Source organism: Novosphingobium sp., from assembly GCF_039595395.1.
Lineage (GTDB): Bacteria > Pseudomonadota > Alphaproteobacteria > Sphingomonadales > Sphingomonadaceae > Novosphingobium.
The window spans coordinates 466,370-697,055 of record NZ_JBCNLP010000006.1 but is presented as its reverse complement, the minus strand read 5'-3'; the positions used below and the strand labels follow the sequence as shown (position 1 = coordinate 697,055).

The window sequence follows — 230,686 nt, the reverse complement described above, 5'->3', positions numbered from 1 at the left end:
ACATACACGCGGATTTCGATGACCGGAATGATGCAGTGACACTGTTTCAGGGCAGCCCAGGCGCTGGCCCAGGACCCGCTGACACAGTTGCCATCCGTTGACTCGATCTAATACGGCGGAACCCGCCATACTTTCACCGGATAACAAAAGGGATTTGCCAAACCGGCAAGTAGCGTGTTGTAAACACAACAAGCCTGAGCAATTGCCTCTCAATACCAAAGAGACCACGGATTCAATATGATCACACGTCTCGCCGTCGCCGGCTATCGATCCTTGCGGGAGGTGGTGCTGGAGCTTGGGCAGCTTACCCTCATCACTGGGAGCAACGGCAGCGGCAAATCCAGCCTCTATCGGTCGCTACGCCTGCTGTCGGAAGCGGCGCAGGGGCGGCTGATTGCCACGCTGGCAGCGGAGGGCGGCCTGCTCTCGACCCTTTGGGCGGGACCGGAAAACTTCAGCAAAAGCATGATCTGCGGCGAGACAGAGATCACCGGCACACGCCGCTCGGCGCCTTACAGCCTGAAGCTGGGCTTTTCCGGTGCGGATTTCGGCTATGCCATCGATCTGGGGCGCCCCGAGCCGATGTATCCCTTCCAACGCGACCCCGAAATCAAGGTCGAGGCGATGTGGACCGGCGAACTGCTGGGCCGCACCAACCTCTTTGCTGAAAGGCGCGGGCCGGCCGTGCGCCTGCGCCGCGCTGACAGCGGCGAATGGCGCGATGCCATGACCAATCTTCTGGCCTTCGACAGCATGGTGACCCATTGCGCCGATCCGACCGATGGGCTGGAACTGCTGCTGATGCGCGAGCGGATGCGTAACTGGCGCTTCTACGACAATCTACGCACCGATGCCGACGCCCCGGCGCGGCGCCCGCATGTGATGACTTATACGCCCGTGCTGGGCAGCGACGGCGCCGATCTGGCCGCCGCGATCGCGACCATCCAGGCGATCGGCGATGGTGAGGCCTTTGGCGATGCCATCGAGGACGCCTTCCCCGGCTCGGCCATCCATGTTGAGGGCGAGGATTACGGCGTGGTGACGATGCATCAGCGCGGCCTGCTGCGCCCCTTCGAGGCCAAGGAATTGTCCGATGGCACGCTGCGCTATCTGCTGCTGGTGACCGCCCTGCTCTCGCCCCGCCCGCCTGAAATCATGATCCTCAACGAACCCGAGGCGAGCCTGCATCCCTCGCTGCTGGAGGCTTTGGCGCGTCTGCTGGTCGAAGCGTCGCGCCGCAGCCAGATCGTACTGGTTTCGCACAGCGAAAGGCTGATCGCGGCCTTGCGCCAGTCACGCGGGCTTAATGAGGTCGCGCTGAGCAAGCGACTGGGCGAAACGCAGATCGAGGATCAAGATCCGCCGCACTGGGTTTGGCCGAAGCGATAACCGCTGACAAAGCTGACCTTCAAGTCCATCAATCACCTCCTTAACATTCGCCCATCCATTCATCTCTTCAGACGAGCCCTCCGGCAACCTCGGCACGGCTCAATACCGTATAGATACGGTATTATTCAGAGCGCAGACAGCTAGACTGCGCCATAGGTCTTAAATCATGAGCCCGATCACACCGGGAATGGATCATGCCGTAGCGTGTTCAATAACCATGCAATCTATCTCGTGGATAGCGACGCAGCCTATCGACGAAGGCTTGCTCTGGACCTGCGCAATCAAGGGATAGAGATCCGGACGTTTGTGTCGGAGAGAGAGTTGATCGAAGCGGTGGAGGGCCTTCCTGCCGGTTGCATTCTCCTGGCCATTCGCACGCAAGAACCAGGCGATCAGGACGTCATCCGCACGATTTTGGCGCGGCGGTCCGACATGCCTATCATCGTCATGCGCGTTGAACCAAGCATTCAGGAGGCTGTGCAAGCGCTAAGAGTCGGAGCAGTGGATTGCCTCACCATTCCCTGCTCCATGCCCAAAATGCGCGCGGCGCTGGATTACGCCTTCCAACTTTTGCCCACAAGGATTGCCGATCGCGAGTCCGTCGCCGAGGCTATCGGCTTGCGCGCCCATTTGACGCGTAGGGAAGAAGATGTCCTGAGAGGGATTGTCGCTGGCATGACCAATCGGGCGATCGCTGAGCATCTGAGCATCGGCGTAAGGACCGTCGAAATGCATCGTGGAAATCTGATGCAGAAATTGCGCGTGGATAATCTCGCTTCATTGTTACGATTTGCGGCACTGGCCGGGATTACGATCTCCGACGAAGACGCCGCCTGAAAGGTGAACGGCACTCTCTCATGCAAAACCCGCTCCCACACCACCCCAATCTCGATTGTTGGCTTTACGCCAGTCATTGCGCATTACCGTCAGCATGGGCCCCCAAAGCGGTGGAGGACATCGTTGCGAAATCCATTCAGCGCAATGCATCTCTCGAGGTGACGGGCGCGCTGCTGTTTAACGGCACCCGCTTTGTGCAATTCCTCGAAGGGCCCGCAAACGGGGTTGCTGCAATACGCCAGAGCATCCTTGCAGATTCGCGCCATCGCAATGTCACGACCTTTATGACGGAACAGCAAAGCTGCCGCATTTTCAGCAATTGGTCTCTGGCTTACGCAGGCCCTTCCGTTTTCATATCCGATAAGATCGAGAACATGGTCCGGAATATTCCCTCCGCATCATCTGAAATAATTGATATGTTGCGATCTTTTGTATTTTAGAAATTCTATCTTTGGCAATTGAAGAGTTGCTTATGACAGAAATTGCCTATGATGCTTGGGAAATTGGAACGGCCAGCGCATCCGTTCGAACAGAAATGCATAGCTGCATGTTCAGGTTAGGTCGCATTACCTCCGGAAAGCACAAGGTTCAGCAGGGGTTCTTTATCGCGCTAACCTTGCCTAACGGTGATATCGTGCGCGGCGAAGATCGCCGCAGCCTGCGAAAGGCGCTGTTTCGGGCCGCTGAAATCCTGAGCGAAAGGGGAATGATCCTTTGCGCAGCTGGCCTTTCCAATCGCTTTTCGGAGAATGAGGAGAGCCGAAACACCGGCATGGGGTTCGTTCCTGCCAGCGATCGAGCAGTGCACATGCTGAGCTTTCGATAAGGCGGGTCTGGAAGCGATTAACGGTCAAGCGGCGGGAGATAGGAAGCACCCAGACACCTAATCTAATCATTGAGTCGCTTTGCCCCACCAGTTCAATATGGGCCGAACCGACGCATGGCTGCGCGCGTGTCTCGACATCTCGTGAGAAGGCGAGTTTTCAATTTTTTACTTTTCGTTCGGAAGAATTGCAGGGATAAATAGGCTCTCTCGCTCCTACCACAGAGCTTATGATATGGTGCTTCCATAATGATTCTATAAGCAAGGAGGGGACAATGGTACCGTTAAGCAAGCGACTGTTTGCCGAGGCATTCGGCACATTCTGGCTCGTTTTCGGGGGATGCGGTAGCGCCGTGCTCGCCGCCGCATTTCCCGCGCTCGGCATCGGTTTCACAGGGGTCGCGTTGGCCTTCGGCCTCACCGTCTTGACCATGGCCTATTCAATCGGCCATGTATCAGGCTGCCATCTAAACCCTGCGGTCACGCTCGGCCTGTGGGCGGGTAAACGCTTTCCAGCACGCGACATCCTACCCTATTGGGTCGCTCAGGTCATTGGCGCAACGGTGGCGGCAGCCTTCCTCCTCAGCATCGCCAACGGTAAACCTGGTTTCGAACTCTCGCCCAGTGGACTGGCTGTGAATGGTTATGGCCCCCTTTCACCTGGCGGCTATAGCCTCTACGCCGGTTTCCTGATCGAGATTGTACTGACAGCAGGTTTCCTGATCGTAATTCTGGGCTCAACCGACGACCGTTCTCCTTCTGGCTTTGCTCCGATCGCCATCGGCCTGGCGTTGACACTGATCCACCTCATCAGCATTCCGGTGACCAATACCTCGGTCAATCCTGCACGATCGACTGGCCCTGCCTTGCTGGTTGGCGGACTGGCCCTACAGCAAGTCTGGCTGTTCTGGGTCGCCCCCCTGTTGGGCGGCTCGGTTGGAGGCATCGTCTATCGCCTCGTGGCCGGCGATCCCCCCGCACCACCCGTGGTCGGCGAAGATCTGACGCGCTGACAACCCTGGCGCACTGCACCAGACGGCGCCCCTTAGCTTCCCATTTGGTCTTTAGCGAAAGGTCGAGGTATGCATTTCATCATTGCACTCATCATGGGCGGGATCATTGGCTGGCTTGCCGGCATGATCATGCGCGAATCCGGCGGCATCCTCTGGAATGTACTTGTCGGCTGTGTTGGATCAGTAGTCGGCCGTTTCCTGCTCGGGACCTTCTCGGGCCAAGGCCACTTGACCGAAAATCCCTTTGATCCAAGAACCCTGCTCGTAGCATTGGCGGGTGCCATCATCCTGCTTGCAATCTATAATCTGATCAAGCGCGGTACGATGCGATAACAGATCAAACCTGCCCATCGCTTCCTGCGCGTCTAAGGACTTGACCTGATGCGCCCCTCGCCCCGTTCGCCTGTGCAACAGCGATCAAAGGCGCTTCAGGCCCCAACGCGCAGCTTTTCGGGTCAGGACTCATTGATCAGAACCAGAAGCGCACGGTTGCCCTGCTCCCATCATTCGGATCAGAGCAGCCAACATACTAGTGAGCAGTTTCAACGCCTGATGCAGGACAATGGCGTGACCTGCTCCATGAGCCGATCGGGCAATTGCTGGGACAAATGCGGCGATGGAGAGCTTCTTCTCTTCCCTCAAGACCGAACGGGTCCGCAAGAAGGTCTACCGGTCACGCGATCAGGCCAGAGCCGATGTGTTCGATTATATCGAGCGTTTCTACAATCCCACCCGCAGGCACTCGATCCTGGCTATCTCAGCCCTATCGACTTCGAACGCCGGGCTGGGGTAGCCTAAAGAAGCTTATCTCGGTGCCCTTCAAACCGACAGCAGGTCAGACACAGCAACCTTTCAGTCCCCAAAAGCAACAGCAGGAAATCAAATTTCACCACAATCCGGGTGATTACAAGATATAGGCAGTGGTCTCCATCGCCACTTCCACCCCGGCCATCCCTCTTTCCATCAGCATCAGGAACATGCGGTTTGCCTCGGCCTGGTCTCCAGTGCGGCCATAAGCCTCATGCGCCTGAGTAAAAGCGACACTCCACACCGAAGCGATTAATCCGGCGGCAAGAAAAGCATGCGGATCATCGGGCGGACAACCGGCGGCTTCGGCCATGACGCCAGCCAGCCCCCTCACGAAATCGTCGCGCATCTGGCGGGCCCGCGCCTTGAGCGCCTCACTGGCCAACGCAGTTTCAACGAAAAGATAGGTGTCGCAAAAGACCGGAAAGGAAGGATCGGGTTCCTCGATCAGGCGATGCGCCAGCGCCTTCAGGGCCCGAATGGGCGACATGCCCGCCTCCCGCGTCCGGATCGCCGTGAAAGCCACGTCGCGGATTTCCTGTTCGCGGTCGAAGAACATGTCCTCCTTGCGGGGGAAATGGTTGAACACCGTCATCCGCCCCACATCGGCCGCCTCGGCGATCTCGTCGATCGTCACCTGGTCGAAGCCCCGCTGAAAAAAAAGCCGGGTCGCCACATCGGAAATAGCCTGACGAGTCAGCAATCGCTTTCGGGTGCGCCTTGGGGCGGTCGGCTCGGGCATTGCCTTCTTTCTGTACTGAGTATATTTATAGATCGAATCTAGAAACTGTCATCGATAATGAGAGCGCCATGGCCCATCCGTCAACCTCCATCTCCACGCCCGCGAAGACCGAAACCCTCCCCGTGCTGATCAGCGGAGCAAGCTTCGCGGGCCTGGCCACCGCCTTTTGGATGACAAGGCTCGGCCACCGGGTCACGATCATCGAAACCGCTGAGGGCTTGCGGCGGGGCGGCACGCCCGTCGATATCGAGGGTGAGACGATCGACATTCTCGGCCGCATGGGGCTGTTTGATGCCGTGCGGGCCAGGGCGCTTCCTCCGCGCAATTTCGCGTTCAAGGATGAGCACGATACGACCCTTGGCGAGCTGACGGCAGCCTCGCCCGCCGAGGATCAGACGATGGCGCGTTACGAGATCCATCGCGACGATTTGCTCGATATTCTGTTCGCATCCTTAGACGGTGCCGTCGATCTACGCTTCGGGCGATCCATCCGGCAGTTGCGGCAAGGGCCGGATGACGTTTGCGTAACCCTCAACGACGGATCGCACCATCGCTATGCGCTGGTGTTTGGCTGCGACGGCAATCGCTCCAACACCAGATCGCTGGTGTTCGACAATGCCGACGCGGCCTCCTATTACATGGGCGGCTATTTCTATTTGCGGGTGGTTCCGGAAACCGGTCTGCTGCCGCCAAACTGCACGCAGGTCTTCAGCCAGCCCGGTCTGACCGCCATGTTGAACGGCTATGACGACCGCACCGATATCGCGCTGGCGTTCCGCAGCGAGCAGCAGATCGACTATGATTTCCGTGACAAGGCACAGCAACGCCAACTGATCCTCGATCATTTTGAACGCCTCGGCTGGAAGGTGCCTGCTATGCTGAAGCATGTCGCCGTCGAGGGCGATTTCTATTTCGATCAGGCGAACCAGATCAGGATAAAGGCATGGTCGAAAGGGCGCGTCGCTCTGGTGGGAGATGCGGGCTATTGCGTGTCGCCGGTCGCCGGCATGGGCGGTTCGATGGCGCTGATTGGAGCGGCACGTCTGGCCGACGCCTTGCAGCAACAGCCAGACGATCACGCCGCTGCTTTCCGTGACTATGAAGACGGGCTGCGCCCGTTTGTCGAAGCGGTGCAGGAGAGGGCTGCGACGGAAGGTATGTCGACGCTGTTCCCGGCGGACGACCGCGAACTTGAAGAGCGCAATCGCAAGATTCTCGAACGGGAAATCGATCTATAACAACTGTCTCTTGCAGAACTGCCATACATATATTCGACGCATGGCGTAAAGAGATACGATGTATCGTTACTACGCATATCCTGCCTCAGCAGCTTTGCCGATACAATCAAAGAGGCCTTCCTAACCTCGCCATGGACACCGCTCTACCATGTAGCGCCCAGGCAAGCTACAAAGCGTCTTTTTTTGAACGTTGTCATGAAACTCGGAACTCTCTCGCAGCCGAGATTGGCGGCCACGCTTTGGATCGAAGCCCCGCCCGCCAGCCGTTTGACCGCAAGCACGACTTCAACCTGGCGCCGCCAGCGAGCAAAGCTTAGGCCTGTTTCGCGGACATAACTGCCGTCCGCAGGTCCGATTGGCGTCGCAAAGCTGCCGATCATTCACCTCGCCCACGGAGGCGATGAACGCCAGACCTTGGGACTTTGCTTCCGTTTCCAAAACCACCATCGGACGTTGGAATTTAGCCCAAAAATTGCCATTCGCCGTGGGGCCGTTCTTCATCAGCCAGGCCTTCTGACGTCTAGAAGGAGTGGCGCCGCATGCCGCCGTCAACGAGCATGACGTTAACGGGGATGGTCGCGGCATCAGAGCGAGTGGTTGCACCCAACCGCCAATGAGCGATGACCATCCCCACTTATGGACCTATGGCGCCGTCAGGATTTAAGGTGCCTGTTCGGCCAAAGCGGCACCGTCCAGCCGCCGGATCTTTCGCTCGCGTGCATTGAGCCACCAGCCAATCTGAGGCACCCAGCTATCAAAGGGGGTTTCAGCACTCGACACGCCGAGTGCCCGCTCGGCACGGTGCGGGAAGTGCGGATCGTGGAGCGCCTCGCGGCCAATCGCAACCATATCTGCCTCGCCATGGGCGACGACCGCGTCGGCTTGGGCAGGAGTGACGATGAGACCGACCGCCATTGTACGAATGCCTGCGTCACGCGAGATCTGCGCGGCATAGGGCACCTGATGACCATATCCATTCGGGTGATCATAGGTGCGGCCGACGCCGCCGGACGAGACGTCGATGACGTCCACCCCAATGGCTGCGAGCTCGCGGGCGAAGATCACGCTGTCCTCGATGGTCACGCCATCACGGCTACCATCGACGGCGGAGATGCGGACGAAGAGCGGCTTGTCGCCGGGCCAGATCGCGCGAAGGTCGCGAGCGATCTCAAGCGGAAGCCGCATGCGATTTTCGAGGCTGCCACCATAGGTGTCGGTGCGCTGGTTCGTGAGCGGCGACAGGAACGAGTTAAGCAGATAGCCATGCGCGGCGTGCATCTCGAGCACCTCGAACCCGGCGGCAAGCGCCCGGCGAGCCGTATCAGAAAATGCGCCACGAATGCGCGCGAGGCCGTCTGCGTCGAGTTCCTCAGGCGTCAGCCAGCCATCGTCGACCGGAATCGCGCTAGCCGACACGACGGCCCAGGGATGGTCGCCTCGAGCGACATCTTCATCGGTCAGCGGACCGTCGCCATAATAGGGGCGCTGCATGCTCGCCTTGGGACCGGCATGGGCGATCTGGATCCCCGGCGTGGCGCCCTGCGATTTCACCATCGACACGATGCGCGCGAGACCGTCGATCTGGGCATCATCCCACAAGCCAAGGTCGCCATGAGTGATTCGGCCTTCCGGCGCTACGGCGGTGGCCTCAACCATCACAAGCCCGAAGCCGCCCAAGGCGAATTTGCCATAGTGGACAAGGTGATAGTCGTTAGCGAAGCCGTCGGTGGCTTCGTACTGGCACATTGGCGATAGGGCGAGGCGGTTGCGCAGCCGAACACTCCGCAGCTCCAGCGGATCGAAAAGATTAGCCATCATGTCTCTCTGTGATTGAGCCGCTTGCAATGCGGCTGCACGAGTCTATTTGTAATGAACGCTACAACCCCTCATTTGTAGTGATCGATACAAACAGTCAACCCCTCGCGATCAAAAAATGGCGAGGACCAAGGGAGCATCATGCAGACCGAAGCGAAAATCGCGCTCCACCGCAGCAAGGGTAAGGCCCGTTTTGATCGCGAGGCCGCGCTCGAGAAAGCGCTTGGCGTGTTCTGGCGCCATGGCTTCGCGCCGGCGTCGATCGCTCAGCTTTGTGCTGCCATGGGGATCAACCCGCCCAGCCTATACGGGGAGTTCGGCAACAAGGCGCAGCTCTTCATGGCCGCAGTGGACCATTACGAGCGGACCTACTGGGACCAGAACCGCGACGAGATGGCTGCCGAGCCAGATGTCAGGTTGGCCATATCGAGCTTCTTCGCCTCAGCCGCGCGTATTCTGACGCTGCAGGACGTGCCGTGCGGATGCTTGGTCGTGACGGCAGCGGTGAACATTCCCGACGATGCAGCTGATGTCGCTGACGCGCTCAAGGCGCTGCGCAAGCAGACGGAGCAGGCGTTCCGCGATCGATTGACGCGAGGCGTGAGCGATGGCCAGCTCCCGGCCGATGCAGATGTCGATGCCCTTGCCAGCGGATTGAATACCTTGCTTGAGGGAATGTCGTTGCAGGCTAGCAGCGGAGCCACAACTTCGGATTTGCTGAAAATTGGCGGATGTGCAGTCCGTTTATTGGTCTGACTGGAAGCTACGGCGGTTAACCAAGCCTTGCTCTGCCGGCTCCGCGCCGTCCGGTCTTCGCTGGAAACGCTGACAAAACCGCCATTCAGGGCGGCGATGCCAGGCGCTGAAAGCAGTCATAGGCTCAGCGGCAGACAATTAACTACAATGGCTGCACCCCATCAAAGAGCTGCAAATCTTAAGTACAAAAAATGACCTGTCTCTTTCAAAGCTGAGCGGATCGCTGTGAACGCTGGCCTAGATAACCACATATAAAGATTTCTTTATATGATACTTGACAGCTTGGCTGAGATGGTGTCTCTGCATCCTGTCAAGGTTCCCCATCCCAGATTCCACAAGGGTCCGCGCGGTGGGGCTAAGACGGGAAGCCGGTGGTGCCCGAAAGGGCAGAGTCCGGCGCTGCCCCCGCAACTGTAAGCGGCGAACGGTGGTTCCATTTCGTGTCACTGAGCCTTGCAAAAGCGCTCGGGAAGGCCGGAACCACCGTGATGACCCGCAAGCCAGGAGACCTGCCTTCGGCGCCATAACGTTCCTCGGACGGGGGTTCCTCCGGTGGATCGCGCTTGTCGCACGCGCCGGAGGTCTATGCCCTGCGGCGACGCTTATGCTGGCGCGTTCTTCCTTCGGCCCCTCCGCCCGGCAAAGCAGGTGATCGGCCGATGTTTCCAGTCCTGTTTCCCCCCGGCAAGCCATGCGCGAATGCGTCGGCGCGTCGTGTTAACGGTGTTCATCCCCGCCTGACGCGGCGCGCGCCCACCCATCCATCATCCCGAACCGTCATGACGGGCCAGCCAACCTGCTGGTCCGAAGGAGATGTCGCATGCCTGTCGCACACGCCCAGCCCGCGCTGGATTTCAACTTCACCATCAAGAGCCTGCGCTTGGATGAAGATTATAACCCCTCTGAAAGTACGCGTATCACCACCAACTTCGCCAATTTGGCCAGAGGGGAAAACCGCCGGGAGAACCTGCGCAACACGCTGGTGATGATTAACAATCGCTTCAATTCGTTGGCGCATTGGGATAACCCCAAGGCCGACCGCTATTCGGTTGAGCTTGAAATCATTTCGGTTGAGATGCGCGTTGAAGATCAGGGGGCCAGCTTCCCGGTGATTGAAATCCTGAAAACCAACATCATTGATAAAAAAACGCAAAAGCGTCTTGAGGGCATCGTCGGGAATAACTTCTCGTCTTACGTGCGCGATTACGACTTTAGCGTCTTGCTGCCGGCGCACAATAAAAACACGGCGGAATTCAACATTCCGGATGATTTCGGCGATTTGCACGGCAATATCTTTAAGCACTTCGTCAATTCAAACGCATACCATGAGAATTTCAGCAAACCGCCGGTGATCTGCCTCAGCGTGTCCAGCAAAGACACCTATCATCGGACGGGCAATCAACATCCGGTGTTGGGCGACGAATATCGGCAAGACGGCGCTTCGCTGACCGACCGGTATTTTAAAAAAATGGGCCTGCAGGTGCGCTACTTCATGCCGAAAAATAGCGTTGCGCCCCTGGCGTTTTATTTCCCCGGGGATTTGCTGAGCGATTACACCGATCTGGAACTGATCGGCACCATCAGCACGATGGAGACCTTCCAGAAAATCTATCGACCTGAAATTTACAACGCCAACTCGGCGGCGGGGCAATACTATCAGCCAAGCCTGAATAACCAGGATCATTCATTAACCAAGATTGTTTACGATCGCGAAGAGCGTAGCCAGTTAGCGATTGAGCAGGGGAAATTTACGGAAGAGCAATTTATCAAGCCCTACAAGCCCATTCTTGAGCAATGGTCTGCTCACTACGCGCTTTGATTCACTCAAATACAGGTCATCTATTATGAAAATATTGCTCCCTACGTCGACCGCCGGCAGCTTGCCTAAACCTTCCTGGCTGGCCCAACCGGAAACCCTGTGGTCGCCCTGGAAATTGCAGAATGAAGAATTAATCGAAGGGAAACAGGACGCCTTGCGTTTGTCGCTGGCAGAGCAACAACAGGCCGGCATCGATATCGTCAGCGATGGCGAGCAAACGCGCCAGCACTTCGTCACGACGTTTATCGAGCACCTCAGCGGCGTCGATTTCGAGAAACGCGAAGTGGTTAAAATTCGCAATCGCTATGAGGCGAGCGTGCCAACCGTCGTGGGGGCGGTCGCGCGCCAAAAGCCCGTTTTCGTTGAAGACGCCAAATTTTTACGCCAGCTGACCAAGCAGCCGATCAAATGGGCCCTGCCGGGGCCGATGACCATGATCGACACGCTCTATGATGACCACTATAAAAGCCGCGAAAAGCTGGCCTGGGAATTCGCCAAGATCCTCAACCAGGAAGCCAAAGAGCTCGAGGCCGCCGGCGTCGACATTATCCAGTTTGATGAGCCCGCATTTAACGTGTTCTTTGACGAGGTGAATGACTGGGGCATCGCCGCCCTGGAGAGGGCCGTTGAGGGGCTGAAGTGCGAAACGGCGGTGCATATCTGCTATGGCTACGGCATCAAGGCCAACACCGACTGGAAGAAGACGCTGGGCTCGGAGTGGCGGCAATATGAAGAGGCGTTCCCCAAGCTGCAAACGTCCACCATCGATATTATCTCGCTGGAGTGCCATAACTCGCACGTCCCGATGGATCTGCTTGAACTGATTCGCGGCAAGAAAGTGATGGTTGGCGCCATTGATGTGGCGAATCATACCGTTGAGACGCCGGAAGAAGTGGCCGCTACGCTGCGCAAAGCGCTGCAGTTTGTCGATGCCGACAAACTCTACCCGTCGACCAACTGCGGCATGGCTCCCCTGCCTCGTCAGGTCGCCAGCGGCAAGCTGAATGCCTTGAGTGCGGGCGCGGAGATCGTGCGCAAAGAACTCTCGGCCTAGCAGCCAGTTAGAACGCTCTTCTCTGCCAAACCCGTTTGCGGAACATCTGGTGTGGCAAAGCAGCTCCCTGACGGGAGGCAGGCCGATATTGCCTGCCTCCCGTCAGGGTGAACTAGAACGGAGCGCCCCATCGCTACATGCTTTAAACCTCCAGCGCGGACAGGATCGGCGTAGGGCGCCCTTGCTCATCGACCGCCACCATCACGAAGCGCGCCGTTGCAGCATGACGGCGCTGCCCTGTCAGCAGCCTCTCCGACCACAACTCGACTTCCACAGTGACGGAACTGCACCCGGTCCGCACAATGCGCGAGACCAGTTCCACCATATCGCCCAGCCCGACCGCGGAGCGGAAATCGACCCGCTCTGACGAGGCCATAACGATATTCCGCCGCGTATGCCGCGTCGCCGCGATAAACGCGGCCTTGCCCAGCATCTTGAGCCCGTCGCCACCATAAAACGTGCCATAGTGGTTGGTTTGCTCGGGAAAGATGATTTCCGCCATCCGCAGGACACCATCCTCTTCGACCTGCTGACCGGCATAAAATGGAGGAAGCGGCAGGCGAACATCAGGGCCTTTGACGGCCACCATGGTGAAGCGACCACGCGTGCAACGCCGCCTCTCTCCGCTGACCGTCGCCTCCGCGACCAGCTCAACCTCGACATCAAGCGAACTGTTACCGACCCGCACGACGCGCCCGGTCGCCTCAACCATCTCGCCCGCGCTCGCCGGTGCCTCGAAATCAATCTGCTCGCTGCGCGCGGTTACGAAAGGCACACGCCCATGGCGCGTCGCCGCCAGAAACGCGACCTTGTCCATATGCGCCAGCGCCACGCCGCCAAAGAGCGTACCATGGTGGTTGGTGTCCGTGGGGAACACCATGTCAATCAGTTGGATGCTGGTCGCATTTGTTATTGTCTGGACTGTTGCTCTTGTCATCGTCTTCACCTGTTTCAAAGGCAGAGACAGACGAACGCAAGCGGCCACGCCGGTCACCCGGCATGGCACGAGAGCGATCGCCCGGACACCCCGCCGGAGGAACGTTATGGCGTCGCGGGCAGGTCTCCTGGCTCGCGGGTCAATGCGGACGATCCGGCCTTCCCGGTGGTTGCGCCCACCAGTGGCATGCGTGGATCGCCCGCTCGCCGCTTACAGTTGCGGGGGCAGCGCCGGCATCGCACCGGCTTCCGATCTTCGCTCCAGCGCGCCGAAACGACTGGAGAACCTTCGACAGCGGAAATGTGAAGCGCGGGGGCGCCAAGGGTCAAGCGCAATGTGTCAGGAATTGAAAATGAACGAAGGTCGGCAGCAGAAAGGACGAAGTTTGAAACCTGCCGCTCCGGACAACCATCTGTGAGCGCCCCGCAAGAATGTACTGTTCAGCTTAATTCCCTTCATCGCCTCCTTACCGACCAAACGACACGGTGGTGGCCGCCCCGGTATAGTTCACCATCCTCTTGGCCACGGCCGGCGCTGCACCAGTGGCGTTGCGCGGGGTCATCAGCACCAGATCGAGCCGCCGCTGCTGGACAAGGCGGGGGAAAGAGCCCTTGCGCCCACTGATGGTCAGACTGCGGGCACGGTCGTTCCACACCAGATCATAGGTGGCATATTGGCCCTTTTCATAGTCGTATGTCTCGTTGTCGTCCTCATAGATGGTGAAACGCGCGTCGGCGCCGGAATAGATGCGGATTTCATAGGGCGCCTTGGGCAATTCGGTCGCATAATGCTGCACCGGCCCCATGGGCACGATCGATCCGGCCCGCACATAAAGCGGCAGAATATCGAGGGGAGCCTGCCGCGTGACACGCTGGCCACCGGCGTAATGCTCGTTCGTCCAGAAATCATACCATCCGGCGCCCTGAGGCAGATAAGTGGTAACGGAAAGATCCTGCGCGGCCTGCGCCAATCTGGCGGCAGCCTCGCGCTCGCTCGGCAGACGCCACGCCAAACGCAACTTGCGCGCGCCATCGCCCTGATAATACTCGATGGCGATGGGGATGGTCTGCCCCTTCCGGAGCGCGACCTCGGCGCCGCGATAGCGGGCCTCGCCCGATTTCCATTCGTCGACCACGGTCTTGCCGGCCAGCATCAGGCGATAGCCATCGTCACCCTCGACGCCGATCTCATAGGTGCCATCTTCAGGAGCGGTGAGCATGCCTGTCCAGCGCGCTGAAAAGTGATCGAGGCTGGCCAGGCCTGCCGGCATGTCGGCCAGCGGCGGCGCAGGCCACATATGGTCGATTTTGGTGTCGATCATGGTGCTGACCGGTTTCTCGAAGGATTGGCCCGCAAAATACTGAAGGGCCAGCCCGGGCTGCCCATCGGGTGTGCGCAGGGCATTCGCTGGTATCGTCACCGCCGGAGGGGCCTGCCGATGATACATCGGCCGGGTGACAGGATGGACCAGAAACGAGGGGCCGAACATGAAGCTGTCATCGATGGTATCGGTGGCGCGATCCTCGGGGAAATCCATCATCAGGGGGCGCATCAGCGTGTAGCCCGCGGAGGTCACCTTCCAACTCAGCCCATAGGTGTAGGGCAGCAGGCGATAGCGCAGATTGACGCTGCCCAGCAGCGAGGCATAGACCTGCGGATCAAGCGTTTTGAAGCGATAGGGCTCACGCTCGACATCGGTGCCATGGATGCGCATCAGCGGGTTGAAGGCGGCATATTGCAGCCAGCGCGCGAACAGCTCCCGCCAGGCCGGGTTCTGCTCGCCACCGGGAAACTCCGACACGAAAAAGCCGCCGGTGTCCTGGGTCCAATAGGGATTGCCCGTCACGGTCACATCGACACCACCCGCGATCTGCTGCTTGAAGACCTTCCAGCTGGCATAAATGTCCCCGCTCCACGAGGCGGCGGCGGTGCGCTGCGCCCCGGCCCAGGCCGAGCGGGTGAGCGTGAAGACCCGCCGGTTGGAGGTGGCGCGTTCGCCATCATAGGTGCCTTGCGTGGTCAGCAGCGAATAGGGGTTCAAATAACGCGTGAAATCGCCCAGCGCGTTCCTGCCCAACGCCTTGGTGTCGCGGATGTTGTCCTGCGCGTCCCACATCGCGCTGCTCACCTCCACCTCGGTGCCGTCCATCCATAGCGCATCGACGCCTTTGTCCAGCAGGCCGGACTTGATGTGCTTGAAGTAGATCTGTCGGCCCAGCGGGCTGTAGGCGTCATAGACGCGGGCATGTTTGGAAATCCAGTGCAGCGGGGCAAAGCGCAGCCCTTGCGCATCGAGTTCATGGGCCAATGCCGTATCATTGCCGATCGACGGCCAGATCGACACCATCAGCTTGAGGTTCATGCCATGCAGCGTGCGCGTCATGCCCGCAGGGTCGGGATAGCGCACCGGGTCCCAGGTCATCCCGCTCCAACTGCCATCCTTGTCGCTGCCCCAATATTGCCAGTCCTGCACGATGTAATCGAGCGGGAAGCCTTCCTTGCGAAAGCTGCGCGCCACATCCACGATCTGGTCCTGCGTCTTGTAACGCTCCTTGCTCATGAACAGACCGAAGGCCTGTTTGGGATACATCGGCGCCTGCCCCGTCAAGGCGCGATAGGCCCCCACAACGTCATCCGGCGTCTTGCCACCCATAAAATAATAATCGACCCCGCCCGGCGCGCTTTCCGCCCAGAGCGATGCACCCTGGGCATCGTCCTTGAAGCGCATCTGGGAATAGACATCCCACATCACGCCATAGCGCCGCGAGGACATCATCACCGGGATGATGATGCCCATATTGGTCTGCACCAACAGCAGATCCTTGCCGCGCCGGTTGCTGGTGTCGTCAGCGGTGAAGCCGAAGCCGTACAGCGCCTCGTCGTCGCGCAGATGGAAGGTGTTGGTGGCCTCATAGGTCGGCGCGCCCGAAATCGTCTTCAGGGTCACACTTTGGGGTTTGTCCGACTGTTCTTCCGTATAGAGCCTGCCCTGCGCATCAAGGAAGCGCAGCGCGGAGGTGGCCTTGTTGACCTCGATGGTGAGCGCCGCGCTGGCAATGGTCAGCGTGGTTGAGGTTTCGGCGATGGTGAAAGGCACTGCCTGCGGTTTGGCGGTCACCACCAGACTGGGCGCGGTCCAATAGTTGGTGCCGAGATTGGCATTCACCCGCACAGTGTCCGGACCGTAAAACAGGATGGTCTTGGCCAGACCTCCCCGCCGGAATTGCACGCCATCGGCCAGCCTGCGAAAGACAAAGCCATCCGCGCTCGGCAAGCCTGTCGTGGTGAGGTGACCGTTCGCGTCCAGCCCGGTGGCATCCTGCGCCAGCGCGGGGGCGGCCAGGGCCAGGGCGGAAGCAGCCAAACTCCACCGCACGAATGCGCGTACCGTCATCGTCATCCCCTCCATTCACTTTTTTCCGTAAACGTTTACGGCCTTGTCGTGAATAGTCGGAGTAATGTCAAGGCTTGCAATCGCTGCCGTGCATGCAAGGGAAGGAAGATGGATATTCGATCACTCGCCACGCATCTGAACCTGTCGATCGGCACGGTGTCGCGCGCGCTGAACGGCCGCAAGGATGTCAGCGAAGCCACCCGCAAGCGGGTGATCGAAATGGCGGGAAAGCTGGGATACACCCCCAACCAGGCCGGACAGTCGCTGCGCCGCAAGCGCACCGGAACGGCGGCCTTCCTGCTGCCGGTCGGGCCCGACAGCATGACCTATGGTGACCCGTTCTTTCTCTCGATCCTCAATGGCGTGCAGACGGTGCTGGACGAGAACGGGCTGGAACTGGTCGTGCTGCTGTGGCGAATCGAGCAGAACCCGCTTGAGGTGCTGGAGCGGCATCTGCGACGCGGCATTGCGGATGGATGGATCCTGGCCGCCACGCAGAGCCAGGATGCGCGGATCGCCTTGCTGCTGGCGCAAAATACGCCCTTCATCACCCTTGGCCGCAGCGAGACGGCGGGCATCTATCCCAGCATCGATCTCGATTTCGAGGATATGGTCGATACCGTCATGGCGCGTTTTCTGGCCGCCGGTCATGAACGGATCGCGCTCATCACCTCCGGCCCCGGGGTCAATTTCAGCCATCTGGTGACCGCACGCTACAAGGCGGCGCTGCAGGGCGCGAAGCTGCCCTTCGACCCCGACCTGCTTTACGCCGGATCCGACAGCGCCCAGCAATGCGCGCAGGTCACCACCGCAATGCTGGCGCTGGATCGCCCGCCAACCGCGATCTTCGTCATGGGCGAGAATGGCGCGGTGGGGGCCTATGCCAGCCTGCGCGCCTGCGGGCTGGAACCCGGTCGCGACATCGCCATCGTCGGCTTTCGCCACACGGCCGCCTGCGCCGCTCTGCAGCCGCCGCTTAGTTGCTTTTCTGTGCCGGTAAGAGACATTGGAGAAGACCTGGCCCGCGCCCTGATGCTGGCGATGAAAGGCCCTTCCGGCGATCAGCCGATGCCGCCCAAATTATGGAAAATGACATGGGTGGACGGTGCAAGCGGGTGATGACCGTGCGGAGGGCCGCTGTCCATCAGATGGCCGAACCACTCCGGTCAATCTCCCACCTCCCGCTGACACAGGAAAATTTCCTAACCTCGGTTGCCCATTGGCCAGAGCAATGGTCTAACCCTTGCCATGAAGATGCGTGATCTCGAAACGCGGACGGGCGTTCATCGTGAGACGATCCGTGTTTATCTGCGCCACAAGCTCATTCCCGAGCCCGATCGCCCGCGCCGCAATGTCGCCGATTACAGCGAGAAGCATGTCAGCGCCATTCTCGCCATCCGCCAGTTGCAGCAGGACAGCCGGCTGACTCTGGCGCAGATCGGTGCCCTGATGGATGGCGATGGCGCGCAGGGCGGCGTGGGCGCCAGCGCGCTCGACAAGCTGGAGCAATTGGTCGCTCATCGTTCGGGCACCGATGGGCCGCCGGTGTCGATCGCCTCGCTGGCCGAACATTATCCCGAGGCCGAAGCCGATGCCCGCACCCTCGCCAGCATCGGCATCCTCGACATCATCGAGACCGAGGGCGGCGATATGCTGTCGCTCTCCTCGGCGCAATTCGTGCGGATCTGGGGCGAGATGCGCAAGAGCGGCTTCGATGGCCATCTGAACTACACGCCCGACATTCTGGGCTTCTATCTCGATGCCGCCGACTTCGTGGGCCGGTGGGAAGCCACCACCTTTCTGCAGCGCATCGAGGGGCGCGTGGACATCGGCGAGGCGGTGACCATGGTCGAACGCGCCCTGCCGCTGATGCTCGATTTCTTCGGCCTGCTGCGCCAGCAAGCTTTCTTCCGCCATTACGAAGCAATCCGCGGCGCCAGAACAGATCCCTGACGCCGCGGCGCAACCGGACTTATTCAGGCATCGTCAGCACCACTTTCACGCAGGCCCCGGCATGCTGAGCCGCAACCGCCTCATTGATCCGCGCCAGCGGATAGGTGGTGATCAACCGGTCGAAGGGGAAACGCCCCTCGCGATAGAGCGCGATCAACTCGGGCAGGAAGGTCTGGGGATCGCAATCGCCCTCGGTCACACCGCAGACTGAAATCCCGCGCGAGAGCATCTGCACGATGTTGAGCGAGATCGTGGCATCCAGCGCGCGCGGCACTCCCACCGTCGCCAGCCGCCCACGCGTGGCCAGGCAGGCCACCCCGCCTTCGATCGCCTTTGGCACGCCAGAGGTGTCCAGCACGCCGTTCACGCCCTGAGGCAGCAGGGCGCGCAATTGCTCGGCCATATCGCCGGCGGCCACATCGATCACATCGCTCGCCCCCAGATCCAGCGCCGCCGCCCTGCGGGCCGCCACCGGATCGGCCAGCACGATGCGCGAGGCGCCGCGCACCTTGGCCGCCATCACCGCGCTCAGCCCGACCGGGCCGCCGCCGATCACCAGCACCGTCTCCCCCTCCTGCGTGTCGAGCACGTTGAACACCGTGCCCGCCCCCGTCATGATCCCGCAGCCCAGCGGGCCGAGCAACGAAAGCGGCACGTCCTTGTCCACCTTCACCGCATTCTGCGCGGCCACCACCGCATGGGTGGCAAAGGAGGACTGGCCGAAGAAATGGCTGCTGACCTTGCCGGTATCATTATGAAGGCAAGTGCTGCCATCCGCTCGGCATCCGCCGAAATTGAGCGCGGTAAACTGCGCGCAATAGGAGGGATGGCCGGACCGGCAGGCATCGCAAACCCGGCAAGCGGCAAAGCCCAGCACCACATGGTCGCCCGGCACCAGCCGGGAGACATCGGCGCCAACCGCCTCGATCACACCGGCGCCTTCATGCCCCAGCACGGCCGGCAAAGGCGTGGGCAGCACCTGATCGCGCACCACCAGATCGGTGTGGCACAGCCCGGTCCCGACGATCCGGACCAGCACCTCATCGGCCTGTATCGCCCCCATTTTGAGCTTTTCCAGGGTGAAAGGATCGCCGGCCTTTCTCACCACCGCTGCTGTCACATCCATCGGCATCCTCCTATTCATTTTCATGCGGTCTATTCAAATTCCGGCAGGCGAAAACGGGCCGGATCGGCCATAGCGGACGGAAATCCGCGCATTTCGCGCAGTTTCACCGCTTTTGGTCCGACCTTTTATTAGAATTGACGGCGGTCCCTGTCCAGCATTACGTATAACTCATACGCAAAACATAAGATGTTGCGACGAGAGGACCCCCATGACCGCCACACTCGAAGCCGGGTTGCGCCCGCTGATCCCCGAGGATATCGCCCGGATCGTCATCGCGCCCAAATCCTACACCGATGACAAGGTCATCTATCCCGCCTTCCAGTGGCTGCGCGAGAACATGCCGCTCGGTGTGGCCGAGGTGGAGGGCTATGATCCGATCTGGATCGTCACCAAACATGCCGACATCCGCGCGATCGAGCTGAACGCCAAACTGTTCCACAATGCCGATCACAATCCGATCCTCAACGATCGCGCCTCGGACGCCTTTATGCGGCAGATCAACGGCGGCTCGCTGCGGCTGATCTCCTCGCTGACTTATATGGACCCGCCCGAGCACGCGGCCTATCGCAACCTCACGCAGAGCTGGTTCATGCCCAGCCGGATCGCCAAGCTGGAAGACCAAATCCGCGCCCTGGCGCGCCAGAGCGTTGAAAAACTGCTCAGTTTCGATGGCGAATGCGACTTTGTCCGCGATTTCGCGCTGCATTACCCGCTGCGCGTCATCATGACCCTGTTCGGTGTGCCGCCCGAGGACGAGCCGCGCATGCTGAAACTGACTCAGGAGTTCTTCGGCGTCCACGATCCCGAGGAACAGCGCCCCGAGATGGTTGCCGATCCGGTGGCCGCCGCCAGAATGTGGGCCGCAACGCTGGAGGACTTCTACGCCTATTTCGACGATCTGAGCGCCCAGCGCCGCGCCCATCCCACCGACGACATGCTTTCGCTGATCGCCAATGCGCAGGTCAATGGCGCGCCGATCCCGCGCGACGAGGCCAATGGCTATTACGTGGCCATCGCCACGGCCGGGCATGACACCACATCCTCCTCCACGGCGGGAGGCCTGCACGGCATGCTGCTTTACCCGGAGAATTTCGCGAAGCTGAAGGAAGCCCCCTCGCTGGTGAAGGGGCTGGTCGATGAGGCCATCCGCTGGACCAGCCCGGTCAAGCATTTCATGCGCAACGCCGTGGAGGAAACGCAGGTGCGCGGCCAGACCATCCGCGCCATGGACCGGCTGATGATGTGCTACCCCTCGGGCAACCGTGACGAGGAGGTGTTTGCCGACCCGACGCGTTTCGACATCACCCGCTCACCCAATCCGCATATCGCTTTCGGCTTTGGCCCGCATATGTGCCTGGGCCAGCATCTGGCCAAGCTGGAGATGCGCGTGCTGTTCGAGGAACTGCTGCCGCATCTGGGCAGCATCGAACTGGCCGGTGACCCGCGCATGGTCGAGACCAATTTCGTGGGCGGTTACAAGACCTTGCCCATCCGCTTCACCAAACGCTGAATAACGGTTCTCCCCTGGGCCGCGCCCGCCGCGCGGGTGCGGTCGCTTTTTGCAATGGAGCCAGCGCCATGACCACTGACACACTTGCCCCCGAAACCATCAGCATGGTGCCGCCCGTGCGCATGCCCGACACCACCATGCTGATCGGCGCCGAGCGCATTGCTGCGCAAGATGGCCGCAGCATCGCCGTCGAGGACCCCGCCACCGGCCAGATCTTCGCCCATGTGCCTGCCGGAGGCGCGGAGGACATCGATCTGGCGGTGAAGTCCGCGCGCAAGGCTTTCGAAAGCGCGGCATGGTCGCGCATGCGCCCGCTCGACCGGGCCAGGATCATCGAGACCATCGCCCGCAAGATCGAGGACAATGCCGCGGAACTGGCGCTGCTGGAAAGCTATGACAATGGCAAGGCGGTGCATCACGCGCTGGCCGTGGATGTGCCTGCGGCGGTGGACATCTTCCGCTATATGGCGGGCTGGTGCTCCAAGATCGGCGGGCAGGTGAACCCGATTTCCGGCGACGGGCGGCAGTATCACTCCTATTCGCTGCGCGAACCCATCGGCGTGGTCGGCCAGATCGTGCCCTGGAACTATCCGCTGGCGATGGCGGCGTGGAAGATCGCCACAGCGCTGGCGGCAGGTTGCACCATCGTGCTCAAACCCTCGGAGGTGACGCCGCTCACCGCGCTGCGCCTTGGCGAGCTGGCGCTGGAGGCGGGCCTGCCCGAGGGCGTGCTCAACATCGTCACCGGTTACGGGCATGAGGCGGGGCTGGCCCTGGTCGAACACCCCGGCGTCGACAAGATCGCCTTCACCGGTTCGGCCCGCGTGGGCAAGCAGATCGTCCAGACCGCCGCGCATGATCTGAAACGCGTGACGCTGGAACTGGGCGGCAAGTCGCCCTCGCTGATCTTTGCCGATGCCGATCTGGACAAGGCGGCGATCGGCGCGGCGCTGGCGATCTTCTTCAACTCGGGGCAGGTGTGCCTGGCCGCCTCGCGCCTCTATGTCGAGCGTTCGGTGTTCGACCGGGTGGTCGAAGGCGTGGCGGCGGCGGCCAAAAGCTTCAAGCTGGGCCATGGCCGCGATCCCGATACGGTGCTGGGCCCGCTGGTCTCGCGCGCGCAGCAGCAGCGCGTGCTGGATTACATCGCGCAGGGCCGCGCCAGCGGCGCCGAGGTGGTGACCGGTGGCGGCACCGGGCCCGATCAGGGCTATTTCGTCGAGCCCACCATCTTTGCCAACCCCGATCCGCAGGCCTCGATCGTGCGTGAGGAAATCTTCGGCCCGGTGCTGGTCGCCACGCCCTTCGACGATCCCGAGGAGGTGATCAAAGCCGCCAATGACACACGCTATGGCCTGGCCGCCAACATCTGGACCCGCGACCTGTCCCGCGCGCATCTGACGGCCCGTAGGCTGCAGGCCGGCACCGTCTGGATCAACACTCATGGCATAAACGACCCTTCCGCCCCCTTCGGCGGGGTGAAGGAATCGGGCTGGGGCCGCGAGGTCGGTGAGGAAGGCGTCTTGGCCTACACGGAAACCAAGACGGTGACCGCCCTGCTGGGCGACTGACGATCCGATCCATCATGGGCCAGGGCTTTGAAGCCTTGGCCCCCATCACCCGGCGACAAAGGATGAGAGCCGAAATCGGCACGATCCTTCCGATTTTTGAATGGTCGGACCTTAAATTAATTTTTCCTATATGGAAATTTTATTCAGGAAGAACCGCAGGTGGGCAAGCTGATGGAGAAGGCCCGCCCGGCTCGGACACAGCCAGATATGACATGAGATTTGCCCGAACAATCTCGGGTCAAACACACAATAAAATTCAAAAAATGGGAGAGAATATCGTGACCCACATGAGGCTTCTGGCCGGACTGTCCGCCCTCACGCTCGCCAGCCTGCTGGCGAGCCCCGCCATGGCGGAGGATGCCGCCCCCCCGCCGCAGCCCGGCATTCAGGACATCATCGTCACCGCCAACAAGCGCGAGGAAAACATCAACAAGGTTGGCCTGTCGATCACGGCGGTCTCGGGCAATGAGTTGAAAGAGCGCAAGATCGTCTCGCTTTCGGATCTGGCCTCGGTGGTGCCGGGCCTGTCCTTTGCGGCGTCCAATGCCAACACGCCAATCTTCACCCTGCGCGGCGTGGGCTTCAACGAAAGCTCGCTGGGCGTCTATCCCGCCGTCAGCGTCTATGTCGATCAGGCGCCGCTGCCCTTTCCGGTGATGGCCAGCCATGCCGCCTTCGATCTCGAGCGCGTGGAAGTGCTGAAAGGCCCACAAGGCACGCTGTTCGGCGAAAACGCCACGGGCGGCGCGATCAACTACATCGCCGCCAAGCCCACGAAATCGCTGCAGGCCGGGGGTGACGTCAGCTATGGCCGCTTCAATTCGATCGACGCCAATGCCTATGTCAGCGGGCCTTTGACCGACACGCTGGGCTTCCGCGTCGCCGCCACCGGCTCGCATATGGACGACTGGCAGTACAGCTACACCCGCCCGAGCGACACCAACGGCCATATCTCCTACGCCGCCGGTCGCCTGCTGCTCGACTGGAAACCGAGCGCATCGGCACGGTTCGAACTGTCGGTGAACGGCTACAAGGACACCTCGCAGCCGCAGGCGCAGCAACTGATCCTGCTCAATCCGCAGAGCAAGGCCTCCCCCGCGCTGATCGCGCGCCTGCTGGCCTCACCCTTTGCTCCGGCCAATGCCCGCGCGGCCAATTGGGTCGATCAGGCGGTCGACCCGGCGACAGGCGTGGTCAATGCTGATGGCTCGACCAAGCCCGGCACCGCCACCACCACCGATTTCCGCCAGTTCAGCAACCGCACCTTCTGGCAGGCCGCCCTGCGCGGCGACATCGATGTGACGCCGGACATCACGCTGACCAGCATGACCTCCTACGATCATTTCGACCAGCGCCAGCGCGTGGGCGGGGATGGCAATGACATCGTCACCTTCACGCTTCAGCGCAACGACGGCATGATCCGCACCTTCAACCAGGAGCTGCGCCTGGCCAATTCGGGCCATGGCGCGCTGAAATGGATCGTGGGCGGCAATTTCGAGCGCACCGTCACCGATGAACAGCAACTGCTGCGCATCTTCGACAACACCGCCTACAATGCAGCCAATATGTACATCAACGCCAGCGCGGTGGACAATCATCAGAGCATCACCAATTGGGCGCTCTTCGGCAATGCCGAATACAAGCTGATCGAGCGGCTGACGCTGATCGGCGGCATTCGCTATACGGATTCGCACAACACCGCCAATGTCTGCGGCAGCACGATCCCAGGCGGCAATGACGACAAGCTGTTCAACGCGCTGGGCTCGCTGTCGGGCCAGAGCTTCACGCCGATCACGCCCTCGGGCTGCTACACGCTCAATGCGATCAACGTGCCGATCGCCAAGGGCATCACCGTGCTTTCGCCCTATGGGCCCGGCCCGCTGGGGGTGCCCGGTGAGCCCTTCATCGCCAAGCTGAATGAGAGCAATGTCTCATGGAAGGCGGGCATCAACTTCCAGGCGACGCCGCGCGCGCTGTTCTATGGCACTGTATCAAAGGGGTACAAGAGCGGCAGCTTCCCCAGCCTGGCGGCCGCGACGATGACGCCGCTGCTGCCCGTCACGCAGGAATCGGTGCTCGCCTATGAGGTGGGCGCCAAGCTGCAATCCTCCGATCACAAGCTGAGCCTCAACTCCGCCGCCTTCTACTATGATTATCGCAACAAGCAGGTGCGCGGCAAATTGCTCGACCCGATCTTCGGCGATCTGGAGGCCGAGGTGAATGTGCCCAAATCGCGCATCTGGGGCCTGGAGGCCGATCTGACCGTGCGCGAGATCCCGGAGGTCACCATCACCGGCGGCGTCACCTATCTCAACTCGCGGGTGCTGACCTACAATGGCGTGGATGCGGTGGGCAATGCCAACCAGAATTTCGCGGGCGATCCCCTGCCCTTCACGCCGAAATGGTCGGGCAGCGTCGATGTGAGCTGGCGGCATGAGCTGGGCAATGATGCCGCGATCTTTGCCGGGACCACGGTGGCCGCGCGCACCCAGACCGATGCGGTCTTCAACGCCGGCAATCTGACCGCCAGCCGGATCGAGGCCAACAACCCGCTGTTTCTCGCCGGGGTCGGCTATGCGGCGACGGCATCCGGCGTCACCCGGCCCTTCGTCATCAACGGCTATGCCACGGTCGATGCCCGCGCGGGCTATGAGTCCGGCCATGGCTGGCGCGTGATGGTCTGGGCCAAGAACATCTTCAACAAATATTACTGGACCAACGTCATCAGCTCGACCGACAGCGCGGCCCGTCTGGCAGGTATGCCCGCGACCTATGGGGTGACCTTCGGCTTCGCCTTCAAGTGAAGCCGCCCGGCCCGGCTTCCTTCGGAAGGCCGGGCCCAAACGGCCTTGCGGGCATTATGATAAAGCCCCGGCATCCGCCTGATGGATGCCGGGGCTTTTGCTGTTGGCCTGATGCCGCATTACATATTGGGGTAGTTGGGCCCTCCGCCGCCCTCGGGCGTCACCCAGGTGATATTGCCCGCAGGGTCCTTGATGTCGCAGGTCTTGCAGTGGAGGCAGTTCTGCGCGTTGATGACAAAGCGTGGATCGCCCTCCTCCTGCCCGGTCACCTCATAGACCCCTGCCGGGCAATAGAGCCGTGCCGGTTCGTCATAGAGCGGCAGGTTCCGCGTGACCGGAACCGCCGGATCGGCCAGATGCAGATGCACCGGCTGATCCTCCTCATGGTTGGTGTTCGACACGAAGACCGAGGAGAGGCGATCGAAGCTGATCACGCCATCTGGCGCGGGATAAGCGATTGGAGCCGCCTGATCCTTGCGCCACAGTTTGCGGTCGCTTTCATGCCCCAGCGTATAGGGCAGGCCGATGCCCAGCGTGCGCATCCACATCTCGGCGCCGGCCAGAACCGTGCCCAGCAGCGCGCCGAATTTGGCGATCAGCGGCTGGACATTGCGCACCATCGCCAGCTCCCTGGCGACCCAGCTTGAGCGCAACGAGGCCTCATACCCGGCCAGCACATCGCCGCCGCGCCCCTCGCCCAGCGCCTGCGCCACCGCCTCGGCAGCCAGCATACCCGATTTCATCGCGGTGTGGCTGCCCTTGATGCGGGGCACATTGACAAAGCCCGCCGCGCATCCCACCAGCGCGCCGCCCGGAAAGGCCAGCCTGGGCACGCTTTGCCAACCGCCCTCATTGATGACCCGCGCGCCATAGGAAACGCGCTTGCCGCCCTCCAGAAAGGCGCGGATCTCGGGGTGCTGCTTCCAGCGCTGGAACTCCTGGAACGGCGAGAGATGCGGGTTGCGATAACCCAGCCCCACCACAAAGCCCAAGGCAACCTGCCCATCGGCCTGATGATAGAGATAGCCCCCACCATAGGCATCGCTCAGCGGCCAGCCCTGCGTATGGATCACCAGACCGGGCCGGTGCTTCTCGGGCGCAATATCCCAGAGTTCCTTGATCCCCAGCCCATAGACTTGCGGCGCACTCTCAGCATCCAACCCATAGCGGGCGATCACCTGCTTGCTCAGATGCCCGCGCGCGCCCTCGGCGAACAGCGTGTAGCGGGCATGCAGCTCCATACCGGGCTGATAATCCCCCTTGGGCTGGCCATCACGGCCCACGCCCATGTCGCCGGTGGCCACGCCGCGCACCGCGCCAGCCTCATCATAGAGCACCTCGGCGGCGGGGAAACCGGGGAAGATTTCCACCCCCAGGTCCTCGGCCTGAACCCCCAGCCAGCGGCACAGATTGCCCAGCGAACCGGTGTAGGTGCCCTTGTTGTGCATCCAGCCCGGCGTCAGCCAGTGCGGCACGGAAACCTTGCCGCGCCCCGTCAGGAACCAGTGGCGATTGTCGGTCACCGGCACGGCGGCCAGCGGACAATCGCGGGTCCGCCAGTCGGGGATCAACTCGTCGAGCGCGCGCGGATCAATCACCGCGCCCGAAAGGATATGCGCCCCGATCTCGCTGCCCTTCTCCAGCACGCAGACCGTCAGATCGGCGTTCAACTGCTTGAGCCGGATCGCGGCGGAAAGCCCGGCAGGCCCTCCGCCGACGATCACCACATCATAATCCATCGCCTCGCGCATGGCCGGGCCCTCGGTCACAGCTTGGCGGTGAGTTCGGGCACGGCCGCGAACAGATCGGCGACCAGGCCGATGTCGGCGATCTGGAAGATCGGTGCGTCCTCATCCTTGTTGATGGCGATGATGGTCTTGGAATCCTTCATGCCCGCCAGATGCTGGATGGCGCCGGAAATGCCCACCGCAATATAGACCTCGGGCGCGACGATCTTGCCCGTCTGGCCCACCTGATAGTCATTGGGCACATAGCCGGCATCGACCGCCGCCCGGCTGGCGCCCACACCCGCGCCCAGCCTGTCGGCCAGCGGCATGATCACCGCCTCGAAGCCCGCCGCATCCTTGAGCGCGCGTCCTCCCGAAACCACCACCTTGGCGCTGGTGAGTTCGGGGCGCTCATTGCTGGCAATCTGCGCCTCGACAAAGGCCGAAAGCCCCGCATCGCCGGGCCCCGCGATGCTCTCAACCGTCGCACTGCCGCCCGTGGCCTCTGCCTTGGCGAAAGCGGTGGCCCGCACCGTCAGCACCAGTTTCGCATCGCGGCTTTCCACCGTGGCGATCAGATTGCCCGCATAGATCGGGCGGGTGAAGGTCCTGGGCCCCTCGACCGAGAGGATCTCCGAGACCTGCATCACATCGAGCAAAGCGGCAATGCGCGGCGCGATGTTCTTGCCCCCGGTGGTGGCGGGCGCGACAAAGGCATCGAAACCCTCCATCAACCCGGCGACCAGCGGCGCTATGTTGTCCGCCAGCCCATGGGCATAGGCGGCATCCTCGGCCAGCAGCACCCGCGAGACGCCGGCGACCTTGGCGGCGGCGGCGGCCACCGCGCCACAGCCCTGCCCCGCGACCAGCGCGACGACCTCGCCAAGCTGCGCCGCCGCCGTCACGGTGGAAAGCGTGGCATCCTTCAGCACGGCACCGTCATGTTCGACCCAGACCAGACTCGTCATCTCATGCAACTCCCATATCCTTGAGTTTGGCCACCAGCGCATCGACATCGGCCACCTTGATGCCGGCACTGCGCACCGGCGGCTCGGCCACCTTCAGCGTGGCGAGGCGTGGGGTGATGTCCACACCGAGATCCTCGGGGGTTTTCGTCACCAGCGGCTTCTTCTTGGCCTTCATGATGTTGGGCAGCGACGCGTAGCGCGGCTCGTTCAGGCGCAGGTCGGTGGTGACGATGGCCGGCAGCGTCAGGCGCAGGGTTTCCAGGCCGCCGTCGATCTCGCGCGTCACCAGCAGGCTGTCGCCCTCGACCGCCAGCGCCGAGGCGAAGGTGCCTTGCGGGCGGCCCATCAGCGCGGCCAGCATCTGGCCGGTCTGGTTGCAGTCGTCGTCGATGGCCTGCTTGCCCAGGATGACCAGCTGCGGCTGCTCCTTGTCGACCAGCGCTTTGACGATCTTGGCGACGGCCAGCGGCTCGGCCGCCTCATCCGTCTGCACCAGGATGGCGCGATCCGCGCCCATCGCCAGCGCCGTGCGCAGGGTCTCGGTGGCCTTGGCCGGGCCGACCGACACGGCGATCACCTCGCTGGCCACGCCCTTTTCCTTCAGGCGGACCGCCTCTTCGACGGCGATCTCGTCGAAGGGGTTCATGGACATCTTCACGTTGGCGAGGTCGACGCCCGATCCATCCGCTTTCACGCGGGGCCTTGCATTGTAGTCGATCACCCTTTTGACAGGCACGAGAATCTTCATGGCGGGCATCCCATTTTGTCGGAAAATATCTAATGGTCGTACCATTAAGATTCGATGCGCAACTGTCAAGCCTCTACGGTCCGGCCATTGCCCCTTTGCGCCCATGCGCTATAGCGGTGTTCTCCTGTTCGCGAGTTGACCGCCATGCCCGACGCCACTGCCCCCAAACCCAGCTTCGCCCCGATCAAGACCCAGCGCACCTTCGAGGCGGTCTGCGAGCAGATCCGCGCGCAACTGGCCGCCGGCACGCTGAAAACCGGCGACAAATTGCCCGCCGAGCGCGAATTGGCGGTCGAATTCCAGGTCAGCCGCAGCGCCCTGCGCGAGGCGTTGCGCACGCTGGAAATGGCGGGCATCATCCGCAACGCCAAGGGCGTGAAGGGCGGCTCCTTCATCCAGGCGGCCGAGCCTGACAAGATCGTGCAGGCGATGCGCGACTATGTGCATCTGGGCAAGGTCACGCTCGACGAGCTGACCGAGGCGCGTCTGGCCACGATGGACATCATCATCCGCCTGGCCTGTGAACGCGCCACCGAGGCCGACCTGGCCGAGCTGGAAGCCATTGCCGAGCGCACGAAACAGGAAAGCGGCGTGGAGGCGCGCTATGAATGCGCCGCGCAATGGTACAAGGTGCTGGCCCGCGCGACGAAAAACCGCATCTACGGCATTTTCGTCAATTCGCTTTCCTCGATCCTGCATGAATTCGTGCAGGGGCCCGATTACGAGACCTTGCAGGAAACGCTGATCGATTCGCGCCTGCGGTTGATCCGCGCCATGCGCAAGCGCGATGCCGAAGCCGCCGCGCAGGAAATGCGCAAGCATCTGGAGCGCATTCACCGCCATGTGCGCAAGAATATGAAGGCACGCGGCGCTTCGGCGGCCTGACCTCCGCTTCCTGTCAAAGCTGCCCCATCGCCCGGTACGGCACCGGAGCGATTGACCCTTTCGCGCCCTCATGCAATAGGTATGACCATTATACTTTTAAGCAGATAGGGAGAGATCATGAGCCATCCAGCCACAGAGCCGGGACACCCCTCTGGTGACGCATTGTCCGGCGTGCGTGTGCTCGATTTCACCAGCGTGATGGCCGGGCCCTTTGCCTCGCGCATGCTGGCCGATCTGGGCGCCGAGGTGGTGAAGATCGAGTCGCTCGAGGGCGATCAGGTGCGTGCCCGGCCTCCGGTGCGGGATGGGCATAGCGCCTATTTCGGCCACCTCAACGCGGGCAAGCAGTCGCTGGCCTGCAACCTCAAGGCCCCGGCGATCCGCGAGTTGATCCAGCAACTGGTGCCCCGCTTCGACATTGTGATCGAAAACTTCCGCCCCGGCGTGATGGCCCGCTTCGGCCTGGATTATGCCACGCTTTCGGCGCTCAATCCCCGGCTGATCTATTGCTCGATTTCCGGCTATGGGCAGAGCGGCCCCAAAGCGCATTACCCCGCCTATGCCCCGGTGATCCATGCCGCCAGCGGCTTCGATATGGTCAATCTGCACTATCAGGACGGCGCCGACCGGCCCGCCGCCAATGGCATCTTCATCGCCGATGTGCTGGGCGGCACCCATGCCTTCGGCGCGATCCAGGCCGCGCTCTATCAGCGCGAGAAGACGGGGCAAGGCCAGCATATCGACGTCTCCATGCTGGAGGCGATGGTCGGCATGCTGGTCTATGAAACCCAGGCAGCGCAATTCCCCGGCGATCCGCGCCGCCCGCTTTACACGCCGCTGCGCACCAGCGACGGTTTCATCATGGTCGCCCCCACCAGCCCGCGCAATTTCGAGCAATTGAGCGAGGCGGTCGGCCATCCCGAATGGCAGCAGGACCCGCGCTTTCTCACAAATGCCGACCGCAACCGCAACTGGGCGCTGCTGCTGGGTCTGGTGGAAGAATGGAGCCAGCACCTGACCGGCGCCGAGGCCGAGGCCATCCTCTCGCGCCATGGCGTGCCCTGCGGGCTCTATCGCGGTGTGGATGAGGTGCTGGCAGACCCGCAACTGGCCGCGCGTGGCGCCTTTGCCGAGATCCACGATGGCGCGGGCGGCTATCGCGTCACCAACCCGCCCTTCCGCATGAGCGCCTCGCGCACCTATGCCCGCGATCATGTCTCATCGCTGGGGGCCGATGGCGCGGCGCTGCTGGGTCAGGAACTGGGTCTGTCCAACGAAGCATTGGCTGCGCTGCAGGCTTCAGGCGACCTGGCCTGAAACGAAAGGGCCGGGGCATACACGCCCCGGCCCATCACCCTCAGCGCAGCAATTCGCGCGCGATGGTGTTGCGCTGGATCTCGGAAGACCCCTCGTAGATCCGCGTGATGCGGATATCGCGATAGAGCCGCTCGATGGCAAAGCCCTTGCAATAGCCCGATCCGCCGAAGATCTGCAGCGCGGTGTCGACGGTGCGGCTGCCCGCCTCGGTGGCGAAGAGCTTGGCCATCGAAGCCAGTTCGCGCTTCTTCTCGCCCTGATCGTAACGCCATGCCGCATCGAGCAGGATCAGCCGCGCCGCGCGCATATCGGTGGCCATGGTGGCGATGTAATGGCGGATCGCCTGAAAGTCGGAAATCACCCCGCCAAAAGCCGGGCGCACCTTCGATTCCTCGATGGCCAGCTCCAGCGCATACTCGCCCATGCCGACCGCCGTGGCGCCGACATTCATGCGCCCCTCGTTAAGCCCTTCCAGCGCATAATGGAAACCGCGCCCGATCTCGCCGATCACGGCATCCTCGGGCAATTGGCAATTGTCGAAGACCAGCTCATAGACGCCCGGCGAGGCGGTGCCCATCAGCTCGATCGTGCCGGTCACGGCATAGCCCGGCGTGTTGGAGGGCATCAGGAAGGCGGTGATGCCGCCGCGCGTGCCCGCCGCCTTGTCGGTATAGGCATAGACGATGACATATTTGGCGTTCTTGCCGTTGGAAATATAGGTCTTGCTGCCATTGATCAGCCAGCCATCGGCGTTGCGCACAGCGGTGGTGCGCATCGATCCCGGATCGGAGCCCGAATTGGGCTCGGTCAGGGCGAAGGCGATGCCGATTTCGCCGCTGGCCATGCCGGGCAGGAGGGCGGCCTTCTGCGCCTCGCTGCCGTGATGGATGATGTTCTTGGCGCCCGGCCCCATCAGCGGGCGCAGCTCGGTCCAGAACTGGGGAGGAAGACGCGCCAGTTCGATCTGCACCACCGCCTGCGCCAGCGCGCCCAGCCCCAGGCCGCCGAATTCCTCGGGCAGGGCCATGGCAAAATAGCCGTTCTCCACCAGCGTCTTGCGCACGATAGGGTTAATTTTCCCGGTCTCGTGAAAGGCCCGTTCATACGTCAGCAGATTGTTGACGATCTGGCGCGTGACCTCGCGGAATTCGGCGATATCTTCGGGTAGTTCAAAATCCATGGGGCATCCTCCTGGGGAATGGACTCGACGCCTCGGCGTCAATTCACTAATGGTCGTACCATTAAGAAAAAGGTCAGTCCATTCCAAATTCAGGATTGGCGAGAACCCGACCTTTCCCTAGAAGGTGATCCATGGCGGCAGACCCCTTCGACCTGAACCTGCGGCATTTGCGCGCCCTGCTCTCCATTGCGGAGAAAGGCTCGATCACGGCTGCGGCGGACAGCGTCAGCCTGTCGCAACCCGCGCTGACTCAAGGGCTGGCCAAGCTGGAGCGGCAATTCGGCTATACGATGTTCGAAAGGCGGTCGGGCGGCATGGTGCCCACGCCCATGGGCGCGATCGTGATCGAACGCACCCGCGCCGCGCTCGACCATCTTTCACAGGCGGCCAAGGGCCTGTCGGCGGTGTTTCAATATCCCGAGCGGCTGATGACCATGACCCAGTTGCGCGCCTTTCTGGCGCTGGCCGAGGCGGGCGGCTTTTCCGCCGCCGCACACAGCAGCGGCATGTCGCAGACCGCCGTGCATCGCGCGGTCAGCGATCTGGAGCATATGATCGGCGGCCAGTTGGTCGAGCGGCGCGGGCGCGCGGTGTGGCTCAATCCGGCAGGGCGGCGGCTGGCGCGCGGCGCCCGTCTGGCCGTGGCCGAGATCATCGCCGCCGTGGCCGATCTGGGATTCGACAGCGGCAGCGAACTGATTGCCTTTGGCGCGCTGCCGCTGGCCCGTCCCTATCTGGTGCCCACGGCGATGGCGCGCATGGTGCAAAGCCATCCGCGCGCCGGTTTCAAGGTGCTGGAAGGCAGTTGGCGCGAGCTCGTCGAACCCTTGCGCGATGGCGATATCGACATGATCGTGGGCGCGCTGCGCCCCTTCGAAATCGCCGACCTTTATCAAATGCCGCTCTATGAGGACCGGCTGGTGATCGCAGCGGGCAGCCGCCATCCGCTCGCCGAGGTCGAGCGCCCGACGCTGGAGCAATTGGGGTCCTATCCGTGGATCGTCAATCCCGCCAATTCGCCGCTGCGCGAACAGTGGGAGCAATTGTTCGACGGGGCGCATCTGCCCGAAACGCCCATCGAATGCGGATCGGTGATGATCATCGGGCGCCTGCTGACCGAGGGCAATTTCCTCACCCTGCTGTCACCCGATCAGGTGGCCTTGCAGATCCGCAGCGGGCTGCTGGCGCAGGTGGGCGCGCCGCTGGAACACAGCCGCCGCCTGGTGGGCATCACCACCCGGCGCAGTTGGCGGCCCACCGCCACGCAGCGGCATTTCCTCGACTGTCTGGAAAAGGCCGCTGCGGTGATGCGATCCGATACGCCCCAGTCCGAATGGCGCAGTTCGGGCTGGGTGTAGCGCCTGTCAGTCCAGATTGATCCAGACGGCCTTGGTTTCCAGATAATCCTCGATGTGATGCGGGCCGGATTCGCGCCCGAAGCCGCTCAGCTTGTAGCCGCCAAAGGGCACGCCCGGATCGAGCATCTGGTAGCAATTGACCCACACCGACCCGGCCTGAATGCCGCGCGCCATGCGATGCGCGGTGGCCAGATCGCGCGTCCACACGCCGCTGCCAAGGCCGAAAGGCGTGGCATTGGCACGCTGCAACACCTCTTCCTCGGTGTCGAAGGCAAAGGCGCTGAGCACGGGGCCGAAGATTTCCTCGCGCGCGATGGTCATCTCGTCGGTGACGCCGGTGAAGATGGTGGGCTCGATAAAGAAGCCCTTGTCCAGCCCCGCGCCGCCCATGCGCGCGCCGCCCACCAGCGCGTGCGCGCCTTCCTGCCCGGCGCCCTCGATAAAGCCGAGGATCTTGTCCATCTGCGGGCGCGACACCACCGGCCCGATCTGCGTGGCGGGATCGAGCGGATCGCCCACGCGGATGGTGCGCGTGTGTTCGGCTAGGCGGGCCATGAACTCGTCATGAATCTCGCGCTGCACGAACAGCCGCGTGCCCGCGCTGCAGATCTGCCCGGCATTGGCGAAGACCGCCGTGGCCGCAGCGGGCACCGCCTTGTCCAGATCGGCATCGGCAAAGACGATGTTGGGCGATTTGCCGCCCAGCTCCACCGTCACCCGCTTCATGGTCGAGGCGGCGGCATGCAGGATCTTCTCGCCCACGCCCGTCGAGCCGGTGAAGGCGATCTTGTCGATCCCCGGATGCATGGAGAGCGCCGCCCCGGCATCGCCCAGCCCGGTCAGGATGTTGATCACGCCTTCCGGCACGCCGGCCTCAAGGCACAATTCGCCAAAGCGCAGGGCCGACAAGGGCGTCTGTTCCGCAGGCTTCATCACCATGGTGCAGCCGCTGGCCAGCACCGGCGCGGCTTTCCACACCGACATGCCCACCGGCCCGTTCCACGGGTTGATCGCCGCGACCACGCCCATCGGCTCTTTGAAGGTCTGCGACAGCACATCGCCCGGCGCGGAATTGGGCAGCGTAGCGCCAGAAATCAGCGTCGCCTGACCCGCGTAATAGCGCAGCAACGCCCCGGCCCGCGCCTTGCCCAGAAGGGTGCGCGAGACCGGCGCGCCAAGGTCCAGCGTGTCGAGCATCGCCAGTTCCTCGTAATGCGCCTCGACCAGATCGGCGAGGCGCAGCATGATGCGCTGACGCTCGGCCGCTTTCATCCGGCGCCAGGGGCCCTCGAAGGCCGCGCGGGCCGAAGCCACCGCGCGGTCCACATCCTGCGCTGTACCGCGCGCCACGCGGGCGAGCAGTTCGCCGGTTGCGGGATTATGCGTCTCGAACCGCTCGCCCGAGGCGGCGGGCACGCGCTTGCCGCCGATCAGCATATCCTGATCGAGGGATGCCAGCATGGCGGGTCGGTTGCGCATCAGGGTCATCTCCATGGGGGGCTCTCCTTATATGATTTGGTTCAGGCCGCGATGTTCGATGTCGCCGCGTCTTCCAGAATGAAGGCGGCGGCGCGCTGGGCGATCATCATGGTGGGGGCGCTGGTGTTGCCGCTGATGATCTCGGGCATCACCGAGGCGTCGACCACGCGCAGCCCCGACACGCCCCTCACCCGCAGCCGCCCATCGACCACCGCCATGGGATCACTGTCCGGCCCCATCTTGCAGGTGCCGGTGGGGTGATAGGCGGTGTTGACGATCTTGCGCAGCGCGGCGTCGATCTCGGCGTCGCTCTGCACATCGGCGCCTGGCTCGATCTCGGCGCCGGTCATGGCGGCCAGCGCGGGCTGGGCGAAGATGCGCCGCGCCTCGCGGAAACCGGCGATCAGCGTGCGCATGTCATAGGGATCGGCGAAGAAATTGGGGTCGATCACCGGCTTGTCCCGCGGATCGCTGCTGGCGAGGCGCACCGAACCCTCGCTTTTGGGCCGCAAAAGCTGGATCAGCGCCATATAGCCATGCTCGGAGGGGATGACGCGCGCATTGGCCTTCAGCCCGACCAGAAAGGTGATCTGGATATCCGGCCGTCCGCTGCCATCGGTGCAGAGAAATCCCCCGCATTCGGCCACATTGCTGGCCAGCATGCCATCACGGCGCAGCAGATAACGCAAAGGGCTGAGCAGGATACGGCCATAGGTGCGCGGCGAGAGCGCATAGGATTCCGCGCTTGGATTCTCCATCGCCACATGGACGGTGGGGTGGTCCTGCAGATGCGCGCCGACGCCGGGCAGATCGCAGAGCACCTCGATGCCCTTCTCGCGCAGATGGTCGGCGGGGCCGATGCCCGACAGCATCAGCAATTGCGGCGAGTTGATAGCCCCGCCGCACAGCACCACCTCGCGCCGGGCCTGAAGCACGCGCTGCTCGCCCGCCTGCTCGATCTCAAGGCCGGTGGCCCGGCCCCGGTCGAAGAGAATGCGCCGGGCCAGCGTGTCGGACAGCACGGTCAGATTGGGGCGTTTCAGCACCGGGTTGAGAAAAGCCCGCGCGCTCGACAGCCGCGTGCCGCGCCGCTGGTTGAGGTCATAGGGGCCGAAGCCCGCCTGACGCTCTCCAGCGAAATCGTTATTGCGCCGATGGCCTGCCTGCTGCGCGGCCTCGATGATGGCATGGGTGATCGGATTGAAGGAGCGCGGTTTCTGCACATCCAGCTCGCCGCCTTTGCCATGCCAGGGTTTGTCGGGCCCTTCGTAATTCTCGACAGCCATAAAGCCGGGCAGCACATCCTTGTAAGCCCAGCCCTTGTTCCCGGCTCGCTCCCAGGCGTCGTAATCCTCGCGCTGGCCGCGGATATAGACGCCGCCATTGATCGCGCTGCAGCCGCCCATCAGCTTGCCGCGCGGGAAGTTGATGCTGCGCCCGCCGATCTCTGTATTGCCCGAAAGCGTATGCTTCCAGTTGTAGCGGGCATGCGGGATCAGGAAGATGTTGCCCACCGGCATGGCGGTCTTGATGTTGACCGGCCATTGGCGGTCCGATGGGCCGGCCTCGATCAGCGCGACCCGGTTGGCCGGATCGGCCGAAAGGCGATTGGCCATCAGGCTGCCGGCAGAGCCCGAACCGATGACGATATAGTCGAATGTGTCGCTCACCTTAGATCCTCGGCTCTGCCCCGCGCCAGGCGGGGGATATGACCGCGCACGGTCAGAAAACTCAGCATGTTGACGATCATCAGACCGCCCAGCACAGCGAAAAAGCCCCCGCGTCCCGCCACCAGCCACGAGCCGGCCAGCGCGCTGACCAGGGCACCGATCCGCCCCGCCGCCCCCATCAGCCCCATGCCCCGCGCGCGCAGCGGCAGGGGGAAGGCATGGGCGCCCAGCGCGAACATCGCCGATTGCGCGGCGCTGCCGGTCAGGCCCAGCAGGCCCAGCCCGATCATCATCGGCAGCCCGGCCCCCTGCAGAGGCGCCAGCGCCAGAAAGGCGCAGACCAGCACCGCCAGCCCGGCCAGAACCGGCAGGGTAACGCGCGAGCCCAGCCCCATGATCGCCAGCGCCGCCAGCAACGCGCCCGTGGTGCCGCCAATGTTGTATAAGGTCAGGCCAAGGCTGGTGTCTCGCAGGGCAAAGCCTTGCGCGGCCAGCATGGTCGGCGCCCAGTTGAACATCAGATAGACCAGAAACATGCCCGAGAGCATCGCTGTCGAGAGGCCCAGGGTGCTGCGTGTCAGATCGCCGCGCAGCAGATCGGCGAGCGGAGGCGACAGGCTGTTTCGGCCCGCTGAGAGGGGCAGATGTTCACCCAAACGCCCCAGAACCCGCTCCAGTTCGGCGCGGCGTGCCGGATGGCATGCCAGAAAGCCCGGCGATTCCGGAAGCAAGCGCACCAGCAGCAGCGCGATCACCAGCGTCCCCGCGCCGCTGCTCCAGAACAGCCAGCGCCAGCCCAGCGCGGGCAGGATCTGAGCCGCCATCGCCCCGCCCAGAATGCCGCCGATCGAGACGCAGACCACGCCGAAGGTCACCGCCAGACTGCGCCAGCGCGCCACGGTGAACTCCGCGATCATCGCCGCCGCCGTGCCGGGCACGCCGCCCAGCCCCACACCGGCCAGCATCTTGAGCGCCGCCAGCTGCCACACCTGCGCGACGAAACCTGTCGCCAGCGTCGCCACGCCAAACACCACCACGCCCAGCAGCAGCGCCACGCGCCGCCCCCGCGTGTCTCCGATCTGCCCGGCGCCCAGCGTACCCAGCGCCATGCCGACAAAGCCCAGCGCGAAAATGCCGCCCAGCACCGCGCGCGGCAGGCTCCATTCATGCAGCAGGGCAGGCGCGGCCAGTCCCAGCATCTGATTGTCCAGCCCGTCGAGCACCACGGTCAGCGCGATGAGCAACACCACGCCGGGCCGGTAGAACCGCAGGCCGCCCGCCGGGGGCAAAATCAAGTCTGTCGCGCCTGTGGCCAAGATGTTTTCCTCTCCGGCGCGGCGGTTCATGCCGCCGCTGTCCGCATGTTTGTCGGCTGGGCCGGAACGGGCTCCGGCGCCAGCATCAGATATCCAGCACCAGTTTCGGCGATTTCGAGCCCGAGCAGCACACCATGATCGAACGGTTGGAAGCCTTGTCCTCATCGGTCAGGAAATGGTCGCGGTGGTCGGGGATGCCTTCCAGCACCTTGACCTCGCAGGTGCCGCAGACGCCCTCGCCGCAGGCAAAGCCGATATCGACCCCAACGCCCAGCAGCGCGTCGAGCATCGTCTCGCCTTCCTGGACGGTCACCGTCTGCCCGCTGCGCGCCAGCTCGAGCGTGTAGCCGCCTTCGGTGGCCACTTCGGTCTCGGCGCTGAAATATTCGATATGGATATGGTCCTTGGGGCGGTTCTTGTTGATCGCCACAAAGGCATCGAGCATGCCCGAGGGGCCACAGCAATAAAGATGCGCATCGGCGGGCGCCGCATCGCTGATGGCTTTCAAATCCAGCCGCCGGCCACCGGGAATGCCGTCAAAACAGACAATCACGCCATCATGCGCCTCGACATGCGCCACATAGGCGGCGCGCTCGGGCGAGGCGGCGACATAATGCAGCTCCCAACTGCGGCCCAGCCTATTGAGCCGCGCGATCATCGGCAGCATCGGGGTGATGCCGATGCCCCCGGCGATCAGCACCGTATGGGACGCGTCCTCGACCATCGGGAAATTGTTCTTGGGTGCGGAAATCTCGATGATCTGACCCGCGCGCCATTGCTCATGGATATGGCGCGAGCCGCCCCGGCTGGTCGGCGAAAAATGCACGCCGATCTCGTAAGACCCACGGATCGCCGGGTCATTGGCCAGCGAGTAGCTGCGCGACAGGCCCGGAGCCAGTTGCACATCGATATGGGCGCCGGGTTCAAAGGCAGGCATCAGCCCGCCGCCCAGCGGCTCCAGGGTAAAGGACAGAATATCCTCGGCCTCCCAACGGATGGCCTTGATACGAGCCTGCATCACACTCTCCCTTTGGCGCGATGCCTGTCTTGGCCGGAGACCTCGCCATGGATCGGCGGGGTATCGCGGGCCAGATTGCCTCTCGTCACCTGATCACCTGTTGTTTGTGGAGCCGGTGCATGGATCGCAACGGCTCCGGTTGTCCTTATTCCGCTGCCTCAACCTTGTCGGGCCAGCGGACGGCCTTGGTGAGCGCCACCTCATAGGCCTGCTGCAGCGTATCATCCGGATTGTGCAGGAAAGATCCGGCACGCGCACGGTAAAAGATCGAGGGATCTTCCACGCCCGGCCCCGCCGTGCCCTTGGTGGCCAAAGCGCGGGCGGCCAGCAGCACGCGGCGGCGCACGCGGGCGATCATCTGATCGGTGGGGGCCAGATTCTCGAAATTGTGGTCGGTGATCGGCCCCATGCTCTCGGTCACGGCCTGATCCTGCATGGTGATGTTGGGGATGCCGGTGAACTGCGTGCCGTTGCGCTGGCTGTCGCGGTCGATGGCCCAGTCGTTGGCCTGGCTGTCGGCCGAGCGCCAGCGGCCGAACCAGTCGGTGGTGGTCGGCGCATACTGGATCACATCGAAGAGCGGCGTGCCGTCCTTGAGCGTCGAGGTGTAGGCCGGATTGCCCGCATCCACGCCGCAGGTGATGTCGAACAGCATCGAATGCTCGTCATCCATCGGCACCCAGGCGCGGGCGATGGCGCGAGTCGCGAAGCGGTTGTTGGGGGTCTGCGTCCAGAAGGGGAACATGTAATGGGCGACGCGCCAGCTCTTCTGCCCGTCGTCATTGGGGCGGTGCGCGCCATACATCACGCCCCAATCGGCCTGGGCGACCTCATATTCAGGCGCACGGTCCAGAACGGTCGGGCGCATGGGGTGGTCTTCGTCCAGATCGTCGGCCTCGATCGAGCCGACATGCAGGAAGCCGACATGGCTGGTGTCGATGTCGCCTTCCAGTGCCTGGAGCCAGTTGCAGTCGCGCTGCAGGCACCAGATTTCGGCCTCGGGATGCATCGTCGCCTCGATCTCGGGCAGCGGCGGCGGATTGGCCTGGTTCTCGCCCATATAGACCCAGATCAGCCCGTTGGCCTCATGCGTCTTGTAGGCCTTGGCATGGACCTTTTCCTTGAAGTCCATCCGCGCGGGGACCGAGGGCATATCGACGCATTTGCCGTCCACATCGAACTTCCAGCCGTGATAGACGCAGCGGATGCCGTTCTGCTCGTTGCGGCCGATGAACAGCGAGGCGCAGCGGTGCGGGCAGCGGTGATCCATGATCCCCACCCGGCCCGAGCTGTCGCGGAAGGCGATCAGCTTCTCGCACATGATCATCAGGCGGACGGGATCCCCATCGGCCTTCACCTCGGAGGAAAGGCAGGCCGGCATCCAGTATTGGCGCATGAACGCCCCCATGACCGTGCCAGGCCCCACCCGGGTCAGATCGATACTGTCGTTGGACTGCATTTCAGGCTCTTCCTCTGCTGGTGGCGGGTCCGGCGGGGCGCCCGGCATCGGGAGCGCTGGCCTGCCCGGCCGTGACCTTGTCCATTTCCTGTTAGAGCCTGCGCCTTTCGCGCCCCAATCGGAATAAGGTCTTACCATTCAAAAATCGGGACGATCCTCTTGCGGGCATTCACGCTTTGCTGCTTCTGTCCTTTTCGAAGCGGCGGCAAACCCGCCCGACAACAGGGGAGAAACCACAGGATGCGTCGCAAATTCAGGCATTTTTCCGCCATTTTTATGCTCTCGGCGAGTTTTACCCCCGGCATGGCTTTGGCCCAACAGGCAGCGGCGCCAGCCGCTCAAACCGAGGTCGCGCCTTCGGAAGATATAATCGTGACGGCACAGCGCCGCGAATCGACCGTGCGCGAAGTGCCCTTCTCCATGGCCGCCTTCGGGGGCGAGCAATTGCGCACCCAGCAGGTGTTCAGCCCGGCATCGCTGGTCCAGCAGATCCCCGGCATCACCATCAACACCGCCGACAAATCGCTCTCCATCGTGGCGATCCGCGGCAATGTCTCCACCTTCCGCACGGCGACGCTCGACACGCCGGTCGCCTATTTCATGGATGACATCTATTACGTCTTCAACAACGACCTGAACGCCAACTTCTACGATATCCAGCGCGTCGAGGTGCTGCGCGGGCCGCAGGGCACGCTGTTCGGGCGCAATGTGGTGGGCGGGGCGATCTCGGTCGTCACCAACAATCCCGAGATGAAGGAAGACTATTTCGGCCAGGTCACCGGCGGCAATGGCGGCTATCTGCGCACCGAGGGCATGTTCAACGCCCCCATCGTCGATGACAAGGTGGCGGCGCGCTTCGCCTTCAGCACCGAGCGCGGCGATGGCCTGATCAACACCCCCAACCAGAGCGGCCATTACGGCCAGACCGAGGGCTATGCCATGCGCGGCAAGCTGCTCTTCAAGCCGACCGACACGCTCAAGATCGTGCTCGCGGGCGACTATTCCTACACCACCGGCAATGGCGGCGCGATCCAGCTTGGCGTGGGCGGCAATCAGGCGATTCCCGCCAGCTTCGGCAAGTTCACCAATGCGCAATGGACCAACAACGACTTCGCGCCATCGCCCTACAGCCAGCGGCTGCGCGGCTTCTATGCGCGCGGCGATCTCGATCTGCTGGGCGGCACGCTGACCGCGATCAGCGGCTATCGCATGAACGACAGCCATGCGATCAACGACGATGTGCCGGTCGGCACCGCCACCCCGGTGTTCGACCGCAGGCAGGATGTGCGCAACCGCAGCTTCACGCAGGAGGTGCGCTTCGCCTCGGCGCCCAACCGCCTGTCCTATGTGGTGGGGGCCTATTTCCTGACCGCCGACGTTTCCACCACCAACACCTTCAACTACAGCCCGCTGTCCACCTCCTCGACGGGCGCCGCGATCCGGCCCAATCCTGGCATCACCAACATCGTGCGCGTGCAAAGCGGCAATGTGCGCTCCATCGCCGTCTTTGGCGAGGCGACCTTCAAACTCACCGACAAGCTCGCCGTGGTGGCGGGCGGGCGTTACACCAGCGACCGCAAGCAGATCGACTACCACGCCTACAGCAACACCGATCCCGGCGCGATTGCAGCCTTCGGTTTCCCGGGCGAGGTTTTCGCCTCGGGCGGCAAGACGTGGAATGCCTTCACCCCGCGTTTCACCGTGAAGTATGAGCCGGTGCGCAAGGTCAACCTCTATGCCACCTTCGCGCGCGGCTTCAAATCGGGCGGTTTTGTCGACAACGCCTATCGCAACCCCACCATCCCGCTCGAACCCGAAAAGGCCCGCAACATCGAGGTCGGCGCCAAGACCCGCCTGCTCGACAACCGGCTGGATTTCAATGTCTCGCTCTTCGACCAGAAGACCGACAATCTGCAGAACTTCTCCGGCGCGGGGGGCATCGCCCATACCTATAATGGCACACTGCAGATGCGCGGCGCCGAGGTGGAAAGCGTGCTGCGCATCACGCCCGCCTTCCGCATCAACGCCAATTACACCCATCTGTCGGGCCATTACACCTCGCTGCGCGATCCGCTGGTCAATGTCGACTATTCGGGCAATCCCGCCAAATTCGCGCCGCACGATGCCTTCAGCCTGGGCGCCAGCTATGCCTATGCGCTCAAGGGTGGCGCCACGCTGACCCCGCAGGCCGATTTCAGCTATTCGTCGAAAATCTCGACCGATGACGCCAACACGCTGCGGCTCTATTCCAACCTCTATGACAAGACCGAGGGCAAAACGCTGAATGCCCGGCTGACTTACGAATCGGCCAATGGCCGCTGGCAGATCGGCGCCTGGGTCAAGAACCTGACCAACAACTTCCAGATCGTGAATGCCGACGACATCACCTCCTTCCTGGCGGTGCCCGGTCGCGGTTCCACCTACTGGAAGATCTTCACCAACCAGCCGCGCACCTATGGCCTGACGGTCTCGCTGCGCCCCTGACCCACCCTGCCACCGGGCGGGGCCGTTCCCCGCCCGGTGGTCTTTGCGATGAGAGCCCCCCCCCCCGATGAGTGACACCTTCTCCCTTCCCGCCAACGGCAGCTTCTCCTTCGAGGGGCGCAGCGCCCTGGTCACCGGCGGCGGCCGGGGCGTGGGCGAGGCTGTCGCCCGCGAAATCCATGCCGGAGGCGGCAAGGTGGCGGTCAGCGACGTCGATCTGGCGGTGGCGCAGGCCGTTGCTGAGTCGCTCGACCCGAGCGGCAAGACCGCCATGGCGATCCCGCTCGATGTGCGCAGCAAGGACGATTTCCTTGCCGCGCGCGACAGCATCGCGGGTGCCTGGGGCCGGGTGGATATCGTCGTCAACAACGCCGGCCATGCCAAGCGGACCCCCACGCAGGACATCTCCCCCGAGGAATTCGACGAGATCGTCCAGATCAACATGCGCAGCGTGTTCCTGAGCTGCCAGATCTTTTCCGAGCATATGCGCGAGAACGGCTATGGCCGCATCGTCAACATCACTTCGCTGGCCGGGCAGAACGGCGGCACGGTGGCCTCGCCGCATTATGCCGCCTCCAAGGCCGGGGCGATCATGCTGACCAAATATTTCGCGCGCTATCTGGCGGGCAGCGGGGTGACGGTGAACGCCATCTCCCCCGGCCCCATCGACACCGCCAAGGCCCGCCTCAGCCCCGAGCAGATCGCCCGCGTCGAAAGCGAGGTGCCGATCGGCCGCTTCATGCATGTGGGCGAGATCGCGGCGGCCACCGCCCTGCTCGCCTCGGATCGCGGCGGCTTTTTCGTGGGTGCCACGCTGGATATGAACGGCGGGCTCTATCTGCGCTGAGCACACCCCTTCGCCATTCACGCAACGCATAGCCCACGTCCCGTTTTTGTTATGGCTTTATGAGATTGCGATTGGTCGGGCCGCGGGCTCCACCATACTCTCATCCACAACAAGAATGGGGCGATAGCCCCAACGACCAAGCCATTCGGGAGATCGGCATGTTCATTCGTAACACATGGTATGTCGCGGCCTTTGCCGCCGAAATCGCCCCCGGCAAGGCGCTGGGCCGCAAGTTCCTGAACGAGGCGGTGGTGCTGTTCCGCACCGAGCAGGGCGAGATCGCCGCGCTGGAAGATCGCTGCAGCCACCGCGCCATGCCGCTCAGCGCCGGGCATGTCGAAGGCGACATCATCCGCTGCTGCTACCATGGCGTGGAATTCAACGGCAAGGGCACCTGCACGCGCATTCCCAACCAGCAGCGCATCCCCGCCGCCGCCAATGTGCGCCACTATCCGGTGGTGGAAAAGGACCATGTCATCTGGATCTGGATGGGCGAGCCCGCGCTGGCCGATCCCTCGACCATCATCGACAACCCCGAGCACAATGATCAGCGCTGGACGTGGAAGCCCTTCAACTTCCATGTGAAGGCCGACTGGCAGTTGCTGATCGACAACATCATGGACCTGACCCACGTCCCCTACATCCACGCCCGCACCATCGGCGGCAATCCGGAACAGCATTACGGCGCCGACACGCAGGTGGAGTTCGATGGCCGCAAGGTGACGCTGCTGCGCAAGATGCCCAACTCGGTGCCGCCCAAATCCTATGTCGATGCCGGTGGCTTCAAGGGCCGCGTCGACCGCTGGCAGGAGGTGCGCTTCGAACCGGGGCGCGGCATGACCTGCCGGGTGAATGCGGGCGGCTGCGATGCGGGTACCGGCGCCTATGAAGGCAAGCGCGACCATGGCTTCATGCTGGCCAACAACCACTTCATCACGCCCGAGACCGACACCACCACCCATTACCTCTGGACGATCTGCACCACAGCCCCGCGCGACAGCGGTGTGCCCGAAGTGCTGTTCGACCAGTTCTTCGACACGATCACCGAGGATGAGGTCACGCTGCAGGCCCAGCAGGAGCGGATCAACGATGCGCCCGACCGTGGCTTTGTGGGCATCGCCAGCGATGGCGCGGTGAACCAGACGCGCCGCCTGCTCGGCTCCATGCAGGAGCGTGAGCAAGACCAGCGCATTCCCGCCTGACGACAGATAGGAGCCGGGCGCTGCCCTCACCGCGCCCGGCTCGCTTGTCGATCATCCAGCATCAGCCTTGCCGGCGGGGCGCTCGTTCGCCCGGCATGGCTGGCCGCCTGCATGCGGAAGGGGAGACCTCTTGACCATCCCTTCCCCGCCCCCTGCCGTAACACACTGCGCTTTCGGCTTTGGACGCCAGCCAAGGGTCAAGCCCGCCCCACTCTGGCTGCTGGGCACGATTGCGCTGGGCGCCATCATGACGGCCCATATCTTCATTCCCGCCCTGCCCTTTGCCGCGCATACGCTGGGCGCCAGCGCGCGCGACATGCAACTGACCGTCAGTGTCTACATCACCGGCCTGGCCGCCGGGCAGTTGATCTATGGACCGCTGGCCGACTGGCTGGGGCAGCGCCGGGTGCTGATCGCCGGGCTGTGCGTCTATATTCTGGCCAGCATCGCCGCAGGCATGGCGCGAACGGTCGGCGCGCTTATTCTGATCAGGCTGGTGCAGTCGATGGGCGGCGGCGTGGGGATCGTGCTGGCCAGAGCCATCGCCCGGCGCGGCTGCCAGCCGCAGGAAGCAACGCGCCGTCAGGCCATGATGAATCTGGTCATCACGCTTGGCCCGGCCCTGTCCCCCCTGGTCGGCGGGACCATTGCGGCCCTGTTCGGCTGGCGGATGATCTTTGCCCTGCTGGCGCTGCTGGGTACCATGAATCTGGGCGGAACATGGTGGCTGATCCCCGATGGCGATCAGGGCGATGTCGATGGCAAAACGGTGCTGCGCAATTATCTCCGGCTGCTGGTGACCCCGCGCTTTCTGGCCTATTCGCTGGCGGGCGGCTGCTTCACCACATCGATGTATGCGCTGATCGCGGCCGCGCCCTTTATTCTGGTGAGGCAATTCGGCTTTACGGCGGACCGGATCGGACCGGTGCTGGCCATCGGCAGCGCGGGGATCTGGATCGGCAGCATCGTGGCCAGCCGTTTGGCGCATCGCCTCCCCACCGTGACCCTGCTGATAGCGGGCGGGATCTGTGTTGCCACCAGCGCCTCCAGCTTCCTCTTGCTGGTCCTGAGCGGCCATCTGACCGTGGCGGCACTGGTCATGGCCCTGGCGCTGTTTCTCTTTGGCGCGGGCCTGTCCGGGCCGCCTGCCCTGACGCTGGCCATCAATGTCAATCCGGTCGCCGCCGCTTCGGGATCCGGCATCTATGGCGCGGTGCAGATGGCCATCGGTGCGCTCTGCGCCATGGGGGGGGACGCTGACCTCCGACCCCGCGCGCGGCGCGGCCATCACCGTCGTTGCGGCCACCGGCATCGGGTTGCTGAGCATGATGCTCTCCCGAAGGGCAGACATTTCTCGAAACGGAACGGCCTGGCCGTCGTCCCCGTGATCATTTCCGCCAGCATAGCGCGGCCTTCTCAGCCAACCACCGAACGAAGAGGCAGGGCCCCGCGGCACGATCGGTCAGGCGCTGGTAGCCCGATGCGACTTCCCTTTGATCGAAAGTGGCGAAGGCGCAGCAAACGAGCAAATGCAAATCTTTTCGCTCGAGGTCGATACGATCGCCGTCCCACGGTCTTCTCCGCCCGCGCTCTGGCTGCAACCGTGATCTTCTTGCTCTGATCCGTGAATCCGAAATTCGGGGCTGATAGAGGGTCAACAATCAGTTTTCAGATCGAGATCGGCGAAAGCTCGCGCCTCTCACCTCCGCGCTCGGCATTGTGCAGGCCCGGCAGGCGGCGTTGCCGGGTGGCACTCGAAAAGTCCCTGTCAAAGATCAAGGCGCTTGCCAGCCCCAGCCCAGCCAGCGCGCTCATCAGCCAATAACCCTGCACGCCAAATTTCGCGTAGAGCGGCCCGGAGGTGATCACCGCCACGCCCCCGGCCAGCCCCGTCGAGGTCGCCCAGGTCAGGATCTGGTAGCCAAGCTTGCTGCGCCGATGCGCCAAGGCCTGCGCGATCTGCACCGAGGCCAGGCAGGTTGCGGTAAAACTAAGCGCATGCAGCCCTTGCAGCACAAAGAGCCATGGCAGCGCCGGCGCCATGGCAAAGCCTGCCCAGCGCGCCATGGCCGCCCCCGCCCCCACCATCAACAGGCGGGACGATCCGAGCCGATGGCACAGAGGCCCGGCCAACCCAAGAAAGATCACATCGCACAGCGTACCGGTCGCCCAAAGCGCGCTGTTGATCTCTGGCCCCAAACCCCGCGCCTTCCATCCGATCATCGCGACGGCATGCAGTCCATGCGATGCCTCGATCAAGGCGGCCGCGCAAAGAGCAAGTGCCAGCGATCCCCGTCCTGCGGGCGTGACCGGGGTTTGCACCGCCGAGGGATGATCGGGTTGTGCCTGCACGGCCTCGCCGCGCCGCAGCGCGGAATACGCGCAATACAGGGCGGCCATGACGCCGCTTGCCGCCGCCCATAGCATGATCGCCATCAGCCCGATGCGGGCGGAGCAGACACCAATGGTCAGGCTGGCGGAGAGAAAGGCCAGAGCCCCGGCACTCTTGGCCCGTGGCAACAGGGAAGCATGGGAGGTGCCGCTCGCAGAGGACAGGATCGTTGCATCCAAAATCGGGATGCAGGCCCCGGCGGCCAGACTGGCCAAGGTCCAGATCGCGAGGGAAGCAGGCAACGGCATGCTCCGAAGGCCCAGTATGGCAGCCAGCGCGGCCAAACCACAGAGAATCGCCATCGGCCCCCATGGCGAACCAAAGCGCGCCACCCAGCCGGCCAGGGGACCAGCAATCAAAGGGCGGACCATCAAAGGCGCGGCAAGACAGATGCCCAGCATGGGCAGCGCAATGCCCTGGCCATGCAGCCAGACCGCCGCGAAGGGCGTGATCGCGGCAGGGCCTCCGGAAATCAGGGCATAGGCCAGCATCGGGCGCCGCGTGAGGCTCCTGTGCTGCGCGTATCCGCTCGGGGAGGTCTGCATCTGCGGCATGGTCGGCCTGTAACCGCGAATTATGACGGGAGCTTGTCACAATAATATCATACATGATGATATATATGGCCCGTCAGCACAGGATTGCACCGAGGGCACGCACAGCAATGAACGACAGGATTTCCAAGCGATCACTTTCCTATGGGGTGGCGATGATGGCGGCACTGACCCTGCATTCAGGGCAGGCCTGGGCCGCAGAGGCGCCCGCCGCAGCACCTTCGTCGGACACTTCACCGGCAGGGGACATTGTCGTCACCGGCGCCCGCAAGGCGCAACGCGCGGCGATCGATGAGAAAGCACGCTCGCTGACCATCAAGGATTCAATCACGCAGGATGATATTGGCCGCCTGCCCGACACCACCGTGGTCGAGGCCGCGCGCCGCATCCCCGGCGTCTCGGTCAATCTGCTCACCGACAACAACCGTGGCCGCTCGGAGGTGCAGCGCGCCACCATTCGCGGCTTCGATGCCAAATACAATCTGGTGACCATCGACGGCAGCGAAATCGCCTCGATCGACACGGCAGCCCTCTCCTCGGGCAGCATCACCCGCGCCTTCAACCTCAATCTGCTGCCTGCCAGCCTGATGAGCCGCCTCGATGTGGTGAAATCGGTCACCGCCGAATATGACCCGCAGGCGCTGGGCGGCCAGATCGACATGGTGACCCGCAGCGCCTTCGACAGCAAAAAACCCTTCTACGCCAACATGTCGGCCATGGGCGGGCTGGACACCAGCTCGGGCGGCTCGATCAGCGGCCGCCATCCCTCCGAGCGGCTGAGCGCCATCGTCTCGGACCGCTTCGATCTGGGCGGCTCGCGCCTGGGGCTGACCTTGGCGGCGGATTACCAGAACACCTGGTCCTCCTCCAACGGCAGCACCGTAGGCGTGCCCGGCGCCACCAATCAGAACAATGCCGGCTGGACCTATTACGATGCCAATGGACGATCGGTGGCAGGCCCTGCCCAATCGACCTCGGGCGCGGTGCCCACGCGCTTCCAGGCCTATTCCTTCGACGATCACCTTGAGCACTGGAGCGTGTCCGGCAAGGCTGAATTCGAAACCGACGGCGGCTTCAAAAGCAGCCTTTTCGCGGGCTATTACGGCTCGACCAGCACCGAAACGCGCTATGAGGATCTGGTGACGCGCAGCGCCAGCCAGATCGCGGGCACCGGCGCCACCGGCACGGGCGCCCCGGCCAACCAGACCGCCACCACGGGCCGTTATGCGATCAACGATGTGGAGATCGGCCTCACCTATCAGCCGATCAAGCAGAGCACGCTGATCCTCAACTGGAAGAACCACCTCGACCTGAGCGACAATCTGAAGCTGGATCTGGACGCGGCCTATTCCCGCGCCACCGGCCACCTCTATCGCAACATGATCAAATATTCGGCCAACAATTCGGTCTCGGCGAGCGGCTCGGTCTCGGCGGTCACCACGCCCGCCATCTCGGGCGGCTACAACAGCAGCAATTTCGTCCCCACGCTGCAATTCGACAATCCGGGGCTGCTGACGGCCTCCTCAACCTACAGCTCGACCTATTTCCGCTACATCGACTTCAACGAAACCAACAACATCGTCGATCTGCATCCCACCTTGTCATGGAATGCCGGGGCCAATGATCACGGGCTGGGCCTGCGCGCCGGTCTGCGCTTCACCCAGAACAAGACGGGCTATGGCGAGCATTACGTCGAGTATGATCCCAAAACGCCCACCCAGTTCAACCTGAGCAATGCCTCCTCTCTCACCCAGAGCATCCCCTCCTGGGGTACATCGGTGCCGGTGATCGACCACAGCGCCGCCAATGCGGTGCTGAGCGCCAACCTCTCCTCCTTCACCGCCATCGACGAAACCACGGCCAACAACGCCAATGGCTTCTCCTTCCGCGAGCAGACCGGGGCGGCTTTCCTTCAGGCGGTCTACAATGGCGGACCGTTCAAGGCACAGGCGGGCCTGCGCCGCGAGCGGACCTGGAACCATATCGAGAACCTCCAGCAGGTGTCGAACGGCACCTATGCCCCGGTGACGGACAATTCGCATTATGACGCTTGGTTGCCCTCGGTGCTGGCCAGCTATGCCATCCGCGACAATCTGATCGCCCATGCCGCCTTCACCGAAACGCTGGGCCGCCCGGATCAATCGGCCTATGGCCTGCTGGCCAAGGTGGGCCAGCCCGCCAATGGTCAGATCGCGATCACTTTGGGCAATGCCGCAATCAAGCCGCGCCGCACCACCAATTACGATGCCGCACTGGACCTCTATTTCGACAACCACCACAGCCTGCTCAGCCTGCAGTACTACCACAAGGACCTGCGCGACGAATTCTACAACCGCGCCTATTCCGCCAATTACACCTACGCAGGCACCACCTATGTCGGCAATTTCACCCAGGTGACCAATGGCGGCTCGGCCCATGTCGACGGGCTGGAAATCAACCTCCAGAAGGACAGACTGCCGATCCTGCCCGAGCGTTTCGGCACGCTGGGCATGAGCGCCAATGTCACCAAAATGTGGACCAAATTCACCATTCTGGACAGCACCGGCGCCACGCGCCAGCTGGGCAATCTGGTCAACCAGCCCGATTATATCGCCAATGCCTCGCTGTTCTACACCTATGGCAAGTTCCAGCTGGCCTTCTCCGCCAATGCGCAGGGCAAGACGCTGTTCCAGACCGGGCTTTACACCTGGCAGGACACCTATGTGCTGGCCCGCCACCAGTTCGACCTGACCGCGCGCTATGAGCTCCGCCCCAACGTCACCCTGCTGTTCGAAGGCTCGAACCTGACAGGCGAGCGCTTCCGCTCGGCCATGGGCCCGCATCAGGAGCTGGCGGCGGATGACTACAACATCGGCACCCAGTTGTGGGCCGGCGTGACGATGAAGTTCTGAGGGGCAGCACTATGATGAAGCGATCCCTTCTGCTGGCGGGCGCCCTTGCGGCGCTCACCACGGCAGCCCCGGCGGAGGCCGAGAGCCCGATGGTCCATCTCGTGCTGAAATTCGTGAAGGATAAGCCCACCAGGGGCCCGGCGGTGGTGCTGGACCCGGTCAGTTGCCCGGCCTGCGTGGTCGGCCATGATCCGGGTTTCGAGCGCGACAATGCCCGCGAAACGCTGGTGGAGTTGCGCGTGCCCGCACAGCGCTCGCTCGAACTTGCGTTCGACAGCCAGCCCGGCATGCGCCGTGTGCTGCTGGAAACCACCGATCTGCCCTTCCGCCGCGAGGGCAACAGGCTGCTGGTCGCGCTCGCGCCGCTGCATGGCGATCTGGTCGATACGGGGGAGTTCTCCACCCATATCGTCGAGCCGGGCATGGTGCTGCGCTTCGAACATGCCGATCCTGCGCGGTTGGCGGGCGATTATGCGGGCAAGCCACTGCCCAAGGTCCAGCGCGAGGCCGCCAATGTGCTGGAATTCGCCGAGCGCGAAGCCATTCGTGAAATCGGCCTTGGCGAGCATGTCGCGCGTGAGGGGCTCGGCGTGATCGAGATCATGGGCTTCGACACCAACGAGCCCCATGGCCACAAGGATTCCCCGCCGCATATGCATATGCATCTGCGCTGGCCTTTCAACATCGGCACGCAGATCGGCCATTACTACCTCAGCCCGGAAGGCCTGCTGCAGCACAATCAGGCGGGCGCCACCGGCTTTCACCTGCCCGCCCATGATTACGCCCCCGGCGAGCCCTTCACCACGATCGACAACCGCGGGCGCCCTGCCTACACCCAGACGATTACGCCGGAAGGCTGGCTGAAGCTGACCGCGCCACTGCCGGGCGGCAACTGCCTGATCCGCCCTGTGGGGCAAGGCTTCGCCTCGGGCGCCAGCGTGGCCTGCGATGGCCATGCGTCGCAGACCGTGCAGGTCAGCGACGATCTGGAGCATGGCGTGCTGCGCGTCACCACCGGCACGGTGATCGAAACCTTCCGCTACGATCGCGATAACGGCCTGCTGCTCTCCCCCACCGAGGCGCCGCGCATGCCGGATGGCACGATTGTCCCGATATCGCGCACCGAATTCCCTCTGGCGCATGCCGCTGCCACACCTTTCGCCGCGCCCGGCAGCGATTGAGACGGAAGGAATAATATGACACCGCATGAAATGAACTTCTTCCCTGCCCGTTTCCCGTTATAAGTAACTGCATGATCAAGGATTCCATGCGCGACAAACGCTTCCGGCCCGTCCGCCTCGCCACGGTGACCGACCGTGAAAGGCTGGTGCTCAGCCTGATCCGGCGCGAGGGAGCGGTCTCACGCTCCGATCTGATCCGCTTCACGGGCCTTTCGGGCACGGCGGTGTTCCGCGCCACCGAGGATCTGGCGGCGCGCGGGCTGATCGATCTGGGCGAAAGCGTCGCCCATGGCCCCGGCAAGCCCAGCACCATGGTGCGGCTGCGCGCCGGGGCGCTGGGCACGGTGGGCCTCTCGGTCATGACCGATTTTGCCGAGGCGGTGCTGCTGGACTTTGCGGGAGAGGTGCGGGCCACGCGTGACGTCACCGTCGCGGGCATGGATTGCGAGGCGGTGCTGGACCAGCTCGCACACTTTATCGCAGAGGAAGGCCAAGGGCACGGCTTCGAGCCGAATGCCATTTTCGGCCTGGGCATCGCCTTTGCCGGTTTCTTCACCGGCGATGGCAGCAAGATGAACCCGGCGGCGCCGCTGGACAGTTGGGCGCTCAAGGATATTCAGACCATCGCCGAGGCGCGCATCGGCCTTGATGTGGTGGTGGAGAACATCGCCAGCGCCGCCGCCGTGGGAGAGCGCCTGCTGGGCGTGGGCCGCTGGGCGGAAAGCTTTGCCTATATCAACGTCGCCCATGGGCTGGGCGCGGGCCTGATCCTGAATGGCGAACTCCATCGCGGGCGCTTCGGCAATGCGGGCGAAATCGCCGGTATGCTCGACAAATTCGCCGGGCTGCCGGTGCCCAATCTGGAATCCTTGCGTGCGGCGCTGGCCCGCGAAGGCATCGAAACCCGCGACGTGAGCGATCTGGTCCAGCGCTACCGGGATGACTGGCCGGGCATCTCCTCATGGGTGGCCTGGGCCGAACCCTCCTTTTCCTTTCTGGCCTCGATGTTCCGGCAGGTGCTGGATTGCGAGGCTGTCGTGCTGGGCGGGCGCCTGCCACCGCCCCTCGCCCAGCGCATCGCCCAGAGCATCCGCTGGGCCGAGGATATCATGCCACATCGGCGCAATGCCGGTCCTCCCATGTCGCGTGCAGTAGCGGCCGAGGTCACCTCGCGCTCGGCGGCGGTCGGCGCGGCGGCGATCCCCTTGCGGGCAGGCTATTTTGTTTGATCCGCAGATGCGTTGAGGACTGGGATTACGGATAATGGCTGAAACGCCACGCTGATCCATGCTGAACGATCGTCTGCTATGCACGATCCGGAGCAGGGAGGCTGCCTTTCTGATCCCCACAACAGTTGCGCAGCGAAGATCTGTTGGAAGCACTGACCGAGCTGTTCGTCACGCGTGGACCGCCAGCGCATATCAGATCCGACTACGGCCCTGAATTTTTCGCAACGGCAGTTACGGAATGGCTGGCCAAGGACGGCATCAAGACGCTTTACATCAGCCTGGGGAGCCCGTGGGAGAACGGCTGCTGTGAATCCCTCAACAGCTCGATGCGTGATGAACTTCTCAAAGGTTCTATACCTTGACCGAGGCGATGCGGCGCCATTACAACTCAGTGCGCCCTCATAGCTCCCTCGAGTACTGCTCACCGGCGCGCGAAACAGCAACATCGCCATTGCCGCACTCCTGTTCCGCTCCGGTCACCTGCACACGGCAATGGCGCTGGAGACTACAATGCACCAACATTCACGCCGGACCACCCGGCGGGGGCCAATCAGGCCTTCCTCCCGAATTCCGATCTTGCCCAGTTAATCGCCGGGTGAGCGGTTGCCCCCCCGGCGATCCCCTCTTACAACGCCAACGAAAGGGTCACACGGCCCGCATGATCCGCCCCCCGATCGCCTAATACGCCGTGGTAGCCGACATCGAGCGTGACACCTTTCGCGCCAGCCCAGCCCAAGCCCAGATCAAAAGCCGCTGCATTGCGCGACAGATCCGCACCTGTCACGGCAAAGCTCTGCCCGCCTGCCACGAAACCCAGCGTCGTGTCGGCCTGCGCAGCGCCGTAGCGGTGCTGCCACGCCAGGCGGCCCTGCGCCGAAATGGCCCCGACCACGGGCGTGGCAAGCCGCGCCCCCACCTCGGTCATTTCCGACCAGCTGGTGCGAGCCGCCCCCTGCAACGCCGCCGCGCCGCCCTGCTCGGCAAAGCCATTGGTGGCGAGGCGATAGACCCGTCCCGCGACAAAAGGTGTCACCGCTCCGCCACTCAGCGCCACCGGCACGCCAATTTCACCGAAGGCGTGCAGCACATCACCTTTGTAATTGGCCTGATCGGCATCGCTGAAGCCGGCGAAAGCGATCTGCCGCGAGACGTGGTTCGATGCCCAGACATAGCCCACACCACCCTGCAACGACAGGCCGGAGAGTGCCGCGCGCGCATAGCCCAGCACCTGCGGCGTATTCACGCCAGCCGTACCCGTGGCGGCGGCCAGCCGCGTATGGAGATAGCCTGCGGCCAGCCCCACCGTGACAGAGCCGAGCCCGTCTTCCAGCCCCATCACCCCACCATAGCTCTGACGCGACACGGGAGCAGCGCCGCCAAGGCCCGTGCTGTTGCCTGTGCTACCCAGCAATTGCCCCCACAGGTGCAGCCCGGTCTGGTGCTTGCCGCTGCGGGTCAGCGCCGCTTCGGTGAGCATATCGGCCGTATGCAGGATCGCGGCGCGCACCGCACCATGCAGGTCGCCGTTCAGTTGCGGATAGGCCGCGCGCACGGTGGCGTCATCCGGCGCCAGGCCGAGAGTCGAGTAGAGCGTGTTGCTGAACGGCAGGCTGACCAGCGCATTGGCCACACCCACCTGATTGGCGCCTTGCGCCAGCGCCAGCATCGCTGCATTCGACCGGCCGAAGGTCAGCACCACGCTGTCGGTGTTATATGTCAGGCGGTAGTAGGCAACATCGCTCTGTACCGCCGTATACTGACCGCTCACCCCGCCATTGGCGCTCAGCAGTGTGTAGCTCTTGCCCAGAACTGCGTTCTGCGTGGTGATCACCAGCTTCGATCCAGAAGCCAGCGTGGCGGTGCCGGTCACGGTGATCTTGTCAGCAGTGCTGCCAACCACTTGCGCGGCATAGATCGAGCCCGCCCCTTGCGCGAAATTACCCGTCACAGCCAGCGTGCCCACGCTGCTGCCCGTGCCGGGTGAGACGGTGCTGCCCGACTGCAGGCTGAGGCCGCCCACGCTGCCATTGCCCGCCAGTGTGCCCCCATTCGCGACGGTAACAACCGACGGCATCGCTCCGGCCATCACTAGTTGCCCGGCAGAGACCAGCGTCGTGCCGGTAAAGCCGCTCTGATTGCCCAGCGTCAACGTGCCTGTGCCGCTCTTGACCAACTGGCCCGATCCGGTGAGCGTGCCACTGTAGACTTCATCGACGCCCTGGTTGAACACCAGCGTGCCGGCATCGCTGACCAGGTTGCTGCCCCACTGGCTGGCCGCCCCGATGCCTGTGGCGCCCGAAGCGATGGTGATGCCGCCTGTGGCGCCGAGCGGGGCGGAGAGCGTCCATGTGCCCGCATTGATCGCCACATCGGCAAAATTGCGGGTGACGCCCAACTGGCCTGCACCGCTGCCGGTCAGGCTCAGCGTGTTGGTGCCGCCGCCGCCATCGATCGCGCCATCGACCGAAGCGCCGGTGACCAGCGTCACCGCATCATCACCGCCGCCCAATTGGACCGCGGTGGCCGCGCCTCCGGTCTTGATCGTTCCGGCGATCGTCAGGTTCATCGCGCCAGTGCTACCGATGATCGCGGGCATGCCGCTGGATTGCACGGTGCCGCCTGCCTGCACGTTGACCGTGGCCACGCCACCCGCCGTGCCGCGATAGTCGATCGCGTTCGAAGAGGTGTAGGCGCGCACCAGCCCGGCAATGTTCAACGTCGACCCACTGGTCAGGATGATTGCGGGCGAACTGGCCCCGTTGGTGAGCACCTGGCCGGTCGCTGCGATGCTGATGGTGCCGGTGCCGCGCACGGTGTTAGCAAAGAAGTCGGTCGAGATCATGTTGATCGCCGATCCGCCGAATGTGGACGAATTGCGCAAGATGCCATAAACCTGAACGGTCGTGCCGGTGCCGGTCACCAGGATCGCGCTGCTGTTGTTGGGGGTGATGCCAACGCGGGCGGAGGACTCTATGTCGCCGCTTTGGGCCAGGAAGAGCGTGGCGCCCTGCCCCAGATTGACGCCGGTGCCCCCATTGGTCGCGGTGATCGTGCCCCCCATGTTGACGGTTGAACCGGCGCCGGCCACCACTGCTTTACCGCCAAAGGTGTTGACGATGCTGCTACCGGTCTGCGCGTTGAGCTGGCCTGCTGCGCTCAGGAGGACGCTGTCATAGCCGAGTGCCGCGCCGGCGAAAGGATCGACCGGCTGGACTTGCGCGCCGGGATTCAAGGTGATGTTGGTGCCGCTGACCGGATTTGTGTAAGGATTGGGCGCGGAGGCATCACAAACCACAGTGGTGCCGGTGGTGGTGCAGTTGGCCCAGACTGTCTGCGCGGAACAAAGCGCCATAGTGCTGATCGTGGACGCAAACAGAAATTTCGCCAAACGCGGCGAAGCATAACCGAATTTCATCAAACCCCCTATCAAATGCCTGTCGCGAAGGCATAGTTGGTGCCCCATGACCTTCCTAGGTCAGCATGGTCAACTTCTAAGTAGCAAGGCACCTCGATTATCGAAGATCGACATGACCAGAATTTGGCTTCTCTAGTCCGTGATATATATTTTTTATAATGCCTGGACCGCCTGGAAAGGGTAGGTCATTCTATGAAACCGTCCCTGGGTGAACCAAGCCTTGGAACATGGTTAAGAGGCGCACAAAAATCGCGTTCGGATGCCGCTGCCGATAGGGACGAGATTGTTATTATTATTTCACGATAGCTTAATTAAAACCAGATAAGCCATTTAATTTTAATATAATTCATTTATAAAGACTTAATTTTTTATATATTATTTACTTGCGGAAGTACAAAAGCATATTTTCTGGAATCCAGCCATCTCAGATACTCTGCTTTCTGAAATGGCCCATTTGAGCTGGGGTTTTGCGCCGTAGATTTCCTTGGCTGGACGAGGATTCGTCACATAAAAGCATCGCAGTTCACGGACCCGCAAAAGGCGTTCGTCATCAAACAAGGCGAGAAAGGGGCGCTCGTGGCAGAGGTTTGTTGAAAGCCGGGATCAGCCAGGCGACCTATTTCACCTGGAAGAAGAAATACGCCAGGCTTCTGCCGACAGAGATGAGGCGCTTACAGGAGCTGGAAGACGAGAATGCATGCCTGAAGCGGATTGTGGCTGACCTCAGCAGCCGTGCATTCGAACAACATCTGCGCGATGGACTTTACTGGCAACAGGCCGGAAACTAAACATCGTGACCGTTGTGGACATGTTCTAGCGCGTCTCGCCGGTGGTCGATCCCCGCTTCGTATCGCGGTGAAGACGTGGTCGCGACACTGGAAAAGGCCTGCCAGATCGCCTGGCTACCCCAAGACAATCAGGACACAATAGCCGTGAATTCATCTCTCGCGACATGGCTTTATGGGCTTACCAGCGGGGCGTGACCCTGGACTTCTCCCGCCCTGGCAAGCCTACCGACCTTGCGTTCATCCAGGCCTTTAACAGCAAGCTAAGGAGCGAATGTCTGAACGCCCACTGGTTCCTTTCCCTGCAAGACGCTTGCGAAAAGCTGGAGCGGTAGCGTAGACACTACAACGAGAGCATGCCGCACAGCAGGATCGGGAATATCCCCCGGATCATGATGGCAAACTCATCCGGCGCCACCAGCGCGCCGGGCCGAAGCAAGGCCCAGACCACCAGCCTCAGGCGGTCCGAGCCTAGGGAGCAGTAGTAAAACTCAAAGATTGAGTAAATCGAGCAAACGGGATCTCGGCCACGAGTTCGCATTGGTGCGCTGGTCGAGAACGGCATCTGGAAAAGGGATACTACTTTGCCTGACAAACCCCCGGGGGGAGCACAGGAGACTTCAGGAAAGTCCGTTTGAACATTGCCCCGTAATCATCGAGCATGTGGTCACACTTTGCAGCAGTGTTATAATAGCTTGCCCTTCGCTCTACACTCTAATGCAAGCGCCACCATCTGCAGCATGCTGCGCAACAAAGTTCTGAACTCGCGCTTTTCCCCTTGCTCTTCGAGCGGGTTAACAACTCCATCCTGGGTCATGTGTTTCCCTTCGATCGGACCCTCTTACCCATCTGTCCCGCCACCTGTTCGTAAAGGGTCAGCCATTACGAAGAAGGAGGAGAACGCGCATCGTGCTTCAGGTCGAATCGACATGAGAACAATCGATCATCTGATCGACGCTGCGCCAGCCTACATTCCTGGACAGCACAGAAACGTCGATGGTCGTGCGCAAGGCCCGGTTTCATCGCGACGATTTCGCATGTCTCAATCTGCCGCCGCCGTAGCCAGCATATCAGGCATCCCAAGCAGCTTTTTCCCGAATAACGATCTGACCAGCCTGCCTTCAAGCACCCGCCCGACCACATAGAGTACCGCAAACATCGCCGCGAACACGTAGGCTGAGGTAGGCGAAGGTTTCTTGTCCTGCCCCTCGGACAGGTCGGTGCCATCCTTTTTAGGCTTGTCCGGGGCCGGTGCGCCCAGCGCCTTGTCGATCGGATTTTGCGGCAGTTCGACTGTTTTCTTCTGCTCCTTATGCGCGCGCGTGGCCTCCGCCGCCGGCTTCTCCCATCGGCCAAGCGCGATGGTCAACTGCGCAAAGGCAAGAAACAGCAGGGGCGCCAAAAAGCAGAACAACAGGGCCCGGCTGGTCAGGCGGTAATGCAGCACACCCCCGGCCGCCTCATCCCTGATCTGCAACACGCCGCCATCGAAGACCGACATGCTGTCCTGCGCCGCCTGATCCTTCTTGCGGAAGGTCAGCGTGTCACCCATGCGGGAGCGCGTGGTGCCACTCTGGCGGAACAGCGGATCGAGCCTGCCGAAAGCCTCCTCGCTCGACTGCCCAGGGGCCAGCGGCAGGCTGCCCGTGACATGCCAGATCCAGTCGAACCAATGCCGTTTCACATCAAGTCCTTCAAAAGAGTGCGCCTCACTCGGCGGGCATCACCTCGGCAGGCCGGGCAAAGCGTTCCTTCAGCGTCTTCCACCCTTCCGTGAAGGGATAGGTCATCTGCTCGCGGATCGACATGCGGCGGCCGCCTTCCATCCCCAGCAACTCGGCCTCGCCGTCGATGCAGGTGCCGAACATGCGGTCGATAAAGATGTAGGTGCCGGCGTAATTGCTGCGGCTCGCCTCGAAATCCTGCGAATGATGCACGCTGTGATGCTCGGTGGTGTTGAACACAAAGCGCCACCAGCGCGGCGTGTTGAAGCGCACATTGATATGCTGATAGGTGCTGACCGCCATGCCGATCGCCCCGGCCAGCAGCGCGGCGCGCGGCAGGAAATCGAAGAAGCCGCCCACGCCCAGCCCGATCAGGAAGATCTCGACCGGATTGCCCACCGCGCCCTTGTTGATGTTGAGCTGGGTGATGTAGTGATGCACCGAATGGGGCAGCCACAGCGGATACCAGTTGTGCATGCCGCGATGCATCCAGTACTGCCCGAAATCGAAGATGAAGGAGATCAGGAAGGCCTGCACCAGCAGCGGCAGCCCCATGAACCAGGTGAACTTGTCCCAGTCGAAGGCATGCTGCACCGCCTTGGTCATCACGCCCGAGCCGATATAGCCGTTCACCAGCCGCACCAGCGTATAGCCCAGCCCGACATAGAACAGATCGGTCACCAGCTCCTTCCAGGTCAGCCGCCAGCTGCGATAGCGCGGATTGACCCATTCCAGCCCCAGCAGCAGCACCTTGAAACCAATGCCGATCCCCACCGCGGTGGAGGTCTTGGCGATGGAATTGGGCGCATAATACCAGAACAGGATCAGCGCGAAGAGCATCGTGGGCTGAAACCAGGTGAAGACGAATCGCTTGAGCGGGCCGCCCTCCACGCGCGGGATGTTCTCCCACCCGACTGTCACCGGTGCCTGAGCCCCGATCAGCCTGTTGCCGACGCGAACCGCTTCCATAAGCTTTCCCTCATGATCTGAGGGCAGCTTCATAAAAGCACCCCCATCACGCCAGAGGCCAATATCTTATGAATGGCATAGATACGCTCTATGCCCCAGTGCATCCCCTGGGAATTTCCGCGAGTTTCCGTCTGTCTGGCCCGAAACGAGCACCCCTATGCCGATCAATGACAAGAAATTCGCCAGCCGCGTGGACTGGAATCTGATGCGCACCTTCGTGGATATCGTGCGCGCGGGGGGAATCGGCGCGGCGGCGCGGCAGCTCAACCGGCAGCAGCCCAGCATCAGCGCCGCGCTCAAGCGGCTGGAGGAAAGCGTGGGCGCCACGCTGCTTCACCGCACCGCAACGGGCGTGGAAATGACCACGGCGGGCCGCGCGATGATGACGCTGTGCGAGGATATGCTCGAATCGGCTCGGATGATGCCGCATCAGATCGCCCAGGCCACCAAGCGGGTGGAAGGCATTGTGCGCATCCAGATCATTTCCGGGCTGGTCTCCCCCGAATTCGACGATGCCATCGCCAGCTTCCATGTCCGCAACCCCGATATCCATATCGAGATCCGCGTCTCTCCCTGGCGGCAGGTGCTCGACGCCATCGAGCAGGGCGAGGTGGAAATCGGCGTGGGCTATGACAACAATGTGCGCGGCTCGCTGATCTATGAGCCGCTGTTCACCGAACGCCAGCAACTCTATTGCGCGCGCAACCATCGCCTTTTCGGCTATCGCGTCGGCCGGCTGAACGAGCTGAAGGATGAAGGCTTCGTGCTCACCGGCGAGGATGAGATCGAAACCATCACCCAATTGCGCCGCCGCTACCGTCTGGGCAAGAAGGTCAGCGGCATGGCCGAGGACATCAATGAGGCCCGCCGCCTGATCCTGCAGGGCGTGGGCATCGGCTTTCTGCCGATCCTGGCGGTACAGGAGGAGGTGGCCAAGCGTCGGCTATGGCCGATCCTGCATGCCGAATTCGAGCCGTCCTACGAGCTGTTCCTGCTGGCCCGCGCCGAACCGGCGCGCGATACGGCGACCCAGCTTTTCCTCGATGAAGTGGTGAGGCGGATCCGTGCGCAGCGTCGGTCCTGAAAAAGGGGGCATAGATCAGCCCTATGGCTTTCATCGCAAATTTGCATCTGCCCTGATGACCTGCCCTGCCTCACTCTGCTGCAGCGCATCAAGGGCAGAGTCCTTGCCATGCGACACGCGGGGAAGCGAGACATGAAAGACAGGCTGTTCAATCTGGTGCCGCCCGCCATGGTCGCCATGGTGGTGCTGTTCTGGTCGATGGGGCCCAAGGTGCTGGTCGACAATGGATGGACCATCATCGTGATCGGCCCGCTGATCACCGTGATCGTGCTGGGGCTGGAATTCGTGCATGAACGCCACGAGGGCTGGCGCATGAACTGGCAGGAGTTCTTCACCGACCTCTTCTATGTCGTGCTGGGCGCCACGGCGATTGAATGGGCTTCCGACACGCTGACCAAGGATCCGCTCAAGGCGCTGAAGCTGAAACTGGGCATCACCACGCTCTGGGCGCAAAACATGCCCTTTCTGGCGCAGGTGGCGCTGGCGGTGTTTATCGTGGAATTCGGGCAATACTGGATGCATCGCCTGATGCACAACAAACTGCCCTTCTGGCTGACCCATGCGCCGCATCACCACATCACCCAGCTTAACGCCGCCAAGGGCGCGGTGGGCAACCCCATCGAGCTGTTCCTGATCAGCCTGAGCGTGCTGGCCCTGTTCGACATTCAGGAAAAGGCCCTGTTCTGCGCCTTCACCGTCATGACGGTGGTCTCCACCTTCGCCCATGCCAATGTGCGCGCCGATCCGCCGTGGTTCTATTCCTTCTTCTTCACCACCATCCAGCATCACAGCCTGCATCACTCGACCGATTATGAGAGCACGCGCTGCAATTACGGCAATTCGCTGATCCTGATCGACCGTATCTTTGGCACCTTCCGCAGCGGGGAATCCTCGGTGGTCGGCCAGGATGAGCGCAAGCGGCTGAGCATCGTGGAGCAATTCCTCTTCCCCTTCCAGCCCCTGATCGAGGCCTACAGACAGCGCCGGCAGCAGGCCGCACTGCAACCCAGCGGTGACGCCCCGGCATGACGAGCCTGCGCGCCAAGCTGGTCAGCGCGGCGCGCGGCGCGCTCAGCCGGGGCGATCTTGCCGGTACGCAGCGCCATGCGACAGCGCTGGTCGCCAACGATGCGAAGGATGCCGAGGGGCACTTCCTGCTCGGCATCGCCGAGGCGGGTTCGGGCCGCATTCGCCTTGCCCTTCCCCATCTTCAGCAGGCGGTGGCGCTCGACGCTCAAGGCGAATATCGCGCGCAACTGGCCCGACTGCTGATCATGCTGCGTCAGGATGGCGAGGCGGCGGCCATGCTGCAGGCAGCGGAAGCAACGCCCCCCAGCGATGCCCTCAGCCGTGACACGATGGGCTGCGTCTATGCCCGTCTGGGCGATCACGCCGCCGCCCTGCCCCATTTCATCGAGGCCGTCCGGCTGGAACCGCGCAACAGCGAATATCTCTACAATCAGGCGGTGACGCTCAATTTTCTGGGCCGCGTCGATGCGGCGGACACTGCGCTCGGAACGCTGATCGCGCTGGAGCCCGGCCATGCCCGCGCCCACCACCTGCTGGCCAGCCTGCGCAAACAGAGCCCGGACACCAACCATATCGACCGCCTCACCAGCACCCATGCCCAGGCGCGCGATGATCGCAGCAAGCTGCTGCTGGGCTATGCCCTCTCCAAGGAGTTGGAGGATGTCGGCAGGGCGCAAGAGGCGCTGGCGCAACTCTGCGCGGTGAACAAGGCCTATCGCCAGTCCCTGCCCTACAGCTTCGCTCAGGATGCCGCCGCTTTCGACGCCATGGAGGCGCATTGGCCGCAACTGGCCGCCGCCCCCGCCAGCGATGCCCCGCAGGATTCGCCGATCTTCGTCATCGGCATGCCGCGTACCGGCACCACGCTGATCGACCGTATCCTCTCCTCGCACCCCGATGTTGAAAGCGCCGGGGAACTGCAGGCCATGCCGCTGGCGGTGAAAAAGGCCTCGGCCACGCGCAGCCCGGTCATTCTCGATCCTGAAACCATCGCCGCTGCCGCCATCAGGGATGCAGGCGCGATCGGCCATGATTATCTGCGCATCGCCAGCCACCACCGCCGCGACACCAGCCGCCGCTTTACCGACAAGTTTCCCGGCAATTTCCACTATGTCGGCTTTATCGCGCGGGCCTTTCCGCAGGCGCGGATCGTCTGCCTGCGCCGCCATCCGATGGATACGGTGCTCAGCAATTTCCGCAATCTCTTCGCGATCAGCTCGCGCTATTATGATTACAGCTACGATCTGCTGGATATCGCCGCCTATTACGCCCGTTTCGACCGGCTGATGCGTTTCTGGCACCAGGCTCTGCCGGGCCGCGTGCTGGATGTCCGCTATGAGGATCTGGTCGCGGATCAGGAAGGCCAGACAAGCCGTCTACTGGCGCATTGCGGGCTGGATTGGGACGAGGCCTGCCTGAACTTTCACACCAACAGCGCGCCGGTCTCCACCCCCAGCGCCGCGCAGGTGCGCCGCCCGCTCTACAAGGATGCGGTGGCGCGCTGGAAGCAGCATGAAGATGTGCTGGCCCCGGTGGCGCGCTTCTTCGAAAGGGCCGGCATTGCGCTGGACTAGCCCCCTGCTGGCCATGGCCCTGACCACCGGCCTTGCAGCCCCCGCCATGGCCTCCGCGCCCGGCACAAGGCTGGTGACAGACCATGGCGAGATCTGCCTGCAGGTCTCCGGCCATCGCGACGATCCCGCCGCCGCTGTGCAGATCGCAGGCCATGCCGTCCCGGTGAAGGGCCATCGCAACTGGCGCGCGCGCGTGCCGGTCCAGACCCTGCACCAATGGGCCCCGCCCTTTGCCCGCCGGATCGAGATCACCGTTACAGGGCAGACCGCCCCCATCATGGCCGAGCTGCCGATCGGCCTGCTGGGCCACACCACCGGTCTTGCCGCCCTGACCATCGGTCAACGCTGAAACCGGCAACGCTGAACAATCAGGCCGCTTCTTCTGGCTATCTCCCGCCCCGCAGGCTATGATGCGCGCAGTCGCCAAAGAGCGACGCTTTGCAGGAGATGATGCATGAACACCCGCCTGATGGCCCCTGCGGCCATAATGGCCGCGCTGATGCTGGGCAGCAGCACATCGGCCGCCACCAACAGCAATCCCTTCGCTCAGGACAAGGTCATCCTGCAGCTCAGCGACCTCGATCTGGCCACGCCTCAAGGCCAGCAACGGCTTGCCATCCGTATGGACCAGGCCGCCCGCGCCGTCTGCGGTGAGAAGATGGCCAGCATCCATCTCGCGCTGGAGGATCAGGCCCGTGCCTGCCGTGCCGAGGTGCTGGCCGATATCCGCAGCCGGATCGAGGCCCGCAGCGCTCTGGCCGACAAGCCTGTGGTCATGCGCCTCGCATCCAATCGCTGAAACAGCATCGCCTGCCGGTGGTCCATCTCCGGCAGGCGGATGCCTTACTTCCCGATCTTCCTGGGCTTTTTCCACCATGACAACGTGTGCTGGTCATGGGCGGAGGTCCACACGCCCGCCTTGGTGTAACGCAGAGCCCCGCTGCCCGCCGCGGCACCCACGCGCGCGCGGATCGCCAGCGTCACCGGATCGATCACGGCGAATTGCTGATCATCGGTGGTGCGCAGCCACACCTTGCCGCCGCCCGTATCGATATCGCCCCATTTGAGGTTATCGCCCACCTTCACCCGGCCAGAGACCGCGCCGCTGTCCTTGTCGATGCGGGCCAGAGTGCCATCGCCCTGCTCCTGCACCCAGACAGCGCCCTCGCCGACAGCAAGGAAGCCGGGCGCCTTGCCAAGCGCCGTCCTGGCGGTCACCCTGCTGGTCAGCGGATCGATCCGCTGCACCGATTGCTGCTCACTGCTCACCGCCCAGAGCGCATCATAACCGAAGGCCAGATAGAATGTACCCGGATCCACCGTGATGCTGCCCACCACCCGGTTGCTGCCCGGATCGATGCGCGCCACCACGCCTTTCTCATCGCTGGCCACCCAGATCGAGCCCGCGCCTTCCACCACATTCAGCTCGCCCTTGGGGTTGGCGATGCCGGTGGCAATCGTGGCGGTGATGGTGCCGCTGCGCGTATCGATCCGCTTGAGCGTGCCTTCCTGGCAATCGGCCACCCACAAGGTGTGGCGAGACAGCGCCATGGCCCCGCAAGGATGCGCCATGGCCACTTCGCCCAGTTTGCCCTTGCGTGACCAATGCTCCACCCGGCCCCGGTTGGTGGCCCAGACGGTCTTGCCCTCCACCGCCAGAAAATCGGCGAAACCGGGCACTTCGATCACCTGCGCGGCCGGGCTCTGAGTGTGTGCCTGCGCCATCGCTGGCATCATGCAGCCCGCTGCCATCCACCATACCCAGAGCCTGCGCATAGAAACCTCCGTTTAAAGTGATCAGGCGATCTGCGCGATATAGGCGCGCCAGCCGCCCAGCTCGGTGATGTCACGCGCGCCAGTCATCGCGCGCGGCTCGGCCACAAAGCCCTTGACGCTGGTGCCATCCTCCAGCGTAACGGTGCCAATGGCCAAGGGCGCGGGCACCTCCACCACAAAGCTGCCGAATTCGGCCACGCCCAGCTCATAGACCTCCACCGCGATGGAAGCGCCGCTCTCGTCATGGACCAGCGCGGGCTTGGGCGGCACGCTGTCGGCCATGGCATAGAGCTTATAGGTCGGCGCGGTCTGGAAGGCACCCACGAAGGTGGCCTCGCGCGAGGTCAGCTGCCAATGCAGCGGCATATCCTTGAGGTGAGCGCCCACGACGGCCAGTTTCACAGTCTGCATTTTACCCTCCAGATCCAAAGGTGGCAGCGACGGCAGATCCGACGCCGAGAAATAGGAATCCGCCTCGGCCAGCAGCGCCATATCGCTGTCCGCCGGGCCGATCAGTGTGATGCCAAAGCCAGTGCCATTGGCCCGCGCGCCCGCCGGCACGGCCACCGCAGCCATATCCAGCAGATTGACGAAATTGGTGTAGGCCCCAAGATTGCTGTTGAGCGCGATGGGCGCGGCCTGCAGCTCACGCACACGGAAGGTGGTGCCGGTGGTGGGGAAGGCCAGCATGCCAACCTTAGTCCACATCTCATCGGCTTGCCGCTTGAGGTCGGCCAGACGATAGATGCCGTTGAACACCTCCACAGCGCTGATGTCGGTGCCCGGCTCGACCACCGCGCGCACGGTCTCATCGATGGCCTGCGGGTTTTCGGCCAGCAGGCTCGCGATGGCAGCGGTGCGCTCGGCCACCCAGGGCCCTTCATAGAGCAGCTTTGCTGCTTCCTTCAGCGGTTCGAGATCGATCTCGACGATCGGCGCCAGCGTGCCCAGCCGCTCCAGCGCGCGATCATAGAGATATTCGGACTCCGCATCGCCAAACCACACACGCTGATCGCGGCGCGGCACGCCGATGGCGGGCAGGCGGATCGGCTGATCGGTGGACAGTTTGGAATAGGGATCACCGGCATCGTATTCGGCCAGCACCAGATCGACCAGCCGCGCATCCGCCGTATCGTCGGTGAAAACGGTGATGCAGTCCAGCGTGCGGCAGGCGGGCACCAGACCTTTGGTGCTCCAGCGCCCCTTGCTGGGCTTGAAGCCGATCAGATGGTTGAAGGCGGCGGGCACGCGCCCGGAGCCAGCCGTATCCGTTCCCAATGCAAAGGAGACGAGGCCCGCCGCCACTGCCACCGACGAGCCAGAGCTGGAGCCGCCGCTGACATAGTTCAAATTGTAAGCATTGCGCGGAATGCCATAGGGGCTGCGCGTGCCGACCAGCCCGGTGGCGAACTGATCGAGGTTGGTCTTGCCGATGCATAGCGCGCCCGCCGCCAGCAGCCGCTCGACCACGCTGGCCGAGGCTTCCGGGCGATAGGCGAAGGCCGGGCAGGCCGCCGTGGTGGCGAAACCGGCGACATCGATGTTGTCCTTCACCGCAAAGGGCACGCCGGCCAGCGGCAGCACCTCGCCCGCCACGACACGGGCATCGACGGCGCGAGCCTGGGCCAGCAGATCCTCGGGCGCGGCACGGCTGATCCAGATCTGCGGCTGCACCGCATCATAGGCCGCCAGCCGCGCCAGCGTTTCCTCCGCCACGGCGACGGCGCTGGTCCAGCCCGCCTTGACGGCAGCGGCAATGGTGGCGGCATTGCGCCGGTTCATCGCGCTCATGGCCGGCGCCTCAAGGCAAACATGGCGGCGCCGGGCTGGAAGGACTGGCGCTCCTGAAGGTAGACGGCCTCGATCGTGCCCGCGCCGGGGCTTTCCACCGGATATTCCATCTTCATGGTCTCCATCACCGCAAGCGTGTCGCCCGCCTTGACCTCATCCCCGGCGGCGGCCAGCATCTTCCAGACACTGCCGCCAAAGGAGGCTTCGAGCAGCTCCGCTCCCTCGGGCACATGGATGGCGACAGGCGCCGCATCGCTGCCTTCCGTTTCGGGTACGCGATCGAATTCGCCCTTGCGCTGCCAATCATCACGCTCGGCATCGAAGGCGGCCTGGCGGCTGGTTTCGAACTGCGCGATATCCTCGGCATTCTCGGCGAGAAAGGCGCGGTAATCGGCGAGGCGGAATTCGGACTCCTCCACCCTGATCGGGCGGCGGCCGCTGGGGAAATCACGGCGCCATTCGGTCAGTTCCTCCGCGCTGACGGGGAAGAAGCGGATCTGGTCGAAGAAGCGCAGCAGCCAGGGCTTGCCATCGATAAAGCTGTCGGTCTGGCGATGGGTGTTCCACACCTGAATCGTGCGCCCGAAGAGCTGATAGCCGCCCGGCCCTTCCATGCCATAGATGCACATATAGGCCCCGCCGATGCCCACCACATTGGGCGGGGTCCAGGTGCGCGCGGGGTTGTATTTGGTGGTGACCAGCCGATGCCGCGGATCGACGGGCGTTGCCACCGGCGCGCCGAGATAGACATCACCCAGCCCCAGCACCAGATAGCTGGCGTTGAAGATCAGATTTTCCACCGCATCGGCATCGGGCAGACCATTGATGCGGCGGATGAACTCGATGTTGTCCGGGCACCATGGGGCGTCGGCCCGCACGGCGCTCATATATTTTTCGATGGTCTCGATGGTGGCCGGATCGCGCCAGCTCAGCGGCAGATGGACGATGCGGGAGGGGATCGAGAAATCGGCCAGATCGCCAAGCCGCTCCTCTGCCGCAACCAGTGCCGCCAAGGCGGTCTGCTGCGTGAGTGCCTTGCCATCGATATGCAGCTGCAGCGAGCGGATGCCGGGCACGATATCGATCACGCCGGGCAGCGCCTGCTGCTCCAGCTCGCGCATCAGCGCATGGACGCGGATGCGCAGCTCGATATCGAGGACAATATCGCCATATTCGACCAGAATGTTGCGGTCGCCCTGCTGGCGATAGACCACGCGGGGGCGGCCCGGTGCCTGCGCAATCTCCTGAAGGATGGGCGAAAGGTCGGCCACCGCCCGTGCCGGCGTGGAACCCGGCACCGCGCCTGTGGCGATCAGCGCCTTTTGTGCGGCATCGGCGGCCTGCGCGTCCGTGATGGTGACGGGCACGAAGCTCAGCCGGTCTCCCGGCTTGAGCTGGCCGATCTTCCAGCGATCCGCCGCGATCACCACGAAGGGGCAGACGAAACCGCCCAGCGAGGGACCATCGGGGCCCAGAATGATCGGCATATCGCCGGTGAAATCCACCGCGCCGATGGCATAGGGATTGTCGTGAATGTTGGAGGGGTGCAGCCCCGCCTCGCCACCGTCCGAGCGCGCCCATTCAGGCTTCGGGCCCACCAGACGCACGCCGGTACGGTTGCTGTTGTAATGCACCTGCCATTCGGCCCCGGTGATGGTGTCGATGTCCTTCGCGGTGAAGAAATCTGGCGCGCCATGCGGGCCGTACAGCACGCGCAGTGCCCATTCCGCGCCCAGTTCGGGCAGGCTGACGGCGGGCAGCGCCTCCTGCGCCGAGGCATCGCCCAGATGCAGCGTATCGCCCGCCAGCAGGCGGCGTGCCGCATGGCCGCCAAACTGGCCCAGCTCGAAGGTGCTGCAACTGCCGAGATAGGCGGCGACATCCAGCCCTCCGGCGAAGAGCACATAGCCGCGCATGCCTCCGCCCGCCATGCGGCCCAGCGTAAGGGTCTGCCCTTCGGCAATCTCCAGAGGCACGCCGCGCTTCACGGCCACGCCATCAAGCGTCGCGCCGAAATCGGCCCCCATCAGGCAGATGCGCGCGGGTGCGTTGAACAGCAGGCTGGGGCCCGAAACGGCGATTTCCAGCCCCGCCGTGCCCTCGGCATTGCCCAGCAGGCGATTGCCCAGACGGAAGGACTGATCATCCATCGGCCCCGAGGGCGGCACGCCGATGGCCCAGAGGCCCTCGCGCCCCGGCCAGTCCTGCACGGTGCTGGCGGTGCCCCCGCTGATCACGCGGATGCTGCGCGGATGATAGGTGACGCCGTCGAGCGCCTTGGTCGAAACCTCGCCGCTGGTGAAGGCGGGGGAGCGCACCACATCGCGCAGCCAGCGCAGATTGGTCTCGATGCCATCGACCCGGCTGGCATCCAGCGCGTCTTGCATCGCGGCCACCGCTTCGGCGCGGGTGGGCGCGTGGACAATCAGCTTGGCCAGCATCGGATCGTACCAGGCGCTGATCGTGGTGCCCGCCATGCACCAGGTTTCGGCGCGGATATCGCTTGGGAACTCCAGCGCCGTCAGCATGCCCGAGGTGGGGCGGTAATCGACCGCCGGGTCCTCGGCATAGAGGCGCACCTGCACCGCATGGCCCTGCGGCTGCGGCGCTTCGCGATCAAGGAAGGCGAAATCCCCAGCCCCGCCGCGCACCATCCATTCGACCAGATCAACGCCCATCACCTCTTCGGTGACGCCATGTTCGACCTGCAGTCGGGTGTTCATCTCAAGGAAGAAGAACTGCTGCTGATCGGCATCGTAAAGATATTCGACCGTGCCTGCCGAGCGGTAATTGGCCGCCTGCCCCAGACGGACCGCCGAGGCGATCAGTTCCTTGCGCACATGGGCGGGCAGCAGGGGCGCGGGGGCTTCTTCCACCACCTTCTGGTTGCGGCGCTGCAGCGAGCAGTCGCGTTCGCCAAGCGCCATGACGCGGCCCGCGCCATCGCCGAAGATCTGCACCTCGACATGACGCGCGCGGCCCACGTAACGTTCGAGGAAGACACCGGCATCGCCGAAATTGCCCTCGCCCAGCCGGGCCACGGTGGCGAAACCCTGACGGATGGCATCGTCATCCTCGCAGATGCGCATGCCGATGCCGCCGCCGCCAGCAGTGGCCTTCAGGATGATGGGGTAGCCGATGGACTGCGCCGCCGAGACGGCCTCTTCCTCATCGGTGAGCAGGCCGGTACCCGGCGCCAGCGGCACGCCATGCGCCTGCGCCAGCGCGCGCGCACTGTGCTTGAGGCCGAAGGTGCGGATGTTCTCGGGCGTGGGGCCGATAAAGACGATGTCCGCTGCCGCGCAGCTTTCGGCAAATTCGGCGTTTTCGGCCAGAAAGCCATAGCCGGGATGGATCGCCCCGGCGCCGGTGGCCTTGGCCGCCTCCAGAATTTTGGCGGCGTTGAGGTAGCTTTCCGTCGCCGGCGCCGCGCCGATGCACACAGCCTCATCGGCGAGAGCAACATGGAGCGAACCCTCATCCGCCTCCGAATAGACGGCGACCGAGCGCAGCCCCATGCGCTTCAGCGTGCGGATGATACGGGTGGCGATCGCGCCCCTGTTCGCGATCAGGACGGTGTCGAAGCTCATGCGGCAACGATCATGCGCACGGGGGTGGGGTTGAAGGCGTTGCAGGGATTGTTGATCTGCGGGCAGTTGGACACCGCCACGATCACATCCATCTCGGCGCGCAGATCGACCAGCAGGCCCGGCGCCGAAATGCCGTCGACAATGCCCAGCGCGCCATCGGCTTCCACCGGCACATTCATGAAGAAGTTGATGTTGGAGACGATGTCGCGCTTGCCGCGCCCCTGCGCCAGATTGGCTTCGAGGAAGTTCTCGACACAGGCGTGTTGCGATTTGGTGTGGTGGCCGTAGCGCAAGGTGTTGGATTCACATGAGCAGGCGCCGCCGATCGTGTCATGATACTCGACCGAAGTGCCGATGATGGTCATCATCGGGTTGCCTTCATTGGAGAGCAGCACGCTGCCGCTGCGCAGAAAGAGATTGCCTTGCGCCGAGACCGTATCCTGAGCGCTGTAACGCTCGGCATCGTCGGCGGCGGCATAGATCATGAAATCGACCGCCTGATTGCCTTCCAGATCGACGATGCGCAGCGTCTGCCCCGCCGCCACCGTATGCAGCCATGGCGCGCGGGCGGGCACGACCTCGTCATGGATGGGCGTGCCGGTCAGTCCGGAGAGATGAGGATCAGCGCTCATAGCGGCCTTCCTTGCAACTGGGCGTTGTCGCATGCGGCGGGCACAGGGCTCCGCTCCGCGAAACGCGGTCAAACACAATCTGGAGCGGGTTAAGCGGCTCTAGCGGCGGTAATAATCCTCGACGTTCTGGAAGGCGCGCAGGCCCTCCGGCGTCGCATTGCGAATGGGGTCCTGGGTGGGCGTGACCGCGCCGCGCCAGGCGGAGACGCGCAGCGGCGAGACGCTCCACGCCTCACGCGGGTCAAGCACATGGGGGCAGTTGGCGATGACCACGATCACATCCATCTCCGCGCGCAGGGTCACGCTGCGGCCCACATCGAAGGGGCCGATCACCGGGGTGATCGTGCCGTCCGCCTCGATGCGCGTGCCCTTGAACAGGTTGATGCAGGGGTGAACGTCGCGGCGGCCAAGCCCGTGCTTGGCAGCGCCCAGCAGCAAGCGGTCGTGCCCATTGGGAAAGGCCCCGCTGTTGCGGCCATCACCATATTTGCGCGTGTTGACCGCTTCATTGGAGGTGCCGCAGAAGGTGTCGTGGGTTTCCGCGTCATCCTCCAGAATGCTCATCAGCACGCGGCCCATATCCGAAAGCAGCAGCTTGCCGGCCTCCAGATAGGCGTTCCACTGGATCTTGACCGTATCGGCGACATTGAGCCTTTCGGTCGGCATCTCGGCGTTGAAGAGCATCAGCGAGGCGCAGGCATCGCCCTGCAGGTCGATCAGCCGCAGCCGCGTGCCGCGCGACAGACGCCGCGTGGCATAGCCGCCCGCTGCGATGGTCTCTTCCCACAGCAGATCCTCTGCGGCCACATCCTCGGGCAGGTCGGTGGCAACCGGGGGGATGATCGGCATGGTATCGACCTGCGTGCCGCCCATGGCGCGGGCGTGATCGCGCGCGGCCAGAGGGTTGGCCAAAATCTGGCTCATTCGCCTGTTCCTTTCCGCTTGGCATTCTGCTCATGCCCCTGTTCATGAAGGGGCGGCAGGAGCGCCGTGGTGGTGACGAGTTCAAGCTGCTGCACGCCGCGCACCCGGCGCAGCGAGTCACACAGCTCCTTCAGACGGATCGCCGGGCCCTGCACCAGCAGGACCTCCAGCGACTGGTCGTCCTCAAGGAAGACATGCTGCGCGGAAATCACCTCACGCAGAAATTCGGCTTCGGTCTGGGCGAGCTGGTGGCGCACGCGCCCACGCTCACCGCGATAGACCAGCGTGATCGTGCCCGCGAGCATCTCCTCGGGGCGGATCAGCGCTTCATGCTCGGCCAGGGCATGGCGGATCAGCTCGGAAATCAGCTGCGAGCGGGAGGGCAATTCCCGTTCTTCCACCATCATATCAAGCTGTCGGAAGAGGTCGGCGGGCAGGCTGATGCTCAGCCGGGCCAGGGTCGATTCTGAACTCATGCTGCACCCTCCAATTTATTACCATTGTTGTCAACGGTAATACCGAGGGAAGGCTGCCCTTTCCGATCGAGCCGCAGATCATAGACCGCCGTGGCGCCATAACGATGCGGCGCATGCGGATCATGGCGGCGCTTGTCGAGCGCCAGAACGCGGGTGCCAAGGCTGAAAGCCTCGCGGATATCATGCGTGACCATGATGATGGTCAGCGCGTAATCGCTCCACAATTGGCGGATCAGCGCGTGCATATCGGCGCGAATGCCGGGATCGAGCGCGCCGAAGGGCTCGTCGAGCAGCAGGATGCGCGGGCGCTTGATCAGCGCCTGAGCGATGGCCAGACGCTGCTGCATGCCGCCCGACATTTGCGCCGGGTAGAGATACAGGCTGTCGCCCAGCCCCACCGCCTTGAGCATGGCGGCGGCCTCTTCCTCGGCGGCGCGGCGGGCACTGCCGAAAAGCCTTGCGGCCAGTGGCGCCTTTTCGCATTCCAGCCCGAAGACCACATTGCGCAGCGCCGTCAGATGCGGAAACACCGAATAGCGCTGGAAGACCACGCCGCGATCCGGCCCGCATTCCGGGGCCAGCGGTACGCCGTCGAGCAGGATGGAGCCCCGTGTCGGCACCTCTTGCCCGAGGATGACGCGCAGGAAGCTGCTCTTGCCAGCGCCCGACGGGCCGACAATGGAGACGAAGGAACCCGCCTCGACATCGAGGTCGACCTTCTCCAGCACGACCTTGTCGCCATATTCGACCCAGACGCCGCACAGGCTGAGGAGCGCGCTCAATGGCTTGCTCCATGGGCCCAGGGGAAGAGACGACGGCTCATCAGCGCCAGCACGGCATCCATCAGGATCGCCAGCAAGGCGATCCACACGACATAGGGGATGATCACATCCATCGCCAGATAACGCCGCACCAGAAAGATCCGATAACCAAGGCCGACATCCGAAGCGATCGCCTCGGCCGAAATCAGGAACACCCATGCGGGCCCGAGCGACAGGCGCACCACCTGCAGCAAACGCGGCATGGCCTGAGGCAGGGCAACGCGGATCATGATCTGCCAACTGCCCGCGCCCAGGGTCTGCGCCTTGATGATCTGTTCGCGCGGCAGGGCTGCAACATGGCCCGCCAGATCGCGCAGCATGGCAGGCGCAATACCCAGCACAATGAGCGCGATCTTGGCGGTCTCGCCCAGCCCCAGCGCGATAAACAGGATCGGCAGCAAGGCAATCGGCGGGATCACCGCAATGCCCGTCACCAGCGGCCCGAAGGTGGCGCGTACCGGCGGCAGCACGCCCAGCGCGAGGCCCGCAAACAGCGCGATCAGCGTGGAAATGCCGATGCCGATGCCAAGCCTTTCAAGACTGGCCATAGTGTCGGCCACAAAGATCAGCTTGCCCGAAAGCGGGTCGGGCTGCGCCATCAACGCGCCAAGGCTCTGCGCCATGCCGGCGGGCAGCGGCAGGATCTTGTCCGCCGGATTGATGCTGTGGCGCTGCATCGCCGTGAAGAGATAGAGCAGCAGCAACAGCGCAATCGGCAGCCCGCCCAAAAACAGGCGGTCCTGTCGCCGCATGTGACGGTTTACCCAACGCATCGTGTCATCACCTTGATGGAGCGAAATCCCACGCGATCACAGCTTGCCGTCGGCGGCCATTTTCATGAAGCTTTCGTCGAAGCGCAGGGTGACATGCTGGCTGTCGCCCAAGGTCTTGCCACCGGGGAAGCCAATCCCCACCGCATCGGCCGAAGTCGCGCCTTTGAACAGCCCCTTGGAGAAGCTGAAATCGCGCACCCGCTTCATCGTCGTTTCCAGCGCGGGAGCGGTGGTGGCGGCAACGGCAGACTTGGGATCGTCATAGAGATAGGTCGTGGCAATCTGGCTGTCGAAGACATCGGGCTTGGCGCCGGCCAGCTTGGCCATCTGCGCGCGCGCTTCCTGCCCCTTGGCATTCTGCTGCGTCATCAGCTTGATCGTATCGTACCAGATGCCCGCCAGCGCCTTGCCCAGATTGGGGTTGGCTTTGAGCGTGTTGGTATCGACCACCAGCAGATCGAGGATTTCGCCCGGCACATCGGCAGAGCTGAAGACCTGCTTCACGCCCGCCTGCGCCTTCATCGTCGAACGCTGCGGGTTCCAAGCCACCGCCGCCTTCACATCGGGGCTGGCAAAGGCGCCGACAATATCTGCGTCCGAGGTGTTGACCGTCTTCACATCGTTGAAGGACAGTTTGGCGGTATCGAGCGCGCGAGCCAGCAGATAATGCGACACCGTCAGCTCGGCCAGATAGATCGACTTGCCCTTGATATCCCCGACCTTGTCGCCACCCTTGACCAGAATGCCGTCATTGCCGTTGGAATAATCACCCAGGATGATCGCGCTGGTGTCCTTGCCACCCGCAGCCGGGATGGTGAGGGCATCCATATTGGTCACCGTCACGCCATCGAATTTTCCGGCGGTGTATTGATTGACCGACTCAACATAATCATTCACCTGAACGATGTTGATCTTGATGCCGTATTTATCTTCCCACTTCTTCACGATACCAGCCTGATGCGCATAAGGCCATGGCATCCAGCCGGTGTAGATTGACCAGCCGATGTTGAATTCATGACGCGGCTTGGCACTGTCACTGGTGGTGGGAGAGCAGGATGCCACCATTGCCACGGCGGCCATCAAAGCGAGATTGCGTGTCTTGCGGAAAGATCCCGTCATGATTCGTCCCCTTTGCACTGCAGCATCGCGGCGATCGCCTCACCTGTCCAGTGGAAATATTACGTATTAGACGATTGGTAATATCGGCTCATCCTCCCATTCGCACAAGCCAGCACAAGCATGCGATGAAGGACGTCGACAGCGCCTTTCGTCGCTTTTTGCCGTGCTCCGGTTTATCCGACACAATTATCTGTATTAAAATCATTTTTATCACACCCATTCATCGCGAATCACTCCTCCTCCGTATCGCCCTGATGATGCTTTGCATGCCTCCTCCTCATGGTCAGGGCAGCACGATTACAGCGCTCACCGCCCGGTCCGGGTTGGAAATATCACGAAATTCCGGTGTGCGATGGTCGATCCCTTCATACTGCGATGCACAATAATTATTACGCTTGACCATCTGGGTAATATCAATAGCGTATGGTGCATCGCCCGGCGGAAGACCCATATGCTTCGCGTCAACGCCCGGCCGTTCCATAGAGTACAAACAATCCAAGAGTAAAACATGGAACCCCTGCTCCATTGGGGTTGCATCAGGGAATAATGGCCAGGTTTTGGCTGACGACACTGGCGTAGTCAGGCGTCCATGAGGGGATGTCACTTTGCGACAGGCTTTTTTGAAAACAAAAGGGGGCCGAAGTGACCGAGCAAGCTTTCCGTAAAACGTTACTCTGCGCGACCATGCTGATGGGCACCGCTTCCGCTCCGGCCTTTGCCGCTGATGCCGCACCGGACCCTGCAGGTGCCGCACCGGGTGCTGCCAATGAAATCGTGGTGACGGCCACCCGCCGCTCCACCACGCTTCAGGATGCGCCGATCAACATCAGCGCGGTGAGCGCAGAACAGCTTTCCAAGCAGCGTATCGATGATGTCAAATCGCTCTCGGCCTTCACGCCGGGCATGACGGTGGTCGATACCGGTCCGGGATCGACCGGCAATATCATTCTGCGCGGCATCTCTTCTTCCAGCACCAGCGCGAATGGTTCCAATTACCAGAATGCGCTGGGTGTCTATCTGGGTGAGGTTCCGCTCTATCTCGACTTCAAGCTGATCGATATCAGCCGCGTCGAAGTGCTGCAGGGCCCGCAGGGTACGCTGTATGGCCTCGGCACGCTGTCGGGCGCGGTGCGCTACATGCCCAACCGCCCCACCGCCGACAAGTTCACCTTCGATTTCCATGAACGCGCCTTTGGCCAGTCGCACAGCTCCTCGGCGGGAATCAACATCGATGGCGCGGTCAATATTCCCATCATCAAGGATCATGTCGCCTTCCGTTCGACGGTGGGTTACTATGACAATCCCGGCTTCATCGATTACAATTATTTGCTGAAGAACCCCGGCGTGTCCAATCCTCAGCCGGTGCGTGGCACCACGGCGGCGCAGGGATCCTTCGGCACACAGGCCGATTACAATGCCAACTTCTACAGCAAGCGTGATGTCAATTACGAACACACCTTCACCACGCGCAATCAGCTGCTGGTCGAGGTCAATCCCGACATCAAATCCTATCTGACCTACGCGCATCAGGAAACGCGCACCGGCGGGCGCCAGGCCAATGGCGCGGGCGTGCTGGGCACCGGCAATTACGAAGGCCCCTGGCGCTATCTTGAGCCGACCACTCGTATTTCGGACCTGTTCTCGGCCGAATTCAACGTCAATCTCGGCATTGCGCAGTTGGTGGCAACCACCGCCTTCACCAATCAGAAGATCCAGGACAAGGGCGACAACACCGACCTGCTGCTTGATCTCGATTACGGCTATGAGGCCTTCCCAGCCTTTTCCTCCTACAACACCCAGACCGAATATTACCGCCAGTTCAACCAGGAGGTTCGTCTGGTCTCCTCGCATGGCGGTCCCTTTAGCTGGGTCGTCGGCGGTTTCTACAACAATCTTCGCGACTATCGCAATTACCGCGAATACACGCCCGGCTATGCCAATTTCATCGGCGTCAACCGACCCGACGATCTGGAATACATGTCCTTCGTGAACACCGCCACCAAGGAAAAGGCGGTTTACGGCGAAGGCACCTTCCATATCACCAAGGCCTGGCAGGTGACGGGCGGCATCCGCTATTTCAAATATGACGCCGAGGCCACCGGCGGCACCGACACGCCGCTCACCGGCGGGGGCTTGGCCCGCACTCCCTATCCGCTGGTGCAATTCGCCGCCAGCCGCATCAAATCGGGCGCCACCAATGCCAGCGGCACGGTGTGGAAGGCCAACACCTCCTACAAGTTCAGCAACCAGTTGCTGGCCTATGCCACCTACAGCACCGGCTATCGCACCGGCAACGTCAACCGTGTGGCGCCCTGCGTGCTGCCGCTCAGTCCGGGGCAGAATGTCTGCGCCCTGCCCAATGAGCTGGTCTACAAGCCAGACAAGACGCGCAACGCGGAAATCGGCATCCGCGCCTCACTGCTGGACAAGCGCCTGCAGTTCACGCTGGATGCCTTCCACGTCAATTGGAACAACATCCAGGTCGCGACGCAAACGGTCAATGGCGCGGTGGGCGTGACGGTCAACGCCAAGGATGCCGTGTCGCAGGGCGTGGAATTCTCGGGCCAGTTCAAGGTGACGCCGCGCCTGCAGATCGCGGGCACCTATTCCTACACCGACGCGCATCTCACGCAGGATGCCCCCGGCGTGGTGGTCAGCGGCGGCGTGGCCTATGATGTCTACAAGGGTGACCGCCTGCCCGGCTCGGCCAAGAATTCAGGCAGCGCGCAACTGACCTACACCTATCCGCTGAGCCAGGGCCGCGACATCGAGGCCAGTTGGGCCAGCACCTACACCGGTGACATCTATTCGCGCATCGGCCTGCGCGGCAATGGTCAGGACATTCCGGGCTATGTGCTGCACCGCGCCTCGGTCACCTATCACGCCAAGGCCTTCGAGATCGGCGTCTATGCCGACAACATCTTCAACAAATATGCCGTCACCGCGATCAGCGAGGATGTCAGTTCCTACAACCAGGTCCGCACCGGCGTCGTCGAGCGCTATTATGCGCAAGGCGTGCTGACGCCGCGCCGCGTCGGGGTGGACTTCCGCTTCCATTATAACTGAGCAGGGGCTGGCGCTCTCGCAAAGGAGCGCCGGCCTCCCCCGCCTTTTCCCTGTGAAAACACAGACAACGCCCAGAGAACGATCATGCCCAATTTCAAAGTTTCGACGATCAGCACGCAGGATGTCACCATGGCCGCGGCCGAAGGCCAGTCCCTGATGGAAGCCCTGCGTGATAGCGGCTTCGAGGATATTCAGGCCTTTTGCAGCGGCAGCTGTTCCTGCGCCACCTGCCATGTCATCATCGATGCGGACTGGTTTGCCAAACTGCCGCCTGTCTCGGAGGAAGAGAGCGATCTGCTGGATTCGATCGAGGGGCGCCTCGCCACCTCGCGCCTGGCTTGTCAAATTCCGATCAGCGGCGCTCTTGAGGGCATGGCGATCATGGTGCCTCCAGCCGCCTGAAGTGCGCGGGGCAGCGCTATCGATTCCAGTGCGGGGATGGTCGCTCAGCAGGAGGTCTGTGACCTGCCGAGACTGCGTGGGCGACCCGAAACTATCACCAAGCCGCCCATCATCCCTGACCGTTACCATCAGATCCTGAAGGACATGCCCAGCGCTTGAGGAGGGTGACGTTATGGGCAAAATCGGCCATGTCCTCCAGAACGGAGGCGTTCCCGCGCAGCGGTTTCGCAATCGCCGTCACCAGTCCGATATGGCCAACGTCCGGATAGCTCTTGCGCTCGACCGCCACCCCCTGCCCGCGCAAGGCCTGCGCCAGCGCATCGCTGTTGCGCGGCAGAACAAGCATGTCCTTGTCTGCGCTTGCGAGAAAGGCGGGCGGCGCATCCGCCCGCGCGTAATGCACCGGCTGGGTCGAGACAGGATCGGCCACACCGGCAAAGGCCGGTTCGATAATCGGTCCCTTGAAGGGCAGGAAGTCATAGGGCCCGGCCAGTCCGATCAGCCCTTTCACCGCGCTGCGATCCGCCCCCAACCAGCGTGGATCGAGCGCGAGCATCGCTGCATTGTAGGCCCCCGCCGAATGCCCCGCCAGAACGATCCGGTCCGGATCGCCGCCCAGTTGCACCGCATGCTGGCGCACCCAGCGTACAGCCGCCGCATTGTCCTCCAGAAAGGCCGGATAATGCACCGCGGGCACCAGCCGGTAATCGGGGATCGCCACCAGAAAGCCCCGCGCGGCCAAGGCATCGCCGACAAAACCATAGCCGTCCTTCGTGCCCGAATTCCATGACCCGCCATAGAGAAAGACGATCACCGGCAAAGGCTCCGCTCCAGCCTGGCACGGCGCATAGACATCCAGCCGCTGGCGTTTCTCCGCCCCGAAGGGCGCATCATGGACGAGCCGGACACCCCCGCTGTCCCTGGGCATCAGGGCATTGAAGATACGCACCGGGGAACAGGCTGCCAGAGCCGTCACCCCCAGCATGGCCACCAGACGCTTCGTGGCGTCAAACCTGACGGATGCCATCATTCTTTCGCTCACATCCTCTTGCCAAGTGGCAGGGCTCGGCTACTCTGCACGGTATCGAAGATACGCTCCGTGTCACAGGATGGATGCAAGAGGCCGATGAATTCGGAAGAAGATCGCTCCAGCCTGGCCCTGATGCTGACACAGGTCTCGACCGGCGACCGCCATGCCTTCGAGGAAATTTACCGCGCTACCCACGTGAAGCTATTTGGCGTGTGCCTGCGTATCTTGCCTGTCAGGCAGGAAGCGGAGGAAGCCTTGCAGGAAGCCTATCTCTCGGTGTGGCAAAGGGCCGCCTCCTTCGACGCCGCGCGCGGCAGCGCCATGACGTGGCTCATCACCCTCGCCCGCAACCGCGCGATCGACCGCCTGCGCGCCAGGGGCAAGATCGCCACAGCCCCCGTCGAGCTGGCCGAGGATGTGGCCGATCCCGACCCCGATCCCGCCAGCCTGATCGAGGCCAGCCAGGACGAGCGCCGCCTCGCCCATTGCCTCGGCACGCTGGAAGGCGGCGATGCCGGGCTGATCCGCCGCGCCTTTTTCGAGGGGCTGACCTATGCCGATCTGGCGGCAAGGGCCAGCGCTCCGCTGGGCACGGTCAAGAGCCGCATCCGCCGGGCGCTGCTCAAGCTGCGTGAGTGCCTGTCATGAGCGCCGCCATGCTTCCCGAGGATGACGAGCTGCTGGCCGCCGAACTGGCCTTCGGGCTGATCGACGGCGAGGAGAAGCGCGCCGCCGAGGCACGCCTGACGCACAACGAGACTTTCGCTGCCGCCCATGCCCGCTGGCAGGATTACGCCGCAGCCATGTTCCATGACGCGGGCGAGGCGCCCCGCCCCTCGGTATGGAGCGCGATCGAGGCACGCCTGCCCGCCAATGATCGGGGCCGCGCGATGGTGTCGCGCGCCACTCTGCGCTGGTGGCAGGGCGGCGCGGCGGCGGCCTGCGCGGCGGCGCTGGTGCTGGGCGTTGTGGCGATGCAGAAACCGGCGCAGGTCTTCGTGCGCATCCCTGTGGCGCAGGCTCCCATCGCACCGATGGTGGCGGTGTTGACCGGCAAGCAGGGTCTGGTCACCGTGAGCTTCGACCCCGCCAGCGCGCGGATGACCTCGGCCGCCAGCGGTCTCGCGCTGGGCGACCATGTGCCCGAGCTTTGGGTGATCCCCGCAGATGGCAAGCCGCGCTCGATGGGCGTGATGAACGCAGCCGCGCCGGGCTGGGGCAAGGTTCCGGCAGAGGCTGCCGCGGCGCTGTCGGCGGGCGTGACGCTGGCCGTCTCCGTCGAGCCGGTCGGGGGCTCACCCACAGGGCTGCCAACCGGTCCGGTGATCCTGACCGGCAAGATGGCCACCACAAGCTGAGGTATCAGGCCTGCCGCTCGTAGCGGATCGGCGCGCCGCCTTTCACAAAGGACAGGCCAGCCCATCCGGCATGATCGTCGTAGAACATATCGAGCTGCACATCGCCCGTCAGCGCATAGCGACGCGCCAACAGACTTGCGCCATCGGCGGCGGGAATGGTTTCCATGCCCTGCGCGGCGACATGGGGCCGCATGAGCCGCCCGTCCTGCGTGTTGATCCAGGGGCCCTCCAGCTCGCGCCGGTTCCAGTGGGTGGCGGGCAGCGCATCGGCGGGGGCGGCATAGCGCGGCGCCTTGGTGCCCTGCACCATCAGCACGCCGCCCTCCCGCCGGGCCGAGACCTTGTAAGGTGTGCCATTGTCGCTGGTCTCGGCGTCGAGGGCCATCACCTGTTGCCCCTGCCAGCGCTCCACGGCCTGATGACGGTAGTGATAGAGCGTGATCCCGGCGATCCTGAAGACCAGATCGACGGCGACCTGAACATTGAGCGCATCGCCCTCGGATGCGAAGGTGAGGACATGGGTGCCCAGCTTCGAACCCTTGCGCAGAATGTCGAAGCCCAGCCGCCGTGATGGCGGAATGGGCAAGGCCGCCATCAGCGCATCGGGCATCGCCGCAAGGGCCACCACGCCGATCATCATGCCGCGCCGGTCCATCATGCCCTTTGCTCCAGCACATAGAGCCCGACATCGATGGTGCCGCTGCGGAAACCCGCCTCGCAATAGGCGAGATAGTAGTCCCAGAGGCGCTGGAAATCGGGCTGGAAACCCAGCGCCAGAATGCGCGGCCAGGCGGCATGAAAGCGCGCGCGCCACAGCGACAGCGTGTCGGCATAACCCGCGCCAAAGGTCTCGCGATGGGTGATGGCCAGACCGGCACGTTCGGCCTGAGCCCCCAGCAAGGATGGTGTCGGCAGCATGCCACCGGGAAAGATATAGCGCTGGATGAAATCCGGATTGCGCTTGTAGGCGGCAAAGCGATCCTCGCGAATGGTGATCGCCTGGAGCACGATCCGCCCGCCTGGACGCAGGCCGGCGCGCAATGTCTCGAAATAGACCGGCCAATAGGCCTCGCCCACCGCTTCCAGCATTTCGATCGAGACGATGCGGTCGAAACGCTCGCTTATGGCGCGATAATCCTGAAGGCGCAGATCGATCCTGTCCTCCAGGCCACCGGCTCTCACCTGCGCTCGCGCATGGTCCAACTGCTCGCGCGACAGGGTGAGGCCGGTGACCCTGCGGCAGGCCGGCGCCAGATGCTGCGCCAGTGCTCCCCAGCCGCAACCGATTTCCAGAACATCGTCCTCGCCATTGAGGTCCAGCAGGGCGGCGATGCGCTCCAGCTTGGCCTGCTGGGCGGCCTCAAGGCTGGTGCCGCGCGGGATGGCGATGGCCGAGGAATAGGTCATGCTCTCATCGAGCCACAGGCGGTAGAAATCATTGCCCAGATCGTAATGGAAGGCGATGTTGCGACGGCTGCCATGCGCCGAGTTGCGATGCAGGAAATGGCTGAGTTTGCGCCACATCCGCACCGGCCAGAAGCCTTCCAGCGTGCCGTCGAGCCGGGCGACATTCTGCGCGGCCAGCGCGATCAGTTGCGGCAGGTCCGGGCTGGTCCAGTCGCCCGCGATATAGCCCTCGGCAAAACCGACATCCCCGCGCGTCAGCAGGCGGCGGAAGGCCATGCCATTGCCCATCTCGATCACCCCATGCGGACCGGGCAGCGCGCCAGCATGATCGATCCTGACGCCCGAGGGCAGGATGATCGTCAGCCGCCCGCACTGCAGATGCCGCAGAGCGCGGCGGATCAGCCAGGGCGTGGCCCGCTGCGGCTGCGGCGTGACAGGGGCCAGAGCGGCCTGTGCTTGCTCGTTCAGATACATGCGCCCTCGCCTGTCTGGGTTGGAATGGAGATGGGGTGGTCGGGCGGCGCGGGGCAGGTGTGCACCGGCACGCCCTTCGCCCACAGCCGCGCCGCTTCCCACGCGATACCGCCCACCACCTTGAGCGTGAGCAGCGGATGGGTGACAAAGACGCGCAGCAAAGCCCCGTCGGTCAGGTTGCGGCGCCGCGCGGCATGGGAGGCCATCAGCACCGGCCCCAAGCCGTCCGAGACGGTGATCACGATGGACAGAGTCTCGGCAGGCGCCGCGACGGTGAAACTGTAGCCCATCTCCATCCCCATAAAGGGCGAGACGTGAAAGGCCTTGGGGCAGCTCTGGCGGATTTCGGCCGCCTGCCCCGCCGCCACCGGCAGCAGATAGCTGTGGCGCTGACCGAAGGTGTTGTTCACCTCATAAAGGATGGCCCGCAGGCGCCCATTGCGTCCATGGCAGAAAAAGACGCTGAGCGGGTTGAAGGCAAAGCCCAGAATGCGCGGCATGGTCAGCAGGCGGATCGGCCCGCCATCGGGCACGATGCGCGCCGCCCAGAGATGACGCTCGACCTGCGTGCGCAGCGGCGTGGCACTGCCATCGCCGTAATCACGGTCGTAAAAGGAAAAGAGGTTGAAGCGCCCGCGCGAAAAGATTCGCAAGCCTGCCGCCAAAGCATCGATCCGGTCCAGATCGAGCAGCAGCGAAAACACGCCATAGCGCAGCCGATGCCGACGCGGACGCAGCCGCTGATGCGTCACCTGGCCGACATAGAGGGCGCTCTCGTCGCTCATGCCGCCTGCCTTTGCGGCAGGGCGATGCGCCCGGATTCATCTTTCACCAGCCAGGGGCGACGCACCCCGCCCAGTTGCTCGGCCACGGCGAGGCCCGCCTGCAGACCGTCTTCATGGAAACCGGCACCGAAATAGGCCCCGGCAAACCAGGTGTTGCGCGCACCCTGCAAGGACCAGAGGTCCTGCTGCGCCCGCCCGGCGGCGGCGTTGAAGATGGGATGATGATAGATCTCGCGCCGGTGGACCAGTGCCGGGTCTGGCTCGATCAACGGATTGAGTGTGACGAACAGCAGCGCATCCTCGGGCAGGCCCTGCAAACGGTTCATCCAATAGGTGACCGACAGATCGGGATCGCTCCCCCTCGTTTGCGATGCATAGTTCCAGCTCGACCAGCCCCGGCGGCGCCTGGGCATCACACGCGGGTCAGCATGGAGCACGGCCTCATTGCTGCGATAGCCAAAGGCTCCCAGGCTTCGCCTTTCGGCTCCATCGGGATCGGCCAGCAGCGCCAGTGCCTGATCGGCATGGGTGGCGATCACCACATGGTCGAAATGCCGCTCGCCATCATCGAGATGGAGATGCACGCCATCATCGCTGCGCCGGATGCGCCGGACCGGTCGGCCGGTAACGATACGGTCGGCGAAAGATGCGGTCAGCCGCTGGACATAGGCGCGGCTGCCGCCCGTCACGGTGCGCCATTGCGGGCGGCGGCCCAGCTTGAGCAGGCCGTGGTTCTCGCAAAAGCGGATAAAGGCGGCGGCGGGATGGTATGGAATGTCGCGCACCGGGGTCGACCAGATGGCGGCGGCCATGGGATAGAGGTGGTCCTCCCGAAAAGCCGCGCCGCAGCCGAGCAGATCGAGATAGGCGCCGAGCGGTTTATCGCCCAGCAACGGCAGATCGCGCGGGGCACAGCGATAAAAGCGCTCCAGATCGCGCAGCATCGACCAGAAGCGGGGCGAGACAAGGTTGCGTTTCTGGGCAAACAGCCCGCCCAGATCGGTGCCGGCATATTCCAGCCGCCCATCATCGAGCGACACGGCAAAGCTCATCTCCGCAGGCTGGGTCGGTACCTCAAGATGGGCGAAAAGCGCGGTGAGGTTGGGATAGGTCTGCTCATTGTAGACGATAAAGCCGGTATCGACGGGCGTGTCGCCCACCATCACCGTATGGCTGTGGCCGCCGATCCGGCCTTCGGCTTCGAACAGGGTGACCCGGTGGCGCTGGCTCAGCAGCCAGGCCGCCGACAGGCCGGAAATGCCGCTGCCGACGATGGCGATCTCAAGAGTTCTCTCCTGCCGCATAAGCGTGCCTGCCTCCTGGCCCGTGCAGGCTGTGGCACCTGCGCGTCGGAAGCAGCTACGCAGACCCAATGGCTGCGGATGCGCCGTGCCGTAAAATTTTTGCGCCATGCATCCGTTGCCGCGCAGCCCGCGTAGCTGCTGCCATGGAGCTGATCCTGCCCTGTGCCCTAAGCCTTGCCGCCCTGTCGCTGATCATGGCGGGGGCGTGGCTGATCGCCCGCGAGCCGGGCCGCTCGGGGTGGATCGATGCGATCTGGTCGCTGGCGGTGGGGCTGGTGGGAGCAGGCGCGGCGCTGGTTCCTCTGGATGGCACCATCGCGCCGCGTCAGGGGCTGGTGGCAGCCATGGTGGCGCTGTGGGGGCTGCGGCTGGGGGGCCATATCGCGCTGCGCACGGCAGGTCATGGCGACGATCCGCGTTACGCCCAGTTGCGGCGCGAATGGGGGGAGCGCTTTCCCGCGCGGCTTTTCGCCTTTCTGCAGGTCCAGGCTTTGGCGGGCTGGCTGCTGGTGCTCTGCGTGATGCTGGGCGCGCATCGCCCTTCGCCCTTTCCCGTATGGAGTGACATCGCCGGAGGGCTGGTGCTGATCGCCGCCGTGGCGGGCGAAGGGCTGGCCGATGCGCAGTTGCGTGGTTTTCGCAAGGCACCCGCCAACAAAGGCCGCATCTGCGACACCGGATTGTGGGCCCTTTCGCGCCATCCCAACTACTTTTTCGAGTGGCTCGGCTGGGTGGCCTATGCGGTGATCGCCATCGGGCCCGATGGGCTATGGCTGCCGGGCTGGCTGGCGCTGACCGGCCCGCTCTTCATGTATGGGCTGCTGGTCCATGTCTCGGGCATTCCGCCGCTCGAGGCGCATATGCTGCGCTCACGCGGGGACGCCTATCGCGCGCTGCAGCGGCGCGTGCCCGCCTTCTGGCCCCTGCCCCGCTTCCGCCCTTGAGGAGATCCGTGATGAACGCTGTTGCCAGCCTGATCCGCGCCGCCGAAAGCCTGCCCCTGCCCGATCCGCTGACCCGCGCCGGGATCGACATGCTGGTGGGCATGCGCCGGCGCAGCCTGACGGATGGTCCCGACCCCAACGCCGATTTCGCCCGCAGGATGGTCGACCACCCCATCGCCGAACACACGGATACCGCCAACCAGCAGCACTATGAGTTGCCCCCGCGCTTCTTCGAGCTGACGTTGGGGCCCAAGCGCAAATACAGCTGCTGCCTGTTTCCCCATGGCGATGAAACGCTGGCAGAGGCGGAAGACGCCGCGCTCGACGCCACGATCGACCATGCGGATCTTGCCGAAGGTCAGGCCATTCTGGAACTGGGCTGCGGCTGGGGTTCGCTCAGCCTCACCATGGCGGAGCGCTTTCCCCAGGCGCGCATCACCGCCGTCTCCAATTCAGCGCCGCAACGCCGCTTTATCGAGCAGGAAGCCCGCGCCAGAGGCCTCACCAATCTGCGCGTCATCACCTGCGACATGAATGATTTCCACCCCGAGGCCCGTTTCGACCGCATCGTCTCGGTCGAGATGTTCGAGCATATGGCCAACTGGCGGGATCTGCTGGCGCGCGCACGCGGCTGGCTGGCGCCGGAGGGCCGCCTGTTCCTTCATGTCTTCAGCCATCGCAGCCATCCCTATCGCTTCGACACGACGGACAAGACCGACTGGATAGCGCAGCATTTCTTCACCGGTGGCATCATGCCCAGCCACGGGCTGATCGACCACTTCGCGCAAAGCTTCACGGTCGAAAAGAGCTGGCGCTGGGATGGGCGGCATTATCAGCGCACCGCCAACCTCTGGCTGGCCAATTTCGATGCCAACCGCGCGGCTGTAGATGAGCAACTGGCCCTGGTCTATGGCGACAAGGCCGCCTTGTGGGGGCGGCGCTGGCGCCTGTTCTATCTGGCGACGGCGGGACTCTTTGGCCATGCGCAGGGTCGCGAATGGGGCGTGAGCCATTACCGGCTGCGCCCCACCCCATGAGTTTGGCCCGGCGTCTGCGCGCCTATGCGGCCCATCCCGATCCGGCCACTTCGGCCTGCAACCGGATCGCGCTGCTGGTGGCCTCCAGCCAGCCGACCTATCCGCTCTATATCGCCGGGCTGGTGGGCCGTGAAGGGTGGGTGGCCTGCGTCACCTTTCTCTCGACGCCCTTCTTCCTCGCGGTTCCCGCGCTGGCCCGGCGCAACGCTTCAGCCGGGCGGACCTTGCTGGTGCTGGCGGGCGTGGGCAATGCCGTGTTGGCAACCAAGGCGCTGGGGACCGTATCGGGCGTGGAAGCCTTTCTGGTTCCGACCGCATTGATTGCCCTGCTGGCCTTCAGGGGCCGCCTCAGGCTCGGGCTGGTGCTGGTGAATGTGTTCGCCACCCTGCTGCATGGCGCTTACGGCACACCTTGGGCAGAGTTTTCCGCGCAAAGCTATACTGCTTTGCTGCGGCTCAATGCCTGCAGCGCCGGTCTGCTTTCGGTGGTCATCCTGTGGACGCTGATCCCCCGAGCCAGCGCGCGGCGATAAAGCCGATGGTGGCCGCCAGTGCGGTCAGCATCGTGCCCCAGCACAAATCCGCCAGCGTGATCGCCAGCGGCCAGTCGCGCAATGTCGCCTGATTGGTGAGATCATAGGTGGCATAGGCCATCAGCCCGAGCAGCGCGCCGCGCCATGTCGCGCCATACCAAACCCCAGCGCTCCGCGCCGGTGCTATGGCAAAGATGAGGATGCCTGCAATATAAAGCACGTAGAAGGCAATTGCCGGGGCAAACGCGAAACTCTCGCGCAGCATTCCGCCCAAAGCCGGGCGATAGAGCCGGCTCGCCATCATGCTCAACCACACGGCGTCGCAGCCCAGAAAGCCGATGGCGGTGACAAGATAGGTGATAAGCCAAAGCCGCATGATCTGTGCCAAACCGCCTGTCGCTGGAGCCGCCCCACCGAAGATGGAATGAACGCAGCCCAGTCCGGTTCCGCAAAGATAGCTGCATCCAAAGAGCTGCTGTTCACGTAATGATGTGGAGAGGAGACCTTCCATGCCCTTTCGTTCGAAACGCCTGATCCCCATCGCGCTGGGTGCCGTGGCTCTCGCCGGATTGGTTGTCGCCCTGCCGGGCACATCCGCTCTTGCCGCCTTGCCCCAGGGCGCCGCCGCGCCGGATTTCAGCACGCAGGCTGTGCTGGCAGGCAAGCCTTTCGCCTTTCATCTGGGCGATGCGCTGAAAAAGGGCCCGGTCGTCCTCTATTTTTTCCCGGCGGCCTTCACCAGCGGCTGCACCATTGAGGCCCATGACTTTTCCGATGCGACCGAGGCGTTTACCGCTGCCGGGGCCACGGTCATCGGCCTGTCGCACGATCCGCTCGACAAGCTCAGCCGCTTTTCCGTGACCGAATGCCGCAACAAGTTTGCCGTGGGCGTGGCGGGCAGTGATGTGATCAAGGCCTATAAGGTCAAGCTGCCGGTGCTCTCCATGTCGGACCGCACCAGCTATGTCATCGCGCCCGATGGCACGATCCTGATGTCCTATTCCGCCTTCAGCCCGCAGGGGCATGTCGCAAAATCACTGGCGGCGGTGAAAGCCTGGCGGGCGGCCCACCCCGCTTCCTGAACCTTGGCCTGCCAGGGACGTCAGGACATGGAAGGAGCCTGCCCGTGATCACCGTGCATCATCTGGAACACTCGCGCTCGCAGCGCGTCCTTTGGCTGCTGGAAGAGCTGGGGCTGCCCTACGCGGTCAAGCACTATGCCCGGAACCCCAAGACGATGCTGGCGCCGCCAGAGCTGCGCGCGGTCCATCCGCTCGGCAAATCGCCGGTCATCGTCGATGACGAAGCCCGGCGCACCATCGCGGAAACCGGGGCGATCATCGCCTATCTGGTCGACAAGGCCGGTGGAGGTCTCGGGCCCCCGGCCGATGAAGAGGGCATGCTGCTCTATCGCTTTTACATGCATTATGCCGAAGGATCGCTGATGCCGCCCCTGCTGGTCAAGCTGGTGCTCGGCAAGGTGCCGCTGCTGGGAGGGCTGGCGCAAAAGCGCATCCAGCCGATGATCGACGTCCATCTCGATTTCGTGGAAAACGAACTGGCTTTGCGCCCGTGGTTCACCGGCGAGAGCTTCACCGCCGCCGACGTTATCATGAGTTTTCCGCTCGAGGCCGCGCGGGATCGAGGGGGGCTCGATGCGAGCCGCCCCGCAACCACGCGCTGGCTTGAGAAGATTCACAAGCGATCGGCCTATCAGGTCGCCTTATCCAACGGTGGGCCATATCGGTTCGCATGAGCCATCAATCACATGCTCACGCAGCTCCCCAAAGAGGCCCCCTGATAAGGGTTTCGAAGCGGTTCAGCGGGCTTCATCCGCCGGGTTCTGCGCAAACCAGATTACATGATGTGCCCCCAGATCGCCCTCACCTTCCCGGACGCTGATCATCTCCACCGTGAAACCGGCTCTGCGCAGGCGGATGGTGAAGCCGGAAAAGGGCTGACAGGACCAGACCGCCAGAATGCCGCCCGGCCGGAGCGCCCGCCGCGCCATCTTGAGCCCCCGCGTGCTGTAGAGATGATCGTTGTCGAGCCGCGTGATCCCCTCGGGCCCATTGTCGACATCCAGCAGGATCGCGTCATAGGCGCCGCGCGCCGCATCGATCAGCATGGCGACATCGTCCTGCACCAGCATGACACGTGGATCGTCGAGACATCCCGCCGTCAGCGCCTGCATCGGGCCGCGCGCCCATTCGATGATGGCAGGCACGATCTCGGCCAAGGTAACACTGGCGTCAGCGCTCAATTCAGCCAGGGCCGCGCGCAGCGTATAGCCCATGCCATAGCCACCGATCAGCCATTGCTGCGCATCGGAGCGGCCGAGGCGCTGCGCGGTCATGGTGGCCAGGGCTTCCTCGGAAGCGCTGACCAAGGTGCTCATCAGCGCCGTATCCTCCAGCAGGATGGCAAAGGCGTCACCGCGCTGGACAAGGCGCAATTCCACCCCATCGGGCACTTCGGCCCAGCCGATCTCCTGATCGATGGGCTGGTCGGGTTCAAACGAGCGGGGCTCCGGCGCCGATTCTAGGTCGATGGTGTGTATGCCTTCTCTGCAATCTTCGGTTCAGTCTCGGATGCCATGGCAGCCGCCCTGACGGCAGCGACGCGTCGGTCCGGAAAGATCCTGTTCCTGTCGTCTGTTATCACTGTGCAATCATGACCTTTCCGTCATCATGAGGTGCGGCGATGGGGAAGCTTCTGTCCTGCTCACCCATCCAGGGGCACCTTGTCCGGCGGGCTGTCGGGCGGTGCCGGAAACGAAGGGCCGCGACGCACCATCGCGCGCATATCCGCCAGCGCAAGAAGATAGGACAAGACGGATTCCGCACCGCGATTGTCATTCGCGCGATCGGGATGCAGCCCGTCGCGGCAGCTACCGCTTTCTATGTCCACAAGCGACACGGCCAGATCGTTCTCCCCCAGGAACCAGGCAAAAGCCTGATGGGCCGACGATATCCAGAGCTCGCTTCGATCGTGCTGCCGCGCCGCACGGCAGGCCGCCACGGTCGCGCAGGCTTCCAGCGGCTGTTGATCGAAGGGCAGAGGTGTGCGTTGGGCCAGCATGAAGCCTTGCGATCCGATGGGGCGGAAATGCCCGGCTGGCGCCGTCTGCATCCCCAGCAGCCAGCGCAGGCTGGCCAGACCCGCCGCCAGCATGTCCGCGTCGCCGATGCGCCCCCCGGTACGGATCAGCGCCTCGCACAGGCGGGCATTGTCATAGGTCAGCCGGTCTTCAAACCACGGCCACGGATCGGTCGCGGTGTCGCGCAGCAGCCGGACCAGACGCCCGGCCAGACGGTGACGTATCGCATCGGCCACCGTGTCGCCCGGATGCACCGGGCAATAGGCATCCAGGCCCAGCAGGGCAAAGGCCCAGCTTCGCGGCGCGGTGAACTCCAGCACGGTGGGCAAGGCTTCCACGAAAAGATCGGTTGCCCAGGCCGCCAGCCCCGGATCGGATGAAGCAGCACAGACCCCCAGCGCCCAGAGCGTGCGTCCATGGCTGTCCTGCGATCCGGCGGGTTCCAGCCAGCGCCGCTCGAAACTCATGAAATTGCGGAAACGGCGATAGTCCGAATTCCAGGCATGCTGGACGAAGCTGGCAAAATGCGCGGCCAGCGCCAATGCCCCGTCGAGCCGGTTGTCAGGCTGGATGCAGAGCAGCAGGGCGCGGGCATTGTCATCGACGCAATAGCCATGGCGGCGGTCGGGAATGGAGCGGATGGCGTGCTGGAACAGGCCGGTGTCGTCGCACATCGCCTTGAAATGCCGGTTCGAGGTGGCGGGCAAAGGCAGGATCGGCAGAGCAAGGGGCGCAGCACGACCCGCCCGCAAGCGGATGCCGACCGGTGAGCGCAAGGCCTCACGGAAAGCCTCGCCATAGCGTTGCGCCACATGGGCCCAGATCATCGGACGGCTGGCGACATAGGCGTTGTTGGCCATGACCTGCCGCGCCGGCCCGTCGACCAGCAGGTCGGCCACGGCCTCACCCATGCGCGGGCCGTCGTCAAAGGGCACCAGCATGCCCGATCCGTTGCCCAGCAATTCGGCCGCGTGCCAATAGGGGGTGGAGACCACCGCACGCCCCAGCCCATGCGCATAGGCCAGCGTGCCCGAGGTCATCTGCGCCTCATCGCGGTAGGGCGTGACATAGACATCGCACATGGCGATATGGTCGAGCAGTTCGGGCCGCTCGGCAAAACGGTTGAGGAACACGACATGGTTGCCCAGCCCCAGCTCCTCGACCCGCTCCATCAGGCCGAGGCGATAGCTCTCCCCGGCGTCGCGCAGCAGATGTGGATGCGTCGCGCCCATCACGACGTAAACGGCATCGGGGCAGCGCTCCACAATCGCGGGCATGGCCTCGATCATGGTCTCGATGCCCTTGTTGGGGCTGATCAGGCCGAAGGTGAGAATGACCTGACGCCCCGGAAAGCCCCGGCGCTGTTTCGCCGCATCGCTATCGGCAAAAGGCTCGTCGGGAATGCCATGGGGGATGACACAGATCTTGCCCGGATCCGCGCTATAGGTCTCGATCAGGATCGAGCGCCCCTTTTGCGCCATGACGATGACCCGCGCTGACGCCGCCAGCACCGCCTCCATCACCACCCGCTGCGCCGGGCTGGGCCGGTCGAGAACGGTGTGCAGCGTGGTGACCAGCGGCATGGTCAGCCCCGCGATCAGATCGAGGATCAGGCATCCGGCCTCGCCGCCGAAGATGCCGAATTCATGTTGCAGGCAGGCGACATCATAGCCCGCCTCATTGATGGCATCGGCGGCGGCGCGATATTGGGCCGGATCGTTCTGATCGATGCTGCGCACCACATGGGCGGGCCACAGATAGTCACCGCCCGGATCGCGCATCGCCAGAATGCCGCTCTCGACGATCTCCGGCAGCATGCTGACAGCCTGCTCCAGATCGGTGGTGAAGGTGGCGATCCCGCAGCGGCGCGGCAGGGCGTTACCGATGAAGGCGACGCGCAACTGTGTGCCCAGAACCTTGTCTCAGAGCTTGCCTTTCGGCTTCTGGATCAGCGTGCTGACCGGCGAATTCGGCAGGGCCACAGGCGCTGCCTTCGGCTTGGCGGCCTTGGGCTTGCGGATTTCGCGGGTGCTGCGTTTTTGTCCCTTGGCCATATCAGCGGGTTCCTCTCTGCAACGGGGAGATGGCCGCGACACGCGATGCCTGCCCCGCCTTGCCAGCGGGGCCGCCTGCCGAGGGATCATAGGGGCGGTGCGGATAGGGATAGGCGCGCAGCAACCGCTGGGTGATCGCCAACTGCCGGCGATGGCGCAGCATGTGAACAGAACTGTTGGAAGTATTGCATCCAATCAATGCGATCTGTTCATCGAAAAGAATCTGGTTGGGGCACATAAAGCGCACTCCTGCTTCAAGCGGGGGCGCAGTCAGTCCCTCTGTCACATGTGGCTTGGATTATCATCAGGTGATGGCGATGCCCTACACCACTTTTACGATTTTGCAGACTCAATTCGATGTGGTAGAGAAAAATAGAAAATATATTTGTCGCTTTGAGAGCATTTATCTGCTCTGCGTGAGGGAGCCTTTTATGGCCCTCTCCCTTCGGTCCAGCGCCATGCCCGCTCTCGCGAAGCCTTCTCCTTGCATGCAGGAGCGTCAGGATGCTGATCCGCGCCGGATATGACATGGCCTTCGAAGCCGATCTGGCCACGCCGATGCTGGCCGCGCTCAGCGTCCATCCCTCGCGCAACCGCGATCTGCGCAGCATGCAGCGGATCACCACCGTGCCCGAGGTGCCCCTGTATGATTATATGGATGGCTTCGGCAATATCTGCACGCGGCTGACCATGCCGGCGGGCGGCATCACCCTGTCGTGCAGCTTTACCATCGAGGATGCTTTCATCCCCGATGCTGTCGCACCCGATGCCCAAGCCGTGCCGGTCAGCGATCTGCCCGATGAGATCATGGTCTATCTGCTGGGCAGCCGTTATTGCGAGACGGACCGGCTGGTGGACATTGCCTGGCCGCTGTTCAGCCGGATCACGCCGGGCTGGGCACAGGTGCAGGCCATTGTCGCCTATACGCATCAGCGCATCGCCTTCGGCTATGAACATGCCCGCCCCACCAAGACCGCTTTCGACGCCTGGCGGGAACAGACCGGTGTCTGCCGCGACTATGCCCATCTGGCGATCGCCCTGTGCCGCTGCATGAACATCCCCGCCCGCTATTGCACCGGCTATCTGGGGGATATGGACCTGCCCGCCGTGGTGGGCGACATGGACTTTTCCGCATGGTTCGAGGTGTTTCTGGCCGGGGGCTGGTACACTTTCGATGCTCGCCATAACAGCCCGCGCGCCGGGCGCATCCTGATGGCGCGCGGACGTGATGCCGCCGATGCGGCGCTCGTCACCACCTTCGGCCTGTCCAAGCTGTCGCGCTTTCAGGTCCATACCCACGAAGAAGCGCGCGATCGCGCTTTCCTCCTGCCTGCAAGGATCTGGACATGACACTCTCAGCCGCATTTTGCCGCGCCCAGGAAGCCCTTCAGCTTCAGCGCGCCGACAGCGAACCCCTCGAAAATGTCCGCAAGATCGCTCGGGCTGCCGCCAAGGCGTGGAACACCGAAGCCGCATGGGCCGAAAGCCGCGAAAACGGTCATGCCACGGTGCCCCGCCTGCGCCTGAGCCCCCAGGAGCGGGAAGAAGACCGTCAGGAAAGCGGATCGCTGAGCGAGAATCCCGATCGGGGGTTGTCCGATCGTTGAGGATGCCATGAGAGGGCAGAATAGCCTGGGACAATCCGCCATGCCTCACCTCATCGCAAAGACGCCAAGCCGGCGGGATTTGCTTTGACCTTTGCGCGAAAGAAGCGCTGAGATCGTGGGGCACGCGACATTTCGCGAGTCCGCCTGAGGACTGCGCCATGCCTGAACTCGCCTTCAACTCGACCGTGACTCTCTGGCGGCTGGCCGCCGACCATGGCGGGGTGATCCGCAGCCTGCTTCAGCAGGGCGACTGGACCTTCGGCACCGCAATCACCCATGTGCTCGGCCAGCCCGGTGATGAACAATGGCGTTTTGCCGTGGTTCACGGCACCTTCGCGATCGATCATCTCGATATGCAGCGTCTGGCTGGCACGAGCGGCTTTGAGCAATGGCAAAGAGGTTAGGAAAGCCTCATCCACCCGCCGGACCGCGAGGAGGCCGCAACGGCGCTAACCGCACTGACCTTTGCCGCAAAAGAGCGCCGGCATGAATGGGCACGCGAAAGCCCGCGTGTTCCATGAAGGAAAGCCCATGAACACGCTTCCGTTCGATGCTTTCGTGACGCTGTGGAAATTTCAGCATGATCCGCTCGGGGTGGCGCGCAGCATGCGGCAGGAAGGCGACTGGACGCTGGGCCTGGCCATTCGCCATGTGATCGGCCGTCCTCTGGAAGATCAATGGCGCTATGAAATCGTGACAGACGATCTGGTGCTCGATCACGTCGATGCCACGCAGATCGCCTATACCAGACATTTTCGCGCCTGGGACAAGGATTGACGGAATGCATGACTGTCATGTTACCGGAACCTGGATGGTGCAACCTACGTGCCATCATGACAAACGCCACAGCCCGCCAGAGCCCGACCATCAGCCTGATCGTCCCCGCCTATAACGAGGAGGATTATCTCCCCGCCTGCCTCGATGCGATCATGAACAATGTCGCGGGCGAGGCGCTGGAAATCATCGTCATCGACAACAACAGCACGGATCGCACCCGGCAAATCATCGAGGGCTATCCGGGCGTGACCTATGTGTTCGAACCTCACAAGGGCATCACCCGCGCCCGCCAGTGCGGCTTTCAGGCGGCCAGCGGCGAGATCATCGCCTATGTCGATGCCGACACCAAGCCGCCCGCCGGCTGGATCACACAGATCCGCGAGCAATTCGCGGCGCGCGAGTCTCTGGCCTGCCTGTCGGGCCCTTACAGCTTCTACGATCTGGGGCGGGCGCGGAACGGGATTTCCAGAGCTTGGTTCATCGCGGCAAGGCCGCTCTACAAGCTGACCGGCTATATGATGGTGGGCGGCAATTTCGCGATCCGCCGCGATGTGCTGGAAAAGATGGGCGGGTTCGACCGGACGATCGAATTCTATGGCGAGGACGTCGACATCGGGAAACGCGCCAGAAGCCATGGCAAGGTGCTGTTCTCGCCCCGCTTCGTCATGCCGACATCGGGGCGCCGCATGCGGAAGCAGGGCTTCGCGCGCATCGCCGGCCTCTATTTCGCCAATTACCTGTCCATCGCCGTTCGCGGCAAACCGGCCACCAGACATTATCAGGACATTCGATGAGCCTCTGAACGGACGGTGGTTCAAGGGCGGAAAGCGTCAGCCCTTGAACCGCAGCGCCTCCAGCAAAAGGCTGAAGGCGGGCGATGGCTGGCGACGGCTCGGATAATAGAGGTAATAGCCGTCGAAGGGCTCGCACCAATCCTCCAGCACCGGCTCCAGCGCGCCCGAGGCCAAGAGCGGCGCGGCCCGGTCCTCCACCAGATGCACAAGGCCATGCCCCTGAACCGCCGCCGCCACGAGGAGTTCGACATCGTTGAACACCAGCTGGCCGTCGACCTTGACCTTCAGCTCCCGTCCGTCCTGTTCATATTCCCAACTGTAGAGGTTTCCGCTCGGCATCCGCAGATTGATGCAGCGATGGCGGGACAGATCATGCGGCGTCGCCGGGCGGCCATGTTTGGCGAAATAGGCCGGGGCTCCCGCCGTCACCATGCGCAGGCGCGGGCCGATCCTCACCGCGATCATGTCCTGCTCCAGCCTTTCCCCCAGACGAATGCCCGCATCGTAGCGCCCGGCGACAATGTCGGTCAGCCCGGCATTGACGTTGATCTCGACACGAATGTCGGGATAGCGGGCAACGAGCCGGTCGACCGCCGGCCACAACAGGGTGCGCGCCGAATGTTCGGCGGCCGAGATGCGGATGGTTCCGGCAGGCTGATCGCGCAAGGCCGTGAGCGACGCGATCCTGGCATCGATCTGCTCCAGCGCCGGGCCGAGTGTTTCCAGCAGCCGCTCCCCCGCTTCGGTGGGCGCGATGCTGCGCGAGGACCGGTTGAGCAGGCGCAGGCCCAATTTGCCCTCCAGCCGGCGCAGGGAATGGCTCAGCGCCGATTGCGACACACCCAGTTGCGCCGCAGCCTTGGTGAAGCTGCCCGCCTGCGCGACAGCCTGAAACATCGCCAGACTTCCAAGATCGTCGCGATACATGCCGCCGCTCCTCACATCCATTCCATGACTCAGTGTCATGGCGCCATGCCGATTACCACCTCTGTTCGCAAGGACGGTGCTGGCATATGATGGCTGTCAGAACGTGCCTCCCTTGAAAGCGACGATCATGACCAGCACCACGCCCACCGTCACCCTGAACAATGGCGTCCACATGCCGATCCTGGGCTTCGGCGTGTTTCAGGTGCCCGATCCGGCCGAGTGCGAAAGAAGCGTGCGCGATGCCATCGACGTGGGTTACCGCCTGCTCGATACCGCCCGCTCCTATGGCAATGAGGAGGCCGTCGGCGCGGCCATCCGCAGCCATGGCATCGACCGGGGCGAGCTGTTCGTCACCACCAAGCTGTGGATCGAGGATGCCAGCTATGAAGGCGCCAAGGCCGCCTTCGAACGGTCGCTCAACAAATTGCAGCTCGATTATCTCGACCTCTGGCTGATCCACCAGCCCTATGGCGATGTCTATGGCGCGTGGCGGGCCATGGAGGAACTCTATCGCGCCGGGCGCATCCGCGCGATCGGCATCAGCAACTTCTATCCCGATCGCGCGCTGGACTTCGTGCTGCACAACCAGATCACCCCGGCGGTAAACCAGATCGAGATCCATCCCTTCCATCAACAGCATGATGCGCAGCAACTGCTGCGCGACCACGCGATCCAGCCCGAGGCATGGGGCCCCTTCGCCGAGGGCAAGAACGGCCTGTTCACCCATGAGGCCCTGCAGGCCATCGGCCACAAGCATGGCAAGAGCGTCGCGCAGGTGGTGCTACGCTGGCTGATCCAGCGCGGCATCGTGGCCATCCCCAAGTCGGTCCGCAAGGAACGCATGGCCGAGAATTTCGCGGTGTTCGATTTCGCGCTGGATCAGGACGATATCGCGGCCATCGCGGCGCTGGACCAGAAGGCCAGCAGCTTCTTCGATCACCACGACCCGGCGATGGTCCAATGGCTCGGCACGCGCAAGCTTTGACGGCAAAACCATAAGAGAGGGATGATGATGAAACTGACGGCAAAAATCATGATGGCTCCCGCCATGGCCCTTTCCATCGCTGCGAGTGCCGCCCATGGCCAACCCGCGCTCTTTCCCAAGGGGGAGCTTTCGACGACCAGGAATCACACCGGTGATATCTGGCTCAAGGAACTCAATGTCGGGGACGATGTGTTCGACCCCAGTATCGCCGTTGCCGATTACGGGCCGGGCGCAAAACTGGACTGGCATGTCCATCCCGGCGGGCAGGTTCTGGTGATCACCCAGGGCACAGGTTACTATCAGGAAAAGGGAGAGCCGGCCCGGCTGGTGCACAAGGGCGATGTCATCAAGTCAGCGCCGGGTGTCGAGCATTGGCATGGCGCGACGCCCAGCTCGGATTTCTCCTATTTCGCCGTGACCCCCACGCAAAAAGGCAAGACGGTCTGGCTCAAGCCGGTGACGCCGGCCGAATACGATCACGCGGCGGCCCAATGATCGCCTGCGCGTAAGCCTCATTCGAACACGTTTGACGCGGCGGGCTGCGCTCCGCAGAGGCATAACAAACAGCCTTTTCAAAGCGAGGCTGTTGCAGTTGGGCGATGGTCGGATCTGCCGTCCATCACCCAACTGACGCTCAAGGCACCTTTCCCTCAAGTTGACAGCAGACAAGCCAGCCAGCGCGCGATACAGGGACATCGCGGGCAAGGAGGGCAGCGCTTGGATCGGGAAAAGCAACAGGATCTGGAACGGATCGCGGGGATGGAAGCGGTTCCCGCCATTCTGGCGATGGTCTGCCACACCACCTCCATGGGCTTTGCCGCCATCGCCAGCGTCACCGAGAAGCAGTGGCTGGCCTGCGCCACGCGCGACGAGATCGCCTTTGGCCTGCTGCCCGGTGGCGAGCTGCCGCTGGAAACCACGATCTGTCATGAGATCAGGGACCATCGCCAGCCGGTCATCATCGAGGATGTCGCCGCCGATCCGATTTACTGCCATCATCACACGCCCGCGCTCTATGGGTTGCGCAGCTATGTGTCTTTCCCGATCCTGCTGCCGGACGGGTCGTTCTTCGGCACGCTGTGCGCCATCGATCCGCAGCCCCGCAAGCTCAACACACCGGAAGTTCTCAACACCTTCAAATTGCTGTCGGATCTGATCGCCAAACATCTGGCGACAGCGCGGCAGATGGCGGTGATCGAGGATCTGCTGCTGCAACGCGATCGCCTGATCGTGCAATTGCGCTCGGCACGGGACGGCGCTCTGGACGAGCTGCGCCGCGCCAGCGCCATGTTCGACGACGCGCCCAGCTTCATGGCGGTGCTGGAAGGCCCGGAGCATATCTTCGTCTCCGCCAATCCGGCCTATCGCGCGTTGATCGACCAGCGCAGCGTGATCGGGCGCACCGTGGCCGAAGCCCTGCCCGAAGCGGCCGAGCAGGGCTTCGTGGCGCTGCTCGACAGGGTCTATGCCGAGGGCGAGCCATTCTCCATGCGCGGCGCCCATTTCATCGCGGCAACCAGACCGGGCGAATCCTCCACCGACCGTTTTCTGGATTTCCTCTATCAGCCGATCAAGGAGGCCGGGAGCGTGACCGGCATCTTCGTCGTCGGCCATGATGTGACCGATCGCGTGAAGCAGGTGCGGCGTCAGGCCGCGCTGGCGGAACTGGGTGAAAAGCTGCGCACCATGCGCGATCCGGCGCAGATCACCCATACCGCCGCGCAGATCATGGCCGAAGCGCTGCAGGCGACCCGCGCGGGTCTGGGCACCGTCGATCCCGAGCGGGAAACGGTGGTGATGCACCGCAACTGGTGCGCGCAGGGGGCCGGGTCGGTGGAGGGCACCTTCCGCTTCCGCGATTTCGGCAGCTTCATCGAGGATCTGAAGCAGCGCGAAACGGTGATCGTGGCCGATGTCAGAACCGATCCAAGGACCATGGCCAATGCGCAGGCCATGGCTGATCTGGGCATTCGCGTGCTGCTCAATTTCCCGGTTTTCGAGCAGGATCGCTTTGTGCTGGTCGCCTTCGTCCATTTCGACGATCTGCGCCAACTCTCGCAGGACGACATCAGCTTCGTCGAACAGGTGGCCGATCGCACCCAGGCAGCGCTGGCGCGGCTGAAGGCCGAGGAGCGGCAGAACACGCTCAACCACGAATTGGCGCATCGCATGAAGAACCTGCTGGCGATGGTTCAGGCCATCACCAGCTACACGCTGAGGCATACCACCAACCTGGACGAAGGCGCCCGAACGATCGCCGCGCGGTTGCAGACCATGGCGCAGGCGCAGGACATCCTGATCGCCACCTCATGGAAGGCGGCCGATATCCATGCCGTGGCTCATACCACGCTGGCCCCCCATCAGGGTGATCGCAGCAGGATCGCCATAGCGGGGCCCTCGATCATCCTGAATGCCGATCAGGTCCTTGGTCTGGCCCTGACGCTGCATGAACTGGCCACCAACGCCACGAAATATGGCGCGCTCTCGAATGATACGGGCACCATCGAGCTGAACTGGGATCTGGCCGGGGAACACTTTACCCTGGCCTGGACCGAACAGGGCGGCCCCACCGTCTTGCCGCCGACGCGGCGCGGTCTGGGTTCCCGCTTGATCGACAATGCCGCATCCTCGCATTTTGGCGGAACCGGCAGTGTCAGCTATGATCCGGAGGGATTGCGTTTCAGGCTCGAAGGAAAGCTTGTCGCGGCCAGCTAGGGCGTCCGCCAAAATGCCGCTGCCCGTGTCAGGCCGCCATATGTTGCAGGGCGCTGATCACATGAGGAAGGTCGAAAGGCTTGGGGATGAAGATCGCCTTCCCCGGCAGGGCGCCCCCCAAAGGCCGAACCTTTCCGGAGGTCACGATCAGGGCAATCAGCGGCCAGCGGTCATGGATACGGGCCGCCAGCCCCAGCCCGTTCATGCTGCCCGGCATATCGATGTCGGTGAACACCAGACGGATGTCTGCCCTGCTTTCCAGAAGGGACATGGCCGCATCGGCATCGGGCGCATCAATCGCCTCGAAGCCGGCTTCCTCGACGACATCCACGGCGAGCATCCGGAGAATCGGTTCGTCCTCGACCACGAGGACGACAGCCTTCTGCATCATCTTGGGGATTGTCCTGCTTCATTCGCCCTGGGTGCGACCGAACGAGACGGCGAATTGAGCCTCGGAGCCTATCGAGAAACTACCGGTCAAAGCACCATCCGTTCCCGAGCCTGCCAAATATTCTGCCGCGCCCGGTTTCCTTGAAGCCCGGATCGGCCCCGCCTATGGTGCGGTAAAATGCCCCGGATGAACGGAACCGTATCAAAGCGCGCTTGTTTCTTGATGTTAAGCTTCGATCGGAAAGCATTCCGCCTCAGCATGACGGTGAGACCGGGCCTCCACCACCCCCGCCCGGACACACCTTCTCAAGCGGGATGGCGACCGATCGAAAGCGAAGCCCATGCCCCTCACCTTTTCCGATTTGCATGAAACCAGTTGGAAAGCGCAGTTGCTTTCCCGAGCAGCAATGAACGCCATCGACCACCGGGAAGACGCAAGGCGGAAAATCGCCACGAATGAGGCTCAATCCTTGCTGGACCATCTCTGGCGTCTGGGTTTCAGACCAACAGATACCGGCCCTGCCTTTTAATGCATCCTTCCTCTCCCGCAGGTTGACCTGCCCGCCTCGCACGCCGCATTCACTTGGACAGCGCCTGCCAACCATGCTAGCGCTTAAAAGCCGTCATTGCACTGATGACGCTGGCGCATGGATGCGTCCCCTTGAACGCAGAAAGCGTCTCTTACTCCCATGACAGCCTATAAAGAGCCTGGTTTCCAGGACAGGATAGCGGTTGCCACTCGCGCCCGAGAAAGCGCGATTGCCCGTTTGAAAACCAAGCCTGCCACTGATCCGGCCCAGTTGGTCGCAAAGGCCAAAAAGGCGCTTGAACGCGAAGCCGCGCAGGCCACCCGCCTGGCCACACTCGCGCAAGCCCGTCGTCAGGCCAAGGCCGAGAAGCTGGCAAAGCAGCTTGCCAAAGACATGCCCGCCCCCACGGAGGCCGAACGCAAGGCCATCCGCGATGCACGCTATGCCGCGCGCAAGGCACGCACGTCATCGCACTAGAACACAACGCCGAGCTTGCTTCGCCCCCTCGCCCTTCGGCTTCCTCCGGCTCACCCGGCCGCATTTCCCTGCCCGGTCACGATCTGATAGCCACCGCGCTTGTTCCCGATGGCGGCGAACTGCGGCTGGTGCAGCGTGGCCAGGAATTCACCATCCTGCTCGATTGCACCGAGCTGATGAGCACCCGTGCCAGCGCTTCGGAAGAAGCCCTGGCCACCATGACCTGCGAAAGGCTGGCAGGCAGGCCCACGCTCGATCTGCTGATCGGCGGCTATGGCATGGGCTATACGCTGCGGGCGGCGCTTTCCGTGCTGGAGGCCGATGCCAGCGTCACTCTGGCCGAGCTGGTGCCCGAGATCATCGCATGGGCGCGTGGCCCCATGGAAAAGCTGACGGCATCCTGCCTCGATGACCCGCGCGTTGTGCTGGTCACCGAGGATGTCGCCATGCTGATCGATGCGGCCCGCGACGCCTATGACGCGATCCTGCTCGATGTCGACAATGGGCCGGAAGGCATCACCCGGCGCGTCAACGATCATCTTTACACGATGGATGGTTTGCACGCCGTCACATCGGCCCTGAAACCGGGAGGCATTCTTGCCGTATGGTCCGCCTTCCCCGATCCGGCTTTCACCGCGCGCCTTGTGGCAAGCGGCTTTCTGGTGGAGGAAATCGTCACCAGCGAGGATAAGGATCATCGCGGTTCGGAGCATGTCATCTGGTTCGCCAGCCGCCCCGAACCGAAGGCTGAACGCCATTTTTAACAAACACATCGACAAAGACAGGGGGCCTTCGCCACGCAACCGGAAGGCATCGCCCCTTGACTTTTCCACATCCTGACCACATATAGGCTTGGCTAACGTCGCCTGCGACGGAACTTGACCCCCGGATTTGATTTACGAATCCAATTCCTGTGGGGCTCTCCTTCCTTTCCCACGCTTCCGGCTCCATCCGCGCTGTTGCGGGTGGGTACTCGTTTTCGTGAAAAGGAAACACCCATGCCTATCGGCACCGTCAAATTCTTCAACACCGACAAGGGCTATGGCTTCATTCAGCCCGTCGATGGCGGCGAGGACAGCTTTGTCCATATCAGCGCTGTCGAGCGCGCCGGCATGGCGACGCTCAACAAGGACCAGCGCGTCAGCTACGAGATCGAGACCGATCGTCGCGGCAAGCAGTCCGCCGTCAATCTGGCCTCGGCCTGAACCCGTTCGCCAGGGCTCGGCCTGAGCCTTGGGAACTGTCCGGCACATCGGGGGCTTCCCCCGATGGGTTGGCCCGTGTCCGGCCTGCTTGATGCGCCTTCGGGTGCGATCGCGGCCGGGCGCGGGAAAACCGCTGCGCGCGATCGCCGTCGATCGAAGCGCCCCCCCTCCCCTCATATCAAAGAGATCATACCGCGCCGACCGGCGCCCGATTTTTCGAGTCAATTTTATGTATATGCAATTGAAAAACAACCATCTTCCGATCAATCCCATTATCCTGGCGGCGCGACATCATCCCGTCGAGCCGCGCGGCGTCCTCTCTCCGGACGAGCTGCGCAGGATCGTGGCCGATATGGTCGACTGAGTTTCCCGAGGCTCTCCCGCCGCGCAGATCAGAGGATAAGCATGCCGTCACAAAGCGACTTCTATCTGGACTGCGCAGCGCAAAGCCGCCGCGAAGCGGAAGAGACGAGCCTGCCCAATGTGCGCGAGATTCGCTTGCAGGCTGCGGCAGTCTGGCAGTCCATGGCAGAGCGCACGAAACGGCTGGAGAAGCAGCGCGAACAGCGAGAGCAGCGCGCTCAATCACTTCAACAGGAAGGCTCATATCCATGAACCGGCCATTTCAACGCCGCGCCCAAGGCCCGACCTTGTCGCGCGAAGCGGCTGACCGGCAAGGGCGCATCCTGAGCATCGCGATTCAGACGCTTGGCGCTGGCGGGGCGATCACCTTCCTCAACACCCATGACACCAAGCTGGGCGCCAGACCGCTTGATCTGGCCATCGCCACTGCGGAAGGATTCCGCAAGGTTGAAGCCGTCATTCTGGCAAGCAAGGCGAGCTGAACAGGCGAGCGCAGAAGCCCGCGCAACGCCCTGCGGATTTGCTTGCCCCCTCGGACGAAAGGCGGCGGGCGGGTGATCTGGAAGCACAGACTTCCCTTTGCCGCCATCTGTCATAATCGCTCGCCATGGCTCGCCAGCCACCGCTTAAACAGACTGCCTTCAGCGAGCCGCTGAGCGGCAAGATGGTCAATCCGATCATATTCAAATTCGATGGTGAACAGGTGGCGGTCATGATCAGGCTGGCGCAATATGTGAATGATTGCCCGGCCTAAGTTCCATTCCTGCAATCTTGCCCCTTCATCATGGGAGGGGTTCAAGTCCTCCCCCACCCTCAGCATACGCACCGGCATGTTGAACACGACATTCATCATAGGGCTTCTCCGAGCCGCGCGGCCTTCCTCAATGCGATAATTATCAAAATAAATTATGGAGCGGGAGTCAAGGATAGCCCTGAAGTAGTCGCCACTTCATCATGCCGGAAGCAGCGAGGCTGATTGCTTCCCGACCTGCCTGAAGCCGGCCTGGTTTGGCAAAAGCGCCTGCACTTTACGCGCCAGCCAGATCCGCTTTCTCGACATGGGTCTCGACCGGGCGATCCTTCTCGACCCGCTCCGAATAGCGATCCACGAGCTGATCGGCATGCGGGCGCAGCAGCAGGGTGAAGCGCACCAGCTCCTCCATCACGTCGACCACCCGGTCGTAGTAGGCCGAGGGCTTCATCCGGCCCGCCTCGTCGAACTCCAGGTAGGCCTTGGGCACCGAGGACTGGTTGGGGATGGTGAACATGCGCATCCAGCGGCCCAGCACGCGCAACTGGTTGACCACGTTGAACGACTGCGAGCCGCCGCAGACCTGCATCACCGCCAGCGTCCTGCCCTGGGTCGGGCGCATCCCCTTCATGGCGAGGGGCAGATGGTCGATCTGCGCTTTCATGACCCCGGTGATCTGGCCATGCCGTTCAGGGCTGCACCAGACCTGCCCTTCGGACCAGAGCGAGAGTTCGCGCAGCTCCGCCACCGCCGGATGATCGTCGCCCGTCACCTGATCGGGGAGCGGCAGGTCGGAAGGATCGAAGATCCGCGTCTCGCAACCGAAATAGCGCAGCAAACGCGCGGATTCCTCGACCACCAACCGGGAATAGGACCGCTCCCGCAGAGAGCCGTAAAGCAACAGGATACGCGGCGGCGGGTCCATCGCCCCGAGCCCCAGCGCGGGATGGCGATGGGCATACTCAGGCTTGAGCGCGGGCAGATGGTCCGGATCGGGCAGGTCGCGCAAACGGTTCATAGGATGTCCTTGGCGGGAAACAGCGGTTTGGCGGCATGATGGGCCGCCAGCGCGCCGATGATCTGGGCAATGATGAAGCCAGCCACATTGGCTGGCGCGATGCCCGCGAAGGTATCGCTCAGGCAGCGCGCCACGGTGATGGCGGGATTGGCAAAGCTGGTGGAGGAGGTGAACCAATAGGCCGCCGTGATATAGAGCGCGACGCTGGCCGGCACCCAGGCAGCACGCGTCTGCACCGTGCCCAGAATGGTCAGCACGAGCCCGAAAGTCGCGATGCCTTCGCCAAGCCATTGGCCGGGGCCGGTGCGTATATGCTGCGAGACCTGCCAGACCGGCAGGTCGAACATGGCATGGGCGCTCCACACGCCCAGCACGCCGCCCGCCATTTGCGCTACCCCGTAAGTCAGCGCCGCCCTTGTGGTGATCGCATGACGCAGGCGCATCACCAGCGTCACCGCCGGGTTGAAATGCGCGCCCGACACCGGGCCCAACATGGTGATCAGCACAAAGAGCATCGCCCCGGTCGCCAGCGTGTTACCCAGCAAAGCAACCGCGACATTCCCGCCCGACAGCCGCTCGGCCATGATGCCCGAGCCGATGACGGTGGCGAACAGCAGGAAGCTGCCCAGAGCCTCGGCCCAAAAGAGATCTCTGCAAAGGGCTCATTGCGGTTCACGCTCAAGCGGCAGGCTGTCGCCAGCGCCCAGCGCGATCTGCATATAGACAGTGTCGAGCCAGCGCCCGAATTTGCGCCCGACGGCATGCATGCGCCCCGCATCGCGGAAGCCAAGGCTGGCATGCAGGGCGACCGAGGCTGGTTCGCCGCCACCCGCCACGGCGATCATCTGGCGAAAGCCGGCCTGCTCGGCCGCGACCAGCAAGGCCGCCAGCAACACCTTGCCGACGCCCTGCCCCAGATAATCGGGGTGCAGATAGATCGAGTCCTCGCAGGCCGCCGCATAGGCGGGGCGGTCCCGGAACTGGGTGGCATAGGCATAGCCGATCACCGCCCCGTCACGTTCGGCCACCAGAAATGGCCAGCCTCGCGCCAGGCACTCCTCGATCCTGGCCTCCGTGTCGTCGGTCGACCGCGGCACCGTGTCAAAGGTCGCGGTGCCATGCAGGACATGATGAGCATAGATGGCCGCAATCGCGCTGCCGTCCTGCACCGCAGCCTGCCTGATGGTGATCGCCGGTGCCATTCAGCCCGCCGTGATCCGCTTGCCTTCGGCATCGATCACCTGCTCGCCGTCTTCCTTGGCGAAGGCGCCGCGCTGCTGGGCGGGGATCAGGTCCAACACCTCCTCGGAGGGGCGGCACAGCTTGACGCCCAGCGGCGAGACCACCAGCGGTCGGTTGATCAGGATGGGGTGCTCCATCATCGCATCGATGAGCTGCACGTCGCTGAGATCCGGGTTGTCCAGGCCCAACTCGGCAAAAGGTGTGCCCTTCTCGCGCAGCAGCGCGCGCGGGGTGATCCCGGCCCGCGCGATCAGGCTTTCGAGCAGCGGGCGCGAGGGCGGCGTCTTGAGATATTCCACCACATGTGGCTCGATCCCGGCGTTGCGGATCATGGCCAGCGCATTGCGCGAGGTGCCGCATTCCGGGTTGTGATAGATGATGATGTCAGTGGTCACTGAGGGTTCTCCGCCTTGAGGCTGGCGCCTTCGATCTGGCCAATGTCCTTGAGCTTGCGCTCCGTCGCCATGCCATCGAGGACACTAAGCTTGAGCGACAGGAAAAGCTCAATGCGCCTGTGCAGATAAGAGATGGCATTGATAAACGCCTGGCCCTGACCGTCACCTTCGACGGCAGCGGGATCTTCGATACCCCAATGTGCGGTCATCGGATGGCCAAGCCAGACGGGACAGGCTTCGCCCGCCGCATTGTCGCAGACGGTGAAGATGAAATCGAACTGGGGCGCATCAGGGCCAGTGAATTCGCCCCAGCTTTTGGACCGCAGACCTGCGGTGTCGTAGCCAAGGCTGCCGAGTGTTTCGATGGCCATCGGGTGAACCTCACCCTTGGGATTGCTGCCCGCACTATAGGCGCGGAAGCGCCCCGCACCGTGATGGTTGGTGAGCACCTCTCCGATGATCGAGCGAGCCGAATTGCCGGTGCAGAGGAACAGCACGTTGAAGATGCGGTCAGTCATGCGACATCCTCCTCGGGTGCGGAGTGTGAGGGTGCAGAGGGGCTGGGGCAGCAGAGCAGGTCATCCGTGCAAGGGACACCGCCGCAACAATTCTCGGTGAGATAGCCCATCAGTGCGTTCATCGCCGGATAGTTAGCCGTGTAGATGATGAGGCGGCTCTGGCGACGCTGAGTGACCAGCCCGGCGTTCGCCAACGCTGCAAGATGGAAGCTCATGGAAGACGACACGACGCCCAGCTTTTCTCCAATCACACCGGCCGGCAAGCCTTCCTCACCCGCCTGGACCAGCAGGCGGAACGCCGCAAGGCGATGCTCCTGCGCGAGGGCTGCTAGGGCTTTGATGACGGCAAGAGCGTCCATCACAATCTCCATGATTCGATAAAGATCGAAATATAGAAGTGATCGGCGATCGTCAATCTCTCAAGATCCTGCCTCAGACCGAACCATCATCCGGGACGCCCCGCGCCCTGCTGCCCAAGCAAGACCTTTGATGCGATTGCCCTCGCGCCCGGAACATCCGCCTGACCGGTCATCTGCAATGCCATTGGAATTGCTCATCACCGCTTTTCGGAAGGAATTGAGCTTCGCGCCCTCAAGCTTTGTTTGAGCAAAACAAGCGCCTCAACGCGTGACACAGACTATAAACGCGTGGCGCAATACAGCCAATGTCGAAGAAAGAACGCTGAATGGATTTCCATATTGGGAAAAATATTTCTTGAAATCCATACCATTATTTAAAACAAAGATAATCTTTATGCAGATAATATGAGAACCCCCACGTAAAACATCTCAAAAAATCCATCGTCTCGTGATAAAATATCATTACTGAAAGCAGATCCTTCCAGCCGAATATTCCCCAGTGACGAATCATTCTCTTCTAGCTAAGGGATACCTGTGTTTCGCCGTGCCCGCCTTCTGCTGTGCTTGCTTGTCGCGTCACTGTTTGTGACGGCGACGGTGCATGCGCAGGAGATTTCGCTCGGCTCGATGATCGACTGCTCCGGGGTGGTTCACTCCAACGGTGACGCCGATCAGTCGAAGGGCGATGCCGACAAGGCCGTACCGCACCACCATGGTAGCTGTCAGGGGCCCTCGGCCTTTGCGCCGATCATCACCAGCGGTGATCTGCCGATCGCCCTGGCGGCTCCGGCCGCACCTGAGCATGCCACGACCGCGATCCATCGCTGGTCCACTGGCCCCGGACTGCGCCCTCCTATCTCCTGACCCATCGCATGCAGAGCCCATCGTCGCGCCTGCGGCGAAGGGGCACCCATGTCTCATGGTCAGGACACCTCAATCATGTATCGCTCTATCGCGGCTTTGCTGGCCGCTGCCTCCTGCGCGTCCCTAGCGCAGGCGCAAGACCTGCCGTCGGCGGGCTCCACGACGCCTGCCCTTACGCTTGATGATGCCGTTGCCGCTGCCGGTGGATCAGCGCCTGCCGCCGACGCGGCTCGCGCTGGCATCGATGCGGCGCGCGCCGCCCGGACGGTTGCGGGGCTACGCCCCAACCCGACGGTGCAAACCCAGGTCGAAAACATCGGTGGAACCGGGGTCTATCGCCAGTTCGACACCTCCCAAACGACGGTTTCCCTCGGGATTCCCGTTGAACTGGGCGGGAAGCGTTCAGCGCGTATCGCCGTGGCCAATGCGCAAACCGATCGCGCGCTCCTCGCCGCCGCGATCACTCAGGCCGACATCCGCCTTCAGGTTACACAGCTCTATATCGAAGCTGTCGCTGCCAAGCGGCGCGCCAACAATGCCGCCGAGCAACTGCGGATCGCCAAAGATACCGCAAGCGCCGCGCGAGTGCGGGTTCAGGCGGGGCGGGCCTCACCCATTGAGGAGCAACGGGCTGGTGTCGCCCAGGCCAACGCCGAGGCTGGCGTCGAGCGGGCCATGCGACTGGCCGATGCCGCGCGCACCAATCTGGCACGGCGGATCGCTCGCCCCGTTTCCGAGCCGTTGAACGCCACATGGCTGGAGAGCCTGCCAGCAAAGGGCTATGGCCCGCTGGAACCGATCAACGCCACCGGCACGCTGGCCTTGGCTGCCGCTGATGCGGATCTGGCGGTGGCCGATGCCGGTGTTCGCCTGGCGCGCTCGCAGCGCGTGCCGGATCTCAATGTCGGCCCCGGCGTACGCCATATCGCGCCGGGCGATGTTGCCTTTGTCGTGACCTTCTCGATGCCAATTCCGGTTTTCAACGCGGGATCGGCGGCGGTGTCTCAGGCCAGCGCACAACGCGTTCAGGCCGAGGCCCAGAAGCGCATGACCGCGCTCGATATGGAGCAGGCCATCACCGATGCGCAGGCAGAGGAGGCCAATGCGGCGACCACCGCCCGCACCGCCAATGGCCCGGCGCTGGCCGCCGCTCGGGAAGCGGCCCGCATCGCGCGCATCGGCTATCGCGAGGGCAAATTCGGCCAGCTCGATCTGCTCGATGCCGAACGCACGCTGGCTGACACGCGGATCGCCGCGATCGACGCGCTCGCCGCCTATCAGAATGCCAAGGCCCGGTTGGAGCGCCTGACCGCTCCCGCGCCAGAACAGGGGAATTGATCCGATGACGATGAAGAACAAGGCCATGGTTCTGGCCCCGCTGACGCTCGCCATCCTGCTTGGCGGATGCGGCGGCGAAGGGGCCAAAAAGGACGAACCCGCGCAGGAGAAGGCGCCAGGCGTCGATGAGAACAAGGTCACGCTGTCGGAAGACCAGATCCGGTCTGCTGGCATCCAGATCGCCTTGCCCACCATCGGCGGCTCCGGCGTGCTGGAAATCCCGGCCATAATCGAGGGCGATCCTCAGGGCACGCAGGTTGTTTCGGCCGCCATTGGGGGGCGCGTTGTGGCGCTGACCCGCAACCTCGGCCAGTCGGTCAGGCGTGGAGAAACGCTGGCGGTGATCGAAAGCCGGGAGGCGGCCCAGCTCAAGGGCGAGGTGCAGGCCACCCGCGCGCGCCTCGCGCTGGCCAATTCCAACCTCGCGCGCGAGCAGCGCTTGTTTGCCCAGCGCGTCTCGCCCGAACAGGATCTGATCGCCGCCCACACCGCCGCAACCGAGGCGCGCATCGCCTATACGCAGGCGCAGCAGCAGGTTTCCGCCGCTGGCGCCGGGGGCAGTGGCCTTAACCGGCTCGGCATTCCCGCGCCGATCTCGGGCCAGATCATTTCGCGCAGCGTCGTGCTGGGTCAGACGGTCGCGGCTGACGCGGAACTCTTCAGGGTTGCCAACCTCTCCCAGGTCTCGCTGCAACTGAGCCTTCAGCCCGCCGATGCCGGGCGGGTCCGCCCCGGCAACAGCGTTACCGTCACCGCTCCCGGTCGCAGCGCCACGGCGAGGATCACCTTCGTCTCACCGGCGCTCGATGCCCAGACACGGCAGGTTCCGGTGATTGCCACGCTCGACAACAAGGCCATGGAGTGGCGCGTGGGCGAGCCGGTGACGGCCGCTGTCCAGCTCACCGGCAGCGGTGGGGACAAGGCGGTGCGGGTGCCCAGCACCGCGATCCAGACGATCGAAGGCAAGTCGATGGTCTTCGTGCGAACGCAGACGGGCTTCCAGGCCATCCCCGTCACGCTCGGCGACAAGAGCGGCCCAAGCGTGATCGTGCTCTCCGGCCTGACGGGCCGTGAGCAGGTCGCCACGGTCAACAGCTTCACGCTCAAGGCCGAACTCGGCAAGAGCGAAGCGCAAGAGGACTGAGCCCATGATCGCCCCAATCGTCAATTGGGCGGTTCACAAGCGCTGGCTCGTCCTGCTGCTGACCGTCCTTGCCGCCGTGATCGGCGGCGCCGCCCTGTACCGCCTGCCCATCGACGCAGTGCCGGACATCACCAACAATCAGGTCCAGATCAACGTCAAGGCGCCTGCCCTCTCGCCCGAGCTGGTCGAGAAGCAGGTGGCCTTTCCCATCGAGACGGCTCTGGCCGGCATTCCTGGACTGGACAACACCCGTTCGCTCAGCCGCAACGGCTTTGCCCAGATCACAGCCGTTTTCGACGACAAGACCGACATCTATTTCGCGCGCCAGCAGGTGACCGAGCGCCTTGGCGGCGTAACCGGCAATCTGCCCAGCGGCGTGTCCCCCGAAATGGGGCCGATCGCGACGGGGCTTGGCGAGGTCTATATGTGGACCGTCAGGCTGGAGCATCGCAAGGATGACAAGCATCTGCCCGGCGAGCCCGGCATGCAGCCCGATGGCAGCTACATCACCCCCGAAGGCGACCGCCTGACGAACGACACGGAGAAGGCTACCTATCTGCGCACCGCGCAGGACTGGATCGTTGCCCCCCTGCTGAAGAACACCAAGGGGCTGGCCGGGATCGATTCCATCGGCGGCTATGTGAAGCAGTTTCAGGTCATCCCCGACGTGCAGCGCCTGGCGGCCATGGGGCTGACCCTGACCGATCTGGGCACTGCGCTGGAGCGTAACAACACCAGCGTGGGCGGCGGCTTCGTCAACCGCAATGGCGAGGGGCTGGCTGTCCGCTCCGATGCGCTGGTGCGCAATGCCAGTGAGCTGTCACGCATCGTCGTTGCCACGCGCAACGGCACGCCGATCACGCTGGATCAGGTGGCCACGGTGAAGATCGGGCAGGCCATCCGTATGGGTTCGGCCTCCGAAAACGGCACGGAGGTCGTGGTGGGCACGGCGATCATGCGGATCGGCGAGAACAGCCGCACAGTGGCCACCGCCGTGGCGGATCGGCTCGAAGCCATCAACGCCTCCCTGCCGCCTGACGTGATCGTCCAGCCCGTGCTGAACCGCACGGCGCTGGTGAACAAGACGATCAAGACCGTCGGCAAGAACCTGACCGAGGGCGCGCTGCTGGTGATCGTCGTGCTTTTCGCCCTGCTCGGCAACGTCCGCGCGGCGCTGATCGCGGCGATGGTCATCCCTGTGACCATGCTGCTCACCGGCTTCGGCATGTTGCAGGCCGGCGTTTCGGCCAATCTGATGAGCCTTGGCGCGCTCGATTTCGGGCTCATCGTCGATGGCGCGGTCATCATCGTGGAAAATGCGCTGAGCCGCATGGCGCACAGGCAGGAGCACTTTGGCCGCCTGCTGACGGTGCAGGAGCGGCTTGCCACCGTGGCCACGGCGGCCCGCGAGATGATCCGGCCCTCGGTTTACGGGCAGGCGATCATCATTCTGGTCTATGTGCCCCTGCTCACCCTGACGGGTGTGGAGGGCAAGACCTTCGTGCCCATGGCGCTGACCGTCATCATCGCGCTGGCTTTTGCCTTCGTCCTCTCGCTCACGGCGGTTCCGGCCGCGATTGCCATCTGGCTGTCGAAGCGGATCAGCGAGAAGGAAGGAAGGATCATGGGCTGGCTCAAGGCCCGCTATGAGCCGGGTCTGGCCAAGGCCATGAAGCGCCCCAGCCTGACCATCGGCACCGGGATCGGCGGTTTCCTCCTTGCGATCGCGGCCTTTATGTCGCTGGGGCAGGTGTTCTTGCCGCAGCTCGATGAGGGCGATCTGCTCATCCAGGCCCTGCGCATTCCGGCGACCTCGGTGCAGCAGAGCCAGGCGATGCAGGTGCCCATCGAACAGATGATGGCCAAACAGCCCGAGGTGCAGTTCGTCTTCTCCAAGACCGGCACCGCCGAGCTGGCATCCGACCCGATGCCGCCCAACGCCACCGATATGTTCGTCATCCTGAAGCCTCATAACGCATGGCCTGATCCGGGCATGTCGAAGGCAGATCTGATCAAGCGCCTCGAAGGTGAGCTGAACACGTTTCCAGGCAATGCCTATGAGATCACCCAGCCCATCCAGATGCGCTTCAACGAGCTGATCGCGGGCGTGCGCGGCGATATGGCGATCAAGGTTTTCGGCGACGATTTCAACGCCATGAACCTGACGGCCGACAAGATCGCCAGCATCCTGCGGCGCACGCCCGGAGCCGCCGACGTGAAGGTGGAGCAGACCTCGGGCCTGCCCATGCTCGACATTCGCGTCAATCGCGATGCCATGTCGCGTGTCGGCGTGACGGCACAGGATGTTCAGGACATCGTGACCGCAACGCTGGGCGGCAGAACCTCGGGGATGATCTTCGAGGGTGATCGCCGCTTCCCCGTCGTCATCCGCCTGTCCGATTCACAGCGCGCCGACCTCTCCACGCTGGAACAGGTGCAGGTTCCGGTACCGGGCGGGAAGTTCGTTCCGCTCGCCAGCGTGGCGGACATCAGGATCGTGGACGGTCCGAACCAGATCAGCCGCGAGAACGGCAAGCGCCGCGTGGTGGTGCAAGCCAATGTGCGCGGGCGCGATATTGCCAGCGTGGTCAAGGATGCTCAGGCCACCATCGCCAGGGAGGTCCGCCTTCCGGCCGGCAGCTATCTGGAATGGGGCGGCCAGTTTGAAAATCTGGCTTCCGCCCGCGCGCGCCTTCAGGTGGTGATCCCGGCCTGCTTCGTGCTGATCCTAATGCTGCTCTATGGCGCTTTGGGTTCGGCGCGGGACGCGGCGATCGTCTTTACCGGCGTGCCTCTGGCGCTGGTGGGCGGCGTGCTGGCGCTGTTTCTGCGGGGGATGGATTTCTCCATCTCGGCAGCGGTGGGTTTTATTGCCCTCTCCGGCATCGCGGTGCTCAACGGGCTGGTCATGGTCTCCTCGATCCATGATCTGATGAAGCGCGGTATGGACAGGGCCGAGGCTGCGCGAAAGGGCGCGATCCAGCGTTTGCGGCCCGTGGTGATGACAGCACTGGTCGCCAGCCTTGGCTTTATCCCGATGGCGCTTGGCACGGGTGCCGGCGCCGAGGTGCAAAAGCCGCTGGCAACCGTGGTGATCGGCGGTCTGGTCTCGGCGACCTTGCTGACCCTGTTCGTGCTGCCGACGCTCTATGCCCGCTATGGCCGCAACGACATCCCGCAGGGCGAGGATCTCGACGACCATGAGGCCGAGGAAACCGCCGCCCGGCACGCCTGAGCGCACATATCATCCGCCGGGCGGGGATCTTCCTCGCCCGGCACCCAGGCCCCGAATTTCACGCATGGATTGAGGAGGAGAAGGTCATGAATGGTAGAGGCAGATCACCATGAGAGGGCCGATCAGCACCATTCTCGTGCTTCTGGCGACCGCCACATCCAATCTGTCGGCCTGCGCCCCGTCAGAAGATCAACACGATACCGACGCCGCGCATGACCGGGCATCGACCAGATCTCGATGACGAGCGCTGATCCCCAATCCACAGGAGAACATGATGGCACATGATCATGGCCAAGGCGGCCATTCGCACGACCACACCGCTGGCGCCAATGCCAGGATGCTGGGGTGGGCGCTTGCGCTGACCTCGATCTACCTCGTGGCGGAGGTTGTCGGCGGCATTGTCTACAACAGCCTCGCGCTGCTTTCCGACGCCGCCCATATGATGACCGATGTTGCCGCGCTGGTGATCGCCCTGATGGCCATCAAGCTGGGCACCAAGCCCTCCGACGACAAGCGAACCTATGGTTATCGCCGCTTCGAGATCCTGGCGGCGACCTTCAACGCGGTCCTGCTGTTTGCCGTGGCGATCTATGTCTTCGTGGAGGCGATCAAGCGCTTCAGCCAGCCACAGGACGTCCAGTCCGTGGGGATGATGATCGTTGCGGCGATCGGCCTGCTGGTCAATATCGTGTCGATGCGCCTGCTGATGTCGGGCAGCGACAAGAGCTTCAACGTGAAGGGCGCCTATCTCGAAGTCTGGGCCGATATGATCGGCTCTGTCGGCGTCATCCTTGGCGCGCTGGCCATCCGCGTCACGGGCTGGAGCTGGGTCGACCCCATCGTGGCGGTGGCCATCGGCCTGTGGGTCTTGCCGCGCACCTGGATCTTGCTGCGCGATACGACCAACGTGCTGCTGGAAGGTGTTCCCTCGGGCATGAGCCTGCCCGAGATCCGCGCAGCCATCGCCAAGGTTCCCGGCGTCGGCGGTCTGCACGATCTGCATATCTGGTCGATGAGCAATGACGACGTAAGTGCCACGATGCACGTGACCCTGACCGAGCAGGCCGATGCGGACGCGGTGCGTGCTGCTGTCGCGAGCCTTCTGCATGACAGTTATGGCATCGAACACAGCACCATCCAGACCGAAGGTCCGGAGGCCGAATGCGGTCACCGTGGCGAGCTTCACCCCTGAAAATCGGCAGGGAACGTCTGGGCAGAAGCCCTGGCGTTCCTCGCCATCGGTCGCCGCCATGACGGAGGAATCGGAGGACGAACTGCAAACAGCGCAACGTGATCAAGCCCCGTCACTTTAGAGGCATCACTCCGGCTGACATGCACCCGACGAATCAAAGCGACATCTTCCGGAAAAACAGGCAATAAATCCCTATGCGGAAGCCAGACGAGTCATGATCCCCCTCTCTCGACGGGCAACGCTCCTTGGCCTTATGGTGCTTCCCATGCCAGCATGGGCTCATGACCTGCCTTCCGGGGCGCAGATCACCGCCTCGCTCGAGGAGCGCCTTGCCGGGCGCGATGGCGAGGGGCTTGTCGTGGCCCTGCTCGAACCCGCGGGCACGCAGATCATCGCGCGAGGCCCCGAGGGGGATGGCCCCGGCTTCGATGGCCGCACCATCTTCGAACTGGGCTCGCTGACGAAGGTGTTCACCGCGCTGATCCTCGCGGATATGGTGCTGAAGGGCCAGGTCTCGCTCGATGATCCGGCACAGCACTATCTGCCGCCCGGCGCGCGCATGCCTGAACGCCATGGGCGGGCGATAAGCCTGCGCGATCTTGCCATGCATCTCTCCGGCCTGCCCCGGCTGCCGGACAATATGCCCTTCGGTCGACCCGAAGACCCTTACTCGGATTATGGCGAAGCGCTGCTGCTCGATTTCCTCGGGCGTTACCAACTGCCGCGCGATCCCGGCAAAAGCTACGAATATTCCAATCTGGGCTTCGGACTGCTCGGCTATCTGCTGGCCCGCGCCGCGCGGAGCGATTACGCCAGTTTGCTGGCTCAGCGGATCACCGGCCCGCTCGGCATGCATGATACGGTGATCACCTTGTCGCCCGAGCAACAGGCACGGTTCGCGCAAGGGCACGATGCCGCCATGCACCCGGCAGCCCCATGGACCTTTCCCACGCTGGCCGGTGCCGGGGCGATCCGCTCCACCGCCGAGGATATGGCCATCTTCCTGCGTGCGGCGATGGATGGCAAATCCGCGATCGGCCCGGCGATGCGGCTTGCCACCGCCTCGCCCCATGCCATGGGGGATGGCAGGAACCGGGCGGGCCTTGGGTGGGTGATCGGCCGATCACCGGAAGGGCAACGCCTGCTGTTTCACGATGGCGGCACGGGCGGCTTTCGCACGTCCATGATCGTGGAGCCGGCCTCGCAGCGCGCGGTGGTTGTTCTCGCCAATGCCGCTGCCGAGCCTTCGACGCCCGACCTTGCCAGCCATATTCTGCTTGGCGCGCCCCTGCTGCGCGCCAGGCAGGCGTCATGATCAGAACTTCAGGCTGGCGTTCAGGCGGAAATAACGCCCCATGATGGCATCATAATAGCGCGTGACATCCGCCGAGTAAGGGAACGGCAGGCCACGGTTGAACACATTGTTCACCAGGAAGCGGAAGTTGACATTCTTCGTCACATCCACGCCGACCGAGGTGTTGAACGTCACATAGGCGTGGACCGTGGGATACTGATAATCGGCATCGAGCCCATTGGGATTGATCTTCGAGGATCCGTAATAAATCCCCTGCACCATCCAGTTGAAGGCCTTGCGGCTGTAATTCGCCGTGGCGGTCAGCCGGTCAGCCGGGTCCTTCGACTGGCCCACCACCTGCTGCAGATCGCCCGCGCCGATGCGGTAATAGTGCCGGAAGGTGTGCAGATAATTGACATTCAGATCCAGCACGCCCGCCGAGGAGGGCAGGCCCAGCCGTTCAAGCGGCAGCGTGTATTTCGCATTGCCCTGCAGCGCGCGGAACACCTCCTGCCCGATGTTGAAATTGCTCGAGGCGAAGGAGGTCACCTGACCCGCGCTGTTGCGGGTGAAGGTGCTGCAATAGGGGCTGGAGAGCGAGGAATCGTAGCAGGCCGACATCAGATCGGTGAGGCTCAGGGCCGCGATCTCATTGCGGATGTCGATGTTGACGTAGTCGGCGCTGATCTCCAGCCCGCGCAGCGCGGCCGGTTGCAGCACCGCGCCCACCGTCCAGCTGTTGGCGATTTCGTTCTGCAGATTGGGATTGCCGCCCGCTGTGCCCTTCACGCTGACCGTCGTGGCCGTTGAGGTGAAGTTCGCGGGCAAACCGGCAGCCGCGCAATTGGCAGCGCGCACGGCGGGATTGTTGCCCGCATTGATGTAGCCCTTGTCGCAAGGGTCATTGCCCAGCGAGGTCACCGTGCTGACCGGCGCGAACAGTTCGGTGACAGCCGGCGCGCGGAAGGAACGCGTAAAATTGCCGCGCAGGGTCAGACCCTTGACCGGCGCATAGCTGCCCCCGCCCGTGTAGGAGGTGAAGCCTCCGGTCAGGCTGTGCTTCACATAGCGCACCGCCGCATTGACATCGAGCTGAGCGATCAGCGGCACATCATTGTCGGGCGCGATGATCGGCGCATTGAACTCGCCGAAGAACTCATTGCTGTGGAAGCTGCCCGACACCGGCGCGATCGGAGCCGAACCGCCATAGGCCACCCGGCTGCCATTGGCCTGCAGCGCGCCCGCATAGAAGGCGCCCGGATCGAAGGCGGCGCTTTCGCGGCGATACTCATAGCCTGCCACGCCCTTGGCATAGCCGCCGGGCAGGCGGATCAGATCGCCCTTCACATCGGCGACCACATCGGTCTGCGTGTTGAGCTGATGGGTGAAGGCATTGGCCGTCACATAATCGATCGCCGCCGAGCTGGCATTGCCATAACCGAAGATGTTGAGCGGCGCGCAGGTGCTGCTGATCGTGGGATAGGCCGCATTGGTATAGCCCGGCGCGCAGACGATCTGGCCGCTGGCATTGGTGACGGCATTGACAGCATTGTTGAAGTTCTGCGTCACCAGCTCGCGCGAGGCGGTCGAGCTGGTGGAGCGGCCGTAATTGACCGTCACATCCCAGTCGAACTTGCGCTCGCCCAGCGCGAAATCGCCGTTCAGTCCGCCCACAAAGCGCATCAGATCGCTGCGGGTGCGGAAAGCGCCGGTCGACAGATCGGTGTTGGCGCGCGAAAGGTAGAAGCGGTTCGTCGGCAGGCCATATCCCGCCAGATTGCTGATGATCGTCTGACGGTCAGCCGCGCTGAGATAGGGGTTGGCGGTGCTGATGATCAGATTGCCCTGGGGCTGCCCGGCGGCGGCGAACTGGCGGGTGTTGTAATAGGGCTGCTTGGCCAGATTGGTGCCATTGTCGCGGCTCAGCCAGAGCTCGCCGCTGAAACGGATATGCTCGGTCAGGTCATAATGGCCCAGCAATGTGCCTTGCAGACGCTCGGTGTCGGCGAGGAAATTGTCGTAATCGCTGATGGCAAAACCGCTGCCGCCCGCCTGATAGGCCGGGCTGCCCGTCAACTGGCCATTGATGAAGGGGGTCAGTTGCCCGGCGTTGTTGAAGGTCAACACCTGTCCGGCGGCATTGGTGATGCCCGCGGACGCCCGCCCGCCAAGGATGGGATAGGCATCGGCCACCATCGGCATGCCGGTGTTGGTGAAGAGATTGTAGTGCAATCCGCCCGAATAGACCTGATGCGTGTAGGTATTGCCCGGCACAGCCGTGCCCGAGAAGGTCCTGCTGCCGCCGATCTGGCTGGAGCGGTCGGCATTGGTCAGGCCATGCTGCCGGTCATAATAGACGCTGACGGTGATGTTGCCGCGCCCCTCGGCGAAATTCCGGCCAGCCAGCAGCGAGACATTGGTGTCCTGCCCGTCACCCTGACCGGACACGCCCTGCGAGGCATTAATCGACAGACCCTGATAATTCTTCTTCAGAATGACATTGACCGTGCCCGCGATGGCATCCGAACCATAGATCGGCGCGCCGCCCACCGAGACGGTCTCGACACGATCGACCAGAGCCGGCGCGATCTGCGCGAGATCGACCGGCGAACCGGCGACGGCCCCCAGCAGCGAGCTGTTGGCCGCGCTGACGAAACGATTGCCATTGACCAGCGTCAGCGTGCGCTGCGAGCCCAGATTGTAGAGATTGGCGAAAGTCTGCCCCGCACCGGAAAAGCCCTGGCTGCCGATCGGGCTGCTGCCCGGCACACCGAAGCCGGGCTGATCGAGCAGCGCCAGGCCGAGATTGGTAAAGCCGCGCTTGGCGATCTCATCCGCGGTGACCCGCGTGATCGGCTGGGCCGTGATGGTCGTGGTGGGGATGCGCGAACCGGTGACGACGATGGTGTTGGCTTCGGCTTCATCCTGCCCGGCTGGGGCTTCGGAGGCCGGCGTGTCGGCAGTTTGCGCCATGGCCTTCCCGGTCGGGACAAGGCTGCACAAGGCGACGCCGATCAACAGGCGACAATGGGCGCTGCGCGCCGTGTGATTGGGTTGACCCATGATACGATCCCTGTTGATGGCCGCCGATTTTCTGCCCGCGCGACCGATGCTTCACGTTAGTCTTGCCAGCAAACTGCTGACATCTCTGTCAATAATCCACGACACGCCAAGTGCGACCCGCCCGTCGCAGAGCGTCTTGGAGGCCCTGTAGGGGGGCACATGTAAAAAAACGTATAACTCGGGAGTGACCATATCCGGGGTTTCTGCGGGGAGTTTGAAACTCGGTTTGACCGTTCCCTATGGTGTCGACACCGCCATTCGCGGCATCGGGTACGAGATAAATCCTAAGAACACTCATCGTCGATCGACTGGCCAAATGAAGCATGACAATCGCCCCTTCGCTTAGCCCAGGCATTTTTTCTCCGCTCATGCCGGGGCGGCTCGATGGACTGAAGGTCGGCCAGGGAACGGCGCCGACAGCCGCGAGCCAACGCGTTTGTCGATGATTGTATGGGGATGGTCTTCGGGGCGGCCGCAACTCCTTTGAAGCCATCGCGGGTCTCGATGAGGGCCTCCTTGTTCGTCCTCTCGCCTGGCAAGGTGAGGATAGTCCAAGGTCTCTGCTATTTCAAAATCTGCCCTTCGAGATGTCGCTCGGGAACGGAAGCAAAGTCCAGCTCTCATCACTCTGAGGGCGCCGCGAAAGAGGTGAACCAACGACCGGTTTCGACGCTCCGATCTGGCAACGTGCAGGTCAGGTTTGTCAGCGTTAGAGGTCAGGGACGGATGGCTCTCGACCAGCGCGCACCGCTCGGGTGCGTTTGGCTGGACGGCCTAAGCTGACAATGCGATCCTGTGGTCTTATAGAGAACACTGGTCATGAGAGGAGCTCGAAATTGAACGGATATGTGGCCTTGCTGCGAGCCGTGAACGTCGGCGGCACCGGCAAATTGCCGATGGCAACTCTTTCCCAAATGTGTGCCGCAGTTGGGTTCGAAGCGGTGAAAACTTATATCGCCAGCGGGAATGTCGTTTTTCGGAGCCATGGGTCAGAGGGGCAGGTGCGATCGGCGCTGGAGGAGCAGCTCCACGCCTATGCCGGAAAAAGTGTAGGCGTGATCGTCCGAACTGCTGCAGAAATTGCCGACACGCTTGCCCGTAATCCCTTCCCGGATTCGCCTGGCAATCGCGTTATGGCACTGTTCGCCGACGAAGCGCTGCCCGCTGATCCTCTTGAAGGCGCGACCGGGATCAAGAACGAGCAGCTTCGCTTGGGAAAGCGCGAAATCTTCATCTTCTACCCGGACGGCATGGCTAACACCCGCCTGCGCATACCCTGCGATAAACGCGGCACGGCGCGGAATATGAACACCGTCGCCAAGCTGGCGGATATGGTGGCGGCTATCGCGTAAGTCCGTCGAGCGCTGTCGGTGGAGATGTGCAAGGCCCTGCACAGGTATTCAGGCCAACAGGAATTGCAGAATCGTTTCGGCCTGACCGGGGATGAAATGCCGGGCTTCAGGTAAGAAGCGGATTTGCGCTTGAGGAACGAGGCATTCCAGCCGTTCGCGACTTTCTCGGGAATCGAGCAGCACATCGCGCCCACCCAAAATCGCCAGCAGCGGCAGGCGCAAACCGGCCAGCGCATCATCCTGAAACACGGGTGGGTGCAGAGCACGCAGGCGGGCGCTTTGGCTGATCAGCCGCATCAGATCGACAATCGCTTGAGCGAGCGGTTCCAGCCCCTGCCGTTCCGGCCCGATCACCATCGCCCTGATCCGGCGCATGCCCCATGGGCCGAGCAACATAAGCGGCAAGGCCTTGAGCAGAAATTTTCTTTGGCGTCCAATGCCCGTGGGGCAGATAAGCGCCAGCCTGCTCACCCGATCCGGGCGCCGGATTGCATAGTCGAGCGCGATCCAACCGCCCAGCGACACCCCGACAAAAGCCGCCTGCTTCAACCCAAGCCCATCCAGCACATCATCGAGCCAGAATGCGTGGGCATCACCGTTGAAAGCGGGCTGCGAAGGCGCGCTCAGCCCCGGTTGGCCGATCAGATCGAGAGCGTAGACCCGAAACTGCCGCGACCAAAGTGCCGCATCCGGCAGCCATGAGGCGGCATTGGCTTGCATGCCATGCAGCAGAATCAGCGGGGGCGCATCCTTCGGCCCGCAAGCCAGAGCAAAGGTGTCGCCTTGCCGCGTGGGCAGTATATGCTGCTCATGGTCGACCGGCCATGATGCAAGCAAGGCGCGATAGCGTTCCAGCACCAGTTGGCGCGCGCCTTCGCTCTTGAAAACGGCATTCATGCCGGGGCGCCGCGAAAGGTGTCGAACGCCTGCAGCAGCGCGGCGGTATCGGCGGGCTCGGCAATGATCACGATCTTGAGATGGCTTGCGGCAGGATCGAATGCGGTTTCCAGATGCACGGGCGTGGACGATGCGCCGCGCGAGATCAGCGCGGCCTGCAGAGCAGCGGTCAGTTGGGCGGCCTGATCCCGCGTGGCATCGGGCATATCGACAATCGAGGTGACGCGCACCGGCCTAACGCTCTGCTCGGGGGAAACACCGGCAAAGGCATCGAGGTCGCCGCGCAAAATGCGGTAGGATTTGCCGATTTTTGTGGCGCGCAACCGTTCTGCCGCAATCAGCCGCAGCACGGTTTTGGGGTGCAGCCCGAGCCGGTCGGCCACCTGATCGACGGTGAAAAAGGTTTGAGACATGGTGCTTCCTGATGAGGATGAAATGTCTGCAATATTACCTTCCATGGAGTCAATATGGAATTATATGGACAAAATTCCTTCAAAGGGAGTCTCGCAGTGAGACGTGCGGTATCATTTTGGGGCAGTCCTCCGAAGGATTGGAGGGGCATGACTCAGCCTTCCCAACCCCCGGAGGCGATGATCGGTTCACCGGGCGCTTCTCGCGTTGTCTGCTACCAAGCTATTTTATGTGAATGGACGGCAACTCTTCGGAAGGCCAAAATCGACGGGCTACGGCGGCTTTGTCAGCGGCACGCGCAAGAGTGATTGTGGATCACGCTTGCCGAATGAAGCGCACGACCGTGCCAAACCCGAATAGAACAGCCGGGAATCCAAAGCACATTGCCACAGGGATGGTTGTCGGTGAGCCTTGCAGCCGCGGCGCAAAATAGAAAAAGCATCCACCGGCCAAGGTCGCGACAGCCCACTGAAGCACCATGACTCTGCCTGCTGCCCCCTTCGATACGGAGGGAAGCGCTGAGGGCAACCCTTCCGCGCCGCTGTTGTCCGCCGTATGGTGAAGGCGTTCCCAACTGCAGGCGTCAATCTTCAATGTGCCAACCGGTGGAGTACCGAAGGTCAATTTGACGGTCGACACAAGGAAAGAGCGCGAGGAGGTTGTCCGTATGTCCGTCCAGGGAATGAAGAGAGGTCGTTGGAAAGGCCCAAAGATTTTCCAGATGCTGATGCGCAGTCCCGACGGGCACGCGGAAAGCGTGAGAATACCATTCAAAGCGACCCCCATACCCATGGAGCCTGACCGGCCACGCAAAGTGAGCAGTGCGGGCTCATCGCGAGGCCTGTAATGTCTCTGGAGACCGAACCATCCCGAGAAAAAGCCGAGCAATGTGCTAATCGCCAGCCACATGCCGATGAAGAGTACGGGGAAGAAGTAGGGAAACAACTTTACGACATCGTCGTTCATGATGCACCGTCCGGTTGTATCCGGGGAATATGCCGCTGTCGCACTGCCAGCGCAACGCAACGGTATCACCTTTCGACAAAAGAGGTGTGAATGGATAGCAGCTGGCAAGATATTTCCGGCCTCAAACATGAATGTCAGTGGAAATAGCGCGCGCCTGAATGCGCGCTTCAATCGGGTACTCCGGTCAGTTTTGGGGAGGACGGTTGAACCGCGCCGATTTTGACGGAGCGGCAAACCCTTGAGCACTGGATGAACGGAGGGCGACTTCCGAGTACCGCGAAAGAGCCCCTAAGCGTCTGCTATGTCAGCGAGCTTTGACAGACAGCCCGAAGGGCTGAGCCCTCCGGCCAATCCAGCGCGGTTCAATCGCCCCTTTCACAGCTGCGACGTAAGGGTCAGGAGAAACTGGCGTGGGGCCGATCTCATGAAGGTCTGATAATCGCCTGATACCGAGTAACCGCCGATGCCGACCGATCCGATGTTGTTCCGGTTCGCCAGATTGTTGACGTCGAGCCGGAAGGTGAGGTCCGGCCTGAAACCTGCTTTAGGCAGATGATAGGCAATATGGGCGTTCATGCTCCAGTAGGTCGGCACGTGAATGTCGTTGGTATAGGTAAAAGGATTGTCGAGATACACCGTGCTGGTCAGCCCGCTTTCGATCCTGCGGTGCTTCGCCGCGATCTGCGTGATCAGCGACATGCCGGGATAGCCGGGCTGATCGTGCCCTTTCAGCGGGCTGTTGCCCTCGGGCGTGAGGAGATCGTCCTCATATCGCAGCTTGCTGACGGAGAAGGATTGCGACGCGGTCAGCCAGGGCGCCAGTTTCGCGCTGGCGATGGCATCCGCCCCGATCAGGCGTGAGCGCGGCACGATGCCGACCGTGCGCAAGGGGGCGAATTGCGGCCCGCTGGTGCCGTTGAGCAGCCGGTTGAGCACGATGCCGTAATAGGCATCGAGCGTGAGGCTGACCGGCCCGAAAGCGTGAAAGCCGCCCACCGTGAAGTTCCAGTCCCGTTCAGGTCGCAGCATCGCGCGCGCGGCGTCGAAAATCGCCTGACTGTCGGCGGTCCAGGCCGAGGAGATCGGGCCGATGTTCCCGCGCGGGGAGACGCGATAGCCGGCCATCGTCTCGCCAATGTCGGCATAGAGCGTGCTGCGCGCATCCGGATGCCAGTCGACCGAGACATGCGGCAGGAAAGCGCCGCGCGCGGTGAGTGCCCCGTTCGGCGCCTGATCCGGGCCGATGCCGCCGCCGCTGGTGGTGAAGGTCACCGTCTTGAAGCCAGCCTTGATCGTCAGCGTTTCGGTGGGCTTGAAGACATCCTGAAGATAGGCCTGCATCGCATCGGTCCGCCAGCGCGAGATGTTCGCGGTCTGAAAGGCGGGGCCATAGGTGTCGTAAGGGCCGATGGCAGCCAGCGGCCTGCCTTGGCCGGGCAGCGGCTGATCGTACCATGCCAGGCGCGAGGTCGCGGTGGCGCGTTCGATCCAGAGCCCGGTGGAGATGGTATGGCGCCCGGCCTTGTAGGTCAGCTTGACGGTGCCGCCGAACCGCTGCGGCCTGGTTGTCCATACCTGCGAGGAAAAGGGCGCGCCGCTGGGCGAAGGGGTGGTGACGTCGGAGATTTCGATGCTGGAATCGCTGATGGCGGCATAGCCCATCACACTGCCCGACAGCCTGTCCGACAGGCGGACATGATGCGTCAGATTGCCGATATAGTCATGCGTGTTCTGACCGGTGTCATAGGGCACCAGCGACGCCAGATCGCCGCAAGCATAGGCCCCGCATGACGCATTGGCGTTTTGCGGCGAGGCGACATAGACCGCCCGCGCATAGTCGGGATAGAGGATATCGGTGCCGTTCCAGCCCAGTTTTGCCAGCATGTCGAAGGATGTGTTGTTGTACCCCCAGATCTGCGCATGCGAAAAAGAGAAGAAGGCGGTGAGGTCGCCCCAGGGAAGATCCTGAACGATCCTGGCACTGGCATGCAGCATGGATTGCGTGCCTGCGCCGCTGTATTTGTCCTTGGAAATCCGTTCGAAGCCGAGCAGGATTCTGGGGCCGCCATCACCGATCTGGCCCGTATGACCGGTCAGGCTGGTGACCAATGTGGTGTTGCTGCCATAGCCTTGCGTGATGCTCAGGCCCGGCTTCGATTGCGGGGCGATCAACGTATACTGGATATCGCCGCCATCCACCGAATTGGAGAACACATCGACATTGGCCGAGCCCGGCGAAACCTCCACGCCGCCGATCTGCCCGGTGACGCCGACATTGAGCGGCGCGGTTCCGGTGACGCTGCCATAGCTGCCATCGTTGAGCGGGATGCCTTCGAAGGTGACCCCCAACTGCTCTTGACGGAAGCCGCGCACCATCAGGAAACCGTCGGACAGGTCAAGGCCATAGGCATCGGTGGAGGTGAAGGTCACGCCAGGCAGATTTTTGACCAGCGCCAGCGCGCTGGTGCCCGACAGCACGTCGGACCAGTCGCCTTTTGACAAGGAGAATTGTCCCGCGCCGCTGGGGCGGGTGATGCCTTCCCCGGAGCGGCGCCGGGCCGTGACCGTGATGTCCTGCGCCGGATTGGCGACGGCGGGAGCGCCATCGCTTGTCTGGGCCTGTGCTGTCGCGGGCAGGATGCCAAGCGCCAGGGCAAGTGCGGGCAGATGCATCGCGCGCCGGGAAAGGCCGCAGCGCCTTGCCGCCATCACGGCGTTGAACGATGGAAGGCGCGCTTGAGCGATGGTGTGTAACGTCATGATCGACTCCAGATGCAGGCATGCGGAGAGGTCGCGCTCCGCCGTATCGGTGGAGCCGCTCTTGCCGCTTGTGGGATGTTCGGGGGTGTTGCCGCCTGGCTGCCCCACGCGATTGTGGCGGGCGGACAGGCGGACTGTGGCCAACCGCGCGGCTCTCTGCGCGGTCGGCGGGTTTCAGATCATCTCGGCCTTGAGCGGGCCTCGGCGGTGATCAGCGCTGCGCGTGCCAGATCGCCAGCGAACGTCTGGAGAGACGGGCCGACTGGCGACATGCAAAGCGCACGGTCGCCGGACTGATCCATCGCTTCATGGCCAGTGCGAAAGCGGTTTTCATGATCCAGTGCGCGAGCAGCAGGTAGCAGTGCTGCCGCAACCGCCGGAACCACAACGTCCGGACCAGCGATTGCTGCCAGTTCCCGGTGCCGCCGCGACGTGACTGTGCTCGGGGCAGTGATCGAACCGGGGCGGTCTGCGGCGCGTGTCTGACAATGGCCATTGTCGCGGGCCGAAGCCAGACCTGCGGGTCAAGCCGGCGGCTTGCGCCAGCAGGGACACAAGGCTTGCCTCGGGGCCGGTGGAAGCAGGCATATGCATGCCGCCGGAGGGGGCTCGTCCATGGAGGGCGCATCATGTCAGGACCCTCCATCCCGCACGTCGCTCAGGGCGCGGGGCAGGCGGATCGCCTCCTTCGCGTGCGGCGGCTGACCTTGCGGCAGGGCCTTGTCCGCCTCACCGGGGTTTGGCGGCCCGGCGATGTCGAACTGCGGGATATGAAGCGTGACACCGGTTGCCGCTTCGGCCACCTTCACGGCGATCAGGGCGACGGCAATCAGCAGGTAACCGCGCAGCACCCCCATCCACAACATGGTCATCATCGTCATGGCCGAGTCGGGCAGATGGTCGAGCGGCGGCATCCGCCAGGTCCGGCGTTCATGCGATGTCATCCGTACAAAGGCCCGGTCACGTCCACCGTTTCGACCACCATGGCGGCGGTCGCGCGGTGCCAGGGCCAGCAGCAGGCCGATCAGCCCCAGCATGCCGCCGCCGATCAGGATCTTGAGCATGACGGCTCCGCTGACAGTCGGGAAGATCGTGGCCAGAGTGAGGATGATCGACAGCAGCACCAGCACCCAGATCACCATGCCCGTGAAGAGGTTGCGGCCCAGCCCATTGCACCAGGGGCCCAGCACCGCGCGATCGTTGCAGAGCAGCAGCAGGAAGACCGTTGCGCTGGGCAACAGCACACCCGCCAGAGCCTGCACCGCATTGGTCAGAAAGCCGAGGAAAGCGTCGCTGGAGATCGCCACCAGTCCCCCGGCAATGGCGATGAGAATGCCATAGGCGAGGTAGAACCCGGTCGCATCGGTGATCTTGCGATGCAACGAATGCCGAACCTGCAAGACGTCGGCGATGGCATAGGATGTGGCCAGCGAAACTGCCGCCGCCCCGATCAGGCAGGCATCCAGCAAAGCGATGCCGAAGAAGGCCGCGGCATAGGGCCCGACATGGTCATGCAGCGCGGCGAGAATGCCGCCCGTATCGGAAAAGTGTCCGAAGCCGGGCTTTCCGGCGAAGAGCGCAGCGGAAAAGGCCACCATGGCCACGGCACCGATCATGACGAGGCCGATGCCCAGCCACAGGTCGACCTTCGCATAGGCGCTGAAGGCCGGGGTGATGCGTTTGTCGACGATGTAGCTCTGCTGGAAAAAGAGCTGCCAAGGCGCGACAGTGGTGCCCACAATCGCGATCAGCAGCAGCATCACCGCTGCCGTGTCGGAATGGGCGGGCCATTGCGGCACCAACAGCCCGTGCGCGATCACGCCGATGGGCGGATGCACAAGGACAAGCACGGGCAGCAGCAGCAGGCTGCCGGCCACAAGCAGCATGGCAAGGCGCTCGAACTGCCGGAAGCTGCCGGTGCTCACCGCGCCGATGATGAAGACCCCTGCGGCCAGCAGTCCGGGGATTTTCGGCACACCGAAATAGCGCAGCACAAAGGTGATGCCGATGAATTCGGTGACGATGGTCAGCGCATTGAGCAGCACCAGATCGATGACGCTGAAGGCGCCCCAGAAACGACCGAAGCGGGCGAAGATCAGCCGCGCATGGCCGACGCCGGTGACCGCCCCAAGGCGGGCGACCATCTCCTGATTCACATACAGCACCGGGATCAGCAGCATCAGCGCCCAGAGCAGCGACACGCCGTAATTCTGCCCGGCCTGCGTGTAGGTGCCGAAAGCACCCGCGTCATTGTCGCCGACCATCACGATCAGGCCGGGTCCGATGATCGCCAGCAGCGTGGTCAGCCGCGCCTTCCAGCTCTTGCGGCGCAGCGTATCATGCTGCCGGATCGTCCCGAAAGCCCCTTCGATATCGCCGAGATGCGCGCTGTCCAGCACGGCGGGCAGGCGCGGGGGCCGGCCGCCCGGTTCGGCCATCGTGAGGGGCCGCTCCGGAGATGCGGCGTTGGCGGGGCGGTGATCGACAAGCGTTTCGCCAGCAGGGATGTTGTTCATGGCCCTAGCCCTCCGCATCGAGGAAGGGATGGTCCGCACAGACCGGCAGGGATGGCCGCTTGGCCGATCGCTCGACGTGCCAGCTTGCGGCCGGATGGCCGTCCTTCCCCATTGCCCAGCCCATGACGAGCTCCGACCTGATGGACAGGACCTCGGCCTGCGTGGATGCGGCCTGCGCAAATGCTGCGCGGGCATAAGAGGGCGCCAGAGGCGCCGCATGCGACGTGAATAGGTGAAGCGCGGCCATGGCCACCTCCTTGAGTTCAAACTTTTGTTCGAACCCGGGCGGCCTGGCCGGGAAGGCTCAGCGATTGAACGCTGAGGCTTGCGCGGCGGCAGGGCGGGCCCAGGTCATGATCCGGTCCTGCGGAAGGCTCACAATCGACGGCTGGCGTCGACTGTCGCTCTCCGAGGGGGCGGTGCTAGATCGCGGTTCCATGCTGTTCCCCTGTCATGCCATTCCGGACCCGGCCCGGTCGGGCAGGATCACGCCGCAGGAGCCTTGCGACCCTTGCCTTGCGTGACGGCGATCTATACCCCCTGGGGGTATATTACAACTATACTCGGGTATCGGCGGCGCGTGAGTGTATCGGGCAGAAAGAGCGATCGATCGCGCGCTTGTCGCCACCGGGGCGTGCAGCTATCTCACGGCCTGATCGCGGCGGCGCGCGGTGCTATCCATCCCATCATCGATCCGGAATGATCGAAGCCTTGCGCACTTACATTCGGTGAAAATCATGGCTCTTCACGACACCAGGCCTGACAGCTCCACACGTCCTTCGGGCCTTCTGCGGTCTGCCGCACTGCCGCTGGTGACGCTGCTGTTGAGTGTGGCCATCTTCATCATCGACACGGTGACCAAATATGAAGTGGCCGCCGCGACCTTCTATGTCGTTGTCGTCCTGCTCTCCACGCGGTTTTGCCGCACGCAAGGCGTGGTCATAACCTCTGCGGCCTGCATCGCGCTGACGGTCGCCAGCTTCGTCCTGACGCCGGGAGGAAATTTTCGCAGCGGCATCGCCAACACCGTGATCAGCCTGACGGCGATTGCAGCGACGACATGGCTGGCCGTCAGCATCGAGGCGGCGCGGGTCATGGCCGAGCGGGCACAGGCCCATCTTGCCCATGTCGCGCGGATCATGACGCTGGGCGAAATGGCCGCCTCGATCGCGCATGAGGTCAACCAGCCGCTGGCCGCCATCGTCACCAATGCGCATGCCGGCATGCGCTGGATGCGCAGCGACCCGCCCAATATGGCGAAGGCCACCGCCTCGATCGATAGCATCGTCAACGATGCCACGCGTGCCAGCGTGGTCATCAACCGGGTCCGCGCGCTGGCCAGCCATGCGCCTGTCGAGAAGACCGGCATCAACATCAACGATGTGGTGCATGAGGTGCTGGCGCTGATGCAGAGCCGGTTGCGCCATAGCAGGATCGCGGTGCGCACCGGCCTGTCCGGCACGCTGCCGGTGATTCAGGGCGATTCCATCCAGCTCCAGCAGGTGGTGCTCAATCTGGTCTCGAACGCGATCGACGCAATCGAGGCCGCGCCCGAGGGGGAGCGGGACATCCGGATCGCCTCTGCACCTTCGGGCGCGAGCGGAGTGATGATCGAGGTCGAGGATTCGGGCACCGGCATCGATCCAGCGGTCGCCGGGGATCTGTTCGATGCCTTCCGCTCCACCAAGCGGGGCGGCATGGGGATCGGTCTGTCAATATGCCGCTCCATCATCGAGGCGCATGGCGGCCATATCCGCGCGGAGCCCGGTACGTTGCGCGGCGCGCGTTTCTGTTTCACCTTGCCCGGCGAAAAGGAGGGGGTTTGATGAACGATGTTCCGTCGTCCCAAGGCATCGATGGCGCGGTTCTGATCATCGACGATGATCCCTCGATGCGCCAAGCACTGGAAAATCTGTTCGATTCGGTCGGGATGGCAACGCATAGCTTTGCCTCGCCCCGCGAGTTTCTGGGCTGGCCGCTGCCCGACATGCCGCTGTGCCTGATTCTGGATATCCGCATGCCGGGCAGGAACGGGCTCGATTTCCAGCAGGATCTGGCGCCAATTCATGAGCATATCCCGGTGGTGTTCATCACCGCTCATGGCGATATTCCGATGTCGGTCCGCGCGATGAAAGCCGGGGCAATCGAATTCCTGACCAAGCCTTTCAAGGATCAGGATTTGCTCGATGCGATCTACGCCGGCCTTGCCCAAAGCCGCGCACACCGGCACGAGGCCGCTGCTGCGGCGGATCTGCGGTTGCGATATGCCTCGCTTTCGGGGCGGGAACGCCAGGTGATGGGCATGATCCTTGAAGGGCAGCTTTCCAAGCAGATTGCTGCCAACCTTGGCCTGAGCGAGATTACTGTGAAAGTCTGCCGATCTCAAATGATGCGAAAAATGAAGGCAACATCGCTGCTTGATCTTGGACGCGTGGCGGAACGGATATTGAATCTATGAAACTAAACCAGAAAATAACTTTATGATTTATTGAAAATTACAACAAACTACTACAGCCTACAATGCCTTAAATTATAAAATATTATTTATTAAATTACTTATGCGTATTACATGAAGTTAATAAGACCCTCTGGCAGCAAGGCAATGTTCGCGCTTCCCAAGCCCAAGATGACCTTTATAGCTTTTCAACCTGCCGTTCCGGCTCCCACGACCTATCGCTCAGCTAAAGGTAGCCCGGCCGAGAGCTGATCGCTGCGGTCGTTCCCGCTGACAAAGCCGCCATTCATCGTTCGCGACGGGCCAATCGAAAGCGGCCGTTCGTTCATCGAGTCTCCGCGTGAGCCTCATCTCCGGCAAGTCCCCGATCATCCGCTGCCTTGCTCGCGCAGTCAGAGTCCGAGCCTGTTCGCCAGCGCTCGCCTTTTTCCTGCTGGCCTCCCGCCGAGCGACGGGTAAAGAGCCATGCAAGACCCGATCGTACAGCTTGATGGACCTATCCGATGAAAACCAACCGTGCCCTTTCAGCAGCCCGTGCGCGGGAAGATCGGGAGAGATGCCGCGACTGGCTGATACCGCACATGAGTGAAGGCAAGCCCAAGCTTCACACCAAGGATGGCTATCGTGATCTGGCCCGCCAGGAGTTCAGCTTCTCGACCGCAGCCTTCAACGATGCCTGGATCTGGGCGGTAGAGGACACAGGCCGTCAGGACTGGTATGAAAGCAGGGGACGCGACGCATAAGCCTGATCCGACCGCCATGCACGAACCTCAACCGCCGTCGTGAGGCGTGTCCCACACGCCCTGGACGCGCGCGCGCTGAACGACCATTTCACCACCAGCTTTCCCAAAGGCGGAGCGGGTCGCCAGCCGATCCCGCACAACAGGCCCGCGCGAAGCCATACCGGCAAACACCCGCCGGAGAGACCCGCAACTGACGGAGCGCATGCGTCCCACACGCCTTGACACTTCGTTGCGCGCCCTCTTCGCGTCGCCGCCCGATGTTGCTATCTGTCCGCCCAACCCCGTCAGGCGGAAAGGTCGCCTGACACCGCAAGCGGATCGATCGTGACGAAGAAGCCAGCCGACTCCCCCTCCATCTCGTCCCGCCGCCCCAATGCCGAGCGGCGCGAGGAATCGATGACCCTCATCCTCGACCACGCCGAGGCGGAATTCGCCGCGAAAGGATACAATGGGACCACGCTGGCCAGCGTGGCGGCCATCGCGGGGATCGACACCTCGCTGATGCGTTACTACTTCGGCGACAAGGAGAAGCTCTTCGCGGCCGTGTTCCGCCGGCGCGGCCCTTTGATCAACGCCGCACGTTACAAGGCGCTGGACGCCTATCGGCAGGAGTTCGGTGACCGCGGAACGCTGGAAGGGCTGATCGATGCCTTTGTTCGCCCTGGTTTCGACATGGCCCAGGAAAGCGACGGGCACCGCAATTACGCTGCCATCGTCGCCTATGTGAACAGCTCGCGCGGGGCGATGCATTCGCTGATGTCCGAAGTGTTCGACGATGTCTCCAAGGTCCTGATCGCGGACATGCAGCGGCTGATGCCCAATGCCCCGCTCGCTTCGCTTTACTGGGGCTATCACTTCTTGACCGGGGCCTTCACCTTCTCGCTAGGCCAGACCGGGCGTATCGACAGGATCTCGGACGGGGAGGTCAGTTCCTCGGATTTCGCGGGGATTGCCGATCGCTTGCCCGCCTTTGTCGCAGCGGGAATTCGTGCACTTTGCAACGTTTCACAAGGGCCTGAACAGGAGTTCGGAAACACGCTGTAACATATTTCTTTTCCCAGAAAGAAATATGTTGACCTGCCATCCCGGATAAGCGACCTTCCCATCAGGAGAAGGGGGGACTGATGGCGAACAATCGCCGCGGCCCCACGACTGAAAGGGGCGGTCAATGATTCGAGGGATTCTGCTCGTATCCACCTGTGCATCGGCACTGATTGCGACATCCGTCGCGGCACAAGACAACGAGAGACCACAGTCCGCCAGCGCGGAACAGGATATCCAGGACACCAATGCCATCGTCGTCACCGGGTCCCGCGCGATCCGCGACGGATCGCAGGCGCCCACCCCGGTCACGGTCGTGTCGGCCGAGGCGCTGACCAAGGCGCAGCCCGGACTGATCGCCGAAGCGCTCAACCAGCTCCCCGCCTTTCGCGGTTCGACCCGGCCCTCGGGCGGATTTACCGGGGCAACCGGGCCGGGCACGGGCAGCTATCTCAACCTGCGCAATCTGGGCGCTCAGCGCACGCTGGTGCTGATCGACGGACGCCGCGCCGCGCCATCGTCGCGCGACGGATCAACCGACATCAACCTGCTGCCCGAAGAGCTGATCAAGCGCGTCGATGTCGTCACCGGCGGCGCCTCGGCGGCCTATGGGTCGGATGCGGTGGCGGGGGTCGTCAACTTCGTGCTGGACACGCACTTCACCGGACTGAAGGCCACGCTGCAATCGGGGATTTCGGGACAGGGCGATGCTCCCAGCCAGAAGGCCAGCCTGACCGCCGGACACAGCTTTGCCGATGGGCGAGCGCGCATCGTGGCCAGCGCCTCCTATTACAATGTCGGTGGCCTGCAAAGCGTGGCAGACCGGGACTGGGGGCGCAATGCGACCGGCTTCCTGAGCAATCCCGCCGTCGCGGGCCAACTGATCTTTCGCGATAATCTGCGCGCATCCACCGCCTCAGCGGGCGGCCTTGCCCTGAGCGGCCCCTTTGCCGGACAGCAATTCGCGCCCAACGGCACGCTGACCGCCTTTTCGCGCGGGTCGCTGCAATCTGGCCTCATTCAGGCGGGCGGCGACGGGGCGCAAGTGTTCAGCAACCTGTCCGCTGCCATCCGCACGCAAAGCTATTTCACCCATGCCGAATTCGACGTCACCCCCTCGCTGATGCTGTTTGCCGAGGGCAGTCTGGCGCTGGCCCGCAACCACTACAATCAGGTCCAGCAGTTCAATCTGGGCGGCTTCAACGGCTTCACGATCTACAGCGGCAACGCCTTCCTCAACCCCGCCGTGCAGCAGATCCTCACCAACACCAACACAGCGGCTTTCGCCATGGGCCGGGTGAACTTCGACTTTGGCGATCCGGCCAATGCCACCGCCAACGCACGCACACTCGACCTGAAAGGAGGTTTCCGCTGGAGCGGTCCCAAGAGCCTTCTGGTCGAGGGCTATTATGGCCACAGCACCAACCGCACCCGCATCCGCACGGACAACAATGTCGTGCTGGAACGGCTGTATGCCGCCGCCGATGCAGTGCGTGATCCGACCTCGGGCAACATCGTGTGCCGGGTGACGCTGACCAATCCGGGGCTCTACCCCGGCTGCGTGCCGATCAACCTGTTCGGATCGGGCGCCCCTTCGCAGGCCGCCATCAACTATGTCGAGGGCAGCGCATCGTACCAGACCGACTTCACGCAGGATGTGGCGGATCTCTCGGTGCGGGCGCGGCCCTTCTCGACATGGGCTGGCGAGGTATCGCTGGCCACAGGCGGGCAATATCGCCGCGTCAATCTGACGCAGGTGTCCGACGACATCGCCACCGGCATCAACGACGCCACCGGCATTCGGGGCTTTCCCGCCGCCTATCTCAACCAGCCGGGTGGCTATCTGCTGACCAATGTTTTTCCGGTGTCGGGCGGCTATCACCTCTGGGAAATCTTTGGCGAGGCGGCGGTGCCTTTGGCGCGCAACCTGCCCCTGCTGCGCGCGCTCGATCTGAATGCGGCGGTGCGCTACACCAATTACAGCACCAGCGGCGGGGTGACGACATGGAAGACCGGACTGGTCTGGGAGCCGGTGTCGGGGATGCGCCTGCGCGGCACCGTGTCGCAGGACATACGTGCGCCCAATGTGCCCGAACTGTTTGCCGGGACGGTGCAGAACACCGGCTCAGTCATCGAGAATGGCGCGACGGTGCCCATCATTCAGGTGACGCGCGGCAATGCCAGTCTGAAACCTGAACGCGCCCGCACCTACACCGCAGGCGTGGTGCTGACCCCGCATTTCGCGCCGGGGCTGACGCTGTCAGCGGATTATTATGCGATCGACCTCACCGGCGTAATCTCCTCGCTGACACCGCAAAACACGCTGGACCAGTGTAACGCCGGTGCCACCGCGCTCTGCGCCAACATCACCCGCAACAGCGCGGGACAGATCACCCGCATCGAATCCCCCACGCTCAATCTCAACCGCCTGAAAAGCGCGGGTGTGGACATCGAGGTCAGCTATCGTCCCGGCCACGACCTGCTGGGCGGAGCGACGCAGATACGTCTCGTCGCCAGCTATCTGCAAAAGCAGCGGCAGGACATCAGCAGCGGCACCTCGATCGACCGCGCGGGCGAAGTGGGCCTGTCGGCCAACCCGCGTTGGACAGCCACCGCCAACCTGACGTGGAAACGCGGAGATTTCGAGCTCTTCGCACAGGAACGCTTCATCAGCGCGGGAACCTATGACGTGACGCGGCAGGCCCCGATCACCATCGAGAACAACCGCGTCCCCTCGGTGTTCTACACCGACCTGACCGCTTCCTACCGCATCAACAAGCGCTTTCGCCTGTATCTCACCGTCAACAATCTGTTCGACCGCGATCCGCCGCTGGCGCCCAATGGCACACTGGTCACCTTCATCCCGACCAACCCCCAGCTTTACGATGTGATTGGCCGCCAGTTCACGGCCGGCGTCAACCTGACCTTCTGACTGCGGAGACGATCCATGCACCCCATCCTGTCCCGCCGCGCCACGCTGATCGGCGCCGCCATCGCCAGCCTGAGCCCTGTCACACGCGCTCTGGCCGCGCCGGGGCGCGCCACCATCCCCCTGCCCTCGCCCGAGCGCATCCGGCAGGATTACCAGCAGATGGTCGATTTCGGCCCGCGCCTGCCTGGGAACGCCAACCATCTGCGCTTCGTTGACTGGCTGAGGCACGAACTGAGCGCGGCGGGGCTGCAAGCTGGCCCATGCGAGACCTACCCCTATCGCCGCTGGGAACCGAAACGCTGGAGCCTCGACGTGATCGACGGGGCGCAGCGCCGCCCGGTACCCGGCGTCGCCTATTTCGTCCGCTCGCAATCGACGGGCCCACAGGGCGTTACCGGACCGCTGATCTATGCTGGCGAATTGCGCCCCAATGGGCCCGCCCATCTCCCCGATATCCCCCAAGGCAGCATTCTGGTGTTCGATGCCCATATGCCTGCCATGCCCCTGCACAGCATCGTGCGCCCGCATTTCATCCACCTGCGCGGTGAGAGCGAGGGCGATGTGCTAGACCAGCCCTATCGCCGCCTGTGGACCATGCCGTCCTTTGCGATGGACGATCTGGCGGCACGCGGCGTGGCGGGTGTGGCGATCATTCTGGACGCGTCCTCAGCAATGATCGCGGGCAATTTCTCGCCCCATGCCTCGCCCTACAAGGCCAAGGTGCCCGCCCTGTTCGTGGGGCAGGATCAGGGCGAGGCCCTGCGCGCGGCGGCAAAGGCGGGGCACAGCGCGCATCTGACGCTGGATGCGCAATGGGTCGATGGCGAGGTGCCCCAGATCACCGCCATCCTGCCCGGTGAAAGCCCGGAGGTGGTGCTGGTCGACACCCACACCGACGGGCAGAACTTCATCGAGGAGAACGGCTGCATGGCCGTGCTGCAACTCGCCCGCCATTTTGCCAGCCTGCCGCCGGGGCAAAGGCTGCGCCGCACGCTGGTCTTTGCAGGCTGGCCCGGACACATGAGCGGCACGCTGCCTGAAGCCGAGGGCTGGGCTCTGGCCCATCCGGCGGTGATGAAGCGCGCCGCCGCCGCCTTCACCATCGAGCATCTGGGTGCCAGCGAATGGGCCGACATTCCGGGCAAGGGTTACGCCGCGACCGGTCACAACGAATATATGAACTGGCCCGCAACCGCTGGCCCCATGACCGACATGGTCGTCGCCGGGATCAAGCAACACGATCTGCTGCGCCATGCGGTCGAGGCGGGCCCCGGATACACCACGGGCCGCGTGTTCCACAACAGCGGCATCCCGCATGTCGCCTGCATTTCGGGGCCCAACTACCTGCTGGCCATCGCCGCGAACGGCCATATGGACAAGCTGGACGCCGACCTTGCCGCGCGCCAGACCGCGATGATCGCACAGATGATCAAGGCCACCGACCGGCTCACCATCGACGAATTGAAGGGCCATGATGCCACACTCGGGGCTGATCCCGCGCATGGCCCCGACACCGCCCGCCATATCGCCTGTCCGCAATGACCGCTGGAGATCAGACCTTGAACGCGCCCAGACTGCTGACCGCCCCGGCCGCACAGGCCTATGTCTTTCCCCTGCTGATCCGCCACCTGCTGGCCAATGTCGCCGACCAGACCGATGCGGTGATCGTCAGCGGCGACCTTCGGCTGACCTATCGCGATTTCCTCAAACGCGTCGGTCAACTGGCCTCGATGCTGGCGGCCAAGGGCGTGCGGCAGGGCGATGTTGTGGCGGTGATGGATTGGGACAGCCATCGCTATCTCGAATGCTATTTCGCCATTCCGATGATGGGCGCGGTGCTGCAAACGGTGAATGTGCGCCTGTCCCCGGCGCAGATCGCCTTCACGCTGAACCAGTCGGGCGCCTCATGCCTGCTCTATCATGCCGATTTCGCGCCGCTGTGCGCGGGGCTGCCCGCTTGCCCCGCGGCCATCCCCATGGCCAGCGACGCGCCGGACGATTACGAGATCCAGATCGCCGCCGCCGCGCCCGATTATCCCTTTGTTGATTTCGACGAAAACGCCATCGCCACCACCTTTCACACCACCGGCACCACCGGCGATCCCAAGCAGGTGTTTTTCACCCATCGGCAACTGGTACTCCACACGCTGGCGCTGGCAGCCACGCTGGCCAGCCAGCCCGATGGGCAAGGCATGCGCCGCGCCGATGTCTACATGCCGATGACGCCGATGTTTCATGTCCATGCCTGGGGCATGCCCTATGTCGCCACCATGCTGGGCGTCAAACAGGTCTATCCGGGGCGCTATGCCCCGGCGCGGCTGCTGGCGCTGAAACGGCGCGAGGGCGTGACGCTGTCGCATTGCGTGCCCACGATCCTGCGCATGCTGCTCGACGCGAATGACACCGGGGAAGGATCGCTGGCGCCATGGACCGTGGTGATCGGCGGCGCGGCCCTGCCCGAAACGCTGGCCCGCGAGGCCGGGGCGGCGGGCATCGCCACCGTGGTGGGCTATGGCATGTCCGAAACGGGCCCGGTCATCGCTCTGGCCCGCGACAATGCGGGACAAGCCGGGGCGCTGTGCCGCGCGGGTTTCCCGCTGCCTCTGGTCCAGACCCGTACCGATGTTGACAATGGCGGCGAACTGATGCTGCGCGCGCCATGGCTGACGCAGGGCCATGCCACACAGGCGGCCTCCGATACGCTGTGGGCAGGCGGCTGGATGCACACCGGCGATGTCGCGCAGGCCGATGCCGATGGCGCCCTGCGCATTGTGGACCGGATCAAGGATGTCATCAAGACCGGGGGCGAATGGGTGTCCTCGGTTGCGCTGGAAAACCTGCTGGAGGCCCAATCCGGCATCGTTGAGGCCGCTGTCATCGGCGTGCCCGACGCTCGGTGGGGTGAGCGCCCGGCCGCCTTCGTGGTGGCAGGAGCGGGCTTTGACCCGCCGCGCGCCTGCGCCGCCTTGCAGGATCATGTCGCCGCCGGCCACCTCAGCCGCTATGCCATCCCCGAAAGGGTGATCGTGGTCGAAAGCCTGCCGCGCACCAGCGTGGGCAAGATCGACAAGAAGGCGCTGCGTACCCTGCTGAACCGACAGGCGGGAGATGCATGATGCGACGGCGAACGATGCTCTGGGCAGGGGTGATGGCGGTGGCGGCCCTGGCATGGCTGCGCCCCGGCCGGATCAGGCCGCTGCCGCCCCTGGGCCAGATGCCGCAACTGCCCGATCGTGATACGCTGTGGCACTGGATCGAGCGGATCAATGCCTTTGGACCACGCCTGACGGCCAGCCCTGCGCATCAGCTTTCGGTCGATTATATCGCGGAGGAACTGGCTGCGCTGGGGTTGGAGGTTCATCGCCAGACGCATCGCATCCATCGCTGGACGCCCGGACGCACAGCGATCACGCTGGGCAATGGGACCAGCATTCCGGTTGCCGCGCCCTATCCCTATTCCGGCATGACTGGCCCCGAAGGCATCACCGGCGATCTGGTCTGGTTCGACAAGGCGCCCAAGGATTTTTCCGCCGCGCGCGGCAAGATCGCGGTGGTACCGGTGGGACGGCTGGATCTGACGCTGCCAACCACGCTGATGCTTTTCCAGCGCAAGGCGGCGCTCCCTGATGCCGGAGCCGACCTTGAACGGGGAGAGATCGTCCCCGTTCTGGGTCCGCTGACCAACATCTTCCTGCCCCGCGCCAAGGCGGCAGGCGTGCGCGGTGTGATCTGCCTGTTCGAAGGACTGTCCGACGAACTGGCTCGCAATCAGGTTTTGCCCTTCACGACGCCCTATGCCGATCTGCCCGCCCTTTGGGTGGGCGAGGCCCAAGCGGCGCATCTCAAGGCGGGCGGGTCGGCCACGCTGGTGCTTGAGGCCGCGTTGGATGAGGCAGACACCGACACGCTCCACGCGATCCTGCCTGGTCGCAATCCCCATGAGACGATCATCGTCAACACGCATACCGATGGCCCCAATGCCTGCGAGGAGAACGGGGCGGCAGGGCTGCTGGCGCTGGCCAAGGCGCATGGCAGCCGCACGGACCGCCAGCGCTCGATCGTCTTCGTGTTCGCCACCGGACATTTCCAGATCCCGCAATTGGTGGAGGGCCACGGGCAAGCCACGCTGGCCTGGTTGCGACGGCATCCCGAACTGTGGGACGGCAAGCCAGGCCACGCCCGCGCCGTGGCGGGTCTGACGCTGGAACATCTGGGCTGTCTGGAATGGAAAGATCGGGGCGAGCCCCCTAACCCCGCCCCCACCGGCAGGCTGGAGCGCGAGATCGTCTACACCACCAACCCCTTCATGGAGCAGGTCTATCGCGCCGCCGCCCAACACCGCACGAAGCTGCGCAGCCTGACAGTGGCGCCGCGCCTCAGCCAGATGTTCCTTGGCGAGGGATCGACGCTGTATCAATGCGGTATCCCGTCGATCTCGCTGGTTCCGGGCCCGGACTATCTGTGCCAGATCCTGCCCAGCGGCGGCCTCGACCGGCTGGACGCGGATTTCGCACAGCAGCAGGTCGCCACCTTTTCAAGAGCATTGAGCTATCTCGATGCAGCCCCGTCGGAGGTGATCGGACCGGTGGCGCCGACTTTGGATCGGCCGGGCGCCTTCTTGCGCCATCTCGTATCTGGCTAGAAGACCTGGCTGCGATCTGTCTGAGAAAGGAACCTCGCCATGTGATCTCAGCCGCCTTGGCACTCCCTCTCATCGTGGTGAGGAGCCGGGACCAAGGCAGAATCGCCAACCTTGTCAATTTCCGATTGACCATTCCCGCTGACAAAGCTGACCTTCGCGGCTCCGATTGACCTCGTCAAAAGCTGCCGGTCGTACACCTGGAGGCCCCCATTTACCTGTAGCATTTGAGCGTATGGCGTGATTCATTGGCTCTCGGAAGCAGGAGCTGTCGATGAAGCTATCGGGACTGTTTGCGATCGGGGATCACCTCAAACGGCTGTCGGAAACCGGCGATCCGCTGGGCTGGGTCGGATCATCGATTTCGAGGCCTTCCGCTCGGTTCTGGACGCAGGCCTGTCCTATTCTGATGGCACCAGAGGCGGTCGCCCACCCTATGATCCGGTGACCATGTTCAAGGTGCTGATCCTGGCGGCGCAGAACAATGTAAGCGATGAGCGGATGGAATTTCTGATCCGGGACCGGCTGAGCTGGCTTCGCTTTTTGGGCTTCGGGCTTGGGGACCGCACGCCCGACGAGAACACGATCCGTCTGTTTCGGGAAAGGCTGACCCGCTCGGGCGCCATCGAACGCTTGTTCGAGGAGTTCGACCGCCAGCTCAAGGCCAGCGGCTATCTGGCGATGGGCGGCCAGATTGTCGATGCCAGCCTGGTCGCTGCGCCGCGCCAGCGCAACACGGTTGCCGAGAAACACCAGATCAAGGCCGGCCGCCAAGCACGCGACATCTGGAAGGGTAAGCCGGCCAAGGCGGCGCAGAAGGACACCGATGCCCGCTGGACCGTGAAGATCGGTCGCCCGCGCGACCCCGAGGCCGAACGCTCAGTGCCCGAACTGGCCATCGCGGTCTTCGGCTACAAGACCCATGTGGCCATCGACCGCAGCTTCGGCTTCATCCGCAACTGGGCCGTGACCAGCGCGGCCCGCCACGATGGCGCGGTGCTGCGCGAGATTGTAACCTGCCAGAACACCGCCTCGGACGTCTGGGCCGACACGGCCTATCGCTCGAAGGTCAATGAGGAATGGCTGGCCGCACGGGGGCTCACCAGCCGTATCCATCGCAAGAAGCCCAAAGGCAGGCCGATGCCCGAGCACATCCGACGCGGCAATACCACAAGATCACGGGTGCGCTCGGCGGTCGAGCATGTTTTTGCCCAGCAGAAGGACCGCATGAACCTGTTCATCCGCACCATCGGCATCGAGCGCGCCAGAGCCAAGGTCGGTCTGGTCAATATCGCCTATAATATGGGCCGCCTGATCTTTCATCAGCAGCGCCGAGTCGCTGGATAACGAGCCAAACCAATCGGAAAGGCTGCGGTAATCAGTCTCGGCAGTCCAAAGGCGGGTTATCCGCTCAATCCCCGTACCTTTACCGCCCGACCAGACCATCACTCGCCTGACAGGGCGGGTTAATGGGGGTGTCCACCTCCCTTGCGGAGGCCCTGATCGTCATGCCTTGGGACGAAGCGGCCGTTCCCACCGGCCAAGCTAAATGTCGGCTTATGCCGAGAGCCGACATTTAGCTTGGCCCAATACACGTATTCTGAACTCAGGTATTTGAACGGGGAGGCCAGTGAGCGGTGGCTTTGTCAGGTTCGGTGCGCCCTCTTGATCGCTCACCGGCAACTCTCGATCTGACACTGTGATTGGTAGAGCGACGAACCTTGTATAGACGCCTAATCATAACTTATGTGTCGCGCATGACAATCCGCGTGCGACCACCGATCGATTTGCGACCAATTGCTTGCAACCATCACGGCGCGCGCGGTCATGTCTGACGCGGATGTGAACGCACCGCCGATGCGCGCCGGGGGGCGGGCCACCGAGGGCGGCATGGATTTTCAGGCTGAGGTCGGCACCTGGCTCGCCGCCCATCTGCTCGCACGCATGCCGGTCGGCGGGCGTTTCGGGCTCGCCAATGTCGCGTTGCCCAATGCCATCCAACTCGAAACCGGCGACGGGCTAGACGACATACGACTCGATCAAGATGATGGCAGCCGCATCGATGTGCAGAGCAAGACCAGCGCCGGGCTGACCACCAACCCCAAAAGTCCGCTCGGTAAGACGATCAGCCAGCTCGTGCGGGTGATCGTCGATGCCCGCGATACCAGGGCAACCGTTGATCCCGCGAAGGTTCGAGCCGTTTTGGCCGTTGCTGCCAGCGCAGCGCGCACGCTAGATACATTGGAGCAAGGCTGCCGCGCGTTCGACCTCGGCGGCAACTGGGCACCGACCAAGGCCGGGCGGTCCTCGACCGAGCGCGAAGCGCTTGACCTGTTTGAAACCCATATTCGGGGCGCCTGGGCGATACTTTCCGCGACGCCCCCGACCGACGACGATCTGGCAATGATGGCGCGCCTGTTCCGCGTCGTGCGCTTCTCGATGAACGAGGGCGAAGACAATTGGCGCGAAGCATCCCGGCTCATTGGCAGCCGGCTCTACGGGTCGGAAGCCGCCGGCGACGCGCCGCTGCGCGACCTCAAGTCCATCATCCGCGGCATGATCGGCAGCGGCGCGCCCGCGGACCGGGCCGGGTTGCTGCGCGAGCTTCGTCGGCTTGGCCATAATGACGTCGGCGCGACTGATTATAGCGTGGACCTTGGCCGATTGTCGGCGACGACCAACGCCGAGCTTGCGCGCCTCGCCGGGCACACCCGCTTGCCGATCGCCGGCGGAATACCGATCGCGCGTGCCAGCGACGGCCCGCTGAGCACGGCGGTGGATATCGGCTCGCTGATCGTCATCGGCGAACCAGGGGCGGGCAAGACCGGCGCACTGGTCGCACTTGCGCAGGCGCGTCGTGCTACTGGCGACACCGTCGTATTCCTCTCAGTCGATCGTTTTCCCGGTGTCGCCATCGCCGCCGATCTCCAATCCGAGCTGGGACTGGAGCATCCATTGGTCGAGGTGCTGGACGCGGCTCCAAGCTCCGGCGCCAAGATCCTCATCATCGATGCGCTCGACGCCGCGCGCGGCGGACCCGCCGAAGGCGTGTTCGCCCAATTGATCGAGACGCTTGGCGCTTCGGAGACAGATTGGACCGTCGTCGCTTCGATCCGCACCTTCGATCTGCGCAACGGGCGCCGGTTTCGGGACGCGATGCCGGGATCGCCGCCCGATCCGACCTTTGCCGAACCCGGTCTGGGCAGTGTTCGGCATTTTCAGGTGCCGCGCCTCGCTGGCGAGGATCTCGACGCCGCCGGTGCCGCTGCGGCTGATCTCGGCAGCTTGATCGCCGCCGCACCCGACAAGCTTCGCGACCTGCTGCGCAATGTCTTCAATCTCTCGCTCGCCGCGCAATTGCTCGCCGACGGCGCCAGCCCCGACAGTATCCGCACCGTCGCCACCCAATCCGATCTGATCGACGCCTATGAGGATCGCCGGCTGGTCGGCACGGCCTTGCAAGCGGCTGCGGCGACGACTGTCGGCGCGATGGTCAGCCGGCGCCGGCTCGCCGTTCGCAAGGTTGTGGTTGGGCATGATCAGCTCGACGCCGTGATCCAGACCGGCGTGCTCCGCGATACCGGCGACCTCGTCAGCTTCGCCCATCATGTGCTGTTCGACCATGTCGGCAGCCGCTTTTTCCTTGAGTGGGATGATCCCGCGCGCCTGATCGGCCAGCTCGGCGGCGACAGTTCGGTCGCATTGATGCTCGCACCAGCACTGCGCTTCGCGATCGAGCGGCTGTGGCGCCAGGATGCTGATGGCAAGGCGCAGGTCTGGCGGCTCGTCGCCGACATCTATGCCGACCCGGAGGTCGATCCGGTACTCACCAACGTCGCCCTGCGGACCGCGATCGAGCGGGTTTCGACACCCGCCGATGTCGCGGGGCTGGTCGCGTTGATCGCGGTGCGGCCGAATGACGAACCGCTGGCGACAATGCTGTCGCGGCTCGCGCGGTTCGTCGGGCTCGCAGTCGACCTGGCCGGTGGCGTGGTGGCAAGCGAGGCAATCGCCTGGGCACACGTCGCTGATGCGGCAATCGCCACCGGATCCCGCGATTTGTCCGATGCAACGCGCTTCCTGCTGCACACGTTGTTCGAAAAGGGCGACCTCACCGACACCGATCTGCTTGAGGTGTTCGGGCGTGCGTCGCGGGCTCTGCTCGCCTTTGCCTGGGCCGCCGATCCTCCGATGCAGCAGACATCGACCAGTGCGATCCGCTTTGTCGGGAAAAGCTTCGCCTCCGATCCCGCCGCATCGCGCACTTTGCTCGACCGGATTCTGCGCGAACCGCATTTCTCGGCGAATGCCGATCGCGAGGCCCGCTGGCTCTCCGAACAGATCATACCGATCGCGCGGATCGCCCCCGACTTCGCGATCGAAATATACCGCATGCTCCATTCGTCCAACATAACTGACGACAGCACCTCCCACTTGGGCGGACACGTGAGCCGCATCATGCAGCTCTCGTCCAACCGCCGGCAGGATTATGAGAGCTGTCGCTATGATCTTGGCCGGCGCGTGCCCCGGCTGCTCGAGCTGTCGGCGCCGCTCGGCACGCGCGCGATCGTCGAAGCGGCGCTTGGCGACACCGACCGCAATATGCCGCTGGGCGATAATCGCGAGCGCGTGACGATCGAAGGCCGTGCGCCATTCGATCTCTTGGGCCACGACGATACGCTTGACGCGTGGGACGACCCTGAGGGCCGTCACGGCACCCAGGACGATGACGTTCTGGCGCATCTGGTCGCGCACCTGCGGGGCTGTGCGCCCGAGGCGTTCGCCACGACGGTCGAGGCTGCCGCGAGCGAATATGCGGGACCGGCTATATGGACGCGGATCTTGGGCGTTGGCGCCGAGCGCATGGATGAGGTCGGCAAACTGCTTTGGCCGTTCGCCAGCAACGTCACGATCCTGGCGCACGGAGACATCGTCCGTGACGCGGTGCGGTTTCTGGCGGCGGTCTATCCCTCGCGCACTCCAAACGAGCGTGCGGCGTTCGAAGCGCAAGCGCTGCGACCTGATCTGTTCAGCGAAGAGAACGAGCAACGCTGGTGGCGGCGCACGCTGAGCCGCTGGCTATCGCTGGTCGATGCGGATGCGATTGCCACCGAGGCGATGCGCGCCTTCCGCGATGACCTGGACGCGGCCGGAAACCTCGCTGGTAATCCGCCGACCCGGTCGATAACGGTAAGCTGGGGATCCTCGCGTGGTATCACGCGCAGCCTGCTCGCGGGCGAAGGCGTCGACGTCGAGAAAGGCATCGACGCGCGGATACTGGCGCTATCCGAAGCGCTTTACGAAAAGGTGGAGGCAACGCCGTCCGCCAGTGAAGGTGCCGCGCTCGCAGAGCTGTGGACTGGGGCTGTCGAGACGCTCGAATTCTGGGATGCCAATGGCGCTGCTCTGGACGCCAAGGTCGAGCAATCGGTTTGGGGGCACATCAGCAATGCGGTCGAGCGAATCGCGGGCGCGGCGGCCTACGCGCCGGGTATCGACGGCATGCCGTCGATGGAGCACCTGCTCGCCATGCTCCGCCGGCTGTGGGCGAGCCGCTTTCCGCAAGAAAAGGAGAGTGACGGCGAGGATTCGCGCTTGAGCTATGGCAATTGCGCGGTCCGCGTTTATGCAGCCGACGCCTATGTCTCGCTCGCCGATCGCTTCGGCGAAGCCCATGGCGAGATCATCGAGATGTTCGATGCGATCCTCGCCGACCCGGTGCCTCAGGTTCGTCTGCAGGCCGCTCGTAGCCTGCAAGTGCTGAGCCGCATCGCACTCCCCAAGATGTGGGAGCTGGCCGAACGCATCGCCCGCGATGAGCCGCATACCGGAGTTCTGAGTTCCTTCCTACAATATGTCATTCCGCGCTTCACCTTGCACAATGTCGAGAAGTGCAAGGCGATCATTGAAATCGTTCGTGCCCGTCGCGAGGCAGTCGAGCGTGACGACACACCGAGCCGCGACAAGGTGGCTGAGCAGCTCGGCAGCATGACCGCACAGCTCTGGTGCTGGCAGAAAGAGCCGGTTGCGTTCGATTGGCTGACCGCCTCGGCCGGCGATCCGGCCGCGCATCGCGAATATTTCACCTCCTTCCTGTCGATGCTGAGCGGCGCCTTCTTCACGCGCTATGCGAGCGGCGAGGAATGCGACGTGGGTCTGTCCGCCCGCTCACAGCATGCCGCCATGATCATATTGAAGGCCTGTTCAGCCGCATCGGCTGCCAGCCATACGACCGTGATACAGGATCAGGTCGAGGGCGAGGCGCGCGAGGCGGCCATTGCAACCTATCGCACCGCGGAGTCGGTCATCGGCCACCTGATGAACCAGCTCTACTTCGGCTCCGGCGCACATGGCGCCAATAGCGAATCCGCAGTGGGTCTGATGTCGGTTGAGACGATGCGGCGGTTCCTGGACGACTATCGCCCAATGCTGGTGCTATTGGCGGCATCGCATGAACCCTCGACGCACCACCACCTGGTCGAACTCTATGAGTTTTTGATCCCCGGCGATCCCGCTGGCGTTTTCGATGCGCTGCATGCGCTGTTGACGGGATCGGCGGCGCGCGAAGGTTATCATCACGAGAGCCTGGCGGCTCCCGTCATAGTGCGGATGGTGACTCGCTATATCGCCGACCATCGCTCGATCTTTGAGGACGACAACCGGCGTGCCGCGCTTGTCGAAATTCTACGCCTGTTCTCCGACGTGGGCTGGTCCAACGCTTTGAAGCTCCTTTACGATCTTCCCGATCTGTTGCGCTGAATTATCCCGTTTTTGACTTGGCGCTCCCGTGTTGGACGAATAAATTTAGCGTTAAGAACAATATCTCGATATGACGAACGCGATCGGCAGCTTCTGTAATTAGTAGACGTTCGCCATTACTGACTTGGTCGACCAGCTCTGGTCGATTGCGGCTGCTCCCACACGATGGGACAGCCGCTGACAAACCTGCCGTTGACGGCCTCAAACAGTCCGTCGGAAGCCGCCCTCTGTTCATGTGGGCAGCCCGACCGATGGTTCGGAGATACGGGGCTCCTTGGTCTCATTAGAGTCTGCTTATATGAGACCGTGGCGCGATTTACACTGATACAGATACCTCCAGCGTATTCAGCGCGGTTCATTCCGCTCCTGTGTCTCTTTGAGCGGAAGCAAAGCTGAGGGTGTGCAAAGAAGATTTTTCCGGTGCGACCGCGCTACACAGTCTAAGGAGCGCCCTAACTTTTCTGGTCAACCGTCAGGATCTTTTGTCATGCGCACAGTTGGATTACTCGGGGGGATGAGCTTCGAGGGCTCAGCTACCTACTACCGCCTCATCAATGAAGCCGTGCGTGAGCGCTTGGGAGGCCTTAACTCTGCCGATACGATCATGCGCTCGGTCAATTTCGACACAATCGTTGCCATGCAGAAGAGCGGGCGTTGGCATGACGCAGGCTCCTTCCTAGCCGATGCGGCGAAGGGGCTGGAGAAGGCGGGAGCGGATTGCGTGATGATTTGCGCGGTCACAATGCATCTCGTGGCTGATGACGTGGAGCGGGCGATCCATGTGCCTTTTATCCATATTATCGATGAGACAGCAAAGCGCCTGCGGGAAGACGGCCACCGTAAGCCACTGCTGCTCGCGACCCGTTATACGATGGAGAATGGTTTTTATCAGGAACGCATGGCTGGACATGGTATCGAGGTAATGGTGCCGGAGGAGGATGGCCGTGAGGCCGTTCACGCGATCATTTTTGATGAACTCTGCCAAGGGAAGGTGCTGGCCGCTTCGCGCAATGCACTTGTGACCTTGGTCGAGCGCGCCAAGGCGGACGGCGCTGACAGCGTGATCTTTGGTTGCACGGAAATCGGGCTGATCCTCGATCCGGATGCCTTGCCACTCCAAGGGTTCGACTCCACCCTCATCCATGCGAATGCGGCGGTCGCGTTCGCGCTCACCTAATCATTGAACAGCACCGGAAATACCAGAGGCATCCGCTTCGGGGGGGGCGGTCCGCTATAGGCATACCTCAAGCGGACCAAACCTTCATTGAGCGCCGTCAGCGACGGCAATGCCCCGCTGGCGCGAGAACCTGCCGTTCCTGTCCCGCTGACAAAGCTGTCATTCGGCGCGCCGTTTCAGCCCTTCGAAAGCTGCCTTCCATTCATGGGAAGGTGAAGTTAGGCCAAGCTAGGAGTCGTTGGACGTGAATAGGCTGTCCGACTAAGTCCGACTACAGCTCCACGAAGTAGAATCACCCAACGGCGGACAAAAACATGCCAGATCTCGGGGGGATCCGGACTCTGGCATGCGCTTATTAGTTGAGCAGTTTCTTTCGCTCCAGCGCCCATTCCCTGTCACGGCAGAGGCCGCAATCCTTGCCTGTAAATTCGGCGCCCGCTTTGCCATCGCCATAAAGCTGCCAATTCAGCCAGTTGAGCGACACTTGCGCTTCGCTGCCGCCATTGGTCTGGTTGAAGGTGCCCAGATGGCCGACGGCATGGCTGGCCACCACCACCGGCACATGATCGATCCGCGTCAGATCATCCATGCCGTTTTCATAGGCAATGTCGCGCGGCCCGCCCAGAATGTAGAGCACCGGCGTGTGCAACGCCCTGAGTTGGTTCTTGCTGGTGGCCTCACCGGTGTTGGGCGCGCGGTCATCGTTGAAGAAACCTGTGTGCAGACCGATCGCTGCCTTGATGCGCGGGTCCGCCGCCGCCTGAAGCGCCTGCAGCCCGCCGCAGCTTGTGCCCGCGACGGCCACCCGCGCCAGATCCAGCCTCCCCTTGTACATCCCCGCCACATTGGCCTTTTCCGCCAAATCAAGCCCGGCCAGCACATCGGCAGTCAGGCTCTTGCCCATGGTCTTGTCATCGGCCGGCATGGGGGTTCCGGGGCCGCTCAGAATCGTGCCGGGCGCGATCACCAGAAAGCCATGCGAGGCGATCTCTTCAAGGAACAGCCGCGCCGAAGCGCCGTCGCCACGGCAGCCGCCATTGCCCCATAGCAGGATCGCCAGAGGACGCTTCAGCCCGGCCAAATGCGCCGGACGATAGATCACATGATCGGGGAAAGCCGGATCTACCGCCTTGATCGCGGCATAGGGCCCACTGCCCGGATTGTCCGGCATCGACCATTTCAGCGGGCGCTGCCTGGCCGAATCTTCCTTGAGCGCGATATCGCCGGGCAGCGGCACGCGCTTGGGGTCATCCTGCGCCTGCAAGGTGCCGGGCAGGCTTGCCGCCGCAACGCTGAGGGCCAGCCCGAAGGCGGCAACCGGGATCACACGCATCATTCTCTCCCTGTCGGTTCTCGGGAGATGCTGCCCCAATGCAAAATTCTATGCAAGCCCTTTCATTCAATCTTGCAAAGCCTGGCCTAGGCGCTTTCCCGCGCGATGATGCGGAACCCCACATCAACCAGCGAGGAGGGTAGAACCTCTCCCGCCGCACGGGCACGCAGGATACGATGCACCTCCGAAGCGATCCGCGCGCCATCGATATCGACCGAGGTGATCGTGGGCCGCATATCGCCCGCCAGCCGCAGATTGCCGAAGCCCGTCACCGCCAGTTGATCGGGCACGCGCACACCGGCAGCCTGCGCCTCCACCAGCAGGCCCTGCGCGATCCAGTCCGAACCGCAGACCACCACATCGGGGCGATGCTCCAGATCGGTCAGCCCGCGAAACGCCAGCCGTCCCTGCCCGAAATGGCTGGGAATGTTGACCTCCAGAATGCTGGGCTGTTCGCCGCCATCGGCCATCCAGTGCTCGGCAAAGCTGGAGGCGCGCGCCTGCGAACGACCCGAGCGCGGCACCACCAGATGCGGGCGGCGATAGCCCCTGCCGTGCAGGAAACGCGCCATCTCGCGCCCCACGGCGGCATGGGAAAAACCCACCGCGACATCAATGGGGTCCTCCGGCAGGCCCCAGGTCTCGATCACTGTGGCCGACTGGCTTTTCAACCTTTTGCGGGTTTCCAGATCGCTGACGATGCCGGTCAGGATGATGGCATCGACCCGGCGCGACAGCGCGGCATCGATCTGCGCCTCCAGACGGCGATTGTCGGGGCCTGTCAGCGACATGACCACGCTGTTGCCATCGGCGGAAAGCTGCTCGATCATCGCTTCCATCGTATCGTTGAAGATCGACTGGGCGATATCGGGCACCAGCGCCGCGATCAGCCGCGAGCGGTTGGAGGCGAGCGCTCCGGCATTGAGATTGGGCAGATAGCCGGTCTCGACGATGGCCGCCTGCACCCGCTGCGCGGTCTGCTGCGCCACCATGGCGGGGTTGTTGAGAAAGCGCGAGACCGTGGCGGTGGAAACACCAGCCAGCGAGGCCACCTCTTCAAGGCGTGGGGTGCGAGCATTCATGCAACATGGGTTAGCGATCTGTCAAAATTTTGCAAAGAGTATTGCAAGCGCTTTCATTCACACTTACACCCCGATTCATGGCTCATGATTTCGACCCCCTCCAGCCGGAAACCTTCGACAGCGCGCATGGCGATTACCAACGCCTGCGCGCCCAGTGCCCCGTCGCCCACAGCGATGCCTGGGGCGGCTTCTGGGCGCTGATGAAGCATGACGATGTGGCCAGGGCCGCCGCCGACTGGCAGACCTTCATCACCTCGCAGCAGAATGTGGTGCCCAAGGTGGCCTTCACCGGTCGGCGCCCCCCACTCCATCTCGATCCGCCCGAACATACGCCCTATCGCCGCGCGCTGGCGCCGCTCTTCACCGAAAAGCGCATCGCCCGGCTCGAACCCGTGGTGCGCGGCATCTGCAAGGCGTTGCTCGCGCCGATGGTGGCGCGCGGCGGCGGCGATGTCTGCGCCGATTATGGCGCGCCCATGCCAGTGTCGGTCTTTGCCCATTGGATGAATCTGGATGAGGAGGCCATCGTCGCCCTCACCGATGCGGGCAAGCGCTACAATGTCGCCGTACAATCGGCGGATATGGAGACGACCAAGGAAACCAGCCTGCTGCTCTACGATATGGCGCGCGCCGTGGTGGCGCAGCGCCGCATCGCCCCGCTGCCGGTCGATGAGGATGCCACCAGCGCCCTGCTCGCGGTGCGCGTCGATGGCGAGCCGCTGCCCGAGGAGATGATCGTCGGCACCATCCGCCAGGTGCTGGTCGTCGGGCTGATCGCGCCCAGCGTGGTCATCGGCTCGATTGCGGTGCATCTGGCGCGCCATCCCGATCTGCAAACGCAACTGCGCGCCCAGCCCGAGCTGATGCCCGCCGCCATCGAGGAATTTCTGCGGCTCTATGCGCCCTATCGCGGTTTTGCGCGCACCGCCACCTGTCCGGTGACGATCCGCGACCGCACCATCCCGCAGGGCGAGCCGATCACGCTGGTCTATGCCTCGGCCAACCGCGATGCCGATGTGTTCGACGATCCCGACAGCTTCCGGATCGACCGGCCCAATATGAAGGATTCGCTGGCTTTCGGGCGCGGGCCACACAATTGCGTGGGCGCGGGGCTCGCCCGGCTGGAGCTGCGCATCGCCATCGAGGAATTGCTGGCCGCCGCCACCGCCTTCACGCTGGATGGCGAGCCCAAACCCACCCGCTTCCCCGAAATCGGCGCGCTGAGCGTGCCCATCCATTTCACAGGTGACGCATGAGCAAGCCCGGCATCGTTCTGGCCGTCGGCGATCTGGCGATGGACCGCGCCGATTACGACGAAAGCTTCACCGCCACCCGCGATGTGCTGACCGCCGCCGACATCACCTTCGGCCAGCTGGAAACCAGCTTTGCCGAGAAAGGCGTGCGCGCGCCGCAAGCCCGCCATGCCGTGCTGGCCCGCCCCGATGGCGCCGCCGCGCTGGGCCGGGCCGGGTTCGACCTGATTTCCATGGCGGGCAACCATGTGCTCGACTGGGGCAATGACGCCTTTTTCGAAACCAGAACGCATATCGAAAACAACGGCATGCAGGTGGTGGGCGCGGGCGCCAACATCGCTCAGGCCCGCGCCCCGGTGCATTACACCCTGCCCGATGGCACGACGGTCGCCTTCCTTGCCTATTCCAGCATCCTGCCCATGGCCTATTGGGCGGATGAGCGCCGCCCCGGCTGCGCTCCGATGCGCGCCTTCACCATCTATGAGCAGATCGAGCACGATCAGCCCGGCACGCCGCCGCGCACCCATTCCTACCCCCATCGCGAGGATCTGGCCGCGCTGGAGGCCGACATTCGCGCCGCCAAGGCGCAGGCCGATGTCGTCTTCGTCTCGCTGCACTGGGGCATCCATTTCGTGCGGGCGACCATCCCCGATTACGCCCATGATGTCGCCCGCGCTGCCATTGCCGCCGGGGCCGATGCCATTCTTGGCGGCCACCCGCATATCCTGAAAGGCTGCGACATCATCGATGGCAAGCCGGTCTTCCACTCGCTGTGCAACTTCGCCACCGATCTGAAGATGGACGCCGCCCATGCCGCCTCCAAAAGCTGGAACGAGATCCGCGTGCTGGCCGAAACATGGGAGCCCGATTTCGAGGGCCTCTACAATTTCCCCGAAGCCTCGCGCCTGTCGATCATCGCCCGTTTCGAGATCGCCGAAGGCCGTATCCAGCGCAGCGGCTTCCTGCCGCTCTACATCGACCGCGATGCCGTGCCGCGCCTTGTCGCACCGGGCGATCCGCGCCACACGCAAGTGGTGGATTATCTCACCGCCGTCACGCAGGAAGCAGGCTTGAGCGCCCGCTACCGGCAGGGCGAGCATATGGTGGAGATCGTGGCATGAAAGCGCGGCTGAACATCTCGCTGGAAGGCATCGTCTTCCTCTATTTTCTCTCCTATCTGCCCAACATCATTCTTACCAAGCTGGTGACGACCCTGCCCAGCGCGGCGCTCGGGCGCCCTCTCACCGGGCTGGAAACCCTGCCCGCCTCGCTGATCCTCAATATGGTGATGACCTGGGCCTTCATCTGGCTCTCGGGCTGGCATCGCGAGGCGCATGGCGTGCAACTGGGCAGCCTGCGCCTGCCGGTGCCGACGCGCTACACCATGCTGTCGGGCGTGGGCACCGCGCTGGTGCTCTTCACCGTGCCGCTGTCCTTCACCTTCAAGGGGGTGAGCATTCCCTTTATCCAGCTGCTGATGCGCGGCGACATTCTGATCATCGCGCCGCTGGTCGATCTGATGTTTGGCCGCCGCGTGCGCTGGTGGAGCTGGGCCGCGCTGGTGATGGTGGCTTTTGCGCTGTTTATCACCCTGCGCGCCCATGGCGGGCTGGCTTTGCCGCCGCTCGCGATCCTCGATGTCGTGCTTTACACTCTGGGCTATTTCATCCGCCTGGCCGTGATGACGCGCGTCGCCAAATCGGGCGAGGCCGCTTCGGTGCGCCGCTACTTCGTCGAGGAAAAGCTGGTCGCGCTCCCGCTGGCGGTGCTGGCGCTGGCGCTGCTCTCGGCCAGCGGCATCGGCGGGCAGGCCGGGCAACTGGGCATCGGCTTCGTGCAGGTGTGGAGCGACAGCGTGATCTGGTGGCTGGCCGCCATCGCGCTGACCCTCACCATCGTCTCGATCTTCTCTGCCGTGATCCTGCTCGACGCGCGCGAGAACGCCTATTGCGTGCCGATGGAGCGGGCCTCCAGCCTGGTCGCCGGTGTGGCGGGATCGCTGCTGCTGGCGCTGGGCTGGGGCCTGCCCTGGCCGGGAACGCCCGATCTGGTCGGCGCTCTGATCCTGATCGGTGCCATCATCCTGCTTTCCGTGGCGCCCCGGCTGGGCGTCACGCGTCAGACCGCCAGGGCTGAAGCCCCATGATCTGATCCCACCATTCCCGTGACCCGCCCAAACGAAGGCGGCGCATGTTCAGAGAGGAGATTTCCATGATTTTCGCAGAAACATCCGTCCTGCGCAAAGCCCCCGGCATTGCGATTGGCGCGCTGGCCATCGCACTGGCCACGCCGGTCGCCGCGCAGACCGCCCCAGCACTCGCATCGGCCCCTGCCGCCGATCAGGCCCCCACCACCAAGAGCGACGCCGAAATCATTGTCACCGGCAGCCGCATCAAGGGCGTGGCCGCCGTGGGGTCCTCGGTGATCGCGCTCGATCAGACCAAGATCGCGCAAGAACCCGTTACCTCGGCCAACGATCTGCTGCGCCGCGTGCCTCAGGTCGTCGGGCTGGGGCAGAACCGCAATGGCGGCACCGCGCAGAACGGCGCCGCCAATGCGACGCGTGGTGCGGGGATCAACCTGCGCGGTATCGGCACCAATGCCACGCTGGTGCTCTATGACGGCAAGCGCCTGCCCCCCATGGGCACGCAGGGCCAGTTCACAGACCCTTCGGTGATCCCCTCGATCATGCTCAGCCGCGTGGAGGTGGTGGCCGATGGCGCTTCGGCCATCTATGGCTCAGACGCCATTGCGGGGGTGGTGAACTTCATCCTGCGCAAGAATTTCAGTGGCACCGAATTCAAGGCGCGCAGCGGTTTTACCGACGATGGCAGCTATAATGAGCAGCTCTTCTCGGCCATCCATGGGCAGAAATGGGACAGCGGCTATTTCACCATCGCGGGGGAATACACCCGTAACTCCCCGCTCTTTGCCCGCGACCTGTCATGGTATCAGGATGACAACCGTTATCGCGGCGGGCGAGACCTGCGCGTCAACACCTGCAACCCCGGCACGATCACGGCGGGCGGCAACACCTATGCCATTCCGGCGGGCGGGGTGACGAGCGCCAATGTCGGTTCGCTGCAGGCGGGCACCAGCAACAAATGCTTCTACAACAACCGCGATGCCGTCATCCCCTCGCAGCAACGCTTCAGCGCGGTGGCCAATTTCAGCCAGAACCTGACAGACAATCTGCGCCTGTTCGGTGACGGCTATTATTCCTATCGCGACGGCCAGATCTGGGGCAACACCGACACCTTCACCGCCACCGTGCCCAACACCAATCCCTTCTTCGTCTCGCCGGTGGCGGGGCTGCGGTCGGAAACGGTGACCTATTCGCTGGTGCCTGAACTCGGTTCGGATATCTCGCCCTATCACGCCTATTCGTGGAATGCGACGGCGGGCGCGGAGCTGAAATTCGCCTCGGACTGGACCGGCACCGTCTATTACGGCCATGGCGAGAGCAAGGACGTATCCGACAGGCGACTGGGTGTGAATGCCGCCGCGCTGGCCGCCGCTCTGGCCGATACCAATCCGGCCACCGCGCTCAATGTGTTTGGCGGAGCCAACAATCCGGCGACCTTGGCCAAGATCCACGACAATTACTTCCAGATCATCGGCGCGACCAAGCTTGATGTCGCGAACCTGCAATTCAGCGGATCGCTGCTGCATCTGCCCGGCGGCAAGCTGCGCGTGGCGGTGGGCGGCGAATATCGCAAGGAATATACCTTCACCGATCTGGTCAGCGGCAATTCGGCGGCACAGGTTCACACGGCCGACGCAGGGTCGCGCAATGTGAAGGCGCTGTTCGGCGAACTCTATGTGCCGATTTTCAGCGGCGAGAATGCCATTCCCGCCTTCCAGCAGCTCACTCTGTCACTGGCGGGCCGCTATGAACATTACAGCGACTTCGGCAGCACCACCAACCCCAAGGTGGGCCTCACTTGGAAGCCGGTGTCGGGCGTGACGGTGCGCGGCTCCTACGGCACCTCCTTCCGCGCCCCGACCTTTACCGAGGTGTCGCAGGTGGCGGGCGGCGCGGGCCTCTATTACGACACGCTGCCCGGCCCCAGCGGCAATCTGACCGGCATCGGCATCGCGGGCGGCAACCCGCAGTTGAAGCCCGAAACCGCGCGCACCTGGTCGGCGGGGGTAGAGTTCGCACCCCATGCGGTGCAGGGTCTGGTCGCCACCCTCACCTATTTCGACATCGACTATCGCAACCAGATCCAGGCGCTGCGCGGCACCTCGGGCATTCTGACCAATCCGCTCTATGCCTCCTTCGTCACCTTCAACCCCAGCGCCGCGCAGGTCAGCGCGCTGGTCAATTCTGGCCTGCCGCTCAACAATGCGATCAACACCTCGGCGGTGGCCTTTATCGTCGATGGGCGGCGGCAGAATCTGGGTCGCTCGCTGGTCAGCGGCTTCGATTTCGGGGTGAATTACGGCCATACCTTCGGCGATGTGAAGCTGGATGGCGGGGTGCAGGGCACCTATTACACGCGCTATAATTTCCAGGCGGTGCCGGGTTCGGCCTTCACCAGCGTGATCAACACCATCAACTTCCCGCAGCAGTTCCGCATGCAGGCCGACATCGGCGCGACATGGCACAAGCTGCGCACCCGCCTCACGCTCAACCATCTGGGCGGCTACAGCAACACCGGCGTCATTCCCTATCAGACCGTCGCCTCCTACAACTCGGTCGATGCCTATGTCGGGGTGGATGTGACCGAGCGTTTCAACCTCTCGATCGATGCGCGCAATCTGTTCAACCAGAACCCGCCCTTCGTCGACCAGACGCGCGGCTACGACGCGCAATCGGCCAATCCGATGCCGCGCGTGATCTCGCTGACCGCCGGAGTAAAGTTCTGATGCGCGCCTTATGGCTGGCAGCTCCCCTGCTGGGCGCGGCATGGGCGGCGCCCGCCATGGCGCAGGACTGTTCCAGCCTGCAAGGCGCGCAAGGCAATGGCGTGGTGGTGCGCAGCGTCACCGCCATCACCCCCACGCCGGGCCATCCCTTCCAGCCCGACACGCCGGGCGGTTATAAGGCCTTGGCCGTGCAGGTGCCGCTCTGCCGGGTGGAAGGCACGATCGAGGGCAACATCGGCTTCGAAGTCTGGCTGCCAATGGCAGGCGCCTGGAACCACCGCCTGCTGGGCGCGGGCGTGGGCGGCGATGCGGGTGTGTTCAACTACACCGACCTGGGCCAACGCGTGACCGAAGGCTTCGCCGCCGTCACCACCGACAGCGGTCACAAGCTCACCAACACGCGCTGGATGGCCGATCCCAAGGCGCGCAAGGATTACGAGCACCGCGCCACCCATCTTGCCACGCTGGCGGCCAAGGCGCTGGTGGCGCGCTTTTACGCCCGCCCCGCCGATCATGCCTATTTTCTCGGCTGCTCGGGCGGGGGGCGGCAGGGGTTGAAGGAACTGGAACTTTATCCGCAGGATTACGACGGCATCGTTGCCGGAGCGCCCGGGCCCTATATGCCGCTGATCTCGGTGCGGATGATGTATTTCTCGTTGCTGCAAAAAAGGAACCCGTCAGGCGCGCTCAGCGATGCCGACTGGTCGGCCTACGAGAAAGCCACCTTCGATGCCTGCGACGGCAAGGATGGCGTGAAGGATGGCGTGGTGGAAAACCCGCTGACCTGTACGTTCAAACCCGCCACCCTGCTGTGCAAGCCGGGCCAGAGCGGCAACTGCCTCACCCAGCCCAAGCTGGCCATGCTGACGGCGATCATCGGCCCCATGCCCGACGAAAAGGGCAAGCCGATGGACAAGGGCCTGCTGCCCGGCGTGCGCACTCGCCCGGGACCGCCCTCGCCTCTGCTGCGCGAAATGTGGGCCGATGGCGTTTACAACGATCCGAACTGGGATGAAGCCAGTTTCCAGCGCACCAGCGATCTGACCAAAGCCAACGCCGCCATGCCGCAACTGCGCGCCGACAGCACCGCCATCGCGCCCTTTATCGCGCGCGGTGGCAAGGCGATCATCTACCAAGGCTGGCAGGACCCATCCGTGATCGCGGGCCCTACCATCGACTTCTACCGCAAGCTCGCTGCCGCGCAGGGCGGGCCGCAAAAGCTAGCCGAGGCGGTGCGGCTTATGATGGTGCCGGGCATGTATCACTGTCAGGGCGGGCCGGGGGCGGACCAGTTCGGCGGCTCCAAACAGGCCAATTCGCCGGGCGATGCCGCGCATGACATCCTGTGGTCCGTGATCGACTGGGTGGAGCAGAAGCGTCCGCCCGAAGCCATCACCGCCACCAAGCTGCTTGCAGGCAAGCCGGTGTTCACCCGTCTGATCTGCTCTTTCCCGGAAAGCGCGCAGTATGACGGCAAAGGCGATACCAGCAAGGCCAGCTCCTACGCTTGCCGCCGCGATCCCTTTCTGGCCACGCGCTAGACCATGCTGACCGACCGGCTTTGCGCCCATATCGCCCGGACTCCCGCCAGCGCCATCCCGGAGAGCACGCTGGCGGCAACGCGGCTGGCGCTGCTTGATGCGCTGGGCGTGATGCTGGCGGCCAGCGCCCTCAGCCCCGAGGCCGAGCCCTTCCGCAAGCTGGCACTGGCCAGCGGCACGGGTCGCAGCAGTCTGCTGGGGCACAACGAAAGCGTGCCGGCTCCGGCGGCGGCGCTTGCCAATGGCGCGCTGGCCCATGCGCTGGATTTCGAGGATGCTTTTGACGCTGCCCCCTGCCATCCCAATGCTGCGCTGGTCCCCGCGCTGATGGCGCTGGCCGAGGAGCGTGGCAGCTGCGCGCGGGATTTTCTGGCCGCCATGGCCATTGGCTGCGATCTCACCTGCCGCATGGCCCTGTCCCTCAAGCAACCGATGGAGACAAGCGGCTGGTATCCGCCGCCGATCCTCGGCGCTTTCGGCGCCGCCGCAGGGGCCGCAAGGCTGCTCGGGCTGGACGCGCGGGCCACGCGCGATGCGCTGTCTTTGGCGCTCTGTCAGGCCACCGCACCCGGCGAGATCAAGCACAGCCACGCCACCACCATCCGCGCTGTGCGAGAAGCCTTTCCTGCTCAGGCTGCTGTCACGGCAGCCTTGCTGGCTGAAGCGGGTGTCACCGGTTTCGAGGAACCGCTGGAGGGCAAGGGCGGCTTCTATCGCCTCTATGCCGGAGGGCTGTGGGATGACGCCGCGTTGCTCGACCGGCTCGGCTCGCTTTACCACGGCGAGAACCTCAGCTTTAAACGCTGGCCCGCCTGCCGGGGCACCCATGCCTATATCGAGGCCGCTCTGGATCTGCGTGAAAAACTGGGCGGCGCATGGCAAGGCATCGCCAGCCTGACCATGGTGGTGGGCGATGTGCAGCGCATGCTGGTCGAGCCCGCCCCGCGCAAACAGGCCCCTGCCACCGCCATCGATGCCAAATTCAGCATCTTCTTTACCGCCGCGCTGGCGCTGGTGCATGGCGAGGTCGGCCTCCACAGTTTTGAGGACAAGGCCCGCGCCGACCCACATGTCCTGGCATTGGCCGCAAGGATGCAGGCCGAACACGATCCCGCCCGTGTACCCACCGCTTTCGGCGGCATCCTTGAGGCCATGCTGGAGGACGGCACAAGCCTCTCCATCGATGTGCCCCTGCCCGCAGGTCACCCCTCGCGCCCGATCTCCCGCGCGGCGATGATGAAGAAATTCATCGCCTGCGCCGAGCAGGCCGCCCAGCCTTATGCGCGGCATGAAGCCGCTGCCCTTGCCGAACACATTCTGACTCTGGACGGCGACATGCCGATCACCACACTGACGCGCCGCGCATCGGGGAAAGACTGACATGGCCAGACGTTTTGCCACCCTTCTCGCCTTACTCGCCGCTGGTGCGGCCTCGGCACAGACCACGCTCCAGACGGCCGCCACTCACCGCGAAGGCCGCATGGCCAATGGCAATGGCTGGGCCATCGATATGCCCGCCAAGTGGAACGGCACGGTGCTGCTGTTCAGCCATGGTTTCAGCGCTGCCCCCGGGAACCCGCCCCGCAACCGGCCGCATGAAGGCGCCGAGCAATTGCTGGCGCGCGGCTACGCGCTGCTCGGCAGTTCCTACAGCCAGACGGGCTGGGCGGTGGAACAGGCCGTGCCCGACCAGATCGCCGCGCTCGATCGTTTCGAGGAAAGTTTCGGCAAGCCGCGCCGGGTGATCGCCTATGGCGAATCCATGGGCGGCCTCATCACCGCCGCGCTGGTCGAGCGCCATCCAGAGCGCATCGATGGCGCCATGCCGATGTGCGCCTCGCTCTCGGGCGTGGTGGCGATGGAAAATCAGGCGCTGGATGGCGCATGGGCGCTCAAGACGCTGGTCGATCCCGCCGCGCCCCTGCGCATCACCGGCATCTGGCAGGCTGGCGCGCCTCAACCGCCGATCCGTGAGGAAGGCCCGGCCGTCGATGCGCTGCTCGCCAAGGCCATGGCCGCCCCGCAAGGGCAGGCGCGGCTGGCGTTGGCCGCCACACTGGCGCAATTGCCCGACCAGCCCGATGACAAGGCGCCACCCGCCGCTTCCCCCGATCTGGAGGGCCGTGTGCAAGCCTATGCCCGCTGGTTCGCCATGGGCGTATTCTTCCCGCGCTGGGATCAGGAACGGCGCGCGGGCGGCAATGCCTCATGGAACACCGGCGTGGATTATGCCGCGCAGCTGGCCGCCTCAGGCAAGCGCGCGCTGGTCGAGCAGTTTTACGCCCGCGCGGGGCTGTCGCTGGCCGGGGATCTGGCCGCGCTGGCCAAGGCGCCGCGCATTGCCGCCGACCCGCAAGCGGTGGCCTATATGCGTGCCAATTTCGTGCCGGGCGGCAGGCTGCAACGCCCGGTTTTGACTCTGCACACCACCGGCGACGGCGCCACCATGGTCACCTATGAACGCGCCTATGCCGATCTGGTGCGCCGCGCCGGGGCCTCGCCGATGCTTCGACAAGCCTACGTGCAGGCCCCCGGCCATTGCAGCTTCACCGCCGCCGAGACCGTCGCCGGAATCGAGGCGCTGAGCCGGCGCATCGCCAGCGGGCGATGGGATGAGGCAGAGGTCTCGGCCCCCGGGCTCAACCGGGCGGCGGCGCCGATCGGCAAGGCGCGTTTCGTTGCCTATCAGCCTTCCCCCATGCTGCGGCCCTGCGGCGCGGCGGTAGGTTCCTGCCGAGGCGAACAGGCGCCATCTGGTTAGGCGGAGTAAGCCATGCGCGGCGCTCATCGGGCGTTATGATCGATCTGATGCGGCTGACACGCCATGCAACCGCGCCCCATACTCATGTCACGATACGGGCGACCCGGAGGCAATCGCCGCTGGATGGTGGCACCGTGCTAACCGAAGCACGCGACATTGCCAGGCAGCGCACGGTGAAACCGGAAGCTATCGTGATCTGGCTCGGATGGCGCTAGACCGGGTCAGCGCAAAATCCGAGGCATTGGATAGTGCAAAATTCAGCTGGCAAACCCGGCGTGGTGAAGCCATCGTTGAGTCGCCCGTGTTTCGTGGTTGGAGGAAGCGCCATCGGCTTGTCCTCAGAGGGTAGCTTGGTTCGCTGAAAAGCCGACATACAGGGCCTTAGACGGGACCGCCATGAGCCGCCCTACATTAATCCGGCCAGACCTACGCGGAGCATTGGGACGAACAGTCGTCCAATCATTCCCGCGTATAATGTCGGCCTGAATGAAGATGCCCTAGGCGCAAGACATCATTCAAATCTCTCGGCCTGAGAGACAGCAGGATTGGACTTGGGATGCGGGTCTTGCGGGCAGGGTTGGCCCTGGCGTTGATGGCAGGCGCCACAAATACGGCCATGGCGCAGCCAACCTATGGCTCGTGGGGCGTTGCACTGGCCGATATGGACAAGACCATCCGCCCCGGTGACGATTTCTTCGCCCATGTCGAGGGCCACTGGCTGAAAGCCACGCAGATCGCACCCGACAGCGAGACCGCAGGCTATCACGATGCTCTGGCCCGGCGGGCTCGCAGCCAGATCCGCGAGATCGTCGAGGATGCTGTACGCAATCCTTCCACGGCCCAGCAACAGCAGATTGCGGATTTCTATCAGGCCTGGATGGACGAGGCGGGAGTGGAACAGCGCGGGCTGGCCCCTGCCCGCCCCTGGTTGGAGCGCATCGGGCGTATCCGGAACAAGGCGGAGCTGGTAGCGCTGATGGCGCGTCCCTCCTTCGCGGGCCCGTTTGCCCTGGACGTGCTTGACGACTTGAAGGATCCTACGCGCCCGGCGGTCTTTCTGGGGCAGGCCTCTCTGGGCATGCCCTCACGCGACGACTACCTGCAGGACGACGCCCATAGCCGCCAGCTTCGCGCCACCTACCTGTCCTATATCGCTCATATCCTGACGGCAGCGGGCCTGAAAGATGCGCAGCATCGCGCTGTTGCCGTCCTGACGCTGGAAACACGCATCGCGCAAGGGCAGTGGTCGGCCGAGCAGGAGCGCGACGATGCCGCCTCCTACAATCCCATGACGCCCGCCGCGCTTCACGCCCTTGCGCCGGAGATCGGCTGGGAGGGCGTGCTGCGCAGCGCGGGGATCGGCCCGGTGCCTGAAGTGATCGTCACCGAGCCCAGCGCGATCCGAGAGGCTTCGCGGCTGGTGGCCGATGTGCCGCTGGCCGGCTGGAAGGACTATCTGCTGTTCCGCTTCCTGAGCGATCATGCGGAATACCTGCCACGCGCCTTCAGCGACGCGCATTTCGACTTCTACGGTCGCACGATGGGCGGGTTGTCACGCCAGAGCGACCGAGCCACTCAGGGCATCCGTCTGCTCAACAGCCATCTGGGGGACGAGGTCGGCCAACTGTATGTCGAGCGACACTGGTCCGCCGAAACGGGGCGGCAGGTGGAGGAGATGGTCGAGGATCTGAAGGCGGCGTATGCCGACCAGATTTCCCGTGCGGGCTGGATGGACGAGGCCACGCGCAAGGCCGCGCTGGAGAAACTCGCCGCGATGCAGGTGCGCGTCGGCCATCCGGAGCACTACATCGACTACACCAGCCTGCCAGTGAGCCGCACCGACCTGCTGGCCAACATCACCGCCTCCCAGGATTTCGCCTGGCGGCGCAAGCTGGCTCAGCTTGGCAAGCGGCAGGACCGTGGCGCATGGTTCCTGTTTCCCCAGATCGTCAATGCCTACAACGACCCCAATCGCAATCAGGTGACTTTCGCGGCAGCCATTCTGCAGCCGCCCTTCTTCGACGCGGCTGCCGATCCTGCGGTGAATTACGGCGCGGCTGGAGCCATTATCGGGCATGAGATCGGCCATGGCTTCGACGATCAGGGGCGCCACTACGATGCGAAAGGCGCCCTGCGCGACTGGTGGACGCCCGAGACGGAGCGGCACTACAACGCCATGACCGATGCTCTGGTCACGCAGTTCGGCGCCTACGAGCCCCTGCCCGGCCAGCATATCAACGGCAAGCTGACGCTGGGCGAAAATCTGGGCGACCTGACGGGCGTGGAGGCAGCCTATGCCGCCTATCACCGCTATCTCGCCCGCCACGGCGCAGCACCGCTCGTGGACGGCTATACCGGCGATCAGCGCTTCTTCCTTTCTTACGCGCAGAGCTGGCAGGGCAAGGACCGTGACGACGCGCTGCGCAAGCGGCTCATGTCGAATGTCCACAGTCCCTGGGCCTATCGGGTCAACGGCATTCTGCGCAATGTGGACGGCTGGTATGCCGCCTTCGGCGTGCAGCCCGGAGACCGGCTCTATCTGCGACCTCAAGACAGAGTGCATCTCTGGTGAGGAGCGCTTGCCTGTCTTCTTGCCCTCGGCTGGCCCTTCCCCGGGTCCGGCAAGATAACCGTATCCACCGCACCCTACAGGCCGACCATCTCTCGCCGCCAGGTCCATGTCCCAAGGCCTGATCCTTCCTGACTCTCAGAAATCGGAGTAAAATTCCATGTCCAAGCCCCCCGTAACTATCGCGGTCAGCGGCGCAGCCGGCCAGATCTGCTATGCGCTCCTCTTCCGCATCGCCCGTGGCGATCTTCTGGGTGCCGATCAGCCGGTCGTGCTGAACCTTCTCGATATCGAACCGGCTCTGCCTGCCGTCCATGGCGTGGTGATGGAATTGGAGGACTGCGCGTTCCCGCTTCTGCACGGCGTGACCGTCACGGCCGATCCCGATACCGCCTTTGGAGACATCGATGCCGCCCTGCTGGTCGGTTCGCGGCCGCGCTCCAAGGGCATGGAGCGCCGTGATCTGCTGGCTGCCAACGCGGCGATCTTCCGCACTCAGGGCGCCGCGCTCGACCGTGTCGCCAAGCGCGAGGCCAAGGTTCTGGTGGTCGGCAATCCGGCCAACACCAATGCATGGATTCTGGCCGAACACGCCCCAGGCTTCGATCGCGACAACATCGGCTCGATGATCCGGCTCGATCATAACCGCGCCGCCGGGCAGTTGGCCGCGAAGGCAGGGGTCGGCGTGGGCGAGATCCAGAAGTTGGCGGTATGGGGCAATCATTCCCCAACGATGTTTGCCGACTGGACCTATGCGACCGCCGGCGACGAACCGCTCCCGGCGAAAATCGGCGACACGGGCTGGTACATGGAGACGCTGATCCCGCGCGTGGCGCAGCGCGGCTCGGCGATCATCGAGGCGCGGGGTGCCTCCTCCGCAGCCTCGGCCGCCAACGCCGCACTCGATCACATGCGCGACTGGCTGCTTGGATCGAATGGCCAATGGGTATCGATGGGGGTATCTTCCACCGGTGGATACGGCATTCCCGAGGGGCTGATCTGCGGTGTCCCAGCGATCTGCAGCCCCGGATCGATCGAACGCGTCGAGGGCCTCGAACTCGATGACTTCCAGAATGTGATGATCCAGCGCAGCGTGACCGAACTGGTCGAGGAACGCGATGCCGTGATGCGCATCCTGGCCGAGTAGGACGACGCCCCCGGTCGCTGGCGGGCTGGCGGCCGGGGGCGGATGATGGCCCTCTCAGGCCTTTCTTTCAAACCGATATGCATCCGGGCGAACACGAACCGGCCCGGATACACATGCCCTGATTTCAGTCTGTCATGAGCATCAGGGGCTGAAACCAGGTGCGGAAAAGCCGAGATTTTTCGGCCGCCCGCCCTCTCGTAGATATGACATTTCGCGCTGCCGAATCGTTGGGACGGCCACGACGTCGTTCTGGCCTAGAATGAGACGATCGTCGCGACCGCGAAGAGCATGAAGACCCCCGCCACCATCTGCACCCTGGGATTGAAGAACTGCGACAGGATCAGAAAGAGCGCCGCTGTGCCCAACAGGAGCAACGCCGGCGTAGGCACACCCTGAACAGCTTTCGCGAGATAGCCTCCGATCACCGAAGCTTTCCCCGCACGGTACAGTGGCGGATATACCGACCTCTGCGGCAGGCGAGAACGGTGGCGAGCCGAGTCCCCTGCCCTCTCGTCATTTCAGGAACGCCTGCAACTGGGCGGTGAGAAAGGCTGGGTCTTCCTCGGGAATGAAATGGCCCGTCTCGGCTCTCACCATCCTGAAGTCGGAAGCCTTCGAAGAGAGCACGCCCTGCAGCCAGGCGTAGCCGGGGCCTCCGACCGCCAGCACAGGCATCTTCAGCGTGGGATAGCTCTCATCATCGGCGATGTCCTGTGGAAAGGCCTGATACCAGGCATCGCCGGCGCGGATCGCCTCGGGGCTCGTGTAAGCGGCCTGATAGACGGCCCGGTCGAGGGCGTCGATCGTCGTCTCGTCGCGGGTCAGATAGTGGAAGAACCAGTCCTGCTCCATGCGGATGCGTCCGTCGGCCATCAGTTGCTCCGGCAGGCCCTTCACCTGATGGAAGGCGAACCACCAGACATAGGCATGCGAACCATCGCCCACCTTGTCGCCGAAAGTGCCGACGCCGGGCAGCATCGGCCAGGTGGCGAGACTCTTGTCTGGCGGGGCCACATCGACCAGCACCAGACGCCTCACCAGATCGGGCGAGGTCGCGGCGAGCGAATAGGCCACCATCGAACCGATGTCGTGGCCAACCACGTCGGCCTTGCCACCGCCCAGATGGCGGATCAGCGCGGCGATGTCCGCAGCCATGGTCTTCTTGTCATAGCCATCGGCAGGCTTCTGCGAACCTCCCATGCCGCGCAGATCGACCGCCACCACCCGATGCGTGCGGGCCAGTTGGGGCATGATCCGATGCCACTCCCACCAGGTCTCGGGCCAGCCGGGCAGCAGGACCACCAAGGGACCCTTGCCCCCCACGACATAATGCAGACGGATACCGTTGGCCTCGACCGTCTCGCTGGAAAAGCCTTCCAGCCGACCGGCCAGCGCCGCATCGGAAAGGTCCACTGCAGCAGGAGCAGCCTGCGCGTGAAGCGAAGGCGAAATCAGGCCAGCCAGCAGAGCCATCCGGGCAACCATGGATCGAAGGGTTTTCATAGCGAGACCTCTTGAGCAGTCAGCTTCCGAAGAAGACCGGGTTGCCGCCAATCTGCGCTTTTCCTGGAAATCCGCAGCCCACACCTGAAGGTCTCCCTCTCAGACGAAGAGGCAGGACAATCATGCGCTTGTATGACTGGCGCCATCGTCGCTTCCTGCACATGGAAGGATGCCGGTAGGCTCCGGCCAAGATATACAGAGAGCATGTGATGAAGATCCTGCCTGCCAGATCGCCCTGCCACCTTTCGGCGGATGACCGATGCGAGAGACCGGGGACAGACAGGGAATGTGGGCCATGGCGGGCATAGGCCGGTGAGCGGGAACACCGCCATTCGCGTCCTGGTGGTCGATGATCATCCGATCGTCCGCGAAGGCATCACCTCGCTGCTTGAAAGCCAGCCGGATATGACGGTGGTAGGAGAAGCCGGCGACGGCGGGGAAGCGATCGACCTGTTTCGCTCCTTGTGCCCGGATGTCACGCTCATGGACATCCAGATGCCGGGGGTCAACGGCACCCAGGCCATCGCAACGATCCGAGCCGAGGCCCTCAGGCGATCATCCTGGTCCTCTCGACATATGCGAGTGACGCACAGGCAGCCCGCGCGCTCAAGGCGGGTGCCTCCGGATATCTGGTCAAGAGCAGCCTCCGCAAGGAACTGATCGAGGCGATCCGTTCCGTGCATGGCGGAGAGCTTCATCTGGATGCCGATATCGCCGCCAGGCTGGCCATTCCGCCAGCCGACAGCCTCGTGAGCAATCGAGAAATCGACGTCCTCAAGCTCATCGCACTCGGCCTTTCGAACCGTGCGATCGGCCTCCAGCTCGGTATTTCCGAAGAGACGGTCAAAACCCATCTCAAGGGCATGTTCGGCAAGCTGCGTGTGGCCGACAGGACCCATGCCGTAATCGAGGCGATCCGCCAGGGCATTAGCGAAATCTGATGACGCCGGTTTTCTGCTTACGGGGTGCGCTAGGCGGCCACACCCGAATACCGGGCTTTCGATAGCGCTTGGAAGCTCCGAAGCTGGGCGCGCTTATACGATGGAGGCAAACCTCACTTTTACAGTCCACCCGGGCACGTTATGCGCGTGCGACATGCTTCATCTTTCACGCCGGGTTGAGAGAGAGTGGAAAATTCCATAGCTTATTATTTTCAATAATGTCTGGTTTCTGGCGCCAGCAAGACGCCGATGGCGCCACCGCCTCTCCCGGCGGCAAGATGCAAAGAAGGAGCAAGATGACATGAAATACGGATTGATCGCCGCTCTGGCGTTGCTGGCGGGGACGGCGGTTCAGGCACAAACCGCCCCATCGGACGCGGCCCCTGCCAAGCCGGTGAAGGAAAAGCGGATCTGCCGCGCCGAGGAAGACACCAGCTCGATCGTCGCCAAGCGCATCTGCCATACCAAGGCCGAATGGAGCGCCATCGACGGAGCTCAGGAGAATTCAGTGGATACCGCCGCCCTGCAAAGGAGCAACCAACGACGCTGACATGGGCTTTGGGCCGGGGTCACAGCGCTTGCGGTGATTCCGGCTCCTTGGCGTCAACCTGCGGATCATGCATCACCTCTTCGGCGGGGACATCGCCATGCAGACTGCGGGTGATGCCCGCCAATGGTGAAATCAACCGGCTGGTGAGAGCATCGAGCGCCACACGCACCTTGAGCGGCAGGTAATCGCCTGAAGGATACAGCGCCGTCACCGGCGTGGAGGGGCCGCTCCAGTCGGGCAGGATCCGCTCAAGCCGGCCAACCGCCAGCAAATGGGCGACATCGAAATCCGAGGCAAAGGCGATGCCGAGCCCGGCAATCGCCCAATCCGCCAGCGTTTCGCCATTGTTGGCCCGCAGCCGCCCGGGTCGGTCGATCAGTTCGCGCTTGCCTTGTCCATCCACGAGAGTCCAGGCCTCATGCCCGTTGCAGAGCAGCTTGTGGCTCTCCAGATCGCCCGGTCTTTTGGGACGCCCCTGCGCGGCCAGATAGGCCGGCGAGGCGACCAGAATGCGCCGGCTGTCCGCCAGCTTGCGCATCATCGCCGAGCTGTCTCCCAGCCCGCCGATCCGGATGGCCAGATCCAGCCCTTCCCCCACCAGATCGACGAAGCGATCCTCCAGTGCGAGCGAGATCGACAGGCCCGGATAACGCCCGGTCAGCGCGCCGAGAATGGGGGCGATATGCCGCCGCCCCAAGGCAACCGGCGCGCTGACGCGCAGCGTTCCGGATGGCTCACTGCGGCCACGGGCTAGATAGTCCTCGGCGGAGGCCAGGGCATCGAGCGCCTGCTCGACACCCCGGAGCAACCGCGCCCCCGCCTCGGTGGGCGACAGAGCGCGCGTGGTGCGGTTGATCAGCCGCACACCGGTCCGGCGCTCCAGCGCGCGCAGCCGCTTGCTGACCACCGCCAGGCTGGCCCCCAGCTCACGGGCGGCGGAGGTCAGGCTGCCCGTGCCCAGAATGGCCCGGAAGGTCTTGAGTTCATTCAGATCACCCAGCATCCTGCCCTCCAGACGGTTTGGGCTTTGCCCTTGCGGAAGGATCGATACGCCGCATCACGCCTGACGCGCATCGAGGCTGAGACGGCCACCGCCCAGAGCGACGACATGAAGCAGCCCGCCTGCCATGGCGATGTTCTTGAAGAAATTGAGAAACTGGTTCTGATCGTCCAGATTGGCATGGAAGAGGATGGCCGTCGCCAGCGCATAGAGGAAGAAGATCGCGGCGATCCAACGGGTCCGAAGGCCCAGCAGCAGCGCAAGCCCGCCCAGAACCTCCAGACCAGTGGAAAGGCCATAGGCCACCTCTGCCAGCGGAACGCCCGAAGCGCGGATGAAGGCGATGGTCGTGCCCGACGCGGCAAGCTTGGCAGCGCCCGACAGCAGAAAGATCGCGCTGATCATCGCGCGGCCCAGCGCGGGCACCACGGAGATGAGCGCGCCGCCCGGTGCTGCTGCCGTGGCTTTGCCATAAGCGAGTGTGTGAGCGTTCATGGTCGATCTCCTTGCAGACGGCGCGTCACAGGCTGCCGTTGCTGCATCTCTAGCGACAAAGCGACCGTGATCAGATCAGACGCGCAGATGACCCCATCATATCTTGGCGCGGACCGTTCATACGCCGGTGTGGTTCGCGCCAGAAAATCCGTTCGCACCCGGCGATCGATACGGAGGTCTGGTTGACGATGCTTTGCCTGTTTCGCAAAAAGGGTGCCTGAACCGGCATCACGCAATCGATGCATCCCGGACGGGGCCATTCAAAAACCATGATCTTGCTTCGACGATCAGATCAGTGGGCAGGCTTGCTGATCGCATCCCTGCTCGCGCTCTTGCTGCTGGCGATGCCATACGGCGCGCTGGCGCAAAAACCCGTTCCGGACACGCCCCGCCTGGCGGCCAGCTTCAAGCATTTCGCCTATTCTTCTGATAACGGCTCCCCGCCCGATGTCGGAACGATTGCCCAAGGGCCCAATGGCGACCTGTGGCTGGCGAGCACCAATGGCCTGTTTCTCTTCGATGGCCTGCAGTTCCAGCGGTTTCAACCTGCGGGCTCAGACCGGCTTCGCAGCGATCTGACCTATTCGATGTTTATCGACAGCCGGGGCCGCGTCTTTTTCGGCTATTACAGCGGCGGGGCATCGATGGTTGTCGACGGGCGGGTCCGCTCCTTTGAGGAGGGCCTTCCCACAGGGCCGATCAAGGGCTTTGCCGAGGATCATCAGGGCCGGATCTGGGCCATTTCGGTCAAGGGCCTCTCGTGGTTTGACGGAACGCGCTGGCATGCCCTTCAGGGTGGGCTCAAGGCTCAGGACGGCCCCCTCTATGTGATGCTGGTGGCCAGGGACGGCACCCTGTGGATCGCCACGCAATCGGCCCTGCTGTTCATCCGCCCCGGCAAGCTGACCGTCGAGCGCACCACCGTGCCCGTGAGGGAAGCGTGGACACTGGCCCAAGGCCCGGACGGGCGGCTCTGGTTGTCTGACGAGGCCCATGGCACGCGCCCCATTGCGCCTCAGCCCGGCACTCTGCCTGTCGCCCTGCCGCCACCGTCCGCCTTTCATGGCCTTGTCGCGCGCCGACTGCTGTTCGACCGTTCGGGCGGCTTGTGGATGGCGCTGCAACGTCAGCCCGGCCTGATGCGTCTGGCCCATCCCGAGACCGTCCGCACAGGAAGTCCGGTGACCGAGCGTGATATCACCACCCGCTACCGCGAGAAGGGCGGACTAACCTCGGATCTCGTCGGCGCCTTGTTCGAGGACCGCCATGGCGTGGTTTGGGCCGGTTCACGCCTTGGCATCGATCGCTTCTCGCCGGTGAGTTACGGTCGCCGGGACGAAATCTCCGGCGTGCCGAGAACCGGCTTTCGCGCGGCACAATCGGCGAGCGGCACATTGGCCATCGCGGATGACGACACGATCGGGCTCTACACGCGCGATGAGCGCCTTCAAAAGACCCTCAAGGCACCAGGCACGGTGCGCGGAATCTGCACCGGCGGCGCGGAGCAGATGTACGCGGGTGGCGATTTCGGCCTGTCACAGATCGTCAATGGCAGGCTCAAGCAGATCGCCATCCCTGCCGGCCTGAAGGGGCCGATGCTGATGGATTGCCAGATCGACCGGGCCGGGCGCATCTGGATCCTCACCCGGCAGGATGGCATCTTCCGCCTGCAGGCGGGGCGTTGGACACAGGTGATCGCTCAGGAGGCGATCGGCGCCGCATCGCCCAGAGTGATGGTGCTCGACCGGCAGGACCGGCTCTGGCTCGGGCTGGACCACCACGGGCTGGCGCTGTTTACCAATGGAACCCTGCGCCGCTTTGGTGCCGAGAGCGGCCTCGACATCGGCTTTGTACAATCGGCGCAGGTACTTGATGACGGCATGCTGCTGGGCGGAGAGCTTGGCATTGCCGTCTTCGATGGGCAGCGCTTCCACGCATTGACCGCGCGCGATTATCCGCAATTCAGCCTGGTCTCCGGGATCGCGCGGGATCGCATCGGCGGTGTCTGGATCAGCGGCAGCCGGGGGATCACCCATCTGTCGGGCCCGGCATGGTCGCAGCTGTTTTCGCAGCCACGGGGTCATTCTGTGGCACGCAGCCTCGACGCCGTGACCGAGATGCCTTTCTATTCCCAGCTGAACTGCTGCGCGAACACCATTTTGCCAGCAGCATCAGGGCGTCTGTGGTTCTTCACCGCCCAGGGGGTGGCCCAACGCGACGTCACCCAACACGGCCCGCCGCCCGTGGCGCCGCGCCCCATCATCCGCCTGATCACATCCAATGGGCAGGCGCTTCCCGCCTCCCGGATGCTGACGCTGGCCAAAGGCCATCCCGACATCAACATCGAATACACCTCGGACAGCATCGCGGAGGCGCCGCAGATCCGTTTCCGTTATCGCTTGACGGGAGGATCGGAGCAGGGCTGGACCGATGCCGGATCGGGCCGTCAGGCAGCCTATACCGCGCTGGACAACGGCAGCTACCGGTTTGAACTGCAGGCCCGCGATGCAAGCGGCCGCTGGAATCCCGAGACCGTGGCGATCAACTTCACCGTTCCGCCCACATTCCTGCAAACGCTGTGGCCCAAGGTGATCGGCGCGATCGCCGCGATGGCGTTGATGGCTCTGATCTACCGTGTCAGGCTTGGCTATGCGGTGGAAACGCTTCGCAAGCGGCTGGAGGAACGCACGCGGGAGCGGGAGCGGATCGCGCGGGACCTGCATGATACGCTGCTGCAATCGGTGCAGGCGCTGATCTTCCGTGTGGAACGTGCGCGCAAGAAGATGGAGCCCGGTTCGCCTGCCTTCACCGAACTCGACGCCTCGCTGGAGCAGGCGGAGGATGTGCTTGAGGAAACGCGGCGCACTGTCCAGGGTCTGCGCCTGTGGGACGATGATCCTGATCTCGATCACCTGCTCGCCCGGATGGTCACGCGTTTCGCGCAGGCCCCCGACATCAAGACCCGCTTGCAGGTGACCGGCCCGATGGTGCCGCTCAACGCCGAGGTGGGCGAGGAAGTGGAACGCATCATCGGCGAGGCTTTAACCAATGTGCTGCGCCATTCCGATGCGACCGAGGTCATGATTGCGGCCCATGTCGGCCGCAGGGGGCTCAGGATTTCGGTGTCCGACAATGGCGGCGGCATTCCGGAAGATGTGCTGGCCGCCGGGCAGCGCGCCGGTCATTTCGGCCTGTTGGGCATGAGCGAACGGGCAAAGCGCCTCTCTGCCAAGCTGGAGATCGCCAGCTCTGGGGAAAGAGGCACGGAGATCACGTTTGTCATACCGGCTATAGTCGCCTTCAAACCCAGGCACGTCCTTCCCCGTTGGCTTGGCCGGTAACGCGCAGAGCCAGAGCGTTCACAATGCGAAAGCTGCTTGCGGAACCCACGCTCGTTAATATGAAGGGAGACTCAGGGCGGCGATCCCTATGTCCGCAGGCATGGGCAATCATGCGCGCGTATGACTGGCGATACCGCCGATCCTGACGCATGGAGCAAAGCCTCCCCCGAAGGAGGGAGGGAAAGGTTTTCATGACGATGCAACTTGCTGGCACAAGCCGCTTTACGGCATGGCCTGATCTCACGCGGGACTGCGCAATCGGGGACAGTATGAGCATCATCCATCATCATGTGGCGGCCCGCGCTTATGGATAGCGACGACATGATCCGTATACTGGTCGTCGATGATCACCCGGTCCTGCGCGAGGGCATAGCGTCCCTGCTCGAGGATGAGCCCGATATGGTGCTGGTGGGCGAAGCGGGCGATGGGCATGAGGCCATCACCCAGTTCCTTGCGCTGCGTCCCGATGTCACCCTGATGGACATTCAGATGCCCGGTGCCAATGGCACGCAGGCAATCGCCTCGATCCGTGCCGAGGATCCGCTCGCCAGAATCCTCGTGCTCACCACCTATGCCGGGGAAGCACAGGCGGCCCGCGCACTCAAGGCCGGGGCCAGCGGCTATCTGCTCAAGAACAGCCTCCGCAAGGACATGATCGAGGTGATCCGCGTCATTCATGGCGGCGCGCGCCATGTCGATCCCGATCTGGCGGCACGCCTCGCCTTTCCCGCCCAGGATCTGCCGCTGGGCGAACGAGAAAGCGAAGTGCTGCGCCTGATCGCGATCGGCAATTCGAACCGGGCAGTCGCCAACCGGCTCGGCATTTCGGAAGAGACCGTCAAGACCCATCTCAAGAGCGTCTTTACCAAGCTGCGCGTCTCCGACCGCACCCATGCCGTCACCGAAGCGATCCGCCGTGGCATCATCGAAATCTGAGAGACTGTTTGGAAATCCGCCGGAAGCCGGATTTGCGGCACCTTGCGGCGACGCATCCCACACTCATCCCGGATTGGCAATGGCATGCTGTGCCAGCTCGCGACGGCGTGCCACCGGTGATCCGGGCCTATATCGCCTGACCATCATGGCGGCGGTGCGATTTCGGACAGCGATGATACAAGAGGCAGGCTGACCTGAAAGATTGTGCCGCCTTGAGGGCGGGGCCGTGCCTCAATCGTTCCACCATGGCTCTCCACGATGCTCTTCGAGACCGAGAGCCCCATGCCCATGCCGCCCTGCTTGGTGGTGAAAAAGGCCTCGAACACCCTGTCCGGAGCGATCTTGCCGAAGCCGGGCCCCTCATCCTCGACCCTGATCGACACCGATGCCTCCCCGCATTGCGCATGCAGGACGATCTGGCGGGCGCCTTCCGGCATCTCCGCCATGGCCTGCGCCGCATTGACGATCAGATTGATCACCACCTGCTGCAACTGGATACGGTCACCCATCATCTCGCCAGCCGCCCCGCCAATGTCCAGAGCCAGCGTCGCCCCCAGCCCCTTGACCTGACTGCGCGTGATCTCGACAGCCTCGCGAAGCATGGCGGGAAGATCGAAGGCCTTCGCCTCGCCGGTGTCCTTGAAGGCCATCTGCCTTGTGCGGTGGATGATATGGGCGGCGCGCTCGGCCTCGCCGATCAGTTGGCGGATCGCCAGCCGCGCCTCGGCCACATCGGGCTCGCCGCGCGCCAGCCAACGCAAAGCCGCATGGCCGCTGGTCACTACGGCGGCCAGCGGCTGGTTGACCTCATGGGTGATCGAGGCGACCATCTCGCCCAGCATCGAGACGCGGGCGGCATGGGCCAGATCGTGCTGCGCCTTGGCCAGCGCCTGTTCGCGCGCCACACGCTCGCTGATGTCGACCAGCCCGACCACGACGATGACATGCTCCTCGCGGTTCTTGGGGTAGGCCGCGCTGATCAGCACATTGAACAGCGAGCCATCCTCGCGCCGCATCAGCGTTTCACCCTCGAAGGCCGCCTTGCCTGCCAGATAGCCCAGGAACACCTCGTTCCACACCTCAAGGCTCGCATCGGGGCACCACCAGCCCATCATGCGGCCAGCCGCCTCGCGCGGATCGACGCCCAGCACCTGCGAGGCCTTTTCATTCATCGCCAGCACCGGGGTGACATCAAGCACCCGGCGCACCAACCCAAGGTCATTGGCGATCAGCGCCTTAAGGTCGGGCACGCGCCCTTCCAGATCGGCCACAAAGGCCCGGACAGGGGTGAGGTCGATCTCCCAGAAACCCACCGCCGTGCCATCGAAGATGCTGTGGAAGCGGTGTTGCTCTCGCGAGAGATCGAAGACCAGCGTATGAAAGCCCTCGAAGCCACGCGCGCCCATCAGCGGAATGTAGCGGATCGCGGCATCGCGCCACACGCCGCTCCAATGCGGCACCTCGGCTTCCAGCGAGACGCATTCACCCTGCGCCACCACATCGAGATAGGGCAGCCGGGTCTGATAGGCGGCCTCGCCCAGAAAATCGCGCATATGCAGGCCCACCAGTTCTGCGGGGCTGCGTCCATACCATTGATTATGATGCTCATTGGCAAAGCGGCAGATGTGATTGGCATCGAAATAGGAAATCAGCACCGGCACGGCATCGGCAGGGGAAATCGCCGGCGCATGCCGCAAGGGCAGCAGAAAGGGTTCAGCCATGACAGGCCGATGCCCGACAACGGATCGTCTGCGAGATCAAACACATATGCCGCGAGCCCTGAACGCGGCGCGCTGGGGGTGGGCGCCGCGTTCAGAATCCTATGGGAGATGCTAAATCGGGACAATTCCCAGTCCGGGTGGGCCATCCACTCCCCCGATCGAGGGGGCTGAAGCATCGTGCGACAAGGTGGGGCCCGGTTTTTCGCGAAAACGATGCGACAGCCAAGAGCCCGTTTGGAACATGCGCGAAAGCGCATATCCAGCGCGGCACCAGCCGGATTTCCAAACATACTCTAAAAAATCGGGAGCGCGACGCCCCGGCCTGATCCGGCATCGACAATGCCAAGTCCATCATACCTGCGCATGATCGTCTCAGCTGGTGGTAGAATGGCGTGTCCCGCCCGCTCTGCCATCAAGGGGCGAGATTTTCTTGAAAGGATGATCCCATGGCAAAAGTTCTGGTGCTCTATTATTCAAGCTACGGCCATATCGAGACGATGGCCGGGGCCATCGCCCAAGGCGCCCGCGAGGCAGGCGCACAGGTCGACATCAAGCGCGTGCCCGAAACCGTTCCCGAGGAGATCGCCAAGGGCGCCCATTTCAAGCTGGAGCAGGGCGCCCCTGTCGCCACGATCGCCGAACTGGCTGATTATGACGCCATCATCGTGGGCACTGGCACGCGTTTTGGCCGCATGTCCTCGCAGATGGCGGCCTTCCTCGATCAGGCCGGAGGCCTGTGGATGCGCGGCGCGCTGAACGGCAAGGTGGGCGCGGCCTTCACTTCCACCGGCACGCAGCATGGAGGTCAGGAAGTGACGCTCTTCTCGATCATCACCAATCTGCTGCATTTCGGCATGACCATCGTGGGCCTGCCCTACAGCCACCAGGGCCAGATGACGCTGGAGGAAATCACCGGAGGGTCGCCCTATGGCGCCACCACCATCGCGGGCGGCGACGGCAGCCGCCAGCCCAGTGCCATCGAACTGGAAGGTGCGCGCCATCAGGGCGAGCTGGTGGCCAAAACGGCGATCAAGCTCTTCGGCTGATCCGAAGGATTGCCCGTCATCCATCGCCCAATCAGGGACGGCAGGCAAGAGGTCCGGGGCATCACGGTGCTTCCCCCCGCCGTGATATCCCCGCCTCGTTCCATAGCCGACACGAAAGGCCGGAGTGACTCGGATGCAGTCACCCCGGCCTTTGCCTATATGCGATCAAGTCGCTTGTGTCGGCGTTCATCACCTCGGATAAGCCTCCGACGAAATCATGAGCGAGGCAGTTTCAGGCATTGGCTGAAGTTGCCCTCCCGCGTTCCGTCAGCTCTCGCACATGGAATATGCAGCCCGGCTTTCAGCGCCGTGATTTCCGGCCCACTCACCGAGATTGGCGGGCCCTGCGTGCTCGGCGACTGTCGGCGGACCATCGCTCGCACCATGGTCCTGCCGAAAGTCTGGCGTCCCGCGATCGGAACCACGATCCTAGCATAGCCCTACGAAGATGCCGTGGCTGTCACGTGGCAACGCCTATGGATCGGTCGTGCCGGTCAGAGCTACCGGGTGGACGTGGGATCAGCACCAACGCCACCGCACAGGTCAGGTCAGCTCGCTCAACTCGCGTCCACCGCCCTGCATGTGAGCGTCAGTCTCTATGTCCAGCTGCGAATATGCCTGCGAGCCGCTTTCCGGCCCGCAGGCATTCAACGCTCCAGATCACGTCAGAGGCCAAGGGCGTGCGTGCCGACCGGCAGCCTCGCGCCCTTGCCCTACCCCGCTTTAGCGCAGCTTTTCACGCAGGAAGGCGATGGCCTGGACCATGGCGGCGCGGGTCTGCGGGGTGGCGCTCACTGCATTGAGCATCACGAAGTCGTGGATCGTGCCATCGTAGCGGGTAACCACAGTGGGCACGCCCGCCGCCGTCAGCTTGCGGCCATAGGCCTCGCCCTCGTCGCGCAGCACGTCATTCTCGTCGGTGATGACCAGCGCGGGGGGCAGATCGCGCAGCTGCTCAAGGCTGGCGTTGATCGGCGAGACATGGATGTCCGCGCGCTTGGCGACGTCGGGCAGATAGGCGTTCCAGAACCACGCCATGGCGGGCTTGGTCAGCCAGGGCCCGTTGGCGAATTGTGTGTAGGAGGGGGTGGCCATGCCGGCATCCGTAACGGGATAGAACAGCAGCTGCGCCTTGAAGGTGGGTCCTTTGCGCTCCTTGGCCATCAGGCTGACGACAGCGGCCATATTGCCGCCCACGCTGTCGCCCGCGATGGCGATACGCGCCGGATCACCGCCGAATTCGGCAGCATGCTCCGCCACATAGGCGGTGGTGGCGTAATCCTCCTCGATGGCGACGGGGTAGCGGTTCTCGGGCGAGCGGTCGTAATCGACGAAGATCAGAACGGCATTGACGCCCACCGCCAGTTCGCGCACCAGCCGGTCATGGGTGGCGGGGCTGCCCATCACCCAGCCCGCGCCATGGTAGTACACGATGATCGGCAGCGTGCCGCTGACGCCCGCCGGGCGGATCACGCGGATCTTCGTGCTGCCCTTGGGACCGACGGGCAAGGTGCGGGCCTCATTGGTGACGGCGGGCGCCTCGATGGCTCCGGCCTGAGCGCCTTCCAGCACCTGACGGGCCTGATCGGGCGTGACGGTGTAGATCGGCTTGGCGCCCTTGAGCACGTCGATGAAATGCTGCACGCCGGGATCGAGCACCGGCTCGGCGGCCATGGCGGTGGCGGCGGAGAGCGAAACGCCCGCCAGGGCAGCAGCACCGAACATCTTGAACATCTTGCGCATTGTCTTGTCCTTCAACTGGCCGACCTCGTCGGTCCGGATGCATCGAACCTGCCGAAGCGAAGGACTTTCAGCCATCATACGCACTCATGAAGCTGCTACACTTCCAGCAGGAATGCCTATACGCCGGTATGGTCACAACCACCCACCATTTCATTGACTTGAAATGATTTATGGACCTCGGAGAGTGGGGCTAACGCCACTCAGCATCGGGGGGCGGAGATCACGCCCTACGCGGAAGAACGACCACGACACGCGTCCCAACATCGTGCCCAGCCCCTGCGAACGCGATCGTGCCGTGATGAGCCTCGACGATGGATCGGCAGATGGTCAGCCCAAGCCCGAGCGCTCCGGGACGTGTCGTGAAAAACGGCTCGAAAGCCCGCATCGCGGTCTCGCCGGCCATGCCTCGCCCAAGATCGTTGACCACGATGGAGCATTCCATCTCGGTCGCGGCGGTCTCAATCACGATCCTCGCCTCGTTGCCGCTCTCTACGCAGGCCTCGACAGCATTGCCGATCAGATTGACCAGCAGTTGCTGAAGCAGGATGCGGTCACCCGCGACCTGTGCGTCCCCCGCGCCCGGATGGACCAGCAGATGCGCCCGCGGAAACTGCCGCCCTGCAGGGCCGGCAATCGCCTCGACCAGCGCGTCGATCTCCAAAGGAAGCTGTTCCGGCATCGCGCGGCTGACCAGCTGTCGCACCCGGTTGACCACCTCGCCGGCATTCTCCGCATCGCGCGCCGCCTGACCGATCGCTGCCAGAGCCTCGCCTATCTCGGGTTCCGGGCGATCGAGCCAGCGCCGGGCCGCCTCCATGCTGGTTCTGACAGCCGTCACCGGCTGGCTGACCTCATGGGCGATTGATGCGGACATCTGTCCCACCGTCGCAGCGCGAAAGGCTCTGTCCAATTCCGATCTCGTTCGCTCGATATCGTCCTGGAGGCGCTTGCGTTCGGTCATATCGGTAACGCTGCCGCTGATGCGGCCAAGCCCGGCGCCGCGCGGAAAGGTCAACGCCACGAAGACATCGACCGGTTCACCGTGCCAGTTGCGCAGGCGCGCTTCGGTCTCGAAGATCCCGCCTCCGCCATCGAGAACGATCATGCCTTCGATGAAGCTTTCGTCGCCCTCGGGCAGGATCTGGGACAGACGGGTGAAGAACGGCTCACCCTCCGGCACCTGCAGCAGCTTGAATGCGCTGCAGTTGGCATTGGCGATCGGGACCAGCCCCCTTAGGCGGGTCACCACCTCGGGGTGGCGATGAAAATGCTCTCTGAGATCCAGAACACCGGCCAAGCGCAGTCTCGCAAGCTCCTGCTGCAAAACCCGGAAATCATGCTCCCAGATCGCAACGGCCAGCGTATCGAAGATCGTGCGATAGCGAACATCCTGATCCTGGAATGCCTGCTGCATCCCGCGATTGCGCAAGAGCAGCGAGATTGTGACGCCCAGAATGGCCAGACTGAAGAGAAGACGCAGTTCAGATCCCGCTTCGCCATTCATGGCATGCGTCAGCAGGAAGCTCGATATGGACAGGATCGCGCCTGCCATGCCGAAGCTCAGGATGCGACGGTAGCCGACTCCATCGTCCGCAACGACGGGAACCAGAATATAGAGGACCGCGACGGCGCTTTGCCAAGGCGTGAACGTGTCCACCGCGAAGATGAGCGCCGCGATCAACCATGAGGCAAGCCATCGCAGGCGAGAGAAATCGCCTGCCCGCCTCGGGATGGGGTGAGCCCTTGAAGACATGAAACTGCTCCTGTCGGCTCCGTCGTCGGTAGAACGGCTAAACCTCGCCGGATGACATCAGGCCCTCGATCAGATCCACGATCATGTCGGGATCGCAGGGTTTGGCCAGAAAGCGGTACGCCCCACCGGCCCTAGCCTGCTCGCGCACCCGCTCGTCGGGGAATGCCGTCATCAGGATCACCGGCAATTCCGGACGGTTCTTTCCGACATGCGCCAGCAGATCGATGCCGGAGCGCCCTGGCATCTGTATGTCGCTGAGGACGCACACATAGCGGGCAAGATCGGCTTCGAGAAAGGCGTCGGCCGATGCGAACGCCTCAGGCTTGACGTCGATCGAGCGCATCAACGTCGAGAGCCCGGCACGGATGCCGTCCTCGTCATCGACGATGGCTACGATAGGCTTTGAGATAGGCTGGGTATTCAAGGAAAGGACCTGTCTGTCATTGCGGGGAGAATGCCCGTCCTCTTCTCCTAAAGGTCGGCGGGTCGCAGGGGAATTATACGCGAGTGTGATGAGGGTTCCGCCGCATGTTTCTCCCTAAACCTATGTATGAGAACAGCAGACAAGCGGACAGCAGCGCAATACCGCCGAACCCGGTAGATTCGGGCCATCCAATCACTTCCACGGATGGAGGCGCAGATGAGCTATTTCACGGTCAAGGACGACACGAACATCTTCTACAAGGACTGGGGTTCGGGCCAGCCGGTGGTCTTCTCGCATGGCTGGCCGCTTTCGGGCGATGCCTGGGACAATCAGATGATGTTCCTGGGTCAGCGCGGCTATCGCGTCATCGCGCATGACCGCCGCAGCCACGGTCGCAGCGACCAGACCTGGGGCGGCAACACGATGGACCAGTTCGCCGACGACCTGGCCGAACTGATCGACCATCTCGACCTCAAGGATGCGGTTCTGGTCGGCCATTCGACCGGCGGCGGCGAGGTCGCCCGCTATATCGGCCGCCATGGCACCGGTCGCGTCGCCAAGGCGGTGCTGCTCGGCGCGGTGCCGCCGATCATGCTGAAGAGCGAGACCAACCCTGCCGGCACGCCGATGGAGGCCTTCGACGGCATCCGCGCGGGCACGCTGGCCGATCGCGCCCAGTTCTTCATGGATCTGGCCACGCCCTTCTACAACTTCAACCGCGATGGCGTGGCAGTGAGCCAGGGCCTGCGCGACGGTTTCCAGCGCCTTGGCCTGCAGGCTGGCATCAAGGGCGCCTATGACTGCATCCGCGAATTCTCCGAGACCGATTTCACCGAAGATCTGAATAAGATCGACGTGCCCACGCTGGTCGTCCATGGCGACGACGACCAGATCGTGCCGATCGCGGCCTCGGCGCAGCTCACGGCGAAGCTGGTGCCCGGCGCCACGCTCAAGGTCTATCCGGGCGGCAGCCACGGACTGGCCCAGTCCACGCCTGATGCCTTCAACGCCGACCTCCTGGCCTTCATCCAGGAGTAATCCAGCCAGCGCTAATCCTGCGCCGATGGGCGAAGTCCCCGCCCATCGGCGTTCCATCCGAACAGAAGGGAAGCGAGACATGCAGCAACTCAATGGTTCCGAGCCCGCCTTTGGCGCCATTCTCCTCGGCAATCTCAACCGCGTCTTCAACGAACGCAACGCCGCGCGTCGGCTCGAAGCCATGGCCGAGTTCTGGGCCGAGGATGCGGTGATGTTCGAAGCGGACACCGTCCATTTCGGCCTGAAGGCGATTTCCGATAATGTCGGTGCCGTACAGGCGCGCCTGCCTGAGGACATCCGCTTCATGCCGGCAGGCGAGGCCATCGCCAATCACGGCAGCGCCATGCTACGCTGGCAGGCCGGCAGCGAGGACGGCCGGACCGCCGTTTCGGGTACCGATATCGCCATGTTCAAGAATCAGCGCATCCACAGCATGCATGTCTATCTCGACCCGTTCTGACGCACCGGTGGCTCTGCGGATGTCCGATGCTCGTCGCTATCGGATCAACCCGGAGCCGCCAGAGCCTCGGCGATCTTGACGAATTCCGCCAGATTCTTCGCCCCCATCTTGCGCATGGCGTTTCCGCGATGGATCTTGACCGTGATCTCCGAAAGATCGAGATCATAGGCGATCTGCTTGTTCATCTTCCCGGTGACGACCAGATCCATCACCTGCCTTTCTCGGGCGGTCAAAGTGGCAAGGCGCTCGCGCAGCGCGACGCCCTTTTGACGGCCTGCACGCCGACTGGCGTCCTTTTCCAGCGCCAGCGCGACGGCATCGAGCATGTCCTGCTCGCGGAACGGCTTGGGCAGGAAATCCACGGCTCCGGCCTTCATGCCCCGCACCGTCATGGGAATATCCCCATGGCCGGTCATCAGCACGATCGGCATGTCCATCTCCGATCTGGCCAGCTGTGCCTGGAAATCGAGCCCGTTGGTACCGGGCAGGCGAATATCGAGCACAAGGCAGCCAGCCTCGCCCGCGCGCCCGGAGTTCATGAATTCGGCGGTCGATCCATAGCAATGGGTTTCATAGCCGACCGAGCGGAACAGGCTGTCAAGCGCGGCACGCAAGGCGGCATCGTCGTCGATCACGTGGATCGCGGGTGCCTGCGTTTCGTTCGTTTGCGCCAGTGGTCCCATGTGCTCATTTGTCCATCAAGGCCGCGGAAACGTCAATCCGCCCCGTCTCGGCCATCCATATTCGCGCAAGTGTCTGATCGCGAAGCACCCGACGCGCAAGCATACGCAGGGATAGGGCTACAAAGTCTGCTCCCGGGACTAGACAACCCCTGATCGGGCGGAACATGGATAGTCGCCAGCAAGTCGGTGGGAGCCTGTGTTCGCATGATTGATGAGCTGCGGCACGCCAGTGTCGATGCCGTGCCCGCGCTGATGTCCTTCTTCGATGCGGATCACATCTGCCGCTTCGCCAACGAACATCACCGGCAGTGGTATGGCCGCGCGCCCGAAGACCTTGTCGGCCTCCACATGCGCGAATTCGTGGGGCCAGAGGCCTATGTGGCGCGAGCGCGCTGGCTGGATCTGGTCGCAGCCGGTGAAACGGTCGCCTTCGAGAATACGGTCCCCCATCGGGACGGGACACGCCGGGAGGCTTCAGTCCGCTATGTGCCTCGCATGGGCTCGGAAGGCTTCGAAGGCTTCTTCGTCCTCGTGGTCGATCTGGCCCCTCAACTCCATCGCTATCACCGCATCTTCGAGGCCACCGTCGTCGCCTTCTGGGAGATCGACCTTTCCGACATGCATGCAAGCTTCGTCGACGCGGTTGGCACGCAGGACCCGATCACATGGCTACGAGCCCATCCCGAATTCTCGCGCGATGCGCTCGATCGCTGCACAGTCCTCGATCTCAACAGCCGGGCCGAACACATGTTCGGCGTCACCCGTGAAAAGGCGCTCGCCACGCCTTTCGGCCACTGGTGCCCGCCTGCCTGCGAGCAGCATATGCTCGACAATCTGGTCGCCTATCTCTCGGGGAAGGACGGTTTCGAAGGCGAGACGCTGATGCGCCGCGCCGACGGCAGCCTGCTTCCCGTCCACATCAGCACGGCCTTCCCCCGTCAGGCCCTCACCCGCCCGGCAGGCACCTTCGCCATCATGGACATCAGCGAACGCGTCGCGCGCGAGGAGGCGCTTGCCCAGGCCCATGCGGAGCTGGCCCATGCCGCGCGTGTCGCCACTTTGGGTGAACTCACCGCTTCGATCGCACATGAGGTCAATCAGCCGCTGGCCGCCATCGTCACCAACGGCAATGCCGCGCAGCGCTGGCTTCGCCGCCCCATCCCGGATCTGGGAGAGGCAGGCGAGGCCATCGAACGGATGATCGCGGAAGGGACGCGCGCCGCCCAGATCATCAGCCGCACCCGGCAATTGGCGACAAAAAGCGCGAGCGAACGCGCGACCATCGCCTGCGGCCCCATGGTCGCCGAAGCGGTCGCCATCGTCGAACGCCAGATTTCCGGCCTCGGCGCGCGGCTGCGCATCGATCTCGCCGAAGGGCTTCCACTGATCCATGTAGACCGGATCCAGTTGCAGCAGGTCATCATCAATCTCCTGGTGAACGCCGCGCAAGCCATGGCCGGGCACGGTTCCGCACTGAGGATCATCGATGTGCGGGCGTGGCATGAAGATGGCCGGGTCGTCATCGAGGTTTCCGATACCGGCCCCGGCTTCAGCGACGAGCAGGCCAGTCAGCTCTTCAACGCCTTCTACACCACCAAGGCGACCGGCATGGGCATCGGCCTGTCGGTATCCAGGACGATCATCGAGGCTCACGAGGGAACCATCACGGCCGACAGCCTGCCCGGCGGCGGAGCGCGGTTTCGCATCAGCCTGGCCCCCTCCGGACGGCAATCGGCTTAGACAGCCGACCCGGGTTGCGCCGTTCATACGAAGGTATGCACCCCGGATCCGCGCGTAGAATACCTTTCGAGACCTGCATGAGCGAAAAGCCCCCTCAAGAGATCGGCGATCTTTTTCGAGGATAGGGCTCATGGGCAGCTTACGGCATATTTCCCTTCCAGGCGCCATCATCCTGCTGGCGACGCTGGTGTTCCGGTTGTCGGGTCCGGAAGCCGAGTGGCTGCTGGACTCGTTGTCGCACCTGCGCAGGCGGCTCGCGACGCCCCCCCTTTCGCCGGAGCCGGTATTTCGGCGCGCGCAGATCCGGGCCCACCGTCCATCCCCATGGATTCTGAAACCAATGACGGACGGATACCCGTTCGCCAGCCACCTCCTATTTGCCTTTCATCCTCCTCCCCCAGCCTCAACTTCCTTTCGGAGACACGCCATGGACAAGGTCCTTAATCGAACGCAACCGGGCGAAACCAGCCGCCGCTCCCTGCTCGCCGGGGGAAATCGCGGTGGGCGCCGGCGCACTGGCCCTGTCCGGCGCGCCGGCCGCCGCGGCGACGCCCAGGTCCCCGGACCATTTTACCCTGCCACCCGCCACCGACGCGATCGTTCCCTTCCGGGTCGTCATCGACCCCACCGCCATCTCGCGGCTGCGTCAGCGCCTTGCGCTGACCCGCTGGCCCGAGAAGGAGACGGTCGACGACTGGTCGCAAGGCGTGCCGCTGGCCACCATGCAGGACTTCACCGCCTACTGGCGTGACCATTACGACATGACCCGGCTCGCCCGCCGCATGAATGCCTTCCCACAGTTCCGCACAAGGATCGATGGGCTGGGGATCCATTTCATCCATGTCCGCTCGAAGCATGCCAATGCCACGCCGATCATCCTCACGCATGGCTGGCCGGGCTCGGTGGTCGAGTTCCTCAAGATCATCGGACCTCTGACCGATCCCGAGGCGCACGGCGGCAACGCGGAGGACGCCTTCCATGTCGTCATCCCCTCGCTCCCCGGCTTTGGCTTTTCCGACAAGCCCACGGAAAAAGGCTGGGGCCTGCAGCGCATCGCCAAGGCATGGGCCACGCTGATGACGCGCCTTGGCTACTCCCATTATCTGGCGCAGGGCGGCGACTGGGGCGCAGGCGTCACCACCTGGATGGCCAAGCAGCATGCGCCCGGCCTGTCGGGCGTGCACCTCAACCTGCCGATTTTCTTCCCGCCTCCCATCGAGGGCAAACCCACCCCCGAGGAAGAGGCCTCGATCGCTCAGCTGGTCGCTTTCAACAACGACAAGTCGGCCTATGCCAAGCTGATGGCCACGCGCCCCCAGACCATCGGCTATGCGCTGACGGATAGCCCCGTGGGTCAGGCTGCCTGGATCTACGAAAAGTTCGGCGAGTGGACCGACACCAAGCATCGGCCCGAGGACGAGCTGACGCGAGACGAGATGCTCGACAACATCATGCTCTACTGGCTGACCGAGACGGCTGCCTCCTCGGCCCGGCTCTATGCCGAGAGCTTCTTCTCGGATTTCTCGCCGCAAAAGCTGGACATCCCCGTGGGCGTCACAGTCTTCCCCGGCGAACTGTTCCGCGCCCTGAAGATCTGGGGCGACAGGATGTACTCAAAGCTCGCCTACTGGAACGAGGTGCCCAAAGGCGGTCATTTCGCGGCCTTCGAGCAACCCGAGATCTTCGTGCAGGAGATGCGGCTGGCGAGGACGAAGCTGCTGTGACGACCCAGCCGGTCTCTCGCCGTCCTTCGGCCCCGTCCAGGCATGTCCTGCGCCGCAGAAGGGGAAGCGCTCTGATCGCTGCCGCAGCCATGACCCTGCCCGGCCATCAGGCCGTCTCGGCCGAGCCCGTACCGCCCACGCAACTGCAGACCTCCGGCATCGACCATGTCGGCATCAATGTTCCCGATGCCGAGGCGGCGATCGCCTTCTATCGCGAGCTGCTGGGTGCCACGGTCGTCTCCGACATCCGTCCGGCAGAGGCCGGTGCGGAGTGGAAGCGGCGCTTCCGCTGGCATGCTTCGGCACGGCTGGCGCGGCTGGTGATGATCGCCATACCCGGCGGCGCGAAGATCGAGCTTTTCGAGTACGATACGCCGGAAGGCTCGCACGACCACCCGCATCAGGACGATGCCGGGGCGACGCATATCGCGCTGAAAGCGCAGGATATCGACCGCAGCATCGCGGTCCTCAAGGCCCGTGGCCTCACGATCCTGAACGATCCCATCGCGCTGCCCGACGGCAGCCGGTGGTTCTATTTCCTGACGCCTTGGGGGTCGCAGATGGAGCTGGTCTTCCCTCCAGCCTCCCAGATCCCCGCGACGACGACCATCCAAAGAAAGGGAAGATAAGATGGCTGACCATGACAAGAACCTGCCCACGGAAGTGACCGTAAGCGCATATTACCGCGTTCATCCCGAGGACCGGCAGACGTTCATCAACGCGGTGATCCCGGAAATGACGGCGACCCGCAAGATGCCCGGCTGCATTTACTACGCCTTCGCGCAGGACCTGATCGACCCCAACACCTTCCATCTGACCGAAGGTTGGGCCGATTTCGATGCCTATGAGGCCCACGAAAACGCCGACACCTTCCTCGCTGCCCTGGCGACCGTCGTCCAGAACGTCCGCATCCTTCACCGCGAAGGCGTGCGCTACGACACGGCGCGGATGCATATCGACGACCCCCGCGACAAGGTCACCGCATAAGCAGCTTGCCTGTCCGGCTATCCTTCGGACGGGCAAGTCCAGCGGAGCAGCCCACGCGCGGGCTGCTCCGATCGGGAGAGAAATTTGGATCAGATCGCTGCCCTGCGGGTCTTCACCCGGATCGTGGAAAGTGGTTCGCTGGCAAAGGCGGCGGCATCGCTCAACGTGCCGCGCTCGACGGTGAGCAAGCTGCTGCAGGACCTGGAAGCCCATCTGGGCGTACATCTGATTGCGCGCAGCACCAGAGCCGCGACGATCACGCCGGAAGGCCAGGACTACTATCGCGACGCCATCCGGCTTCTCCGCGACCTGGACGACATGGACACGGCCGCGAGAGGGCCATCCGCGAGGCCGACCGGCCGTCTGCGGGTCGATATCGGGTCGTCTCTGGCCAATCTGGTGCTGATCCCCAGGCTTTCCGACTTTGTCTGCCGCTTTCCCGACATCGAGCTTGTCCTGGGCGTGAGCGACCGTTCCGTCGACCTCATCGGTGACGGTGTCGATTGCGCCATTCGCGGTGGCGTGTTGAGCGATTCCTCGCTGATCGCCCGCAAGCTGGGCGAGCTGGCTTTCGTGACCTGTGCTGCCCCGGCCTATGTAGAGCGATATGGACTGCCCGTGACGATCGCCGACCTTCTCGCAGAACACCGGGCTCTGCGATACTTTTCCGCCTCGACAGGCACCAACTTCCCGCTTCGCTTCAACGAGGGTGGACAATCTCACGAGCTGCATCCGCGACTGAATGTCGCCGTCAACGAGAGCACCGCGCATATGACCGCCCTGCTTTCGGGGCTCGGAATCGGTCAGACATTCGAGTTCGTGGCCCGCCCCTATCTTGCCGATGGAAGGCTCGTCGAGATTTTTCCGGCGCTTCAGCCAAGGCCTTTCCCGCTCCATCTCGTCTATCCGGCTGGCCGCGCACAGAGCGCGAAGCTGCGTGCATTTGCCGATTGGGCCATCGAGATTTTCGCCAGCACCATCCGACCGGGCGCTTGACCGCGCTGGCAAATCCAATCGAGATCGCAAGCATGATCCCGCGATCGCACAGCCTCTGACGGCTGTTGCGATCGTTTTGCTTCGTCATGCTCACATGGTTCCGGCGTCCACAACGGTGAATTGAGAATAGCTGAGACGGGCACTTATCGGCATCCTTTTCTCCTCCCATCTCAGGGGCATCGCACCGAACGATGCACCGCCAGCGTTGCGACCGAAGCCTTGAACCACCCACATGATCATACGCGGGTATGACCAGCCGAAACCTAGATGTCGCTGCCTCACCCCTGCGTCTGATCCCCCAGCCCGCCGCCATGCCGTAAATCCATTCACATGCCGAACGCGACGGGCGTTCACCTCAGCAATGGGATCACCTCCATGATCGAAACCCCCGCCCCCCTCTCCCGCCGCGCCGCGCTTGGCGCTTCGGCCCCGCTCGCCGCCCTGGCCAGCGCAGCCGGTGGCCTGATCGCCACCCAGGTCAGCGCACAGGGTCTGGCGCTGCCCGCCGCCAGCGATGCGATCACACCTTTCCGCGTCAATGTGCCGCAGGTGGCGATCGACGATCTCAAGCTGCGCCTGAGCATGACCCGCCTGCCCGAACATGAGACCGGCTCCGACTGGTCGCAGGGCGTGCCGCTGGCCAAGACGCAGGCACTGATCGCCTATTGGCGCGACCATTACGACTGGCGGGCCTTCGAGCGCCGGATCAATGCCATTCCTCAGTTCCGCACCGAGATCGACGGCCTTGGCATCCATTTCCTGCACATCCGCTCCAAGCATGCCAACGCCCTGCCGATCATCCTGACCCACGGCTGGCCGGGCTCCTTCGTCGAGTTCCTCGATGTCATCGGCCCGCTGACCGACCCAGAAGCCCATGGCGGTAAGGCGGAGGACGCCTTCCATGTGGTGATCCCTTCGCAGCCCGGCTTCGGCTTCTCCGACAAGCCGACCGGCACCGGCTGGAACGTGGTGCGCACCGCGCAGGCCTGGGGCGTTCTGATGAAGCGTCTGGGCTACACCAAATGGGTGGCTCAGGGTGGCGACTGGGGCTCGGGCGTCACCCATGCGCTGGGCCATGTGCGGCCCGAGGGGCTGGTGGCCGCACATGTCAACTGGCCGCTGGTCTTCCCCGCCAAGCTGCCCGACAACCCCACGCCCGAGGAAAAGGCCGCCATTGAGGCCGCCGGGCGCTTCGGCAGCGATCTCATCGGCTATTTCGTCGAACAGGCAACGCGGCCCCAGACGGTTGCCTATGGCCTTGCGGACTCGCCGGTGGGTCAGGCGACATGGATCTATGAGAAATTCCAGGCCTGGACCGACAATCACGGCAATCCCGAAGACGCGCTGAGCATCGGGCACATGCTCGACAACATCTCGCTCTACTGGTTCACCGACACCGCCGCGTCCTCGGCCCGGATCTATTGGGAAAACGCCCGAAACGGCGGCGGCTTCGACGCCGGGCGTATCGAACTGCCCATGAGCGCCACCATCTTCCCGCATGAAATCTACCGCGCGCCCAAGGCCTGGGCCCAGGCCCATTGGCCCAACCTCTTCTACTGGAACGAGGTTGATCGCGGCGGCCATTTCGCTGCCTTCGAACAGCCGCAGCTCTTCTCCGAGGAACTGCGCAAGGCTTTCCGCACCATCCGCAACTGATCCCTCTATCCCCTCAAGGAGAAGTCTCATGTCCAATCGTCTCAGCGGCAAGGTTGCCGTCATCACCGGTGCCACTTCGGGCATCGGCCTCGCCACTGCCAAGATCTTCGTGGCGCAGGGCGCCAAGGTGTTCATCACCGGCCGCCGCCGCGATGTGCTCGACAAGGCGGTCGCCGAAATCGGTGGCGACGTCACCGGCATTCAGGCCGACAGCTCCAGCATGGCCGATCTCGACAGCCTCTATGAGCAGGTCAAGGCGCAGGCCGGGCGCATCGATGTGCTCTTCACCAATGCGGGCGGCGGCACCATGCTGCCCTTGGGTCAGATCACCGAGGAGCAGGTCGACGACACCTTCGACCGGAATGTGAAGGCCGTAGTCTTCACCGTGCAGAAGGCGTTGCCGCTGATGGGCCAGGGCGGCTCGATCATCCTGACCGGTTCGACGGCCGGCACCGAGGGCACCGCCGCCTTCAGCATCTATTCCGCCTCCAAGGCCGCCGTGCGCAATCTGGCGCGCAGTTGGGCGCTGGATCTCAAGGAGACCGGCATCCGTGTGAACGTCGTCAGCCCCGGCGCCACCCGCACCCCCGGTCTGGTCGAGCTGGCCGGTGACGATCCACAGGCGCAGCAGGGCCTGCTCGACTACCTCGCCTCGCGCATCCCGCTGGGCCGCGTGGGCGAGGCCGAGGAGATCGGCAAGGCCGTGCTGTTCCTCGCTTCGGACGATGCCAGCTTCGTGAACGGTGCCGAACTGTTCGCGGATGGCGGTCAGGCTCAGGTCTAAACGCAGCAAGACCTCATGATCCCGATAGCCTGACCCGACTGGGCGCCCGGTTCCCGTCCCCCCCAACCGCCAACCGGGCGCCCTCTTTTCCGAGATTTCGAAGGAAGTTCACATGATCGAGCATCGTCCCTTTGCCACGTTGGATGGTGGCGCTCATGGCTGGCTTCTGGCCCGCCACCATTTCGCCTTCGCGGGGGTCGGCAAGCCCGAACACGCCCCCATCGGCGCCTTGAAGGTGTGGAACGACGACAGCATCGCTCCGCACAGCGGCTTCCCCCTTCATCCACACAAGAACATCGAGATCGTCACCTTCGTGCGCGAAGGCGCGATCACCCACGAGGACAGCCTTGGCAACAAGGGCCGCACGGAAGCGGGCGACGTTCAGGTGATGAGTGCGGGCACCGGCATCCGCCACTCCGAATACAACGCCGAACCCTCCACCACCCGGCTGTTCCAGATATGGCTAGCCGCCCGCGCGCCCGGCGGCGCGCCGCGCTGGGCCAATCGCGCCTTTCCCCAGGCGGACCGGAGCGGGCGTTTCGTCACGCTCGCCAGTGGCACGTCGCGGGCCGATGCGCTCTCCATCAATGCCGAGGCCGACGTCCTGGGCGCGACGATGCACGCGGGCGAGATCATCACGCATGATCTGGCATTCCGTCCACAGGCCTATCTGGTTCCCACCACGGGCAAGATCCTCGTCAATGGCGTGGAACTGATGCCCCGCGATGGCGCCGCCATCCATCATGAAACCCAGCTCACCATCACCGCGATCGAGGACACCCAGGTCGTCCTTGTGACGCTGTATTGAAAGGCACATCCGATGCGCTCCGTTCTCTATCGCCGTCATGGCGACCCCGCCGAGGTCCTCGAAACCGTCGATGTCGAGGACCCCGCCCGCCCCGCTCCCGGCGAGGTGCTGGTCCGCGTTACGCAACGCCCTGTGCATTACGGCGATCTGCTGGGCATCGCCGGGCGCTATCGCAGCGGCGGCGATCTTTCCGTGCCTGAGGGCGGCAACCGGGTGGGCTTCGAGGGCTTCGGCCTGATCGAAGAGGCAGGTGAAGGCGTCGATCTGGCCCCCGGCACCCGCGTCGCCTTTTTCCCCGGCCGCGCGGCGTGGAGCGAGCATGCGCTGGTCTCCGCCGATTTCGTAACGGCGATCCCCGATACCATCAGCGATGAGATCGCCGCCCAGCTTCACGTCAATCCGCTGACCACCGCCCTGTTGCGCCGCGCCGTGATCCGCGCCGGGGTCCAGCCTGGCAACGATGTCGTGGTCCTCACGGCCGCCGGATCCGCCGTGGCCAAGCTGGTGATCGCGACGCTCGGACGCATGGGCATCGACGCCATCGGCGTGGTACGCAGCGACAGCGGCGCCGCCGAGCTTTCCGCCCTGGTCCCCGGCCTGCCGGTGATCTCCACGCAGAGCGAAGGCTGGCAGGAGCGACTGACCGCAGTGGCTGCAAACCGTCCCATCAAGGCCGTGCTGGACCCGGTGGGCGGTGATCTGGCCAGTCAGATGGTGACCTTGCTGGCCTCGGGCGGCTCGCTGATTTCCTATGGCGACCTCAGCGGTGAGCCCATTGCGGTGCCCGCCCTGTTCTTCTCTACCCGCAACATCACCATCTTCGGGGTCACCGTGGGTAGCTGGGCCTCCCTGCCCAAGGCACAGCGGATCGAGGATCTCGAACTCGCCCTGCAACTGGCGGCGGATCACCCCTCGCTGTTTCCCGTGGCGGCACGCTACGACCTGGCCGACGCGCGGCAGGCCGCCGCCCATGTCGAGCGTCCCGGCAAAGCCGGTGTGGTTCTGCTGACTTCGCCTTGAAACCTTCAGAAGGGCGCTTCACCATGGCGACTCCCCTCCCCCACACACATCCCAATCGTGGCTGGCTGGCGGTGATGGCGATCGCCATCGGCACCTTCGTCATGGTCACCAGCGAGTTTCTGCCGATCGGCCTGCTAGGGGCCATGGCGAAAGACCTGAGTGTCTCGACCGGGCACGCCGGGTTGATGGTCACCATCCCCGGCATGGTCGCGGCGCTGGCTGCTCCGGCGCTGATCCTCAGCGTCGGGCGGCTGGACCGGCGGTGGTTGCTGCTGGTGCTGACCGGCCTCATCGTCCTGGCCGATCTGACCGTGGCGTTCGCCACCGACCTTGGCACGGTTCTGCTGGGGCGTGTGATGCTCGGTCTCGCGCTGGGAGGATTCTGGGCCTTCTCCGCAGCGGTCGGGCGCAGGCTGGTCGAAGCGGACAAGGGGCACCGTGCGGTGGCGCTGATCCTGGGAGGGATCTCCGTCGGGACAGTCGCGGGCGTGCCGCTTGGAACCATGGTGGGCGAGATGGCCGGATGGCGCGAGGCCTTCTCCGCCGCCGCCGGGCTCGGCGTTCTGGTCCTGCTCGCGCAGGCCGTGCTCCTCCCCAAACTGCGCGGTGAAGGTTCGGCGTCCTTCGCCGATCTTCTGGCCTTGCTGGCGCTGCCCGCCGCCCGGACCGGCTATGCCGCCTCGGCGCTGATCGCGGCGGCGCATTTCGCGGCCTACACCTATTTCGAGCCGCTGCTCGCCACGGCGGGCTGGAAAGGTGGAGCGTCCCTCACCGCCCTGCTGGCCGCCTACGGCATCGCCGGCGTTCTGGGTACCTGGGCGGGCGAGCGGCTGGCTTCAACGCGGCTTCTGCCCGGTTTCATCGCTGTCGCTCTTACCGTGGCAGGCTCGATCGCACTGGTCGGGCTTGGCGCCCGCCATGACTGGGCTGTCGTGCTGGGCATGGTGAGCTGGGGCGCGGCCTTCGGTGCCCTGCCGGTCTGCGTGCAGATATGGATTCACCAGGCCGCGCCCGAGCGGTTCGAAAGCGGATCGGCGCTGATGGTGACCGTCTTCCAGCTGGCCGTGGCTGCCGGCGCACTGATCGGCGGGCAATGGGTCGACCATGTCGGGCTGGGTGCGGCTTTTGCCACCGGTACGGTGCTGGCTCTCGCCGCTGCGCTGGTCCTGATGGCTTTCGCCCTCTCTCGGCACCGCCGTCCAGCGATGGCCGCGCCATAGGCCATGGCATGGATCACCAACGCAACTTTCTGCCGCCCCGCAGCGAACCGATACATGACGAGCTGTTCCTGTCGCGACCATCGGGTCGAGTTGATCCCCAAGGTGCATGCGTGACGGACCGATTGGAGCCGATATGACACAAGCCACATCACAAAAAACCCTGCTGCCCCCCTTGCTCCCGATGGCGCTGATCGGCGCCATCGTGCTGGCCATCGCCGGCGCCTTCGCCTGGGCTGCCGGGCTGATCGGTCCGCATCGCCAGTCAGGAGGGGACATCGCCAATGCGCTGGAGAGCAATGCGGGCGGGCCCCATGCCGGTTATCGCCGCGCCCATGCCAAGGGCCTGTGCCTTGCGGGCAGCTTTACGGCCAATGGGGCGGGGTCGGCCCTGTCCTCCGCCAGCCTGTTCCAGCCAGGCACCTATCCCGTGATCGGGCGCTTCTCGCTGGCGGGGGGCAATCCGCTGGCGGGCGACGGTCGCAATGTCTTCCACGCCATCGGCCTGAGCCTGACCGCGCCCGACGGGCAGGAATGGCGCATGGCGATGGATCACACCCCGATCTTCCCGGTTGCCGATCCGCAGAGCTTTCAGGAGCTGCAGATCGCCAGCACGCCCGACCCGAAGACCGGCAAGCCCGATCCCACCAAAATGAAGCCCTATCTGGCCAAACATCCCGAAACCAAGGCCTTTCAGGATTACATCATGAAGGCCCCGCTGCCCGCCAGCTTCGCCACCGCGACCTATTACAGCATCAACGCCTTCCGCTTTACCGATGTTGCCGGCACCACGCGTTTCGTGCGCTGGCAGATCGTGCCTGAAAGCACCGGCCCCGATCTCGACAAGAGCAAGCTGGCCAGCCTGCCGCGCGACGCGCTGTTTCAGGAGATGGTGGCGCGCACGGCGAAAGGCCCATCGCGCTGGCATCTGCAACTGGTGGTCGCCAATCCGGGCGATGTGACAGACAAGGCCACGGTGCAATGGACCGGGGCGCACCGCGTGGTCGATGCCGGTGTGCTGACCGTCTCGGCGGTGAGGCCCGAGGAGAACGGGCAATGCCGCGATCTCAATTTCGATCCCACGATCCTGCCGCGCGGCATTGCGATTTCGGACGATCCGCTGCTGCCCGCGCGATCCAAGACCTATTCCACCAGCTTTACCCGCCGCGCGGGCGAGCACCCCGGCCCCAGCGCCATCGGTCAGGACATGCACAAATGAGTCGCCCTTCCCGCACCCATTTCGCCCCGCTGCTGCGCGTGATCCACTGGGCCATGGCCCTGCTGATCCTGGCCATGCTGTTTATCGGCGTGGCCATGGTGGCCACCACCGGCCCCGCCTATGTCCGCCTGCTGGCGCTGCATCGCCCGCTGGGCATCGGCATCCTGGCGCTGGCGCTGCTGCGGCTGGTGATCCGCCTCGCCACCGGAGCGCCGCCGCTGCCTGCCGATCTGCCCGCGCCGCAGCAGCTGGCCGCCAAGGGATCGCATGTGCTGCTCTATGCCGCGATGATCGGCATGCCGCTGATCGGCTGGGGGATGCTGTCGGCGGGCGGCTACCGTGTGGCGCTGAGCCCATCGCTGTCGCTGCCTGCGATCCTGCCGCATGATCTGATGCTCTACTGGCTGCTGCGTCAGGCGCATACGGTGATCGGCGTGGCCTTCTTCCTGCTGATCCTGCTGCATCTGGCCGCTGCGCTGATGCATGGCCTGATCCGCCGCGACGGCGTGCTGCAGAGCATGACCTTTGGCAAGACGGACCGGAAGGAAACCGATCGTCGTTGAACGGCGACGCCTTCGCCCAGACGGATGTCGCGGGAACGGAAAACAGGCTGCCTGGCAGCCCATGGATCGAGAAACGAAACCGGCAATGTCGTCATTCCTATATCGGCCCCGCGCCACACTTTCATCCGTAGCAGCTGGCATCCTGGTTCTTTACACCTGTGCCGAAGCACAGACGGTCGCAGATCCCGATCGGGAGTCGGCTGCCCTCGTCAGCCTTGAGAAGATCACCCGGCCCCTGGGTCATAAGATTGCACGATTTAAAGGGCCGATCTGTCTAAAGGTGGTCGCAGAAGACAAATCCTTTGCAGCCGCTGTTGAAGATCGCTTTGCAGAGGAAACGAGACGCCTGGGGCTCGGCGTCAATAGGGCGGTTTGTACGCCGAACGTCGAAATCGCCATATCATCCGATCATCAGCGCTTCCTGCAACGGTTTCTAGGCTTATATGGGCAGCTGACCGATGACGCTTTATCGAAACGCGCTCTTGCCTCGATCCGCGAGAACAAGATCATCGTCTGGTCGCTCGGGCCTACTTCGGAGTCGCCCCCTGCTAGCAGGCATTACGAATCCATTCGCATAGCGCACCACGAATTCCGGGATGTGGATGCCGCAGCAGGTGAAGCCAGCCTGATCGGACACTCTGGAAACTCAAATAGGCAGGCTGCCCTTCTGATCGTCGACAGCTCGATGATCGACGGACGCACCGCGTCACAGATCGCGGATTATGCCGCTATGCGGCTGCTTGGCCAGACGACAGACGCGCTGCCGGAGGTGCAATCCATTTTGCGCCTCTTCCGGCCCGAGCGGCCAGTTCCAGATGGATTTACCGCTTTCGACCGCGTTTATCTCGATCAGTTGTATGCCGGGCCCGCAGATCCTCCAGTGTCCGACTTCATCCGCAATGTCCATCCTGCGGCGCAGAAGGCCGCAGAACCGCTGATGCAGGCACGCCGGAATCCATCAAGGACCAACCGCGGCGATGACGAAGCCCTGGAGGCATCGCTCGAGGCAGCTGGTCCGGTGACCGCCGATACCGTTACCACATCGCTGGAACAGCATGAGCCTGACCAATCGCCACACTCGGCGACTGCGGATTGGGCCACTGATATCGTCGTGGTCGGGCGTAAGGAGGGGCCCGCCATGTGGCGGGTACGGAGGGGAAATTCGGCGATCACCATTCTCGGGACCGTCGCCCCCTTGCCCCAGAAGGTCGAGTGGCTGGATTGGCGCGTCAAGATGGCGATCAGGCGTTCACGGCTGATGCTCATCAACAGCGAACCCGAAGCAAACCTCATATGGATGCGCGACTGGTCCCCGATTGACGCCGCTTCGATGCATCAGCCGAAGAAGCGCACGATCGCCGACGATGTAGGTCCTGAAGTCGAGAGGCGCCTTGCCACGCTCGCGGTCGTGGCGGGCCAGAATGCCGAACGGTATAGCTCCCTTCGTCCGGGCGCCGCAGCACTTCTGCTCAATGCCGACTGGCGCGATCATACCGGCTATTCCAACACTTCGCTGAGTACCTCGCTGGCGGCCTATGCACTCAGGAACCACGTCTCGGTCGAGTTTATCCGTCAGATTTCGCTGCTCCCCACGCTGGACGAGTTCCCGGGAATGGCCACATCCAGCCAGATCAGCTGCCTGGTCCGCATCATGACCGGCATCGAGAACGAGCATGCCATGGTCGATCTCCAGGCGAGGGACTGGGCTGTCGGCGACATCGGAGACCTTCGCCGGCACTACATTTCGCCGGTAAATTGCGCTGCGGAGACGAGGCAGGACGATCATCGGCGCCAATCGGCCATCGCGACCTGGACAGGCTCGTTGCTCAAGGCACTGGATCGGAACGGATCGCGGACCTTCGCGATGATCGATCTGTCCAGCCTTCTGAGGCAGGACGGCGTTCTCATGCAGCTGCGTCAGGCCGGAGCGACGATCGATGTTCCTCCCGATGAGGCGGAATAGCCGTCCGCCCCATCGCCCACGGCAGGAACCGTTCCGACGGTCCTGACCTGTGGGTATCAAAACAACGGATAGGTCGCCTTCCATCCTCCATGGCTAATATGTGAATGGGAGCATTGGCCAATGAGGCGAGACAGCATGCGCGGTGAGTTGCTTGGTGCGATTTGGGGAAGGCAGAGCCGAATCGTCCTCGGAAGGAAGGGTCCGCTCCACCCTGGTCCTTGGGCCTCGCTGCGCGCCCTTATATGGATGGTCGCCCTATTGATCGTCACTGGAGCCATCCTGAGCCTCCAGTCGCTCGTCAAATTATGGTTTCCGAACTAGACCCTGACGGTCACGATGGCCTTCATCTGCACGTTCCTCTCCTACGGCGCCTATTTTGGGCTCGTCCGAAAGGTCGAGCGCCGCTGGCCATCTGAGCTCTCACTGCATGCCTTCTGGCAGGAGTATCTCGTCGGCTTTATCGCTGGCTGTCTCGTCATAGGCTTGACCATCGGGGTGCTTTGGCTGACGGGCCTTTATGAGATACGGCCTGCTCTATGGACCGATTGGGCCCACGATCTTCGCGAGACGGTAGGGACTGGCTTAATCGAAGAGCTTTTGGCACGGCTCATCGTCTTCCGACTGTTGTCGCAGGCCTTTGGATTGCCTGCCGGGCTCATTGTCTCAGCGGCGGCCTTCGGAGCTGCGCACATCTCGAACCCTCACTCATCCCCGCTTGCGGCAGTCGCCATCGCAATCGAGGCCGGACTGCTCTTTGCGGGCTTCTATATCCTGACCGGCAGGATCTGGATGTCGGCGGGCATCCACGCCGGCTGGAATTTGATGCTTGGCGGCATTTTCGGCGCCCCTGTGTCGGGAATGACTGGCGATGGCAGCCTTCTGACGAGCATGCCCAGACATGGAGCCAGCGACATCCTGACTGGCGGTGCCTTCGGGCCTGAGGCATCGTTGCCCGCGATGATCATCGGGCTCGCCGCCTTTGTCCTGGCGCTTCGCCTGCTGCCGAACGCCCAAGCCAAGCCGACCCGGCTTTTGCCTCATGGATCCAGATCGTCATGCCGACGGCCCATTAGGTCGGCGTCTGAATTATCGGACGCCCGCTAGGAGAGCGAATAGCTTCCCCAGTCTCGATGAAGGCCCCTATCCCTCGACTGGGGGATTGCGGCTGGGGCGTCCTGCACGCACGGTTACTCGCGATATCGATCGACCTGCCGCTTGGCATGCAGGCTCGACTGGCAGATGCACAGGGACCGCCACTTGGAACTCGTCTTTGGAGATTTCACGCTCGATACTGAGCGCAAGATGCTATGGCGCGGGACAAGCTATGTGCCCATCGGCCATCGTGCGTTTGCCATTCTGGCCGCGTTGCTCGAAAGCCCCGGACATCTCATCAGCAAGTCGGAGCTTTTCGAAAAGGCGTGGCCGGGGATCAGCGTGGATGCCGCCAATCTGAGGGTTCAGATCGGCAACATCCGCCGTGTCCTTGGCCAGGGCGGCAAGGATATCGTGACCGAGCAGTCGCTGGGCTACAGTTTCCAGGGCGAAGTCCGGGCAAATCGCATCTCCCCTGCGGCCCAGATCGCGCAGCGCTTCTTCGCACCCGACAATCTGGTGAGACCCGTCGGCCGGGAAGCCGAGCTTGCCATGCTGGATCAGGCGCTGAGCGCGCACCGTCTGGTCTCGATCGTCGGTCCCGGAGGCATCGGCAAGACGACCCTGGCGCTCGAACTGGCGCGGCGGCTCGACGGGCATTTCCTCGATGGCGTCTGTTTTGTCGATCTGGGCATGGCCTCGCGCCCCGAGGAGGTGATCGCAAGCGTTGCCGCAGCCTTGCAGCGCCCGGTGCAGGGCGAGGTGACCGCCGACATTCTGACCTGCCTGCGCACCCGTCGCCTGCTGCTGGTGCTCGACTGCTGCGAACGCGTGATCGAGGCCGCCGCCGATCTGGCGAGCAACATTCTCACCCATGCGCCGGGTGTCAGCATCGTGGCGACCAGCCGGGAGAGCCTGCGGCTGCCGGGAGAGTTCGTAACGCCTGTCAACGGGCTCGATCTGCCGCCCGCCGATGTCTCTGCGGACATGGCCTCTCGCTTTGGAGCCCTTGCCCTGTTCCTGCGAACGGCTGCCGCCACGGGGACGAAACTGACGCTGAACGCAGCCAATATGGCCATGATCGCCGACATCTGCCACCGTCTGGACGGCATCCCCCTCGCCATCGATCTGACCGCCAGCCTGACCGGAACCCTGGGCCTCGATGCTATTCGCGACGGGCTGGACGACTGCATCTCCTCGCTGGCATTGGGACGGCGCGGCGGCATTCCCCGCCATCGCACGCTGGAGGCGGCGATCGGCTGGAGCTATGATCTGCTCAGCGAGAGCGAGGCCCTCACCCTGCAGAGGCTGAGCGTCCTTGCCGACAGCTTCACGCTTGATGACGCATGTCAGGTCATCACCTACGGTCGGCTGGATACGCGGACGGCCCGTCTGGCGATCATCGCTCTTGCCCGCAAGTCCCTGCTTAACTGCCGCATCGATCATGAACCGGCAGTCTATCGCCTTCTGGAGACCACCCGCCATTTCGCGGCGGCACGGCTGCCCGGCATCCAGGACCATGACGAACTGGCTCTGAGCCATGCCGACTTCATCTTGAACAGGCTCAGGGTACTGGAGCCGACGATCCTGACCCTCGTCGGCGGCAAGGGCGCGGCGCCTCCGCTGGTCAAGGATCTTCGGCAGGCGCTCGGCTGGGCCTGGGAAAGCGGGCGGCCCGATCTGGCCATGGATCTGACGCTGGCGGGCGAGAGCCTGTGGCTCACGCAAGGTCTTTACCGGGAGCATGCAGCCTGGTCGCTTCGCGCGCATCGCGAAGGGCCCGACGATCCGGTTCGGCAGGCCGCCGCACTGACTGCCCTGGCCTATGGCGTCCTCTACGATGCGGCCGATGAGGCGGGGATCGACACCGTGACCCAGGCCCTGTCTCTGGCGCGTCAGGTCGGCGACGATTTTCTCGTGATGCGCAACCTGTTCCATGGGTGCTATTACCATCTGATCCGGCACCGGGGCTACGAGGCACTCGCCTTCGCGCGAGACTATCACACCATGGCTCTGGCCGCGCAGGATGACGCGCTCATCGCCTTCGCGCGCGTATGCGTGGCGATCGCGCAGGTGCAGACCGGCGAATGGGACGATGCCGCCGCCTGCTTCGAGGACATCCTGCAGAGCCCTCCACCCTCGTTTGCCGACTGGGTCGCGATCCCGCTGGGCATGGATGTCGTGTCGCTGGCCCTGTTCGAACTGGGCGGTCTGCTCTGGGTAAGGGGGATGGCGGGCCGCGGCGTCGCGCTGATCGATCAGGCGCTGGAACGCGCCGAGCGCATCGGTTCGCCGCAGAACCGGTTTCAGGCACTGGCCTTTGGCGGCTGCAGTTCGGCGGTCCTGAGCGGCGACGTCGACCGGCTGCGCTTCTATCTTCGCCTGCTGGAGGCTCATGCCCGCGAATTCGCGCTCTGGGCGGTCACGGCGCAGGCCTATCGCGGTTGCCTCGCCTGGTTCGAGGGTCGGTTCACGGAGGCTCGCGATCTGCTCGAAGCCTATTTCGCCACCGGCGTCCCTTCCGCCTCTCTCGATGTCACCTTCCTCACCATTCTGGCCGAAACCCGTCTCAAGCTTGGCGAAGTGGATGGCGCCGAAGGGGCGATCCTCGAGGCCTGGGACAGGCGCAGCAGCGAGGAGGACCCTTTCGTCGCCGCCCAGTTTCACCGCGTGCAGGCCGATCTCGTGCTGGCAAGGGAGGGATCGGACGACAGCGCGCGGGGGCGGGCGACAGACCTCTACCGTCGATCGATCACGATAGCGCGGACCAATCGCACGCTGGCCTTCGAAATCCCATCGGCGCTTGCCCTGGCCCGCCTCGAGCTTGACCGGGGGCGAACTGGCGATGCCCTGGACGGCCTGAACGCCACGCTTGCCGGCGTTACAGCCTCGGCGGATCTGCCCGCGCTGCTGGAATTGAGGGAGCTTGTCGGCGTGATCGAGGGCTTGCCTCACACCTGAAACGACAGCCTCTTGGCCAGCATCGCCACCGGGTGCGTCACTCTGCCGGAGGCTTTTAGCAAGGCTATTCGCTCGGATTTCATACCCGTGTATAGTGCCTTCATCTGGCCGGACAGGAATTTCATACCCACGATCAGGCGATCCGCGGATCTGAATCCGATAGGAAGACCCTGGCAGGCACAGAGGCACTCTGCGCAGCCTGGAGCATTCCAAGACCCGCTCCTCACCCTTCAAAATCTCCGACAAGAGGATGCAGTCATGCACGACAACGAACAGATCATCCGCTCGCTTTACGCCGCCGCCGAGGCGAAGGCGAAAGACACGGAATTTTTCGTCTCGCTCTTCGCCGAGGGTGGATATTTCTACGACGTCGGCGCCGGCATGAAGTATTACGGCGACGACCTCGGCAAGCCCGTCGATGCCTATGCAAGCGCCTTTCCGGATATGCACCGCGAACTCTACGAGTTGCATGTCATCGGCGATGTTGTCGTGGTCGAACTCTCGCTCAATGGAACACACGACGGCGCGCTTCCGCTGCCGGCAGGCACGATCCTGCCGACCGGCAAGGAAATCCATGCTCCGTGCTGCGATGTGTTTCACCTCAAGGACGGCAAGGTGACCTCGTTCCATTGCTATGTCGCCGTCCCCATCCTGCTGCAGCAACTGGGGGTCTTCGGTAACCTCGAGGCCGCCCTCACCCACTGAGGGGCCGATAGTCCCATCCGTCATCGAGCCCCCATTCTGAGGCGGCTCAATGGCGGATGGGCCATGCTTGTATCATGTGGCCATGGTCGCCTGGCTGCAGTGTCCGCACGACATGCCCAGATTACAGTGCAGTCGCTGCCCCTTCGCGGCCTGTCAGCCAGACTTCGCTCCGCAGCAACGACGAATTGTCCAGAGCCGGGAAGTCCCAATCCGATCCGAGGCTTGCCTTTCGGGCGGCCTGACGCCAAAATCCGCCGGGCTTGGAGGACAGCCCGCTCGCAAGGCCGGCGTCCAGCGTGAAATGATGCAGGCGTCGTGAAGATGATACGTGTCCTTATAGCCGACGATCACCTCATCATACGGGAAGGCGTCGCTGCGATCATCGAGGCCGAAGAGGACATGACCCTGGTCGGGGAGGCCGCCGATGGCCATGAGGCGGTGGAGCAATGGCGCAAGCTAAGGCCGGATGTCGTCCTTATGGACATTCAGATGCCGGGGCTCAATGGCGTGCAGGCGATCGCCACGATCATGGCCGAAGCGCCCGCTTCGAGAATTCTTGTGCTCACGACCTACCCTGGCGACAGTCAGGCATCCCGGGCGCTGGCATCCGGTGCCGCAGGATACATGCTGAAAAGCAGCCTTCGCCAGGCCATGCTGGAGGCCATTCGGGCCGTTGCCGGCGGATCGACATACATCGATCCTGACGTGGCTCAGGATCTGGCTTCTCACAAGATGGATCGGCCCCTTGCCGGGCGGGAAACCACAGTCCTGTCGCTGGTTGCGCTGGGGCGGTCCAACAAGCATATCGCCGGAGATCTGGGCATCTCCGAAGAGACGGTCAAGGCTCATCTGAAGAGCGTCTTCCTCAAGCTCGGGGTTGCGGACCGCACCCATGCTGTCACACAGGCGATCAAGCGGGGGATTCTTCCAATCTGATATGCTCCCCCATCACGTGAAGATCGGCTAGAGCGAAGTCCATGGTCCGGCAGAAAAAGGCATTGCACAGGAAGGTCAGAATGTCGCTCCGGGCGGTTGGCGTCTGTCTCGCGCTTGGGCTCATGCCTGTGCTGGCGGTGTCCAAAGGCCAGGACCATCCTCTACCCTGGCAGCGGCATTTCTCCGGCAGTGGGGAAGGCGCGCCAAACGCCATCCGGGCAATCGCCCAGACGCCGGATGGAACCATCTGGCTTGGCACCACCAACGGCCTCTACCGCTACGATGGCGTTCGCTTCGAGCGCATGCCTCCCTCAAGCCCCAAGCCTCTCCAATCGGATTGCATTTACGCGCTTCTGGTGACCCCCGATGGTAATCTCTGGATCGGGCATGAATGGGGCGGGATTTCGGTCTACCGAAATGGGCAGCAGACGCCGATCGACAACCCTGACCTCCACACCGTTTTCTACATGCGCGGGGGCCCACAAGGTGCTGGTTGGGCCATCACCGGCAATGGCCGCGACCTGATCATCGCCCGTCTGATGGCGGGGCAATGGAAGACATGGGTGAGGCAACCGTTCACGAGCTGGGTGAACGACGCGACCTCCGGGAAGGACGGCTTCCTGTGGTTGCTTTTCCACGACCGCCTGTTCGTGATCTCGCCTTTTCGGCAGGAGATGCAGGAGGTCGCGCCTCGCAGCTTCGCCGATGCCAGCCTTGCCGTGGACGGACGGGGAATGGCATGGCTGATAACGCGGGACGCGATGCATCGGTTGCTGCCGCCCTCTGCACAAGCGCCTGCCCATCTTGGTCCTGCATTGCATCGCCCGGCAGTGAAAGAAGGCGGTCGTGTCGTTTTCGACGGCCCCGACACTTTCTGGTCGGTAGAGGACGACAACCAGGTCAGGCGTTACGGCCTGCAGGACGGTAAAGCCGTCACGCGACTGGGTACGCTATGGAAAAGCCCATATCGCCTGCCCATTCTTGGCGAGAACCTCCACGATCAGGCCTCGCTGGTCGATCGGGAAGGCAACCTCTGGCTGGGGACGAACAAGGGTCTGGAACGCTTCAGTCCGTCTACCTTCCGGCCGGTGATGGTGGAGGACCCGGCCCAGGGGCATGAGGTTTCGCCCCCCTATGCGATCCGCGACGGCGCGGGAGCCGTATGGGTGAGGCAAGGCCACGATCTGTTCAGGACGGGGCCGGACGGCCAGTTGCTGAAGCAACCCATCGTTCTGCCCGATCAATTCGCCCCCTGCCCCGGAGCGCACGGTTCCCTGTGGGTCGCGCGTGGTGGTGACAGGCTGGAGTTGCTTGGTGGCCGCCGTGGCCAGCGCGTCTCGATGGCGGGCACCCAGAACCTTGGAAAACTCACCTTTGGCGGCCATTGCGTCGAGGATGAGCACGGCCACATATGGGTGGGCGACCAGCAGGGGCTCGTAAGACTTGGCGCTTCGGGCCCGGAGATTGTGCCGCTCGGAGAAGACAGCGGCTACAATGTCCTCAATGTACTTCCCGACGGACAGGGGCGGATGCTGGCCTATGTTGGCCATCGCAGCCTGTGGCGAACAGACGGCATCCATACCGAGCAGTTGTGGAAGCAGCAGGACATGACGCTCGGCATGATCGAGGTCATGTATCAGGCGCCACATTATCTGCTACTGGGCGGCGACCGTGGGCTGGTTCAGTATGACGGCAAAACATTCCATACACTGTCAAGGGATCACTTCCCCTCGCTGAGCATCACCACCGGCATCGTTCAGACGCCTCAAGGCGACACCTGGCTCCAGACCGACAGGGGCGTGGTGCGCTATCGCACCAGGGATCTTGAAAGAGCCTTCATCGATCACGGCTTCCATCCCGAGGAGGAGGTGTTCGGACTGTCGGATGGCCTGCCCGGCCCCCCGAGCTTTCTCAACATGTCGAACATCACCACCGATCGCGAGGGGCGGGTCTGGATCACCACCAACGGCGGGATCGCCATCTATGATCCTCGCGACAGGCGGGTGAGCCGCGCGGCCCCCCCTGTCCAGATCACCGGGTTCCAGACGACGGGTCACCGATATGGGCCACAGTCCCGGCTCGAGCTGCCAGCCGGAACGACACGTCTGCAGATCGATTTCACCGCGCTCAGCTTCGTCGATCCCGCACGCATGCGGTTCCGCTTCAAACTGTCCGGCGTCGATCAGGACTGGATCGAAGGAGGAAACACCCGCTCGGCCAGCTACACCGGCCTTGGTCCGGGCATCTATCATTTCGAGGTCATCGCCGCCAACAAGGGCGGAGCCTGGAGCGGCAAGGGAGCCGCCGTCGACATCGTCGTCCAGGCCTATTTCTACCAGACGATGTGGTTTCGAGCAGCATGCATCGCGCTGACGGCAGCCGTTGCCTGGCTGCTCTATCGGTGGCGGCTGGGAGAGGTCGCTCGCTACCTGCGCAATCAGGCGGCCGAACGGGCCAGCGAGCGCGAGAGGATCGCCCGCGATGTGCACGATACCCTCCTCCAGAGCATTCAGGGTCTCGTTCTCAACTTTCAGTCCGTCGCGAACCGCCTGCATGAGGGCGATCCCATCCGGGCGCTTCTGGACAAGACGCTGGACCGAGCCGACAGGCTGATCGCCGAGGGCAAGAGCCGGATACTCGGGTTGCGGACATCGGACGAGGAACCCGACCTCGCGGTCGATATGGCGCGCCTTCTGGACGAGGCGGCCTTCACCGCCGAAACCCGCCGCATCTTCGACCAGGAAGGCGACCCGAGGGCCATTCAGGCGTCGGCAGCCCGAGAGGCTCGTGAAATCGTCGGCGAAGCGCTGTTCAACGCCGCCCGCCATGCGCGGGCTAGCCGTGTTACGCTCACCATCGCGTTCCAGCCGAGGTTTCTGGACATTACAGTGGCCGACGACGGCATCGGCATTCAGGGAGAAAGGACTGGTCCGGGACTTGGGTTGACCGGGATGAACGAGAGAGCCGCATCGATCGGGGCCGAGCTCGCGATACGTCCCGGCGCGTCTGGAGGCACGACCGTCTGGTTGAGAATTCCAGCGCGTCGAGCCTATGTCCGTCATCCGTTCTTCAGGATCTTTTCGGCCCCGCTTTCGTAAGGCTGGGTGTCGGCGGTCGATCCGGGTGATCGGGAGCCTGTCACCCCATCGTTCGGCAGGAAGAGGGCCGCCCCCACCGCAGGACGAAGCGATATCCCGAAGGGCGCGGTGGAAGGTTCCCCGCTTGGGGACCCGCGAGGCGTAAAGAGGCGTAAAGCCATCCTTTACAGGCCGATACCCTCGTTGTTCAGTTCCGTACACTCCGCTTATAGCCCCGACATGGTCATGGGAATGCAGCGTGACGGTAACAGCGAAGCGCTGCTGGCTGGAGCGGAGAATCCGTGCAGCTTTATAGATAGGGACGCGAAGATTATGGGCTCTGGCGCTCAAGCAGCCACTGAAGGACGCGGCCAGACGGGCCTTCGACGATCGTTCGATATCGATGCAGGCGCCGCAGCTCGCCGGCATGCATTCGTCCGTTGACCTACCCGATCAAAGAAATGTCCTTACCCCCGATCGATCTCCTGCGCCTGCTTGGCGAAGCGCTCGGCGCCGATAGCGTCGGCTATGCATTGGCCGACCTCAGTGCCGAGACGATAGCGATCGAAGCTGTCTGGCAGGCTTCTGACGATCAGGCTCTCCCTGAACTCGCTTTCGGCAATTTTGAATTCACTGCCTCCGGTCCGGTCCCGGGATCTGGGCTGATATCCACCAGGGAATTGCAAGGCCGGCTCGACATCCGGGTCCTGGAACAGGGCAAGACTCTCGGTTTCCTTTTCGTCCATGCCGATGGTCGGCAAGACTGGACGGACTCGCAGATGGCAGTGGCAAAATTCGCGGCAGCCCAGCTTCGCGGAACGGTTGCCCTTGCACGGATCGACGCTCTCCGCCGCAAGACAGGGACGCTCCCGGTCAACGCTGCAGAGGCGATGCCGGCGCACTCCTTCAAACCAGCCCGCGGCGACCACGACTCCGAGGCCGAGTTTACCGCCCGCAAGCGGGAACGTGATCTCCTGTGGAAGACCTCCAGCGACCTCTTCGCGATCGCGGACACGAATTATGTGCCGATCGACCTCAATCCGGCATGGACCCATATGCTGGGCTGGACCCAGCGGGATATGCATTCGAGACATCCGATCGAGATCTGCCATGTCGATGACCGCGCCCTGAGCATCGCCGCGCTCGACAGGCTCGTGAAGGACGGCGATCGCATCACCGTCGAGAACCGTCTCATCAGGAAAGACGGCGGCCTCGTCTGGCTGCAGTGGGACATTTCCCGCTTCGACGACAAGGTCTATGCCACAGGGCGCAACATCACGGCGCTGCGCGAACTCATCAAGGCCCAGAACGATCTGGCCCATGCCAGCCGCATCGCCACGCTGGGCGAGATGGCGGCGTCCATCGCACATGAGGTCAACCAGCCGCTCACCGCGATCTGCACCAATGGCAAAGGCGCCCGGCGGTGGTTGAAGCGTGTGGAACCGGATTTGGGCGAGGTCAGCGATGCTCTGGAGCGCATGGTGTCCGAAGCCAATCGCGCTTCCCAGATCATCTCGCGAATCCGGTCGCTCGCCTTGCGCAAGGAACCTGATCGAGCGCCCTGCGAGACAGCCGCGCTCGTGGTGGATTCGGTGGAACTCGTCAGGCCTCAGTTGCGCACACTCCAGACGTCGATCGACTTTGTCCATTCCGGCGAGCCCGGCAAGATCGTCGCCGACCGCGTGCAGTTGCAGCAGGTCATCATCGTCCTCCTGCTCAATGCGGCCCAGGCCATGGCGAATGCGGAATCCCCGGTCCGTCAGGTCACCCTGCGCGTGGACGAGCAGGCGGATAAAATTCTCTTCACCATCGCCGATACCGGCCCCGGCATCGACCCGACCCTGGCTTCGACGATCTTCGATGCCTTCTTCACGACGAAGACGGATGGGATGGGCATGGGCCTGTCCATCGCCCGATCCATCGTGGAAGCCCATGGCGGGGTGCTCACGCTCGATACCACCAGAACATCGGGTGCGAGTTTCTCCTTCTCGATTCCCCGCAACACGCCGGCAGCGGTCGATCCGAAAGCATGATCTGAACCCCGGCGCGCGCCGCTCGCAAGCAACTGTCCTGCGGCGGCCTGACTGCCATGCTCTGCCATGAAGGTGGCAGAGCGGGCTGTATCTGGTCGCTTAGGCGGGCCTCAGAATACCTAGCCGGCTGGCATGACCAGCTCGGCATCCTTCACGACAGGTGACAGATGAAAGCCGCATGTTTCCTGGTCATACCGGCCACGCTCCTGTGTTCGGCGGAAAGCCGGGCGCAGTCGGCCTCCGGCCAGGCCGACGACATCGTCGTCACCGCGCAGAAGCGGGAACAGGCCGCCCAGGACGTCGGCGCTTCCGTCGCGAGCCTTTCCGGCCAGTCGGCGCGGGAACGCGGCATCGCTTCGATCGAGGACCTCGAACGCGTCGTTCCGGGACTGACCTTCGCCCGGACGACCGCCGGCCCGCCGGTCCTCACCCTTCGCGGGGTAGGCTTCTACGACTCCACCTTGTCGGCCTCTCCGGCGGTCAGCGTCTATCTCGACGAGAGCCCGCTCGCGCTGCCGAGCTATCTGCAGGTCGGCGTCATCGACATCCAGCGGGTGGAGGTGCTCGAGGGACCGCAGGGAACGCTTTACGGGCAGAACTCCACCGGCGGCGCCATCAACTACATCGCGGCCAAGCCCACCAGCCGGTTGCAGGAAGGTGGCACCTTGAGCTTCGGCCGGTTCGACACCCTCGAAGCCGAGGGTTATGTCAGCGGGCCATTGAGCCCCACCCTGAAAGCGCGCCTCGCGCTCAAGACGGTTCAGGGCGGAGACTGGCAACGCAGCTACACAAGGTCCGACACCAACGGTGCCACCCACCAGGGCGCGGCGCGGGCGATCGTCGAGTGGGAGCCATCGCCGGGCGTCAGGATGAGCCTGAACGTCAACGGCTGGATCGACCGTTCCGACACCCAGGCGGTCCAGCTCATCAAGGTGGCCTGCGCCAACGCGCCGACATGCGTGAACGCGCTGCAGACCTATCCGACGGCACCCGCCAATGCGCGCGCGGCCGACTGGACGCCCTTCTATCCCGGCGCCCATGACATGTTCTTCCAGACGACGTTACGCAGCGACATCGTGCTGACCCCCACCGTGACCCTGACGACCATCAGCGGCTATCAGCGGTTTTATCAGGACAAGCACCTCGACGAGGACGGCACGGCGCTCCAGGCTCTCGATTTTCGTCAGTTGGGTCAGGTAGGATCGTTCAATCAGGAAGCTCGTCTGGCAGGCGAGACCGGCCGGTGGCGCTGGCTGGCAGGAGGCTATGCGGCTTGGCAGAAATCCGATGAGAGCTTCGCTGGCGACGTGGTGTCGGGTTCGCTTGCCGAGCCGCTGCCCGGCGCCTTCACGCGCTTCACCACCGTCGGCGGCGCGTTCGAGTTCCACAAGCGCGATCTAGCCGCATTCGGGAACGTGGAGTATCGTGCAGGAGAGCGTCTGACGCTAATCGGCGGGCTTCGCTACACCAACACTCTCCAGCGCTTCTACGGCTGCCAGCAGAGCGGCAGCGATCCTACGCTGGGCGAGACCCTCGCCTATCTCAGCGCCGCGGCGCGCGGCGCTCTGCCAACGGTCGACCCCGTCCCGCAAAGCGGCTGCATCCAGATCGACGCGGCGACGCTGCAGCAGGCGGCAACCCGTGACCGCCTGGCGGAGGGCAACGTCTCCTGGCGGGGCAACGTGAACTACAAGACGGATGGAGGCTCGCTTCTCTATGCGAGCCTCGCCAAGGGCTTCAAGTCCGGCAGCTTTCCCTCGCTCAGCGTGAGCAGCTCGCTGCAGTTCGCGCCTGTCAGCCAGGAATCGCTGCTGGCCTACGAGGTCGGCGTCAAGGCACCGATCTGGGGCGGGATCGTCCGGATCGAGGCGGCGGGCTTCTACTACGACTACCGCAACAAGCAGGTCCGGGGCCGGGTCGCCGATCCGGTGTTCGGTGCGGTCGAAGCCCTGGTCAACATCCCGAAGTCGCGCGTTTTCGGCTTCCAGGGCTCGCTTCGGGCGCGGCCTGCGCGAGGACTCGACCTCGGCGTGTCCGCCGTGGCCGTCGAAAGCAAGGTCCAGCGCTTTACAGGCTATGACCAGAACGGCGTGCTGACGGATTTCGCAGGATCCCCCTTCCCCTATTCGCCCCGCTTCCAGATGATCGCGGATGCGACCTACGAATGGTCGGTCGGGGCTGACCTTCGCAGTTTCTTGGGCGTCGATCTGACGCATCACAGCGCGACCAGCGCCAGCCTGGGCAACGATCCCGAACTGCGCCTGCGCGCCTACTCCACGCTCGATCTGCGTGCAGGACTGCGGGCGAGCGACGACAGCTGGTCGGTGATCGCATGGGGGCGCAACGTCACCAATGCCTACGACTGGAACAACATGTACCGGTTCACCGACACGCTGGTCCGGATCGCGGCACGCCCGATGACCTACGGCCTGACCCTGACCTTAAGGCGCTAGGAAGGGGATCGAAGACGGTCACCGTCTTCCCCTTGCAGGCAGTGCTGGCCCCATTTGTTTCAGCCCTGTCCAATTTTCGTGATGGGCAACGCCCGCTCATCGTTGCGAGTAAATTGGTCTATGTCCTCATGCTGAATTGCTGAGCGTTTCATATCACACTAGCCAGATCCCGCTACCTGCCGATAACTTCATCTGCATTGGTTTGCTCAAGACCCCATGGCACCTGAACCTGCTCATGTCGCGTGCAACTGCCTTCACTGAACCAATGGCGGCTATTCCAGATCCAGCGCAGTTACCTGACTTTCCGGATACCACGACCTACCGGACATTCCAGCACCATCCAGCCAGGTAGTGCCCCTGCCCTCTCCCGCTGAAACCCGACATACAGGGCTTAAGACGGAGCCATCACAAGCCGCCCTACGTTAATGGGGATGAGCAGATGCCGCGGATCTGGGCGTAGGGCTCTTGAAACGGATCGAGGTCAAACCGGTCTCTTATGGGTATCCCGTTCAAGCGCCGCAGGTCTCTCGCACTATAAGTTCGTGGTAAGCATTTCCGTCATGGCTTGACCACCATCCATCGTTCCCAACAGCTTGGAAACCAGAAGACGGCCAGCCTGCGCAGGATCTTGCCGGATGGCCGTCAGAGCTGGCTGCATGTGCAGCACGCCTCGAATTCGGCGTCAGAACATAGACAGGAAGCTCGGGAGGCTCTCTGGCGATCCACGGGCGCCTGTCGGCTTGATATCCACAACCTCATGTGAACCTCGGACTCGATTTGCAGGGCGGATCTTATCTTCTTCTCGAACTCAACCGTGCTGCTCTGTTGAACGAGAGACTTGAAAGTGTCCGCAAACAAGGCGCAACACATCGCCGCCTCGATAATGGGGGCAACGGTGTTCGCGGGCGATGACAGGCCTGTCAAAATCGCTCGAAACAGCCTCGATCAGGGTGTTTGCGAGCCTGACCGAGACCTTCCCGCGATCATTCAAAAGGTCTTTGCAAGCGTGAAGCGGGCAGAGCGTGGCTCCAGCGGATGGGTCTGGAAGCCGGTGATGCCCTCCGCCGGTTCGCCCGGCAGACGGCTGGTGTAGTAATAATCCGAGGCCGCATCCTTGCTGTTGAACAGGTTGAAGACGCCCACCGTCAGCTTCCAGCCATGGGGTGCGGCATAGGACACATCCATGTTCCACTCGCTGTAGCCGCCGTCCTGCGGATATTTCGTGCCATCATTGAGCGAATGCGTGCCCAGCCGCCGCCATTGCAACCCACCAGAAATCGGCCCCAGCCCGTTGATCAGCACGCCCGCCGAATAGATGAAATTGGGCGCATCGGCGATATAAGGCTGCTCCAGCCCATAAGCGGCCAGATCATTGGTGTGATAGCGCGGCTTGGAAAAGGCAAGATCCGCGTTCAACTCCAGCCATTTGAAGGGATGGTACTGCCCGCCCACCTCGATGCCCTGACGGCGGCTGGGGGCGCCGGCCTCATCCTGCCCGGTGTCGGCATTGTAGCTGAGTTCCGAACCGAAATCCTGCTGGAACACCGCCAGTTGCAACTGCAGCCTGGGGATCAGATTGCTCCTCATCCCCAGTTCGAAACCGGTGGTCGAGGCGAGCAGCGGCGTGGCCACACCGCTGGCCTGAATACCTTCAGCCGCCACCGTGCCGAACACGCCGCGCGCATCATTGGAATGGAAACCCCGGCCATAGCTGGCGTAGATTTCGGTTTTGGCGAAAGGCCCAACAATCAGATTGACCTTGGGCTGGGCCAGCCATTGCTGCCCGGCATAGTGATTGCCGTCCATGTCGCTGCGGTCGGTGGCGTGGTAATATTCCTCGCGCAGGCCGACGACCGCGCGCAGCCAGGGCGTGAAGCGCACGGTCTCCTGCACATAGGGCGCCAGATCGAGCAGCCGCACATGGTCGGCGGTGCAATTGCCGTTCACCGCACTGAAGGTGGTGGTGTTGCCGTCATCATCCTGAGCATTGCAGTAAGGCAGAATGGTGTTGCGGCTGAGCGTATGCTTGCGATCGACAAAGGCGCCGTCGTAGCGCGCCTGAAGCCCCACCACCGTCTCGAAGCTGATCCCGCCCAGATCCTTGCGGAAGCTGTAGCTGGCCGCGCCGCCCAGGGTGGTGCGGCGCTCATCCTGCTCCTCCTGATCGCCATTGACCGGATCGAGCAGATAATGGGTGAAATTGTTCCACAGCGTCATCGTGCTGTGAATGGCATAGAGGCTGACCGAAAGCTGCCCGCCGCCAAGGCTCTTGTCGAGATGGCCCGAGAGGCTGAACCGCTCCGACAGGCTGTGATCGCTGGGGTCCAGCGTGCCGAAACGGCTGATCGTGCCATTCTCGATGGCGCGTTCGGGCTGGTCGGTGATCAGGCGCCCGCGGCTCTTGTAATAGAGGCCGGTCAGGCTGAAACCGTCCGTGGCGCTGCCTTGCGAATAGCGCAGTGCGGCATTCACCTTCTGGAAGTTCTGCTTGGGCTGCCAGGGGCCGTCATAATGGCCCAGACCGACCGCCGCCAGCAGCTTGCCGCCATGTTTGAAATGGATGGTGCCGCCGCCAAACAGCTCCTGATAGCCATCGGTGCCCACGGTCACCGCCACCTGAGCGGGCAGATCGTTGAGCAGGCTGGTATGCGCCGAAGCCACCGAGCCGAAATCGCCGATGCCCGGCGTATAGGGCCCCTTGGTGTAATCGACCCCGGCCACGATCTGAGGCATCAGGAAATTGAGGTCGGAATAGCCCTGACCATGGGCATTGGTCGGCCTGTTGACCGGCATGTCATCGACAAAGCTGGCGAAATCGGTGCCATGGTCGAGGTTGTAGCCACGGATCAGATATTGCTGCGCCTTGCCCTCGCCCGAATGGATGGTGACGACCAGCCCCGGCACCGCCTCGAACAATTGCCCGGCGCGATAGATCGGGCGCAACTCCACCTCGGCGCGGGTGATCGAACCCTGACTGGCCGTCAGCGCCTTGCCCAGCATATCCCCGCGTGACGCGGTGACCACAATGGTGGAGGCAGCGGACTGGTCGGCGGCGTCCGGTTCATCTGCCGCGCAGGCGGGGGTGGCGATCGCTCCGGCAGCGAGGGCAGTCGATATAAAAAACCTTCTTGCTGCCACCTTCGAAACGAACACGCCTATCTCCCTGCGCTCTTCTTCCTGATCCTGCTTCGCTCTTGCCAAAATCTCCCCGCGCACACCCAGTTCTTTACGGTTGAGAGGACGTTACAGATAATGTTACAGTGCAAGAAACACCGGTGTCCCGCCGGCATGACCCGGCCCAGACATGACGATCGAACCCACCCCATCCCCTGCCACCCATGACAGTCTCGACGGCCAGGTCGCTCTGGTGCTCGCTGCCGAGGGGCTGGGGCGATCGCATGTGATGGAGCAATTGCTGCGCTTTCTGTTGGCCCGCGCCCAGACCGGACGCGCACCCAAGGAAATCGAGATCGCCGAGGCCGTCTTCGCCCGCCCGGCTGGTGAAGGCGATGCCGATTCCTCGGTGCGGGTCTATGTCCATCGCCTGCGCCGCAAGCTGGACGAGTTCTATGCCGGGCCGGGCAAGGACCAGCCCATGCGCCTGATCCTGCCGAAGGGCGGCTATCTGCTGGCGCTGGAACCGCTGGCCATGCCGGAAGCTGAACCAGAGGAACCCGAACCGGAGCCGGTCATCGAGCCGCCCCTGCCCCCCGCCACGCCGCGTCGCAGGGTGTGGTGGCTGGCGGCTGCCCTGCTCGCCCCGCTCCTGACCCTTGCGCTGGGCTGGCAGATCGGCCGGTGGCAGGATGATCCGGGCCATCTGGGGGGCATCCAGCACTCCGCCCTGTGGCAGCCGCTGTTTGCGCACAGCCGCCGGGCCGCCATCGTGGTGGGGGACTACTACATTTTCGGCGAAAACGGGCCGGATGGCGAGGTCGCCCGGCTGAGGCGCGAGTTCGATGTCAATTCCCCGCGCGATCTCGACACATTCAAGGCGATGGATGAGGCCCACCGCCGCGATTATATCGATCTCGGCCTCAGCTATCTGCCGCTGGGGGTGGGCACGGCGATCCGCTCGGTGGCGCCGCTGCTCCGCTTTGGCCCGAATGGCATGGGGGCGGTCGCGGTGGTGCCGACATCGCGGATGGATGTCACCCTGCTCAAGAACAATGGCATTGTTTATGTGGGCTATCTCAGTGGCCTGGGCAGCCTGCGCGAGGCGGTGTTCGACCATTCGCGCTTTGCCGTGGGCAGCAGCTATGACGAAATCATCGACCAGCGCAGCGGCCACCATTTCATGGCCACCAGCCATCTCAACAACAGCGATGCCGAGGGCGAGGATTATGCGCTGATCAGCTCCTTTGCCGGGGTCGATGGCAATCGTATCATCGTCATCGCGGGCACGCGCGACGCCGCCCTGATGCAGGCGGCGGACTATGTCACCCGCCCTGAAACGCTGGCCATTCTGGAGGCGCGGATCGGCAAGGCACAGGCCTTCGAGGCGCTGCTGGGCATCCATGCCATGCACAACATCGGCCTTGAGGCGCGACTGATCGAGGCCTCGCCCCGAAGCGATCCGACCTGGCAGAAGAACGACAGCGAGCATTTCCCCGATCAGTTGGGCAACACCGCCGCCAGCGCGCTTTAAGCCCTGCGGTCAGCCCGGCTGATGGATCTGGTCGATCAGCGCCCGGTGATCGGGCAAAGCGGCAATGGCCTGAGGCGCCCCCCGATGCAGCGCCCCCACCGCCGAGAGCACCCTTGCGGCCTCGGTCGGATCGGCATCGATGGCCCCCTGCCCGGCCTGCGTCTCGAACCCCATGCCATTGAGGATATAACCCCAGCTCGGCGGGAGGAAGCTCTCATGGTCCACCACGAAATCGAAGCGTGAGGGGACGCGGTGGCGCCATTGCTCGATCCGGTCGCGCAGACTGTCGCTCCATGAGGACGGATCGGTGTTGTCGCGCCAATAGGGCGTGTCGCGGCGGCGACTGATGCAGTAATGCAGCTTCAGGAAGTCGGTGATCGCGCCGAAACGGGCGGTCATCAGCCGGTTGAAGCTGCGCGCGCTGGCCGCCATCACGGCGGGATCGGAGGGCACGGCCAGCATCTGGCCCAGCAGATGGGCGGCCACCTCGATCAGCATGATGCCGGTGGATTCCAGCGGCTCGAAGAAGCCGGCGGCAAGGCCCACGGCGGCGCAATTGCCGATCCATTGCTGCGCGCGATAGCCGGTGCGGAACTGCAGGCGCCGTGTGGAGAGTTTGTCCCCCGCAGGCCCGGCATAGCGGCGGATCGTTGCCTCGGCCTCGTCGTCGGACATATGGGCGCTGGAATAGACGCAGCCTGTGCCGCGCCGGTCGGGCAGAGCGATATCCCAGATCCAGCCCGCGTCATGCGCAGTCGCCAGCGTGTAGGGGGCGATGGGTTGGCCGGGCTCGGCATCGGGGATCTGCAGGGCGACGGCGCGGTCATTCATCAGCACGTCGCTCACCGGCACGAAGGGCGAGCCCAGCGCATCGCCGATCAGCATGGCGGACAGGCCCGAGCAGTCGATGAAGAAATCCCCGGTGATCTCCGGGCTGCCATCCTTGGGCAGGATCGCGGCGATCTGCCCCTCGGGCGTCAGGCGGGCCGAGGCGATGGTGGTTTCGATGCGCTGCACCCCGCGCGCCTGCGCCATCTGGCGCAGCCATGCCGCCAGCGAGGTCGCATCGAAGTGATAGGCATAGTTGAGCGGGCCGGTGAAATCCGCGTCCTGCGCACGCTTGGGCGCCCGGCCCGCGTGGATCACCGCCTCCTGCACGGAGATCGACCCGGCCCATGACGGGCGACGCGGATCGACGCCGCTGTCCAGCCAGAAGGGCAGCAGGCGCTCGTCGAAATTGTCGCGCGGCAGGTCGAAGGGGTGGAAGTAATCGTCGCTTTGCGAGCCCGGCGTCTGCTGACCCGCCCAGCCGACAAAGCGCACGCCCTGCTTGAAGGTGGCACGCGCGGCGCGCATGAAACTGCGCTCATCCCCGCCGGGCAGGCCCTGCCCCAGCCGGGCAATGGTGTTGCGCAGGGTCGGGAAGCTGCCCTCGCCCACGCCGATGATGCCGATCTCGGGCGATTCCACCAGAGTGATCGACCAACTGCCGCGCGGCAGAGCCTGCGCCAGCGAGGCGGCCGTCATCCAGCCTGCCGTGCCGCCGCCCACGATCACCAGATGCCGTGTGTCTGTCATGGCCGTCTTTCCGTTAGGGGACATGGATCAGCGCTCGACCATGCGGGCGATGGATGCCGTCGGCAGGGATGGCGCGAGAAGACCCAGATCCGCAAGCCTGATGCGCGCTTCGCGCCTGTCCCGTAACATCCGATCGGCTCCCTGTTCATGCCTTTGCGGCATGTTTGGCGGCGCTGTGCCCTGATCTGACATCGATGTCAACAATCGTGGGCACGGGATGCTGAGCGCAGTCCCAATTTGAGCAGGACGGTCATAATCGACCTGCATTCCGGCGCCTCACACTATAGATCAAATGCCCAGTCAATTGCGCCCGCATAAAAATTACATAACCAACATTCGTGTAGCATAGCTGTCATATTACAATGACATAGGCCCGCCTCATGCTTTGGGCGCCCGTGCACAAGTTCTTGCGGCGCAATTGCAATCATGGGGCAAAATCTTGAAAAAATCCGCTTTCACGCTGACGACTGCCGTCTGTCTTGTCTTCACCACCCAGGCCCATGCACAGACTGCTCCGGCGGACACGGACAGCAAGGATGAGGCAGCCATTGTCGTCGTGGGCAGCGGTGAAACCCGCTCGGTCTCGACGCTGGTGCCCTCGAACCTCGACGTGCTGCCGCCGGGCACCAGCGTGCAAAAGGCGCTGAACTTCCTGCCGGGCGTGATGTCGCAGTCGATCGACGCGCTGGGCCTGAACGAGCAGTCGATGTCGCTGCAGGTGCGCGGCTTTTCCACCACCCATCTGGGCTATGCGCTCGACGGCATTCCGCTGGGCGACGGCGCCTACAACAATTACAATGGCCTGACGATCAACCGCGCGCTGATCTCGGACAATCTGGGCCGCGCCGATCTGGCCACCGGCATCGCGGGGCTGGGCATCCCCTCGACCAGCAATCTGGGCGGCGCGGTGACCTATACCAGCAGCGATCCGCTCAAGCATATGGGCGGCGCCATCACTCAGAGCTTCGGCAGCGCCGATGCGCTGCGCACCTATGTCCGCCTCGACACCGGCGAGCATAATGGTTTCTCGGCCTATCTTTCGGGCCAGTACAGCCGCCAGAATCTGTTTGTGAACCAGGCGGCGGGCAACACCTCCACCGGCAAGCAGTTCAACGGCAAGCTCAAGTATCAGTTCAACGGCGGCGTGATCCGCGCCTTTGTCGATGTGTCGCGCACCAATCAGGCCGACGACGCCTATCTGTCGAAGGATATGCTGAACCGTCGCGGCTGGGATTTCGGCGGCATGGCGCCCGACTGGCAGGGCTATCTGGGCCGCTCCTATTGCGTGCTCAAGTCCAGCAAATGCAGCGGCGCGACCGCCTATGACAGCGAATACACCTACACCAACGGCCAGATCCTGCGCAACGACGAGCTGTACTACCTCACCGGCGACTTCAACCTGTCCAAGGCGCTGACGCTGAGCCTGAAGGCCTATCACCATCACGACAAGGGCGCGGGCAACAACTTCATCAACTCGGCCTATTCGACGCAGGGCACCGCCGACACCTCGGACGACGTGCCGGTGCAGATCCGCGACACGCGCTACACCATCAACCGCAGCGGCGGTCTGGGCAGCCTGACGTGGAATGTCGCCTTCAACCGCTTCCAGGCGGGCTTCTGGCTGGAAGAGAACACCAGCAGCGCCTCGCGCTACATCTGGAGCAATGTCACCGGCCCGAGCGATCTGGCGCAATACCTTCAGGGTCAGCCCGACAGCGCGCAATGGGTACAATCCACCGACTGGAAGACGCGCCAGTTCTATCTGCAGGACACGATGTCGCTGCTGAACGACACGCTGACCGTCGATTTCGGCTTCAAGGGCACCTATTCGCGCTCCGACGCGCATGCCCTGCCCGGCATCGCCAAGACCGCGCCGCCCGCCTCCAGCCAGTTCGCGACAGGTTCGCTGGTGGCGCAGGATTATTTCCTGCCGCAGGTCGGCCTGCGCTACAAGATTGCGCAGGGGCATGAGATCTACGCCAGCTATGCCGAGAACATGGCGATGTATCAGGGCGGCTTCAAGCTGGGGCCCCAGTCGGTGACGCAAAGTGTGTGGAACGCTCAGGGCAACACGCTGAAACCCGAAAAGTCGCGCAGCGTCGAGGGTGGCTACCGCTATGTCAGCCGCACGCTGCAGGTGTCGTTGAGCGGCTATTATTCGAAGTTCGACAACCGCCTGCTGCAGTACAACCCCTGCGCCACCGCGCGCCAGTCCGAGCCGGGCTGCGGCAACTCCTTCCACAATGCCGGCAGCGTGACGAGCAAGGGCATGGAAATCGGCGCCCTGTGGAAGCCGCTGAACTGGGTGAGCTGGTACAATTCGCTCTCGCTCAATTCCACGACCTATGACCAGAACCTCGACTGGTGCTCGGGCGCGAGCTGCGTGGTGAAGGCCACGGCGGGCAAGCAGCAGGTCGATACGCCCAAGACTATGGTCTCCAGCATGCTGACCGTGAAACAGGGCGGTCTGTCGGCCTCGCTGCAGGGCAAGTACACCGGTCGCCGCTACTACACCTACACCAACGACCAGAGCTTTGGCGGTTATTTCACGCTGGATCTGGGGCTGGGCTATGACTTCGGCCATGTCGGCCCGCTCAAAGGGCTGAAGGCCTCGCTCAACGTCACCAATCTGACCAACAAGCGCTATGCCGCCAATTTCGACAACAGCGTGTTTGCGCCCGACGATGCCTCGGGCACGGTCCAGGTGTTCCACGCTTCGGCGCCGCGCCAGGTCTTCGGCTCGCTCGGCATCACTTTCTAAGCCGGACGCCTGAGACAAACAGAAGGGCCGCGCAGCACCCCACGCTGCGTGGCCCTTTTGTGTCAGGCCAGCGCTATCTGCGTCCATGGCGGCGCTCCGGTCAATAGGTCAGGTTCACCGTCGCGCGCAGCGTGCGCCCGAACTCGGGCCGCGCCAGAAAATAGCCGCCGCTCATCCCGCCCGCATCGAAGGAGCCCATGCGGGGGTTGCCCTCGGTCAGGCCAAGGGCGTTGGTCAGGTTGGTGCCATTGAGCGTCACCATCAGATGGTCGTTCACCCGCGCGCTCGCATGGATGTTCACCAGCGAAAAGGGCGGCAGGCGCTGCGAATTGGCGATATCGGCAAAGCGCGCCGAATAATGGATGATGTCCACCCCCACCCTCACCCGCTCCGCCAGCAGCACCAGCGAAGGCGTGGCCCGCAGCGCCAGCCGGGGCACGCGGATCAACTGATTGCCGCTGGCATCATGGGCCACGGCCACGCCATTGGTCAGTTCGGTATAGCGGAAGTTCCGATAACGCGGGTCCTGCAAGGTGGCCTGCACATCCAGTTGCAAGGGACCGGCCACATCGGCATGCCCCATCAGTTCAAGACCGATGGCCGAGGTATCCGCGATGGAGGTCTGGTTGGTGTAGGCGCTGGTCGCCGGATCGAAACGATAGTCGGTAAAGGGCAACCGGGCGAAATGGGTCCCGAAGCCGACCGCCTGCACATGCCAGTGCGGGCGCCGCAGGGTGACACCGGCCTCCGCCATGGTGATGGGCACCGGCGCCTCGTCGCTGCGTTGCGGGTCCGAGGTGAAGTCGGTGGCGCTCGGCAGCCGGGCGATGCTGGTGACGCGGGCGAACAGTCCCAGCCCCGGCCTGGGGTGATAATTGACCCCCAGCGTGGCGTTGAAGCCTGAAAAGTGCCGGTCGATCGGTGCGACGATGCCATTACCGGTCAGCACGGCATCGTCGGCCAGCGTGGCCGGATCGCCCAGATTGACGGCATTCGATCCCTCGACACCGCCATGAATGCGCGTCCGCTCCCAACGGGCACCCAGGTCGATGCGCCAATGCGGGCTGACCCGCCACTCGTCCCCGGCATAGAGCGCGACATTGGCCGTGCGCAGCGTGGCATTGTCGAACAGAGAGCCATAGCGCACAAAGCCATTGTCGGTCAGCGCCCCCACCTGCCGCCCATCCGCGCCCAAGGCCACCACATCGAGCCGCCGCGCCTGCCCCCGCACATCGAGCAGCACGGTCCCCATCGACCGGGCGAAACCAAGGCGGCTGTCAGCATAGGTCAGCCCGAAGGCGAGATCATGCTCGCCCACCGCGTGCCACCGGCTGGTCAGCCGCGCATCGCCGATGAACTCGCGCATCGGCAGGCGGATCGAGAGCAGGTTGGCGCCCACCACCAGCCCGTTGCCATTGCTGCCCGGCAGAAACGTCGCGCCCGTGTCGGCATAGCGCAGCGCGGCGCTGGCAGCGGTGGGAAAACCGGCAGCAAGCTGAGGCCACACGCTGGCGATATAGGCGTCGCCCGTCATCGGGCGGCCAACAGGGAACAGGCCGTTGCGCAAGGTCGATCCGGTCCGCAGCCGGGCCTTGATCTCCAGCGCACTGTGCCCGCCCAAAGCGACGTGGCTCGAAGCGGTGTAGAAGGTGATCCGGCTGTGCGTGCCTTGCGACAGGTCGAAATCCTGCGGACCTGTGGGCGTCTTGAAGGCGACATGGACATTGGCGGGCCCGGCCAGCGTATCGCGCAAGGGATCGAAGCCGGGGATCGCAGCGACATTCCCCGCGCTGTCCAGTTGAAGCGGCACCGGCAGATAGAGGATCACCCGGTCATCGAGATGTTTGACATTGAAGGACAGGCGATTACGCCCATCGTCATAGGTGATGCCCGCCCGGATCTGCCCGCCCCGATCGGCCGGATAGCCCGGATCGCGCAAGCCATCATCACGCCGGTAAAAGCCGCCGAGCGACACCCCCAGCCGGGGCGTCAGGCGCAGCCCCACAAAGCCGTCGATCCGCCGATAACCGGTGGAGCCGCCGGTCACCGACAGGCTGGTGCCGGGGCGGGTGAGCGGATTGCGCGTCAGAAAATCGATGCTGCCGCCCGGCGCATTGGGCGCGAAGATCGCCGAGGGGCCGCCGCGCACCGCCTCCACCCGATCGATGGTGGCATCGCTGCGCACCACCTGATCGGTGTTGAGATAGCCCAACCCGCCATCATACTGGACCGGCAGCCCGTCCTCCAGAATCGCGACCGAGGAATAGCCATCGGTCGGGATGCCCCGCGCGCGGATGTTGTTGCTCGCCTCGCCGCCGGTGCTTTCGACCCAGAAGCCGGGGACCTCCTTGAACAGATCGGCGGTCGATCCGGGGCCCCGGCGCGCCAGCATATCGGCGTCGAAGCGGGTGATGGCATAGCTCGCCTCTTCGGGGGAAAGCGCCGTGCCGCTCGCCCGGCCGGTGACGATGATGTCCTCCTGCGACCGGGGATCGGGCGCCGGAGGTGGGGTGGCAAGCCGGGGGCGAACGAGCTGCGGCGCGGGTTGTTTTCGCGCGGCGACGACGGGCGCGGGCTTCAGCAGGACAACGCCATTGGCGTAGCGGGCAATCGTCAGCCCGCTGTCACGCAGCAAATGTTCCAGAGCGTGGCGAGGCGGCAGGGCGGCATGCAGGGGCGCACTGCGCCGCGCCGCGGCATAAGCGTAGGGATAGAGCAATTGCACCCCGGCCTGATGCGCGAATTGATCGAGCGCGGCGGCCAGGGTTTGCGCGGGAATGTCGAAACCGCGTGCCGGATCGGGCGCACCGGCTTCCACCGGCGCGGCGAGAGACATGATCGCGGCAGGCATCGTCGTGGCAAAAAGGAAGCGCCGAATCGGGTGCATGCTCGCTCCCTGCCGTTCATGCACGACAGCTTCATGTCATCCGGGCAGGATCAGGCGCCCCGCGCGCGGTAGAGCACGATGGCATCGCCCTCTCGCCGGTTGGCGATGCCGAAACCATCCTGCAGCGCGGCCAGAAAGGCATCCGGGCTGGCGGTGTGGAAGGTGCCGCCCAGTTGCAGACGGCCAAGCTGCGCATCGGCCAGCACGATCTTGACCGGCAGATAACGGTTGAACTCCGCCACGGCCTGAGCGAGCGGCATGCCGCGAAAGGTGATGTCGCCCTGCTCCCATGCGGTGGCACTGACCATATCCTCGGGGGAGAGCGACGCGATCTGGCCGGCTCCGCCACGCAGGGTCAGCCGGCTGCCCGCCCCCAGCGTGCGCGCCATCGCGCCGCCATAGGTCGCGGCGGCCTGCCCGGCCAATACCAGCAATTGCGCTTCTGCCGCATCCAGCCTGAGCGAGAATTTGCCCGCGCTCAGCCGCGCATCCACCGGATCGCTGAACAGGCGGAAGGGTTGGCTGGCATCGCTGACCAGCAGCGCCGCCTCGCCGCGTTCGATCCAGAGATCGCGCCCGCCCTCGTCAAAGCGCCATGAAATCCGCGTATCGGTGTTGAGCATGGCCTGACTGCCATCCTGCAGCCGCACCAACCGGCGCTCGCCGATGGCGGTCTGGGCCGAAGCGCGGCGCGGCGCGGCGAGAAAGGCCCCCGCCCCGGCCAGCGCCAGCAGTCCGGCAGCGCCTCCCATCACGGCGCGGCGCGTGGGGCTGGCAGAGGCATGCGGCGCCACATCCCCGGCAATCTCGGAAACCTGTTCCTCAGGCGGTTGCTCAAGGATGGCGGGCAGGCGCGGGTCGGCGGTGCGGCGCCATGTGGCCGCCACTTGCGCAAAGGTTGCGGCATGGCGCGGATCGGCGCCACGCCATGCCTCGAACTCATCTCTATCGGCAGAACCAGCGTCGAGCGCCACCAGCCACTGGGTGGCCTGGTCGCTCAGACTCGCTCCAGCCTTTCCGTCATCTCGCATTGATGCGCCTGCTCCGCCTTTCCCGGTGCGTCCAGTCCATCCGCCCGCTCTACCAAGAAGCGCAGGGCCTTGACCAGATGGGTTTCCACCGTGGAGACGGAGATCTGCATTCTTTCCGCTACCTGCGCGGGCGGAAGTCCCTCAATTCTTCGCAGATGGAGCGCCTCGCGCATGCGCGGGGGCATGGTCTGCATCAGCCGGGCGATGTGGTTCAACTCGCTGCGGTCCATCGCCACCACATCGGGCGTGGGGGCGTGGTCGGCGACATCCAGCGCGGCGAGCAGCGCGCCCTGATCGAAACGCACCACATCGGCGCGGCGAAAACGCTCGATCGCCAGATTGCGGATGATGCGCATGGTGAAGGCGTGCGGATTGGCGACAGACGCCCAGTCGGGCAGCGCGAAAAGCCTTGCATAGGCCTCCTGCACCAGCTCTTCGGCCTCGTCGGCCTGCCGCATCAGGCTGGCGGCATAGCGTCGGTGCTGCTGGTTGAAGACAAAGACATGGTCGGCAAACCAGATGTCGATGTCGCGAAGCCAGGACATGGCGCTCCCCCTCCGGTGCGAAACCTGGAGGCGTCACTAGGGCGCGGTTGTTACAGCAAATTGACATTGGCAGCGCATCGCCGACCACGAAAAATATTTGCCGGGCCGGTAGCGGGATCGCCGCGCCATCCCGTCTGCGCGCTGACAGCTCAGTTCATGGCACCACCCGCCCGGCCTCGCAAAACCGCGATTCCGGGGACGGGGAGACTTTGCCCATCGAACCCGAGCACGCACACGAAGGGGGCATCTCGCCATGAAATCATTGCTGATCACCACATCCATGCTGGCCATGCTCTGCGCCGGGGCGGCACAGGCCCGTGCCGAAGCGCCCGCAGCGGCGAATGACGCCCAGGCAGATACGCGTTCCGATCCTCAGGGCGGCGGCTTCAACGACATCATCGTCACCGGCCGCGCGGGCACCAAGGTCCGCACCAAGGCCGAAACCAGCTATTCGGTGACCAACATCGGCGAGGAAGCCCTGCGCCTGCAGGCCCCCACCAGCGTGACCGAAGCGCTGAAATCGGTGCCCGGCTTCTGGGTCGAATCCTCGGGCGGCGAGGCCAGCGGCAATGTGCGCGCCCGCGGCGTGCCGGTCGACGGCTTCGGCTCGGTGCAGTTGCTGGAAGACGGCATTCCCGTCCAGCATGATCCCGCGCTGGGCTATCTCAACGCCGATCAGGTGTTCCGCCTCGACGAGACCATCGAGCGCATCGAGGTGGTGCGCGGCGGTCCGGCCTCGCTGTTCTATTCCAACGCTCCGGCGGGCGCGATCAACTTCATCCCGCGTCAGGTCGGCAACCATGCCGAGGGCCTCGTCAAGATGACGCTGGGCGCCGACAGCCTCTATCGCGCCGATTTCTGGGTGGGCGCGCCGGTGGGCGACTGGAAGCTGGCGGTGGGCGGCTTCTATCGCTCCGAGGGTGGCGTTCGCGATCCGGGCTTCACCGGCAACCGGGGCGGGCAGATCCGCGCCACCGTCTCGCGCGAATGGTCGAATGCGAAATTCAGCTTCGATGTGAAACGGCTCGACGACATCGTCGCCTTCTACACCGGCATCCCGATGCGCACCTATCCCGATGGGCAGATCCGCGCCGTGCCCGGTTTCAACGGCCATTCGGGCACGGTGGCCGGCCCCGAGACGCAGCTTATCAAGATGCAGCAGGGCGACGGATCGACCTACACCTTCGACAACAGCCTTGGCACGCAGGTGAAGCGCACGCAATTGACCGCCAAATTCGAAATCGAGCCGGTCGAGGGCTGGAAGATCAGCAACACCTCGCGCTACAATGACTCCAACACGCAGCGCAACGGCGTCTATCCCAACACGCTGCAGAGCGCGTCGAGCCTGCTCTCCTCCAACGCCAGCCTGCTGGCTCAGGCGCCGGGGGCCAGCGCGCTGCAATTGCGCTACACCAATGGCGGGCAGGTGTTCGACACGGCCAATCAGAACGGCAATGGCCTGGTCATCGTGGGGGGCCTGCGCGGCCTGACCCTGCCCGTGAAGGAGTTCATGAGCGACACCCATGCCGCCCATCGCTTCCGCATGGGATCGACCACGCATGACATCACGCTGGGCTATTATTTTGCCCATATCGACGAGGATTTCAGCCGTTATTCCTCCACCGCCCTGCTCGATGTGCAGGACAATGCGCGGCTGCTCAATCTGGTCGCGGTCGATACGGCGGGCAATGTCGTCAAATCCTTCTCGGACACCAACGGCATCTACAAATATGGCTATGAGTGGGAAAGCGCCCATGGCGAACAGACCACCAATGCGCTCTACCTTTCCGACGAATGGCAGATCACCCACAAGCTGCGCCTCGATGGCGGAGTCCGCTGGGAAACGATGCGCGCGCGCGGCACGGTGGGGCTGAAGAAGACGGTCAATCTGGGCACGCCCGCGACCTCCTCGATCCTGACCGGCAGTGGCCTTTCGGCCAATTACGACAGCACCTTCAGCCATGCCACGGTGACGGCGGGGCTGAATTACCAGTTCGACAGGCATGCCGGCATGTTCGCCCGCTACACCTATGCCAACCGCATGCCGAGCCTTGGCAATTACGTGACCAGCCCGACCGCCACGCCGCTCACCCAGACGATGGATCTGGGCGAGGTGGGCGCGAAATTCACCAGCCCGCTGCTGGATGTCTTCGCGACCGGCTTCTGGACGAAGTACAACAACGTCTCCTTCACCAATTACCGCTTCGACCTCAACACCGGCTCCTCGGTGACCGAGGCGCTCAACGCCAACACCCAGACCTTCGGGCTGGAACTGGAAAGCACGCTGCGCCCCGCGCGCTTCTTCGACATTTCGGGAACGGTGACCTTGCAGGACCCGCACTACAAGGGGCTGGTCTACACCGATGCCTCGGGCAAAGTGAACAATTACGACGGCAAGCGCCTGATCCGCGTGCCCACCGTCAGCCTGCGCATCGTGCCGGGCTTCAACCTGCTGCATGACAAGCTGCGCATTCAGGCCTCCTATGAGTATGAGGGCGCGCGCTATGTCGACACGGCCAATTCGGTGCGCCTGCCCGCCTATGCCACCATCAATGTCAGCCTGCGCGCGCAGGTGACCGACAAGCTCTCGCTCTATGGTTATATCGACAATCTCAACAACTCGCTGGGGCTGACCGAGGGCAATCCGCGCGCGGGCGAGGTGCAGAACGCCGATGCCGGCGCCAACACCTTCATCGCCCGCCCGCTGATCGGCCGGAATTTCCGCGCCGCCGTGATGTACAAGTTCTGATGATGCGCCGGGGGATTACCGCCGCCGTTCTGGCAATCACGCTCATGCTGGGTTCGGGCCCGGCACAGGCCGGGGAAGCGGCCCCCTGGCAAACGCTGACCGGCAGCATCACGCGCGCCGATTTCGAACATTACCGCGAGGTGCCCTTCGATCTGCCGGAGGGCGTCACGCGGCTCACCATCCGCTTCAGCTATGGCGGCAAGGAGCAGCGCTCGGTCATCGACCTCGGGCTGGCCGACCCACAGCGCCTGCGCGGTTGGAGCGGCGGCGCCCGCGATCACATGACGCTGAGCACCGAGGAAGCGACGCCGGGCTATCTGCCCGGCCCGCTGCCTGCGGGGCGCTGGCGCCTGATCCTTGGCGTACCCAACATCCGCGAAGGCGTGGCCGCGCCCTTCGAGGCCAAGGTCTTTATCGAACGCGGCCCCGCCGTCACCGCGCTGGAAGACGCGCCGATCCATGCCGCGCCGGGCTGGTATCGCGGCGACCTCCATATGCACAGCGGCAACAGCGACGGCTCATGCCGCGCACAATCGGGCGCGAAAACCCCCTGCCCGGTCTACCGCACAGTGGAGGCGGCAGCGGCGCGAGGGCTCGATTTCATCGCGCTGACCGATCACAACAGCATCGCGCATTTCGCCGCCTTGCGCGCGTTGCAAGGCGCCTTCGACAGGATGCTGCTGCTGCCCGGACGCGAGATCACCACCTTCTTCGGCCATGCCAATGTCTTCGGCCCCACCGGCCCGCTCGACTTCCGCATGAGCGCGCCCAGCTACGCCGAGGCCGCCAGATGGCTGGATACGGCCAGACAGGCGGGCGGGATCGTTTCGCTCAACCACGCGGGTCTGCCCTCGGGCGAGGCCTGCATGGGCTGCGGCTGGCGGGTGGCGGACCTGCCCCCCGGCGCCGTGGGCGCGATCGAGGTGGTGAATGGCGGCACCCTCGCCCAGACCGGCTCGGCGGAAGGGCCGCTGCAAGGGATCGCGCTGTGGCAGAGCCTGCTCGACAAAGGGCAGCATGTCACCGCCATCGGCGGCAGCGACAATCACAACCCCGACATTCCCGCCGACAAGCCCGGCGCGATCGGCACGCCCACCACCGTCATCCATATGGACAGCCTTTCGACGCAGGGCTTTATGGATGGCCTGCGCGCGGGCCGGGCCTTTGTCGATGTCGAGGGCACGCATGATCGCATGCTCGACATCAACGCGACCAGCGGCAAGCAGGCGGTCGAGATGGGCGGCACGATCCACACCGCGAAAGGCAGGAGGCTGGTGATCACCGCGCGGATGCAGGGCGTGCCCGGAGGCAGGATCGATTACCTGCTCGATGGCCGCAAGGTGCTGACGCGCGATGCCGCCGACAGTCTGCCTCTGACGTGGTCCGCCGACGGGCGCAGACACTGGGTACGCGCCGATGGGCGCGGCGCGGATGGGCGCCTGCTGCTGATCGGCAATGCGATCTATATCGAACCCGAGGGCTGAGAGGCGCGGCGGCCTATGCCGCGCAGGGAGGCCGAAGCGGGGCAAAACCGGAATAGCGATGGATAAAGCCCCCTTCGCGCTTCCTCCCGGCGCGGTCGGGGTCCATAGGCATGGCATAGCCCGGCAGAATGGACATCCATGAACACTCTTTTTCGTCTCGCAGCCTCCGCCTCCTTGGGGGCGCTGCTGTGTGTTTCGGCGGCTCAGGCCCAAGGCGCGGGGCAGGTCGTGGCCCTGCAGCATGCCCGCGTGATCGATGGGCAGGGCGGCACGCCGAAACTGGCGCAGACCATCCTGATCGAAGACGGCAAGATCCGCGCGGTCGGCCCCGATGACCGCGTGAAGCTGCCCGCCGGCGCCAAAGTGGTCGACCTCACCGGCCAGAGCGTGATGCCCGGCCTGATCTCGAACCATTCGCATCTGGCCTATACCGATGGCATCACCAGCGGGCCCCAGAATTACACGCGCGAGAATGCGCTGCGCGAGCTGCGGCAATGGCAGCGCTATGGCGTGACGACGATCACCTCGCTGGGGCTGAACGCGCCGCTGTTCTACGAGTTGCAGCCGCTGGCCCATGCCGGAACGCTGGGCGGGGCCGATATTTTCGGCGCGGATCGCGGCATTGGCGTGCCGGAAGGCGCCCCGCCGATGGCCGCCGGCGCCGATCAGCTCTATCGCCCCACCACCGTCGAGGAAGCGCGAGCCGATGTCGACGAGACCGCCGAGCGTCATCCCGATTTCATCAAGGTCTGGGTCGATGATTTCCATCATTCGATCCCCGCCAAGATGAAGCCCGAAATCTACAAGGCGGTGATCGAGGAGGCCCATGCCAAGGGCCTGCGCGTCGCCGCCCATGTCTATTACCGCGAGGATGCCCGCAAGCTGATCGAGGCCGGTGCCGATATCCTTGCCCATGGCGTGCGCGACGAGCTGGTCGATGCCGATCTGATCGCCCTGATGAAGAAGCACGGCACATGGTACATCCCGACACTGGATCTGGATGAGAGCTTCTACCTCTATGCCCAGCATCCCGAATGGCTGAAATCGGGCTTTTTCCGGGGCGCGGTGCAGCCTGCGCTGGCGGCACAACTGGCTGATCCGGCATGGCAGGCCAAGGCGCTCGATCCCAAGACCCTGCAGGTCAATCAGGCCTCGCTGGCGACCAACCGGAGCAATCTGCTCACCCTCTACCGTGCCGGGGTGAAGATCGGCTTCGGCACCGATTCCGGGGCGACCCCGCTGCGCATTCCTGGCATTGCCGAACATCGCGAGCTGATGCTGATGGTGCAGGCGGGCCTCACCCCGCTTCAGGCGATCACAGTGGCGACGCGCGATGCCGCCAAACTGCTGGAGTTGACCGATCGCGGCGTGATCGCGCCGGGCAAGCGGGCCGATCTGCTGGTGGTGGCGGGCGATCCATCGCATAACATCACCGACACCACCCATATCCGCGCCGTGTGGCAGGCCGGGCAGCAGGTCTTCGTCGTGCCCGTGCCGCCGCGCCGGAACTGATCTCGCGCTTGAGGGGCGCGGCTTAACTCCACGCCGCGCCCTGCGTCTGCACCTGCAGCGCATAGAGC

183 protein-coding genes, 5 pseudogenes and 2 riboswitches (1 of these 190 only partly in view) are annotated in these 230,686 nt (G+C 63.6%); of the genes and pseudogenes, 117 read left to right on the top strand and 71 right to left on the bottom strand.

The genetic code is table 11. The features are described 5' to 3' along the window. Positions 1 to 237: 237 nt before the first annotated feature. The 7 genes and pseudogenes from ABDW49_RS23080 to ABDW49_RS23050 form a co-directional block, all read left to right on the top strand. Positions 238 to 1,389 (top strand): AAA family ATPase, encoded by a 1,152-nt coding sequence (locus ABDW49_RS23080; protein ID WP_343615601.1) that lies wholly within the window; start codon positions 238 to 240, stop codon positions 1,387 to 1,389. A gap of 204 nt (positions 1,390 to 1,593) precedes the next feature. Then, complete coding sequence (locus ABDW49_RS23075) at positions 1,594 to 2,226, top strand: LuxR C-terminal-related transcriptional regulator (RefSeq protein ID WP_343615599.1); 633 nt, start codon at positions 1,594 to 1,596, stop codon at positions 2,224 to 2,226. Between the two features lie 20 nt (positions 2,227 to 2,246). Beyond that, positions 2,247 to 2,666 (top strand): BLUF domain-containing protein, encoded by a 420-nt coding sequence (locus ABDW49_RS23070; protein WP_343615597.1) that lies wholly within the window; start codon positions 2,247 to 2,249, stop codon positions 2,664 to 2,666. Positions 2,667 to 2,698: 32 nt separating this feature from the next. Continuing rightward, positions 2,699 to 3,052: a hypothetical protein gene (locus tag ABDW49_RS23065; protein WP_343615595.1), complete on the top strand. Its 354-nt coding sequence runs from the start codon at positions 2,699 to 2,701 to the stop codon at positions 3,050 to 3,052. Between the two features lie 272 nt (positions 3,053 to 3,324). Then, positions 3,325 to 4,062 (top strand): aquaporin Z, encoded by a 738-nt coding sequence (gene aqpZ / locus ABDW49_RS23060; protein WP_343615594.1) that lies wholly within the window; start codon positions 3,325 to 3,327, stop codon positions 4,060 to 4,062. Positions 4,063 to 4,131: 69 nt separating this feature from the next. Beyond that, positions 4,132 to 4,395 carry a GlsB/YeaQ/YmgE family stress response membrane protein gene (locus tag ABDW49_RS23055; protein ID WP_343615593.1) on the top strand — a complete coding sequence of 88 codons (264 nt, stop codon included), beginning with the start codon at positions 4,132 to 4,134 and terminating at the stop codon, positions 4,393 to 4,395. Positions 4,396 to 4,563: 168 nt separating this feature from the next. After that, positions 4,564 to 4,860 (top strand): annotated as a pseudogene (locus ABDW49_RS23050) (IS3 family transposase); the annotation flags it as partial. A gap of 106 nt (positions 4,861 to 4,966) precedes the next feature. Here the strand turns inward: ABDW49_RS23050 and ABDW49_RS23045 are convergent. Beyond that, on the bottom strand, positions 4,967 to 5,611 hold the full coding sequence (locus tag ABDW49_RS23045; RefSeq protein WP_343615591.1) for a helix-turn-helix domain-containing protein: 645 nt from the start codon (positions 5,609 to 5,611) through the stop codon (positions 4,967 to 4,969). Between ABDW49_RS23045 and ABDW49_RS23040 the strand changes: the two genes are divergently transcribed. Next, entirely contained in the window at positions 5,611 to 6,849 is a 1,239-nt protein-coding gene (locus ABDW49_RS23040) for an FAD-dependent monooxygenase (protein ID WP_343615590.1), read from the top strand. The two genes, ABDW49_RS23045 and ABDW49_RS23040, sit on opposite strands and share 1 nt — an antisense overlap. A gap of 660 nt (positions 6,850 to 7,509) precedes the next feature. Here ABDW49_RS23040 and ABDW49_RS23035 read toward each other — a convergent pair. Further along, positions 7,510 to 8,667, bottom strand: coding sequence for an NADH:flavin oxidoreductase/NADH oxidase (locus ABDW49_RS23035; protein WP_343615588.1), 1,158 nt, complete (start codon positions 8,665 to 8,667; stop codon positions 7,510 to 7,512). A gap of 138 nt (positions 8,668 to 8,805) precedes the next feature. Here ABDW49_RS23035 and ABDW49_RS23030 point away from each other — a divergent pair, with 138 nt between their 5' ends. From ABDW49_RS23030 to ABDW49_RS23020, 3 genes are all read left to right on the top strand, one after another. Next, complete coding sequence (locus ABDW49_RS23030; protein ID WP_343615586.1) at positions 8,806 to 9,420, top strand: TetR/AcrR family transcriptional regulator; 615 nt, start codon at positions 8,806 to 8,808, stop codon at positions 9,418 to 9,420. A 296-nt stretch (positions 9,421 to 9,716) separates the two neighbouring features. After that, a riboswitch (cobalamin riboswitch) is annotated at positions 9,717 to 9,952 on the top strand. Between the two features lie 288 nt (positions 9,953 to 10,240). Then, positions 10,241 to 11,239 (top strand): DUF1852 domain-containing protein, encoded by a 999-nt coding sequence (locus ABDW49_RS23025; RefSeq protein WP_343615584.1) that lies wholly within the window; start codon positions 10,241 to 10,243, stop codon positions 11,237 to 11,239. A gap of 25 nt (positions 11,240 to 11,264) precedes the next feature. Beyond that, on the top strand, positions 11,265 to 12,293 hold the full coding sequence (locus ABDW49_RS23020; RefSeq protein WP_343615583.1) for a methionine synthase: 1,029 nt from the start codon (positions 11,265 to 11,267) through the stop codon (positions 12,291 to 12,293). 142 nt (positions 12,294 to 12,435) lie between these two features. On the opposite strand, the gene ABDW49_RS23015 is transcribed toward ABDW49_RS23020, so the two are convergent. Together ABDW49_RS23015 and ABDW49_RS23010 are read right to left on the bottom strand one after the other, a co-directional pair. After that, on the bottom strand, positions 12,436 to 13,287 hold the full coding sequence (locus ABDW49_RS23015) for a hotdog domain-containing protein (protein WP_343615581.1): 852 nt from the start codon (positions 13,285 to 13,287) through the stop codon (positions 12,436 to 12,438). A 42-nt stretch (positions 13,288 to 13,329) separates the two neighbouring features. Then, positions 13,330 to 13,535, bottom strand: a riboswitch (cobalamin riboswitch). Positions 13,536 to 13,696: 161 nt separating this feature from the next. Continuing rightward, positions 13,697 to 16,624 (bottom strand): TIM-barrel domain-containing protein, encoded by a 2,928-nt coding sequence (locus tag ABDW49_RS23010; protein ID WP_343615579.1) that lies wholly within the window; start codon positions 16,622 to 16,624, stop codon positions 13,697 to 13,699. 108 nt (positions 16,625 to 16,732) lie between these two features. Here ABDW49_RS23010 and ABDW49_RS23005 point away from each other — a divergent pair, with 108 nt between their 5' ends. Together ABDW49_RS23005 and ABDW49_RS23000 are read left to right on the top strand one after the other, a co-directional pair. After that, complete coding sequence (locus ABDW49_RS23005) at positions 16,733 to 17,743, top strand: LacI family DNA-binding transcriptional regulator (protein ID WP_343615576.1); 1,011 nt, start codon at positions 16,733 to 16,735, stop codon at positions 17,741 to 17,743. Between the two features lie 129 nt (positions 17,744 to 17,872). Continuing rightward, positions 17,873 to 18,577, top strand: a complete 705-nt coding sequence (locus tag ABDW49_RS23000; RefSeq protein ID WP_343615575.1) for a MerR family transcriptional regulator — start codon at positions 17,873 to 17,875, stop codon at positions 18,575 to 18,577. Positions 18,578 to 18,596: 19 nt separating this feature from the next. On the opposite strand, the gene ABDW49_RS22995 is transcribed toward ABDW49_RS23000, so the two are convergent. Continuing rightward, complete coding sequence (locus tag ABDW49_RS22995; protein ID WP_343615574.1) at positions 18,597 to 19,703, bottom strand: NAD(P)-dependent alcohol dehydrogenase; 1,107 nt, start codon at positions 19,701 to 19,703, stop codon at positions 18,597 to 18,599. A 208-nt stretch (positions 19,704 to 19,911) separates the two neighbouring features. Here ABDW49_RS22995 and ABDW49_RS22990 point away from each other — a divergent pair, with 208 nt between their 5' ends. From ABDW49_RS22990 to ABDW49_RS22980, 3 genes are all read left to right on the top strand, one after another. Beyond that, positions 19,912 to 21,213 (top strand): cytochrome P450, encoded by a 1,302-nt coding sequence (locus tag ABDW49_RS22990; protein ID WP_343615573.1) that lies wholly within the window; start codon positions 19,912 to 19,914, stop codon positions 21,211 to 21,213. A gap of 68 nt (positions 21,214 to 21,281) precedes the next feature. Beyond that, the gene (locus ABDW49_RS22985; RefSeq protein ID WP_343615571.1) at positions 21,282 to 22,784 is read left to right on the top strand and encodes an aldehyde dehydrogenase family protein; all 1,503 of its coding nucleotides are present in this window, start codon (positions 21,282 to 21,284) and stop codon (positions 22,782 to 22,784) included. A 287-nt stretch (positions 22,785 to 23,071) separates the two neighbouring features. After that, positions 23,072 to 25,588 (top strand): TonB-dependent receptor, encoded by a 2,517-nt coding sequence (locus tag ABDW49_RS22980; protein ID WP_343617368.1) that lies wholly within the window; start codon positions 23,072 to 23,074, stop codon positions 25,586 to 25,588. 119 nt (positions 25,589 to 25,707) lie between these two features. On the opposite strand, the gene ABDW49_RS22975 is transcribed toward ABDW49_RS22980, so the two are convergent. The 3 genes from ABDW49_RS22975 to ABDW49_RS22965 are packed head-to-tail and all read right to left on the bottom strand — an operon-like array spanning position 25,708 to position 29,031. Continuing rightward, the gene (locus tag ABDW49_RS22975) at positions 25,708 to 27,339 is read right to left on the bottom strand and encodes an electron transfer flavoprotein-ubiquinone oxidoreductase (protein WP_343615569.1); all 1,632 of its coding nucleotides are present in this window, start codon (positions 27,337 to 27,339) and stop codon (positions 25,708 to 25,710) included. 14 nt (positions 27,340 to 27,353) lie between these two features. Next, positions 27,354 to 28,283, bottom strand: a complete 930-nt coding sequence (locus ABDW49_RS22970; protein ID WP_343617366.1) for an electron transfer flavoprotein subunit alpha/FixB family protein — start codon at positions 28,281 to 28,283, stop codon at positions 27,354 to 27,356. Between the two features lies 1 nt (position 28,284). Beyond that, positions 28,285 to 29,031 carry an electron transfer flavoprotein subunit beta/FixA family protein gene (locus tag ABDW49_RS22965; RefSeq protein ID WP_343615567.1) on the bottom strand — a complete coding sequence of 249 codons (747 nt, stop codon included), beginning with the start codon at positions 29,029 to 29,031 and terminating at the stop codon, positions 28,285 to 28,287. Positions 29,032 to 29,175: 144 nt separating this feature from the next. Between ABDW49_RS22965 and ABDW49_RS22960 the strand changes: the two genes are divergently transcribed. Then, entirely contained in the window at positions 29,176 to 29,916 is a 741-nt protein-coding gene (locus ABDW49_RS22960) for a GntR family transcriptional regulator (protein ID WP_343615565.1), read from the top strand. A gap of 117 nt (positions 29,917 to 30,033) precedes the next feature. Further along, complete coding sequence (locus ABDW49_RS22955) at positions 30,034 to 31,233, top strand: CoA transferase (protein ID WP_343615563.1); 1,200 nt, start codon at positions 30,034 to 30,036, stop codon at positions 31,231 to 31,233. A 40-nt stretch (positions 31,234 to 31,273) separates the two neighbouring features. Here ABDW49_RS22955 and ABDW49_RS22950 read toward each other — a convergent pair whose 3' ends face one another. Beyond that, positions 31,274 to 32,413: an acyl-CoA dehydrogenase family protein gene (locus tag ABDW49_RS22950; RefSeq protein ID WP_343615561.1), complete on the bottom strand. Its 1,140-nt coding sequence runs from the start codon at positions 32,411 to 32,413 to the stop codon at positions 31,274 to 31,276. 131 nt (positions 32,414 to 32,544) lie between these two features. On the opposite strand from ABDW49_RS22950, the gene ABDW49_RS22945 reads away from it, so the two are divergent. Continuing rightward, a complete protein-coding gene (locus ABDW49_RS22945; RefSeq protein ID WP_343615559.1) occupies positions 32,545 to 33,771 on the top strand; it encodes a LysR family transcriptional regulator in 1,227 nt (408 codons plus the stop codon). Positions 33,772 to 33,777: 6 nt separating this feature from the next. Here the strand turns inward: ABDW49_RS22945 and ABDW49_RS22940 are convergent, their stop codons facing one another. From ABDW49_RS22940 to ABDW49_RS22920, 5 genes are all read right to left on the bottom strand, one after another. Next, the gene (locus ABDW49_RS22940; protein ID WP_343615557.1) at positions 33,778 to 35,265 is read right to left on the bottom strand and encodes an aldehyde dehydrogenase family protein; all 1,488 of its coding nucleotides are present in this window, start codon (positions 35,263 to 35,265) and stop codon (positions 33,778 to 33,780) included. Positions 35,266 to 35,291: 26 nt separating this feature from the next. Further along, on the bottom strand, positions 35,292 to 36,920 hold the full coding sequence (locus tag ABDW49_RS22935; RefSeq protein WP_343615555.1) for a GMC family oxidoreductase N-terminal domain-containing protein: 1,629 nt from the start codon (positions 36,918 to 36,920) through the stop codon (positions 35,292 to 35,294). Next, a complete protein-coding gene (locus tag ABDW49_RS22930) occupies positions 36,917 to 38,215 on the bottom strand; it encodes an MFS transporter (RefSeq protein WP_343615553.1) in 1,299 nt (432 codons plus the stop codon). The genes ABDW49_RS22935 and ABDW49_RS22930 overlap by 4 nt, the downstream gene beginning before the upstream one ends. Before the next feature lie 106 nt (positions 38,216 to 38,321). Then, positions 38,322 to 39,254 (bottom strand): PDR/VanB family oxidoreductase, encoded by a 933-nt coding sequence (locus tag ABDW49_RS22925; RefSeq protein ID WP_343615551.1) that lies wholly within the window; start codon positions 39,252 to 39,254, stop codon positions 38,322 to 38,324. 145 nt (positions 39,255 to 39,399) lie between these two features. Next, complete coding sequence (locus tag ABDW49_RS22920; protein WP_343615549.1) at positions 39,400 to 40,713, bottom strand: Rieske 2Fe-2S domain-containing protein; 1,314 nt, start codon at positions 40,711 to 40,713, stop codon at positions 39,400 to 39,402. Between the two features lie 372 nt (positions 40,714 to 41,085). On the opposite strand from ABDW49_RS22920, the gene ABDW49_RS22915 reads away from it, so the two are divergent. From ABDW49_RS22915 to ABDW49_RS22900, 4 genes are all read left to right on the top strand, one after another. Further along, positions 41,086 to 43,197, top strand: a complete 2,112-nt coding sequence (locus ABDW49_RS22915) for a TonB-dependent receptor (protein ID WP_343615547.1) — start codon at positions 41,086 to 41,088, stop codon at positions 43,195 to 43,197. Positions 43,198 to 43,264: 67 nt separating this feature from the next. Continuing rightward, entirely contained in the window at positions 43,265 to 44,044 is a 780-nt protein-coding gene (locus ABDW49_RS22910; protein WP_343615546.1) for an SDR family NAD(P)-dependent oxidoreductase, read from the top strand. Positions 44,045 to 44,202: 158 nt separating this feature from the next. Continuing rightward, positions 44,203 to 45,246 (top strand): aromatic ring-hydroxylating dioxygenase subunit alpha, encoded by a 1,044-nt coding sequence (locus ABDW49_RS22905; RefSeq protein ID WP_343615545.1) that lies wholly within the window; start codon positions 44,203 to 44,205, stop codon positions 45,244 to 45,246. 130 nt (positions 45,247 to 45,376) lie between these two features. Beyond that, on the top strand, positions 45,377 to 46,867 hold the full coding sequence (locus tag ABDW49_RS22900) for a multidrug effflux MFS transporter (protein WP_343615543.1): 1,491 nt from the start codon (positions 45,377 to 45,379) through the stop codon (positions 46,865 to 46,867). Between the two features lie 47 nt (positions 46,868 to 46,914). On the opposite strand, the gene ABDW49_RS22895 is transcribed toward ABDW49_RS22900, so the two are convergent. Continuing rightward, positions 46,915 to 48,129 carry an MFS transporter gene (locus tag ABDW49_RS22895; RefSeq protein WP_343615542.1) on the bottom strand — a complete coding sequence of 405 codons (1,215 nt, stop codon included), beginning with the start codon at positions 48,127 to 48,129 and terminating at the stop codon, positions 46,915 to 46,917. 170 nt (positions 48,130 to 48,299) lie between these two features. On the opposite strand from ABDW49_RS22895, the gene ABDW49_RS22890 reads away from it, so the two are divergent. From ABDW49_RS22890 to ABDW49_RS22875, 4 genes and pseudogenes are all read left to right on the top strand, one after another. After that, a complete protein-coding gene (locus tag ABDW49_RS22890) occupies positions 48,300 to 51,080 on the top strand; it encodes a TonB-dependent receptor (RefSeq protein WP_343615541.1) in 2,781 nt (926 codons plus the stop codon). An 11-nt stretch (positions 51,081 to 51,091) separates the two neighbouring features. Next, positions 51,092 to 52,261 carry a hypothetical protein gene (locus ABDW49_RS22885; protein ID WP_343615539.1) on the top strand — a complete coding sequence of 390 codons (1,170 nt, stop codon included), beginning with the start codon at positions 51,092 to 51,094 and terminating at the stop codon, positions 52,259 to 52,261. Positions 52,262 to 52,347: 86 nt separating this feature from the next. Then, entirely contained in the window at positions 52,348 to 53,490 is a 1,143-nt protein-coding gene (locus tag ABDW49_RS22880; RefSeq protein ID WP_343615537.1) for an ROK family transcriptional regulator, read from the top strand. A 119-nt stretch (positions 53,491 to 53,609) separates the two neighbouring features. Next, positions 53,610 to 54,006, top strand: a pseudogene (locus ABDW49_RS22875) (integrase core domain-containing protein); the annotation flags it as partial. A gap of 109 nt (positions 54,007 to 54,115) precedes the next feature. Here ABDW49_RS22875 and ABDW49_RS22870 read toward each other — a convergent pair. Beyond that, entirely contained in the window at positions 54,116 to 56,842 is a 2,727-nt protein-coding gene (locus ABDW49_RS22870) for an autotransporter domain-containing protein (protein ID WP_343615535.1), read from the bottom strand. Between the two features lie 570 nt (positions 56,843 to 57,412). Here ABDW49_RS22870 and ABDW49_RS22865 point away from each other — a divergent pair. Continuing rightward, a pseudogene (locus ABDW49_RS22865) lies at positions 57,413 to 58,175 on the top strand (integrase core domain-containing protein). 557 nt (positions 58,176 to 58,732) lie between these two features. Here the strand turns inward: ABDW49_RS22865 and ABDW49_RS22860 are convergent. Then, on the bottom strand, positions 58,733 to 59,242 hold the full coding sequence (locus ABDW49_RS22860) for a hypothetical protein (RefSeq protein ID WP_343615533.1): 510 nt from the start codon (positions 59,240 to 59,242) through the stop codon (positions 58,733 to 58,735). 157 nt (positions 59,243 to 59,399) lie between these two features. Then, positions 59,400 to 60,383 carry a sterol desaturase family protein gene (locus ABDW49_RS22855; protein ID WP_343615532.1) on the bottom strand — a complete coding sequence of 328 codons (984 nt, stop codon included), beginning with the start codon at positions 60,381 to 60,383 and terminating at the stop codon, positions 59,400 to 59,402. A 157-nt stretch (positions 60,384 to 60,540) separates the two neighbouring features. Here ABDW49_RS22855 and ABDW49_RS22850 point away from each other — a divergent pair, with 157 nt between their 5' ends. The 5 genes from ABDW49_RS22850 (at position 60,541) to ABDW49_RS22830 (ending at position 64,869) form a co-directional block, all read left to right on the top strand. Further along, a complete protein-coding gene (locus ABDW49_RS22850; protein WP_343615530.1) occupies positions 60,541 to 61,467 on the top strand; it encodes a LysR family transcriptional regulator in 927 nt (308 codons plus the stop codon). Positions 61,468 to 61,599: 132 nt separating this feature from the next. Then, positions 61,600 to 62,496, top strand: coding sequence for a sterol desaturase family protein (locus ABDW49_RS22845; protein WP_343615528.1), 897 nt, complete (start codon positions 61,600 to 61,602; stop codon positions 62,494 to 62,496). Next, positions 62,493 to 64,070 carry a sulfotransferase gene (locus ABDW49_RS22840; protein ID WP_343615527.1) on the top strand — a complete coding sequence of 526 codons (1,578 nt, stop codon included), beginning with the start codon at positions 62,493 to 62,495 and terminating at the stop codon, positions 64,068 to 64,070. The genes ABDW49_RS22845 and ABDW49_RS22840 overlap by 4 nt, the downstream gene beginning before the upstream one ends. Next, on the top strand, positions 64,057 to 64,419 hold the full coding sequence (locus ABDW49_RS22835) for a hypothetical protein (RefSeq protein ID WP_343615526.1): 363 nt from the start codon (positions 64,057 to 64,059) through the stop codon (positions 64,417 to 64,419). Before ABDW49_RS22840 ends, ABDW49_RS22835 begins: the two co-directional genes overlap by 14 nt. Before the next feature lie 105 nt (positions 64,420 to 64,524). Beyond that, a complete protein-coding gene (locus ABDW49_RS22830) occupies positions 64,525 to 64,869 on the top strand; it encodes a UrcA family protein (protein ID WP_343615525.1) in 345 nt (114 codons plus the stop codon). A gap of 44 nt (positions 64,870 to 64,913) precedes the next feature. Here ABDW49_RS22830 and ABDW49_RS22825 read toward each other — a convergent pair whose 3' ends face one another. The 10 genes from ABDW49_RS22825 to ABDW49_RS22780 all read right to left on the bottom strand — a co-directional run bounded on the left by ABDW49_RS22825 (position 64,914) and on the right by ABDW49_RS22780 (position 76,498). Continuing rightward, positions 64,914 to 65,795, bottom strand: a complete 882-nt coding sequence (locus tag ABDW49_RS22825; protein WP_343615524.1) for a YncE family protein — start codon at positions 65,793 to 65,795, stop codon at positions 64,914 to 64,916. A gap of 72 nt (positions 65,796 to 65,867) precedes the next feature. Then, positions 65,868 to 67,637 (bottom strand): allophanate hydrolase, encoded by a 1,770-nt coding sequence (gene atzF / locus ABDW49_RS22820; protein WP_343615523.1) that lies wholly within the window; start codon positions 67,635 to 67,637, stop codon positions 65,868 to 65,870. Next, the gene (gene uca / locus ABDW49_RS22815) at positions 67,634 to 71,227 is read right to left on the bottom strand and encodes an urea carboxylase (protein WP_343615522.1); all 3,594 of its coding nucleotides are present in this window, start codon (positions 71,225 to 71,227) and stop codon (positions 67,634 to 67,636) included. Before uca ends, atzF begins: the two co-directional genes overlap by 4 nt. After that, complete coding sequence (locus tag ABDW49_RS22810; RefSeq protein WP_343615521.1) at positions 71,224 to 71,859, bottom strand: urea amidolyase associated protein UAAP2; 636 nt, start codon at positions 71,857 to 71,859, stop codon at positions 71,224 to 71,226. Before ABDW49_RS22810 ends, uca begins: the two co-directional genes overlap by 4 nt. A 99-nt stretch (positions 71,860 to 71,958) precedes the next feature. Then, positions 71,959 to 72,783 (bottom strand): urea amidolyase associated protein UAAP1, encoded by an 825-nt coding sequence (locus tag ABDW49_RS22805; protein WP_343615519.1) that lies wholly within the window; start codon positions 72,781 to 72,783, stop codon positions 71,959 to 71,961. After that, positions 72,780 to 73,259, bottom strand: coding sequence for a CopG family ribbon-helix-helix protein (locus ABDW49_RS22800; RefSeq protein WP_343615517.1), 480 nt, complete (start codon positions 73,257 to 73,259; stop codon positions 72,780 to 72,782). Before ABDW49_RS22800 ends, ABDW49_RS22805 begins: the two co-directional genes overlap by 4 nt. Next, positions 73,256 to 74,041: an ATP-binding cassette domain-containing protein gene (locus ABDW49_RS22795; RefSeq protein ID WP_343615516.1), complete on the bottom strand. Its 786-nt coding sequence runs from the start codon at positions 74,039 to 74,041 to the stop codon at positions 73,256 to 73,258. Before ABDW49_RS22795 ends, ABDW49_RS22800 begins: the two co-directional genes overlap by 4 nt. After that, positions 74,038 to 74,853: an ABC transporter permease gene (locus ABDW49_RS22790; protein ID WP_343615515.1), complete on the bottom strand. Its 816-nt coding sequence runs from the start codon at positions 74,851 to 74,853 to the stop codon at positions 74,038 to 74,040. The genes ABDW49_RS22795 and ABDW49_RS22790 overlap by 4 nt, the downstream gene beginning before the upstream one ends. A gap of 36 nt (positions 74,854 to 74,889) precedes the next feature. Continuing rightward, positions 74,890 to 75,972, bottom strand: coding sequence for a putative urea ABC transporter substrate-binding protein (locus ABDW49_RS22785; protein ID WP_343615513.1), 1,083 nt, complete (start codon positions 75,970 to 75,972; stop codon positions 74,890 to 74,892). Positions 75,973 to 76,255: 283 nt separating this feature from the next. Further along, the gene (locus ABDW49_RS22780; RefSeq protein ID WP_343615511.1) at positions 76,256 to 76,498 is read right to left on the bottom strand and encodes a hypothetical protein; all 243 of its coding nucleotides are present in this window, start codon (positions 76,496 to 76,498) and stop codon (positions 76,256 to 76,258) included. Between the two features lie 116 nt (positions 76,499 to 76,614). Between ABDW49_RS22780 and ABDW49_RS22775 the strand changes: the two genes are divergently transcribed. Beyond that, a complete protein-coding gene (locus ABDW49_RS22775) occupies positions 76,615 to 79,038 on the top strand; it encodes a TonB-dependent receptor (RefSeq protein WP_343615510.1) in 2,424 nt (807 codons plus the stop codon). A gap of 84 nt (positions 79,039 to 79,122) precedes the next feature. Continuing rightward, the gene (locus ABDW49_RS22770) at positions 79,123 to 79,440 is read left to right on the top strand and encodes a 2Fe-2S iron-sulfur cluster-binding protein (RefSeq protein ID WP_343615508.1); all 318 of its coding nucleotides are present in this window, start codon (positions 79,123 to 79,125) and stop codon (positions 79,438 to 79,440) included. Positions 79,441 to 79,549: 109 nt separating this feature from the next. Here the strand turns inward: ABDW49_RS22770 and ABDW49_RS22765 are convergent, their stop codons facing one another. Next, positions 79,550 to 80,470 carry an alpha/beta hydrolase gene (locus ABDW49_RS22765; protein ID WP_343615506.1) on the bottom strand — a complete coding sequence of 307 codons (921 nt, stop codon included), beginning with the start codon at positions 80,468 to 80,470 and terminating at the stop codon, positions 79,550 to 79,552. A gap of 96 nt (positions 80,471 to 80,566) precedes the next feature. Here ABDW49_RS22765 and ABDW49_RS22760 point away from each other — a divergent pair, with 96 nt between their 5' ends. Both ABDW49_RS22760 and ABDW49_RS22755 read left to right on the top strand, forming a co-directional pair. Next, positions 80,567 to 81,118 (top strand): sigma-70 family RNA polymerase sigma factor, encoded by a 552-nt coding sequence (locus ABDW49_RS22760; RefSeq protein WP_343615504.1) that lies wholly within the window; start codon positions 80,567 to 80,569, stop codon positions 81,116 to 81,118. Beyond that, the gene (locus tag ABDW49_RS22755) at positions 81,115 to 81,828 is read left to right on the top strand and encodes an anti-sigma factor (RefSeq protein WP_343615502.1); all 714 of its coding nucleotides are present in this window, start codon (positions 81,115 to 81,117) and stop codon (positions 81,826 to 81,828) included. Before ABDW49_RS22760 ends, ABDW49_RS22755 begins: the two co-directional genes overlap by 4 nt. A gap of 4 nt (positions 81,829 to 81,832) precedes the next feature. Here the strand turns inward: ABDW49_RS22755 and ABDW49_RS22750 are convergent, their stop codons facing one another. Genes ABDW49_RS22750 through ABDW49_RS22735 form a run of 4 tightly spaced genes read right to left on the bottom strand, consistent with a single transcriptional unit; the run spans position 81,833 to position 85,798 of the window. Further along, positions 81,833 to 82,486, bottom strand: a complete 654-nt coding sequence (locus tag ABDW49_RS22750; RefSeq protein ID WP_343615500.1) for a DUF6134 family protein — start codon at positions 82,484 to 82,486, stop codon at positions 81,833 to 81,835. Further along, positions 82,483 to 83,709 carry a cyclopropane-fatty-acyl-phospholipid synthase family protein gene (locus ABDW49_RS22745; protein WP_343615498.1) on the bottom strand — a complete coding sequence of 409 codons (1,227 nt, stop codon included), beginning with the start codon at positions 83,707 to 83,709 and terminating at the stop codon, positions 82,483 to 82,485. The genes ABDW49_RS22750 and ABDW49_RS22745 overlap by 4 nt, the downstream gene beginning before the upstream one ends. Continuing rightward, positions 83,700 to 84,494, bottom strand: a complete 795-nt coding sequence (locus tag ABDW49_RS22740; RefSeq protein WP_343615496.1) for a DUF1365 family protein — start codon at positions 84,492 to 84,494, stop codon at positions 83,700 to 83,702. The genes ABDW49_RS22745 and ABDW49_RS22740 overlap by 10 nt, the downstream gene beginning before the upstream one ends. After that, positions 84,491 to 85,798, bottom strand: coding sequence for an NAD(P)/FAD-dependent oxidoreductase (locus ABDW49_RS22735; protein ID WP_343615494.1), 1,308 nt, complete (start codon positions 85,796 to 85,798; stop codon positions 84,491 to 84,493). Before ABDW49_RS22735 ends, ABDW49_RS22740 begins: the two co-directional genes overlap by 4 nt. Before the next feature lie 143 nt (positions 85,799 to 85,941). Here ABDW49_RS22735 and ABDW49_RS22730 point away from each other — a divergent pair, with 143 nt between their 5' ends. Genes ABDW49_RS22730 through ABDW49_RS22720 form a run of 3 tightly spaced genes read left to right on the top strand, consistent with a single transcriptional unit; the run spans position 85,942 to position 88,312 of the window. Then, entirely contained in the window at positions 85,942 to 86,742 is an 801-nt protein-coding gene (locus tag ABDW49_RS22730; RefSeq protein WP_343615492.1) for a DUF1295 domain-containing protein, read from the top strand. Positions 86,743 to 86,753: 11 nt separating this feature from the next. Next, complete coding sequence (locus ABDW49_RS22725; RefSeq protein ID WP_343615490.1) at positions 86,754 to 87,779, top strand: cyclopropane-fatty-acyl-phospholipid synthase family protein; 1,026 nt, start codon at positions 86,754 to 86,756, stop codon at positions 87,777 to 87,779. Beyond that, complete coding sequence (locus ABDW49_RS22720) at positions 87,776 to 88,312, top strand: hypothetical protein (RefSeq protein ID WP_343615488.1); 537 nt, start codon at positions 87,776 to 87,778, stop codon at positions 88,310 to 88,312. Before ABDW49_RS22725 ends, ABDW49_RS22720 begins: the two co-directional genes overlap by 4 nt. Here ABDW49_RS22720 and ABDW49_RS22715 read toward each other — a convergent pair. Further along, complete coding sequence (locus tag ABDW49_RS22715) at positions 88,269 to 88,688, bottom strand: DUF2177 family protein (RefSeq protein ID WP_343615487.1); 420 nt, start codon at positions 88,686 to 88,688, stop codon at positions 88,269 to 88,271. The two genes, ABDW49_RS22720 and ABDW49_RS22715, sit on opposite strands and share 44 nt — an antisense overlap. Before the next feature lie 133 nt (positions 88,689 to 88,821). Between ABDW49_RS22715 and ABDW49_RS22710 the strand changes: the two genes are divergently transcribed. Together ABDW49_RS22710 and ABDW49_RS22705 are read left to right on the top strand one after the other, a co-directional pair. Further along, complete coding sequence (locus ABDW49_RS22710) at positions 88,822 to 89,394, top strand: peroxiredoxin (protein ID WP_343615485.1); 573 nt, start codon at positions 88,822 to 88,824, stop codon at positions 89,392 to 89,394. Positions 89,395 to 89,438: 44 nt separating this feature from the next. After that, positions 89,439 to 90,068, top strand: coding sequence for a glutathione S-transferase (locus tag ABDW49_RS22705; protein WP_343615483.1), 630 nt, complete (start codon positions 89,439 to 89,441; stop codon positions 90,066 to 90,068). A 63-nt stretch (positions 90,069 to 90,131) separates the two neighbouring features. On the opposite strand, the gene ABDW49_RS22700 is transcribed toward ABDW49_RS22705, so the two are convergent. The 4 genes from ABDW49_RS22700 to ABDW49_RS22685 all read right to left on the bottom strand — a co-directional run bounded on the left by ABDW49_RS22700 (position 90,132) and on the right by ABDW49_RS22685 (position 93,629). Beyond that, entirely contained in the window at positions 90,132 to 90,773 is a 642-nt protein-coding gene (locus tag ABDW49_RS22700) for a spermidine synthase (protein ID WP_343615482.1), read from the bottom strand. Positions 90,774 to 91,036: 263 nt separating this feature from the next. Then, positions 91,037 to 93,313: a glycosyltransferase family 4 protein gene (locus tag ABDW49_RS22695; protein WP_343615480.1), complete on the bottom strand. Its 2,277-nt coding sequence runs from the start codon at positions 93,311 to 93,313 to the stop codon at positions 91,037 to 91,039. 21 nt (positions 93,314 to 93,334) lie between these two features. Then, entirely contained in the window at positions 93,335 to 93,466 is a 132-nt protein-coding gene (locus tag ABDW49_RS22690; RefSeq protein ID WP_281198717.1) for a hypothetical protein, read from the bottom strand. A 1-nt stretch (position 93,467) separates the two neighbouring features. Then, positions 93,468 to 93,629 (bottom strand): hypothetical protein, encoded by a 162-nt coding sequence (locus tag ABDW49_RS22685; RefSeq protein ID WP_343615477.1) that lies wholly within the window; start codon positions 93,627 to 93,629, stop codon positions 93,468 to 93,470. 341 nt (positions 93,630 to 93,970) lie between these two features. Here ABDW49_RS22685 and ABDW49_RS22680 point away from each other — a divergent pair, with 341 nt between their 5' ends. The 5 genes from ABDW49_RS22680 to ABDW49_RS22660 all read left to right on the top strand — a co-directional run bounded on the left by ABDW49_RS22680 (position 93,971) and on the right by ABDW49_RS22660 (position 96,644). After that, complete coding sequence (locus tag ABDW49_RS22680) at positions 93,971 to 94,816, top strand: transglutaminase family protein (protein ID WP_343615476.1); 846 nt, start codon at positions 93,971 to 93,973, stop codon at positions 94,814 to 94,816. Continuing rightward, positions 94,813 to 95,073 (top strand): hypothetical protein, encoded by a 261-nt coding sequence (locus tag ABDW49_RS22675; protein WP_343615475.1) that lies wholly within the window; start codon positions 94,813 to 94,815, stop codon positions 95,071 to 95,073. Before ABDW49_RS22680 ends, ABDW49_RS22675 begins: the two co-directional genes overlap by 4 nt. 158 nt (positions 95,074 to 95,231) lie before the next feature. Further along, positions 95,232 to 95,477 carry a hypothetical protein gene (locus ABDW49_RS22670; RefSeq protein WP_343615474.1) on the top strand — a complete coding sequence of 82 codons (246 nt, stop codon included), beginning with the start codon at positions 95,232 to 95,234 and terminating at the stop codon, positions 95,475 to 95,477. 127 nt (positions 95,478 to 95,604) lie between these two features. Further along, the gene (locus tag ABDW49_RS22665) at positions 95,605 to 95,850 is read left to right on the top strand and encodes a hypothetical protein (protein ID WP_343615473.1); all 246 of its coding nucleotides are present in this window, start codon (positions 95,605 to 95,607) and stop codon (positions 95,848 to 95,850) included. Between the two features lie 56 nt (positions 95,851 to 95,906). Next, a complete protein-coding gene (locus ABDW49_RS22660) occupies positions 95,907 to 96,644 on the top strand; it encodes a glycosyltransferase family A protein (RefSeq protein WP_343615472.1) in 738 nt (245 codons plus the stop codon). A gap of 36 nt (positions 96,645 to 96,680) precedes the next feature. Here the strand turns inward: ABDW49_RS22660 and ABDW49_RS22655 are convergent, their stop codons facing one another. Next, the gene (locus ABDW49_RS22655; protein ID WP_343615470.1) at positions 96,681 to 97,571 is read right to left on the bottom strand and encodes a LysR family transcriptional regulator; all 891 of its coding nucleotides are present in this window, start codon (positions 97,569 to 97,571) and stop codon (positions 96,681 to 96,683) included. 127 nt (positions 97,572 to 97,698) lie between these two features. On the opposite strand from ABDW49_RS22655, the gene ABDW49_RS22650 reads away from it, so the two are divergent. From ABDW49_RS22650 to ABDW49_RS22640, 3 genes are all read left to right on the top strand, one after another. Next, entirely contained in the window at positions 97,699 to 98,556 is an 858-nt protein-coding gene (locus ABDW49_RS22650; RefSeq protein ID WP_343615468.1) for an aldo/keto reductase, read from the top strand. A gap of 21 nt (positions 98,557 to 98,577) precedes the next feature. Then, positions 98,578 to 99,051 (top strand): cupin domain-containing protein, encoded by a 474-nt coding sequence (locus tag ABDW49_RS22645; protein WP_343615466.1) that lies wholly within the window; start codon positions 98,578 to 98,580, stop codon positions 99,049 to 99,051. Between the two features lie 222 nt (positions 99,052 to 99,273). Beyond that, entirely contained in the window at positions 99,274 to 101,271 is a 1,998-nt protein-coding gene (locus ABDW49_RS22640; protein ID WP_343615465.1) for an HWE histidine kinase domain-containing protein, read from the top strand. A gap of 28 nt (positions 101,272 to 101,299) precedes the next feature. Here ABDW49_RS22640 and ABDW49_RS22635 read toward each other — a convergent pair whose 3' ends face one another. After that, a complete protein-coding gene (locus ABDW49_RS22635) occupies positions 101,300 to 101,662 on the bottom strand; it encodes a response regulator (protein WP_343615463.1) in 363 nt (120 codons plus the stop codon). Between the two features lie 340 nt (positions 101,663 to 102,002). Here ABDW49_RS22635 and ABDW49_RS22630 point away from each other — a divergent pair, with 340 nt between their 5' ends. The 7 genes from ABDW49_RS22630 (at position 102,003) to ABDW49_RS22600 (ending at position 104,718) form a co-directional block, all read left to right on the top strand. Further along, a complete protein-coding gene (locus ABDW49_RS22630) occupies positions 102,003 to 102,191 on the top strand; it encodes a hypothetical protein (protein WP_343615461.1) in 189 nt (62 codons plus the stop codon). A gap of 159 nt (positions 102,192 to 102,350) precedes the next feature. Next, positions 102,351 to 102,668 carry a DUF6481 family protein gene (locus ABDW49_RS22625; protein ID WP_343615459.1) on the top strand — a complete coding sequence of 106 codons (318 nt, stop codon included), beginning with the start codon at positions 102,351 to 102,353 and terminating at the stop codon, positions 102,666 to 102,668. A gap of 68 nt (positions 102,669 to 102,736) precedes the next feature. Further along, positions 102,737 to 103,432, top strand: coding sequence for a spermidine synthase (locus ABDW49_RS22620; protein WP_343617364.1), 696 nt, complete (start codon positions 102,737 to 102,739; stop codon positions 103,430 to 103,432). A 234-nt stretch (positions 103,433 to 103,666) separates the two neighbouring features. Next, on the top strand, positions 103,667 to 103,873 hold the full coding sequence (locus ABDW49_RS22615) for a cold-shock protein (RefSeq protein ID WP_343615457.1): 207 nt from the start codon (positions 103,667 to 103,669) through the stop codon (positions 103,871 to 103,873). Positions 103,874 to 104,102: 229 nt separating this feature from the next. After that, on the top strand, positions 104,103 to 104,237 hold the full coding sequence (locus ABDW49_RS22610; RefSeq protein WP_343615455.1) for a hypothetical protein: 135 nt from the start codon (positions 104,103 to 104,105) through the stop codon (positions 104,235 to 104,237). A gap of 41 nt (positions 104,238 to 104,278) precedes the next feature. Continuing rightward, a complete protein-coding gene (locus ABDW49_RS22605; RefSeq protein ID WP_343615454.1) occupies positions 104,279 to 104,488 on the top strand; it encodes a hypothetical protein in 210 nt (69 codons plus the stop codon). Further along, positions 104,485 to 104,718: a hypothetical protein gene (locus ABDW49_RS22600; protein ID WP_343615452.1), complete on the top strand. Its 234-nt coding sequence runs from the start codon at positions 104,485 to 104,487 to the stop codon at positions 104,716 to 104,718. The genes ABDW49_RS22605 and ABDW49_RS22600 overlap by 4 nt, the downstream gene beginning before the upstream one ends. Before the next feature lie 110 nt (positions 104,719 to 104,828). Here the strand turns inward: ABDW49_RS22600 and ABDW49_RS22595 are convergent, their stop codons facing one another. The 7 genes from ABDW49_RS22595 to ABDW49_RS22565 all read right to left on the bottom strand — a co-directional run bounded on the left by ABDW49_RS22595 (position 104,829) and on the right by ABDW49_RS22565 (position 108,519). Further along, a complete protein-coding gene (locus ABDW49_RS22595) occupies positions 104,829 to 105,089 on the bottom strand; it encodes a hypothetical protein (RefSeq protein WP_343615450.1) in 261 nt (86 codons plus the stop codon). 175 nt (positions 105,090 to 105,264) lie between these two features. Continuing rightward, on the bottom strand, positions 105,265 to 106,005 hold the full coding sequence (arsH, locus tag ABDW49_RS22590; protein ID WP_343615448.1) for an arsenical resistance protein ArsH: 741 nt from the start codon (positions 106,003 to 106,005) through the stop codon (positions 105,265 to 105,267). Beyond that, positions 106,002 to 106,634 (bottom strand): MIP/aquaporin family protein, encoded by a 633-nt coding sequence (locus ABDW49_RS22585; protein WP_343617362.1) that lies wholly within the window; start codon positions 106,632 to 106,634, stop codon positions 106,002 to 106,004. Before ABDW49_RS22585 ends, arsH begins: the two co-directional genes overlap by 4 nt. 33 nt (positions 106,635 to 106,667) lie before the next feature. After that, positions 106,668 to 107,207, bottom strand: a complete 540-nt coding sequence (locus ABDW49_RS22580) for an N-acetyltransferase family protein (RefSeq protein WP_343615447.1) — start codon at positions 107,205 to 107,207, stop codon at positions 106,668 to 106,670. Beyond that, the gene (gene arsC / locus ABDW49_RS22575; RefSeq protein ID WP_343615445.1) at positions 107,208 to 107,642 is read right to left on the bottom strand and encodes an arsenate reductase (glutaredoxin); all 435 of its coding nucleotides are present in this window, start codon (positions 107,640 to 107,642) and stop codon (positions 107,208 to 107,210) included. It lies immediately after the preceding gene. Then, a complete protein-coding gene (locus tag ABDW49_RS22570; RefSeq protein ID WP_343615443.1) occupies positions 107,639 to 108,160 on the bottom strand; it encodes an arsenate reductase ArsC in 522 nt (173 codons plus the stop codon). Before ABDW49_RS22570 ends, arsC begins: the two co-directional genes overlap by 4 nt. Next, on the bottom strand, positions 108,157 to 108,519 hold the full coding sequence (locus ABDW49_RS22565; protein ID WP_343615441.1) for a helix-turn-helix transcriptional regulator: 363 nt from the start codon (positions 108,517 to 108,519) through the stop codon (positions 108,157 to 108,159). Before ABDW49_RS22565 ends, ABDW49_RS22570 begins: the two co-directional genes overlap by 4 nt. A gap of 534 nt (positions 108,520 to 109,053) precedes the next feature. On the opposite strand from ABDW49_RS22565, the gene ABDW49_RS22560 reads away from it, so the two are divergent. The 6 genes from ABDW49_RS22560 to ABDW49_RS22535 all read left to right on the top strand — a co-directional run bounded on the left by ABDW49_RS22560 (position 109,054) and on the right by ABDW49_RS22535 (position 117,607). Next, positions 109,054 to 109,383, top strand: a complete 330-nt coding sequence (locus tag ABDW49_RS22560) for a hypothetical protein (RefSeq protein ID WP_343615440.1) — start codon at positions 109,054 to 109,056, stop codon at positions 109,381 to 109,383. Between the two features lie 75 nt (positions 109,384 to 109,458). Further along, a complete protein-coding gene (locus tag ABDW49_RS22555; protein ID WP_343615438.1) occupies positions 109,459 to 110,721 on the top strand; it encodes a TolC family protein in 1,263 nt (420 codons plus the stop codon). A gap of 10 nt (positions 110,722 to 110,731) precedes the next feature. Beyond that, complete coding sequence (locus tag ABDW49_RS22550; RefSeq protein WP_343617359.1) at positions 110,732 to 111,865, top strand: efflux RND transporter periplasmic adaptor subunit; 1,134 nt, start codon at positions 110,732 to 110,734, stop codon at positions 111,863 to 111,865. Between the two features lie 4 nt (positions 111,866 to 111,869). After that, on the top strand, positions 111,870 to 115,100 hold the full coding sequence (locus ABDW49_RS22545; protein WP_343615436.1) for a CusA/CzcA family heavy metal efflux RND transporter: 3,231 nt from the start codon (positions 111,870 to 111,872) through the stop codon (positions 115,098 to 115,100). A gap of 271 nt (positions 115,101 to 115,371) precedes the next feature. Beyond that, on the top strand, positions 115,372 to 116,292 hold the full coding sequence (locus ABDW49_RS22540; RefSeq protein ID WP_343615434.1) for a cation diffusion facilitator family transporter: 921 nt from the start codon (positions 115,372 to 115,374) through the stop codon (positions 116,290 to 116,292). A gap of 265 nt (positions 116,293 to 116,557) precedes the next feature. Next, positions 116,558 to 117,607: a serine hydrolase domain-containing protein gene (locus ABDW49_RS22535; protein WP_343615432.1), complete on the top strand. Its 1,050-nt coding sequence runs from the start codon at positions 116,558 to 116,560 to the stop codon at positions 117,605 to 117,607. Here the strand turns inward: ABDW49_RS22535 and ABDW49_RS22530 are convergent, their stop codons facing one another. Next, a complete protein-coding gene (locus ABDW49_RS22530; RefSeq protein ID WP_343615431.1) occupies positions 117,608 to 120,649 on the bottom strand; it encodes a TonB-dependent receptor in 3,042 nt (1,013 codons plus the stop codon). It lies immediately after the preceding gene. A gap of 836 nt (positions 120,650 to 121,485) precedes the next feature. Between ABDW49_RS22530 and ABDW49_RS22525 the strand changes: the two genes are divergently transcribed. Next, positions 121,486 to 122,001: a DUF1697 domain-containing protein gene (locus tag ABDW49_RS22525; protein WP_343615430.1), complete on the top strand. Its 516-nt coding sequence runs from the start codon at positions 121,486 to 121,488 to the stop codon at positions 121,999 to 122,001. 48 nt (positions 122,002 to 122,049) lie between these two features. Here ABDW49_RS22525 and ABDW49_RS22520 read toward each other — a convergent pair whose 3' ends face one another. The 6 genes from ABDW49_RS22520 to ABDW49_RS22495 form a co-directional block, all read right to left on the bottom strand. Beyond that, entirely contained in the window at positions 122,050 to 122,898 is an 849-nt protein-coding gene (locus ABDW49_RS22520) for an alpha/beta fold hydrolase (protein WP_343615429.1), read from the bottom strand. Beyond that, positions 122,895 to 123,311, bottom strand: a complete 417-nt coding sequence (locus ABDW49_RS22515; RefSeq protein ID WP_343615427.1) for a helix-turn-helix domain-containing protein — start codon at positions 123,309 to 123,311, stop codon at positions 122,895 to 122,897. Before ABDW49_RS22515 ends, ABDW49_RS22520 begins: the two co-directional genes overlap by 4 nt. A 313-nt stretch (positions 123,312 to 123,624) precedes the next feature. Beyond that, complete coding sequence (locus ABDW49_RS22510; protein ID WP_343615425.1) at positions 123,625 to 124,275, bottom strand: hypothetical protein; 651 nt, start codon at positions 124,273 to 124,275, stop codon at positions 123,625 to 123,627. Between the two features lie 375 nt (positions 124,276 to 124,650). Further along, a complete protein-coding gene (locus ABDW49_RS22505; protein WP_343615423.1) occupies positions 124,651 to 127,179 on the bottom strand; it encodes a TonB-dependent receptor in 2,529 nt (842 codons plus the stop codon). Positions 127,180 to 127,667: 488 nt separating this feature from the next. Beyond that, positions 127,668 to 129,551 (bottom strand): NRAMP family divalent metal transporter, encoded by a 1,884-nt coding sequence (locus ABDW49_RS22500; protein WP_343615421.1) that lies wholly within the window; start codon positions 129,549 to 129,551, stop codon positions 127,668 to 127,670. A 4-nt stretch (positions 129,552 to 129,555) separates the two neighbouring features. Then, entirely contained in the window at positions 129,556 to 129,798 is a 243-nt protein-coding gene (locus ABDW49_RS22495) for a hypothetical protein (protein WP_343615419.1), read from the bottom strand. Positions 129,799 to 130,288: 490 nt separating this feature from the next. On the opposite strand from ABDW49_RS22495, the gene ABDW49_RS22490 reads away from it, so the two are divergent. The 11 genes and pseudogenes from ABDW49_RS22490 to ABDW49_RS22440 all read left to right on the top strand — a co-directional run bounded on the left by ABDW49_RS22490 (position 130,289) and on the right by ABDW49_RS22440 (position 149,297). Further along, positions 130,289 to 131,377 (top strand): ATP-binding protein, encoded by a 1,089-nt coding sequence (locus ABDW49_RS22490; protein ID WP_343615417.1) that lies wholly within the window; start codon positions 130,289 to 130,291, stop codon positions 131,375 to 131,377. Then, a complete protein-coding gene (locus tag ABDW49_RS22485; RefSeq protein ID WP_343615416.1) occupies positions 131,377 to 132,009 on the top strand; it encodes a response regulator in 633 nt (210 codons plus the stop codon). The genes ABDW49_RS22490 and ABDW49_RS22485 overlap by 1 nt, the downstream gene beginning before the upstream one ends. A gap of 578 nt (positions 132,010 to 132,587) precedes the next feature. Beyond that, the gene (locus tag ABDW49_RS22480) at positions 132,588 to 132,749 is read left to right on the top strand and encodes a hypothetical protein (RefSeq protein WP_343615415.1); all 162 of its coding nucleotides are present in this window, start codon (positions 132,588 to 132,590) and stop codon (positions 132,747 to 132,749) included. 324 nt (positions 132,750 to 133,073) lie between these two features. Next, positions 133,074 to 133,793 (top strand): TetR/AcrR family transcriptional regulator, encoded by a 720-nt coding sequence (locus ABDW49_RS22475; RefSeq protein WP_343615413.1) that lies wholly within the window; start codon positions 133,074 to 133,076, stop codon positions 133,791 to 133,793. 124 nt (positions 133,794 to 133,917) lie between these two features. After that, a complete protein-coding gene (locus ABDW49_RS22470; RefSeq protein WP_343615411.1) occupies positions 133,918 to 136,722 on the top strand; it encodes a TonB-dependent receptor in 2,805 nt (934 codons plus the stop codon). 15 nt (positions 136,723 to 136,737) lie between these two features. Further along, on the top strand, positions 136,738 to 138,264 hold the full coding sequence (locus ABDW49_RS22465; protein WP_343615410.1) for a hypothetical protein: 1,527 nt from the start codon (positions 136,738 to 136,740) through the stop codon (positions 138,262 to 138,264). Between the two features lie 17 nt (positions 138,265 to 138,281). Continuing rightward, positions 138,282 to 139,838, top strand: coding sequence for a long-chain-fatty-acid--CoA ligase (locus tag ABDW49_RS22460; protein WP_343615408.1), 1,557 nt, complete (start codon positions 138,282 to 138,284; stop codon positions 139,836 to 139,838). After that, a complete protein-coding gene (locus ABDW49_RS22455; protein ID WP_343615406.1) occupies positions 139,835 to 141,364 on the top strand; it encodes a hypothetical protein in 1,530 nt (509 codons plus the stop codon). Before ABDW49_RS22460 ends, ABDW49_RS22455 begins: the two co-directional genes overlap by 4 nt. A gap of 271 nt (positions 141,365 to 141,635) precedes the next feature. Next, positions 141,636 to 142,708 (top strand): annotated as a pseudogene (locus tag ABDW49_RS22450) (IS5 family transposase). A 480-nt stretch (positions 142,709 to 143,188) separates the two neighbouring features. Further along, complete coding sequence (locus ABDW49_RS22445) at positions 143,189 to 148,120, top strand: hypothetical protein (protein WP_343615404.1); 4,932 nt, start codon at positions 143,189 to 143,191, stop codon at positions 148,118 to 148,120. Between the two features lie 487 nt (positions 148,121 to 148,607). Further along, complete coding sequence (locus ABDW49_RS22440) at positions 148,608 to 149,297, top strand: aspartate/glutamate racemase family protein (protein WP_343615402.1); 690 nt, start codon at positions 148,608 to 148,610, stop codon at positions 149,295 to 149,297. Positions 149,298 to 149,652: 355 nt separating this feature from the next. On the opposite strand, the gene ABDW49_RS22435 is transcribed toward ABDW49_RS22440, so the two are convergent. Both ABDW49_RS22435 and ABDW49_RS22430 read right to left on the bottom strand, forming a co-directional pair. Then, positions 149,653 to 150,633 (bottom strand): dienelactone hydrolase family protein, encoded by a 981-nt coding sequence (locus tag ABDW49_RS22435; RefSeq protein ID WP_343615400.1) that lies wholly within the window; start codon positions 150,631 to 150,633, stop codon positions 149,653 to 149,655. A gap of 83 nt (positions 150,634 to 150,716) precedes the next feature. Continuing rightward, complete coding sequence (locus tag ABDW49_RS22430) at positions 150,717 to 151,712, bottom strand: LacI family DNA-binding transcriptional regulator (RefSeq protein ID WP_343615398.1); 996 nt, start codon at positions 151,710 to 151,712, stop codon at positions 150,717 to 150,719. A gap of 77 nt (positions 151,713 to 151,789) precedes the next feature. On the opposite strand from ABDW49_RS22430, the gene ABDW49_RS22425 reads away from it, so the two are divergent. The 9 genes from ABDW49_RS22425 to ABDW49_RS22385 all read left to right on the top strand — a co-directional run bounded on the left by ABDW49_RS22425 (position 151,790) and on the right by ABDW49_RS22385 (position 165,855). Then, positions 151,790 to 152,968 (top strand): cytochrome P450, encoded by a 1,179-nt coding sequence (locus tag ABDW49_RS22425; protein WP_343615396.1) that lies wholly within the window; start codon positions 151,790 to 151,792, stop codon positions 152,966 to 152,968. Continuing rightward, positions 152,965 to 154,086, top strand: a complete 1,122-nt coding sequence (locus ABDW49_RS22420; RefSeq protein ID WP_343615394.1) for a CapA family protein — start codon at positions 152,965 to 152,967, stop codon at positions 154,084 to 154,086. Before ABDW49_RS22425 ends, ABDW49_RS22420 begins: the two co-directional genes overlap by 4 nt. Then, the gene (locus ABDW49_RS22415) at positions 154,083 to 155,111 is read left to right on the top strand and encodes a hypothetical protein (RefSeq protein WP_343615392.1); all 1,029 of its coding nucleotides are present in this window, start codon (positions 154,083 to 154,085) and stop codon (positions 155,109 to 155,111) included. Before ABDW49_RS22420 ends, ABDW49_RS22415 begins: the two co-directional genes overlap by 4 nt. Positions 155,112 to 155,176: 65 nt before the next feature. Then, on the top strand, positions 155,177 to 157,837 hold the full coding sequence (locus ABDW49_RS22410) for a TonB-dependent receptor (RefSeq protein ID WP_343615390.1): 2,661 nt from the start codon (positions 155,177 to 155,179) through the stop codon (positions 157,835 to 157,837). Further along, a complete protein-coding gene (locus ABDW49_RS22405; protein ID WP_343615389.1) occupies positions 157,837 to 159,378 on the top strand; it encodes a tannase/feruloyl esterase family alpha/beta hydrolase in 1,542 nt (513 codons plus the stop codon). The genes ABDW49_RS22410 and ABDW49_RS22405 overlap by 1 nt, the downstream gene beginning before the upstream one ends. A 3-nt stretch (positions 159,379 to 159,381) precedes the next feature. Next, positions 159,382 to 160,758, top strand: coding sequence for an MmgE/PrpD family protein (locus ABDW49_RS22400; RefSeq protein ID WP_343615388.1), 1,377 nt, complete (start codon positions 159,382 to 159,384; stop codon positions 160,756 to 160,758). A gap of 1 nt (position 160,759) precedes the next feature. Beyond that, complete coding sequence (locus tag ABDW49_RS22395) at positions 160,760 to 162,139, top strand: alpha/beta fold hydrolase (protein WP_343615386.1); 1,380 nt, start codon at positions 160,760 to 160,762, stop codon at positions 162,137 to 162,139. 616 nt (positions 162,140 to 162,755) lie between these two features. Then, positions 162,756 to 164,711, top strand: a complete 1,956-nt coding sequence (locus ABDW49_RS22390; RefSeq protein ID WP_343615384.1) for a M13 family metallopeptidase — start codon at positions 162,756 to 162,758, stop codon at positions 164,709 to 164,711. 157 nt (positions 164,712 to 164,868) lie between these two features. Beyond that, positions 164,869 to 165,855 (top strand): malate dehydrogenase, encoded by a 987-nt coding sequence (locus tag ABDW49_RS22385; protein ID WP_343615382.1) that lies wholly within the window; start codon positions 164,869 to 164,871, stop codon positions 165,853 to 165,855. Positions 165,856 to 166,109: 254 nt separating this feature from the next. On the opposite strand, the gene ABDW49_RS22380 is transcribed toward ABDW49_RS22385, so the two are convergent. Further along, positions 166,110 to 166,280, bottom strand: coding sequence for a hypothetical protein (locus ABDW49_RS22380; RefSeq protein ID WP_343615380.1), 171 nt, complete (start codon positions 166,278 to 166,280; stop codon positions 166,110 to 166,112). A gap of 88 nt (positions 166,281 to 166,368) precedes the next feature. Then, entirely contained in the window at positions 166,369 to 167,358 is a 990-nt protein-coding gene (locus ABDW49_RS22375; protein WP_343615378.1) for an alpha/beta hydrolase, read from the bottom strand. 312 nt (positions 167,359 to 167,670) lie between these two features. Between ABDW49_RS22375 and ABDW49_RS22370 the strand changes: the two are divergent. Both ABDW49_RS22370 and ABDW49_RS22365 read left to right on the top strand, forming a co-directional pair. Then, positions 167,671 to 168,299 (top strand): annotated as a pseudogene (locus ABDW49_RS22370) (response regulator transcription factor). Between the two features lie 301 nt (positions 168,300 to 168,600). Then, positions 168,601 to 168,849 (top strand): hypothetical protein, encoded by a 249-nt coding sequence (locus tag ABDW49_RS22365; protein ID WP_343615376.1) that lies wholly within the window; start codon positions 168,601 to 168,603, stop codon positions 168,847 to 168,849. A 19-nt stretch (positions 168,850 to 168,868) separates the two neighbouring features. Here ABDW49_RS22365 and ABDW49_RS22360 read toward each other — a convergent pair whose 3' ends face one another. Continuing rightward, positions 168,869 to 169,852: a LysR family transcriptional regulator gene (locus ABDW49_RS22360; protein ID WP_343615374.1), complete on the bottom strand. Its 984-nt coding sequence runs from the start codon at positions 169,850 to 169,852 to the stop codon at positions 168,869 to 168,871. Positions 169,853 to 169,906: 54 nt separating this feature from the next. Then, positions 169,907 to 170,344 carry a DoxX family protein gene (locus ABDW49_RS22355; RefSeq protein WP_343615373.1) on the bottom strand — a complete coding sequence of 146 codons (438 nt, stop codon included), beginning with the start codon at positions 170,342 to 170,344 and terminating at the stop codon, positions 169,907 to 169,909. 305 nt (positions 170,345 to 170,649) lie between these two features. Here ABDW49_RS22355 and ABDW49_RS22350 point away from each other — a divergent pair, with 305 nt between their 5' ends. Both ABDW49_RS22350 and ABDW49_RS22345 read left to right on the top strand, forming a co-directional pair. Further along, on the top strand, positions 170,650 to 173,685 hold the full coding sequence (locus ABDW49_RS22350; RefSeq protein ID WP_343615371.1) for an ATP-binding protein: 3,036 nt from the start codon (positions 170,650 to 170,652) through the stop codon (positions 173,683 to 173,685). Positions 173,686 to 174,006: 321 nt separating this feature from the next. Then, entirely contained in the window at positions 174,007 to 174,621 is a 615-nt protein-coding gene (locus ABDW49_RS22345; protein WP_343615370.1) for a response regulator transcription factor, read from the top strand. 143 nt (positions 174,622 to 174,764) lie between these two features. Here the strand turns inward: ABDW49_RS22345 and ABDW49_RS22340 are convergent, their stop codons facing one another. Next, positions 174,765 to 176,342 carry an ATP-binding protein gene (locus ABDW49_RS22340; RefSeq protein WP_343615369.1) on the bottom strand — a complete coding sequence of 526 codons (1,578 nt, stop codon included), beginning with the start codon at positions 176,340 to 176,342 and terminating at the stop codon, positions 174,765 to 174,767. Between the two features lie 446 nt (positions 176,343 to 176,788). On the opposite strand from ABDW49_RS22340, the gene wrbA reads away from it, so the two are divergent. Then, positions 176,789 to 177,388, top strand: coding sequence for an NAD(P)H:quinone oxidoreductase (gene wrbA, locus ABDW49_RS22335; RefSeq protein WP_343615368.1), 600 nt, complete (start codon positions 176,789 to 176,791; stop codon positions 177,386 to 177,388). 723 nt (positions 177,389 to 178,111) lie between these two features. On the opposite strand, the gene ABDW49_RS22330 is transcribed toward wrbA, so the two are convergent. The 3 genes from ABDW49_RS22330 to ABDW49_RS22320 all read right to left on the bottom strand — a co-directional run bounded on the left by ABDW49_RS22330 (position 178,112) and on the right by ABDW49_RS22320 (position 181,308). Then, positions 178,112 to 179,131, bottom strand: coding sequence for an alpha/beta hydrolase (locus ABDW49_RS22330; protein ID WP_343615367.1), 1,020 nt, complete (start codon positions 179,129 to 179,131; stop codon positions 178,112 to 178,114). 220 nt (positions 179,132 to 179,351) lie between these two features. Beyond that, complete coding sequence (locus tag ABDW49_RS22325) at positions 179,352 to 180,812, bottom strand: ATP-binding protein (RefSeq protein WP_343615366.1); 1,461 nt, start codon at positions 180,810 to 180,812, stop codon at positions 179,352 to 179,354. Positions 180,813 to 180,921: 109 nt separating this feature from the next. Next, positions 180,922 to 181,308 carry a response regulator gene (locus ABDW49_RS22320; RefSeq protein WP_343615365.1) on the bottom strand — a complete coding sequence of 129 codons (387 nt, stop codon included), beginning with the start codon at positions 181,306 to 181,308 and terminating at the stop codon, positions 180,922 to 180,924. Between the two features lie 216 nt (positions 181,309 to 181,524). Between ABDW49_RS22320 and ABDW49_RS22315 the strand changes: the two genes are divergently transcribed. After that, a complete protein-coding gene (locus ABDW49_RS22315; RefSeq protein WP_343615364.1) occupies positions 181,525 to 182,346 on the top strand; it encodes an alpha/beta hydrolase in 822 nt (273 codons plus the stop codon). 79 nt (positions 182,347 to 182,425) lie between these two features. Then, positions 182,426 to 182,806 carry a nuclear transport factor 2 family protein gene (locus ABDW49_RS22310; protein WP_343615363.1) on the top strand — a complete coding sequence of 127 codons (381 nt, stop codon included), beginning with the start codon at positions 182,426 to 182,428 and terminating at the stop codon, positions 182,804 to 182,806. Between the two features lie 44 nt (positions 182,807 to 182,850). On the opposite strand, the gene ABDW49_RS22305 is transcribed toward ABDW49_RS22310, so the two are convergent. Continuing rightward, positions 182,851 to 183,441, bottom strand: a complete 591-nt coding sequence (locus ABDW49_RS22305; RefSeq protein WP_343615361.1) for a response regulator — start codon at positions 183,439 to 183,441, stop codon at positions 182,851 to 182,853. 252 nt (positions 183,442 to 183,693) lie between these two features. Between ABDW49_RS22305 and ABDW49_RS22300 the strand changes: the two genes are divergently transcribed. From ABDW49_RS22300 to ABDW49_RS22200, 21 genes are all read left to right on the top strand, one after another. Beyond that, complete coding sequence (locus ABDW49_RS22300) at positions 183,694 to 185,229, top strand: ATP-binding protein (protein WP_343615360.1); 1,536 nt, start codon at positions 183,694 to 183,696, stop codon at positions 185,227 to 185,229. A gap of 500 nt (positions 185,230 to 185,729) precedes the next feature. Next, positions 185,730 to 186,953 (top strand): epoxide hydrolase family protein, encoded by a 1,224-nt coding sequence (locus tag ABDW49_RS22295; RefSeq protein WP_343615359.1) that lies wholly within the window; start codon positions 185,730 to 185,732, stop codon positions 186,951 to 186,953. Positions 186,954 to 187,042: 89 nt separating this feature from the next. Next, positions 187,043 to 187,582 (top strand): VOC family protein, encoded by a 540-nt coding sequence (locus tag ABDW49_RS22290; protein WP_343615357.1) that lies wholly within the window; start codon positions 187,043 to 187,045, stop codon positions 187,580 to 187,582. 1 nt (position 187,583) lies between these two features. Next, complete coding sequence (locus ABDW49_RS22285; RefSeq protein WP_343615355.1) at positions 187,584 to 187,940, top strand: antibiotic biosynthesis monooxygenase family protein; 357 nt, start codon at positions 187,584 to 187,586, stop codon at positions 187,938 to 187,940. Between the two features lie 84 nt (positions 187,941 to 188,024). Then, entirely contained in the window at positions 188,025 to 188,936 is a 912-nt protein-coding gene (locus ABDW49_RS22280; RefSeq protein WP_343615353.1) for a LysR family transcriptional regulator, read from the top strand. A 375-nt stretch (positions 188,937 to 189,311) separates the two neighbouring features. Further along, positions 189,312 to 190,592 (top strand): epoxide hydrolase, encoded by a 1,281-nt coding sequence (locus ABDW49_RS22275; RefSeq protein WP_343615351.1) that lies wholly within the window; start codon positions 189,312 to 189,314, stop codon positions 190,590 to 190,592. Between the two features lie 28 nt (positions 190,593 to 190,620). Beyond that, the gene (locus tag ABDW49_RS22270; protein WP_343615350.1) at positions 190,621 to 191,376 is read left to right on the top strand and encodes an SDR family oxidoreductase; all 756 of its coding nucleotides are present in this window, start codon (positions 190,621 to 190,623) and stop codon (positions 191,374 to 191,376) included. A 112-nt stretch (positions 191,377 to 191,488) separates the two neighbouring features. Continuing rightward, the gene (locus ABDW49_RS22265) at positions 191,489 to 192,184 is read left to right on the top strand and encodes a pirin family protein (protein ID WP_343615349.1); all 696 of its coding nucleotides are present in this window, start codon (positions 191,489 to 191,491) and stop codon (positions 192,182 to 192,184) included. Positions 192,185 to 192,196: 12 nt separating this feature from the next. Next, a complete protein-coding gene (locus tag ABDW49_RS22260; RefSeq protein ID WP_343615347.1) occupies positions 192,197 to 193,204 on the top strand; it encodes a zinc-binding dehydrogenase in 1,008 nt (335 codons plus the stop codon). A gap of 23 nt (positions 193,205 to 193,227) precedes the next feature. After that, positions 193,228 to 194,424, top strand: a complete 1,197-nt coding sequence (locus tag ABDW49_RS22255) for an MFS transporter (RefSeq protein ID WP_343615345.1) — start codon at positions 193,228 to 193,230, stop codon at positions 194,422 to 194,424. A 133-nt stretch (positions 194,425 to 194,557) separates the two neighbouring features. Next, a complete protein-coding gene (locus ABDW49_RS22250) occupies positions 194,558 to 195,640 on the top strand; it encodes a catalase family peroxidase (protein WP_343615344.1) in 1,083 nt (360 codons plus the stop codon). Beyond that, a complete protein-coding gene (locus ABDW49_RS22245) occupies positions 195,637 to 196,203 on the top strand; it encodes a cytochrome b/b6 domain-containing protein (RefSeq protein ID WP_343615342.1) in 567 nt (188 codons plus the stop codon). Before ABDW49_RS22250 ends, ABDW49_RS22245 begins: the two co-directional genes overlap by 4 nt. 61 nt (positions 196,204 to 196,264) lie before the next feature. Further along, positions 196,265 to 198,166: a TraB/GumN family protein gene (locus tag ABDW49_RS22240; RefSeq protein WP_343615340.1), complete on the top strand. Its 1,902-nt coding sequence runs from the start codon at positions 196,265 to 196,267 to the stop codon at positions 198,164 to 198,166. Positions 198,167 to 198,502: 336 nt separating this feature from the next. Next, positions 198,503 to 199,270, top strand: a complete 768-nt coding sequence (locus tag ABDW49_RS22235; protein ID WP_343615338.1) for a type II CAAX endopeptidase family protein — start codon at positions 198,503 to 198,505, stop codon at positions 199,268 to 199,270. Between the two features lie 153 nt (positions 199,271 to 199,423). Further along, positions 199,424 to 202,219, top strand: a complete 2,796-nt coding sequence (locus ABDW49_RS22230) for a winged helix-turn-helix domain-containing protein (protein WP_343615336.1) — start codon at positions 199,424 to 199,426, stop codon at positions 202,217 to 202,219. Between the two features lie 258 nt (positions 202,220 to 202,477). Beyond that, positions 202,478 to 202,924 carry a nuclear transport factor 2 family protein gene (locus ABDW49_RS22225; protein WP_343615334.1) on the top strand — a complete coding sequence of 149 codons (447 nt, stop codon included), beginning with the start codon at positions 202,478 to 202,480 and terminating at the stop codon, positions 202,922 to 202,924. A 321-nt stretch (positions 202,925 to 203,245) separates the two neighbouring features. After that, complete coding sequence (locus tag ABDW49_RS22220; RefSeq protein ID WP_343617357.1) at positions 203,246 to 203,860, top strand: response regulator transcription factor; 615 nt, start codon at positions 203,246 to 203,248, stop codon at positions 203,858 to 203,860. A 41-nt stretch (positions 203,861 to 203,901) separates the two neighbouring features. After that, positions 203,902 to 206,958, top strand: a complete 3,057-nt coding sequence (locus tag ABDW49_RS22215; RefSeq protein WP_343615332.1) for a two-component regulator propeller domain-containing protein — start codon at positions 203,902 to 203,904, stop codon at positions 206,956 to 206,958. A 419-nt stretch (positions 206,959 to 207,377) separates the two neighbouring features. Next, positions 207,378 to 208,970: an ATP-binding protein gene (locus ABDW49_RS22210; RefSeq protein WP_343615331.1), complete on the top strand. Its 1,593-nt coding sequence runs from the start codon at positions 207,378 to 207,380 to the stop codon at positions 208,968 to 208,970. A gap of 167 nt (positions 208,971 to 209,137) precedes the next feature. Then, positions 209,138 to 211,423: a TonB-dependent receptor gene (locus tag ABDW49_RS22205; protein ID WP_343615330.1), complete on the top strand. Its 2,286-nt coding sequence runs from the start codon at positions 209,138 to 209,140 to the stop codon at positions 211,421 to 211,423. A gap of 759 nt (positions 211,424 to 212,182) precedes the next feature. Continuing rightward, entirely contained in the window at positions 212,183 to 212,335 is a 153-nt protein-coding gene (locus ABDW49_RS22200; RefSeq protein ID WP_343615328.1) for a hypothetical protein, read from the top strand. Positions 212,336 to 212,410: 75 nt separating this feature from the next. Here the strand turns inward: ABDW49_RS22200 and ABDW49_RS22195 are convergent, their stop codons facing one another. Beyond that, on the bottom strand, positions 212,411 to 214,576 hold the full coding sequence (locus ABDW49_RS22195) for a TonB-dependent receptor (RefSeq protein WP_343615327.1): 2,166 nt from the start codon (positions 214,574 to 214,576) through the stop codon (positions 212,411 to 212,413). 151 nt (positions 214,577 to 214,727) lie between these two features. On the opposite strand from ABDW49_RS22195, the gene ABDW49_RS22190 reads away from it, so the two are divergent. Beyond that, positions 214,728 to 216,071 carry a helix-turn-helix domain-containing protein gene (locus tag ABDW49_RS22190; RefSeq protein WP_343615325.1) on the top strand — a complete coding sequence of 448 codons (1,344 nt, stop codon included), beginning with the start codon at positions 214,728 to 214,730 and terminating at the stop codon, positions 216,069 to 216,071. A gap of 9 nt (positions 216,072 to 216,080) precedes the next feature. Here the strand turns inward: ABDW49_RS22190 and ABDW49_RS22185 are convergent, their stop codons facing one another. After that, complete coding sequence (locus tag ABDW49_RS22185; protein WP_343615324.1) at positions 216,081 to 217,649, bottom strand: tryptophan halogenase family protein; 1,569 nt, start codon at positions 217,647 to 217,649, stop codon at positions 216,081 to 216,083. A gap of 439 nt (positions 217,650 to 218,088) precedes the next feature. Here ABDW49_RS22185 and ABDW49_RS22180 point away from each other — a divergent pair, with 439 nt between their 5' ends. After that, positions 218,089 to 220,410: a TonB-dependent receptor gene (locus tag ABDW49_RS22180; RefSeq protein ID WP_343615322.1), complete on the top strand. Its 2,322-nt coding sequence runs from the start codon at positions 218,089 to 218,091 to the stop codon at positions 220,408 to 220,410. A 100-nt stretch (positions 220,411 to 220,510) separates the two neighbouring features. Here ABDW49_RS22180 and ABDW49_RS22175 read toward each other — a convergent pair whose 3' ends face one another. Genes ABDW49_RS22175 through ABDW49_RS22165 form a run of 3 tightly spaced genes read right to left on the bottom strand, consistent with a single transcriptional unit; the run spans position 220,511 to position 224,873 of the window. Further along, complete coding sequence (locus ABDW49_RS22175; protein WP_343615321.1) at positions 220,511 to 223,297, bottom strand: TonB-dependent receptor; 2,787 nt, start codon at positions 223,295 to 223,297, stop codon at positions 220,511 to 220,513. A gap of 50 nt (positions 223,298 to 223,347) precedes the next feature. Beyond that, complete coding sequence (locus ABDW49_RS22170) at positions 223,348 to 224,328, bottom strand: FecR domain-containing protein (protein WP_343615319.1); 981 nt, start codon at positions 224,326 to 224,328, stop codon at positions 223,348 to 223,350. Next, the gene (locus tag ABDW49_RS22165; protein WP_343615317.1) at positions 224,295 to 224,873 is read right to left on the bottom strand and encodes an RNA polymerase sigma factor; all 579 of its coding nucleotides are present in this window, start codon (positions 224,871 to 224,873) and stop codon (positions 224,295 to 224,297) included. Before ABDW49_RS22165 ends, ABDW49_RS22170 begins: the two co-directional genes overlap by 34 nt. Before the next feature lie 253 nt (positions 224,874 to 225,126). On the opposite strand from ABDW49_RS22165, the gene ABDW49_RS22160 reads away from it, so the two are divergent. The 3 genes from ABDW49_RS22160 (at position 225,127) to ABDW49_RS22150 (ending at position 230,618) form a co-directional block, all read left to right on the top strand. Beyond that, positions 225,127 to 227,622 (top strand): TonB-dependent receptor, encoded by a 2,496-nt coding sequence (locus ABDW49_RS22160; protein ID WP_343615315.1) that lies wholly within the window; start codon positions 225,127 to 225,129, stop codon positions 227,620 to 227,622. Further along, entirely contained in the window at positions 227,622 to 229,106 is a 1,485-nt protein-coding gene (locus ABDW49_RS22155) for a CehA/McbA family metallohydrolase (protein ID WP_343615313.1), read from the top strand. The genes ABDW49_RS22160 and ABDW49_RS22155 overlap by 1 nt, the downstream gene beginning before the upstream one ends. A gap of 138 nt (positions 229,107 to 229,244) precedes the next feature. After that, positions 229,245 to 230,618 (top strand): amidohydrolase family protein, encoded by a 1,374-nt coding sequence (locus ABDW49_RS22150; protein WP_343615311.1) that lies wholly within the window; start codon positions 229,245 to 229,247, stop codon positions 230,616 to 230,618. Positions 230,619 to 230,640: 22 nt separating this feature from the next. Here the strand turns inward: ABDW49_RS22150 and ABDW49_RS22145 are convergent, their stop codons facing one another. Then, positions 230,641 to 230,686, bottom strand: partial view of an SMP-30/gluconolactonase/LRE family protein gene (locus ABDW49_RS22145; RefSeq protein ID WP_343615310.1) — the final stretch only. Its footprint extends 1,130 nt past the window's final position; the window shows 46 of its 1,176 coding nt (coding positions 1,131–1,176); its start codon lies beyond the right edge, outside the window; it ends in the stop codon at positions 230,641 to 230,643.

Coding starts and splice junctions, on each gene's coding strand:
- ABDW49_RS22470 (WP_343615411.1), top strand. CDS start 133,918: ATGATTCGAGGGATTCTGCTCGTATCCACCTGTGCATCGGCACTGATT.
- ABDW49_RS22260 (WP_343615347.1), top strand. CDS start 192,197: ATGCGCTCCGTTCTCTATCGCCGTCATGGCGACCCCGCCGAGGTCCTC.
- ABDW49_RS22740 (WP_343615496.1), bottom strand. CDS start 84,494: ATGAGCGACGAGAGCGCCCTCTATGTCGGCCAGGTGACGCATCAGCGG.
- ABDW49_RS22170 (WP_343615319.1), bottom strand. CDS start 224,328: ATGCGAGATGACGGAAAGGCTGGAGCGAGTCTGAGCGACCAGGCCACC.
- ABDW49_RS22420 (WP_343615394.1), top strand. CDS start 152,965: ATGAGCAAGCCCGGCATCGTTCTGGCCGTCGGCGATCTGGCGATGGAC.
- ABDW49_RS22360 (WP_343615374.1), bottom strand. CDS start 169,852: ATGCTGGGTGATCTGAATGAACTCAAGACCTTCCGGGCCATTCTGGGC.
- ABDW49_RS22490 (WP_343615417.1), top strand. CDS start 130,289: ATGGCTCTTCACGACACCAGGCCTGACAGCTCCACACGTCCTTCGGGC.
- ABDW49_RS23025 (WP_343615584.1), top strand. CDS start 10,241: ATGCCTGTCGCACACGCCCAGCCCGCGCTGGATTTCAACTTCACCATC.
- ABDW49_RS22275 (WP_343615351.1), top strand. CDS start 189,312: ATGATCGAAACCCCCGCCCCCCTCTCCCGCCGCGCCGCGCTTGGCGCT.
- ABDW49_RS22655 (WP_343615470.1), bottom strand. CDS start 97,571: ATGTATCGCGACGATCTTGGAAGTCTGGCGATGTTTCAGGCTGTCGCG.
- ABDW49_RS22860 (WP_343615533.1), bottom strand. CDS start 59,242: ATGGGTGACACGCTGACCTTCCGCAAGAAGGATCAGGCGGCGCAGGAC.
- ABDW49_RS23035 (WP_343615588.1), bottom strand. CDS start 8,667: ATGATGGCTAATCTTTTCGATCCGCTGGAGCTGCGGAGTGTTCGGCTG.
- ABDW49_RS22415 (WP_343615392.1), top strand. CDS start 154,083: ATGAAAGCGCGGCTGAACATCTCGCTGGAAGGCATCGTCTTCCTCTAT.
- ABDW49_RS22985 (WP_343615571.1), top strand. CDS start 21,282: ATGACCACTGACACACTTGCCCCCGAAACCATCAGCATGGTGCCGCCC.
- ABDW49_RS22425 (WP_343615396.1), top strand. CDS start 151,790: ATGGCTCATGATTTCGACCCCCTCCAGCCGGAAACCTTCGACAGCGCG.
- ABDW49_RS22600 (WP_343615452.1), top strand. CDS start 104,485: ATGAACCGGCCATTTCAACGCCGCGCCCAAGGCCCGACCTTGTCGCGC.
- ABDW49_RS22185 (WP_343615324.1), bottom strand. CDS start 217,649: ATGACAGACACACGGCATCTGGTGATCGTGGGCGGCGGCACGGCAGGC.
- ABDW49_RS22755 (WP_343615502.1), top strand. CDS start 81,115: ATGAGCGCCGCCATGCTTCCCGAGGATGACGAGCTGCTGGCCGCCGAA.
- ABDW49_RS23065 (WP_343615595.1), top strand. CDS start 2,699: ATGACAGAAATTGCCTATGATGCTTGGGAAATTGGAACGGCCAGCGCA.
- ABDW49_RS22455 (WP_343615406.1), top strand. CDS start 139,835: ATGATGCGACGGCGAACGATGCTCTGGGCAGGGGTGATGGCGGTGGCG.
- ABDW49_RS22175 (WP_343615321.1), bottom strand. CDS start 223,297: ATGCACCCGATTCGGCGCTTCCTTTTTGCCACGACGATGCCTGCCGCG.
- ABDW49_RS22850 (WP_343615530.1), top strand. CDS start 60,541: ATGCCGATCAATGACAAGAAATTCGCCAGCCGCGTGGACTGGAATCTG.
- ABDW49_RS22975 (WP_343615569.1), bottom strand. CDS start 27,339: ATGCGCGAGGCGATGGATTATGATGTGGTGATCGTCGGCGGAGGGCCT.
- ABDW49_RS22710 (WP_343615485.1), top strand. CDS start 88,822: ATGCCCTTTCGTTCGAAACGCCTGATCCCCATCGCGCTGGGTGCCGTG.
- ABDW49_RS22855 (WP_343615532.1), bottom strand. CDS start 60,383: ATGGAAGCGGTTCGCGTCGGCAACAGGCTGATCGGGGCTCAGGCACCG.
- arsH (WP_343615448.1), bottom strand. CDS start 106,005: ATGAACCGTTTGCGCGACCTGCCCGATCCGGACCATCTGCCCGCGCTC.
- ABDW49_RS22570 (WP_343615443.1), bottom strand. CDS start 108,160: ATGACTGACCGCATCTTCAACGTGCTGTTCCTCTGCACCGGCAATTCG.
- ABDW49_RS22605 (WP_343615454.1), top strand. CDS start 104,279: ATGCCGTCACAAAGCGACTTCTATCTGGACTGCGCAGCGCAAAGCCGC.
- ABDW49_RS22780 (WP_343615511.1), bottom strand. CDS start 76,498: ATGGAGCAGGGGTTCCATGTTTTACTCTTGGATTGTTTGTACTCTATG.
- ABDW49_RS22465 (WP_343615410.1), top strand. CDS start 136,738: ATGCACCCCATCCTGTCCCGCCGCGCCACGCTGATCGGCGCCGCCATC.
- ABDW49_RS22660 (WP_343615472.1), top strand. CDS start 95,907: ATGACAAACGCCACAGCCCGCCAGAGCCCGACCATCAGCCTGATCGTC.
- ABDW49_RS22880 (WP_343615537.1), top strand. CDS start 52,348: ATGCGCGACAAACGCTTCCGGCCCGTCCGCCTCGCCACGGTGACCGAC.
- ABDW49_RS22385 (WP_343615382.1), top strand. CDS start 164,869: ATGTCCAAGCCCCCCGTAACTATCGCGGTCAGCGGCGCAGCCGGCCAG.
- ABDW49_RS22440 (WP_343615402.1), top strand. CDS start 148,608: ATGCGCACAGTTGGATTACTCGGGGGGATGAGCTTCGAGGGCTCAGCT.
- ABDW49_RS22825 (WP_343615524.1), bottom strand. CDS start 65,795: ATGGCGCAGGCACACACTCAGAGCCCGGCCGCGCAGGTGATCGAAGTG.
- ABDW49_RS22205 (WP_343615330.1), top strand. CDS start 209,138: ATGAAAGCCGCATGTTTCCTGGTCATACCGGCCACGCTCCTGTGTTCG.
- ABDW49_RS22630 (WP_343615461.1), top strand. CDS start 102,003: ATGCCCCTCACCTTTTCCGATTTGCATGAAACCAGTTGGAAAGCGCAG.
- ABDW49_RS22225 (WP_343615334.1), top strand. CDS start 202,478: ATGCACGACAACGAACAGATCATCCGCTCGCTTTACGCCGCCGCCGAG.
- ABDW49_RS22290 (WP_343615357.1), top strand. CDS start 187,043: ATGACCCTGCCCGGCCATCAGGCCGTCTCGGCCGAGCCCGTACCGCCC.
- ABDW49_RS22950 (WP_343615561.1), bottom strand. CDS start 32,413: ATGGATTTTGAACTACCCGAAGATATCGCCGAATTCCGCGAGGTCACG.
- ABDW49_RS22245 (WP_343615342.1), top strand. CDS start 195,637: ATGAGTCGCCCTTCCCGCACCCATTTCGCCCCGCTGCTGCGCGTGATC.
- ABDW49_RS22765 (WP_343615506.1), bottom strand. CDS start 80,470: ATGATGGCATCCGTCAGGTTTGACGCCACGAAGCGTCTGGTGGCCATG.
- ABDW49_RS22580 (WP_343615447.1), bottom strand. CDS start 107,207: ATGGCACCGGCGATCACCATCAGGCAGGCTGCGGTGCAGGACGGCAGC.
- ABDW49_RS22685 (WP_343615477.1), bottom strand. CDS start 93,629: ATGCTGCGCCATCGCCGGCAGTTGGCGATCACCCAGCGGTTGCTGCGC.
- ABDW49_RS22255 (WP_343615345.1), top strand. CDS start 193,228: ATGGCGACTCCCCTCCCCCACACACATCCCAATCGTGGCTGGCTGGCG.
- ABDW49_RS22790 (WP_343615515.1), bottom strand. CDS start 74,853: ATGCGTTGGGTAAACCGTCACATGCGGCGACAGGACCGCCTGTTTTTG.
- ABDW49_RS22155 (WP_343615313.1), top strand. CDS start 227,622: ATGATGCGCCGGGGGATTACCGCCGCCGTTCTGGCAATCACGCTCATG.
- ABDW49_RS22625 (WP_343615459.1), top strand. CDS start 102,351: ATGACAGCCTATAAAGAGCCTGGTTTCCAGGACAGGATAGCGGTTGCC.
- uca (WP_343615522.1), bottom strand. CDS start 71,227: ATGAGCTTCGACACCGTCCTGATCGCGAACAGGGGCGCGATCGCCACC.
- ABDW49_RS23045 (WP_343615591.1), bottom strand. CDS start 5,611: ATGCCCGAGCCGACCGCCCCAAGGCGCACCCGAAAGCGATTGCTGACT.
- ABDW49_RS23080 (WP_343615601.1), top strand. CDS start 238: ATGATCACACGTCTCGCCGTCGCCGGCTATCGATCCTTGCGGGAGGTG.
- ABDW49_RS23070 (WP_343615597.1), top strand. CDS start 2,247: ATGCAAAACCCGCTCCCACACCACCCCAATCTCGATTGTTGGCTTTAC.
- ABDW49_RS22730 (WP_343615492.1), top strand. CDS start 85,942: ATGGAGCTGATCCTGCCCTGTGCCCTAAGCCTTGCCGCCCTGTCGCTG.
- ABDW49_RS22670 (WP_343615474.1), top strand. CDS start 95,232: ATGCCTGAACTCGCCTTCAACTCGACCGTGACTCTCTGGCGGCTGGCC.
- ABDW49_RS22410 (WP_343615390.1), top strand. CDS start 155,177: ATGATTTTCGCAGAAACATCCGTCCTGCGCAAAGCCCCCGGCATTGCG.
- ABDW49_RS22160 (WP_343615315.1), top strand. CDS start 225,127: ATGAAATCATTGCTGATCACCACATCCATGCTGGCCATGCTCTGCGCC.
- ABDW49_RS22890 (WP_343615541.1), top strand. CDS start 48,300: ATGAACGACAGGATTTCCAAGCGATCACTTTCCTATGGGGTGGCGATG.
- ABDW49_RS22830 (WP_343615525.1), top strand. CDS start 64,525: ATGAACACCCGCCTGATGGCCCCTGCGGCCATAATGGCCGCGCTGATG.
- ABDW49_RS22555 (WP_343615438.1), top strand. CDS start 109,459: ATGTATCGCTCTATCGCGGCTTTGCTGGCCGCTGCCTCCTGCGCGTCC.
- ABDW49_RS22595 (WP_343615450.1), bottom strand. CDS start 105,089: ATGATGAATGTCGTGTTCAACATGCCGGTGCGTATGCTGAGGGTGGGG.
- ABDW49_RS22340 (WP_343615369.1), bottom strand. CDS start 176,342: ATGGCTGAACCCTTTCTGCTGCCCTTGCGGCATGCGCCGGCGATTTCC.
- ABDW49_RS22885 (WP_343615539.1), top strand. CDS start 51,092: ATGATGAAGCGATCCCTTCTGCTGGCGGGCGCCCTTGCGGCGCTCACC.
- ABDW49_RS22215 (WP_343615332.1), top strand. CDS start 203,902: ATGGTCCGGCAGAAAAAGGCATTGCACAGGAAGGTCAGAATGTCGCTC.
- ABDW49_RS22165 (WP_343615317.1), bottom strand. CDS start 224,873: ATGTCCTGGCTTCGCGACATCGACATCTGGTTTGCCGACCATGTCTTT.
- ABDW49_RS22870 (WP_343615535.1), bottom strand. CDS start 56,842: ATGGCGCTTTGTTCCGCGCAGACAGTCTGGGCCAACTGCACCACCACC.
- ABDW49_RS22615 (WP_343615457.1), top strand. CDS start 103,667: ATGCCTATCGGCACCGTCAAATTCTTCAACACCGACAAGGGCTATGGC.
- ABDW49_RS22375 (WP_343615378.1), bottom strand. CDS start 167,358: ATGAAAACCCTTCGATCCATGGTTGCCCGGATGGCTCTGCTGGCTGGC.
- ABDW49_RS22250 (WP_343615344.1), top strand. CDS start 194,558: ATGACACAAGCCACATCACAAAAAACCCTGCTGCCCCCCTTGCTCCCG.
- ABDW49_RS22910 (WP_343615546.1), top strand. CDS start 43,265: ATGAGTGACACCTTCTCCCTTCCCGCCAACGGCAGCTTCTCCTTCGAG.
- ABDW49_RS22680 (WP_343615476.1), top strand. CDS start 93,971: ATGCTGATCCGCGCCGGATATGACATGGCCTTCGAAGCCGATCTGGCC.
- ABDW49_RS22355 (WP_343615373.1), bottom strand. CDS start 170,344: ATGAACGCTCACACACTCGCTTATGGCAAAGCCACGGCAGCAGCACCG.
- ABDW49_RS22510 (WP_343615425.1), bottom strand. CDS start 124,275: ATGAACGACGATGTCGTAAAGTTGTTTCCCTACTTCTTCCCCGTACTC.
- ABDW49_RS22665 (WP_343615473.1), top strand. CDS start 95,605: ATGAACACGCTTCCGTTCGATGCTTTCGTGACGCTGTGGAAATTTCAG.
- ABDW49_RS23000 (WP_343615575.1), top strand. CDS start 17,873: ATGAAGATGCGTGATCTCGAAACGCGGACGGGCGTTCATCGTGAGACG.
- ABDW49_RS22430 (WP_343615398.1), bottom strand. CDS start 151,712: ATGAATGCTCGCACCCCACGCCTTGAAGAGGTGGCCTCGCTGGCTGGT.
- ABDW49_RS22530 (WP_343615431.1), bottom strand. CDS start 120,649: ATGGGTCAACCCAATCACACGGCGCGCAGCGCCCATTGTCGCCTGTTG.
- ABDW49_RS22735 (WP_343615494.1), bottom strand. CDS start 85,798: ATGCGGCAGGAGAGAACTCTTGAGATCGCCATCGTCGGCAGCGGCATT.
- ABDW49_RS22390 (WP_343615384.1), top strand. CDS start 162,756: ATGGCGCAGCCAACCTATGGCTCGTGGGGCGTTGCACTGGCCGATATG.
- ABDW49_RS22300 (WP_343615360.1), top strand. CDS start 183,694: ATGATTGATGAGCTGCGGCACGCCAGTGTCGATGCCGTGCCCGCGCTG.
- ABDW49_RS22365 (WP_343615376.1), top strand. CDS start 168,601: ATGAAATACGGATTGATCGCCGCTCTGGCGTTGCTGGCGGGGACGGCG.
- ABDW49_RS22925 (WP_343615551.1), bottom strand. CDS start 39,254: ATGCAGGCTCGTATCAAGGCCATCCGTTGGGAGGCCGAGGATATTCTG.
- ABDW49_RS22265 (WP_343615349.1), top strand. CDS start 191,489: ATGATCGAGCATCGTCCCTTTGCCACGTTGGATGGTGGCGCTCATGGC.
- ABDW49_RS22895 (WP_343615542.1), bottom strand. CDS start 48,129: ATGCTGGCCTATGCCCTGATTTCCGGAGGCCCTGCCGCGATCACGCCC.
- ABDW49_RS23030 (WP_343615586.1), top strand. CDS start 8,806: ATGCAGACCGAAGCGAAAATCGCGCTCCACCGCAGCAAGGGTAAGGCC.
- ABDW49_RS23020 (WP_343615583.1), top strand. CDS start 11,265: ATGAAAATATTGCTCCCTACGTCGACCGCCGGCAGCTTGCCTAAACCT.
- ABDW49_RS22395 (WP_343615386.1), top strand. CDS start 160,760: ATGGCCAGACGTTTTGCCACCCTTCTCGCCTTACTCGCCGCTGGTGCG.
- ABDW49_RS22940 (WP_343615557.1), bottom strand. CDS start 35,265: ATGGAGATGACCCTGATGCGCAACCGACCCGCCATGCTGGCATCCCTC.
- ABDW49_RS22800 (WP_343615517.1), bottom strand. CDS start 73,259: ATGAGTTCAGAATCGACCCTGGCCCGGCTGAGCATCAGCCTGCCCGCC.
- ABDW49_RS22805 (WP_343615519.1), bottom strand. CDS start 72,783: ATGAGCCAGATTTTGGCCAACCCTCTGGCCGCGCGCGATCACGCCCGC.
- ABDW49_RS22715 (WP_343615487.1), bottom strand. CDS start 88,688: ATGCGGCTTTGGCTTATCACCTATCTTGTCACCGCCATCGGCTTTCTG.
- ABDW49_RS22720 (WP_343615488.1), top strand. CDS start 87,776: ATGAGTTTGGCCCGGCGTCTGCGCGCCTATGCGGCCCATCCCGATCCG.
- ABDW49_RS22965 (WP_343615567.1), bottom strand. CDS start 29,031: ATGAAGATTCTCGTGCCTGTCAAAAGGGTGATCGACTACAATGCAAGG.
- ABDW49_RS22220 (WP_343617357.1), top strand. CDS start 203,246: ATGATACGTGTCCTTATAGCCGACGATCACCTCATCATACGGGAAGGC.
- ABDW49_RS22990 (WP_343615573.1), top strand. CDS start 19,912: ATGACCGCCACACTCGAAGCCGGGTTGCGCCCGCTGATCCCCGAGGAT.
- ABDW49_RS22345 (WP_343615370.1), top strand. CDS start 174,007: ATGATCCGTATACTGGTCGTCGATGATCACCCGGTCCTGCGCGAGGGC.
- ABDW49_RS22645 (WP_343615466.1), top strand. CDS start 98,578: ATGATGATGAAACTGACGGCAAAAATCATGATGGCTCCCGCCATGGCC.
- ABDW49_RS22725 (WP_343615490.1), top strand. CDS start 86,754: ATGAACGCTGTTGCCAGCCTGATCCGCGCCGCCGAAAGCCTGCCCCTG.
- ABDW49_RS22565 (WP_343615441.1), bottom strand. CDS start 108,519: ATGGACGCTCTTGCCGTCATCAAAGCCCTAGCAGCCCTCGCGCAGGAG.
- ABDW49_RS22760 (WP_343615504.1), top strand. CDS start 80,567: ATGAATTCGGAAGAAGATCGCTCCAGCCTGGCCCTGATGCTGACACAG.
- ABDW49_RS22995 (WP_343615574.1), bottom strand. CDS start 19,703: ATGGATGTGACAGCAGCGGTGGTGAGAAAGGCCGGCGATCCTTTCACC.
- ABDW49_RS22270 (WP_343615350.1), top strand. CDS start 190,621: ATGTCCAATCGTCTCAGCGGCAAGGTTGCCGTCATCACCGGTGCCACT.
- ABDW49_RS22485 (WP_343615416.1), top strand. CDS start 131,377: ATGAACGATGTTCCGTCGTCCCAAGGCATCGATGGCGCGGTTCTGATC.
- ABDW49_RS22545 (WP_343615436.1), top strand. CDS start 111,870: ATGATCGCCCCAATCGTCAATTGGGCGGTTCACAAGCGCTGGCTCGTC.
- ABDW49_RS22905 (WP_343615545.1), top strand. CDS start 44,203: ATGTTCATTCGTAACACATGGTATGTCGCGGCCTTTGCCGCCGAAATC.
- ABDW49_RS22845 (WP_343615528.1), top strand. CDS start 61,600: ATGAAAGACAGGCTGTTCAATCTGGTGCCGCCCGCCATGGTCGCCATG.
- ABDW49_RS22550 (WP_343617359.1), top strand. CDS start 110,732: ATGAAGAACAAGGCCATGGTTCTGGCCCCGCTGACGCTCGCCATCCTG.
- ABDW49_RS22770 (WP_343615508.1), top strand. CDS start 79,123: ATGCCCAATTTCAAAGTTTCGACGATCAGCACGCAGGATGTCACCATG.
- ABDW49_RS22190 (WP_343615325.1), top strand. CDS start 214,728: ATGACGATCGAACCCACCCCATCCCCTGCCACCCATGACAGTCTCGAC.
- ABDW49_RS22500 (WP_343615421.1), bottom strand. CDS start 129,551: ATGAACAACATCCCTGCTGGCGAAACGCTTGTCGATCACCGCCCCGCC.
- ABDW49_RS22650 (WP_343615468.1), top strand. CDS start 97,699: ATGACCAGCACCACGCCCACCGTCACCCTGAACAATGGCGTCCACATG.
- ABDW49_RS22810 (WP_343615521.1), bottom strand. CDS start 71,859: ATGAGCGCTGATCCTCATCTCTCCGGACTGACCGGCACGCCCATCCAT.
- ABDW49_RS22310 (WP_343615363.1), top strand. CDS start 182,426: ATGCAGCAACTCAATGGTTCCGAGCCCGCCTTTGGCGCCATTCTCCTC.
- ABDW49_RS22285 (WP_343615355.1), top strand. CDS start 187,584: ATGGCTGACCATGACAAGAACCTGCCCACGGAAGTGACCGTAAGCGCA.
- wrbA (WP_343615368.1), top strand. CDS start 176,789: ATGGCAAAAGTTCTGGTGCTCTATTATTCAAGCTACGGCCATATCGAG.
- ABDW49_RS22690 (WP_281198717.1), bottom strand. CDS start 93,466: ATGGCCAAGGGACAAAAACGCAGCACCCGCGAAATCCGCAAGCCCAAG.
- ABDW49_RS22235 (WP_343615338.1), top strand. CDS start 198,503: ATGGCCTTCATCTGCACGTTCCTCTCCTACGGCGCCTATTTTGGGCTC.
- ABDW49_RS22150 (WP_343615311.1), top strand. CDS start 229,245: ATGAACACTCTTTTTCGTCTCGCAGCCTCCGCCTCCTTGGGGGCGCTG.
- ABDW49_RS22920 (WP_343615549.1), bottom strand. CDS start 40,713: ATGCAGTCCAACGACAGTATCGATCTGACCCGGGTGGGGCCTGGCACG.
- ABDW49_RS23055 (WP_343615593.1), top strand. CDS start 4,132: ATGCATTTCATCATTGCACTCATCATGGGCGGGATCATTGGCTGGCTT.
- ABDW49_RS22240 (WP_343615340.1), top strand. CDS start 196,265: ATGGATCGAGAAACGAAACCGGCAATGTCGTCATTCCTATATCGGCCC.
- ABDW49_RS22405 (WP_343615389.1), top strand. CDS start 157,837: ATGCGCGCCTTATGGCTGGCAGCTCCCCTGCTGGGCGCGGCATGGGCG.
- ABDW49_RS22955 (WP_343615563.1), top strand. CDS start 30,034: ATGAGCCATCCAGCCACAGAGCCGGGACACCCCTCTGGTGACGCATTG.
- ABDW49_RS22610 (WP_343615455.1), top strand. CDS start 104,103: ATGTATATGCAATTGAAAAACAACCATCTTCCGATCAATCCCATTATC.
- ABDW49_RS22435 (WP_343615400.1), bottom strand. CDS start 150,633: ATGATGCGTGTGATCCCGGTTGCCGCCTTCGGGCTGGCCCTCAGCGTT.
- ABDW49_RS22400 (WP_343615388.1), top strand. CDS start 159,382: ATGCTGACCGACCGGCTTTGCGCCCATATCGCCCGGACTCCCGCCAGC.
- aqpZ (WP_343615594.1), top strand. CDS start 3,325: ATGGTACCGTTAAGCAAGCGACTGTTTGCCGAGGCATTCGGCACATTC.
- ABDW49_RS22315 (WP_343615364.1), top strand. CDS start 181,525: ATGAGCTATTTCACGGTCAAGGACGACACGAACATCTTCTACAAGGAC.
- ABDW49_RS22540 (WP_343615434.1), top strand. CDS start 115,372: ATGATGGCACATGATCATGGCCAAGGCGGCCATTCGCACGACCACACC.
- ABDW49_RS22750 (WP_343615500.1), bottom strand. CDS start 82,486: ATGATGGACCGGCGCGGCATGATGATCGGCGTGGTGGCCCTTGCGGCG.
- ABDW49_RS22945 (WP_343615559.1), top strand. CDS start 32,545: ATGGCGGCAGACCCCTTCGACCTGAACCTGCGGCATTTGCGCGCCCTG.
- ABDW49_RS22970 (WP_343617366.1), bottom strand. CDS start 28,283: ATGACGAGTCTGGTCTGGGTCGAACATGACGGTGCCGTGCTGAAGGAT.
- ABDW49_RS22445 (WP_343615404.1), top strand. CDS start 143,189: ATGTCTGACGCGGATGTGAACGCACCGCCGATGCGCGCCGGGGGGCGG.
- ABDW49_RS22535 (WP_343615432.1), top strand. CDS start 116,558: ATGCCAGCATGGGCTCATGACCTGCCTTCCGGGGCGCAGATCACCGCC.
- ABDW49_RS22495 (WP_343615419.1), bottom strand. CDS start 129,798: ATGGCCGCGCTTCACCTATTCACGTCGCATGCGGCGCCTCTGGCGCCC.
- ABDW49_RS22480 (WP_343615415.1), top strand. CDS start 132,588: ATGAGTGAAGGCAAGCCCAAGCTTCACACCAAGGATGGCTATCGTGAT.
- ABDW49_RS22785 (WP_343615513.1), bottom strand. CDS start 75,972: ATGACGGGATCTTTCCGCAAGACACGCAATCTCGCTTTGATGGCCGCC.
- atzF (WP_343615523.1), bottom strand. CDS start 67,637: ATGAGCGCGATGAACCGGCGCAATGCCGCCACCATTGCCGCTGCCGTC.
- ABDW49_RS22330 (WP_343615367.1), bottom strand. CDS start 179,131: ATGCGCAAGATGTTCAAGATGTTCGGTGCTGCTGCCCTGGCGGGCGTT.
- ABDW49_RS22960 (WP_343615565.1), top strand. CDS start 29,176: ATGCCCGACGCCACTGCCCCCAAACCCAGCTTCGCCCCGATCAAGACC.
- ABDW49_RS22980 (WP_343617368.1), top strand. CDS start 23,072: ATGAGGCTTCTGGCCGGACTGTCCGCCCTCACGCTCGCCAGCCTGCTG.
- ABDW49_RS23010 (WP_343615579.1), bottom strand. CDS start 16,624: ATGACGGTACGCGCATTCGTGCGGTGGAGTTTGGCTGCTTCCGCCCTG.
- ABDW49_RS22635 (WP_343615463.1), bottom strand. CDS start 101,662: ATGATGCAGAAGGCTGTCGTCCTCGTGGTCGAGGACGAACCGATTCTC.
- ABDW49_RS23005 (WP_343615576.1), top strand. CDS start 16,733: ATGGATATTCGATCACTCGCCACGCATCTGAACCTGTCGATCGGCACG.
- ABDW49_RS22520 (WP_343615429.1), bottom strand. CDS start 122,898: ATGAATGCCGTTTTCAAGAGCGAAGGCGCGCGCCAACTGGTGCTGGAA.
- ABDW49_RS22840 (WP_343615527.1), top strand. CDS start 62,493: ATGACGAGCCTGCGCGCCAAGCTGGTCAGCGCGGCGCGCGGCGCGCTC.
- ABDW49_RS22745 (WP_343615498.1), bottom strand. CDS start 83,709: ATGTATCTGAACGAGCAAGCACAGGCCGCTCTGGCCCCTGTCACGCCG.
- ABDW49_RS22675 (WP_343615475.1), top strand. CDS start 94,813: ATGACACTCTCAGCCGCATTTTGCCGCGCCCAGGAAGCCCTTCAGCTT.
- ABDW49_RS22515 (WP_343615427.1), bottom strand. CDS start 123,311: ATGTCTCAAACCTTTTTCACCGTCGATCAGGTGGCCGACCGGCTCGGG.